Below are 197,427 nucleotides of genomic sequence, written 5' to 3'. Positions count from 1 at the left end.
AGGGGTTGGAAATTTCTGTGATTTCTATTGTCGAAATTGAGACTCGTTTATCTTATAGCTTAAGCGTACAACAAACTACGTCACGTCCTCCCCGCCGGTGAAAAAACTGCCACAAAATCCGAAGAATTGCTGGTCTAAGAAATCGCGCAAAAAACCGGAGCCTCAAAGCTCAACGCCTGACATCACAAGAGTTGATGACTATGCACAACATCTAAAAAATACTCATTGTTACTTCCCAACTTCTGTACGTTATTTGGTGGCTGATGGCTATTACTATCGAGCTAAATTCTGGGATGCTGTGCGGGACTTAAATTTAGACTTTATTGGCAAGTTAAGAAGTGATGCTAACCTACGCTATTTCTATACAGGTGAACAAAAAAAACTGGGAGCTCCACGTAAATATGATGGTAAGGTTGACTGCCATGATTTGAGTCGTCTTAATTTTGTTAAAAACCTAAAACCGGGAGTTTCCTTATCTACATTGCAGGTGGATCGTTGTTGTTTAAATTGCCCAATTTGTTTGGTTTGTATCTCTGAGGTTCAAGCCAACGGCAAAATCAAAAATGCTTTATTGTTTAGCACTGATATTCACCTACCACCTGAGCAAATTCTTGAATATTATCAGGCTCGCTTCCAGATCGAATTTATTTTTCGTGATGCCAAGCAATTTACGGGATTGTCAGATTGTCAATCTCGTCATTTACCACGGCTTGATTTTCATTTTAATGCCAGTCTTATTGCCTTAAACTTAGCTAAACATGAACTCTCTAGTTGTCATTCATCTGCCAAGTCGTTTGTGTTTTCTATGGCCTCTTATAAACGTCTGGAATTCAATAAGCATCTACTTTGTACCTTTATTGATAAGTTAGATTTAGACCGGGATTTGATTTTAAATCACCCTAATCTTCCTTCAGTCTTGTCTTATGGTACTTTGGCTGCTTAAAAACTGTCCGGAGTATTGGTTTATCTATAATTTATGAAAAGAGGCTGGGTTTTTATTAAAATCCTCAGTACAATTAAATCGACTGTACCCATAATCTATCCTTAAAGCAACACCTAAATTAAAGAGAGGTGGTCCTCTTTAATTTAGGTGTATTAAAAAATACACGTACAAACACTGTTGTGTACTCCTTAAGGCAGATTTACATTAAATTTATTGATTCCGACGAAATAATGATTGAGTTAATTTTACTGACATCGATCGCGACTACTACACCGACGACGATGCCTCCGCCACCTCCGATGACTGCTTGATCCAGAATTACTAGAGTGAAGAGGGAACAGGCGCTGGCGGTAATTTTTGGTTCGGTACAGGTGCGCTAGAGGGAACAGGCGCTGGTGGTAATTTTTGGCTAGGTAGAGGTAAGGAAGTTGGTTGGGGTTGGGGCTGAGGCAAACCGGGAACACGGATATATTTCCAATTACCAGTAAACAATAGGTACATAACACCCGCAAGCAGGACACCACTAACAACAGCAGCAGTAATTTTCCAAACACTGTAGGGACGTTCGCCTTGAACTTCAGCGGTGCGTGCATTAACCATTACTTGATATCGTTGGTTTTGATAACGATAGGCACACAGCCACACAGGTAGCAAAATATGCTTAAAAGTGATACCACTGTAATCAGTAGAAATGCTGTGAACCCGCTGCTCGTCGCCACCAATATTCCTACAAACATCCGAGTGAATAGTACCGGCCATGACATTTTTAGCAGATTCAAATCCTTGAGTGAGAGAAACTTGCGATCGCTGCGCTTCAAACCCAGCTAAATAAGATGAATTGTAAGCGCGCAGCGACTCCTTGAGATGCCAAGGTTCTAACGCATCTAGACGCGGGCGATCGACTGAAGTTGTAGCGGGAATCAGAATATCGTCAAAAAAGCGATCGACTCTGCCAGAAGCAGGCCACCACCTAGTATGTTGCACTTCGCGAGTTTTAGTTTCTGTTTCGCCCTGCGAGTTTGTTTCTGTATAAGTTTCAGTCACATAGTAGTGTTCCCCGCGAGAACCTTGATAGTAACTAACCGTATAAGTGTCGTAAGTCCAAAACGGCAAATAAACCCCTTGAATTTTCTCCTGTTGCGCTAGGGATTTCAAAGCAGAGGGAGCAAACCAGCGATTGCTGAGCCACTTCTGAATGCTTTCTCTGGCCTGTTTATCCGTAACTTCAAAAGGAACAATTCCCTCTGGATGCACGCTAGGGCTAGCCTTTGCAGGTTGCGTCACAATTGGCGAAGCACAAAATGGACATTTACCCGCTACTTTCGGCGGTTCAAAAGTAACACTTGCTCCGCAATCATTGCATTTTACTTCAAGGGCTGTTGTTGATAAAGTTGCCAGCGCCGTTCGATCGAGTTGGAGATATTGTTCGTAAGAATTTTCCTTTACCTCTTCAGCAGTTTGGGGAATTGCATCCTCCCAGCCGCAGTAAGCACACTTGAGTTTTCCTGCTTGGGGGTTGAACTCTAAATAAGCCCCGCAGCTAGGACAGGGAAAACGTTTAACAGCAGGTTCAGAAGTATTCATAATAGTTTATTGGTGATGTAATTGGTAATCGGTAATCGGGAAAGCAGATTAATTACCAATTACCAATTAACTAAATATGCAAACAAAAATTTAGGCTGCTGCTGGCGGGGGAGGCGGCGGTACTGTCGCCAACAAAGATGCTAATTCCGGCACTTGCGATGCTAACTTCCAGCCGTCAAAACCCGCACGCCACACCATTACCTGATGTGTCAAACCATTTTGCAGAAGTTGATGCAATTCAAAAGGGCCTGATTGTTGACCGTTTTGGGCAATATACCACTGAGTTTGTATTGGCGGGGGAGGTGGCGGCGGAGTCTGCGATGCTGGCGGCTGCATCATATTTGTCATTTGCTGACCTAGTGCCATTCCCATGCCAAATTCTAATGCTTGATTGCCGCCGCTAGGGTTATTTGCAGATGCTTCTATAGCGTTAGCAGCTTGATATTGGGTATATTGCTGCATATTTCCCAGAAGTCCGATCGAGGCTCGTTTGTCGAGTGCTGCTTCAACTTCAGGCGGCATCGAGATATTTTCAATTAATAGCTGAGTTAACTCTAACCCAAACTGCTGGATACTTGGCTGTATGGCAACTCGCACCTGTTCGCCCATGTGGGTGTAGTTGGCTGCAAAGTCCAGCAGGGGAACGCGGGAACTGCCAACCCAATTGGCAAAGGCACTGACTATTGTATTGCGTAGCTGTTCGGTGATTTCATCTACTTGAAATAGTCCGTCAGTGCTGATTAGTTGTTTTAAGAGTTGTTCTGGATGGGAAACTTTAATGTTGTATGTGCCAAAAGCCCGCATTCTCACTGGGCCCAGTTCTGGATCGCGGATAATTACAGGGTTAGAGGTTCCCCATCTCAGGTTGGTAAATATTTTGGTGTTAAAAAAGTAGACTTCTGCTTTAAAGGGAGAGTTGAAACCGTAGGGCCAGCCTTTTAAGGTACTCAGAACGGGTAAGTTGCGGGTGTACAGTTCGTGCATTCCCGGAGCGAATACATCGGCAACTTGACCTTCGCTGACAAAGACTGCTATTTGTCCGGGTCGTACAGTTAGTTTAGCACCTTGTTTAATTTCGTTTTGGTGACGCTCAAATCGATAGGCAATGGTGTCGCTGGTATTGTCCAACCATTCGATGATATCGACAAATTCGCCGCGAATCTTGTCAAAGAGTCCCATAGATTTATTTGGGGTTGTTGTTTGATTTTAGCTTCAATAGGAGCGATCGATGTTCCCGATCGCCCTTGTAAAGTTTTTACGTGCGATCGCTGGGGATGGGGGCGATCGCACTTGCAGACAATTCATAATTTCGGTTCAATTCCAGCCGATCGCAACTGAGCGCGCAATTCCTCTAATTGGTCTTGGGCTTGTTGAGTTCTTTCTTGTTCGCGATCGGCTCTTTGCTGTTCTTGTTGATCTCTTTCAAATCCCGTCAACAGCAAATTTCCTGCACTATCCCACCAGCGCAACCAAGGTAATTCCACATTTTGATATATACCTTGCCAAATTCCCAATTCCACTCCTAACTGTGCGATCGGATAATGACCGCGCTCGTTTGCAGCAACTAATTGATACCTATCTTCGATCAGGTGATAGACTTCAACGCTAGCCTTAGTTACTTCATAAATCCCGTAAAGTGCCGGACGGATTACATTTTCATAAATCCAGAATTTACCCGGCTTAGTTTCCTGTTCACCCGATCGCAATAAAGGCGTTCTGTCCCGTTCTTCTGCACCATTGCCCCATACAAACTCTAACACAATTAACGGTGCTACAAATTCTTGCCACATCACATAAGAACGGCGCGACTGACCATCCAGTGTTGGCGGAACATTAGGCACATAAAACCAGTCCGGTGCTTCTGCACCCCGTTCTAGCGGCTCAGTTAATCGCCAATAAATGCCGCTGTCTTGACCGATACAATAGTTCCCGTCAGCATGAATTCTTTGCAAAACGGGAGTAATTGAATCGGTTAATAGAATGCTTTGGGGATGTTCTTGAAAGTTTTTCACAAAAGGGCCGTCGGATTCTGGTAATTGAGTGTGATCCGGCCAGCCTGCGGGATTGTTTTCGACATCAAGGGTGAATTTCATAATTTTATTTTGATTGCAGGCATTGTTGGAGCGAGATTGTGATTGTAGGCAAACTCGATACATCTAACTTAGACCTCTATCTCCCAATTTTCCAGACGCAAACCCTCAACACGGCTGAACTCGCGGGTATTGTGAGTTACAAGAATTAGGTTGTTGGCAAGAGCAATAGAGGAAATCAAAAGGTCATTAGGGCCAATGGGTGTCCCAGATGCAGCTAATTGAGCGCGAATTTGACCGTAAATTAGGGCAGACTGGTCATCAAAGGGAAGAGATATAAAGCGATTCAAAAAATCTTGCTGTTGGGCAAGCGATCGACCGGGATTGTTGCTTCTCATAGATCCATAGAACAGTTCAGCTTTAACAACAGAACATACTGCGACATCCTGTGAAGGTAGAGCCTGCAACCTTCGCAAAACTCCAATCGATCTGCCGTTCAAGTAACCGATACAGGTATTGGTATCCAGTAAATAAATCACAGCAATTCCTCTCGCTCTTCATATTCCCCTTGCTCTCCTCGAACTAAAGGTTCATCCTGAAAGCACCCGAAAGTTCTCTCAAAAAAACCGGGCGGCCAGCCTAAATCTTCGGGTGTTTTAGCCTCAGTTGCAGTTGCTATAGGCTGGAAAATTACAATAACTTCCAAATCTGTATCTTTGATACCACCGGGGATTTGCAAATGCAACATCCCGTCGGAACCAACGCGCGATCGTACTTTAATACTTTGCATAATTAACCCGCTAAATTTGCTTTCTATTCTAGTTTAAACAGCATAGGTTGGGCCAGTAAAACGAAACCCAACAAATAATGCCGATCCGGGTTAACGCAAATTCCAGCTACACGCGCCTGCAACCCGCCGCGCGCACCCAGCCAACCCCAGCAACCTGAAGCGCAGGTGAGGCAATCCCCCTGCAGCCCCCGCTTCTCGACGCGGTACAATAAATGCAATCATACTTAACGCTTATATTGAAAAGGCTACACACAACGCCACAGGAGACAACTGACGCATGGGTAAAGTAGTTGGCATTGACCTCGGAACAACAAACTCAGTAGTAGCCGTCATGGAAGGCGGCAAACCGGTTGTGATTGCCAATGCAGAAGGGATGCGGACAACTCCCTCGGTAGTCGCTTTCACAAAGGAAGGAGAACGCCTGGTGGGACAGATGGCCAGACGCCAGACTGTTCTCAACCCGCAAAACACCTTTTACGCCGTCAAGCGGTACATCGGGCGCAAATATACCGAACTGACTCCAGAATCAAAGCGCGTCCCTTACACAACTCGCCGCGACGAAAACGGGAACATCAAAATCAAGTGTCCCCGCCTGAAAAAAGATTTTGCCCCAGAGGAAATTTCGGCGATGGTTTTGCGGAAACTGGCCGATGAAGCCAGCCGCTATCTGGGACAAGAGGTGACGGGGGCTGTAATTACTGTTCCCGCTTATTTCAATGACTCGCAGCGACAGGCGACGCGGGATGCTGGACGAATTGCCGGACTTGATGTCAAACGGATTTTAAATGAGCCGACAGCGGCTTCTTTGGCTTACGGTTTGGACAGGCGAGAAAGTCAAACTATTTTAGTGTTTGATTTGGGCGGCGGTACTTTTGATGTGTCGATTTTAGACGTGGGAGACGGAGTATTTGAAGTCAAAGCAACTAGCGGCGATACTCAATTAGGCGGTAATGATTTTGACTCCAAAATTGTGGATTGGTTGGCAGAACAATTCTTAGAAAAAGAAGGAATTGATTTGCGACGCAACCGGCAAGCTTTGCAGCGCTTGATCGAAGCGGCAGAAAAAGCCAAGATTGAGCTGTCGGGAGTCGGTGTCACTGAGATTAATTTGCCGTTTATCGATGCGAACGAAGACGGGCCTTTGCATCTGGAAACGCGACTAACTCGCGGTCAATTTGAGGGGCTGTGCACAGATTTGGTGCAGCGGCTGCGGCGTCCGGTGAAACAAGCTTTGGCTGATGCAAGTTTGAGTCCTTCTCGCATTGATGAAGTTGTGCTAGTTGGCGGTTCGACTCGCATTCCTTTGGTACAGGAAGTTGTTCGCAACTTGATTGATAAAGAGCCGAATCAAAATGTGAATCCCGATGAAGTTGTGGCGGTGGGAGCGGCAATTCAGGCGGGGATTTTGGGAGGCGAGGTTCGCGATGTGCTGCTGTTAGATGTAACGCCGCTGTCGCTGGGTTTGGAAACTATCGGCGGTGTGATGAAAAAACTGATTCCTCGGAATACTACTATTCCCGTCAGGCGATCGGACATTTTTTCGACTGCTGAAAACAACCAAACTGTGGTAGAAATTCACGTGATCCAAGGGGAACGCGAATTAGGCAGAGATAATAAGTCTTTGGGACGGTTTAAACTAACTGGAATTCCGCCGGCACCGCGAGGGATTCCGCAGGTGCAAGTAGCTTTTGATATTGACGCTAACGGGATGCTGTTGGTGACTGCTTTGGACAAAACTACCGGCAGGGAACAAAGCATTACTGTGCAAGGTGCTTCGACGCTGACTCAGCAGGAAGTGAATCAAATGATTCGCGATGCGGAACAGTTTGCTCAAGCTGATAAGTTGCAGCGGGAAAGGGTAGAAAAACGCAATCGCGCTGAAGCTTTAGCTTATCAAGCCGAGCGGCAGTTGCGAGAGGTGGCGCTCGATCGCGGAATGCAGTTTGCTCAAAGAAGCCGCCAGCGAATTGAAACTTTAATTCGGGAATTGCGAGACAGTTTGGAACGCAATGATGAGCGCGGAGTTGACCAAGTTGGTTCGGATTTGCAGGATGCTCTTTACGATTTGAGCAGGGAAGTTTCCGCGTTTGCGATGGATGACGATGATGACGATTTCTTTGAGTCTGTGAAGCGGACTTTTACGGGCGACGGTACCAAGCGGCGCAGCGATGACAGCAGCTATTATACCAATGCTAAGCCGTACAGGCGATCGACTGTCGATCCAATTCCCGATCGCACTGGCGATCGTATGGGCGATCGTATGGGCGATCGTATGGGCGATCGTATGGGCGATCGTATGGGCGATCGTAGAAGCAGTGCTAATCGCCCCACTCGCCCTTATCAAAATCAAAGCGACGATTGGGATGATGACGACGATTGGCTCTAATTAGTGGTTAGTCATTAGTCCCTAGTCATTAGTCCCTAGTTTGAAGCAGGGAAGCAGCATGACTAATGACTAATGACTAATAATTAATAACTAATGACTAATGACTAATAACTAATGACTAACTATGCAGAATTTTCGCAATTACTATCTAATTTTGGGAGTGCCCAAAGATGCCACGGCTGATGAGATTAAGAAAGCCTATCGACGGCTAGCCAGACAGTTGCACCCTGACGTAAATCCGGGGGATAAATCGGCTGAAGATAGGTTTAAGGATATTAATGAAGCTTACGATATTCTTTCCGATATTGACAAGCGAGCTCAATACGATCAGTTTAGTAAATTCTGGAAACAAAAGGGATTTCAAGGCAAGCAAGGGGTGCGACTTCCCAATTTCAAAACTTGGGGAAATGGTAAAGCTACCCGCAAAAAACCGGCCGAAGATGTCGATTTTAGCGATTACTCTGATTTTAATAAATTTCTAGATCAAGTGCTCGGAAGGCGCCGGGAAGTGAGGATGGCGACAGCGAATGATGCACCGCGAGTAGACTCCTATGAACCGTGGAGTACGGCTTCTAAGAAAACGAGTTATGTAGCTAATTCTAGGGAAGATAGAAGGGATGTGGACGATCGCGAAATGCGACGGGAAACAGACGATCGCGAAATCAGAAGGGATATAGCCGATCGCGAAATGCGACGGGAGATAGTCGATCGCGAAATCAGAAGGGATATAGCCGATCGCGAAATGCGACGGGAAATTAGGGAAACAGTCGATCGCGAAACGAGAAGAGACATTGAGGCCAGGCTAACTCTGCCTTTGGAAAGGGCTTATTCGGGCGGTACTGAGCGAATTCGTCTGGAAGATGGGCGAGCGATCGAGGTGAATCTGCCTCCTGCTATGGTATCAGGCCAGCGGATTCGCTTGCGAAATCAAGGTATTGCCGGCGGAGATTTATATTTGAAAATCACGGTTTCTCCCCATCAATTTTTTCGATTGGAAATGTCGGATGTTTGCTGCGAATTGCCACTGACTCCCAGCGAAGCGGTGTTAGGCGGAGATATTGAAGTACCGACGCTGGATGGTTTGGTAAAGATGAAATTGCCACCGGGAGTAACGTCTGGAAAGCGGTTGCGGCTGGCTAACAAGGGCTATCCGACGGGAAATGGCGATCGGGGCGATCAATTGGTAGAAATTCAGGTGTTAATTCCCAAAGAAATTAGCGAGGAGGAACGGGAATTATACGAAAAGTTGCGGCAGGTTGAGTCTTTTAAACCGCGTCAGGATTTATCGGTTTAATGTAGAGTACGCAATGCGCTCGTTTAATTTTGTAGGGGCGCAATAATGCGCGCCTTACTACTAATGGTGTACGAAAAATTAGGAGATGCTTGGCTAAATTTTACTGACATATCAGATTTCGCCACTTGGCTGTAAATAGATGATATCAAATCTGTGGGTATCGGAATTATTCATCTCTCTCTTCTCTTCCTCTGCGGCCTCTGCGGCCTCTGCGGTTTAATAATTCCGAAACAACCATAAACAATATGATTTGTCGCCAGAATAGCCGATCGCACTTTCAGCAATCCTGAATCGCATAAGTAAAATTACTGTTGTGATTATTCCTGAACTAGCAGAGAATTAAAACTAAGGTAATTTTCCCACAATCAGGAGCAGTCTGCAGCGATGACTCAAATGCCCCCTCAATGCAACAATCTGCAAGAGCAAGTTGACTCTTTACTGCAACTGCTGCGTCAGGAATCGTCTTTGCGACAACAAGATATCACGGCGGTACAAGCTTCTCTGAAAAAAGCAATTTCTCCTGAGTTTGAAATTGTGTTTGCTGGCGCTTTCAGTGCGGGAAAATCGATGCTGATTAATGCTTTGTTGGAGCGGGAATTGCTCTACAGTGCTGAAGGACACGCGACAGGTACGGAATGTTATATCGCCTTTGCTGAGCCGGAACAAGAGCGCGTTGTTCTAACTTTTTTGAGCGAGTTTGAGATTAGCCAGCAAGCTTCTGTGCTTTGCCATCAGTTAGGTTTAACTACTGAACTTAATATTAATCAAACAGATGTAGTGTCGCTGTTGTCTCAGGGATGTAACATAATTATTGAAACGGAAGGCGGCGAAAATAAATCCGAGCTCGCCAAAAAAGCTAAGGCTTTGATGCTGCTGTTAGAAGGTTTTGAGGCAAATCGCGATCGCATCCAAACTCTCGAAAACGCTACCTATTCGATGGAACAGTTTAACTTTTCCAATCTCAAGGAAGCTGCTAGTTATGCCCGTCGCGGTAGCAACAGTGCTGTACTCAAGCGAGTTGAATATTACTGTTATCATCCCTTGCTACAAGATGGCAATATTATTATCGATACGCCGGGAATTGATGCGCCGGTGCAGCGGGATGCAGAATTGACTTATGATAAGATTGAAAGCCCCGATACTTCGGCAGTTGTCTGCGTTTTGAAAGCGGCTTCGTCTGGGGAAATGACGACGGAGGAAACCGAGTTGATGGAAAAAACACGGGGAAATCCGGGAATTCGCGATCGACTGTTTTACATTTTCAACCGCATCGACGAAACTTGGTACAACACGCAACTGCGACAGCGGTTAGAAAATCTGATTAATTCTGACTTTCGCGATACTGCGAGAGTTTACAAAACTAGCGGATTGTTGGGATTTTACGGGAGTTTGATTCGAGGGACAACAGGGCGCGATCGCTTTGGTTTAAATACAATCTTTGCCAGCAGTCAAGGGCGAGTTTCGGGAGATGATAAATTAGATTCAGACTTTCTCGGTAATAGTGAAGAAATTCCGCAATTTGTTAGTGAATTTAATCGCTACTGTGCGAATTCTGGCAAGCTATCTCCGAGCAAATTTCGCATTTCAGTGAACAGCTACGAAACACCTAATGAAAACTACGTGCGGATTCTTGCAGAGCAAGGACAACCATTAATTGCTCAATTAATTCAAGATAGCGGTATCGAAGATTTTCGCACAGCCATCACCCGTTACCTCACCGAAGAAAAACGCCCGCAACTGTTCAAAAATCTCGCTGACGATTTAGAAGATTTGTGCATTCAACTGCGGAAATATTACCAAACAATTCAGCGGAATTTGGACAGCCAGCCCCGCGAAATTGAAGCGATGAAAGCACAAGAACTTTTGCGACTAAATCAAGAATTGCAGCAAGTCGGACAGGATTTTCGGGAACATATCGCCGAAGAAGTCAATGAAATGATTATGAACAGATGCGATATTTTCGATATAGACTTTCGGCAACTGCAATCTCGGATGATCCGGCGCTTGGATGAATTGTTAGACGGATTTTCTGTTGAGGCGGCTTACGGACGCACTTTGCGGAATCATCCCCGCAATGCTACAGCACCTTTAATTGCTGTTTTAGTTGAGGCACTTTACTATTTAGCGAATCAGTTGGAAGATATTTTAGTAGAGGCTACTAAGTCACTGGTTGATAATTATTTCCAGTATTTGAAAGATAGCGTTCGCAAGTCTGAATACTATCGATTACTTTATCGGTTGTTGGGGAATGACGGGGGAATTGAACAGCAGTTAGAGGAGTTATCAAAGCGGGTTTCTGATGCTTTGGTAAATGCGGCGGGCGTAGAGTGCGATCGCTACGTGCGAGAAAGTCCCCGTTTTTACGACGAAGGGACATTTTCGATTTATCAATTCCGGGAAACATTGCAGCAAACTTCTCAAGGTTTCGACTGCGAAAATATGGTTGACGCCCAACCGGCAATTCGGCAATTATTGCGGCTAGATTTCGAGCCGAAAGTATCTAGAACTATTCGACAAACTTTCCGCCAAACTGTCAACCAAACTCTGAAAGAGCATTTGTTGCCGCTGGCCCAAAAGCAAGCTGATGATATTTTGCAGAAATACAGTCAAGCCCGCGATTATTTGGAGCAAACTTTGGCACAGGAGGCGGAGGAAAAGATTGCTGGGAATCTGCGGCGGCAAGCCGAGAATGAGCAAAAGATTCAAGAGTACGATCGGGCGGTTTCTGGGATTAATAGTTGTTTGCAGGCGATGAAGTTGCACGAGCATTTGTTGCCTGTAATTGGACAAAATGATAGCGTTTCGGTGGATGGTGAATGATTGGAATGGGGGTAATTGAAATTACGGCGATCGGAAATCGGCGATTGGAAATCCGGCGATCGGAAATCGCGTCTACACAGACAAAACCCGCCTTCGCGGGTTGAAGACATTCTGAGTCCGCGGAGGCGGACATCGTTTGTATAGCCGCGAATTCTATTCGCCGGGGCAATTGTCAAAAGAGAGATACTACTCTAAGATAGTTAGGATGACAGTTTAAAGAAATTAAAGATTAATATGGAAGATAAATTTGATTTTTACAACTGCGGTAATGAGGATGCTTTATCTTTCGGTAACGCAATGCTTAAAGTAGAAAAACTCAAGGAAACAGTAAATGGAGTTTTGCCTGAATATGGGTTAGGAGAGAAACTAACTCACTTGTTGAATAAACAAAACCTCTACATTTCTGTAGGTTCAAATACTGACCAACAACCTAATGCTTATGAGAAGTGGTTTGGTCAAGGTATAGATTGTGAAATTCTCAGAGTGGGTGCTAATGGCTGGAAGAAAGGAAAGATGAAGCTTAAACTCAATGTCACTATAGAGTTTTGCCCAGACGAACCTGAAGTAGAAGAAACACCAGAAAACAACGAATCAGAAACTAGCAAACCAGAATCTCCCCTTGACGATTTGCGTCGCCAACTTCTCAATCAAGAAAACTCACCCAGCTAATCCATCAAACATCCGCGTTAATTCGCGTTCATCTGCGGTTAAAAATCATCATGTCTAAAACCCCCAGAATTCCCATTCCCCCAGAAGTCAGAAAATACGTATTTACTCGCAATAAATACCAATGCCAAAGCTGCGGCCAAACCAAACTAGAAACCCAACTCACGATCGATCATATCATCCCCTTAGCCCGCGGCGGCAGCAACGACATCAGCAACTTGCAAACCCTCTGCGGCACCTGCAACCAAAAGAAAACAGACAAACTAGACCCGCGCTTCAGGCGACACTTTGACCTTTGATATTTAACAGTATAATAAAATCAGCAATTTAAGCTTGAAATTGCTAACCTCTCTTCGATCGCACTTTTAATCCCTAGCTTGGATAACTGCAATGGTGACAAAAACAGTTGACGTGCAAGAAGCACAGACAAATTTAAAAGAGTTATTATCTCTAGCACTTAAAGGCATAGAGGTTGTTCTCACAGAAGGCGGTATTCCCCTTGTCCGTTTAGCGCCGATCGCCTCCCCAACTAAGCAGCGTACAGCGGGATTGCACGCAGGATCGATCTGGACAAGCGACGATTTTGATGAACCATTACCAGACGAATTTTGGACAAGGAATCTATGAAAATATTGCTGGATACTCATACATTATTCCTTCTTCCTTCAATCCGTTACATCGTTACATCTCACATCTTGCACCATTGTCAAGAACAGGCAAGATGCCTGTTCCACAATAAAATTTATCTCTTGTGGAACAGGCATCTTGCCTGTTCCTAAGCAAGTAATTGAGAATGGTGGAACATCTCAGTTACATCCGTTACATCCGTGGAGCGAATCCGTTGCTAAACTTCCTTCTTCCTACCATCGATAATACCGATAAGGATCGTCCCCATTCTCAAAATCCGTCTTGTAATCCCAGTGATAAAACTCCCGACTCGAACCGTTAAACACAGAAACATCCGCCTTAAAACTCGCCCCTAAATTAGCCAAAATCTGAGCATTTGCCCTGGTTTGCCGCCAGCGAGTAAAACGCAAATAAGTCTTAGTATCAGCATCCAAACTGTCCGGTTCAATCTGAGAAAAAATCGCCACACCCTTGCCAACTTTTACCCGACTTAACAAACCGTCAGCACCGATTTCTCCCCCAGACTTAATCAACCAAGTATCATAAAAAGAGCGCGATCGCAAATCTGAGGCACTAACCCCCTTCACCTCATCCCAACTCGGAACCGCCAGCGAACCTCCGAAATCCTGCGCTTGCTGCAAACCCACGCCCAAACCCGCAGCAGGCACTTGACGCGGCAAGAAAAACGCCTTCCCACCAGCATTCAAATAACCGCGCAAATCTGCATCTTTCAGATTCGCTTCTCTCCCCACAATGACCAAACCAACATCATTAGAAAGCGAACTAGCGCGCTGATAAATTACCCCCAAACTGTCCAACTTTTGGGCATCTTCATCTCCCCCTATTAAAACCACTTGATCCGGCTTTCCAAGTACCGGAGAATTCATCCCGTAACTCACCATTTGTTGCACTAACTGCGCCGCCCCAGCATCTACAGAATAATGGTCTTCCAAATCCAACTCGTTTAAAATCAGCCGCCCTTTTCCGTAATCCAATTCCATCAGCGGCGAATAAGCTAAATCAAACTCAGATTCCAAAATGGGACGCCAACCGCTGCGGTGCGGTTTCTCAATAGAAGCGCTACTAACACCGCCACGATTTCCCCAACGCCAGCCGTACCAAGGTTTATTTGCTGGACTCAAATTAGGGCCAGTTTGGATTGTATCTGGATAAGCTTCAAGCAGCGTGCTTTCTCCCACCCAATCCCGCAAATCTTCACTGTCTAAACCGTTAATTGCGGGATGTTTGCTGTCAACTGGATAAGCGCGGCGGCTGACGTGGGCAGCAACCCGGAAACCCGTATTTTCCAGCCATTCCCTGCGCTGAGGAAACACAATTACTTTGCCGCCGTTTCGCACAAAACTTTCTACACTTCCCGGCAAATTTTCCCCGCTAGAAAATGCTTCCCTACCGATAATTAATAGCGATGAAACTTGCGAACCCTTCCACGGTACAAGCTGATAACCTAATTGTTTTAACATTGCCGATGTTTTGCCGGCTGGATCGAAAATTGTCACCGAATCTTTAATGTTGGATTGTTTGGGAAAAACGCGGAAAGCAAATGTATCAGAATGCGATCGATCGCCCACCCGTGCGGTCAAGCGAATTTCGCCGTCAGCCTTGCTAGAAATGGTATTTGGCAATTTTACGTTTATTGGGAAAAACAGCGTTTCTGCCGCCTCAATTATCCCTTTTCCCTCGCCCTTTGTTACTTCTTTGCCCTTCACCAAAACTCGCCAATTAAACGTAAATTCTTGCGGCGTCCGCCTATCGTTAATTAACACTACTTGCTTTGCCACTTTTCCGCCCACAAACAAATTGTGATCTTTGGCAGTAAAAACCGGGCTAGCACCAGCAATCCAAGCCAAAGTCGAGCTATTATTATTCATAATTGCCTCGCCCCCAGGATGAACAGTGTAAGCTTCGGGCTGCAAATAATTCAAAAGATTATTCGAGACTTGCTTCAAATAAACTCCCCGGCGACCCGGTTGAAAGGCCCCAATATCCACCTTTTTTCTGCCTGCTTCGGAAACTTCCCAACCATGTCCGTCATTCCAAGGAATCATCCCCCCAGACATTCCAAAAGTCCGCCAACTCCGCCAAGTATTTGTACTGAATAACTGCTGCAACTTTTGAAAAGCTGGGGCAAAATCTAACTCTTTTTTTAAATGCCAGTTTTGATACTCCTGACCCTTGACAAATTGCTCGCGAATTTTAGCTTTATAAGCGGCAGTTTCCAACTCGTAAGCCTGCTTGCCAAAATAAATGGCCGCAAACTCAGTCATCCAAGGTTCGCTGAGAATCACCTGACCAAAACCTTTGCGATTCCGCATCATTGTTGCGTGCAGAGGAGTCCCAAACTCGACTGCCATGTAGGGCCTTTCCCCGGTTTTGCTCCACTCAGAAATCCACTCTTCCCGTTCTTGCAAAGGAATCATATTTAAATAAGAATTCAGCGCATAAACATCGCCGAAGTGTGCGCCTTGGTGTACCATCACAGGTCTGGTTGGGTCTGCCGATTTAATAGTAGCTAAAGCATCATTTCCTAGGGGAGTGTTGACCCGCAAACGCTGGTTTTCCGGGGGACTGAGAGTTCCTTCTACTTTGCTTTTGCCGATGCGACGGGGATTTAGGTCGTCAGCGTTGCCGAAAAAATTAGGACTTGTCGCCCACATTAATACTGATGGATGATTGCGGTAGCGGCGCATTTCAGTCACCATTCGCTCTTTCCAGCGGTTTTTCCACAGGGGGTTCTTCCACTTGCCATTCCAAGCGATAGGACTAATGTCTAAAGCGGGAGCCATAATGGGAAAACCTTTGAGGTCTGCTCTTTCGGAAAACAACTCTCGGAAGTGCCATCTACCCCGTTCGTCGTGATTCCAAGGCCACATTTCTGTTATGTTAAACCCGGCTTTGACGTAGCCATCAATTAGGCTATCTGCAACTTCTACTGTGCCGCCTTGCCAAGTATCGGAGTGCAAGATTGGTCGCAGTCGAATTTCAGTTCCGTTTAAGAAAAATTTGCGCCCTTCTATCCAAAATTCGCGGAAGCCAAAAGGTTGGTTGTATTGTGTGTCAATGCCGCTGCCTTTTACTTCTAATTGCAGGGTGTAAAGGTTTGGTTGCCCGAGATCCCAAAGACGGGGATTTGGCCAATTCCAATGAACTTGAACGGTTTGAATTGGTTTAGCTTTAACGTTGGCAGTGGCGGTGAATTTTTGTTGTAGTTTGCCTTTTTCGTCGAGCATTTGCGCGATTATTTCTACTTGACCGTTTTGGGCAACGTCTTTGAGTTCAACATCTAATTTAACTTGCTTTTTTCGGGTGGAAGTTTGGACGAATACGTCCCTAATTAGCGGGCCTGGAGGAAGGCTCAGAAGCCTTACTTCGCCGATTATTCCCCGCGATTGCAACTTTGATTTTTCTGTGTAGATTTCTGTGGGACCCATGATGACGGCTTTTTCCTTTTCATCGGATACTGCCACCACTAAAATAGATATGGTGTTTTGACCTGGTTTTGCTGCTTTGGTAATTTCAATAGTGCCGTAGGGCCAGGGGATTTGACCGCAGTTAATGCCGTTGACAAAGATGACTGCATCGGTGCTGACTCTGGCTAAGTCGAGAAAAATTCGGCGGTTTGTCCAGTCGCCGGGAAGGTCTATATTTCTCTGATACCAAGCTTTTGATAGTTGTTTACTGTTGAAGTTTTCCCAATCTTTGCCGTTGCCGCGAGTGATGATTCCGGGTACGGATTCGTTGTTTTCTTTTTGCCAATCTCCGGGCACCGAGATGGAGCCCCAATTTGGGGAGACAGGGGGGTTTTGGGGGTTGCCAACTGCGGGGACAAATTGCCAAGTTCCGTTGAGATAAATTTGCGATCGTTTGTTGTCGATCGCCCCGGCAGCCAGGGTGGTAAGATTGGGGAAGCCGATGGATATCGCTGAGCTGCTGGCGAAGTTGGGATTTTGCAGCGCGTAACCGACGAATCCAAAGAGGGTGGCGGCTGCGAAAAATAATCCGATAATTTTGGCCAGCTTGTGATTCACTCGCTTATTGCTCCCAGAAATTAGATAATCTAATTTGTCCCTTGATCTATGATAGCAGTTGATTTAGCAGAAATTCCCGTGCCAATCTGTCTCTGGGAAGATGGCACAGAGCCGACAAATGTGGTTTTGTATAGAAAAAATAAATACTTAGTTTTAACTAAGTTTTAACAAGGTTGTTTCATAGACATAAGCAATAGTGCGATCGCGCCATCGCTACAGGTCAACAAAAATGAGTCCGTTTGAGGTCTTGCCCTTACCCATTAAATCTTACAGTATTGCTACATTTAGCGCCGGCACGGCTTTACTGCTGACAACTCTGTTACTGTTTTCCTTCCAGGCAGCTCCTGCAATCTTACTTTTGGCGGCTGCAATGGTTATAGCTTGGTATGCGGGCTTAAAGTCCGCAAAACAAGAACTAGAAATAGAACGTAATATTATTTCCAAAGTAATTGACACGACGGCTTGCTTGATTGTAGTTCTAGACAGCCAAGGACGGATTGTCCGCTTTAACCAAGCTTGCGAAAAAACTACAGGCTACTCGACAGCAGAAGTAATCAATAAATATCTTTGGGATTTGTTTTTAATTCCAGAAGAAACAGAGCCAGTTAAAACTGTTTTTACCAAGCTCAAGCTCGAAAATTTTAACAGCCAATATCAAAACTATTGGCGCACAAAAAATGGGCAGAAGCGCTTAATTTCTTGGTCTAATACTGTGACCCTAGATGGGGATGGCTTGGTGGAATATGTGATAGGAACTGGTATTGATATTACCGATCGCAAAGAAGCAGAAATAGCCCTGGCTTTATCCTACACTAACCTAGAAAGCCACGTCAAACAACGCACAGCAGAACTGACAGTAGCTAAAGAAGCCCTGCAAGCTCAAGAAGAACGATTTCGCTGTTTAAGTTCCTGTTCGCCTGTCGGCATTTTTATGGCAGATTTTGAGGGGCGCTACACCTATGCAAACCCACGCTGTCAGGCTATTTGTGGCTTAAGTTTGACAGAACTTTTAGGAGACGGTTGGGAGAAGTGCATTCACCCGGAAGACAGCGATCGCGTATTGAGCCGATGGCTGGATTATACTCGGCAAGGTGGGGAATATGCGATCGAGTATCGCCTGCAAACACCACAGGGGATTGTGCGTTGGATTAACGTTTGTTCCTCGCCGATGTTTTCGGACTCCGGCGAACTCATCGGACACGTGGGCACGGTGAGAGATGTCACGGAAAGACAACAAGCGCAAACAGCTTTGGCAAGCAGCGAACAGCAACTGAGAAGGCTGCTAGAAAATACGCCAGATATCATTATCCGCGCTGACAAAGAGCTGCGTTATATTTATGTCAATCAAGCAGTTGAAAGAACCCAAGGAAAACCGCTTTCATTCTTCTTGGGCAAAACCAGTCAAGCAATAGGAATGTCGCCGGAACAGTGCCAGATGTGGGAGGAAACCCTGCACAAAGTGTTAGAAACAGGTCGAGAAGAAATCATCGAATTTCAGGCTTCCTCAACCAACGGCATCCGAAGTTATCAATCGCGGGTAGTTCCAGAATTTGACCAAAATGGCGTAGCAGAATCGGCTTTAATTGTCGCCCGCGATATCACAGAAATAAAACTTGCAGAAACTCAAAGATTGCAGTTAACAATCGAGCAAACAGCGAGGGAAAAAGCGGAAATAGAACAGCAGCGCTCGGCCTTTTTAGCAGAAGTCAGCAAAATGCTGGCTGATGCGTTTGACGGGGAAACGGTGCTGCAAAAGGTAGCAGAATTAGCAATAAATTCGATCGCCGACGGGTGCTGCATTCATTTGACCGAAACCGACTCAAAAGTGCGTCGAGTCGCTGCGGCTCACGCCGAAGCCTCTATAGTTGATAGTCTGAATAACTTGAGAATCCGAAGTTTGAGCGCCGACAATGCTGTTAACGGCTATCCCCTGGTAATCCGCAGCGGAAAATCCGAACTAATTACCGAAGTGGATGAGGAGATTTTAGCAGCAGGAGCGGAAAATGCCGCAGAAATGGAAATATTGCGATCGCTCAATATCGGATCTCACGCTTGCGTACCGCTGAAAGCCCGCGGGCGGGTAATGGGTTCCATCACTTGCTTTACCTCGAAGTTGGGCCGCCGCTACACTGCAGAAGACATGGCAATGCTAGAAGATTTAGCATACCGCGTGGCGATCGCCCTCGACAACGCCAGACTTTACACAGAAGCGCAGGAAGCACTATCTCAAACATCCCAATCCTTCGCCTTAATTGACTCGCTATTAGAAGCATCTCCCCTAGCGATTTGCTTTCTGGATCGCGAAATGCGCTTCATCCGTATCAATCAAGTATTAGCAGAACTCAACGGTTTGCCGATAGAACAGCATCTCGGCCAAGACTTCCGGCAATTGTTGCCAGAACATGCAGCCAAATTTGCGCCGATAATTCAGCAAGTTTTAGCAACGGGTCAGCCTGTTTTAAACTTAGAAATGAGCGGCGAACCTGATGGAAAACCCGGATATTTCGGCTACTGGCTCGCCAACTACTACCCAGTAAAAAATGAAAGGGCAGAAATAATCGGAGTCGGCCTAATTATCACAGATATTACCGCAGAAAAACAAACTGAATTAGCTTTGCGGGAAAGCGAAATGCGATTCCGCAGCGTGGTAGAATCTAACATGATCGGCATCGGTTTCTGGGATGCCAGCGGCGAAGTTACGGACGCTAACGACGCCTTGCTGGAAATGATCGGATATACAAGAGAAGACTTAGCTTCGGGACAGATCCGCTGGCTCGAACTCACTGCGCCGGAATATCTAGAACTCGATCGCCTCGCCATCGCGCAAGTCGAAGCAGAAGGAAGTTGCACACCTTTTGAAAAAGAATATCTCCGCAAAGACGGCACGCGCTTCCCAGTTTTAGTCGGCGGCGGAAACTTCCAAGGATGCACAGACAAAGGAGCATTCTTCGTACTAGATATCACCGATCGCAAACAAGCCCAAAACCAACTTCGAGAAAACGAAATACGCATTCGCCGCCAACTAGCAGAACTCGATTTAGTTTACAAGACTACACCAGTCGGGCTGTGCTTTGTCGATACCAATTTGCGCTACATCCGCCTGAACGAGTGCCTCGCTCAGATCAACGGGCGATCGATCGCAGACCACATCGGGCGCACCATTAGAGAAGTAATTCCCGAAATGGCCGATATGGTAGAGCGGATTTACCGCCAAGTGCTGGCGACGCAAACCCCCGTGCTCGACTTGGAAGTTAAGGCCGAAACAAAGCAACAGCCGGGAGTTTTGCGCGATTGGCAAATCAGCTTTTACCCCGTGAGCGATGAATCAGGAACGCTGCTGGGAGTCAGCACCGTGGTTGCCGAAATCACCGATCGCAACCAAGCAAAACGGGTAATCCAGCAAAGCGAAGCCATATTCCGGCGGCTGTTCGAGTCAAATATTTTTGGAGTCGCGATCGGCGATTTTAGCGGCCGCATCGCCTACGCCAACCAATCCCTGCTCAACATGGTCGGCTACACCCGCTCAGACTTGCTCTCGGGTAAAATGCGGTGGGACAGGATGACCCCCCCCGAATACCTGCACCTCGACGCCTTAGCGGCCCAAGAACTGCGGGCTAACGGAGTCGCAACTCCTTTCAAGAAAGAGTACATCCGCAAAGATGGCAGCCGCGTGCCGATTCTGATGGGCGGAACCACTCTGTCCCCGGACGATCGCGAACCAGAGACGATCGTCGCATTCTTCATCGACTTGACCGAGATCTCCCGCGTGGAAGCAGAACTCAAAAACAATCAAGAACGGCTGCAAATCGCTCAGCAAGCAGGCAAAATCGGAACTTTTGAATGGAACGTCCAAACCGGCGAGATCGCCTGTACACCGGAGTTAGAGGCTTTGTACGGGCTGCCTGCAGGCGGTATCGACAGCTATCAAAATTGGGTGGAAATGTTGCATCCAGACGATCGCGCTTTGACTCAACAGCAGGTAAAAGCTGCGGCGGTGTCCGGGGAGGAATTAAACATTGAGTTCCGCATCTGCCGCCCGGACAAAAGCGTGGGCTGGATTGCTTGCAGGGCGAAGGTGTTTCAGGACGATCGGGGTTTGCCTTTGCGGATGATCGGGGTGAATGTCGATATCACGGATCGCAAACAAGCAGAAGCAGCGCGATCGCACATCAATCAAACTTTAGAAGCCTTGATTCAGGCTTGTCCTCTAGCAATTACCGTTTTGGACTGCGACGACGGCACTGTGAAAATGTGGAACCCAGCAGCCGAGAGGATTTTTGGCTGGCATGAATCAGAAACGGTAGGTCAATTTGTGCCTTGCGTTCCCGCAGACAAGCGGGAGGAATTCACGGCTAATTTGAAAAGAATTCGCGAAGGAAACGCGATCGCAGGCATGGAAACCCACCGCCAAAGGAAAGACGGCAGCTCGATCGACATCAGTTTGTGGGCAACTCCAGTCCGCGACAGCAACGGCAACATCAACTGTATGTCGATCATCACCGACATCAGCGAGCGCAAGCAAGTCGAGGCCCAACGCGCTCAGTTGCTCGAACGCGAACAGGCCGCGCGGGTGGAAGCAGAAGCTATCAGCCGCCGGAAAGACGAGTTTCTAGACTCTCTTTCCCACGAACTGCGAACGCCTTTAAATGTGATTCTGGGGTGGGCACAGATCCTGCGCGCCCACCCCTACAACGAAGCTAAATTAGCTTCGGGTTTGGAAGCCATTGAGCGTCAGTCGAAGGTGCAGAGCCAGCTAGTGGAAGATTTGCTCGACGTTTCCCGGATTACTCAAGGCAAGCTGGCCCTGAAACCCGGCTGGTTCTACATGGTAAAGACGATCGAGGCGGCTCATAATTCAGTTCGTTTGGCAGCCGAGGCCAAGTCTGTCACCGTTTCGTTAGAACTTGACCCCGCAGTCAGCTTGATGTGGGGCGACGCCCAGAGGTTGCAGCAGGTAGTATGGAATTTGCTGACTAACGCCGTGAAGTTTACGCCTTCGGGGGGAAATGTGGAACTGCGCTTATCTGCGGTAGCTGTTAGCGATTCCTCATCACCCAATTACGTGCAAATTACTGTCAGCGATACCGGAAAGGGCATTCCTGCTGATTTTCTGCCCTACGTGTTCGATCGCTTCCGACAAGCAGACGCCTCGAAAACTAAGGCTGAGGGCGGTTTGGGACTGGGATTGGCGATCGTCGATCACTTGGTACAACTCCACGGGGGCACTGTGACTGCGGAAAGTCCCGGTAAAGACCAGGGTGCGACATTTACCGTGACACTGCCTCTCAAACAGCCTCGGAGTAAGCAGCCGCAGTTGAGAGGAGAAAGGAAATCCAATCCAAGGTCTCCGGGTATTTTGGCTGGTTTAAAGGTGTTGGTAGTTGACGACGAACCCGACAACCGCGAGTTTTTGATGCTTGCGCTCCAACAGTGCGGGGCGACTGCGATTGCTGCTGCAACGGCTGCAGAGGCGATCGACATTTTACAGCAGTCGCCGCCTGATATTTTAGTCAGCGATATCGGTATGCCCGTTGAGGACGGCTACTGGCTGATCAGCAAAGTGCGATCGTCCGAATCCGACAAAATCAAGGGCTTGCCGGCCGTGGCGCTGACAGCTTATGCTAGCGAAGAAGACCGCGATCGGGCGATCGCCATTGGTTACAACGAACACTTAACAAAGCCGATCGAACCGGCTTTCTTCGCCACCGTTTTAGCCAAGTTAGCAAAGGGGCATTAGGGCGATCGGCTTCGATTAACGCACAAATAAGATCATTTCCCTTTGATGCGGATTTGTATGATGTTAAATCTTGTAAGGGCGGGTTCACCAATAATAATTGCCCCTAATCTACAATCTCATAAACCCGCCCCCGCTGGATTTTAATTAACGACATGATTGCCGAAATACACAAAGAAATTAGAAAAGTTATCACAGTTTTTGTAAGTAAAAATGAATCAAATGCCCAACAGCTAGAAACAGAACTAACAGAAGCAAATTTTGACAGGTGCGTCCAATCTTCGCTAGTAGTTGCCTATATTGCAATACGGTTCATTTAAGCTCGATTCCCCCTAAGCCCCCTTTTTAAGGGGGGACAATAACTTACTCAAAGTCCCCCTTCTTAAGGGGGATGCGAGGGGGATATCCGAGGAATAAATAGTTTTAAATGAACCGTATTGGGCTATATTGAACCGGGCGGAAAATTTCACAGTTTTTAGGGCGCGCCAATTGCCGGGAAAGGCACGCTACAGCAGTTAAAATAGGATTATCAGCGCAATTGGTTCACACCCATGCCCATTTATCACTTCAACCGCCTAACCGCCAAATTTTTCAGCAAGCTGCCACTGCGAACGGTTTTGATTGTTCCGTTTGTTTTGCAAACGGTAAGTGTAGTTGGGCTAGTGGGCTATCTTTCTTTCAAAAGTGGTCAGGAATCAGTCGAGGATGTGGCGCATCAGTTAATCGAACAAGTAGGAGAACGGATTAGCGATCGCCTCACGGATAATAATGGGCTGTCGGCAATCAATACCTTTCTGCCTAGGCTGCAATTCTCGGCGTCTGGACAAACTTTTATTATGGATCGATCCGGCAATCTGATTGCCACATCTACACTAGAAACACCCTTGGTGACGCCAACAAAAAAGCAACCGACGCCATTGCTAGCCACCAACAGCAAGGATGCCCGCACGCGAGATATTGCTCGACAACTCGCCAACCGATTTGGCAACTTCCGCACGTTGCAAACAACCCAGAAATTGACCCTGGTGAGCAAGGGCGATAGGCAGTTTGTCCGCGTCACTCCCTATCGAGATTTCCGTGGTTTGGATTGGTTGATTGTGGTGGTGGTGCCAGAGTCTGATTTCATGGCTCGCATTCAAGCAAATACGCGCAACACATTGTGGTTATTGGCTGGTACACTGCCGCTGGCGATCGCGATCGGATTTTTGACTTCCCGTTGGGTGACAAAGCCAATTAGGCGCTTGAATACGGCAGCCCAAAATGTTGCCACAGGAAAATGGGATCAACCTTTAGAAATTAGACGCTGGGATGAAGTCGGATATCTCGCCAATTCTTTCAATTTTATGGCAGCGCAACTGCAACAGGCTTTTGCAGACCAAAAATCTTTAAACGAAGCTTTAGCGCAAAGAGAGAGCCAACTCAAGCAATTTCTCGAAGCCATACCTGCGGGAGTATCTATCCACGATGCCTCCGGTAAAGTCGTGTACTTGAACAAAACTGCCAAGCATTGGCTCGGCGTAGAAACTATCCCCGATGCGACTTTAGAAGAAGCAGTAGAAGTTTATCAAATCTACCGCCAAAACCAGCTTTATCCCACTGAAGAACTGCCCGCATTCCGAGCACTGCGTGGCGAAACAGTATTCGTGGAAGATGTAGAACTTCATCGAAATGGGAAATTTATTCCTTTTGAGGTGCGCGCCACACCAATTTTTGACGAAGGCGGAAATATTATTTATGCCATCCATGCTTTTTATAATATCGCACAGCGCAAACAATCTGAAAAAATATTAACTGACTACAATCACACTTTAGCAGCCGAAGTTGCCGAACGTAGCGGGGCATTAGCTCGTGCTAACGCACTATTACAATATGAAATTACCGATCGCCAATTGCTCGAACAAAAACTTTACACTTCTACTGAGCAATTTGTGAAAATATTTGAGTCAATTACAGATATTGTATTGATTTTTGATGTCCAAGAAGAAACCATCCAAATTATACCCACTAAGGGAATTTTTCAATACAACTATCATACGAATCAGATCGACACCATCATCGAACAATTTTTTCAGGAGGCCAGCGAGGCGATTTATTTCGCGCAAGTTCGACAGGCATTGGCAACCCAACAAACTATTAGTTTTGATTACAGTCTGCAGATTAATAACCAAGAAGTTTGGTTTGCTGCGAAAATTTCGCCGCTGTCGGATAGCTCTGCGGTTTGGGTAGCGCGCGACATTAGCGATCGCCAGTTGGCGGAAGCCCGACTGCTGGAAGCCCAAAAAATTGCCCGTATTGGCAGTTGGGAATACGATATTGCCACAGCAACAACCACTTGGAGTGAAGAACTCTATCGCATTTATGAGCTCGATCCGACTCAAAAACCGCTGCCCAGCGAACAATTAATCGAGCGTTTTCATCCAGAAGATCGATCGCGCTATCTGGCAATGGTGCGCGATCAAGCTATGTGTGGGAAAAGCTTTGAAATTGATCTGCGGCTGATCCGAAGAGATGGCTCGCTCAGTTACATTGAAGTCCGAGGGAAACCTGTTTATGATGAAAAAGGGCAGTTGATCCGTTTGTTCGGCACTGTCTTGGATATTAGCGATCGCAAACAAGCGGAGTCAGCTTTGCGAGAAAGCGCCCAGGGAGAACAAGCCATCGCCCGATCGATCGAGCGCATCCGTCAATCCTTAGATATTGACACAATATTCAAAACCACAACCTCTGAACTGCGACAAACCCTAAAATGCGATCGTGTCGGTATCTATCGCTTTAATCCTGATTGGAGCGGGGAATTTGTTGCCGAATCAATGGCTGCCGGCTGGAAGTCTCTGATCCCACAAGCCGACGATTTTAATGTGCCAAACACTCTCGTCGAAGACTCTCGCTGTACCGTGAAAACTATGCAAGCCGGCGGTACACCAGTGCTGGATACCTATCTACAAAAAAATCAAGGCGGTATGTACGCTAGAGGCGTTCCTTACCGCATAATTGAAGACATATACAGCGCTGGGTTGAGTCCTTGTTACCTAGAACTGTTAAAACAATTCCAAGCTAGAGCCTACGTTATTTTCCCCATATTTTGCGGCAGTCAACTTTGGGGTTTGCTCGCCAGCTATCAAAATTCTGCACCCCGCACTTGGCGCGAAGCAGAAATCAATATTGGGCTGCAAATTAGCACTCAACTAGGAGTCGCCTTACAACAAGCTCAATTGCTCGAAGCCACTCAACAGCAAGCAGTACAGCTTCAACAAGCCGCCTGGGCCGCAGAAGCTGCCAACCTTGCCAAAAGCACTTTCCTAGCAAATATGAGCCACGAACTCCGCACCCCGCTCAACGCAATTCTGGGATTCTCCCAATTGATGCAGCGCTCTACCAACCTCACTCGCGAACAACAGGAAAATATCCGCATTATCAACCGCAGCGGAGAACACTTGCTAGCTCTGATCAATCAAATATTAGATTTAGCCAAAATAGAGGCAGGACGCATTACACTCAACCCCACCGAATTTCAATTAAGCAGCCTGTTGAACGATCTGGAAGAGATGTTTCAACTCCAGGCAAGGGAGCAACAATTGCAGTTAATCTTTTACTGCTCTAGCGAAACTCCCGAATACGTGCAAACAGATCAAATGAAATTACGCCAAGTTTTAATTAACCTGCTTTCTAACGCCATTAAATTTACCAAACACGGAGTAATTAGGTTAAGAGTAAGTGCATCTATCGACAGTGAAAATCAGCACTTACCCATCAGTAATTACCAATTACATTTTGAAATAGAAGACACGGGTTCCGGCATAGCTGCTGATGAGTTAGATAAGCTTTTCCAAGCCTTTGTGCAAACCAAAACAGGAACCAAATCTCAGCAAGGAACAGGCTTGGGGCTGGCTATCAGCCAACAGTTTGTCAAGCTGATGGGCGGCGTGATTACTGTACGGAGTGAAGTAGGACGCGGCACCACCTTCGCGTTTGATATCCCCGTCAGCGCCGTTGATGCCCCGGCGACTGAACCCGTACAGCCACCGCGTCGGGTGATAGCGCTGGAACGCAACCAGCCACGCTATCGTATTTTGATTGTGGACGATCAATCGGACAACCGCCAACTGCTGATCAAACTCCTCGCGGGCTTTAACTTTGAACTCGAAGAAGTCAGCAACGGCATGGAAGCTATTGAAATGTGGTCGAGTTTTGAGCCACACTTAATTTTTATGGATATGTGGATGCCCGTGATGGATGGACATGAAGCAACCAAACGCATTAAAGCCACCGTTAAAGGTCAAGCTACGGCAATTATTGCCGTGAGTGCCGGTAACGCTGAAGAAGCGCAAAGCGTTACTGTATCAGATGATTGCGATGACTTTATCCACAAACCCTTTCGAGATACAGAAATTTTTGCCACCCTCCACAAACATCTGGGAGTGCGTTACATTTACGGTGAACCGGAGAGTGTACCCGAGTCAACTCAAATCGAGGCTCCGACTCCAGAGACTCTTGCAGCCTTACCCGCAGATTGGCTGGCAGCTTTAGAGAAAGCCACAATTGAGTGCGATTTAGAGTTAATTCTGATCCAAATTGAGCAAATTCGCGATCGCAATGACGATTTAGCTAGCGCTCTAGCCACATTGGCTAACGAGTTTCAGTTCAATCAAATACTAGCTCTCATTCATCCCGAACCAAAATAATAAGGATATGAGATAGGTTTGTAGTGAGTACGATCGTCCTCATAACACCCCATCGCGCGATCGTACTCACTACAAACCTATAAAGGTTATTTTACCGAACTAGATATGAATTCCGAACCCACTCCCGTCTTAAAAGGGAATATTTTAATTGTTGATGATATTCCGGCTAATTTGCAACTTTTAGCTCAAATACTCTCGCAGCAAGGGTACAAAACACGCACCGCACCCGACGGTAAACTAGCGCTGCGGTCGATCGAGTTAACTCCTCCTGACTTGATTTTGCTCGACATCATGATGCCCGGTATGGATGGCTACAAAGTCTGCCAAGCATTGAAAGCTTCTCCCACAACCAAGGACATTCCAGTTATTTTTATCAGTGCTTTGAATGAAGTATTAGATAAAGTCAAAGCCTTTGAAGTTGGTGGTATAGATTATATCACAAAACCGTTTCACGAACAAGAAGTTCTCGCCCGCGTCTCAAATCAACTCGTGCAGCGCCAGTTGTTCCAGCAAACACAATCCTACGCCCAGCAACTCGAACAAACCGTAACTGAACTCAAGAAAACTCAAGCTCAGTTAATACAGAAGGAAAAAATGGCTTCTTTAGGTCAGCTAGCGGCAGGAATTGCTCACGAAATCAACAATCCCGTCAGCTTTATCTACGGTAACATTGCTCTAGCGGCGGACTATGCACGAGATTTGCTTCGCCTCCTCGAATTGTACCGACATTACTACCCGCACCCGGTGGCAGAAATTATCGGCGAATTGGACGAGATTCAACCCGAATTCATCGCAGAGGATTATCCAAAACTTCTGAATTCGATGACCGAAGGTGCTTCTCGGATTAGCGAAATTGTGATGTCTTTGCGGAAATTCACCCGCCTTGGCGAACAAAAGTACAAGCCAGTGGATATTCATGAAGGCATTGACAATACTTTAGTTATTTTGCAGCACCGATTGAAGGGAGCAAACAAAGCTGGTGAGATAGAGGTCATTAAACACTACAGCCAACTGCCAAGAGTCACCTGTTACGCCAGTGAGTTAAATCAGGTGTTCATGAACCTGCTAAGTAATGCTATTGATGCCCTGGAAACTCAACCATCTCCCCGAAAAATTACCATCAGCACTTCAGTAAGTTGTGAGTCTGAATCTGCCCTGCACAATCAAGATTCAAAATTAGCCACTCACAACTATAAATCCGTTGTTATTCACATTGCCGATAACGGTTGTGGGATGAGTGAGGAAGTGCGCCACCAGATATTTGACCCATTTTTTACTACGAAGCCTGTAGGCCGCGGTATTGGATTAGGGTTGGCAATCAGTCACGATATTGTAGTGGAAAAACATCGAGGTCAAATCAGTTGTATTTCTGCTCCGGGCCGAGGAACCAAGTTAATTGTGCAGATTCCGATATCTGTTAAATCAATTCCGGTTGCACCGGAATGACTGTTGACTGTTGACTGTTGACTGTTAACTGTTTGGAAATTTGAACCATACCGATGCAACCGGAAACGATATTAAATGTTAAAATCTTTTAAATCTTATAAGTTCGCAGTAAGGAGTTTAGTCCTGAAATATAGGACTAAACTCCTCACTACAAACAGGTGCGTAATAAGCACTAAAGTCGTGAGATTGTATTTACTTTAAATCCAGCAACCCACTCGTTTTCAGCTTGGGATTAAACCGGATTTCTTCAGTTACGCCGCGAGCTTTCAGCAGCGAGAAAATTTCATTTTCCACGCGCCGCGCGACATTTTTCAACAATTTATCTTTGGCAATTTCATCGGCGAAGATACCTTCATAATTTGCCGTTTCTTGGGCCGTCATTACAGTTTTGGTGTCGATGGGATCGTTCCACTTGCCAGCATCGGCACCGTTACCCTGGGGTTGGGAACCGTTTTCGGCAATCCAACTTGATCGGATGCTTTCTAGGATAGTGCGGCTGGGCTTGTCAATAGTTTGGACTTTCAGCCAGTAGCAATATTGGGTTTGGCGTACCAAATGCTGTTTGAGGCTGAGGTAAATGTCGCGAGAATAGCCGACAAATTGCAGGACTTTCTCGTTGTCAAAAATCGCGTAAACGCCGATTTTTCCCTGGACAAAATCGGGCAATTTTCCCTCGGAGTCTATGTAGGGAATGAATTCTAAGCTGGCGAGAGATTGAATGTCTTCTGTCATCCGATTTTAGATGTTAGATTTTAGATTTTAGATTAAACCACAGATTAGCCAGCCTTTACCTAAGTCTTAAAAACTCGATAAATTGCACAGAGGCGGCTGGGTTTAAATATTTTGGCTTGGAACATGAAATTAGGCGGGACGTTGACGATCGCAAAATCGCTCGATTCGTGATACTTTTCAAATTCCGCAGGCATTCCCTTCGGCGTCTCGCTGCTGTAAGGGACTGGCTGAAAAAGTAACTCGGCAAACTCAATGCGCGAGCATTGCAATTGTACCGCTACTTGTTTTACAAAGCTTTCACCGGTTAACAAACCGAACAGTGCAGTTTTAGCCTCTGGTTCGAGGACAAAACTGCTATCGTAACTTTCAATAATCTTAAGACCCATTTTCTCTATACTCCTGACAGACGGCGGTGAATGGTTATTGGTTAACTGTTGAGCGATCGGCTTAATCCTGAATTTTACCAAAAACTTGGGTCTATCGCACAAAGCCCCGTCCTTCTAGGACGGCTTTAATTTTCCTAGAACAGTGCTATTATTTTTATAACCTGTTCAGGAACGTAAATGTTAGTATTTGAAGTCAAGCTAGAAGGAAAAAGCGAGCAGTACGAAAGGCTAGATGAAGCCATTAGCACTGCTCGCTTTATTCGTAATAGCTGCATCAGATACTGGATGGATACGAAGGGTGTGGATCGATACGACTTAAGCGCTTATTGTGCGGTACTAGCCAAAAAATTCCCTTGGGCTGCCAAGCTAAACTCAATGGCACGACAGGCGTCTGCTGAAAGAGCTTGGTCATCAATTGCTCGTTTCTAGGACAACTGTAAGGAAAGTAAGCCTAGAAAGAAAGGTTTCCCACGCTTTAAAAAGCATGAAACACACGGTTCCGTAGAATACAAAACTTGTGGGTGGAAGCTTTCTGAAGACAGAAGAACTATCAAGTTCAGCGATGGCTTCAAAGCAGGAAGCTTTAAGTTGTGGGGAACTCGCGACCTACACTTCTACCAATTGAACCAGATCAAACGGGTGCGAGTAGTTCGTCGCGCTGATGGCTACTACGATCAATTCTGGTGCGATTCGTTCTGGAGAAACCTAATTCAATTAGGAGGATTCCAGGCTCTAGTAGGGTAATCCAATAAGGATAGAGTTCGCACTTTAATCCCTTGCTAGATGACAACTCAATAACCATGTGGGTGAGAGCTAATCCCTCAAATCCCACCCCACAGGTGCAGTGGTGAAAGCACTTCCCCTACGGTAGCGACTAGCCCTCAATCCGTAAAGCGGGGAAGAAAGGCGGCAATGCTGGAAGCCTAAGCTGGCATCCGTTGAGCAAGAACCTATGAATAGCGAAAGCAAAGATGTGTGTGAGCCTTCGTTAGAGCTGAACCAGCGAAATAAGGCTGATACGCTGGCCGACCCAAAAAGGGCAAGGATAGGGAGTTGGCAAGCCAGAAATTGACCAACAAGCACTTCCCGAAAACCCGGAGGAAAAGCATCATTCTAACGGTTCAACCAATGGTTATTGGGAACGAAGTAAACCCTCATTAGCTCTTAGTTAAGTCGATAACTGAGCAGGTGCTAACCGTATGCTGTGAGTGGGGAAGATTGAGTCAAAAGCGAAAGCCTTACTTAACACTAAGGATATGCTGACGGACTCGCGGTGACATGGAATGTAAAGCTACAAGTAGTGGTAAACAAGTCATGAACACGGTAATACAACCGATGTATGAATGGAACCTTATTCCCTGGCAAAAGCTAGAGAAAAAAGTGTTCAAGCTGCAAAAGCGGATTTACAAAGCCTCTCAACGTGGAGATGTCAAGACACTTCGCAGACTCCAAAAGCTATTGATGAGTTCCTGGTCAGCAAAATGTATTGCGGTTCGTAGAGTCACCCAAGATAACCAAGGTAAAAAGACGGCTGGTGTAGATGGTGTTAAATCATTGACCCCGAATCAACGTCTAAACCTAATAGGAGAATTAAAATTGGGTGCCAAGGTGAGTCCCACCAGGAGAGTATGGATTCCAAAACCTGGTAGGGAAGAGAAACGACCCTTGGGAATACCTACAATGAAAGACCGCGCTTTGCAAGCACTTGTCAAACAGGCGTTAGAGCCAGAATGGGAAGCGCGATTTGAACCTAACAGCTATGGGTTCAGACCTGGGAGGTCATGTCAAGATGCGGTTCAAGCCATATACAATGCAATTAGGTATAAAGCTAAATACGTGCTAGATGCCGATATTGCAAAATGCTTCGACCACATCAACCATCAAGCACTGCTAGAAAAATTAAATACCAGCCCAAAGACTAGGCGACAAATTCGCTCATGGTTAAGGGCTGGAGTTATGGACGGAAAGCAGTTGTTTCCTACATTCGAGGGTACACCACAAGGGGGAGTAATATCACCTTTGTTAGCAAATATTGCCCTACACGGAATGGAAGAACGGGTTAAAGCTTACGCAGAAACCCTAGAGATGAGATACCCAAATGGCAAGAAAATGCCAAAAAGGGATAAAAGAACCAGTCTTAATCTCATCCGGTATGCCGATGACTTCGTGATTCTCCACGAAGACATAACCGTTGTCCAAGAATGTAAAGAGTTAATCTCTGAATGGTTAAAAGGCATAGGCTTGGAATTAAAGCCCAGTAAAACAAGAACAGCCCATACCCTAAAAGAATTTGAAGGGGAAAAATCAGGGTTTGACTTCTTGGGGTTCAATATTAAGCAGGTAAAAGTAGGAAAATACCGAACCGACCTAAATACAAAGAAAGAACCATTGGGATTTATAACACTCATCACCCCAAGCCAAATAAAAGTACAGGAACATTACAAACACGTTGCAGAAGTAATTGACGCCCACAAAGCGGCTCCGCAATCAGGGTTGATAAAAAATCTCAACCCAATAATTAGAGGATGGGCAAATTACTACTCAACACAAGTGAGTAAGAAAATTTATTCTCACTTGGACTTTCAGGTGTACTGGAAATTAAGGTCTTGGGCAAAACGTCGTCACCCCCAAAAAACGGGTAAATGGATAACAAAAAAATACTGGCAATCCATAAACGGCGATAACTGGGTCTTCGCAACCAGGCAAGAAGGTAAAAACTTTTTGCGGTTACAAAAACATGATGCAACACCGATAAAACGTCATGTCAAAGTTAAAAGCGAAGCGTCACCATACGACGGTAATCTGGTTTATTGGAGTTCAAGAATGGGCGAACATCCGGAGATGCCGAAGCGAACAGCATCCCTGCTTAAAAAGCAGAATGGAAAATGCGCCCACTGCAAAATGTACTTCAGAGATGAAGATGTTATAGAACTCGACCATGAAATCCCCAAATCGAAAGGTGGCAAGGATTCATATGAGAATTGGCAACTTCTTCATCGACACTGCCACGACACAAAGACTGCTACAGACGGCAGTTATGGCGAACAATCTGACTGCAATAGTGTCAAGCCTAAACCACCCCTCAACCAAAATTGGTATTGGGAAAAGGATATGTTGGTAATGAGGTCTGTGTGACAAACACCGTGTCACTGAGGAGCCGTGTAATGGGAAACTATTATGCACGGTTTTGGAGAGCAGCGGCTCTCGTGAGGGAGTCGCTGACTTTAATTATTGACGCTGAACGAAATGAAAAGCGCGAACCTACTGGTAAGACTATTGGTTTAGACCTGGGCTTGACCCATTTCTACACAAACTCTGATGGTAATGCTGTTGAGAATCCACGTCACCTGAGAAAGTCTCAGAAGTCACTTAAACGACTTAATCGTAAACTTTCCAGAACCCAGCAAGGTTCTAAAAATAGAGCCAAGGCTCGGAATCGATTGAGCAGAAAACACCTCAAGGTAAGTAGGCGGCGTAAAGACTTTGCTGTGAAATTAGCAAGGTGCGTAGTCCAGTCAAACGACTTGGTAGCCTATGAAGACTTGCAGGTGGATAATATGGTTAAAAACAAAAAGCTATCCAAGTCGATCTCAGATGCAGCTTGGACAGCTTTTAGGGGTTGGGTTGAATACTTTGGCAAAGTGTTTGGTGTAGCTACTGTTGCAGTCGCGCCACACTACACCAGCCAAAATTGTTCTAATTGCGGGAAAGTTGCGAAGAAATCGCTAAGTCAGACAACACATATTTGCCCGCATTGTGGATTTGTTTTAGACCGAGATTGGAATGCAGCTCGCAACATATTAGAACTTGGATTGCGTACCGTGGGGCACACGGGAACCTCAAACGCCTCTGGAGACATCGACCTCTGGTTGAGTGAGGAAACTCCTTCAAGTAAGTCGGGTCGTAGAAAGAGGAAACCTAAACAGTGATGTTTAGAATCACCGTGGCTTTAGCGGGTGTGAGGATGTCAACTGAGATTGACCGTTTTGAAGGCAGAAGGTATTCGGCAGGAGGTCAATCGATTTGAGATTTGAGATTTGAGATTAAAGAATTGAAGCCTTGACCCCACCGATCAATTCGGGGCCTGGTTTATCGGATACAGGTTTTTTATTTCTCTACGGATGAATCGGGGGGCTTGTATCCTGGATGGTTTCGGTCAATGAAAATACCACAATCAGGAAATTTTGACAAATAGCCCTGATTTATTTGCCGATCGCTTTTATCATGTCCGTATCGCCATCTATCCGACTACGACTAAAAGGCTATGCAGAAGATTGAAAAAGCATCATTCCCAGCTTTGAGAAGTGCCCCGAACCAGCCGGACTGGCTAGAATTGGTAGAATACGCCTCTGTTGCTGGTTCAGCGATTGGCACGATTGCTGCAGGATTGTCGGGCCAAATTGTCTACGCTGCCGCCCCCTTAACCGCAGCACTCTCGATAAATCTCGCCAATCGCCAGCGTTTCGAGCAACAAATGCAACAAAAGGCAAATTCTGCGATTACGGACTTACAGGCCGCAGTAGAACGTCGATCGCAGCAAGTTCAGATACTACCTGGAGAACCTGCGGAACTCTACACCGCCGTCTCTGACTTGCAGCAGAAACTCCAGGGCTTGGAATCCGGGGCCATCGCCGAGGTACAAGCTGCCGTAGCCTCCCTCGAACGCCAAGCCCAGGCGCTGCCTGCTGATTCTCAGGAACTCTACACGATCCTCTCCGATTTGCAGCAAAAACTCCGCATTTTGGAAACTAGCGCCCTGAGAGAGCATGATTGGGAAAATGTCAACGTCCGATTTTTATTGATGGGCGAAAAGTTAACTGAAGTTAAAACTATTACGGCTCAGTTACAGGAGCGATCGAACGAAGTAGACTTCGATACCATCCAAGGTTCTCTCAAGCAATTGCAGGACTTGCTCGATCGACCCACAATAGATGCAGGGATGCTGCAAACCGAGATACAGCATTTGCAGCAGCAAGTGTCCGAGTTGCAGAGACAAAATCAAGAAATTGTCAAGCCTTATTTGCAGCGTCTGACTCGCGCCGTGAAGAAACTATCAGCAAATTAGTCTTACTTATTCGTTTTTCGTAGGGTGCAGCGCGGGCATCTTCCCGCATTCTTTCGTAGGGGGTTCTTCTGCCGCGCACCTTACCAATTACCCATTACCCGTTACTAAATTTTTGCCAAGCTTGCCAGAAAACATAAATCGATAACACTGCCAAGAGCGATCGAAAAGCTAAACTAACAATACGATCGGGCAATCTCGGCAAAAACCGCGTGCTCACCTGCGCGCCCAACAAACCGCCGCCGCCAAGAATTAACCCCACAACCCACAAAACATTCCCGCGCGCCGCGTGTCCCGCCGTCGCCGAAATTGCCGTGATGACTATGACGCCCAAGCTGGTTTGAATTGCGGTTTTAATGCTTTCTCCTAACAGCAAAATTTGCAGGGGAACCATAATTACGCCGCCGCCTACGCCGAACAAACCGGCTAATAAACCCGCCGCACTGCCGGTAGCAATTTTAGCAAAAGTTGGATGAAATAAAATATTTGAATTATTGGGTAATTCGTGATTGGTAATTGGTAATTGAGCATTTTCTCCTTGTCCCGCTTGTCCTCCCAGTTCCTCTTGTTCTAGTTCCGCTTTCTTCTTAGCTGTCAGGTGCTTGCGAACTTCAATCAAATAAATATTCAGCCACAGCAACAGCCCAAAAGTAAGTAACAGCAAGTAAGGCGGAAATATCCCCGCCAAATAAGCACCGATTTGTGCTGTGATGACGGCGGGAAATCCGATGCCTGCGACTTGGCTCAAGCTGAGGTAGCCCATGCGCCAATTCTGGATGCTGCCAGAAATAGCTGTAATGACGATCGACAAACCGCTAGTAGCAACCGCTTCCACGGGGGCGTAATTGAGAGCCACCAACAAAGGCACGAGAACCGTACCGCCACCGATACCCAAAAATCCAGCTAGAATTCCGGCAAAAACTCCCGCCGCACCCAACATCAATAATTCAGTGATAGTCATTAGTCATTAGTCAAAAGTTAACAGTCCACAGTCAACAATCAACAGTCAACAGTCCACAGTCAACAGTTAACAGTCAACAATCAAATTTTAAGAATCATTAGTTGTGCCGTCCGGCATAATTGCCCGCCTCAAATCGGCATCGCGGAAGTTAGTTCGATTGAGATTAGCATCAATCAAAACCGCTTCCACCAAAACAGCCCCGCTGAAATTAGACCAGCACAGCTTTGCCCGGTACAAATTAGCACCGCTCAAATTAGCTCTTGCCAGCGTAGACCAACTCACATTAGCAACTCTCAAATTAGCATTGCTCAGATTAGCGTCCGTGAGATTAGCTCCAACCATCGTTACTTGGCGCAAGTCTGCACCAGCCAAGTTTGCCCCGCTCACCATCGCCCCGCTGAGAATTGCCTGATTCAGATTAGCTCTTTCTAAAAGCGACTCGCTGAGGATGGCATTTGTCAGGTTTACCGCTTTGAGAGTTGACCAACTCAAATTTGCCTTCATCAAATTAATACGAATCATGCTAGCGTCGGTTAAGTTGGCCGCAAACAAATTCGCTTCGGTAAAGTTGGCTTCGGTCAAATTAGCTTCGGTCAAATTAGCCTTGGTCATGTTGACTTCTCTCGCCATTGATCCGCGCAGGTTGGCTCCCATCAGGTTAGCCCCGCTGAGATTGGCGCGGCTCAAATCGGTACCGATGAGATTTGCTTCGCTGAGGTTGGCTTCCGTCAAGTCCACCCCTGCCAATTTCACCTCGCGCAAGTTCGCTCCCGTCAGGTTAGCGCCTTTGAGGTTTGCGTCTTGGAAATTCGCTCTGGTAAAGTTAGCCTCGCTGAGGTTTACCCCTTTTAAGTCGGCCCCGACGAGGTTAATCTCTCGAAAATTTCTTTCTCCGGCCGCATATTGCCTCAGAATTCGATCGGCCTCCATGTCATTCGCCTCGCAATTTTTTTTAAACGTTAGAGTGATGGGTGTTACCACATCATCCCAGATAACTACGGTATTCACTCTGCACGCTGTACTATCTGTAGAATCTTTGCACGGCTTTCCGGACACTGCTGTGCCACTGCCTCCTAAAAGGTCTGACAAATATCAAAGCTTCTGAGAAAATCAACAATAGGGTAAAACTCTCGGCGCTCGGCACTGAGTCAGTCGAGTTTAGATTTTAGATTTTAGATTTGCTCCACAGATTCATCTGGGAGCCGGAACTTTGGTCTAAAATTATGGGCTCACCACGACGATTATCGGAAACTTGTATTCGTTTTTGGGCGAGCTGGCAGTTGACAACTGACAACTGTCAACTGTCAACTGTCAACTGTCAACTGTCAACAGACAAAGGAAATTTTAAAATGCCTGAAAATTTGAGAAGCCAAGCTGTGACTGGGGGCGTGCAGCGCGCGCCCAACCGAGCAATGCTGCGGGCAGTCGGTTTTGGTGACGGCGATTTCACTAAGCCGATTGTGGGGATTGCCAACGGGTACAGCACGATTACGCCCTGCAATATGGGATTGAACGACCTCGCTTTGCGGGCTATTGCGGGTGCAAAGGAAGCTGGGGCGATGCCACAGATGTTCGGTACGATTACTATCAGCGACGGGATCTCGATGGGAACAGAAGGGATGAAATATTCTCTGGTGTCGAGAGATGTAATTGCTGATTCGATAGAAACTGTTTGCAACGGCCAAAGTATGGACGGGTTGCTGGCTGTCGGCGGTTGCGATAAAAATATGCCGGGGGCGATGATTGCGATCGCCCGCATGAACATTCCTGCTATTTTTGTTTACGGTGGCACGATCAAACCAGGACACCACAACGGACGCGATTTAACCGTTGTCAGCGCTTTTGAAGCAGTCGGTCAATTCAGCGCAGGCAAAATTGACCAAACAGAACTCAATGCAGTGGAACAGAATGCTTGTCCGGGTGCGGGTTCTTGCGGCGGAATGTTCACAGCAAATACGATGTCGAGTGCTTTTGAAGCGATGGGCATGAGTTTGCCTTATTCTTCGACAATGGCTGCTGAGGATGCCGAAAAAGCTGACAGCGCTGCCGAATCTGCAAAAGTGGTGGTGGAAGCGATCCGCAAACAGTTGTTACCGAGCCAAATTTTGACTCGCAAGGCCTTTGAAAATGCGATCGCGGTAATCATGGCAGTCGGCGGTTCAACCAATGCTGTGCTGCATTTATTAGCCATTTCCAATGCGATCGGCGTTGAGTTGTCCCTCGACGATTTTGAAACTATTAGAGCGAAAGTGCCGGTGCTGTGCGACCTCAAACCCAGCGGCAAATACGTAGCAACCGATTTGCACAAAGCCGGCGGCATTCCCCAAGTAATGAAAATCCTGCTAGAACAGGGTTTGCTGCATGGAGACGCGCTGACTATTACCGGTCAAACTGTTGCGGAAGTGTTGGCAGATATTCCAGCCGAACCCCGCACCGACCAAGATGTCATCCGCCCTTGGAACAAGCCGATTTACGCCCAAGGACATTTAGCAATTCTCAGGGGAAATCTGGCAACAGAAGGAGCAGTTGCTAAAATTACTGGCGTTAAGAAACCGCAAATTACCGGCCCGGCGCGGGTATTTGAATCGGAAGAAAATTGTTTGGAGGCAATTTTAGCCGGCAAAATTCAAGCCGGAGATGTGATTATCATCCGCTACGAAGGGCCTAAAGGCGGGCCGGGAATGCGCGAAATGTTAGCACCAACTTCGGCAATTATTGGCGCAGGTTTGGGCGATTCTGTAGGGTTAATTACTGACGGCCGCTTCTCTGGCGGAACTTACGGCATGGTTGTCGGTCACGTTGCACCCGAAGCGCAAGTTGGCGGGACAATTGCTCTGGTACAAGAGGGCGATTCGATTACAATTGATGCTCAAAATCGCTTGTTGCAGCTCAATGTTTCTGATGCAGAATTGGAGCAGCGGCGGGCTCTTTGGCAGCCTCCTAAACCGCGCTATACTAAGGGCGTTTTGGCTAAATACGCTAAGTTGGTTTCTTCTAGCAGTGTCGGTGCTGTGACTGATTTAGGTTTGGGTTAAAGTAGGAATTTTTTTAACCGCAGATGAAGGCAGATAAACGCAGATGAACGCAGATGGAATTTTATCTGCGTTCATCTGTGTTCATCCGCTGATATCTGCGGTTAAAAAATTCTCAAATTAACTGCGCTGATTCAAAAAGCGGCCTGCCATCGACATGGCGTCAGTAATATCTACGTCGCCGTCTCCATCTGAATCTAAAAATGTATTCAAAACAGGATTGCTGCCTTGGGCTGGGTTTTGGGCGTTGCTGCCGGTTTTTAGCAAATTCAGCACCAGCGGCACCAAAACAGGTATCATCGCCTGCACTGTGGCGTTATTCAAACCGGTTCTGTGGGCGATATCATTCACTATCTGCGTCAGTTGACCGACTCCGAACAAACTCTGTACCGCTTGCGGATTGGGATTTGTGCCGCTAAATTGGTTGACAAGTTGTTGAGCTTGTGCGTCTCCTGACTGCGATCGCACGTTTTGCAATGCCGATCGCACGTGTCCGCCCAAAACCGACATTGCTAGCTGAGTCGTACCCGCATCGATGCCCTGGTTGCCGCTCAACTGCTCTACCGCACCGAGAATGTTGCCCAACTGATTGGGGCTTGCTTGTTGGTTGGGATTGTCGATCGCGCTCAAAATTTGGTCAAATAGTCCCATAATTTTCGCTCCGTACAGTGATTGCTCAACTTTAAATTATAGCAAATCCTGTTTTTCAAGATTATGGAAAATAGTTTTTATTTTGGTATTATCACTCAGTAAGTGAGATAACGACAGTCAGTCAGTAAGAAATCTCATACCATTTGAGATTTGAGATTTGAGATTTTAGAGGTGGAATGAATTCTGACATCATAGTGGAGAGCTTGCTTGCAGTTGCATTCTTTTTTCAAACAGGGATAAAAACGGATAATTTTTAAGTTTTTACAGTTCCTCTTTTTTCAACCTTGGTTGGCACTTTCTCGTTGCCTATGGAATTTGATTCCCGAGCATTTGGAGGTTGTAAGAGCGTATTTGGCATTGAATCTTCATGCTTAATCGGCAGGGCGATCGAAAATTCCGTCCCCGTTCCTACCTCCGACCAAAAGTTAATCGTTCCCCCGTGTTTCTTAACAATAATTTCGCGACCAATTGCCAATCCCAAACCAGTACCTACACCTCTCGGTTTAGTAGTAAAGAATGTTTCAAACATTTTTTCTTGACTCTCGGGCGCTATTCCCATACCGTTATCAGAAATTCGCACTACCACTGAGTCGTCGTCCAAGTATTCTGTAGCAATCACAATTCTCGGCGAAAAACTCGGTGCTTCTTGTTTGCTTGAGTCCGAAGCCGATTGTTTTTTCGCCTCCTCAGAGCTGGTTTTCTCAATGTTTGCTTTCTCTTCCACAGCATCTAGTGCATTGTTCAGGAGATTCACAAATACCTGGTAAAGCAAACCCATATAGCCTTCAATACTCGGGATGTTCCCGTAATTGCACACCACTTCAATGCCTTGTTTTATTCGGCTGTTTAGAATCAGCAAACTGCTGTCTATGCAGGCGTGCAAATCGACGGGATGAGGGGCTGCCTCATCGAGGCGAGAAAAATCTTTCAAACTTAAAATAATAGCTTTGGCTCTTTCAGCGCCTACTTGCATTGAGTCAAATATTTTGATCAAATCTTCTTTGAGAAAATCGATGTCTATTTCTTCGCCTTTCGCCAGCACTGCGGCAGGCGGGTTGGCAATTTCTGTTTCGTAAGTTTTGAGCAAATCTAAAATATCTTCAACATAATTTCGGGCTGGGTCGATATTGGCATAGATAAAATTGATTGGGTTGTTAACTTCGTGAGCAACACCGGCTAACATCCGCCCCAAAGTTGCCATTTTTTCATTTTGAAGTATCTGGATTTGTTGTTCGGATTTCAATTCTTGTAGCAACTGATTTACTTTCTGAATCAGTTGATTCAGCGAAGCTGCTAATACTCCCACTTCATCGGTGCTGGTAACTGGTACTTGCAACTGAAAATTAGATTCTTCAGTGACTCGCTGAGCAATTTTAGTTACAGCGGCGAGGGGTTTGGCGATCGCCCGACTGGTGAAGCCCGCCAGCACTGCTGCAACGACGATCGACAGTGCCATGCTACCCAAAATTATTTGCACCCGCAGCGCCTGGGCTCGCAGCAGATCCTCCCGCCCTGCATCTTCTTGCTCTTGGGCGCGAGCGATAATTGCTGCTATATCATTGACAGCCGTATTTAGTTGCAACCCTGTTTTATTTCGAGCGAAATTCGACAGCAACTTACGTTTTACGCTTTGTTGAGCGGGGTTATTGGGCAACTGACTAATTTTTTTATTAACTATTTCTAGTTGATAAATATAATTAGACAGTAGGGAATTGCAAGTATTTCTAAATTTACCTACCCCTTTTATTTGTTTCAGGTATTTAGGTTTCTTAACTTCAGATAGTAACTCTTTTAAGCTGTAAATATTCTTTTGTAGCTGTTTGTATTTGCTGTCAAATATTTGGGGCTTGTCGATGCCGTAAATCAGCCACTCTTGGCTGTTTTGCGTCCGAACTAAAGCCACCTGCAACTTATGTAAAAGCTGAGTTTCTCGATCGAGGTGTACTTGATTGTTAATTCTGCGATAGTAATGAGTGCCCACCAACATCCCGACAGTCGTTCCCCCAATCGCAACACAAAGAGCCAGTGCGTACCCACGGCAGATTTTGTCGTGAATACTGAGGTTGCCCAAGGAACGGGCTATGTGAGCGAAATAATTGGGCTTTGGTGGCTGGGTCTCTTTGATGTTATGCTCGCAAGAGGTAGAGAGTTCTTGTGAAGGCTGATTCAGATGTTTGAGCTGCATAGATGCTAACCTGTGAATAATTCACGCACTGACAATTCAGTCTAACTTAACTCGCGGCTGATTTGAGAGTACCGCATTGATATTTAATGTGATAATTTTTGTAAATTAGGATGCTCTTACCTGGCCTAAGAAACCCGGTTTCTCGTTTCTACTTTCGGAGCTTCCAGCAGGCACTGGTGTTAAAAAACCGGGTTTCTGTGTACTTAATGTCATATTTTTTTCTTAATAAAAAAGTATTGCTAGACTTGCGATCGAATAAATCACGGAATAAATAAGTAAGTAGATGCAAATAAGCCAGCCTGCTGTTCGGTCGAGTAATAAGCTGTGGCTTAAGTAGGTAGGCGGGAAAAATAATCTTTATGTAACTAAATATTAAGTAGCGTGATTAAAGTGAAATTTAACACGTTGTGTACGGTAGTTTCCTCTTTCTCCTCTAACTTCTAATCCATGAATTACGGCGTGGCGACTTCTAACTCCGAGTCAAATATCTCTCCCACTAATTCATCTTTTTTCATAGTTGCCACTCCAATTCAATTGGGTTTATTTCGGCACAATATTTGGATAAAAAATATGTACACCCTATTTTTTTATTTTTAAACTAACAGTTTTAATTCTTGATATCGGTGTATTGTCCGTTGTTTTGGCTGATTATTTTGGAGCGTCTAATTTAGCAGGTTTTTGGGCTTATTGCTCCATGAGCTTGATATAAACTTTTCGATAAACCAAATTACCAAACCGCAAATCCAGCTAATTTAATGTTATAAAATTCTTACAATAATCTACGATTCCGCCGTTTCGTTTATTTCAGCAGTTTTTACTACCCTCGTTGGTAATAAGTGTAACCAGGTTCACTCCTTGCACAAAACCATGATTGAACAAAATATTTTCACCCGATTTCTTCCACCCACGCAGCCGATTACAACATATCTAGGTCTGGTTTAATTTGGTGTAATGCAGATTCTTGGTTTCCTTTATGACTCTTCCTTTCTCGTTCGCAAATAAACAACCTTTTTTTTATGATTTTTTTAATCAGTTGTGACTTAATAGAATAGAACGCTCTTTTTATAGTTGTTCATCTAATAAAATACTGGGGTATGTAGGTAGTTTTTTTTGAGGCTTTCTTATAAAAGCTCTATTTTTTCTTCTTTTAACTTCTGTTTTAAAAAGCAGTCACAAAATTACAAAATCTTTTTCTTTAACAGTTTTTGCCATTTATGTAAAACCTATTTTCCTGTGGGTGGAGTCCAATTAATCCGCAGCAGCTATTTTTCCAACGTACCAGCCAGGTGCATTTAATCTAACTACAAGGGCGGGCGTACTTAAGTTTTTGTGTTCCATCCGCCGTTCTATATTGTCAGAGATTTTTGTCTTGCTTTTGAGTCAAAATACCCTTAATATAGCCCCCATATATTTAGTTTACTCAGTAGAAACATTCTCTGTAGTAACTTATATATTTAACACAGTTTTATTTGCTCACACCTACTTACTAAAACTCTATTTCAGTGTTGACATCGTTTTAGAGAATCGGTTATATTACCTTTCTTTTAATTTCCTACTTTATCAACAATAATTATAAAAAATTATTATGCTGGTCGTTCTTGTAGAAGAAGGTTTAATCTAGCTATATCAAGCCTTCTACTTTTCAAGTAATTCGCTTAGAAAATCCCCGGGTTTTTGTTTATTGCTTAATCCCACTACACGAGATATTGCTGGTAGTGTTTTACGCTTCATATCAGAAAAATCCTACATGAAAGTAATTAAACGCCTCACAATTTCTCACTTCGAGGGAGAGTGTTTTGTATGCTCTCTATAATTCACCGTAATCGTCAATCGTCAACAAATTTTATCTTTACGCCGAGTTCTCCGAGCTTCAACATAGTCGTAAAGGGTTTACGGCACTTTCTTGTTTTATTATTTCAGGAAAGTAATGAAACAGCGTTACTTTCTGTTTTTATTATCTCATGAAATTCATAAGAGAGCGTTACTTTCTGTTTTTATTATCTCATGAAATTCATAAGATATCGTTACCTTAGATTCGCCGAATTTCCCTAACTCATTTCATGCAGGAGCCAACAGTAAGTAAATATAATATTTAGAGAATGTCGTGCAGCTAAGTAACTCTTCTCATTACTATGGCTGACGCCAGGCTAGGTTATCAGCTCATGTGTTTAAGGCGAAGTGTTTAAAAAAATAATCAGCAATAAAACCCTATAAACTCATGTTCATGCGTACTACGGCTCTCACTGCAATAGAACTCAAGACTGCGATCGTCCGGGAACCCTTGGTGGTTTCGCCCGATACGACGGTGATGGATGCGATCGCCCAAATGAGCGGCGTGCGATCGCTCTGCAACACCCCTAGAACGGCGGATGGTCAACTCGACGACCTCCACCTAGAGGCGCGATCGAGCTGCGTGTTGGTAGTGGAAAACGAGCAATTGGTCGGCGTAGTGACCGAGCGAGATGTGGTGCGGCTGAGTGCTGGGCAGCGTTCCTTGGAGAATGTGGCGCTCCGGGAGGTGATGGCACACCCCGTCGTCACCCTCCGCGAGTCCGCCTTCACCGATTTATTTTTTGCGATTAACCTGCTCCAGCAGCACCAGATTCGCCATTTGCCCATCCTCGACGATCTCGATCGCCTAGTTGGCCTAGTGACTCACGAAAGTCTGCGGCAAACCTCTCGACCGATCGACCTGCTGCGGTTGCGTATCGTAGCAGAAGTGATGACCCGCGAAGTGATTTGTGCTGCGCCGGATTGTTCCCTACTGGCGATCGCCCAACTTATGGCAGAGCATCGCGTCAGTTCGGTGATGATCGTGCACCCAGGCGGAATCTCTACTGAACCGCTACAAATTCCAGTGGGGATTCTCACCGAGCGGGATATTGTGCAATTTCAGACATTGGGCTTGAACCTGGAAACCTGTCTAGCTGAGGCGGTGATGAGTACGCCGATTTTTAAGGTCAAGCCAGAGGAGCCGCTCTGGACTGTGCAGGAGATCATGGAGCAGCGATCGATCCGTCGGTTGGCGGTGACGGGGGAGCTAGGAGAACTATTAGGCATCGTCACCCAGACCAGTTTGCTGCAAGCCCTCAACCCGCTGGAGCTATACAAACTGGTCCAGAAGTGGGAACAGAAGGTGGTGCGCCTAGAGGCGGAAAAAGTGGCGCTGCTGGCAAATCGCAACCTTGAGCTCGAGCAGCAGGTGGAAGCTCGGACAGCCGCCCTCAAAGCAAAGGCCGATCGAGAGCAACTTCTCAATACCATTGCCGAGCAGATCCGCTCGTCCCTGAATTTGTCAGATATTCTGCATACTACGGTGCAGGAAATTCACTCGCTTCTGGGGTGCGATCGCGTCATCATTTACCAGTTTCGACCTGACTTTAGCGGCACAGTGATTGCGGAAGCGATTACTGACACGGGGCGATCGGTGCTCCATAGGGAAGCCCGCGATCCTTGCATGAACCCCGAATGGCTGGAACCCTATCGCCAGGGCAGAATTCGCGTCATCAACGACATCTACGGCGAAGCAATGACCCCGTGCCATCAGGAAATGTTAGTGGGGTTTGATATTCGCGCCAAGCTGATGGTGCCGATCGTGATTGAGGAACAACTGCGCGGATTAATGATCGCCAGTTATCGAGCCACTGCACACTCTTGGACGACTGACGAGATCGAACTCCTGCGACAAGTTTCTCTACAGGTGGCGATCGCCCTTGGGCAAGCCACGATCCAGCAAAAATTGCAGAATGAACTGGTAAAGCGACAGCGGATCGAAGCCACCCTGATCGAGAGCGAACAACGCTACGCCGCCCTTGCCGCTGCGGCTCCGGTGGGGATTTTTCGCACCGATGCCGAGGGGCTATGCACCTATGTCAACGATCGCTGCTTTCAGCTCAGCGGACTCAGACCAGGAGCCACTATCGCACAGGGATGGCAACAAGGAGTGCACCCCGACGATCGCGATTGGGTCATTGCCGAATGGAAGCAATTTATCCAAGGGAACCACTCTTTTGAACTCGAATATCGCTTTCAACGTCCCGACGGTACGGTAACGTGGGTTTATGGGCAGTGCGTCGCCGAACTCGATGCCAATGGACATCAGAGCGGCTATATAGGCACCATTACCGACATTAGCGATCGCAAACGAACTGAAGTCCGCCTGCAAGAAAGCGAAGAACGCTACGTCAGCCTAGTGGAAGCCGTACCAGTGGGGATTTTCCGCGCCGATGCTGCGGGCAAGTGCATCTATGTTAACGATTGGTGGTGTCTGATCAGCGGACTCACCCCAAGAACCGCCATCGGGGAAGGATGGCAACAAGGGCTACACCCCGACGATCGCGATTGGGTCATCGCCGAATGGGAGCAATCTATCCAAGAAAAGGGCTCTTTCCAACTCGAATATCGCTTTCAACATCCCGACGGTCTTGTGACTTGGGTATATGGGCAGTCCGTTCCCGAACTGGATGCAGACGGGCAAGTAGTCGGGTATGTAGGAACTACTACAGACATTAGCGATCGCAAACAAGCCGAACAACAACTCCAGGAACTCAACCAACAGCTAGAAACCAAAGTCGCAGAACGCACCCAAGAGCTTTCCCAAGTCAACAGCCTGCAACGCGCCATCCTCAATGGTACTGATTACTCCCTCATCTCCACTGACCTAACTGGCATCATCCAGACCTTTAATGCTGGAGCCGAAAGGATGCTGGGTTACAGTGCTCAAGAAATCATCGGCAAAGCCACCCCCGCACTCTTCCACGATGCAAAGGAGGTAATTGACCGGGCAGCATCACTATCTGCCCAACTAGGGCAAAATATTCCTCCCGGCTTTGAGGTTCTTGTTGCCAAAGCACGCCAAGGCTTGGTCAGCGAAGAAGAGTGGAGCTATATCCGCAAAGATGGTTGTCGATTTCCTATGTCGCTATCCATCACCGCCCTCAAGGATGTCAATCAGCAAATTATCGGCTTTTTAGGCATCGCCCAAGATATTAGCGAGCGCAAACGTGCAGAAGCGGAACTAAAGAAAGTATCGGATCGCCTCGCTTTGTCTCTCAAATCAGGGGCGATCGGCTGTTGGGACTTCGATATTGTACAGAACACCGTCTTTTGGGATGAGCGGATGTACCAACTGTACGGTGTCACAAAACAATCTGATTCCCCTGAGCCTTACGACATTTGGGCAAACCGGCTACATCCCGAAGACCGCACCGCCACCGAAACCTTGCTCCAGCAAGCCGTCTTAGGACAGGCAGAATTTAATACCGAATTTCGAGTGTTGCATCCCGATGGCAGCCTCCACTTTATTAAAACCTTTGGTATGGTCCTGCGAGATGCTCAAGGCAATCCCCAGAGCATGATTGGGGTCAACTTGGATATTAGCAGACGCAAACAGGCTGAACTCCAACGACAGCAGTTAATTCAAGAATTATCAGCCTTTAAACAGGCCTTGGATCAGTCTGCCATTGTGGTCATCACCGATCGCGAAGGGGTGATGACCTACGTCAACGATCGCTTCTGTTTAGTCTCTGGCTACTCCCGCGATGAACTGATCGGACAAACCCATCGCATTGTCAACTCTGGCTATCATCCCCCTGCTTTTTTCCAAGACTTGTGGCGCACCATTAACAGCGGTCAGATTTGGCGCGGTGAAATTTGCAATCGGGCAAAAAACGGTAGCCTGTATTGGGTTGCCACCACCATCGTCCCCTTTGTGGACGATGGTGGGCGACCTTTTCAGTATCTAGCCATTCGCTTCGACATTACCGATCGCAAGTTGGCCGAAGCAACGCTTCGGCAGGAAAATACTTTCCGTCAACAAATTGTAGAAAACATGGCAGAAGGGCTGTGCGTTTTCCATCAAGTTGAGGAGTTTCCCTTTGTCCGCTTCACAGTCTGGAATCAGCAAATGCAAGTGATTACGGGTTACACCTTAGAAGAAATTAACCGTCTGGGGTGGTATCAAACCTGGTACCCGAATCTAGAAGATCCAGAACAGGCGATCGTCAACTGTAAACAGATGGAGCCGATCGCTGTGGAAAGGGAAATCCAGCGTCAAGATGGACAGCGGCGCACTATCTCCATTTCCACTTCTGTCCTATCGGGTGATGATGGACATCTCTATTCGCTGGCTTTGATCCAAGACATTACCGATCGCCAACAGACAGAGCGAGAAAATCGCCTGTTGAAAGAACGCCTCGAATTTCTTCTGGCATCCAGTCCCGCGATGATCTATAGCTCTAAGCCCTATCGCGACTATGACTCAACCTTCATCAGCAAAAATATCGAAACTATTTTGGGCTACAAGCCAGAAGAAGTTGTATCGACCCCCAGCTTCTGGATTAACCATCTTCACCCAGAAGATGCCCCTAGAGTTTTGGCAGATCTATCGGCTCTCTTTGAGTACGACACTCATCAGCATGAATATCGATTTTTGCATCGCGATGGTTACTACGTTTGGATACGGGATGCAATGCGCCTGGTGCGAGATGAACAAGGTCGCCCAACCGAGATTGTTGGCTATTTTGCCGATATTAGCGATATCAAACAAACCCAAGAAACCCTAAAAATACAACTGGCGGCAATTGAGGCAGCGATCGAGGGCATTGCGATTCTCCAAGCAGATACCTACCTCTATTTGAATCAAGCCCATCTAGAATTGTTTGGCTACGAACATCCCCAAGAACTGCTGGGCAAAACCTGGCAACTTTTGTATTCCCCAGAGGAGTTAGAACGGTTTGAGCGGGAAGTCTTTCCGGTGCTGGGGTACGATCGCGCTTGGGAGGGAGAGGCGATCGCCGTCCGCAAAGATGGCTCTACCTTTGCCCAAGGGCTGTCCCTGACCCTCACAGACGATGGATTATTGATTTGTGTAGGCCGGGATATCAGCGATCGCAAACAGATCGAAGCCGAATTAGCAGAGAGTGAAGCTAAATTCCGGCGGCTGGTAGAAGGGGCTAATGATTTGATCTGGTCATGTGAACCCGATGGCATACTCACTTATGTGTCACCGCAATTCAAGACCATGTTTGGCTGGGACGAGAGTGCATGGATTGGTAAGTCGTTTATATATCTGGTGCATCCAGACGATCGCCCTTTGGTGGTTACGGGTTATCGGGAGAATATCAAATTTGGTAAAAAGTCAAGTGATTATGAGTTCCGACACCGCCACCGAGATGGCAATTATGTCTGGGTGAGAAGCAGCGCCACACCCGTTATAAATGCTGAAGGGGAATTGATTAGCATCCAGGGAATTTTATCGGATATCAGCGATCGCAAAGAAGCTGAACTCGCCAGGGAAAGCAGTGAAATGCGCTTCCGCCGGGTGTTTGATTCCTCTGTGAGCGGCATGATGTTTGCCGATTTTCAGGGGAACATTACCGAGGCCAACGATCGCTTCTTACAGATGGTTGGCTACACTCGGGAGGAACTAAATGCTGGGATGATTCATTGGCATGACATGACCCCCCCCGAATATCTCCCCGCTGATTTTTTAGCGCTCGAGCGCCTGACACAGGAGGGCGAGATCGAGTCCTTGGAAAAGGAATACTACCGTAAGGATGGCAGCCGGATTTCTGTCCTGCTCGGAGCCGCACTTCTTCCAGGCTCAGAGGATCAAACTATTTGTGTATTAGTAGACATCAGCGATCGCAAACAGGCGCAGAAAGCTTTGCAGGAATCTCAGCAGTTTCTGCAAACGGTACTCGATACCATCCCGCTCGCCGTGTTTTGGAAGAATCGAGAGTCGGTTTTTTTAGGATGCAATCAGCAGTTTGCCAAAACTCTAGGCTTGCCATCTACGACCGAAAGTATAGGTAAAAAAGATTTAGATATTTGCCAGGAAGAAGTCGAGGCGAACGAGTATTGTGCGATGGATCGGCGGTTAATGGAAACGGGTGAACCTATATTAGGAATCGAAGAAACGCTAACCCTACCCAATGGAAAACAAATATTTCTCGAAACCCACAAGGCTCCCCTGCGAGACTGCTCAGATAATGTTATTGGTCTGGTAGGCACGTTTCAGGATATCACCGATCGCAAAGAAGCCGAAGTGAGATTGCAACAACAAGCAAAACAGGAACGTTTGCTGGGAGCGATTACTCAACGGATGCGATCGTCTCTGCATCTCGACGAGATTCTCAATAGCACTGTTGAGGAAATCCATCAGGTATTGCAATCAGACCGAACGCTGGTTTATCGGGTTTTTCCTGAAGGAACCGGGGCTGCCATTGCTGAATCTGTTTCGCAAAATAGGCTTAAGCTCCTGGATATCCTCTTCCCAGAAGAGGTTTTCCCCGAAGACAACTACGAGCGCTATATCCAAGGAAGAGTTTATGCCCTAAACGATACCGAAGATGAAAACGAGTCAATCCTACCCTGCTTGGTTGAATTCCTCGCAGACATCGAGGTCAGAGCCAAACTCGTAGTTCCAATTATTCAGAATCAAACCCTCTGGGGGTTGCTGATTGTTCATCAATGCGATCGTCCGCGCCAATGGCAAGACTGGGAAATCAATTTACTTAAACAAATTGCTAACCAATTAGCGATCGCAATTCAGCAATCTTACCTCTACGAACAGGTACAATCAGAATTGGCTATCCGCAAGCAAACAGAAAATGCGATCGCTTTACAACTGCAACGGCAACGAACTTTGGGAGAAATCGCCCAGCAAATTCGCGAATCGTTGGATATTAACCAAATTTTGGCGACTGTGACACAGCAAGTCAAAGAAATCTTGCAAGGCGATCGCATCATCGTGTTCCGGGTATTTGGGGATGGCAGAAGTCAAATTGTTGAAGAAGCTGTCTCTAGCGAGTTCCCCGCGCTCAAAGACCATCACTGGGAGGACGAACTGTGGTCGCCAGAAATCCTCAACCGGTACTGGCAGGGCAAGCCCCGCATCGTCCCCGATGTAATGACCGATATCTGGACTGATTGCTTGGTGGAATACGCAAGCGTTGGTCAAATCCAGTCCAAAATCGTTGCACCTATCCTGCAAGAAGTCCGAAGCAGCGAAAGCCATAGATGGGTTGCCCCTGGGCAAACCAAGAAGCTGTGGGGGGTTTTAGTCGTCCATGCCTGTCGAGAACAACGGGTATGGCAAGAGTCTGAAGCGCAACTCCTGCAACAAATTGCCAACCAGTTGGCGATCGCAATTCAACAAGCTAGCCTATTTAAGCAGTTGCAGCAAGAACTCACCGAACGACAACAAGCCCAGCAGCAACTCACCGAGCGCAACCAACAACTGGGAGCCTCTAACGAAGAACTGGCCCGTGCTACCCGTCTCAAAGACGAATTCCTCGCCAACATGAGCCACGAACTCCGCACCCCCCTTAATGCCATTCAGGGCATGAGCGAGGGGCTACAAGAGCAAGTATTTGGCACCGTCAACGAACAACAAATCAAAGCTTTACAAACCATCGAGCGGAGTAGCTCTCACTTGCTAGAGTTAATCAACGACATTTTGGATGTCGCCAAAATTGAATCGGGTCAAATGGAACTCGATTGCACCCCAGTTTCAATCAATCATCTCTGTCAATCCAGTCTGGCATTTATCAAACAACAAGCCCTGCAAAAACGCATCCAGCTAGAGATTCAAATGCCACTCAATCTGCCCGACTTATTGATTGATGAACGGCGGATGCGCCAAGTCTTGATCAACCTGCTCAACAACGCTGTCAAATTCACTCCTAACGGAGGACGCATCACCCTAGAAGTCAGCGGTCAACAGCGCCGGGCAGACCCAGATTCTGCCGATTCCCCACCCCATTTTTTGGTCAAAGAGACTCTGCGAATTGCCGTCATCGATACAGGTATTGGTATTGCCCCAGAACATATCAACAAACTGTTTCAGCCCTTTATCCAAATCGATGGCGCCCTGAATCGTCAATATACAGGCACTGGCTTGGGGCTTGCCCTGGTGAAACGCATCGTCGAACTCCACGGCGGGCAGGTGGGACTCACCAGCACTGTGGGTGTAGGAAGTTGCTTCACGATCGAGCTTCCCTGCACTGGTTGTGCGCCCTCCTCTGTTGACCTGGAATCCCAAACAGAGCCCCGCATCGAACCCAGCCAGCCCGAACAGCAGGGAGGTTCTCCCTTAATCTTGCTGGCAGAAGACAACGAAGCCAATATCAGTACGGTTTCGAGTTACCTGAGAGCTAAAGGCTATCGCATTCTCTTGGCTAAGAATGGAGAGGAGGCGATCGCCCTGGCCAAGTCTGAAAACCCCAATCTAATTTTGATGGATATTCAAATGCCTGGTATGGATGGTCTAGAAGCTATGCAGCGTATTCGCTGCGATCCAAACTTAGTTGATCTGCCGATCATTGCCCTAACTGCCTTAGCCATGACGGGCGATCGCGATCGTTGTCTTGCCGCCGGAGCCAATGATTACCTCACCAAACCCGTCAAGCTGAAGCAATTGGCAAGCACTATTCAACAACTTTTAGCTTCTAAGTAAAGATAACCCGTGAACAGACCATCCGTTTTAATCATTGACGACGATCCCAATAATTTTGATGTAATTGAAACCCTCTTGAGCGACCAAGACTATCAATTGCATTACGCTGCCAGCGGGCAAGAAGCGATCGCATCCCTCGACATATTTAATCCCGATCTTATTTTGCTGGATGTGATGATGCCAGGAATAGATGGCATCGAAGTTTGTCGCCAAATCAAAGCCATGCCAAAATGGCAAGCCGTTCCCATCATGATGGTGACAGCATTAAACTCAAAATCAGACCTTGCCCATTGTCTGACTGCCGGCGCTGACGACTTCATTAGTAAACCTGTAAATGCTATTGAACTACGTGCCAGAGTTCACTGTATGCTGCGAATTAAGCACCAGTATGACGACCTGCAAAGCTTACTCAAATTGCGGGAAGATATGGTGAAAATGGTAGTCCACGATTTACGCAATCCCCTGGCTGGTATCTTGCTTGGCTTGGAACTCCTAAAAAGCGTAGAGTATCCTAGAGAAAAACTACAAACCCAACTGACTCGACTTTACTCTTCTGCACAAGCAATACAGCTATTAATTGATGATTTATTGCAAATTGCTTTACTAGAATCCGGTAAAACCCGTCTCAATTACACAGAGATTTATCTGTGCGATCTCGTAAAGTCTGCCATATCAAACTTTGAAGCTATCGCTGCTAAAAAAAATCAGTCGCTGGTCGCTCAATTACCAGGAAAAACCAGTAGGAAAGTCTCGGTTGATGCCACCATGATACACCGAACGCTGGATAATCTCCTCTCGAATGCTATTAAGTTTTCCCCAGCCAATAGTCAAATCATAGTGAATGTAGAATTCCTCACATCTGGCAATGCCAAAATCCAGGTTATAGACTTGGGGCCGGGTGTTCCTGATACATTGCGGCACAAGATTTTTGAGAAATACGAGATTGGAAATTTGATGTCAGATGTCTCTCAAATAGGGTTGGGTTTAGCTTTCTGCAAAATGGTCGTTGAGGCACATGGGGGCGAAATTGGTGTCAGAAGCAACCAACCACAAGGTGCCATTTTTGAAATCACTTTGGCAGCATAGCTGACGAGTATCACATGAACTCATATCGTTTCCGGTTGCATCGGAATAATAAAATCGAGTCAACAGTTAACACTCAACCATTCAGTTTTTCGACCCCCCCGTCTACAGTCAACAGTCAACAATCATTCCGGTGCAAGGGGAATTGATATCATAAAACTTTTTACATTATTGAAAGGGTGACAATTATGTCTCAATTCTCTCTCTTAATTGTGGATGATGAGCCGGATAACTTTGATGTGATTGAAACCCTGTTATCAGAGCAGGATTATCAATTGCATTACGCTGCCAGCGGGCAAGAAGCGATCGCATCCCTCGACCTATTTGATCCAGATATTATTTTGCTGGATGTGATGATGCCGGGAATAGACGGCATCGAGATTTGTCGGCAAATCAAAGCCATGTCAAAATGGCAAGCCGTTCCCATCATTATGGTGACAGCATTAAACTCAAAATCAGACCTTGCCAACTGTCTAGCTGCCGGAGCAGACGACTTCATCAGTAAACCTGTAAATGCTATTGAACTGCGTGCTCGCGTGCATTCAATGCTCAGAATCAAGCAACAGTATGATAATATCCAGAACTTATACCACATCCAAGAAAATACCATCAATCTCTTGGAAAGCACCCTCAATGAGCTGCGTGGCAACTTAGCTTCTACTCTATCCCACGAACTGAATACGCCCCTCAATGGCATCTTAGGCACGATCGCGTGGCTCAAGGACGAGCTCGAAGACATGGAGATCGCCCAAATCCGTGAGATCTTAGGCTGGGCACATGACTCTGCCCGTCGCCTAGAAACATTAACGAAAAAATTCCTGATTTATTTAGGATTAGAACTATCGGCAAGTCAACAGCACAAGATCGAATCTGCGCGGACTGAATTTTCAGCTTCCGCCATTGAAACCGAGTTGAAATACCAGGCTCAGAAGGTCAACCGTAGCAACGATCTGTTGTTCACTCTTGAGGAAGCGGAGATCGCTCTATCAGAGCGATATCTATCAACGATGCTCCATGAATTAATTGATAATGCCATGAAATTCTCCTCACCAGAGACAACCATTAAAGTTAGTAGTCAAGTCGTAGGGGAGATGCTGCATTTATCTGTACATGACTCGGGGCAGGGCATGACAGAGGAGCAAATTGCTAAAATTGGTGCCTTCATGCAGTTTGAGCGCAAGAAGTATGAGCAACAGGGCACCGGTATCGGCTTAAAAATTGTCCAGAAAATTGTCGAACTAGCAGGAGGAGATTTCTCAATTACCAGTATCTATCAAAAGGAAACAACGGTACATCTCACTCTGCCGATTGTCCGTAATTAGCAGGAGTTTTTATATGAAGTCCGGTGGCATGGTTATGGAGAATGAGAAGGAATAAATTTGCTTTGCATGGGAATGGCAACACATCAAAAAAGATGAACTAGCAGAATAAATATTTGACTCCGAATTAGAGCTTGCTGCTGCGCTAATTCATGGAATAGAAGCTAAATAAAAAACCGTACACAACCTTACACACCCTATTAAATTTAACTCGAATCACCCTACTTAATCTTTTGTTACATACTGGTGGCGAATTTTCCCACCGACTTACTAAGTTCTCGTGCAAGCTACAATTGCAGACTCCGGCGCGATCGCACTCCATCTGCACCCGCTACCACTAAAACCCCGCAAATCGCGCCCGCAGTGCGACAGAATCGGGATTTGCGGGTTCGCGCAGTACGATCTGGCGCTTCGCCATTTTAGATTTTAGATTTTAGATTTTAGATTTGCAATGACTGATGACTATCGCCGTAATGTAAAAATCAAAGCATAACCCTTTTATTTGCCACTCCCCTCATGCCTTTGCCGCGCCTGTTAACCTTAATTGCTGCTTTTTGCCTCGCCCTGGGGCTGATTATTGGGCTGGTGAGTTCCTTAACAGGGCTTTACAGTCAAGTTGCGTGGTCTGCTTCTCCGCTGCTGGCTAATTTGCTGATTTTCCTGATAATTGTACTTTTGGGAACCCTAATTTTTGCGCTGGTTTACTATTTTAGACTGCTGCAACGCCCTCAGAAAGTTAAGGGAAAACGACCGATTACTCCGAAGGTTCCTGTTGTCAAAAGTGAAGCAGCTTCGGAAAATCTCAAAGCAATTCGGCAACAAGTCGATCGCATTCAAGATGAAGTAGCGCGGCAAGCTTTGCTGTTGAGAGCCCGCGAAATTGAAGCTAGCATGGCTCGCGGCAGCGTTCGAGTAGTTGTTTTCGGCACCGGTTCTGCGGGCAAAACTTCCGCTGTGAATGCGCTGGTGGGGCGGATGGCGGGACAGGTGGGCGCGCCGATGGGAACTACCGAAGTTGGGGAAACTTACACTCTGAAATTGAAAGGAATCGATCGAGAATTAGCAATTACTGATACCCCAGGTATCTTGGAAGCGGGAGTAGCGGGGACTTACAGAGAAGAATTGGCGAGGCAGTTGGCGGCGAGGGCAGATTTGATCTTATTTGTTTTGGACGGCGATTTGCGAAAATCCGAGTACGAACCGCTGCGGACTTTGGCGGAAATTGGCAAAAGGTCGATCGTGGTTTTTAATAAAGTTGACCTTTATCCCGACACCGACAGAGATGAAATTCTCGATCGACTGCGGCAGCGAGTCAAAGGTTTTGTAGCAGCAATGGATGTAGTAGCCATTAGCGCCAATCCGCAAAAAGTTGTACTAGAAGACGGCACAATTTTTCAGCCAGACCCGGATATTATGCCATTAATTCGGCGCGTCGCTGCGATTTTGCGAGCAGAAGGCGAAGACTTAATTGCGGACAATATTTTGCTGCAATCTCAGCACTTGGGAGATCAAGCGCGCAAGTTAATTGATGCTCAAAGAAGGCGGCAAGCTGATAAAGCAGTAGAGCGATTTCAGTGGATCGGAGCCGGAGTAATTGCCGTAACGCCTTTGCCAGTTGTGGATTTGTTAGCGACAGCAGCAGTTAACGCTCAAATGGTAGTAGAAATTGCCAAGATTTACGGCTGCGAATTAAATATCGATCGCGCGAAAGAATTGGCATTGTCTTTAGCAAAAACCCTAGCAAGTTTGGGAATAGTTGAAGGCGTAATTCAAGTAGTGTCAAGGGCGCTGCAGTTAAGCGTAGCCGGGTTTGTACTGGGCAAAGCAATTCAAGCAGTCAGTGCTGCTTATTTAACCAGAATTGCCGGTAAAAGTTTTATTGAATATTTCCGCCATGACCAAGATTGGGGCGACGGCGGCATTGCCGAAGTCGTGCAAAGGCAGTTTCAGTTAAACAGGAAAGACGAGTTTGTAAAAGCATTTGTCAAAGATGCGATCGCCCGCGTTGTCGAACCTCTGAACATTTATCAGCAGGAATCGGAACCAGAATTAGAAATGTCAGCGGAATTGGAACCCGAAATAGAACCCGAACCCTTGTATCAGCCACCTCAACAAGACGATTGGGAAACTTACAGCAACAAACGAAACGATGAATGGTAATGGGGCATTGGCCAAACAGGGAATTGGCCAAACAGGGAAGTGAGAATTGGGTAATTACGATCGTTCAATGAGATGTTCCCTGAGTATGCTTTGTTGAATTTCATTAAGAAATTTTACAATAATTTTACACATAGGGGAGACTCTGGGGGAAGCAAGTCAAACCTAGCGATCGGCTCGAACACAATTTTGATAAGATTTAAGATTGACAACAAAATTTGCTATTGTGCGTCCGGGTAAAAACAATGAGCGATCGACCAATTATTCTCGGTATTGTCGGAGACAGCGCAGCGGGCAAAACCACCCTGACGCGGGGAATTGCCCAAGTATTAGGGCCAGAAAATGTCACTGTGATTTGCACTGACGACTATCATCGCTACGACAGAAAGCAGCGGGCCGAAATCGGAATCACAGCATTGCATCCCGACTGCAATCACCTCGACATCATGCAGCAGCACCTCAGCCTGCTGCGTACCGGACAAGCAATTCTCAAACCCATCTATAACCACACCACAGGTACATTCGACCCACCGGAATACATCAAGCCCAGCAAATTTGTAATAGTTGAAGGTTTGCTGGGTTACGCAACCCGAACCATCCGCGATTCTTACGACGTAAAAGTGTATCTTGCTCCTCCCGAAGAATTGCGAAGTCAGTGGAAAGTTAAGCGCGATGTCATGAAGCGCGGTTATACTGAAGAACAGGTGCTTGCAGAAATAAAAAAACGGGAACCGGACTCTGAAGACTTCATTCGTCCTCAGCGCAAATCTGCAGATGTTGTAGTTAGTTTTTACCCGCCAGAAGCGGAAAATGAATCGAATTTGAGCGTCCGTTTAGTGCTCAGACCGACAATTCCTCACCCTGATTTTACTGAAATTTTAGGTCGAGGCAGCGATAGTTTTCAACCTGCAATTCGCTTGGGACTCGATCGGGATATGGGCAAACCTGTTGACGTTTTGGAAGTAGACTCCCATGCTACCAGTGAGCAAGTAAACGAACTAGAAAAGATTTTGTGCAGCGAGTTGCCACACCTGCGGGGATTTTGTTCCGCCCAAGGCAACCCGGAAATTGGCAAACTGATCGGCACAACTGGTGAAGTTTTGCAAAGTTACCCGCTAGCTTTGACGCAGTTGCTAGTTGCATATCACATGATGAAAGCAATTCATGTGTATTAGTTAGTTCTTATTAGTGAGTTGTTATTTGTGATTTGTTTATGGGTCTTTGGTCATTAGTTCCACTCACCATTAGCAATTACTAATTATAATTAGTAACAAATAACAACTAACCCATGACTAATGGCTAATAATTTGAGAGTCGGCAATTTTCCAGATGCCATCCCAATACTCTAAAGTATAGCGAACTAGCTTAGTATTGAAACTGCTACTATCGACTTGGCCATTTCGGTAAACTGTGGCATCTTCGGTGACTCTGACTTCAATAGTGGCTTTGTTCCCAGATGCTGCAAAGCGTTCGACGGATTCAACTTTTTGGACACCGTATCTGTACTGAGAATTACTGTTTGTCAGATAGTCTATCCCTTTGACTGTATCGGCATACAAAATACCTGTAGTCATTTTAGCCAGCAATTGGCGATCGAATGGAGGAGCAAATATTGTCTGCTTTGCCTCCAGCCACTTGCTAATTAAATCTGAAGCTTGTCCGAGAGTAATATTCAGAGCTTGACTAATATGATCTTTGCAGTAATGTGTTGCAATCCGTTGTCGGGTACAAGTAATATTTTCCGCTTTCGCCGGCGGAGTCAACCACAAAGGAGTTAAGATAGCGATTAGAATTATCGGTTTCATATCTAAAATCCTCCATCATGCTAAATTGACTTTATTTAGCCAAAATATAGGTGAGAATTATTAGCCGATTATCTCAACCTATCGTTAGTTGATCGGTAATTTTGTCTACATCATGTGCTGGGGAAATTTCGGAATTTTAATTGTATTAATTTTCTCACGATTGAGAATAAATCCTGGGTGCTCGCAAAGTCGGGTTAGCAGTGCCTAATTGCTGAAGTGGCATGGAGACGGGCAACTGACTTGGAGGTGCGGGCAGCATTTCGCCTCGGAAGTCGAGGAGGGTGACGAGCAGCAGGTAGGCAACTGCTAAAATTATAGAAATCACGCCGGTGATAATAGCAACAATTTTTGAACGATCCATATTCAGCAAATTTTAACTACAGCTAATATTAGTTTAACATTAAAAATAGCAATTATTACTTAACTTATGCAATAGAATATAATCAGGTGCTAGTTATTTCTGTGACCAAAATGGAACCTCTTGTAGATGCGCCAAATCCCATCGAGATGCCCAGAGCTACCCCAGTGGTGGAAACATTTAATCTGGGGAAGTTCTACCGTACCGGCTTCTGGATGAATGAAAAAATTGAATCGCTCAAAAATTGCACTCTGACTGTCTCTGAGGGGGAAACTTTCGGGCTGTTAGGGCAAAATGGAGCGGGGAAAACTACGCTGTTGAAAACTTTGCTGGGTATAGTGCGCCCCACTTCTGGCAGGGCGCTGCTGTTGGGGAAGCCTTTGGGCGATCGCACTGTGAAGCAGCGAGTCGGCTACTTGCCAGAAAATCCCTATTTTTACGATTATCTCACGGGCTGGGAATTCTTGCAATTTGCGGCGGGCTTGTTTGAAATTCCCCCCTCAATTCAGCGACAGCGAATTCCGAATTTGCTAGACTTAGTTGGGCTATCTCAATCGGCAGCAATTAAAAAACAGTTGCGCCAGTATTCTAAGGGAATGCTGCAACGGATCGGCATGGCTCAAGCTTTGATTAACAATCCAGATGTGGTATTTTTGGATGAGCCGATGTCGGGTTTAGATCCGATGGGACGCTATCAGATGCGGGAGATAATTTTATCTCTGAAAAATCAAGGAAAAACAATTTTTTTTAATTCGCATATATTGTCTGATGTGGAGAAGATTTGCGATCGAGTGGCAATTTTGGCGAAGGGTGAGTTAATTTGCATTGGTGCGATCGACGAAATCCTAGGTAATACTGAAACTTACCGGGTTGAAGGTAGGGGCGGTCACTTGAATATCCTGAAAAAATGGATACCGGATATGGAAGTTGATAATGATTTGTGGTACGGTCATTTGCAGGGCGATCCGAAGGAGTTTCTTTCTAGTCTGAGCGGTACGGGAGGGCAGCTAATTGGGATGAATTTGGCTAAGCCTAGTTTGGAAGAGTTTTTTATGCAGCAACTGCAAGAAAGAGGGATTTATTCTAGTGGTTGAAGTCCATAAAATCGGCTCCTGAAACTCGGCGGTTAAAACCCGGCGGTTGAAAGCACTACTACACAAATGAAGCCGCTCTCTAAGAGACTAAGAAAACGGGATATTCCGCCCGTTCCACAACACATCAAGCAGGACTTACGCGCCATATCCAGATAGATGGAGTCTTCATCAGCGGGGGGATTGCCCTACAACACCCTATATTTAGAGGCTGTGCGTAAGTCCTGTCTCATTGACTGACATCTAAATTCGCCAAGGTAGTAATCGTTCAGATTGCTTGTCACCTTTGCACACATAAAGTATCCTCAACAGATAGAAGGTAGTAACGAGCTTTCTTTCAAAAAATCTTTAACCCAAACTAATACTATATCCTGCCTACAAAGTAATGTCTGTAAAGTTTGCTTGCAGCGAAAAAAGTAAGGCTTAATTCCGAGAGATAGGTAGCAGCTTACAATCGTAGATTTTGGAAGGGGCGGATATCTGTGTTGTGGGGAGAGACCGGATCTGGGAAGCAGCCCAGATGTATTGAAACTCGATCGCTCAATTATGCCGACTGATTAAAATACAAGTAAGTTTGTGGGCAGGGTGCAAAATGTCTAACATTCAACTCGGCAGTCTTAACGATAACTATTTCAATATCGATTTCGTTGGTAAGCTCGATTCCACAGACATTTATCGTTTCAATCGTCCTGCTGCAGGCAGTTTCCAAGTCTTGGCTGAAGGTTTTAGCGGCGGTCTGAAAATGGAACTGCTCGACAGCCAAGGAAAGCCGATCGAAACTATTTCAACTAGCGGCAAAAATCCCGGAACTCTCAGTACCGATAATTTGGGCGCAGGAGACTATACTCTCAAAGTTTCTCCCATCTCCTCCGACACAACCTATCAGATTAGTCTGGCGGCAAATGACAAAGTTGACCCACTCACAGGTTTGAAGGTTGACTCCGGTTTTTTTACGCCCGATCCTGCCGGTGAAGTAGGCTTTGATTTCCTGTATGATGGCGGCGGATTTAAAGGACAATTAGCCATATTTAGTTTGCAGGGTATGGAGAAATTTACTCCAGGCTCTGAGGAGTTTATCAAGGAAGCTGCAAAAAGGGCTCTGAGTAATTCGGTGTTGGGTCACGTCGTGATTTCTGATATTACAGAAGGAACAGATCCTCAATTCAGGGGTACTTTAGGGAAGGTAAATCTGAACACCGGGCCCTACAAAGGTGTGAAGAAGTTTGCGATGACTCCTGGAGAAGCATTTGCTGTGATGCTGGTGCCGGATGGCACGGTTAAAGAAGTATTTGATAAACCGGATATTGGCGGCGACAATCGTCCGCTGTTTTCGCTATCTAGCAGTGACGCGGATGATGCTTGGCTGTTGGGTCAGATGGCAGATATTACTGGCGATGGTAAGACATTCGCGATCGAGGATCGATCAATTACTCCGAAGTCAGATTACGACTACGAGGATGTGATTTTCCGTTTGACGGGTGCGACAGGCAAAGCGGTCGAGGTGAAAGAAGTTATCGCTCCGGCTAAGGATTGGACTAAATCTGAAGGCGGTAAGAAATTGATCGATTATGTCACCTCAAAACTGCCTGATGAGCGCAAACCGCCTGCGGATACAGAACCGCCTCCACCCACACCAACACCTGCACCTGCACCTGCGCCAACACCTGCGCCAACACCTGCACCTGCGCCAACACCTGCACCAACACCGCCTGTAGCCCCACTGCCACCTGCGGAGCCAACACCGCCTGTAGCCCCACTGCCACCTGCGGAGCCAACACCGCCTGTAGCCTCACCCCCACCTGCGGAGCCAACGCCACCTGCGGAGCCAACGCCACCTGTGGCTCCACCGCCACCTGCGGAGCCAACGCCACCTGCGGAGGCAAAACCGCCTGTGGCTCCACCGCCACCTGTAGAGCCAACACCTCCTGTAGAGCCAACACCGCCTGTAGAGCCAACACCGCCTGTTGATGATACCCAGGTATCGGCTGAAACTCAACAGCCCGCTGAGCCGGAACCGCCTGTGCCACCAGAGAAGCCCAGCCTGCCTTTGATTGGGATTATCGATAGTGGGTTTGCTGCGAACAATCCGGATCTTGACTACTCTAAAGTGACACTGGGGCGCGATCGCATTGACAATGACAACAATCCTTTAGTGTCGTCTGACGCAGAAAACGAACACGGCACGGCTGTTTGGAGTTTGATTGGCGCTCGCGCAGGTAATAATATTGGCATTGACGGTATTAACGATCGCGCTCCTGTTTGGCTGGGACGCGCCAGCGGTTCCGAGCAGTGGGACTTGTCGCTGACAGATTTTGTGCATGAAGCCAAGGCACAAGGGCAGCAGAATTCTATTGTCAACCTCAGCCTAGACTTAACTCAAGTTAACGGCGAGGGCAACGTGACGACGCGCTACGAGTTGACGCCCAGAGAGCGGGCGGCTTTAGAATATGCTCGTCAGAATGGAGTGCTGCTGGTGGTTGCTGCTGGCAACGATGACGGTGTGATGTCGGTTTTGGGTCAAGCTTCCCAGGAGTTTGACAATATTATGACTGTTGGGGCGTTTGACGGAGTGCGCCGATCGTCCTATTCGAGTTACGGCTATGGTTTGGATGCTGTAGTTGCCGAGGGGGACAACGATTTAGATGCGCTGACGGGAACTTCTTTTGCAGCAGCGAAAGCGACTGGGATGGCGTCTGTTGTGTGGGAAAGCAATCCTAAATTGAGCGATCGCCAAGTAATTGATATTCTCAAACAAAGTGCGATCGATGTCAATTTACCGGGTTGGGATCGGAAAACAGGTTTTGGATTGTTGAATTTAGATAAAGCCGTGCAGTTAGCGAAGGAAACTGCACCGCAATCGAGCACTCGCGCAGAATTCGCAACACCTGAAACTTGGGGTTACGAAGGGCTCGTGAAGCCAATGGAACGAGCTACTGCCGATCGATTTAACGGCAAATCTTATGAGTGGCAACCTTACACGATTCAAGCCGGAGATAGTCTCAGCGAAATTGCCAGAGAAACAATGGGCAGCGCTGCTCCCGATTACTACAAATTCATTGCCAAACACAACAACATTTCCAATCCCAACGTAATTTCTGAAGGTCAAAAAATAGAGGTTCCTGTAGAAGTAGCGGCATCTGATGGCGGTGACAATTCGATCGAAAAGCCAGAGCAACAGTCACCTAATTCAACCTCTATCAACGGTCACAATATTGCTGGCAAATTCTATCCGGTTTACGACAAGTATCAAAGTACGATCGGCAAACCCACTTCAGATGTTACCAACTATTCAGGTAATGTCAGCTATCAACTATTTGAGCGCGGCTCGATCGTTAGCAGTCCCAAAGGAACTTTTCCGATTTACGGCAGTATCCGCCAAGAATACTTGAAAGCAGGCGGATTGGATGGTAGGTTAGGAGTTCCCAAGAGTGGGGAGATCGATCGGGGTAACGGTAACAAGATTCAATACTTTGAAGGCGGTCACATCTATTGGAATGGCAACAAGGCGACGGCTTACCAAGAGCCAATCGGTAAACCCTCCAATCCTGGCGACAGCAAGCCTGGAGAAAATACCAACGGCGGCAACACTGGAGACGGTACAAAACCTGCAAAGCCAGGAAATAGTGGGGACAGCTCAGATAAAGACAACCCAGATCGACCCAGCAACTCCGAACCACCCGATCAAGATAATAAACCAGTGCCCACTAAAACGCTCTCAAAAGAAATCAATTTTGCTTTAACCGACCAAAGTTTGTGGGGCGGAGGGGAAGTATTTAACCCGAGCCTCAATGTATCTGGGGGCCCCAATTTTGACACAGAAGTCAATCTAGGATTTTTGGGGAAACCCTTCGCAAAAGGTGGGCTTGAATACAAATTTCAAGCATTTTTGAGTCCGGGTACATTTGATGTTGACTTCCCTGGCTTATTCGATATTAGCTATCCAGGAGAAGCTAAAGCAGGTAGCTCAGTTGCTGTTAGTTTTAAGTCTAATTTAGGTTCGGAAGGCAGTTTGAAAACAGAACTGGGAGCCTCGTTTATGGGCGAATATAAGCTTGGACTAGAAGCCGGGATTAAAGACATTCCTTTTTTAGGTTCTCGCTCGACCAAGTTCGAGTCTGGTGCCAAGTTCGATCTCAATGAGTTTCTGTTGAAAGAAGTGCTTGAGTCGCCGATAGTGCTAGATCTCGGTTTGGCGACAACCACTGACCAGATCAAAGACAACAAGCTTGAAGCTGATGACAACGCCTTTCAGTATGTTGATGTTATCAGCGTTCTTAAGTTTATTCCTTACACAAGACCTGTAGGTGTAGCTCTTGAAGAGTTTGGCGGACTACAAATCAAAGCAGGAGGCAATCTCAAACAAAAGTCAATCTTGGATATTAAGGGTTTTGAAATTGACTTTGATGGCAAGCAAAATGGCAATGAACTGAAACTGGGTGCCAAGGATTCTGGAGTCTTAAAGATTGACATTCCTCAGAGTTATAGCTCGGGAGAGGTTTATAAATTTACTCCAACTGTCAAGCCGATCGTAGATTTTTCCACTAACTTGGGTTTGACGGGTAAAGTTGAAGCAGTCTTGGATCTCAAAGAGGTGCTACTAGAGAAAATCGGCGACAAATTACCCGAAACTGTGAAGAAAAGACTGGAGGATTTTGTGAACAACCAGGCGGCAAATAGTCTAATTCCGTTAGAAGTGAGTCGATCGGCAGAAACACCAGAGTGGACTTTTCTATCTAAAAAATTCGATCCTTTCAATGTCGATAAATTTGAAGCGAAGCTACCAGAGTTGAGCGTGAACGTGGTGTAAAGGCATTACCGGAGGGATCGACGTGGATCGCACAGATCGCGATCACCCTTGCTCCATCTGCGTTCATCCCCGTTCATCTGCCTTCATCTGCGGTTCAAAAAAGAGCGATCGCCCTTAATCCAAAAAGTGCGATCGCCCATTTCAATTCCTAACCAGAAATTACCTCACTCAAAAGATGAGCCTGAGAGCCCTCAAGCCGAGGCCCGTGAATCTGCACCACCCTAGAAGCCAAATAATTGCCCCAACGAGCCGCTTGTACAGAACTCAAACCGTTAGTAATTCCAAACAAAACACCGCCCGCAAAAGCATCCCCAGCACCCACAGTATCGATCGCCTTTACCGGAAATCCAGCCACATCAACAATCTGTTTGTTCTCCACCACCATGCAGCCTTTATCCCCATTAGTGATAAAAGCCAAATCCGAAATCTCGCTCATTTTCCGAGCGCACTCTTCCAAAGATTCCTCTTTAAAAAAGCTCCGAACTTCATCAGCATTGCAAAAAATTACATCGCAATATTCCGAAACCACCTTGTGAAAATCATCAGCAAATCGATCGACTAAAAAGCCATCCGAAAAAGTAAAAGCCACCTTCACACCCAGACGCTTAGACTGTTCCATCGTCTCAATGCTAGCCTTTCTCGGATCGGGAGCATCCCAAAGATAACCCTCAACATAACTGTACTTGCAGTGACTCAGGCGATCGACATCAATATCAGTCGCAGCCAGAGTAGTAGAAACACCCAAATTAGTACACATCGTGCGTTCCGCATCCGGTGTAGTCAGCACTACACAAGTACCCGTAGGCCCGTTCGAGTCAGCAGCAGGATGCACGTTAAAATCAATCCCCGCCGCCAGCAAATCTTGCCGATAAAATTCCCCGTTAGTATCCTTAGCAACCTTGCCAGAATAATACGCTTTACCGCCACTCTGAGCCAAACCAATCATCGTATTTGCCGCCGAACCGCCCGATCGCATTTGCAGCGAATTGTGTTCTAAATCGTGCAAAATTCCCCCCTGCGTTTCCGAATTCATCAGCGTCATCCCGCCGCGATTCAGCCCGTGGCCGAGTACAAATTCATCTTCCACCAATGCTAGGATGTCTACCAGGGCATTTCCCACGCCAAACACATCCACTGAGCGGGAATCTTGATTGTTTTCTGTCATCAGTAATTTTTGGTTTACACTAATTATCAACTTTATACTAAATCGACTTCAACTCAACATCTATTTTCTTTAAGTTATCTTTATCTAAATCCCCAAGCCCAAATCCATCTAATCTAAAATCCAAAATCTCAAATTGATATGACTGATACTTGTCTCCCACCTCTGATTCAGCAAATGTTGCAGCCCGGGTTTTACCCACATGGGGTGACAGAACCAGTGCAGCTAATTCAGACTCATGCTTCCTTTGTTTTGCTGACAGGAGATTATACTTACAAAATCAAGAAACCAGTCAATTTTGGCTTTTTGGACTATTCGACTTTGGAGAAACGGCAGCATTTCTGCAACGAAGAATTGCTGCTGAACCGACGCACAGCACCGGAAATTTATCTAGAAGTTTTGCCAATTATTCAAATTGGGGATTCGTTTCAATTTGGCAGCAACTTACCTGCTATAACTCCCGCCGAAATTGCTGTAGAATATGTGTTGAAAATGCGGGAGTTTCCTCAAGATTCGCTGTTGCTTAGTTTATTAGAACGCGGACTGTTAACAGAGCCACTTATGGCAGACTTAGGGCGCGAAGTGGCCAACTTTCACAGCAGGGCAATTAGTAACATCTACATTCGCACATTTGGCGAAGTCAGTCAGATTCGCACTGCAATAGATAACAATTACCGGATTTCGCAAAAATATATCGGCGGGCCGCAGACTCAGAGACAATATCAGGAAACTAAAGATTATACTGATGCGTTTTGTGTGACCAATCAAGAGTTATTTAACCTGCGGATTGCCAATAATAAAATTCGCGAGTGCCACGGAGATTTGCATTTGCGCAATATAGCATTCTGGCCAGATAAAATCTTGCTGTTTGACTGCATTGAATTTAACGAGCCTTTTCGCTTTGTTGATGTCATGTACGATGTGGCTTTTACAGTAATGGATTTGGAATCGCGGGGGCGCAGAGACTTGGGTAATGCTTTTCTCAATACTTACATCGAACAAACAGGGGACTGGGAAGGACTACAACTGTTACCTCTGTATTTGAGCCGTCAAGCTTATGTTAGAGCGAAAGTAACTTCATTAATGTTGGACGATGCCGCTATTTCAACTGCCCAAAAAGCAGAGATTTCACAGACAGCAGCTCATTACTATAAACTGGCTTGGCAATACACGCAATCGCGCCAAGGCAAGTTAACTTTGATGTCGGGTTTGTCGGGTTCTGGCAAGAGTACAGCAGCTCGATATTTGGCTCGCCAGACTGGGGCAATTCACATTCGCTCGGATGCGGTTCGCAAACATTTAGGCGAAATTCCTTTAAATGAACGCGGCGGGCAAGATTTGTACTCGGATGAAATGACGGCACAGACTTATGGTAGATTGTTAGAGTTGGGGATAGTGCTGGCTGACCGAGGTTGGAATGTAATTTTAGATGCAAAGTTCGATCGCCAAAACTGGAGAACCGATGCAATTAATCAGGCTCAATCCCACGGCTTGCCCCTCCAAATTATTTACTGCACCGCACCAATTGAAGTATTGCGAGAACGCCTGCAACAGCGCAGGGGCGATATTGCCGACGCGACAGCCGAACTATTGAGTTCGCAGCAAACAGCTTTTGAACCTTTTACAGAATTAGAGCAAATTTCTGTAAAGATTGTAGATACCGCCCAAGACTTAGAGGTACAATTAAACTTGATTTGTGGAGAGTAGTTGCAGAGCGATCGCCCTTGGCAATTTGATTGTCTGCTAATATTGTCAATATCTTTCTGTATTATTAAAAACAAAACTTACAGCTCATGCCAAAATTTACCGGAGACTCCAAGGGGTTTAGCCCCGCGCTGATATGGTTTGTGTTGTTTACCGTTGGGTTTCGCTTAGTAGGATGTACGCTGGTCCTGAGTCTCGGCTTGGGTGTCATCGGTGGCGTGGCAGCAGGTTTAATTGTCGCTTGGTGGCACAACGAATTACTACTCAACCCGAATATGAATTCCAAGGACAAAACCTCAGACGCTATCGTCAATAAAGAAGTAGTGCAAAGGGACGCCCATAAATATAGCAAAACCTCTAGGGGTGATGCTGCTACATTGTTTGGCTGGTTATCTGGACCAGAGGATCGTCGCTAGCACCGAAAATAGTTTTGAGTATTGAGTTGTAAGCTTTAAGTTAAAGAGTTCATAATTCACAACTCTATACTAAAAATTAACCACTCCCGCCACTTAAATTACTAATTACAGATTAGCGACTAACGATCGTTCATTTTCAATTACCCATTACCGCTAACGAGCAATTTGAATTACTTGCTTAATGTTTGTATTTCTCTCGAAACTCCTGCCGCTGTTTATTTATCCTTTGGGGTTGAGTTGCCTGTTAATGATGGCGGCTTTAATCACACTTTGGAAGCGTCCGAAATGGGCGGCGGCGCCAATTGGTGCGGCTCTAATTATTTTACTGCTCGGAAGTAGCGGTTGGGTTTCAAAATCGTTAGTTCGATCGCTCGAATGGCAAAACTTACCAACCGCCGAACTCCCTCAAGCTGAAGCGATTATCGTCTTGGGTGGCGGTGTCAAAGCAGCTTTACCTCCCCGTCCTTGGGTAGAATTAGCGGAAGCGGGCGATCGAATAATCTACGGTTCCCGACTTTACCGGCAAGGCAAAGCTTCTGTGCTAATTCTCAGCGGCGGTAGAGTAGATTGGAAAGGCGGCGGGGCTCCTGAATCGGCAGACATGGCAGAAATTGCCCAAACAATGGGTGTACCGGCATCAGCAATTCTGCAAGACCCCGATTCACACAACACTTATCAAAATGCCGTCAACGTGCGGAAAATTTTAGATGCTAAAGGCATAAGAGGGCCGGTTTTGCTAGTGACATCGGCGATGCACATGACTCGATCGCTCTTAATTTTCCAGCGTCAGGGAATAAAAGCAATTGCCGCACCAACAGACTTCCAGATCACGCAGCAGGATATCGCAGCATCCGAAAGAAATTGGCAAGCAGTCGCCTTGAATTTATTGCCGGATACCTATGAGTTAAACCAGTCAACTAAAGCTTTGAAAGAATACATCGGCATAATCGTTTATCGCTTGCGGGGATGGCTTTAACAGAATTTTAGATTTGGGATTTTGGGTGGAAGAATTTAAGTAGTCTCAACCGTTAAGTCACTTCCCAAATCCAAAATTGATTCAGTGTGCTAGCTTAAAGTCAATACAGCCGATATTAGCCACACTCGCCCCCAAACAATCATGCTGCCCCACGAGTTGCAAAACATTGCCCCAGAACCGACTCCCGCGGCCGAAATTTTTCAGAGACACCAAATTGTCCGCGAGTTTTACGATGAAATTAAGTACCGTCAAGAACTAGAACTTCACTGCCAGTGGTATTACGCTACAGCCAAGCAGCATCAGCAGGAATTGCAGAAAATGCAGGGAGATTTGAATATCTTCGGTTGGTTTAGCCGCGGACGGTCGAAAAATTAAGGGTTAAATAAAAAAGATGGTTTGTAGTAAGGAGTTTAGCCCGGCCGATCGACTAAAAGCTACAGAAAAAACTGAACTCCTCACTACAAACTGTACAACAGCTATATGACTCCCGCCCAAAAACGGATACCTGCTTTCCAACAGGAGTCGTGATCAGCGCAAAATTTTAGACTCTAGTTCAAGCTTCCAGATTCATCTGTGGAGTAAATCTAAAATCAAAAATCAAAAATCAAAAATCGACTGACGGGATTTGATATTGTCTTTGACCTCCGGCTTCTACTTTGGAGACAGCTAGACTTCCGAAGATATCAATTCGACCTCATCCTCTTTCAGGTGAGCTCGAAATTTTTTGTCAAATTGTACTAGAATCGGCCAATTAGCACTGACAGGTCTGCCGTGCCATTCGTGAACGATCGCCACGACTTCTCCTTCCATACCCTTAATATCAAATGGTTGACTGCGATTTTCAGGGTGGTGGTAGACAACAACAGAGTTTTTAATGCAAACGCGATCGCCAACTTTCATAGACTTATATTTAGTGTTCTCTCTTCAAAACTCTGCAAAGCCTAGGGGTGCTTAACACTTGTAGGCTTTGCCGACAGTCTTCTTATCTTCCCACAAGTAGAGCGAAAACTTAAACAAAGTTGGCGGTTCCCTGTCGCTGCTTCGATCCCCAGCAGCAATCCGCGTCAGCCGAAATGTTGATGATTCTCGGTTGAAGCCGCAGGCCCGATCGAGCTTTAAAGCTCGATCGGGCGGATTTTCAAGGGCGAGAATTGATTTGGTTTAATCGAGAAACGATCAACTTAACTGATTTAACCAACACTCAACATCAACGGCCAAGGTTTGACCCAACTCCAGCAACTGCCGGATCGAAGACAAGTCCCAGCCGACGCCGGAACCTGCAATCCCCAAGGCAACGGCAGCGACCACACTGTCGCCCGCCGAGGCATCTTGCAGTTGCAGCCAGCCCAAACACAGAGGCACAATTTGAGTGTACAGAGAATTGAAATACAGTTCCTGCGATCGATCCAGACACAAACCCAAACTCAGCCGATCGCCCACCGCAATCAAACGCTCGATCGTGCGGATATCAGCTTCTAAGTTGACAGGCGAGCGATCCTCCGCGCCCGATCCTGCTTGCAGCAGCGCCTCAAGCGATCGCCAAACCATCTTTTCCAAAATTTCCTTGACTTCGGGAACGTTCAACCGACAGCGGAGATGGCCGCTTTCAGTGGCTATCGCCTCAATTTCGGCCAGCAGCGGTTCCACATCCTCCGTTTCCACTTCCAGGGCCTTGGCCGCCGTCAAACAGCGGTGTCCCAAAGCCACCTCAGCAGCCACCTGCAACTCTACCGGCACCTGCAACTCGTCTCGGTGGAACGCCATCATCACCCCGTAATTTTCGCGGTAAACCTGAGTGTAAAGCTGATCCAAGCGAGTCAAATTTTCCTGACTCAGCAACTGCACGATCCGGTGGCGTTCCTCAGCAAATAAATCCCGCAAGCTAAAGGACTGATCCCCAAACAGCCGCACCATTTCCAGAATCGCGTGGGACGCCGAAGCTTCTTGCATAACTCCAAACAACCGCTCTTTGAGCATAGTGTAAGACCGACGGCTGCCAAAAGGCTGAATGCAGCAGTGGAAGTCCCAGCCGCCGAGGTGCAACGCAGCAAACACAAAAATCTCTGTTTCCCGCGTAATTTCCGAGGTTAACTGCAATTGACCCACAGCCAGAGTCATCGATCCCATGCGCTGAATTTGGAAATCTTGCTGCTGGGCCTGATAGCAGTAAACTCGCTGTTCGCGGGGATATTTGGCAAATAGAGAACTGATCGCGTAGTGGGCGGCCACTTGTCGGAGACTAATTTGGGCTGTCACCACGAGTTTGCGGTAAACTTCTGCCCCTGTTGTGAAATAGTCAACGTTGCTGGGCACGAGGGCTAGTCGATCGACAAAATCCTTTTCTAGCTGCACGCCGGTAACTTCGCCCGCCAATTCCAGCGCCCGGGCCGCGTAGCGCAGAATTTGCACGCCTTCTGGGCGCGAGATTTCTTCAAAAAACCAGCCGCAGCTAGTGAACATTAACAGGGTGTGGCGCTGCATTTCCAGCAGTCGCAGGGCGTCCACCTGTTCGGAGGCATCGAGTTCGCGCACTTGATGGCGTTCGAGGAAACTGTCAACGTTAGCGGGCGATCGATCGCGGATAACCTCAATATATTCATCTCTGGCTTTCCAGGGATCGCACAACAGCTTGCGCCCTGCTTCTTCGTAAATCGGAATCAGTCGATCGCGCAGCCAATTGAGAGTATCCCGCAAAGGGCGGCGCCATTTTTGGTTCCACTCGCCACCGCCGCCGCAGCCGCAATCATCTTGCCAGCGATCGACCCCGTGAGAGCAACTCCAGGCCGTTACGGGTTTGAGTTCCACTTCCCAAGCGCTCGGATTTTGACTTATATAATGAGCAAAATTCGTCACCGTCCAGCCTCGACGGGGAAACTCTTCTGTGAAGGCGTAGGCGAGGCATTTTTCGGTACCGTTTTTGTGGTGGCCGAAAGTTTCGCCGTCCGTGGCCACGCAGATTAATTGAGCCGGTCGGTGGTCTCCCCGTACTGCTTGACCCAACCGTCCTGCCAAGTGGTGGCTGCTGCTGAGAACGTCATTGAAGCCCATATCCCGCGAGATCGGGCCGTCGTAGAAAAAGATATCAATGTAGGGAGTGTTGGCAGGTGGGGCAGCAGAATTTTGGGAGTGCTGGCGGCCAAAATAGTGAGTGCTCAGCGGCGAGAGTTGGTCAGCCATCAACCGCATTTCCGGCTTCAAATAGCAGCGGTACGGGCGAGTCGGATCGATTTGACCCCCGCCGACTTCGTGCCATTCGGAATTTTCGGCTGGTTCCCCTTCGTGGTTTTGCCCGATTAGCGGGCGGCAGCGTTCGGCTTGGGAGGGGGCTAAGACAATGAAGCGGATGCCTTCAGCGACTAAAACTTCGAGGGTGGCGTAGTCTACGGCGGTTTCGGCGAGCCACATTCCTTCGGGATCGCGATTGAACCGGGAGCGAAAATCTGCGATCCCCCACCGAATTTGGGTGTATTTGTCTCGCTCGTTAGCCAGCGGCATGATGATGTGATTGTATACTTGGGCGATCGCGTTGCCGTGACCGTTGAGGCGCTGACAGCTTTTGCGATCGGCCTCCAGAATCCGCTGGTAGACTTCCGGGTCATAGCGTTCGAGCCAGCTCATCAGGGTCGGCCCGATGTTGAAGCTCATATACTCGTAGTTGTTGACGATCCCCGTGACTTCGCCGCGATCGTTGAGTATGCGGGCAAAGGCGTTCGGGCGGTAGCACTCGATGTCAATGCGTTCGTTCCAGTCGTGGGCGGGAGAGGCGCTGGCTTGGCGTTCGATCGCGTCCAGGTAAGGGTTTTCCCGGGGAGGCTGGTAAAAGTGACCGTGAACCGTCACGCAGACTCCAGTTGCAGCAGTCACGCTGCTTTGGGTTGCAGCCGTTACGGTTGGCGAAGGCAAAGGTAGCACATCGGATTGAGTTGTAGAAATCGAAATCATGCGATCGAATCCTCAAGTAGTTAAAGACAATAAAACCAGCCTAATTAGAGACTAAAACCTTATGCAGCAAGAGTTGCAGGTAGGCATCTCTTGGGGCTAAATTTGGGCAGACAAGTTTTAATACATTTGTTGTTTTGCGAGCAAAGCATTCGTTCCAAGATGCCAACCGTCGATCCCTGGTTTTTTTGCCAATGCTTTGCTGTTGAAAGAGTTAAAAAAGGTAGCTTTTGCTGCTTTTTGGCACTTGCGACCCATTTCGGGTTCGTGCTTGCAGGGCTGCTCATTGAGAGTTTCATTTACCTTGCTGGATTGTAAAGTCTTATTCATTAAATAGCAAGTTTTCGCCGGAAAGATTTAATTTTTGGCACTAAATCTTGGCGGTTCTGGATATCGGTTTAATGCCCGATGAATTTATAGAATAAGAGTATTGCCCGAGTTTCGCATCATACTTTAGGTGCTTTTTACCTATGTTCTGGAGAAGTTAGGCCAGTTGGGTTAGGGCGGGGCAGATTTGCTGCAAATGTACTTTCCAGAAGAGTTGTAACACTGGTGCGGAGTCAAAAGGCAACAAAAAAGCAAAACGGTAAGTGTTAGGTTTTAACTCCTGAGAGGTATGTGGGGGCGGAGGCATGGGAGGAGGAGGAGGAGGGTTTGGACGAGAAGATGCTGCATTTGACGGCGAAGTTGGAGAGGCAATTTGTCGAGAGTGCCAAGTTAGAGGCGATGATTCGGGAAAATCGGCAGAGGGTGGGTTCTGGCGGATAGTTCGTCAATTGCTGAAGATTATCATGATTTTTTGCGAGAACTTAAGGAACGTATTGTGCAATATCAAGTGCGCGCCGTACTTTCTGTTAATCGCGAATTAGTGTTGCTTTACTGGCCAATTGGACGGAATCTTTTAAAGAGGCAACAGCAGCGAGGATGGGGAGCAAAAGTTATAGACAATTTAGCTGTTGACTTAGAAACAGCTTTTCCTGAAAGGATGTTTGCCGACGATTTAGCAGTTGGAAGCTGAGTTAGAAGCGGTGGATGTGGAAATTGAGGAGGAATGATAAAATTGGAGAGTGCGAAGTAAAGATAACTATTATGAAAAATCTTAGAGCAATCCTTCACCCTAGCTGTAACCCGTGATGTTTTGCGGCCCAAGGTGCTCTCAGGTGAGATTGGGGTGAAGGATTTAGAGAACCTAGCTAGAAATATCAGGAACCCGCACCATCATTTCTCAAATGCACCGTCTTTTCAAACTTGATGGGTTCACGAGGTTTTGGAGGTTTTGGAGGTTCGGGAGGTTTTCGAGAAGTATTAGACTCTTGCTGAGCGGCTGAATTATTAGACATGGAGGTTCTTTTGAGTAATAACGAATGTAATCCCAATATAACGCTAATTTACGAATACGCGGCTCAGGCATTAAAAGATTTAGATCTGAGTATCAATAGGCTTAATACAAAACTAGGTGTAGTGCTGGGATTTGATGCAGCTCTAATTCGCTTTTTTTCAGGCTTACCCGATCGTTCCCTTGCAGTAAATATTGATGCTTTGGATATTTCGTTGGAGTGTAATTTTTGTTTGCTTTTAAAAATTTTAAGTTACCTTGCTTTAATAATTTCTTTGATTTATTGTTTCTTGGGGTTTAAGCCACAAACAGCAGGGCAAATAATTTTACCAGAAGAATTAATAGAAAAATGTCTTGGCATACCAGAGGAAGAGTATAGACTCTCAATCCTAGAAAACTGGAATCAATCAATCAAGGAATTGGCGAAAAATAGAGACAAAACATCAGATTTGTTTAAAGGGGCTATCTGGGCACTCATATGCGCTGCTATTTTGTCAGCTCTTGACGTAATTTTATCTTCTTTTTTAGTCAAGTAAACTACTAAAATATATAGAGGATTAATTAATGGATATCAACCAACAAAAAAAACAATTCCGCAACATCTACCTGCAAGCTGTCACCACCGTTGCCGACTATTCCCTCTACAAACCTTTCGTAGACGATGACAGCGTAGACTGGGGAGTAGCTGCGAAAGGCGGGACAGGCCCCATCAGAGCACCTCGCTTAGAATTGCAGTTAAAATCTACATCAAGAGATATCCAAGACGATAACTCCATCCGCTACCCCCTCAAGCTCAAAAACTACGACGACTTAAGAATGGATAACTTCGCCATTCCCCGAATTTTAGTTGTCGTTTTAATCCCCGAAACACCCGAAGAATGGTTAACGCAGTCGGAAACAAAACTGTGCATCAGAGGCTGCGGATATTGGATATCGCTGCGGGGAATGCCAGAAACACAAAACACAAGCACTGTCACCGTCCCCATCCCCAGAACCCACCAATTTACAGTCGCCGCCCTTCAGTCAATTATGGAGAGAATTAGCCAAGGAGTTCAACCATGAAAATCACCGTAAAAGATAGCCAAACTCTCGCAACAATCAAGCTAAATCAACTGAGAAATTACTTACAAACTCACGGCTGGCAGGAAGACCAACCTTTCTTAGATAATGCCACACTTTGGCACAAACCAACAGCCGATGCAGAAGAATTTGAAATATTGCTACCTAACCGGGAAAACCTGGGAGATTATGCAGCCCGCATCCGCGAGGCAATCCAAACCCTAGAAAACGCAGAAAATAGCCCTCAAATTGAAATTTTAAGCGAACTACTTACCAGCATTTCCAACACGACTATTCAGGGAATTGTTATGCAAATTCACACCCCAAATACCAAAAAATTAAGTGGCGAAATTACTCTCCTCTGCCTTGTAGTTGCCAAATTGCGGAAAATTCAAACTTCACTCGCAGACAAAGATTATATCCTGGCGATTAAAGCTTATCAAGAACGCTTACCGATTCTCTGTAGCGGTGACTTAATCAAAGACAACAACGCCTTCATCCTCACAAACCCCCACAACTTAACTCTCGATGAATTGTGGTAAAACTAAAAGTCACGCACAGTCTATCTCGCTCAACTGTAAATGATGCGTCGTATGCTGCCAATTGCCCTGAGTCTTGAATCCCAATTTTTGATAAAATCTGTCGGCTGCTGGCGTATCTGTTCGCAACGTCAATAACTGATAATGCTGACTGGCTTCGTAAATCAGCCGATCGACCAATAAACGCCCCACCCCCTTTCCCCGCCAAACTGACTCAACATACAAATGCCGTAATCGTCCAACTTTTGGATCGTTGAAATAAGGATCTCGATTCAAGCCGCAAATTCCGATCGCTCTTTCCTGCGATGACGCTATAAATAAAGCTTCACCAACCTTGTCGAAGCAGTTATAACCATTACGATAATCTCGAACCAGTCTTTCAACAAACTGAAAACCTTGGGACAGACTTTCCTCAATTAAATGGATAATTAATCCCTCATCAAACTCCAAAATTTTAGCGATGTCAATATGCTGCATACTTTGAAAAAAGATTTGTTAAGTAAGGAGTGCATCGACTTGACCAGATTTATGGGTTCTGACAAAGAACATTGTGATATCGTTCCAATAACCTGCTGCGGTTGAAGCTTCATTTATTTCTGTAAAATATTCCAGCTTGCACTGCTGCCACTGTTCATCTGACCATTTCACATTTTGAAGCCCGAATGCACTCTTGGCATTGCCAGTCCACGCAGCTTCCGCATCTTGCAAGTAGAAGCCAAATTGCTCTAGCGAGGAGTCATTCATATCGATTCTTTTCCCAAACAAATATCCAGTTCCCTAGCAAAGGCCTCTGGCGCATCCAGCATCAGCCAGTGTCCAGTATCGGGGATCGTAGTTGTCGTCAGTGTGGGACGGAGGATGTGAAGGCTGAAGGGAAAAGTGTTTGAGGGAGCAATAATGGCGTGGGCCCGTGTTCCAGGGGCTGCTAGGTAGCGATCGAGAGCATCAACTGCGTCAAAGGCAAACATCCCGCGAGACATTCCACACAGACAATCCTGTGGAGTCGCCGCCAAGCAAGCGAGAATCCGATCGCGCGTATCGGCCGTGCTTCCTGTCAGCGCCTCGTTGAAGCTGGTTTCCACAGCAGCCCGCCAATCCTCCGTCTCCAGAGCCCTCTGGTAGGGGACGATGCGCGCCTCGTACATCTGTGCAGGCACCTTGGTCAAGTCTCCAGGTGGGTCTGCCAGGATCAACTGCGCGATGCGGTGCGGTGCGCTGGCTGCTGTGGCGAGGGCAATACAAGCACCGAAACTGTGCCCGACGATCGCCACTCGATCGAGTCCCAGCCCATCCAGTACCGCGAAAACATCCGCTGCACAGGAGGCGGGCGCATAGTTGCCGTCCTCCGGCGGTGCGGAATCACCGTGTCCCCGCATATCAAGGGCGATCGCGCGTCGGGTACGGGCGACACCGGCAAGCTGCGCCTCCCAAATGTTCGCGGACACCGCCATACCGTGCACGAACACCACCGGCAGCGGTTCCGACTCCCCAGCGGTGACAGGGGGGCTGGCTTCGATGATGTGAATAGCGCCGATCGGTCCTTTGATATTTGTCGATCGCATACAATTTTCTCCTAATTGTGAATTTCCTCTTTTCACACAACCAATTTTACCTGCGTAACTCCTTGGCGCAATTCATACTGTCCTTTTACCCAAAATTGTTTAATTTTTTCACCCAAAAACGGAGCAGCTTGCATCATCAATAAACGCAATAATCCATTTTTTCGGAGTTGTTCGCCTTTCCACGCTTCTTGTGCTTGAAGTTGTTGGGCGCGAATAATTTCCGGTTCGCGTTCTGCCTGAAGCCGCGATAATGCTAAGTCAATATCCTCGCAATTAGCCCCTGCTTTCAATAAAGGTACAAGGTGATTGGCCGCAACAATTACATCGCGCAAAGCCATGTTAATTCCTTGAGCGCGAACCGGAGACATGGGATGTGCAGCATCCCCCAAAAGTATGATTCCTGGTCGATGCCAGCGCGGACAGCGACCAACCACAACAGATAATCGCATCGGAGATTCGATCGTATCGGCACAGTTGCGGAAATGTTCTGCCATCCACGCAGGCGATCGCGATGCGAAAGTTTCTGCCCAGTCGGTGTGTTTCCAATCGGTTTTGTCATCTGCAGATAGCACCCAAGCCAGATGAAGTTTTCCTGATTCTGTCCCATGAAAGACACTGAATCCGCTACCGCCATTCAGGATAGAATAAAATACATTATCCGCCACAAACCGAGGATGAGCGGCAAGTTTAAACCACAGAACATCTATACTATTCTGCTGTTTTACTAACTCTAATTCTGCACGCTGTCGTACAACCGAGTTTCTACCATCTGTACCAATCACAAGTGCAGCAGGAATCTCTCGCCCATCTCCTAGCTTTACACCCGCAATGCGATCGTTGCTGTACAGTAAATCTTTTACGGGAACACCTGAGATAAATTCAAACTCTGGATGCAATTGAGCTTCTGAAATTAGTGTTTCTAGCAAAGGCGGTTGCGATACCAGCGTACAAGGTCGATTTGACCCCATTGGCTCATCAACTCGAAATAGTTGCCGATCGCCCACAACGAACTCCCAGGCATCAATTTGTCGGTGTGGAACACCTTCTAGCATAGTGGATAAGCCCATTTGTGCGATCGCATCCAATCCGCTGGGCATTAACGCTTCACCGCGAAACACTCGGTAGGAATCTTTTGCAGCCTCAACCAAAGTTGTGGCAATACCTCGTTTCACCAGCAGTAAGGCAAGTGCCGCACCAGTTGGCCCCGATCCCACAATTACAACTTGCGTCATTGCCCTTCCCCATTGCTTTTTAATGTATTTCTCCGCTTAATTTCCATCCTAAGAGATAAAGCACTGCCGCAGCTCTTCATCAAGTAGCTTTCTCCACTGTAAATCCGATTTCTTGCCCGTATGATAGTTCCAGTGTGTGACCGTCCGGGTCTCGCAAAAAAGCCCAGTACCCGATCGGATATCCAGAATCTTTTGGTTCTTCAAGCAGTACGCCTTCTTGACGTGCATTGTCGCAGAGAGAATCCATGTATTCGCGGCTTTTGCAACCTACTCCGAGGTGTGCAAAGGGAGACAGAACGGGATGTACGCAGTCTGTTTGAATTAGCACAATTACAAAAGGGCGAGTGCGGTCAGAAAGCCAGACCACAGCAACACCAGCTTCTGCATCGATGCGGCGGTGAACGACCTGCATTCCAGCATACTTGGAGTAGAATTCGATAGTGCGATCGACATCAGAAACGGGCAGTGCGATGTGTGTGAGACCGATATCACTCATTGGTTATGTTGCTCCAGTCATATTAGGATTAATATCAATAATTGCTACTTCCAATCTCATAAATTTAATGAGACGATCGCCACTTATACCAATTTTTTATGAGGCCCCGTAGAATCCGATCCCCCCTAGCCCCCCGCGTCCGGGGGGGGACAAGAGTCCGATCTTTCGTCCCCCGACTATCAGGGAGATGCGAGGGGGATCGAGATATGTGCAACTTCACATTAAATTGGTATAACCGCTCGTAACTGTCCATCGTTTTGCTGCCTAGTATTTGTAAGCAAGCAGCAAAACCTGAGCGGAACCAAGACGATTTACCTCTCAAGGTAGATGTCGGTTAATCCTACCTTTGAGATACTCCATATGAAATGTAACTATTTATACTAATGCCGCATCTTTTGTTGGTAGACGACGAAGCCCCACTCTGTGAAAGCCTTGCTTACTCACTGAGAAAGGAAGGCTATGAGGTCACTACAGCACCAGATGGACACAGCGCGATCAAACAATTCCACAAGCAAGTACCCGATATCATTCTGCTCGATCTGATGATGCCAGAAGTTGATGGGATGGAAGTGTGTTGGCGTATCCGGGCTTTTTCTAATGTGCCTATACTGATGCTAACGGCTAAAGACCAAGATATGGATAAAGTGTTGGGCTTAGAGGCAGGGGCAGATGATTATGTGACCAAACCCTTCAATACGCAGGAATTGCTCGCACGGATTAAAGCTTTGCTGCGCCGCCATCATCCGGAATCTGCTTAAAAGCGGTTAAGGCATCCTTCAAGGGTTTGATAGCTCGGTTGGCTCAATCCGTGACCAATGGCGCTAGGTTAGGATCGCTTGCAACGGATACACCATTTATCCCAACCATGTTTGAGCCGATGAAATTTTTTGCCCAAGACTCCTTCACGAGCAGATGGTTAGCATCTCTTCGGTGGAATTCAATCCACACGAAGCTCTTGGCTACCTACCTGATCCTGATCGTCTTAGGAACCTCGCTTATGTCTGGTTACATCCTATGGACGTTTTATGCCTTTTTCATGCAGTCTCGTCAGACAGATTTAGAAAACTGGGCAACAGCACTGAGCGAGAGCGTTGCAGATGCCCTCGAAGAAAAAGATATGCAACGGGTGCAGATCGTTGTCCGGCGCTATGGGGCACCCGCCAATATCACACTCCGTGTCTTTGATGCCCGAGGTTCGCTGCTAGCCACCTCTGACCCTCAAACAGATCGACAAATCACCAATTGGCTGCTGATATCTGGCGTTTCAGAAGCACTACACGGTCATTCGGTGCAGGGCGTTACTAAAGGGGTTTTATCAAGGGACGATCGCCTCTATATTGTCAAACCGATGACTCGCAACGGTCAGATGTTGGGGATATTACGCATCTCGATTACTTTAGAACAGTTTCAGAAACAGTTTGTAAGGGTGATCTGGACAATTTTAGCCGCCCTTGGCATTACCATTATTCTCTGTACCTTGGTCAGCGATCGATTAGCCCGGAGTCTCTCTAAACCCATTGAGGTAATGCGAAACTTTGCGATTTGCGTGGGTAGAGGCCAGTTTGATGACAAACTCGTGATTCGTCAAAGCAATGAACTAGACCAACTCGCAACGGAACTGAATCGTATGAGTGAGCGGTTGAAATCATTGGACAACGAACGCAGAGCCTTCCTAGCGAATGTTTCCCATGAACTGCGGACGCCTGTGAGTAATGTTCAGGTCACCATTGATGCCCTGGAGCGTGGCGCTGTGGATGAGCCGGAGTTGCGCGATCGCTTTTTTCAAACCATTAAAGAGGAGACGAAGCGACTTTCGGGCTTGATTCACGATTTGCTCGATTTAGGACGCTTAGAAGCAGGTGTCACGCTATTAGAAATCCAAGCCATTGCCTTAGAAAGTGTCATCAGCCGTGCGATTAGAGCAATGGAAGTTCGTATGCAGGCTAAAAACGTGACTGTAGAAGTTGATGTTGCTGACCTTCGGATTATGGGCGATTCGGAACGCTTATTACAGGCTTTTTTAAATCTCTTAGACAATGCGATTAAGTACTCTACCCCCAATGCTCGTATTTTCATTGCTGCCTCTGGCAACAAGCAACAGGCTCTGATTTCAATTCGAGACCAGGGAAGCGGCATTCCTGAAACCGATTTACCTCGCATTTTTGAACAGTTTTACACCACGAGCCGCTCTAGTAAGAATGGGGTTGGTCTGGGTCTAGCGATTGCCAGACGCATTATTGAAGCGCATGGAGGCAGCATTACAGCCAGTAGTAAACCCGGTCAAGGGGCTGTATTCACCCTTTCTCTACCCTTAGAATCATAAGTAGTTGATCCCGTTGTCTGGTTCCGTGTCACTTCTTCCACCTGACTCACAGCAGTATTAGTCAAATAAATAGGAAAACCCGACTCTGCCAAATCAGACAATCTAGATTTAATTATCTTTTTATTTAAAGAAAAATGTTGTGCTAATTCTTTGTCAGGACATTTGCATTTTTTATAATTATTTAGTAGTCTCTAATACCAATTTAATGTGAAGTGGCACATATCTCGATCCCCCTCGCATCTCCCTGATAGTCGGGGGACAAAAGATCGGACTCTTGTCCCCCCCCGGACACGGAGGGCTAGGGGGGATCGAATTCTACGGGGTCTCATAAAAAATTGGTATTAGCCGCATTCAGATCCATTGCTTTAATGAAACCATCTTTTCCGTCCATGTACCCTTGAATATTATCAGGGTATTTTTGGGCAAGTTTTCTCTTTAGTTCGCTGTATTGCTGCGCGTCATCAGGATGGGAAATCATATAATCTCGAAACGCTAAATGGCGCTCTATCTGCGCTGAGTTCACTTCAAACCCGTGAAGGTGGTGTGTTCTAATCCCTGCTTCATTACCCTTGCGAAAAAAACGACGGCCGGATATCCCAAACTCACCCATTGCTTGATAGCCTAATGCCTCAAGTGCTGAACTCTGTAGATCAATTTTAGTAATATCTTTAACCTCAACTAACATATCGATGATCGGCTTTGCATGAATTTGTGGAATCGCTGTGCTACCAATGTGATGTATAGCAACCACATTTTCCCTAAGTGCAAGTGCAATCAGTTTCGACTCAGTTTCAAAGGCGCTGCGCCAATTTGGATCGTGCGGGACGACTTCTACTTTGAAAAAATCTAGTTTTCTTGACATGGCTGATAATTATTCGCTTTTTTTGTCATCTCATTGATTTACGCTCGCATTTAACCGAAACTGATTTTATGATGCCTCATATTTTACGGGCTGTGCCCAAAGCTCTTAAACATACGGACAACGGGGAGGAACTGACTGTTTGGGAGAGAAATTTCAAACCTCTCAATCACCTGATAGTCAAATTTTGTGTAAAATGGCTCTCCCGCCAGCGTCGCAATCATCTCAACTTCCTTAAATCCAGCACGCTCAGCAGCCAGTTCACATACTCGCATAATCTGACTTCCAATTCCTCGACGTACCCATGCTGGATGAACAAAGAATGCACGAATCTTTGCCGAGTCGCTGTCTGGGTTGAGCAGGCTGTCTTCTGGATTATTTTTGCCTGAATCACCTCCATAAAGCGTTTTACGCTTACTCCAGCCACCGCAACCAACAATTGTTTGGTGATTGTTCTGAGCAACAAAGTATGTTTGGTCTTGAATCAGTTGACTGTCAACCCCAAAGACTGTGCCCAGTGCGCCTTCAATCTGGTCTGAAGTGTAGTAGCCTGCTTGCAAAGCTCTAGCAGAATCAGGAATTAAAGTTGTTAGCTTAGGAATGTCTTCTAAGGAAGCTAATCGAATACAAAAATCCATTGAACCGATCGGCTAAATAAATCGCTCTCTTAGTTTGTCACATCCGTAAAAGCCGCAATGCAGCGATCGCCCGTTAGCGGCGAAGCCCTCGAAGAGGATCGCCCACCCCCAGCTTTAAGCCCACATCCAAATATCGAACCCTCCCCCTTTGTTAAACATTGTGGCAGGCTATGATTGACGGTTGGCAGCTTTTGAGAATCTAAATGCTAAACACAAATACAATAATTTCCAGTCTGCTGTTATTTATCCCGGTTTCCATCGCCGGACACTTTCTCGGCTGGGAATCCTCCACAATCTTCATCACCTCGGCTTTAGCCATCATCCCTCTAGCCGCCTGGATGGGGACGGCCACCGAAGAAATCGCCGTCGTCCTCGGTGCCAATTTGGGGGGTTTGCTGAACGCTACCTTCGGAAATGCTACGGAACTGATTATCGGCATCGTCGCCCTCAACGCCGGACTAATAGATGTTGTCAAGGCCAGCATCACCGGTTCAATTATGAGCAACCTGCTGCTGGTGATGGGATTGGCGATGCTGCTGGGCGGCTTGCGCTACAAAGAACAAGATTTTCAGCCGACAGTCGCCCGCTTGAATGCTTCAGCGATGAACTTAGCCGTGATTGCCATTTTGGTGCCAACTGCCGTTAATGCCACCTCTATTGGCATCCCTCCGGCAACTATGCAGAACCTCTCTAGCGCTGTTGCTGTAGTGCTGATTGTCGTCTACGTGCTGACGCTGCTGTTTTCGATGAAAACCCACAGTTATCTGTACGATGCAGGGGTGGCAGAAATAGAAATGCTGGAAGATTTAGCCGAAAATAACTTAGCACCAGACAGTCCTGACCACAAAGTCAATCTGCCGCTGTGGATTGGGGTGCTGTTGGCCTGTACCCTGATGGTAGCTGTCGAGTCGGAACTGTTGGTGGGTACTCTCGAAGAAGCGACGGCGCGTTTGGGGCTGACATCACTGTTTACCGGGGTGATTTTAGTGCCGATTATTGGCAATGCGGCCGAACATACGACGGCGGTGACGGTGGCGATGAAAAATAAAATGGATTTGTCGGTTTCTGTGGCGGTGGGTTCGAGTTTACAAATTGCTTTGTTTGTTGCCCCGGTGTTGGTTTTGGCAGGTTTTGTCTTAGGCAAACCGATGGACTTGAATTTCAACCCGTTTGAACTTGTAGCGGTTGCGGTGTCGGTGCTGATCGCCAATTCTATCAGTTCTGACGGCAACTCTAACTGGCTCGAAGGTACTTTGCTGTTGGCAGCTTATACGGTTTTGGCGCTGGCGTTCTACTTCCATCCGGTAATTGAGGGACTTGTTTAACAGGCTTTCTTCTGTTGAAGGAAGAGGGAAGAGGGAAGAGGGAAGAAGGCAGATTTTTTCACTGCCCCACTCCCCCACTTCCCTACTCTCACTTCTTTCTTCGAGAGTGGTGGTTGCGATCGTACAATTGAAATGTGGCTGCTCTCTCGTTATTAGTTCTGGTGTGTTTGTACATTATGTGCTGTCATCAGGGATTTGTGACCTCGATCGGCTGTGACAAACAACAAAACCTTTGGCATCAACCCGATCATCGTTAGAGCGCACTGCCACAGGTTATACAAAAACACGGGATGCTCAAGTCAAGCGAGACTAAAGCCTCCCTTGACTTCAGAGAAGCTGCAAGATTTCAATCAAGGGTGCTCATGAGTCTTTTACTAGGTGTGCTACGATCGTCATAAGTTGAAAATTGAGTCTGACTAGACAATGTAAAACCTCGTACTCTTATTGTTGAGTACGTCGTCCCACAAACACGGTGTTGCCGTCTAGGAAAACTCATATTTGAACAAAAACCGAACTAGATAAAGAGGATTAATCAAATACGGTATGCCATACCGCAATTAACGATTTTACAGAAGACACCTCTAATTCGGCTTGAGTAATCTTGTCAAGGCAAGTAACGCAAGCTGAATCAAAAATCTCACTCACCAAGAGTGCACAGAGGTTAATCTAATCGCTTAATACTTGATTAAACTTCCTCCGAGCTGCCGATCACAAGCATATTGACAGAGGCACATTTTTGTGCAACATTCTCAGAATAATGCCCAAAATCTGCAGGAAAAATTTTCTGGAAGAGTAAACGAGGGTCGATTTAAAACTGACCAGCCTATAAAAAGGTCGAACGGGATACCACGATTCGTTAAATTGGTTGAAAATAATGGTTAAACAATGGCTAAAAGCTTCCACAATAATAAATAGTTGTACAGACTTCAAAAATAGGGTGCTGCTCCACCCGAATTTACGCCTGTGGACAAGTAAGAGCCGACTCTCTTGGCAGAAGCAGGAATCAGACCCTCTAGAAAATACTTCTAGTTGAATGGTGAAGCTTAGATAAGTTTAGCCAAGTTTTGTATAGCAGTGTCAAAGTAAAACTTGATAGAGCAACCTCAATCAGGGTTATGTGGCTTCTGTGAGTTATTGCCTCAATCCCAAATGTCCGAATCCCTCCGATCCAGCCAACTCTGGCAAATCCGTGTGTATCCACTGCGGGTCTGAACTTTTGTTGCAAGGTCGATATCGGCTAGTCGCGCCTCTCGGAGGCGGCGGCTTTGGCAGAACATTTGAAGTGGACGACAACGGCGCCCGAAGAGTGCTCAAAGTCCTGCTCAAAGAACATCCCAAAGCTGTAGAACTGTTTAAGCAAGAAGCCGACGTGTTGGTCAGGCTAAGACATCCAGGTATTCCAAAAGTCGATCGCGACGGTTATTTTACATTTACGCCCGCTCACAGCACAGAGTCTTTTCACTGTCTGGTGATGGAGAAAATTGCTGGGGCCAATTTGCAAGACTGGCTGAAACATCGGGGCCGCCCCATCAGTCAAGAACAAGCTGTGAACTGGCTCAAACAACTGTCGGAAATTTTAGACCAAGTTCACCGCCTCAACTATTTCCATCGGGATATCAAGCCGCACAATATTATGTGCAAGCCAAACGGGCAGTTAGTGCTGATTGACTTCGGGACTGCTCGGGAAGTGTCGGCGACTTATTTCGCTAAGGTGGGCCAGGGGCAAAATGTGACCGGTATTGTTTCCCCGGGCTACACGCCGCCGGAACAAACTAATGGCAAGGCTGTTCCGCAGTCAGATTTTTTTGCTCTAGGCCGCACTTTTGTTTATTTGCTGACTGGAAAGCCACCGACTGCGTTTCCAGAGAACCCGCGCACGGGCAGATTAATGTGGCGCAAAGGAGCTCCTCAGGTTTCCGACGCCGTGGCTAATGTAATCGATTATCTGATGGCGCCTTTTCCGGGAAATCGACCTCAAAGCCCGCAGATGGTTTTGCAGTGCTTGGAGGAAATTAATCTCGACGGCGCGGAAAGTCAGTTGCCTACTCAGTTGCCGACGACGGGGCAAACTAAACTTCGCGCAACTTCCGGGACGCCTGAGGTGAAGAAGCAGACTTCTGTAAACCGCCTCAGACCTCTGAATTCGGGATTGAAAAAGGCCGAGAAAGATGTTTTTGATTGGAAAAAGAAGTTGCTGGCGGGCACGGCTGTTTTGATGGTGAGTATTGGCGCGTCTCAAATTTACGGTTCGCTGCGTTACGGGGTGTTTCCGGCAAACCCGGTGTGGCTGCTTTCTACCTTACCTAGCACTCAGTTTTTGCAAGGAAGTTTGGATAATGTCGAGAGTGTAAATGCGATCGCCCTGTCGCCTGACGGTCAAACTTTGGTGAGCGCAAGCCTTGGGACGATTAGAATTTGGAATGTGAGGACGGAACGCCTCCGGGTGCCGCCTCTCGATTTGGTGCATTCTAAAAAATCGGTCAATACCGTGGCGGTGAGTCCGGACGGCTCGATTTTGGCCAGCGGCGGCGGCGACAAGAATGTGATTCTCTGGGATTTGAAGACGGGGCGACGGATGCGGACGATTCCGGCTCACAAAGCCGCCGTCAAGGCGATCGCTTTTAGCAGGGACGGTCAAACTCTCGCTAGCGGCAGCGATGACAAAACTATTCGCTTGTGGAATGTCAGAACCGGCGGCAGGTTGCGGACTTTGAGCGGCCACGCCGGAGGAGTAAACGCGATCGCTTTGAGCCGGGACGGTAAAACTCTCGCTAGCGGCAGCCAGGACAAGACTGTGCGTTTGTGGAATCTCGGCACCGGAGAAGTCAGAAGAATTATCACAGGTCACCGGGGCCCGATTACTGCTGTGGCTTTTAGCCCGAACGGGAAAATTGTGGCTAGTGCTAGCACCGACAATACGATCCGTTTGTCGAACGTGCAAGACGGGAAGCCCACCCGCACTTTTAAAGGGCATTCGGACTGGGTGAGGACGATCGCCTTTAGCCCGGACAGCCGGACTTTGATCAGCGGGGGCGGAGATATTATAGTTTGGGATTTGAAGACGGGAAAAGAAAGAAGCACTCTTTCTGGTCACACTCAGTTTGTGAGTTCTGTTGCTATTGCCAGAGATAACAAGACTTTTGTGACCGGCAGTCCCGATCGCACTATTAAGATTTGGCGAATGCCATAGTCCTACTATTTTAGATTTTAGATTTTAGATTGAAGAGTCGAGGCGATCGAGAAATCCCATCCCGACTCCGACGTGGAAGTCTGGGCATTGCCCGTCCTACAACTGTTACTTGCCGCAATTGGCAAAAGTAGAAAACAGGTTAAATTCTGTAACTCTCCACGCTTGCCATGTCTGCGCGCCAGCAAAAAGACTGTACCTAGTTATGCTTTTATCGCTGTCAACATAACTTTGCCAACTTAATGAAGCAACAGTTGGATACTGGGCTGGAAACTCCCCTGGTATAGGACTTACTTGAGAGCTCATGTTCCATCCTACTTGCTTGCTAAATTCTTTAATTTGACCTTCGCAAGTTCGACAGTTAGAACCGCCGACTTTCTGCCAAATCTCTAACTGCGGAGTCAATCCATATTTGCCATTGCTCGATCGCATCCACATCCCATCGATCGCGCGGAGGTTCGGACAAGACAGATTGGCGGAGTTGTTGCGGATCAGAGAGACTGTTTCTTGATCGGCTTCGTACCATTTTTTGGCTTCTAATAAGGATTGAAGTTTGCTAAATTCGCTGTTGCTTTCTTGTGAATGAGCGGTAAATGCTGGTTGCAAAACTGCAAGAAATGTGCCTATTAACGCGAGTGATGGTTTGCCAAGTTTAATCATAATGTTCCTCTGACAATACTCCGGACAGTTTTGGGAACCAGACTACAAGCTTTACACGGCAAGGATCATAAATAAAGTCGAATTAAATGCCGCGTAGGGGTGGAGCTGACATTGATTTAATTATCCACAGTGGCTCAAAGTCCTACAGAATAAGCCATTGGGCTATATAAAAACTGTCCGGACTATTGCTCTGAGCAAAAGTGATTTAACAAGTGACCAGTTTACCATCTATCTCTAGACAGAGATGAAATTTTCAGAGCCGATGAGGTTTGGAGCAACGCCTGTCAAAGAAGCTAAAACTTCACCGCTGCTGGCTACTCTAATTAATGTGCCGTTAGTTCCAGGGGAAATTGATAGCTGTCCGAAGGTCAAGCCATTGATTAATTGCATAGTATCTTGAGAGTTGGCGAAATCAGAGATTGTATCAACTCCCAATCCCGCACCTAAAACAAATACATCGTTGCCCGCGCCGCCGACTAGAATATCGTCTCCCAAACCGCCGTTGAGGGTATCAAAACCTTTGCCGCCAGACAGGTTGTCGCTGCCGCCTCCCCCGATAAGAATATCGTTGCCTTGTCTGCCGGTGAGTGCGTCATCGCCGTCTAAACCGCTGATATTATCGCTGCCAGGAGTGCCTGTCAGGTTGTCGTTGCCGTTCGTGCCGTTGATGACGTTTGGAGAGTTATTGATGCCGCCTGAAGTGTTGCCGGTGTCAGCAATAAAGAGGTCTGGGCCGTTGTTGGTATCTCCCGGCACGAGATTGGTGGCAAAAGATGAAAACGCCACTTTCTGCCCGTTGGCCGAGATGGAGGGGAACTCGGAGTCGCTATTGCCCTGATTGCCTGTTGAGGAAACAGAGACGCGGGTGGTGGTATTGGTTGACAAGTCGCGCACGAAGATGTCCTCGCTATCGTTAGTGTCTCCCGGCACGAGGTTGGATGCCTCAGATGAAAACGTCACAAACCGCCCGTCAGCGGAGATGAAGGGAGTGTAGAAGTCTTCGTTCCCCTGATTGCCTGTTGAGGAAATAGAGACGCGGTTGGTGGTATTGGTTGACAAGTCGCGCACGAAAATGTCGGTGGTATTATTTGTGTCTCCCTGCACGAGGTTGGAGGCATCAGATGAAAACGCCACAAACCTCCCGTCAGCAGAAATAGAGCAGCGGGAGGAGCTATCGTTCGCGCGATCGCCATTGGAACTCACAGAGACGAGGGTAATGGTATTTGTCAACAAGTCGCGCACGAAAATGTCCCGTTCGTTGTTAGTATCCCCAGGCACGAGGTTGGTGGCAAAAGAGCGAAATGCCACAAACCTGCCGTTGGCTGAGATGGAGGGTAATTCAGAGTCGTTGTTCCCCCGATCGCCGCTGGAACTCGCAGAGACCAGAGTGGTGGTATTAGTTGACAAGTCGCGGACGAAGATGTCGGTGCTATTGTTAGTATCTCCCGGCACAAGGTTGGTGGCATTAGATGCAAACGCGACAAACCGCCCGTCACCTGAGATGGAGGAGCGCCGGGACAAGCTGTTTCCCTGATTGCCTGCTGAGCCAACAGAGACGCGGGTGGTGGTGTTAGTTAACAAGTCGCGCACGAAGATGTCGCCACTATTGTTTGTGTCCCCCGGCACGAGGTTGGAGGCATCAGATTGAAACGCCACAAACCTTCCGTCAGCAGAGATGGAGGGGTCGTAGGAGCTGTCGTTCCCCGGATTCCCTGCTGAGTCAACAGAGACGCGGGTGGTGGTATTCGTTAACAAGTCGCGCACGAAGATGTCGTCGCTATTGTTAGTATTATTGTTCGGAGATCCGAGAGAGAAGATGGATTGTTGAAGTGTAAACGCCACAAACCGCCCATCGCCGGAGATGGATGATAAAACCGAGTAACGATTGCCCTGCACATCGCCTGCTGGGTCAGAGATGCCTGTTGAGTCTACGGGGATGCGAGTAATGGTCATAAGCCCTGACATTTAAGAGTACAAGTTTGGAGTTCCGTGCGGTTGATTGACATTATTCAATAAGCATTTCTCAAAGTCAATTCATAAAAGTCATAACTTTGAGTTCATAAAAACCCTATTTATCAATAAATGTTACCCACACTAGACAAAATAGCCAAACTCATACGCAATCAGCGAGCGAATGATACTTGCCCCAGAATTAAGGAAGTTTTCTCTATTGCCACATCTAATAAGTAATTCCCCGCCCGTTTTTGGCAAATTCATCAACTGTTTGCTGGGACAATTCGTGAACTGCGATCGCCTGCAACAGGTCAAAAGGCAATGTCAAATGATGGGCGCCAGCTAATAAAGTCTTTACCGCTTCTTCCGGCGATTTAATGCTAGCTGCCAAAATCTCAGTATTAGTTCTGTGCAACACATTTGCCATATCCCGCACTAAAGCAAAACCGTCTCCTAGGAGTCGGGTGGCGCGATTCACGTAGGCGATCGCATATTTAGCCCCCGCTTCTGCTGAGACAACTGCTTGTGATGCGCTGTATATCGCCGTCACCGCACAAGGAATTTCCGGTGACAAATGCGCTACTGCTTGGAAACCCGCAGCCGTTGCTGGAACTTTCAACACTGTTTGCTGTCCAATTAATTCAAAAGCCGCTTTTCCTTCTGCTACCATGCCATCAACATCAGATGCCATTAGCTGATAATACACTTCCCCAGGAATCAGTTGTGCCAGTTGTTTAAGGGTTTGCTCAGGAGATAACTCGCTTTTTGCCAAAAGTGTCGGATTAGTAGTAATTCCCGCTATCCATCCGAACTTGCTTGCCCGTGCGGCTTCCGCTACAATTGCAGTATCAACATAAATTGCCATCGGCTCTACACCTTCAGTTTGTTAATATTTCCCAGACGGTTGCTTGCAGATTGATATAAATCCGAGCGAAATTAATTGTTAATCTTTAACAATATCAGAATCTCGGAAATATTACTGTTAAGTAAATATAACACTTCAGTGATGTGCATCATAGGTAGTAGTGCGTGAGTTTTGAATTTAACAGGACTTAGGCTCCGAAAGCCCGTTTATTACAAAAAATTGGTGGAGGACGACCTATCTGTGAATAAATCGGCTTTCTGAGGAAAATTGCCTAAGTGCTATTTAAGATAGCTAACAACTGAAATCAAAACTTTTAAGTCAGTTGGTAACTGCGATTCTCTGGTAAGAAAAACTTGACTCCCAAAATCCCGGATACAAAGAAATTACATTTGTAGTAAGGGTTATGTATGCAATAACTCCAGGAGGTGACTCAGACAATGACCGAAGAAAAAAATCAGCAGCCACAAGTCAGCCTTGAGACATCTTCTGAACAACCTCAGTTGGAAAAGTCAGCAGAAACCGCTGAAGAATTATCGAGAAATCTTAAGTCTGAAACTCTGTCTCAAACGGTTGAAAATAACGCCGAAGACCGTTTGAAGGCTCTAGGCCGCTTAATGATGGTGAGCCTAACTTGGTCGCTGGCGGGGCTTTCCAAACGCGAGTAACTTATGGAACACTACCGCAACGGGCGAGTTATGATTTGTGAGTTGTGTTGTAAGTTTTGAGTTACACAAAACTTACAACTCCCGGACTTAGATGATGTCCGGTTAGTTGTAATAAAACCCGTTTTTAGTGAAGACTTTAGTCCTTAAAGCAAGGACTAAACTTTTCAACAAAGCACTCATAACTTTTCTTGAATTCCTTCAAACGGCCCCAAAAAAGTCGGTTCTGGACGGGTAACGCGCACTTCCCAAAGCGCTTTGAGGACGGCCAAAAATTCGCGGAAACTGTAGCGAATCATGCCCTTTTGGCGAAATTTGCCCCAATCCGGCGTTCCTAAACCGATCGCCTCTACGCCCAACTGGCGGCAGGTATAAACAGCGCGGGCTAAGTGAAAGTTTTGGGTAACTAAAACAGCCTGGGTTATGCCAAAAATCTCTTTCGCCCGGTAACAACTTTCATAGGTGCTAAATCCGGCATAATCGAGAATGATATTATTAGTCGGTACGCCCTGGGCTGCGGCGTAGTCCTGCATTGCTTGGACTTCGTTGTAATCGACGCTGCTATTGTCTCCTGTCATCAAAAGTTTCTCCACTCGCCCCGCTTTGTACAACTCGACGCCTGCTTGGACTCGATCGGCTAACATGGGGGTTGGAGTGCCGTCTTCCCAAACTCCGGCACCAAAAACTATAGCGATGGATTCAGCAGGCACGTTAGCTATATCGCTGTGGCGGTAGTTGCGGGTAACAAGTCGGACGTAGTAGTTGAGTGCTAGGGGTGTGATCGCTGAGGTTAATATTAACAGCCCGATGGCAAGCCGCCATTGAAATCTAAAGGATTTAGGCAACATAAATTCAAGTTAACTTCCTATATAATTAGACAAACAGGAACCTTCGCGGGTCGAAAAATTGTCAAGTTACCTCATTTACATTATATTGACAAAAATATGATTCAACAACAGCAAAAATTTGAATTGCTGGAATCACTTTTATGGGAACCCAAAAACGGCTATTTTTTGCTAGACAGACATCTTCAAAGATTAGAGCGTTCGGCTGATTATTTTAATTTCCCCCTATCGCTAACAGAAGCAAGCAAAGCTTTACAAGCATTAAGTATGACTTGCCGGTCAGTCAAACAAAAAATACGGTTAACAATATCTTGTGAGGGAAACATAACATTACAAGCTCAGACACTAGATAGCGGTATATTAAAAATCGGTGCATCTGTGGGAATTGCCCGCCAACCGATCGATTCTCAAAACCCATTTCTTTACCACAAGACAACTTACCGATTGCCTTATACAATGGCTTTGGAGTCGCAGCCCGAATATCAGGATGTCTTTCTGTGGAATCAAGATGGAGTTATCACCGAATCCACGATCGCCAATATCGCGATCGATACACCCGCAGGTCTAATCACACCTCCCGTCAAGTGCGGTTTATTACCGGGGACGTTTCGTTCTCAACTTTTAGAGGAGGGAAAAATCCGAGAAGAATTAATTACCTTAGAGGATTTGTGCAGTACCAAAACTCTATTTCTCATTAACTCCGTTAGGGGTTGGATACGCCTCAAAAAAGAAGCAACCCGAGATGTTTGGAAAGTGGTCAGTAATGGCTGAGATAACGCTTTCAATCGATTTTAGTAGGGTGCGAACTGTGCACCTTACTACTACAGATAGTGTCAAAATTGACTCGTAGCGTAAGTCCTGAAAGTGTTAACCCTAGTGCAATATATTATGAAACAAATAAAACCTTGGCATTGGCGAAAGATTCCCCTAAATCAGCGCAGCGGATCTGAGATTTTTCAAGTTTTATTTCTCGGTCAAAATGCCGACAGTGCAAGCTCAATATCTGATTGTTTCCCCCGCGATATGGCGGTTCTTCTAGAAAGTCCAGTTACATCTTCTACTAACTTGGCACGATATTCTATTTGTGCAGGTTCTCCCCGGATAATTGACGGTCAATCTCAGCTATGGACACCGCCAGTTGGTGAAATTTTACCTTTTTTGCGCGCTCTTTTGGACTCTCAAAAGCCAAATTTAGCAGTGAATGTACCGCCGGAAATTCCTTTTACTGGGGGTTGGTTGGGATGGCTGGGTTATGATTTAGCATGGGAAATCGAACACCTGCCCCAACTCAATACCGATCCGCTTCCTTTCCCGGTTAGCTGTTGGTACGAACCAGAATCTTTTGCGGTTTTAGACGGTCAAACGCAAATTCTCTGGTTGGCTGCGAGTCAACCTTCTCACCTCGATGTTATGCAGCATCAAGTAGAGCAAACCGATCGAGAAATAATCGAGAATAATTTACCGGAAAATTATCAACAAAATTCTCCTAATCCTATTTTTCAATTATCTCAGAGTGAATATAAAGAAATAGTGCGAAAAGCTCAGAAGTATATTCATGCGGGCGATATTTTTCAGACTAATTTATCTTTGCGGTTTGAAGCCCGTACAGATTGCAGTAGTTGGTCAATTTACCGCGCTTTGCAACGGATCAATCCTTCGCCTTTTGCAAGTTATTGGCAAACTCCGTGGGGGGCGATAGTTAGTTGTTCGCCGGAAAGACTGGTTCAATTATTAGGAAAAAAAGTGGATACTAGACCGATCGCGGGAACGAGGCCGCGAGGTTTAACCGACATTCAAGATGAGCAGTTAGCACAGGAATTAATAGAGAATATCAAAGAAAGAGCCGAACATATTATGTTAGTTGACTTAGAACGCAACGATATCGGGAGGGTGTGTGAATGGGGTTCGGTAAAAGTTAACGAATTTCTGACCATTGAACGCTACAGTCACGTGATGCACCTCGTCAGTAATGTTATCGGTACATTAAGAGGAGATTGCGACGCGATCGACTTAATTCGAGGGGTATTTCCGGGCGGTACGATTACAGGTTGTCCGAAAGTGCGCTGTCTGGAAATCATCGAAGAATTGGAACCCGTGAAGCGCAATTTATTTTACGGTTCCTGCGGTTATTTGGACTGGCGCGGGAACCTGGATTTAAATATTTTGATTCGCACCCTTTTATATTCACCCAAAAGTGACGGTACGATCGGGGGAGTTGTTTGGGGACAAGTGGGTGCGGGGATTGTTGCTGATAGCGATCCAGAAAGGGAATGGCAGGAGTCGCTGCATAAAGCTCAAGCTCAAGTTAATGCTTTGAAATTAGCGGAAATATTTGATTAGATGCGTATTAGATAAATCGAATTGTTAATATTGTTGAAGATTTTGAGCGCGGATTTAGTTTTGAGGTAATGCTGATATAAATCGATCGAAAACAAAAGATTTATTGTAGTATTAATGTTAGGGAAATGTTGGTATGATGTTGCCTGATAGTTTTTTTAGCGATCGCACTGTGAGTCAGATTCTGGGTGAATTCATGGATATTAGATGAGACTGCCAAAGCTGGTTAGCTGTTGGATAAGCTCACTATCACGATCGGAAAGGAAAAGCACAAGCAATTAACAAAGCCCCTCAATGGCTGATTCCTGCCAGAATTTATTAGACTTCTTCAACAATTCTTGTGGGGCAGGCAGGATGCCTACCCAAGACTTGCTTTTCACTCGTATGTCTATTGATTGCCCGAACCTACTGCCTCAGAAATAGAACTAAATCCGCGTTCTTCTAACTTTTGCAGCAAACCTTGGAGAATCCGGCGCACCATCCAAGGCCCTTCGTAAACCCAACCAGTGTAGACTTGAATTAAACTCGCACCGGCGGCTATTTTTTCCCAAGCATCTTCGGCGGTGAAAATGCCACCAACTCCAATTATGGGTAATTCGCCTTTTGTATATTGCCAGATAAATCGGATTACTTCTGTCGATCGCTCCCGCACAGGAAGCCCGCTAATTCCCCCGGCTTCTTCGGCGATTGGTTTGCCTGTTTCTCGCAATATTTGTGTTTTCAATCCATCGCGGCGGATGGTGGTATTTGTGGCGATAATTCCTGCTAGTTGGTAGGTTTTTGCTAAGTCGAGGATTGATACGATCGCCTCCGACTCCAAATCCGGCGCAATCTTGACTAAAATTGGCTTGCTTCCCTGATTTTCTTGTTGCAAAATTTCCAAAATTGTGCTTAGCCCAGCAGCATCTTGGAGCGATCGCAACCCCGGCGTATTCGGAGAGGAAACGTTCACTACAAAATAGTCGCCCCAATCTTTCAGCAGCTTAAAACTCTCCAAATAGTCGGCTGCGGCTTGCTCTAACGGTGTTACCTTAGATTTACCGAGATTGATGCCCAAGGGGAACCGAGACTGAGGCATGGGGCGCGAGGCATCGAATTTTGACTGTTTCTGTGCTGCCTGAAACCGGGCTGCCATTGCCGCGGCTCCTTGATTGTTAAATCCCATGCGGTTGAGGGCTGCACTGTCCTGAGTCAATCGAAACAAGCGAGGTTGGGGGTTTCCCGGCTGCGGTTGACAAGTGACAGTGCCGAGTTCGGCAAAGCCAAAGCCAAAATTTGCCCAAATATCGGCAGCTACGCCGTTTTTATCAAATCCGGCGGCTAAGCCGACAGGATTGTTAAAGCTCAGTCCCCACAAAGATTGTTCGAGGCGAGAATCTTGGACTCCCAAAGATTTCTGCAATTGCCAAAGCATTTGGCGGGTTGCGGGGTTTGACTGGGTTCTGGCTGCGAGTTCGAGAAATTGGAGAGTGCGGTTGTGCAGCCACTCGGCATCGGTTTTCAATACAGAAAACAACAGCGGGCGTACACTTGATTGATAAATATCCAATGATTTGTACTGGGGCAATTTACAAATTAGAAATGAGAAGGGAAATAAAAATATTCAGAACCAGACAGTGAAGGCGAAGTTTTTACTTCAACTTCGATCGACTGTATCCACTGTTTTAGATTCAAGGATAAGTGAGACGATTATATTATAAGTTGATTCTTTTGCAATTTAATTTTTTGAATTTTTAAGTTGGTAATTTTAAATTAGATAAATGTGCGGGGAAGCTTGGAAATGGGGCAGCAGCAAAGACCAAAGGATTTAGACGAACAAATCGCGACCTTGGAGCGCGTTCTCCAGACTCTCCGAGAAGAGGAGAACGTTGAAGTGCTACTTTCGACCACACTCGGTTACTTGGAAACGGAATTTGACTGGCGGTTGATTTGGATCGGGTTGTACGATCGACAAGCCCACAGATTGTTCGGCAAAGGCGGCATAACTCCTAACGGCGACCTGTCTTTTCTCAAACAGCGGTTTGCCCTCAGTCCGGGGGATTTGCTGGAACAAGTGGTGATTCAGCTCCGGCCGGTGGGAGTTCCGGATTTGCGATCGGAAAGTAGAGCCGGAGAATGGCGCAAAGCAGCTCAAACTTTCAATATTCAAGGCACGACTCTGTTTCCGCTCCGCTACAAAGACCGCTGCTACGGCGTGATTTTGCTCGGGACTGACCTGTGGGGATCGTCGCCAAAGTCGGGGGAAAAAACGCAGTTGGCGATCGTATTTGGAGCGCTGGCAACTGCTCTTTACCAAATAGAAAAAGACTGGCAGCGACAACAAGTTAAACACCCAGATGAGTCTCTTTTAGCGCTGATTTCGCAGTTGGGGGAACTGCGATCGCTCGACCAATACTTGCAAGCGGTGGTCGAACAAACTCATGAATTTATCGAGCCGACGCGCACCAATGTTTATTGGTTCGAGCGAGAGCGGCGCTATTTTTGGCGCCGAGTCAGCAACCGCGAAGTTGCTCCGGGTTTGGGCGGGCCGAGCCGAGCGGCTTCAGGCATCACCGTTCAAGACTTGGGCGAATTTTATCAGGCTTTGGGCAGGGAAGAAATGGTTTGGATCGGTGAATCTCAAAGTTCTCTGAAAACTGAGCTGACGGGGCGGTTGATGCAGCAAATCCGCGCTCGCTCTCTGTTGGCTGCGCCGATTGTTTCGGAAGGGGAATTGTTGGGATTTTTGGCAGTCGAAGCCGGCGAGCCCCGGATTTGGCAAGACAATGAAAAGCATTACCTGCGGGGAGTGGCGCAGTTAGTGGCTCTGACGGCTCCTGTGTCGGAGATGGAGGAGAAAATTCAGCAAATTGAGATCGATCGAGATTTAACTGCGGGAATAGCTCGCGCCATCTACAGCGATGCTGACTGGGAGGCGACTTTAAAAAATACCGCCGAACAGTTGTGCGAGCGGCTCAAATGCGAATACTTTTTGCTGCTGCTGTACGGCGAAGAACAAAATCGCTTTGAAATTGTCTGCCAAAATCTGCCCCGCAACCGCAGGTCAGTGCCGTCGCCGCTCAACGCCCTCGATGTGGCAGACGTGGGGCTGTTGCAAGAAAGCAAACCTGTGGCTATTGAAAATTGGGAGGAAGACGGGCGGTTGAGCGCTTGGCGGGAAGTGTTGGGGGAGGCGGGGGTGCGATCGCTTTTGGCATCGACCACGAGGGGGAAAAACAAAGAGGGAGAAAACCCCAATCTAAAATCGAAAATCGCCAATCGAAAATCGATCGAGGGTTTGCTGGTTGTCGGACACAATGCAACTCGCACTTGGAGGCGATCTGAGCAAGAATTAGTTCGGCTAGTGGGCCAACAGCTAGGATTGATCCTGCACTCCTGGCAGCAGAGTGCGGCAATCGACAAATATCAGCAATTTGAGCGATTGCTCAAATCGGGTTTGGCAGTTTTGCACCATTCTCCTGATGAGCAATCTGAGCAAGAGATACCTGCTGCTTCACCGACGATGTTCCCAGAGTTGCCGCTACAAAAGCTCGATCGTAACTTTGCTCAACACGTTTCCCAGACACTTTCCTGTCCTTTAGTCGCCCTAATTACTTGGAATCCGGGTCAGGAGGAAGGTTCCATCGTGGCGACGGTAGCTGCCAATCCGGTATTTGCCCTCAATCCCGAGGCGGTGATTCCTGTCAAAACAGATGCCTTGATCCAACAAACCCTGGCAGAAGCGGGCGTGCTGCAACAGAGCACGAGCCAACTGCCGCTGGCGACGAAGCGGTGGCTCCGCAGTCCGGGAATTGGCGAGATTCTGACAGTGGCGCTGCGGACTGCCCCAGAACACGCTCCGGCGGGCATTGTGGTGGCTGCGGACGCTCCGGGCCGCCAGTGGTCGGAGTTGTCGGTGAGTTTACTCAGCTCGATGGCGTCTCAGTTGGCTTGGTGGCACAGGTATTTGGCGGTGCAATCGGCAAGCGAGTCGCAGCGATTGGATCTGGAGCTGCTCAACTGGTACAAACAGCGCCGTTTTGAGGAGTTTTACCGCACTGTGGGAGCGGGGGTGAAGGAGTTGGGGGAGTTGAGTCAGTCGATTTTCCAGTCAGTGAAGGAACAAAAGGATGCTCTGAAAACTTTGCGCTACCAACAGGTTTTGCGGCAAATTGGCAATGCTTTGGGGTCAACTCATTTGCTGCTGAAACAGGAACATTGGCGGCTGCAATTCGCACAAGATGCGGTGCCTGTGAGCGCTTGGCTGAGGCGATCGCTCGATCGAACGGCTTCCTTGGTCAAACAGTCGCAAGTCTTGCTGGAAGTACACAGAGAAACTGCTGTGTCGATGCCGGCGGGCCAGACTTTGAGCGTTCGCGGGGACAGCATCAAGCTCGATTTGATCCTGTGCGAATTGCTGGCGGCGGCTTGCAGGCGCTCTGCTGTTGGCGCCAAGATTGAGATTCGCTCTCAGTTGTTGGGGGAAGGTTGGCTAGAATTGTCTGTGATCGATAGCGGCGCGTGCGATCGACAGTTAATTGCTGCCTTCAACGGCGGTTCCGGGCCGGACATATTAGCCGTTTCTAGTTCCAATAGGTCGATCGTGCAAAATCTCTTAGTTTGTCAGCGAGCGGTACGCTTAATGGGAGGAAACTTTTCTATAGAAATGTTAGAAAACAATTTAATTGTGGCTCGTTTAGTGCTGCCCCTAGCCAATTCTTAAAATTCTGTACGGGCGAGTTCGCCCTATCTGCAATTCACATACGAGGTACTTATAAACCTGCCCCTACCCAACTTCTAGCGGTAAAGTGATTCAGGTGCAGGCTACATAATTAGGTTCTGCCTCCAAGAGTGGATAATTGATATCAACTTTGTTTGATTCGGACTTGTATTATATCGAGTTCTGTTAGGTCGTAAGATTAAATGAACCGCGAAGACGCAAAGAGCGCGGAGGAAGAACCGCACCTTCTTCTTTCTCTTCCTTCCTGTCCTTTGCGTCTTCGCGGTTTAATCATTTCGATGCAATCGGATGCGAGCTAACATCCAAAGTATTAAAAACCCTCTGCCTAAACCGATGAAGTAACACTTTCCGCCGCCTCAGAACTCGGGAAAAACCTTTGAGTAATCCAAGCAGTTACAATATGAGAAAGCAATCCCATCGGCCCAGCAAAAAAACACAAAGCCAAAGAATGAACCGTCCAAACTCCTGTCCGCTGTCCTTCCCAATAAATCCAGCGCCCGACAAACAAGTCCATCACTAAAAAATGTATCCATCCCGTAGCCGCCGCCGTTTCCTCCCCCAGAAACTTAGCAATATCTGCTAGCTTGGGATTGGACAAAGCAGCCGCATTTTCCGGAGTCAGACTGCTACCAAACAAATATATGTACAAAATGGCTAGCACTGCAAACGGAATAAAGGAATTCATCACTTTTCGGGTAATTCCCCAGTTGGGCAATAAAATCATAATTGCCCAGAAAGGCACAACGAACAGATTACCGGCATTAAAAATTAGTTCTGGTGTCATAGTTGGCTCTTGGCTCCTACGAATGCAATTCAATTAAGGATGTTAAGATTACTTTACACAATTTTTGCTTAAATTTCTCAAAACCCGACAAAAATCTCATTCACAAATGAAATAGAATTGCTATACTTATCTAAAATTTTAAATCTCCCATCTAAAATCGATTAAGGCAGCACAGTCCATGACAACTTATAATAACTTTCCCGATTGGTGCCAGCAAAAAGAGAATCTCTCGCCCGACGCCAAACATACGGTAGAAATACTGTTGCAAATATCAGACACTTCCGAGTGCGATCGAGCCAACGCACTGCTTTCTAATACAACAGAACTTAACCTCAAAAATCTTCAAATTACCGATATCAGTCCCCTCTCATCTTTCACTAAACTTACTAATCTTATCCTCGGCAGCAATCGAATATCTGACCTCGCTCCCCTGCAATCTTTAACCAATCTGAAAACTTTGATTATGGATGTCAATCAAATATCAGATATCAGCCCGCTTTCATCTCTAATAAATCTGACTCAACTCGTTCTCGATACCAATCAAATCTCAGATATCAGTCCCCTAGGAGGTCTAACGAATCTTACCGCACTTGTCTTGTTTGACAACAAAATTTCCGACATCACTCCGGTGAAAAACTTAACTAACTTAAACGCGCTGATTCTCTACAACAATCAAATTTCCGATATCGCACCTCTGGAAAATTTAACTGAACTCCAGACACTCTACCTTTATAATAATAAAATATCCGATATCACCCCGCTGGCTTCCTTAAAAAATCTCAATACGCTGTTTCTATTCGGAAATGAAATATCTGACATTACTCCGTTGAAAGCTCTAAATAAGTTAAATAAATTGGTTTTATTCCAAAATCAAATATCAGATATTACTCCTTTGACATCGCTCACTAATTTAATTGAACTCAACCTCGGTAACAATCAAATATCCGACATCAGTCCGCTGAAATCGTTAACTAATTTGACTGAACTTTATCTGTTCAACAACCCGATTTCGGATACCAGCGCGCTGCAAGCTTTAAATAATTTATTTTTACTAGACTTGTACAACAATCAAATCTCTGATATCAGTTCCCTGCAATCTTTGCAAAAGTTAACTACCCTGGACTTGCGCGGAAATCCCATTGTTAATAAAATTTGCCCTGTCAATCCTGAATCTATATGCCGGTTTTAATTATTAAGGCCGAGGCAAGATGGCGGTTTATATAGTATAATGTTTAACGTCAATATCAGGAGAAAGTGATGAGCGGACACGATGCTTTAATGTTAGGATTGCTGCTGTTGCCAGGTTTGGCTTTGTCGATCGCAATTATGGGCGCTTTTGCCGCTGGTGGATAATCAGTTTTGGGAGCAGGCAGATTTTGTAAAAAGTAGTTTTTTCCTCGTTCCCTGGCTCTGGCTGGGAACGCATTTCACTATTGCTCTGCCTCCTGTTTTTTTGCAAGCGAGGCAGAGCCTCTGGAGCTCGGTTCCCAGCCAGAGCCAGGGAACCAGTTAATTTCCCTTCTTCCTTTTTCCTTCTTCCTTCTTCCTTCTTCCTTCTGCCATAACTTACAAAAATTGTGCTGTCACATCCGAATTTACCAAAGTATTCGCGCACAAAATACCCGATGCTGCGACGGCGGGGACGCCAATTCCTGGCATGGTGCTGTCTCCCACGCGATACAAGCCTTTGACTGGTGTTTGCGGCCCGGGAAATGTGCCTTTTCCGGCGGCAATTGCAGGCCCGTAAGTTCCTTGATATCGGCGTAAAAATCGGGCGTGGGTTAGCGGTGTGCCGATCGACTCTAAGACTATTCGCGATCGCAAATCCGGTATAATTCTTTCTAAAGCTTGAAACAGAGATTGCGATCGCTCTTGCTTTTTCTGCTGATACAATTCGCCATATTCCCAACCTTCGTAAGGTTCCAATGTATAAGCATGAACGGCGTGATGTCCGGGCGGCGCCAGAGTTGCATCCCACACTGTAGGAATCGAAATCATGCAAGTATTTCCGGGTACTGTAATGTCAATCTTGCTGTCGTGAACGACGACGTGGTGGCCGGTCAAACCTTCGAGTCCTTCGGCTTTAATTCCTAAATGCAGGTGCATGAAACTGTCTACTGCTGGCATCGACAAAGCGTTTTTTCGGTAGCTTTCCGGCAAATCTTCAGGGCGCAGTAATTTTTTATAAGTATCCCAGACGGTGGCATTGGAAATGACAATTGGGGCGCGGATAACTTCACCATTTTTCAAGCGAACGCCCGTGGTTTTGCCCGCTTCAACTAATATTTGCTCGACGGGAGCTCCCAGGCGCAATTTTCCTCCCCAGCGCTGCAAACCTCTCACTAAAGCATCGACGATCGCACCGCTGCCACCTACAGGATATTCGATCGCACAGCGTGATCGTTCGCCAATCATAAAAGCTATTTCCGGCGCGACAGTTCCGTGCGCTTTCAAACCCGACAGCAAAAAGCACTCCAAATCGATCAAACGCCGCACCCAAGGATCGCGCACATCCCGATCCATCAAGGAACCGGCTGAACCCGCGATCGCACCTACTAGCGGCAACAGCTTCAGCAAAGCAGGCGAGTACCGAGACAGCAAAACAGGTATCAACTGCCAGTCGGATCTCAGCGCTAAAGCCGGAATTCCACGCAAAGCTTCATACAAAACTAATAAATTTTGTTGAAATTGCTGCAATTCTACAGCACCTTGCGGTGCGAACTTAGCTACAGCATTTAAGTAACTTCTGGCATCAGCATAAATCGGTAAACTTCCTTCTGGAAAATGGTAATGCCCCAGCGGATCGTAGGAAATTGCTGCGATCGATTCCTCCAAAACATCAAAAACTTGCCGTAAAGGATTGAACGACCGGGGGTCAGTCAAACCGCAATAAAAAGAAGGCCCCGAATCAAAGTGAAATCCCCGGCGGGAAAAGCTGTGAGCTGCCCCGCCCGCTATTGTGTGGCTCTCGCATACGAGCACCCGCTTGCCGTAACGAGCTAGCATCGAGGCTGCGACCAAGCCCCCAATACCGCTGCCAATTACGATCGCATCAAAGTCTTGCATTTATCAAATGTGGTATAATTGTATTATTTCTTGCTGAGTGTTGACAGGGTATTTTTATGGGAGGAAAACTATGAAAGCTTTATCTATTTTAGATGAAGTTGTTCGCGAATTAGAACAAGACGTGAATCTCTCGCGCATTAAAAAAATAATATTTTTTGCTTGTAAAGAGTCCTGGGAAAACGATCCGGCCCAACTCGCCAGCGCAGATGTAAGGCTTTTAATTGAAGAGCTGTGCGCCAAATACAGCAGGTTAGAAGATATTGAAGCAGTTTTAAATAATATAGTCTCTAAGGTTAATAAAAAAACCGAGTATGCTTTAGTAGCAGACCTCATAGTCTGTCAACTTAGCAGGCTGTATGAATTTGAAGATTTTACCAAATTAGAAATAAACATATCTAGTTTTGGCGGTCAGGAAGCTCCCGCATTTGAAGAACACTTTAGTTCGGAAGTACCCAGCAGCGAAGAAAGTGCAAGAAACCCCGGCAAATTATTTGATGTCCGACAAAAAATTTTGCAGCAAACAAATCCGCTGAGGGCGAAAATCCTAATTTTTTCTACTCTTTATCACCAGTTTACTTTTAGCGATCGCGATTGGCTACTGCTGAAAACTCAAGAACTAGACAATCTACTGCGACAACTGTTTAATGTCTGTGGCAGCCTAGCCGAACTCGAATCTCGCTTGTACACAACTGCTAGCAATCTCGACAACAGAGATGAAAACGACCAAGCTGCAAGCGTAATCATCAAAGCGATGAATCCTTGTTACGCAAAAATGCAACAGGAAGAACCGGATGAAGTCGAATCTTCGGCTAGCGAAGATTACGATCAGACCCATTTAAACAACAGTGTTTATGAAGAGAGCGAGCTGGTTGACAGGCGCACCGATTATTTTGATCCAGGCGAGATTACTCACATCCTTCAAGCTGCTCCAGCTCACTATCATTATGACCCGCAAAAGAGTTACTTAGTGCCGGACACGGCAGAAACTGTACAGTTTAAAGAACCCGAAACCAGCAATAATTATGCTACCGATTTCAGACAGGAAATGGTAGAAACATTCCCAGTTGCAGAAATGCCGACTATTATCGAAACTTTAGAACCGGCGGCTCCTGTTATTATAAATATTAGCGATTCCATCAAACGCAAGTTGGAATTGGAAGAAGAAATGACAGAATTAGTCAGTCAAAGTGCTAACTCCGCAACGGCGCAAATAGAAAATATATTTACCAAGTTAGAAGCTGCTTTGAACGGAAAATTTTCTACGGGAAGTCCAGAGGAGCGTTTGTACTGGAAATATAAAAATCTCAGAGAGTATGTAGGAAAAGTTCAGAAGTTTACCGATAAAATGCTGGAAATTTTGATCGAATTGGAGTCAAAAGAAAGCGGTAAATATCCTTATGAAATCACAGAAAACCTGGATGACAATATTTCAGACATACCGCAGGAAAACTCTAGCCATAAAGCAAATCAGTATCAGCTTTTGGAAATGGCAAAGCAAGGCAAACCAAAGGCGATCGCCCAATTGATCAATCAATTGCTACAGCCTAAAGGAATTGCTGCTACAGCGGGATTTAAAGACGGTTGGCTCCATGTTATTCTGGAGTCTGCTGAAGTACCAAACCAACAGGCTACAGCTACATACATTCACAAAAAACTGTGTACTTTAAAATCCAAATATCTGACTCATGTGAAAATTCACGGGCGACAGTTAGGTAACAAAACAGTCTTTTGGACTCAAGAATTTGTCAATCAAACTCATTAAATGCCCCGACTAAAGTCTGAGGCTACACCAACTAAGTCTGCCTGCATCAACTGAAATTCAAGAAACTTCATCAAATTTCTCAGACTCAAGTATGGGGCTACAAAAACTAAGTCCGCGTGCGCGAACAGAAATTTAAGCAGTCTAGAAATAGCAGATTGTACCTAATTAACAACAAAAACAGATATGAATGCCAGCGAAATTTTAAGGCGATATACATCAGGAGAACTAGATTTTCAAGGTATGAATCTCCGAGGCGTATACCTGAGCGGTGCCGATTTAATTGGCGTCAATTTAAGCAGTGCTGACCTCTGGGGTGCAAACTTAGCGATGTCGTACCTGAGCAGAATTAACCTTCAGCGCGCAAATTTAACTAATGCAAAGCTGTGCGGTGCTAACTTAAATCAAGCAAACTTGAGCGGAGCAAATTTGTCCGATGCAGACTTCCACGGAGCGACTTTGCAAGGTGCAGACTTTCGCAAAGCTAACATCTCTTTGGCAGTTTTTATTGATGCAAATTTGAGCGATGCAGATATGCGAGGTGTGAATTTGCAAGGTGCAGATTTGCGCGGTGCGTGCTTGCGGGGTGCAAATTTGCGGAAGGAGCTGCGGCTTTTTGAGGGTGCAAATTTGCGGGGTGCAAATTTGCAAGGTGCTGATTTGCGGGGCGTCAATTTGCAAGGTGCTGATTTGACTAAAGCTAATCTCAGTCACGCTAATTTGACAGAAGCATTTCTGGGAGAAACAAATCTGACTCAGGCAAATTTGAGTGAAGCTATTTTAGATGGCATATTTTTGACTGAAGCAACTTTGGTAGAAACAAATTTTTCCTGGGCTGTAATGGCCAATGCTAAGTTGGAAAGAGCTGTGTTACTTGATGCTGAATTGGCTGGCGCTAATTTGCGCGGTGCATTTATGACTGATGTAAAGTTAAGCAATGCTAATTTAATCATGGCTGACTTGAGTCGAGCTAATTTGGTGCGGGCTGATTTGAGTCGAGCTAATTTTAATCAGGCAAATTTGAGTGAAGCTGATATGACTGATGCTTACCTGGCTAGAACAGATTTGCGGGAGGCAATTTTGCACCGCACAACTTTGATTAGGGCAGATTTGAGCACTGCTAATTTATCAGGTGCTCAGTGGCGCGGTACAATTATGCCGAATGGAGAAATGCACGGGTAATTACTTATAGCAGCAATTTATGGCTGTCACCAAAAGATTTAATCTCCGACCTTGTGATTTAACAATTATGAGGAAAAATGAGCTAGGTAGAAGAGCCGTCATTAATTTAATAGTTAAGGCCATTTTGTAGAATTCAAAACAGGAAGGCAATGCTGTGTTAGATACAGGAAAAATTTTACAAGAACGTTATCAATTGCAACAGCGTTTAGGACGCACAGCGGCCGGTCATCAAACTTGGCTAGCAGTAGATTTAGAGTCTCAAGAACAGGTGACGCTGAAAATGTTAGCTTTTAGCCCGGAAATGCACTGGGAAGAACTCAAGCTTTTTGAAAGAGAAGCACAAGTTTTGCAGGCGCTGAATCATCCCCGCATTCCTTGTTATCGAGATTATTTTTCACTGGAACGGGAAGCCGGAGCAGGATTGCCTTGGTTTGGGTTAGTGCAAGATTATATTCCGGGATTTTCACTACAGGAATTGTTAGAAAAAGGCAATAATTTTTCAGAAAAACAAGTACGAAAAATTGCCACTGAAGTGCTAGAAATTTTAATTTATTTGCATGAACTAAGCCCCCCAGTTTTGCACCGAGATATTAAGCCGAGTAATTTAATTTGGGGGGAAGATCAGCAGGTTTATCTAGTAGATTTTGGTGCGGTACAAGCTCAAGCGGCGGTGACAGGTGTAACGTTTACAGTGGTAGGAACGAGTGGCTATGCACCCTTAGAACAGTTTTGGGGGCGGGCGGTGGCGGCTTCGGATTTGTATGCTTTGGGAGCTACTTTAATTCATTTGTTAACGGGAATGACTCCTGCGGATTTGCCACAGAAAGATTCTCGGATTCAGTTTAGCGATCGCGTGAGTGTGAATCCCACTTTGGTAAGCTGGATTGAGAAGATGACGGAAATCGCCTTAGAAAAGCGTTTCAGCAAGGCTAGAGACGCTTTAGCAGCTTTGAAATCGGGAAACATACAAGGGGCTAATCTTCAAATTCCGACTGTTTGGAAAATTGCTAAACCACCTCACAGTCGCATTCAAGTTAGCAAATCAGCAATCGAGTTAAACATTAAAATTCCGTCTACTTTAGTCAGAAAGCCTTTTTTCTGTGCTTTTTTAATAGGAATATTAATTATACTGTTATTGATGCCGATCACCGTAGTATTTGGGGAACCAAATTTCTATACGGGATTAGGATGGTTTACGATTATAGCAAGTACAAGTATTTTACTTAAGATTGTGGGCAATAGTAATAAAATTACCTTTAACCGGAACTACTTTAAACTGGAACATCAGATATTTGGTTGGAGTTATTTAGGACAAAGGGGGGAAGTTTCTGAGATTTTGGGTGCTTTTATATACAATACTTATGGGGGGAATTACATCAAAATTCGTTCAGGCAACTATACAGGAACTTACTTTTATGTCTTAGGGAACAATTTGAAAGAGGTTGAGGCGGCTTGGTTAGCGCAAGAAATTCAAGATTGGTTAAATTTAAGATAAATTTTTGTAGGGCGAAGCCTTGGTGATTAATTTTTTTGTATAATAGACACCTCGCAACTAAAAATGGGTGACGCACTCACTTATAGGGTATCTAAAATACAGCATATTCCAGGTTCATTAAGTACAGTAGCAACAGCTTGTAAACCAGACTGCTCGATCAATAAAATGATGCTACTTTAAAAGAGTTATGCCAAGGCTTTCAAAAAAAGACCCCAATCAAAGTCAGTATATCTTATTACGCGATCGCCCAAAAAACATTGAATTTTAATTCAAATTTATCCCTTCACAGGCAAAACGATCGCAAACTCAGTGCCAATTCCTGGCTCGCCATTCACCTCGATGCTTCCGCCATGTTTTTCTACCGCAATCTGGTGGACAATTGCCAACCCCAATCCAGTTCCTTTGCCGACACCTTTCGTCGTGAACAAATGGTCGAATATCTGCTGTTTAACTTCCTCTTTTATCCCCGTGCCGTTATCAGCAATTTTAATTTTAATGTACCCCTCGCCGACTATATCCGTGCAAATCGTGATGCGGTTGGGGTGGGCGGTAATTTCGCTAAAACTGCGTCCAATATTTGACTCTTCTAAGGCATCGATCGCATTGGCAAGGAGGTTCATGAAAACTTGATTCAATTGACCGGGAAAACATTCGATTTTAGGGAGATGGCCGTATTTAGTTATCACTTCGATCTGCGGGCGGTGTTCGTTTGCTTTGAGACGGTGTTTCAAAATTAAAATCGCGCTATCAATGCCTTCGTGAATATTAAAAGGAACTTTGTAGTCTTTGTCGCCTCGGGAGAAGGTACGCAAACTGTTGCTGATGCTGCAAATGCGCTCGCACCCAAGTTGCATTGAATCAATCATCTTCGGTAAATCTTCCAAAAGATAATCGAGGTCTATCTCTTCGGCGTGGTCGGCTATTTCCGATTGCGATGCACCGGATCGATACAATTCTAAGTGTTCGATAACATCTTCCAAACTTCTTTTACCTTCGCTTAAATTCCCAGAAATAAACCCAATCGGATTGTTAATTTCGTGTGCGACTCCGGCGACTAAATTACCCAATGCCGACATTTTCTCATTTTGCACGATTTGCAGTTGTGCTTGTTGTAAATTTTTTAAAGTTCGTTCGAGCTGTTGATTTTGCTCTTGTAAAAGTTCGGCTGCTCGCTTGCGCTCAGTGGCATCAACACCCAAACCAATAATTCCGATTGTCTCGCCATAGGAATTTTTTAACTGCACTTTCGTGATTTCTAAATTGTGTAGTTTGCCGTCAACCAATCTGAGAATTTCGCTGGAGTAATGCGGCAAATCTTGAGTAAGGCAGGCGGCATCTGAAACCAGACAGCCCGCTGCATTCTCCCCTAGTATATCTTTATAATGATCGACAGCTAGGAAATCGCTCAGAGGCACGCCCACCTCTTGAGAAAATGTTTTGTTCACAAACTGTACTTTACCACTGGGATTCACCATCCAAATCCAAATCGGAGCGACATCAAGAATCGCTTGGAGCATTTTTTTCTGATCGGCAAGCTGAGCTTCGGTTCGGCTAATTTTTACTAGCGATCGCTCTAATTGTTTGTTGTAATCCTGATACTTTTTATATAGCAGAGCATTTTGCAAACAGATGGCTGCCTGGGAACACAGGAGATTGAGAAGTTGCAGGCGATCGCGGGTAAAAACTCTTGCGGTTAAGCGATTTTCCAGATACAAAATGCCGACTAAGCTGCCTCGATCGAGAATCGGCCAACACAACAGGCTCTGCGGTTGGTATTTGAGGATGTAGGAGTCGGAATCCCAATCACGTTGTTGAGCGAGATCCCGAACAATCACAGGTTTCAATAAATTTTTAACGCAGTCAACAATTTTGAGGGGCAAGATATCGCTGTTTTCATCGAGTTTTGCGGATGATAAGTCGATCGCCCACTCGGCTCCCGAATTGTCGAGCGTGCTGGTAGCCGCGATTTCCCATTGATTGCCGTTTGGCAAAATCAGCGCTCCTTTGTCAGCTCCTGTATTTTTCATCGCCAGTTGCATCAGTTTGGCAATCAGTCGAGCGAGTTCTCTTTCACTAGAGAGCGCTTGACAAGCTTTTAGCAGTGTTGAAAAATTCCCAAAATCTGAGACGCTCGCCGAAACAGACGGATGAATGGATGGATGAATGGATGGATGAAGCGATTGATTTTCCCCAGCAGGTGTTGGAAAATTTGCTAATGGATTTGCAGGGAGTTTTGCGGGTTCTAAAATCGGTTTTAATAATTGAGGATAACGTTTTTCTAAGTCATCAATTTTTGATCTATCTCCCCAGCGGACATAGCAATCATAGGCATCTATCATGTAGAGTCGGGCTATTTTTTCTCTTCCCAATGACAGGTAAAACTTAGCAGCGAGTTCGCCGGCAAGAGCTTCTTCATTGACATATTCGTTAGCTTTAGCTCCGGTAATAGCTCGATCGTACAGTTCCATTGCTTCTGCTGTCTTTCCCAAAACGCCCAGCAATTCTGCCTCAACCAGATCGAACTTGTGTTGGTAATTGATCGGCGTATGGTGCGCGAATTCTTTTAGTTTTTTCTGACTAGCCCCAACGCGCTTAAGGATTTGTTGGCGCTCCGCCGGTGCGGCATCTGCATAGATTGCCAAATCTGCCAGCGCATCATAAAAGTCGTGCATCATCGTTACTAGCATCAAAACACAATTCCCAAGATAAGGTTGGCCTCCATTTCCCCTGTCGATTGGCGGCGGATTACGGCTCGAATATATCCCGAATCCGTGGCCTCTTTTTGCTAAAACTTATACACCTCCATGTGGCAGATAACAGTCAAGATTAATTGAAAGATTGGAAGGTTTAATGTATTTGTAAATAACCGATCTGCGTTGGAGTTCGTCCAGAATATCTGTTCGGTTGAGGACTATTTCTACCGATCCCATGAACGGTCGCTAATACAACTTTTTTGGATTGTAGCAGCACCGCGTCCCGGAAATCCTCCCCCACAACGAGGTAGGTTTGAGAATTTTAGCGGCGGGTTGTCGGTCTTTCTCGCGCACGAACCGATCGATCGCTGATCGAGAATGTGTTTACAATTGCGCGATCGGGCGATCTCCAGGCATTACCGTAGTCAAATCTACTGCATTTATTCTTGCGTCCATATCGGCTGACCTCAACTCCGAAATTAGCTTGACAAAACTTAGTGTATCTATCTTAGGGCATAAACCGCATAATTTTTGATCACCCGATCGAAAATTCCAATTATCTGTGAATGAACAACATTTTATACTTTGGCGATCGCGATTAAAGCTTTTTACTTACGTATAAGTTTCTGCTGTTAATCTCAAATGCGATTCAATGAACGCGAAATACCGTAGAAACACTGCCTTATCATATATTGAAAAATACAATGGGTAATTAATTGAATTTAATATAGCTCGAACGCCCAAATTTCCGCTACGTCGGTCAAAAAGTTTTTATCTTAAAAAATCCAAATACAATCTATAGAAATTATAAAGAATCCGTCGTGAAAAAAGTGGCATTCCAGTCCCCCCTAGAAAACGACAGGGACGTTGGATTGTGCTGAAACCCCCCTCCACTCTCCTTCCGGCCTAATAGCCCTCCCAGGGGTTAAAACCCAATCAAATATTAATAGGCAGTAGTCTTCACATGACCGGAAGCATCCAGGATACAAGCCCCCGGATTCATTCCTTCGCAGACTCAGGACCCAGAAATAAAAAACCTGTATCCGATGAAAGTTTTCCCCCGAATTTATCCGTGGGGTCAATGCTTCAATTCTTTAATCTAAAATCTAAAATCTAAAATCGATTGATTTTACCTAGATTCCGACAGGGGTTTTAACCCCTGTCGGAATCTAGCTTCCCGAAAAGGAAACAGCGTTATTTGAGATTAGTCGTCTGTCGCTCTTTCAGCCGCTCGTTGAGTTCAGTCAATATCTCGATTCACTTTCTAGCAAATATTGTCTGAGGCATCTTGAGCATTCTATCTTGCATCTCGTGCTGCATCATTGATATTTTCTTGGCCGCCGCTGGTATTATATCTCAGAGACTCAGTACCCTCTGCTGCTCTTTCTTTTGCTCCCTGCGTGGCTTCTTTAACAACATCTTTTGCTCCCTTCAAGCCTTCGCGAGTGTTTTCTTTAAGATTAGAAAAGCCTTGTTTGGTTTTGTCGCCAAAGTTATCAGCTTTGCGCTGGGCGGTGCGAGCATCTTCCTTCACCTTTTGCCCAATTTGGCCTAGTTTCTCAGGTGCGTCATCCGCTACCCGCCGCACATTTTCGCCTACATTGTTGCTAGATTTCGTGTCAATGCGGTGCTGCGCTTGCTCTTTGAGAAGCTCAGCTTTTGCTTCTGTGGTGGTCATCTTTTTGTTTCTGGGATCGACCTCGCTGTAGTCGTTCATCCCGCCTTTGAATTCGGACGTTACAGCCCCTGAAGGCACTTCTTCTCTAATTTTGTCGGCAGTTTTTCCTACCCTCGCATCGGCCTGTCCTGCCATCACATCAGTTTTTCCTGCCGTCACATCAGGGCGGCTACAGGCTGTACTCACTAATACTAAAATGCCAGCCAGAAACACTGTTAAGATTTGTACAGCTCGAATTTTTTTCACAAATGCAGTTAGTCTGTTCATAAAAATGCTCCTTTCTATTGTGAGATGCTCAAATGCCTTGTGGCTTTGTAGATGTCTAGCCGTACCAAATTAGGCACTTAAACACTTTTTAAGTATACGAATAGAAACCGTAGCTTTTCATCTATCCCAAGTTACATTCCTCAAGTTATAGTAGAAGGAAGAAGGAAGAAGGAAGAAGGCTCTTCGGCTTTTCGAGCGGAGAGAAATCAGCAATCAGGAAGAAGGAATGGACAATCCTCAATCTTCTACCAATTATTAAAAGTCGCAGCACCCCGCATTGGAGAAGGCAAAGTCGTTTCCATACATAGCTGTTTGGTTCTCCATGCGCGCACTATGTTGAAATATTGTGCGTGTTCGGCTCCAAAAAAAACCTTCTAGTCAGGAACTAGAAGGAAGGTGGTGTATGATCTCAAGTACAACAAGGTCTTTAATCGCAATTGTGGCGGCACATCCCGATCGCACACATCTGTCTAATGGCTGAAAGTATTTGCACACTTACTAAGCATTTTGAATCGCTGTTTTTAGACTTTTGCAAAATTCGCCGATAGCCTCTAAACCCTGTTCTGGAGTTCCTTCGGCCAAGCGTTTGACAAAAGCACTGCCAACAATCGCAGCATCTGCACCCCATTCTTTCACTTGGCGAGCGTGTTCGGGTTTCGATATACCAAACCCGACGCCGATAGGTTTGTCGGTGACGGTGCGGAGTTCTTGCAGCAACTCTTTTGCTCTCGTTTCTAAGCCTTCGCGTACCCCCGTAACCCCCGTCACACTGACTAAGTAAATAAACCCTTGAGACTGACGAGCGATCGCTTCTATGCGACTTTTGGGACTGGTGGGAGCCACTAATAATGTTAGTTCAATCCCTAATTTCTTGGCAGGTTGGATGAGACTGTCGGCTTCTTCTAAGGGCAAGTCGGGTACAACCAATCCCTGAACTCCAGCACTTTTGATTTGCTGCAAAAAGGTTTCTATACCTCGGTACAAAATCGGGTTGTAGTATGTGAAGAGAATGATGGGCGATCGCAAATTCGGACTAACTTTCGCTACCATTTCCAGCACCGCATCTAACGTCGTTCCCCGCTGTAGAGCCCTTGTAGCAGCGGCTTGAATCACCGGCCCGTCAGCTAGCGGGTCAGAATAGGGAACGCCAAGCTCGATCGCATCTGCACCGTTATCATCCAAAATTTGCAGTGCTTTAGCCGTTGTCTCCAAATCTGGGTCGCCAGCAGTAATAAAAGGAATCAATGCACATTGGTTGCTTTTTCGCAACGTTTCAAAACAATTAGAAATAGTCATTAGTTATTAGTCATCAGTCATTGGTCATTGGTCATCATAGGATGTCCCCTCGATCGAGCGCAATTAAATTTGTTTGTAGTGAGGACTTCATTTCTCATAAAACTCCCTCGGACTGAAGTCCTCACTACAAACCTATCGCGCTTATTTTAGGGAACGTGATATCAATCATCAGTCATTAAATTAGCAGTCAATATTACTATTGATGAGTTGTTATTCCCCAGTCATTAGTTCAGAGTTTATTGCTAATGACTAATCATTAATAACTCACTAATAACTAATGACTGAGGACTAAGGACTATTGACTAATTATCTTTTTCCTGCTCAATTTCGGCTTGAAGTTGGGCTAATTCTTCAGGAGTGAGTGCATCTAGCTGCTTCTGCAAGACAGCTTCTTTGTAGTCTTGCAATTGCTGGCTGTAGGTCATATTTTGAGTCAGTGCTCGAAATAAATAAGTCACCAGCCAGCCAATCAAGCCGGCGACCAAAAACAACTGACTCCAAATCCCTGCATTCATGCTGTCGAGTCCGGCAAATTGCAGTAGCAAGTAGACAAACCCACCTGCTACAAAAAAGCCGACACTGATTCCAATTACGTCAATACGTCGCATTTAGGCTTCTATCTGCCGCCGTTTGGGCCGAAAATTCAAAAATGGAGCTAGGAGAAACATACCTGGGAAGAAGAAGAACATCAAGAAGTACATGAAGCCGCGCTCAAAAGAGGTAGCGACGTACCAGCGGCTGTTAAGGTAAGCGTAGGTGGCCGCGGGTACTACCAGGAGGTAGGCTCCTGCCAAGACGGCGTAAAGCAGTAAGGTAATATACATAGATTTGCTTTAGGGGAATAATAACACGGGTAAGTCAGTTGACACGCTCCGTTGGCTGGTTAACTATTGTACCGCTTGCGGAGATCCAGCGCGACTTTTGGGAATTTTTTGATTAGGGGTTGCGTAAATTCGGGTTTTGGCTGTAGAATAAAAGGCTGTTGCTGTTAGTGGCTCAAAACCACAGCAGCTTGACCAAAGGGGGGCGTGGCGGAATGGTAGACGCTACGGACTTAAAATCCGTTGACCCGAAACGGTCGTGTGGGTTCAAGTCCCTCCGCCCCCATCCATTTCAATGATTTGTGATTCAACGGTTTCTGATTTCTTGTCACCAAGAGTTCTGTTATCCGTTAAATTTTCGCGCTAATGGTTTTCTACTATGTCCAAAAGCGCCTCTCTCTATATCTGCCAAGTTCGCCCCCGACTTTTTACGTCGGGTCTTCAACTGGTTGAGCAAATCGGCTGGTTTGGGAAATTCTGCGACAGTCGGAAGCGATTTTTTCTGTTCATCCCGATCGCCCCGCGTGATATTACGCAGCAACTGGCAAAGTAATCACAAATTCCGTGCCCTGTCCTATTTGAGAATTTACCTCAATTTTGCCTTGATGCTTGGCAAGGATTTGATAGGAAATAGCCAATCCTAATCCAGTACCTTTGCCGATCGACTTTGTAGTAAAAAATGGGTCAAATATCTGTTGGGTACTGGCGGAGGCAATTCCCGGCCCGTTATCCCGAATCTTGACGGTGACAGTATTGTCGGCTGTAATTTCCGTGCTAACCCAAATAGTTGGCGAATAGCCTTTGTCCTCCTTTTTCACCTCCTCCAGCGCATCTATTGCATTGCCGATCACGTTCATAAATACTTGATTGAGTTGGGCCGGATAGCACTCAAGCGCAGGCAACTTGCCGTATTGTTTAATAACTTGAATACCTTGTTTGAGCCGATGATTGAGAATTACGAGGGTGCTATCAATTCCTTCGTGAATGTCGGCTGATTTCATTTTTCCGTCGTCCAATCGCGAAAAATTCCGCATCGATACGACAATTTCGCGAATGCGATCGGCTCCCATTTTCATCGAAGAGAGAGTTTTTGGTAAATCTTCTCTGAGAAATTCGAGTTCAATGTCTTCGATGCGCTCTAGAATGGCATCTGGTGGGTTGGGATAATATTCTTGATAGAGAGTTACCAAACCTGCTAAATCTTCGATGTATTGGTTGGCATAGTCAATGTTGCCGCCGATGAAGTTGACAGGATTGTTGATTTCGTGGGCTATCCCTGCAACCATTTGACCGAGAGATGACATTTTTTCGGTCTGAATTAATTGGGATTGAGTTTGTTTGAGTTCTTGTGTATACTCGCTAACTCGCTGAATCAATTGATTGAAAGAGACAGCTAAAACTCCGATTTCGTCGTCGGTTGTGACTGGTACTTGCAGGTTAAAATTTGATTCGCGAGCAACTTGCTGAGCCACATTAGTGACGGTTTCGAGGGGTTGGGCGATCGCGCGGCTGGTTTTGTCCGCTAGGGTGGCGGCGATGAGTGCTGAAATTAGCATACTCCCGATAATAATTCGGTTTCGCAAACTTCCAGCTTCTTCTAATGCTTGGGTTCCTTGCTGTTTGTGAATTTCTACTGTAGAAATTAGGTCAGTTAAACTTTGAGCAAGGTTATCTAGTACGATCGCCTCTTGGCCGCTGCTAGTCCTCAACATTTGTAGTTGTGCGGACTCAATGCTGTTGGGTGGCAAGTTCCAAACATCCGCTTCTTTTAACTGCAATTTAATTAGCTTACCGTAGTAATCAATGACGAGGGCAGATTTCTTCAATATAGCGTGCAATGCTGCCTCTTCTGTTGCTAGTCTATCCGGATTTTCTCGTGCGAAAGATTCAATTTCTGAAATCAGGATTTTCGCCTGATGGATTTGCCCGAAAAACCGATCTTGTTCGTATTGTAGCGCCAGAGTGTTTCCCAAAACGACTGGCAATCTCGCCGCGTGCGATCGGGCTTCAAATACGGTATTTTGCAAATTTTGCAGCAGTTGCTGCTGCTGCCCAGCAACATTCACCTGAACTAAAGCTTGCTTGCGAAAGTAGTCTCCCAATCTCAGTCCCGCACCTGTTCCCAAAATCGCTATGCCGATAGCTAAAGCATAGCCATAGCTAATTTTTTGGCCGATCCGCAAATGGTTGCATTCTGCCTTTAGCCCAGTTAGATTAATAGTTGAAGTCGGTAACAAATGTTTTTGAGCATAGTGCTTTTGCTCTACCTTGCTATTTTTGGACTGACTGTGGGTAAATAATAACATGGGAAGTTCCTCCCAAAGAAATTAGGAGTAATTGAGCAAAGAAAAGCAGAATGCACTTATGCTGAAGGCGGAAAGCTGTTTTAACTGTTTAATTTTGAATTTGGAAATCTTTAAGTCAAAACTTAACTCTTCCCCTATTATCTCTGTTTTTATACTAGAGTGTTTGTGATCTCTATCAACACTCTATGTGATTATACGCAAATTTACAAAACTTATGATTACAACGATTAGCATTTTTAGTCAGTTGAGACACAAGGCCCAACTACGGGTTCTCCCCGTTTTTCTTTTTTTGCCAGTTCTAGGTTTAATTCCAGCACTTTTGCTAAAATATCGTCGCTGTCAGTAAATCCGTAAGCTTGCATTACTTCGCGATCGAGCTTAGCATGAAGTTTATAAAGTTGACTTGTTGGCTCATTAAAAAATTTATTGTAAAGTTGAGTAATTCCCCACTGCTTTGCGGACATTTGTTGAGTGCGGTATTGATGCAATTCGACCGCCGTTACCCGAATTTGCTCTACTAATTGCTTCGCTGCTGTCTGGGGAAATGGGAAAGTTTCAAAGCAGGTATTGTGGGTGTAAGCTGTTCTGTCCTCAAGTGTAGATTTTTGAGAGTTCATCCAAATTCGGTGAATCTTAGATAAAAGAATGCCCAGAATATAAAAGTCTTCTGAGGCAACAACTACTGATTTGTCTCCCGGCAGCCAACTAACGGGAGCGGGAATGAAGACAGCCCACTTTGAGACTCTCGGTACGGTAAAGTAGTGAGATAAAGGTGCGATCGCCTTTCTCATTTCTGAACGCAATCGCAAAAAATTCCACCAATAAATTCGGGATCGTGCATCTCGATTATTATCCCGTTCAGGCTTGACATGAGCTTTCACATACTCAAAAGGCAGCACATATTCACTCGCTTCTTCAATGTTCATATCATTGAAGTCAATAATCCAGCGTTCCGGCATACCGTTAGGATTCTTTGCTAGATTTGCACCCATTGAAAAAAGTTTAAGAACCTCTTGATTTTTAGCATCTTCTTTAATCCAATCATTAACCTGCTTTTGACTAACAATAAATCCCATTCCCACTGGAATTACACCTTGAAAGCATGTGTTTAAATTCGCTGACAACCTAGCAGCTTGAGAAACATCAATCGTAGCTTTCAGCGAAGAGTTGATACTAGAAACCGCGAGATTATCTAAATAGTAAACTTTCGGCTTTTCCTTGCTCCAGTTAATCAAGCTGACATGAACCTTAGCTTGCCCAGACCAAGGCTGAGTAGAAACGGCTGCATAAATGTGACCGCCATTTTGCGCGACATAATCTAAAGCAGCAGCACGACTTTTACCTTGACTAATTGAATTAGTAGCAACTAAACCAGCCCTGCCATTTAGTTCTAAATTGTTGTGAGCTATGCGAAACCAATAAGCACAAAAATCAACCGAATCTTTCACATCAGGAAAGCGTTTAAACACGCGGTCAACATATTCATCTCCCAGGGCAATCCTCATGTGCTTGCCACCTAAAAACGGAGGATTGCCGATAATCGCGTCAGCCTTCACCCAATCAGTAAATAAAGCATCAGCACAGACAATATTTTTATCCAAAGTATCTAAAGGCAGAGAAGGTTCTTTCAATCCCAAATTATCGATCGCCACCTTGCGACCAATCATCAGCGTCACCCGCGCCAACTCCACCGCAAACGAGTTAATATCCATGCCGTAAAATTGCTGCGGCGTGACTAAATTCATATAACCTCTTGTACCGTCGCACTCGTTTAGCTTATCTAAAAGTAACTTTTCAACTTGCTTAAGTTCCTGATAAGCTACATACAGAAAATTACCCGAACCGCAAGCCGGATCTAGGACGCGATAGCGACCTAATTCTTGATGCAGATTTTGCAGTTTTGCTACCGTATTTGCAGCGTTAATTCGCTCTTCCCAGTAATAGCTAATTGTGGGCAAAACAATGCGGCGAATGTCTCCCTCTGTAGTAAAGTGAATCCCGTAGGCGCGGCGCTGTTTTTTATCGGTTTTCAAAGCCGATTCAAAGATATTGCCAAAAATAGAAGGGCGTACCTGACTCCAATTTTGTTCGGCACAAACTTCTAATATTTTCAACTCTCCCTGTTGCAGTTCAATGGGGTGTATTTCCGAAAATAATCCGCCGTTGAAATACTCGACTCCTTCATACCGTCCTGCGGGCGTGACTCCCTGCTGATTCATTGCTTGAAATAAGCCACCCAAGACATCGTAAGAACTTGCTCCTTCCAGACAATCTTTGACGCAGCGAGTAAAGAGTGCAGGCGGCAATAATCCCCGATCTTCGGCAAACATTGCTAAGACGCACTGCAACACAAATCGCTGGGCCTGAAACTGATTAAATTTAGCAAATTTGCGCTCTTGGCCGCGTTCGATTAACATTTCTAGCAGCATCCCCATTCTGCTAGCAGCTTTTTCGGTAATCTCGACTTGGTTGTTTTTGAATATGGGGCGGCGGCTGGTAGATTCCATGAAGGCAAAAGCGGGCGATTGCTTTAGGGATATAATGTCTACAGGCTGATCCGGCTGAAGGTCGAAATCGTAAATGTGAAACTCCTCAAAGTTGCACATCATCACGTAGCGCGGGCGATCGTCTTTTTTTAGGCGAATATAATAGCGTTCTGTTTGGGTGCGGTGTTCTCTTTTAGTCAAATCTTCACCGCGCTTTTTCATTTCAATCAAAACGTGCTTTTTCCACACCAAATCAGCAAATCCAAGTTGACCTTTTTTGCTGCTTTTTTCTATGCGTTCCTCATAGGTTGCGCCTGCTTCTAATGCCCCCTCGTGGCCGAAAGCCCGAAAGAAGCGGTCTAAAAATACCTGTGCTTGTCCTTTTTCATCGCCTGTAATGTGTTGTTGGCAGTAGGTAACAAATTTTTGGAGGCTTTCAGGGGTTGCTGGCATGGGAGGATTATTTAAAACGCATATTTATAATCTGCTATCTTGTATTATTGTTATCTTTGGTCATAGGCCGCCAGGGAATGAATTCCCTGTCTAATAGCTAAAGTCCTCTGAAGAGGACTGAAAAGAATATGTTATTTTTTTCAACAAAATTTGATACTATTTATTTAGTCCTCTTTGAGAGGACTTGAGCTGTGAGCCAGGGAATTAATTCCCTGGCGGAATGTTGGGTAGCGGGTAGTAATACTATATTGTTAATAATCTTTATTATTAAATCCTAAAAATCTGTGATTCAAAACTCGACTGAAATACCTACAAATAACATTCAAACTGGATGGCACGGCCACCTGGATTTAGTCTACGCTAACCGCAGCGGTGCAACTCAAATCATTCACAGTCAAATGCAAGCGCCCCTCAAGGTGCAGCGCCCGTTTTATCCTGAAGGGAAAGACATTTGTCACAGCGTCATCTTGCACACGGCTGGCGGAGTTGTCGGGGGCGATCGACTTTCCAGCCATTTTAACCTCCAACCCAACGCCCAAGCCTTGATTACCACGGCCGCCGCTGGTAAAATCTATCGCAGCAGCGGACTAGAATCACAACAAAATATTGACATTCAGCTAGATACTGGTGCTAATTTAGAATGGCTGCCACAGGAAACAATAGTTTTTGACGGCGCAAAATATCGGCAAAATTTGCGGGTAGAATTAGCACCAACAGCAAGGATTTTACTGTGGGAAATTACCAGATTTGGACGCAGTGCTAGGGGCGAAAAGTTCTTGTCTGGAGAATGGATCTCGCACACCGAAGTCTGGCAACAAAACAGCCCTATATGGATTGACAGACAATTGCTCAAAGGTGGAGAAAAAATGCTCGAAAGTCCTCACGGCCTCGCAGGAAAACCCGTAGTCGCCACCCTCGCTTGGGTAGGCGAACCCGTAACCACAGAACTCGTGGAAAAACTGCGAGATTTGCCATCTGAGGCAACAATTTATCCTGGTAATTCCACCGTCGGCGTGACTCGTATTCCTAACGGTTTGCTGTGCCGATATCGTGGTTCATCCACAACCGCAGCGAGAGACTGGTTTGTCAGCATTTGGCACTTGCTGCGCTTATCTTTTTCAGAACGCCCTTGCTGTTTGCCCAGAGTTTGGATAAAATAGGATGATCTTTGAATTTCAATGTATAGTTCCCCTCCTAACTCGATTATTCATCTCTCTCTTCTCTTCCTCTGCGTTCTCTGCGCCCTTTGCGGTTAAATCATTCACAAAAAACCGTAAAAGATATCATAATCAAATAATGCGATCGCACTTACAAGAATAAAAATGCAACTCACCCCCCAAGAAAAAGACAAGCTGCTGATTTTCACCGCTGCCCTGGTAGCAGAGCGCCGGAAACAAAGAGGTTTAAAATTAAACTACCCAGAAGCACTAGCTTACATTTCCGCCGCCATTTTAGAAGGAGCAAGAGATGGCCTCACCGTCGCCGATTTAATGAGTTATGGAACAACTCTCCTGACGCGGGAAGATGTGATGGAAGGGATACCAGAAATGGTGCATGAAGTTCAGGTTGAGGCGACTTTTCCCGATGGAACTAAACTCGTTACAGTACACGATCCGATCCGTTAAAAAATTAACCACAGAGAGTCATAGGAGGAAAGAATGATACCAGGAGAAATGATTGTTTCAGCAGGCGAAATAGAATTAAATGCCGATCGCCCAACGGTGCGGTTGCTGGTAGGAAATACGGGCGATCGACCCATTCAAATTGGTTCACACTATCACTTTTATGAGGCTAACGAAGCCTTAGAATTTAATCGAGAACAAGCAAAAGGAATGCGGTTGGATATCCCCGCAGGTACAGCAGTCAGGTTTGAACCGGGAGATGAAAGGGAAGTTCAATTAGTGCCGTTTGTTGGTAGTCGTCAAGTCTACGGCTTTAATGGAAAAGTGAACGGTCATCTGGATGCTGAAGTATGAAGCCAGAAGGTAGTTCACAATTGTTTTGTTTTGAATTTGACACTTTTTAACTTAAAAGTCCCAGCAGTTTCAAAAAAAAATGCAACTGTAGGGAATTTCCACACTATGATAGTGATCAGTCATCCCCAATCCCCCATCGAAAATGGTATCAATTCCAGCCCTACGCCTAGAGAGTTCTCAAGTAATTTCAAAACAGTTTCTCTGCCTTCTGTATAAGTCCCTTCTGCCTTTCTTTTGTTAGTTAAATTTCCTACTTTTGAGCGAGTTAAAATCTGCCGTTTGGGTTATAGCGTAGTTGTTAAAATTGCAAAGATATACAGCAAAAGTGCGTGATGAACCCAAAATTAGTTGACCAGATAAAACAGGTCTTGAAGCAGAGCTTGCTTGCAACATCAAGGCGTGTCTGGAGAACCCCGTTAGACCGGCGCACCAGCATCAAATTGTTAGATGACAGCATCGTTTATAAAAAGCAGCATGAACCCATCAATATACCCGCATTAACCTCGGTAAATAAAGTGCCTTCTCGGTTTTTTGCCACGGAAAAAACCGTGTCTTTTGACCCAGATTATGTTTGGAAGATTTCCCTGAATCAAAAAATAAATTCTCTAACTATTTGTACGTCTGGTAACACGCTTTTGAATAACAAGTTGCTTTTAGACTTGGATTTTCGGATTAGCGGTGCGGGCATTCTGGAATGGCCTTACAAACCTAACCAAATTACCTATCCGCTGGTAGTTGCTCCCTGGTCGCATTTGTGGTGCAGTTATTATGATTATGTGATTTTTGTGCTGGCTAAACTTTGTCGAATTGAGGAGGCTTTAGGTAAGGAAATTTGGCAAGAAGCCAAAATTTGTTATCCTTTACGACATACAGATTTTGAGTTGGGCTTTATGACCAAACTCGGTATTCCTGAAAGTTCACTAATCGACACTAGGGCTAGAGATACGGGATATCATGCAGAAAGTCTGGTGGTGGGAAACAATCAAGACTGGTATTTTCCGAGTCCTTACGATATAGAGCTTTTGCGGAAAAAATTCTGTCTTAAAGAAAAAGTAAAGCCTTATAGAAAACTTTATCTGTCGAGAAGCGGCCGGCGCAAGGTTAAAAATGAAGTACAAGTGCGAGAGGTTTTGAAAGAATTTGATTTTGAAATTTTGGAAGATATCTCGCGCACTGTTGATGAACAAATTCGTCTGTTTGCAGAAGCGGCGGTGGTTGTCGGCCCTCACGGGGCTGGTTTTACAAATTTGCTGTGGTGTCAGCCGGGAACGAAAGTATTGGAATTCTTTTATGGAGGGTACACTCCGCCATATTTCTATTACATTTGTCAGCTATTGGGAATAGAATACTCGCGTATGGTTGATGACAACAATGTAGCGGAAGATTGGAGTTTCATTGGCATGGATATGACGGTAGATGTGGAGATTTTGAAAAGGGAAATCCAGAAAATGCTGGAGTAAATTTGCTCCTTCATAGCATTTGCGATTTTCGAGGGGCAGAATTGAGGACGATCGGGGTTTTAAACCTTCCCTAATGTGGTATTTTTTTTACTGTTGCAGATTGAGGAACTCGGCACATACTATAATTCAAGTGGGTCTCAACTGCTAACTAAAAATTTATTAATATTAGGAGCGAGCATGAGTTACAGAATGGATCGCCGCGCCTACGCGGAAACCTTAGGGCCGACTGTGGGCGATCGCGTCCGGTTAGCCGATACAGAATTATTCATAGAAGTTGAAAAAGACTTCACAACCTACGGGGATGAAGTTAAATTTGGCGGTGGCAAAGTCATTCGCGACGGCATGGGACAGTCGCCGATTTCTACTGCAGACGGCGCTGTTGACACGGTAATTACTAATGCTTTAATATTAGATTGGTGGGGAATTGTTAAAGCAGATGTCGGTATTAAAGACGGCAAAATTTACAAAATTGGTAAAGCCGGAAATCCTTATATTCAAGATAGGGTAGATATTATTATCGGGCCTGGTAGTGAAGTAATTGCGGGTGAAGGAATGATTCTCACCGCCGGGGGAATTGACAGTCACATTCATTTTATTTGCCCGCAACAAATAGAAGTGGCGATCGCCTCCGGCATCACGACAATGATCGGCGGCGGCACTGGCCCTGCAACGGGTACAAACGCCACAACTTGCACTCCCGGGCCTTGGCATATGTACAGAATGCTGCAAGCTGCTGACGCTTTCCCCGTAAATCTAGGGTTTTTAGGTAAAGGAAACACCAGTCAACCCCAAGGATTAATTGAACAAATCTTTGCCGGTGCAATGGGTTTGAAACTCCACGAAGATTGGGGAACTACACCAGCAACGATCGACACTTGTTTGAATGTAGCTGACGAGTACGACGTGCAAGTTGCAATTCACACGGATACTCTCAATGAAGCGGGATTTGTGGAAGCTACAATTGCAGCTTTTAAGAATCGAGCTATTCATACTTACCACACCGAAGGTGCGGGTGGCGGACACGCACCGGATATTATTAAAGTGTGCGGACAAGCTAATGTTTTGCCTTCGTCAACTAACCCGACTCGCCCTTACACTGTCAATACTTTAGAAGAACATTTAGATATGTTGATGGTTTGCCATCATTTGGATCGAGGCATTCCTGAAGATGTGGCTTTTGCTGAATCGAGAATTAGAAGGGAAACTATTGCTGCTGAGGATATTTTGCACGATTTAGGTGCGTTTAGTATGATTTCTTCTGATTCTCAGGCGATGGGAAGAGTGGGAGAGGTGATTATTCGGACTTGGCAAACGGCACATAAAATGAAGGTTCAAAGGGGGATTTTGAACGGGCAAGATGCCCGTTCCACAGGTGATTTAGACGGGCAAGATGCCCGTTCCACAGGGGGAGAGAATGACAATTTTCGGGTGAAGCGGTACATTGCGAAATATACAATTAATCCGGCAATTACTCACGGAATTAGTCAGTATGTCGGTTCGGTGGAAGAGGGGAAATTGGCGGATTTGTGTTTGTGGCGGCCGGCTTTTTTTGGGGTGAAACCGGAACTGGTAATTAAAGGAGGGGCGATCGCCTACGGGCAGATGGGAGATGCTAACGCCAGCATTCCGACGCCGCAACCGGTGCATATGCGGCCGATGTTTGGCAGTTTTGGCGGGGCGATTGGGGCGACTTGTCTGACGTTCGTTTCCCAAGCTGCGCGCGATCGAGATATTGCCGCACAGCTCGGTTTGCAAAAGCCCGCTGTAGCAGTTTCCGGGACCCGACAAATTAGCAAAAGAGACATGAAACTCAACGATTATTTGCCACAAATGGAAGTCGATCCAGAAACTTATGAAGTCAGGGCGGATGGGGAATTGTTAACTTGCGAACCCGCAACAGTTTTGCCAATGGCGCAGCGATACTTTTTGTTTTAACTGATATTTTGCACCATTTTCAGCAACAGGCAAGATGCCTGTTCCACAAAATATAAATTTTATTGTGGAACAGGCATCTTGCCTGTTCATAAAAGGCTAATTGAAAATGGTGCAATATCTCAGTTTTTACCGATTATACAATCATGTAGTCGCGGGTTTTACCAACAATATTGACCAAAAACCGACCATCTCAAAAACCCGCCCCCACCCAACGGCAAATCTTTATCTTACTTCATTCGGGATGTGATGTCTTGTTAGAAAAATTGAGCGATCGCACTATCAAACCCTGACACAAAAACCAAAAATAAAGTGCAATATTAATTCCGCTCAACAGCTTCGGTATTCCCTCCAGCAAGCTCGAAACAATCTCGTTTTTTAAAGGCAGCGCTTCTGCAAAAAAGGCAACAAATAACAAACCAACGCCACTCAGCAGTAAAGCATAGGGAGTAGAGCGAATTTGTCTCCGAAAAGCTAATCCGTAGGCAATTGCCAGCACGGCGTAAAATATGACAATTGTCACTTTCGGGAAACCCGCACGTCCAAGATGAACATGGGTGCGAAAAACTTCATTGAACAGAAAGCAACCTGCAAACAGTGCCGAATATAAAATAAATCGATTTTCTGGGCGCTCTGGTTGAATAATTCTCAGCAATCCAAAGGTAAAAGCGCACACCATTACCGATAAATAAAATAACATTTGAAACGCCAAAAAAAAGAAACCTGCACCCGGATACGTGGCAGAGCAAGGCGGCAAAAATAACCCTTTTACTGAAGAACCGAACAAACTCAGACACGCCGTCACTAGCCCCACTAGCACTAAAGTTAAACTATTGAACAACAATACAGTTCTGTAATTTGCCATAATTAATAACTAAAAGCCAACAACAGTATATTGCGCGTCAAACCATTTTTTGCTAGGGCTTGTGCACGGGGGTTCAGAAACCGGGTTTTTTACGAAAATACTGCGTTGTGACCCGCAGATTCGGTAAAAAACCCGGTTTCTCTGTCGGAGTGCGTAAGTCGCGATCGCGTTCTTTGAGTAAAGGTGAAATATTCGGTAAAAGGACAAAGCACCGTGCTGTGTTTCTACACTAGGCAATTGAGAATCTGCAGATATCTAAACAGAGAGGAAATCTTCAGGGCCGATGAGGTTCGGAGCAACGCCTATCAAAGAAGCTAAAACTTCACCGCTGCTGGCTACTCTAATTAATGTGCCGTCCGTTCCAGGGGAAATTGATAGCTGTCCGAAAGTCAAGCCATTGATTAATTGAATGGTATCTTGAGAGTTTGCGAAATCAGAGATGGTATCAACTCCCAATCCCCCACCTAAAACAAATACATCGTTGCCCACGCCACCGACTAGAATATCGTTGCCCAAACCGCCGTTGAGGGTGTCAAAACCTTTGCCCCCAGACAGGTTATCGCTGCCGTCGCCACCATTGATGATATCGTTGCCCCGCAAACCAGTCAGAACGTCATCGCCTGCCAAACCGTTGATGGTGTCGTTGCCGGGAGTGCCAGTGAGCACGTCGTTGCCTGGAGTGCCGTTGATGAGGTTTGCAGAGTTATTGTTGCCGGTGTCATAAACAAAGATGTCGGTGGTATTGTTGGTATCCCCCGGCACGAGGTTGGATGCACCAGATGCAAACGCCACAAACCGCCCGTCGGCTGATATTAAGGGCCCAAATAACGCGTCGTCATGCTGCCCCCGATCGCCTGCTGAATCTACAGAGACGCGGGTGATAGTATTGGTTGACAAGTCCCGCACGAAGATGTCCTGTTTATTGTTAGTGTCTCCCGGCACGAGGTTGGAGGAACGAGAAGTAAACGCCACAAACCGCCCGTCGGCGGAGATGGAGGGGTTGAAGGAGTTTTCGTCCCCCTGAATGCCTGCTGAGTTTACAGAGACGCGGGTGGTAGTATTAGTTGACAAGTCCCGCACGAAGATTTTAGCTTGGTTAAAAAAATTGTTAGTGTCTCCCGGCACGAGGTTGGATGCCTGAGATTCAAACGCCACAAACCGCCCGTCGGCTGAGATGGAGGGACTGGAGGAGTCGCTGTTCCCCGGATTGCCTGCTGAGTCTACAGAGACGCGGGTGGTGGTATTGGTTAACAAGTCCCGCACGAAGATGTCGTTGCGATTGTTCGTCTCTCCCAATCGGTTGGAGGCAAAAGAAGTAAACGCCACAAACCGCCCGTCGGCTGAGATGGAGGGGGTGAGGGAGTCGCTGTTACCCTGATTGCCTGCTGAGTCTACAGAGGCGCGGGTGGTGGTATTGGTTGACAAGTCCCGCACGAAGATGTCGAACCGATTGTTCGTGTCTCCCGGCACTAGGTTGGAGGCATAAGATTGAAACGCCACAAACCGCCCGTCGGCTGAGATGGCGGAATTGTTGGAGTCGCTGTTCCCCTGAATGCCTGCTGAGTCTACAGAGACGCGGGTGGTGGTATTGGTTAACAAGTCCCGCACGAAGATGTCGCTGGTATTGTTAGTATCCTCCGGCACTAGGTTGGAAAAAGATGCAAACGCCACAAACCGCCCGTCGGCTGAGATTGAGGGATTGAAGGAGTCGTTGTTTCCCTGAATGCCTGCTGAATCTACAGAGATGCGGGTGGTAGTATTGGTTGACAAGTCCCGCACGAAGATGTCGTTTTTATTGTTGGTGTCTCCCGGCACGAGGTTGGATGCCTGAGATTGAAACGCCACAAACCGCCCGTTGGCTGAGATGGAGTAAGCGTTGGAGAAGCCGTTCGCCTGATTGCCTGCTGAGTCAACAGAGACGCGAGTAATGGTCATAAGTCCTCACACTAAAATTGCAAATTTGCTAAATTTACGAGTGTTTTGTCGATCGCCCGAAGCTTCTGACAAAACAGATTCGCGCGCTTGTAGGGCGATCGACTAATGTTTCTGAATAGACTTCTCCAAAAATTATATTATTGTGGAACAGGCATCCTGCCTGTTCAAGACTTGCATTTCTAGAGCGGCATTCATAGCTGGATATTCTGGTGCACAATAGTTCGGACCCTTCACTCAACACGCTCTAATTTAATCGCGACTCTCCTGGATTTGTGGTGCAAACAGTAGTTAGCGTGTCGCTAACGCAGGTAAAATGCCCCTACCAAAGCAAGTTTTATTTTTATTTATTATCACCTCAAACTCAGGAGAGTTTTAATCGCTCGGTAAACTCAATTTTAATACCTGTCCAACTGATACCTCGTGCTTGTGCGTCGCTACTACCACGGCACCTTCTAATCGCGGATCGTAACATCCAACCCAAGCCGCAGGATGACATTCGTGTACTAAATACCCGTAAAGCCAAATTGCTCCTCTACCTTCAATGACAATTCCTTGGCTCAATTGAACGTGTTGAGGAAGTTTCAAACCTTGTAAATCATTTGGCGTGATGATACCGTCTTGAGTTGTAATACGCAAGCGCAAATGTTGGTAAGCTAAACCGTCTTGAGTTTGATGGGGAATTATTTTTAATTCAATAGGATTCATTGGATGCACAAATGTTGAAGGCTGCGATAAAATCATATACCTTTTAGGGTAAATTGGGAATCCGATCGCCAACTTTCAGTCCTAATTGGGCCGCCCTTCCGCCTCTTAGTTCGATAACTCCGTCAACGGGAACATCCGGGCCGTAGTTGGGGCAGGTTTCGCTCAAACACGGCGGTACGTTAGGAATTATCGCCTGCACTACGCCTTCCCGCAGAAAAACCATATCGAGCTCAATAAACACGTTTTTCATCCAAAAACGCACATTTCGCGCTGGTTCGATGGGAAAAAGCATTCCCCTGTCATCTGGCAATTCTGTGCGAAACATTAAACCTGTGGCTTGTTCTTGGGGAGTTTGCGCCACTTCCAGTCCGATCGCGCGATCGGCTATAATCGTGTTAACCGAAATTGGCAAAAGCTGACCTCTATCTAGTCCGCCAAACAGCGAAATAAAGTTTGATTCAGTCAGATTAGAATTTCCCGAAACAACTCCTAAATAATTACCAGAGTTTTTATCTTTCATAATAGTTTGGTTATCGGAAACAGAAATATCTAAATCGCTAAACTTCATGCCATCTGTCAAGACAATTTTATCATTGCCGTTGCCAAAATCTGTAATTATATCGGCTTCAGTAATAGTAGATGTGGCGGAGGTTCTTTCAATCACAAATAAATCATCCCCCGCCCCTCCTGTTAAGATATCCCCACCTTCGCCGCCTATTAGCAAATCGTTACCCCGATCGCCAAATATCCAATCGGAGTCTTGTCCTCCATAGATTGTATCGCTTCCCTGACCGCCAGACAGCGTATCAGCGCCTTCATTTCCGGCTAGCAAATCATTTTCCCGATCGCCAAAAATGCGGTCGTTTCCCCCCAAACCTTGAACAGTATCATTACCCGCAAATCCTCTAATCGTATCGTTGCTGAGATCTCCCAGGAGGAAATCGAAGCCGAAACTACCGTCGATGTTAACCATTTTGCGTTTAATGATGCGTTTAATAGAATGAAGATTTGGCGATCGGCATCCGCCAACCGGTACCAAAAGCTCGATCGCTAATTTTCAACCCCGGGGCTGCTTGCCGCCGTTTAAACTCCGCTTGCCTGACTAATTTTACTACACGTTTAACCACCGCTTCATCGTGTCCTGCAGCGACAATTTGTTGGGCAGATTCGTGATTTTCTATTAACCGCTGCAAGATGTCATCCAAAACATCGTAATCCGGCAAAGAATCTTGGTCAATTTGTCCCGGTTTCAGTTCAGCACTCGGCGCTTTAGTAATAATATTAACCGGAATAATTTCCTTTCCCAGGGGCTGGCCTGGGGGTACCGCCCCTACATATCCGCCAGAACTCAGCCACCTACAAAGCGAATACACGCGAGTTTTCGGCACATCAGAAATCACCGCCAATCCCCCATTCATATCGCCGTAGAGAGTGCAGTAACCCACCGCCATTTCCGACTTATTGCCCGTCGAAAGCAGCAAATGTCCGAACTTATTGGAAATTGCCATCAACAGATTGCCTCGAATCCGCGATTGAATATTTTCCTCAGCAATCCCGAAAGTTGTGTTGACAAACAAATTGGCGAGAGTGCGATCGTAAGTTTTCATCAAATCGCCGATCGGCAATAGTTCGATCGCGATGCCCAGATTGCGGGCTAATTCCAAAGCATCATTAACCGAATGATCCGAACTGTAAGGAGAAGGCATCAGCACCCCTAGAACATTTTCGTGTCCGATCGCGCAACTGGCGATCGCCGCCACCAAAGCCGAATCTATCCCGCCGCTCAAACCGAGTACAACCTTAGAAAAACCGCACTTGCGAACATAATCTCGTACTCCCAAAACCAAAGCAGCCCAAATTTCTGCATCTCCTTCTGCCGGATGAAAACTTAAATCTGTTGTGGATCGGGCATCTTGCCCGGTCCCGCCGCTGCCAACTAAATCTTGTTTAACTGCGTCATATTCCAGCACCGCAAAATCCGTTTCAAAAGAAGCTAATACCTGAATCAAATCACCCTTTCGATTCACAGCAAAACTGCTGCCGTCAAAAATAATATCGTCATTTCCCCCTACCTGATTAGCGTAAATAATCGGTATCCCGCAGCGGATGACGCTGTGCTGCAACATCGCCGATCGCACTCCCCGCTTCCCCGCAGAATAAGGCGATGCCGACAAATTCAGCACTAAATCTACACCCAATTTTGCCAAATCGGAAACAGGATCGCCTGCGTAACTGCGTTTACCCCAAAACTCCTCATTGTTCCACAAATCTTCACAAATTGTCACGCCGATTTTGAGTTCGCCAATAGAAAAGTAATTGCTGTTTTCTCCCGGTTCAAAATATCTATCTTCATCAAATACATCATAAGTAGGCAACAAGCGTTTATGAAAAACTTGTTTGACGGCGCCATTTTGCAACAAAACAGCGCTATTAAACAATGATTTTCCGCCGAGTTTAACAGCATTAGCATTAGGTAAGGCAGTACCTGCTATGACTGCCAACTCCGGCGGCAAAGCTTGCGCCAGTTGCAGCAACTGTACACCTGCATCTGCAATGAAACTCGGATTGATTAACAAATCGCGCGGCGGATAACCGATCAGGGAAAGTTCCGGTGTTAGCAATAAGTTTGCGCCCTCAACCTCAGCTTTTTTCGCAGCCTCCAGAATTAGGTTGGAGTTGCCAAAGATATCACCAATAGTAGGATTGAGTTGTGCGATCGCAATTTTCATATCACCAAATCACTTAATAAATATTGCTAACAATCAGCCCGCGCGGACTCACTTTCCTATAGTCCTAGATTTGAATCTAGCGAAAACTTACTTAGATTTGTAATGTTTCAACTCTTCCTCAATATAATAATTTACCAAATCCCGGTAAATATTTTCAACCACATCAGGATTCAAACCCGATTCTTGAGCCCACTTGCGCCGCTGCTGTAACATAGCCTGAAAGCGCTCCGACGATCGAACGCTAGCTTCACTCGTTTTGAACCTTGCTGCCGCGATGACGTATTGAAATCTCTTGCTCAAAGCCTCGATCACTTCTCGATCGATAATATCAATTTCCTCCCGAACTTCGTGAATATTAGCGCATTCATCAGGGTCTTTCATAGCCTGCACTCCTTAATAGCTTCTATTCTAATGTTACTAAATTGATCCCAGAATGTCATCTAAGGAACAGCTAAATAAACACCAGAGGCTTATTTTTGAAAGGAGCAAAAGCGGCCGCATCAAAGCGGTACAAACTAGCAGGGCGACCCGCCCCGCGCGAAACCTTAACACCGGTATCGCACAAAAAACCCAATTTTAACAATCGAGATCTAAAATTAGAATAATCCGAAAAACTTTCCCCCAAAATAGTTGTATAAAGCTGATACAAATCGCTCAAAGTAAAAAGTTCCGGCAAAACTTCAAAAGCTACCGGACTGTATTCAAGTTTGTTACGCAGTCGCCGGTATCCGTATTCGAGAATTTGATTGTGATCGAAGGCAAGCTGTGGAACTTGTTGCACGGGATACCAAGCAATGCCGCCGACGCGGTGGCCGACACCCGCCACTACACTCCCAGCAATTAACTCAGCTTCCTCAAAGCGAACCAAAGCAAAATAACTAACCGAAAGATAGCGATCGCCCCTGGTATATTCTCGAGGATCGCGCCCCGGTTCTCCGAAAGTATACAATTGCTCCAGATACAAATTTTTTACCCTAATTTTCTCAGACAAAATTCGGTAAGCCGCATTTTCAAGAGACTCGCCCTGACGCACCAAAGTACCGGGAAGACTCCAAGAATCGATAAACGGTTCGTCTTGCCGCATTACCAACAGCACCAACAAGCGGTTCTGCACGGCATCGACGGAGAAAATCACATTATCTACTCCTACTTTAAAGTCAGCTAATGAGCAACCTTCGCCCTTTTTCGTGCCTCGTGCCATGCGTACAAATGCTCCCTATTGATGTAATCTTCGATGGTCGGAGTCAGAGCTTCCCTGTCTCCTGTTTCCCGATAGGAAGTAGAAGAAACATTGGGAGCACTCAAAGATGCGATCGCCACGTCTGCACCCAGGCGCCTCAACTGCCACAAATCTAATTGCTCTGACGGATAACCGGGTCGCGGTACTATCAGTAACTCCACTTGTTTTAACAATTGTTCAAATTTGTACCAGCGAGACAGTTGCCCCACCAAGTCCGAACCTATTACCAGCGTCAAATCTGCATTCGGCCACAGCAATCTTGCTTGTTCCACAGTTTCCACGGTTCTCGGACTGCTGAGTTCTGGATGCAAGCAAAGATTGTGTCTGGGCGAATTAATTTCTTGAATCATTAACAGCAGCATTGCCGATCGGTGTTCTAGAGAAGTTTGGTGCGACTTAAAAGGATTGTCCGACGCCCAAACTGCTACCCAATCAAAATGTTGGGAAAGCCAACTCAGAATTGTTTTGTGTCCTGCTGTGGGTGGATCGGCACTGGTTCCAAAAAGAGCAATCTTCTGCATAGGGAATCGGTAATGAGTAATGGGTAATTGTTGACTGTTGACTGTTGACTGTTGACTGTTGGCTACTGACTCTTTTTGGTTTTTTGGGTGAGACTCTGCAAATCTGGAGAAATTTCCACCGGCGGCGAAATTGGGTTGTCAAGTTGGCGAGTTTCGGGTCGAAGACTGCCGACAGAAGCAGCAGTTCGTTTGGCGATATCGTCCAAACTTTCCTGGTTCTGGACTCGTTGGCCGTCCTTGACAAACAATTTCATTAATGGTATATAATCGCAATTCTTAATATTTTCTCCGGACAATGCCAAACAATCTCCGAGAATTTGCCCATTTTCAATATGTCTAAAAATTTGCTTTCTTCCTGGATATGTTACCTTGCCGCTTGCCTCTTTCATCACCGGAATTCCGTCAATTTCCACCAACTTATAAACACCGTTGACAGGGGAACCGCTGACCAACTTGGTTCCCAAACCGTAACCGTCAATGCAAGCGCCGCTACTTTTTAATTTAGCAATTTCTCGATCGTCCAAATCGCCGCTAGCAAAAATTGGAACGCCCGGAAGGATCGATCGAACTTCCCGAGACAGCAGCGCCAAATCGCCCGAATCCAGCCGCACGCCTTCCAACTGCATTTCACCGCTGTTTACTCGATCTGCCAACATCCGCGCCGCAGCCACAGTATCATAAGTATCGATCAGCAGCGGCGCCCCCGGGAAATAGCGGTGAAAAGCTGCAAACGCCTGATTCTCGCTGCCTTCGAGGGCAGCCACGGCCATTACCAAAGCATGGGCGATCGTACCGACAGGCTTGCGGCCCAACTTCAAAGCAGCCAAAACATTAGAAGTTCCGTCGAATCCCGCAGCTAGGGCAGCCCTAGCCGCCCAAACAGCAGCTTGAGGCCCAAAAGCCCTGCGCGTCCCGAATTCAAGCAACTTAGCCTCCGGGCCCGCCACATCGCGCAGCCTCGCTGCCCGCGTCGCAATCAAAGTTTGATAATTTATGGCATTCAATAAATAAGTTTCCACCAACTGAGCCTGCCACAGAGGAGCCTCAATTCGCAGCAGAGGCTCGTTGGCAAACACCGCTGTCCCCTCCGGCACCGCCCAAACATCGCCAGTAAAGCGGGCTGTGGCGAGTAAAGTCCAAAATCGCTCCGGGGCGCCGGCAAAAATCCCACTCGACTGCAAAGCCTGAATTTGCGCCGGCGAAAACCGAAATTTCTCCAAATAATCGAGAACTTGAGCCAAACCCATCGCGATCGCGTAACCAAAACCCTCTGGCAGCCTGCGCGCGAATAATTCAAAACTCGCTGCCCGCCCGTCGAGCCCTTCCCCGACATAACAAGCGGCCATCGTTAGCTGGTAGAGATCGGTCAAAAGGCTGTAATCTGCTGAAGAAACCGTTAGTTCCCGGTCTTCTAAGATTTCTTCAAAACCTGTGAGCTGCAGGCTTTCTGTGGTAGTTTTCATAAAAAAAACCCCGAACAAACTTCTTTTTTTTAATTATAGTGACAAACACCATATCTTTTTGTAAATATTTGATAAAGATTGCAGATATTTGTCGGAAAAATTCGCTGATTATGCCCTTTGATAGCGGATTTCGGTTAACTTGTAAATTAATATTATGGTAAAAAAATATAAATACTGAATTTAACAAACTCAGGAATTAAGTACAAACACTCAAGCGTTCCGGGTTTTTTGCGAAAAAACTTCCTTGCAGCCCTTGAATAGAGTTAGACAACCCGGTTTCTGAGCGTCGGGAGTGCGATCGCGACAGCTTGAGTTGACCAAGAAAAAATCTACCACCAAAAGGTCGATCGTCCAACAATGCGTAATTCCTTAAACCTTCAGCTTGCTTCATTGTTGCAGACCAATAAGTAATTCAAATAAATATTGCTAAAGTCATCCATAGCCGAAAAATCAGAGTAATCTAAGAAGTATCAGAACCCAGATTAAGAGAGGCAGATTCTATGAATCTTTCTAAATCTTTGGCAAACGCGATGCGTTACGTTTCGGAAGCAGCGGTGCGGATTTTTAGCCCCAGCGATGACAACTATCCAAATAGTGGAGTTCAACCTTTTGAAGGTAAGCTCTCCAAAAATTCTAAATCCAGACAATGAGCAGCCGTTCTGGCATTTTATAACGAGCTCGGCACAGGCGACAGTCTGTTTAACAGTCAACAGTTAACAATTAATTGTTGACTGTTGACTGTTGACTGTTGACTGTTAATAGTAAGTGTAGGTGGGGTTTCCCTTCCTTCTACCCCACCTACAATTACCAATGACCAATTACACTGAACTTCCCCAATTGACAAAAAAAATATATTCAGGGTAGTAAGCTTTTGAAATAAAGATTTTTGCCACGGTTTACTGCGTATAAATTAGAGAAACACCAAGCAAAACTAGAACCTTTTGTTGCACTAGGGTTGGTTCAGTAATCTTATCAAAAATCAAACTATATAGCAATCCTTGCAGGAATCGTAAATGTTTTACCCCACCCCAACCCTCCCCGAACTCGCGGGGAGGGAGTAAGAAATTCACAAATGATTTAAAATTTATAGAGGAGATGTAGTTGCAGAGAGAGGAATTAGAAATCCCATTTGAGCAGATTGCTTTAGAGATGATTTATTGAAAGATCTCTAATTTTAATATAGAAGAATAAAAATATGAGCTTTAGACCCAGTTGAGTATTTTGCTGAACCCCCCAATCTGGATTTAGGAATAGTCCAGCGATCGCAAAAACCTAAAAATCGGCTAATTGTTTCCCCTTTTTCTGCTACTGGGCGAAGTCCTGAACAGCTTTTCTTCTAACCTCCTTGAACAAATCGCACCACATTTCAAGTTGCTACTTCGATACCTTAGAGTAATTCTACTCATTGATAAAAGTGTTTTTAGCTTAACTGGTTACAATGTGTAGGCACTGGCGGCGGGCGATACCTAGCCAAAAGTTCGGGTCATTCCCCCGTCGGAAGACTGGCTGCAAGCTGGTCTTTTTGTTAGCTGAAAACTCTACTGTTAGTTAGGTCTGACGAGGGTTAATTGTCGTAAAGTGATTTTACAGGCAAGCTGCAAACAGGAGTGAGAAGATTCAAGTAATTGCACGGAAGCTTTGAACGTTTGTTGGGAAATTGTTTGTGCCTCAATTGACTTGCAAGGAATTTCCCCTTCAAATACACCCCTGCTGACAGCGCGATCGCACTCTCGAAAGGAATAGCTGATGCAGGTAAAACAAAACAAACTTTTCACTACCGAAGCGATCGATCGCTTATCTTCACCGGAACGCCTCGACGAAATGATGCAGGTGGTTAGTCCTCGATCGTGGCTGCCACTAACTGCAATTGGCTGTTTAGTTGCTGCTGCGGGGGTTTGGAGTGCGATCGGGCGAATTCCGCTGACTGTTTCCGGTCAAGGCGTCTTGCTTCAGCCTCGCCGAGTCGTGCAATTTCAAGCTGCTAGTTCCGGTCAATTGGTAAAGCTGAATATCAAGCCGGGAGATGTTGTTAAACGGGGTCAAGAAATCGGCAGAATTAATAAACTCGACCTCCAGCAGCAGCTAGAACAAGAAAAAGCCAAATTAGCCCAACTGCAAGGCCAAAAGCAAGATACTAATAAGCTGCAAAAACAGCAGATGGCGCTGGAATTAAAAACCCTCGAACAGCAGCAAAAAGACCTTCAAGAAAGCTTGAATAGGGAGTCAGTTGCGCCGATATTGCACCAGCAAAGTATGGCGGCATTAGAGCAAAAACGCCAAAGTTTGGAAGAAAGTTTGCGCCGCGAACAAATTACCCCGATATTGCGGCAGCAAACTCTGACAGCATTAGCAGAAAAACGCCAAAGTTTGGAAGAAAGTTTGCGGCGAGAACAAGTTGCGCCGATATTGCGGCAGCAAACTCTGGCCGCGATCGCCAAAAAACGCGACAGTCTTTTGCAGCGAAAACAGCACATCACTTCTTTGGTGGAAACTTTACAGCAGCGGTTTGAAACTCGCCGCGTTCTTTACGAACAAGAGAGGGCGATCGGCGAGGATGTAATGCTGCAAGCGAGACAGGAATTTGCGGACTCTCAGATGCAACTGGCGGATATTGAAACGCAGTTAAAGGAACTCGACGTTCAGAAAACGAATAGCGATCGCGAATTCCTGCAAAATCTCAATAAAATGGACGACCTCAAAAACACTCGGCAGCAACTCAAGGTTGAAGCTACCAATACCGAACGAGAGTACCTGCAAAATCTCAACCGCCTTAACGAAATTCAAAACAACCTCCAAGAACTTAAAGTTCAGAAAAGTAACGCCGAACGAGATTACCTGCAAAACCTCAACAAAATTGACGAAATCAAAACTAAGATTAAAGACATAGAAACCCAAGCGGTCAAACTAGCTCAACAAGATTTAGAGAAGTCGATCGCCCAAACAAATCAAATTCAGGAAGTTAAACGCAAGATTGCCCACTTACAGAATCAGTTGACCGCCGACAGCAAAATTACCAGCCAATATGACGGGCGCGTTTTAGAAGTTAGCGCCGTTGCAGGTCAAATGCTGAACATCGGTACAAGAATCGGGACAGTTGAATCTGAGAATTCTAGCGAAAAAATGGTCAGTCTTGTCTATTTTGCTGACAGAGACGGCAAGCAAATTAAACCGGGAATGACCGTACAAGTTACCCCTAGCGTCGTCAAGCGAGAACGCTACGGCGGCATTGTCGGCAAAGTAACCCAAGTTTCTCCTTTTCCGGTTACTAATCAAGATATGTCGGCAATTATCGGCAATGAAAATTTGGCTGACAGCATCGCAAAAAGCATCGCTAGCGGCGGTGCTCCCGTGCAAATCTTTGTGGAATTGCAACAAGATCCGAACACTATCAGCGGTTACAAATGGTCTTCATCGAACGGGCCTCCTCTCAAGATTTCCCCCGGTACTACGGCGCTAGTTCGGGTTCAAATCGGGCAGTTAGCGCCGATTTCTTACGTGATTCCTATTTTTCGGTCTTTGACTGGGGTTTACTAACCCTTATTGTCAGTTTTTTTCGTCCCCAGGGAGAGATAATTGTTGACAACAAATACGTTACACCGACCGTTTGTCTTGTTTATATCGAAGTCTATATCCCCCCTAACCCCCCTTAATAAGGGGGGGACAAGAGCAGTCAAAGTCCCTTTTGTTAAGGGGAAATTAGGGGGATATAGACTGGAATACAAGCCATATTTATGATGGATTTTAGCCTTACTAACCCATGAAAATACTCTGGATTCACAAGTTTTTTACGCCGCGAAAATTAAGGCGAGTTCGTACTCCAACCCTGCTGCAAATGGAAGCAGTAGAATGCGGTGCTGCTGCTTTAGGAATTATTTTGAGTTACTGGGAACACCCAGTACCTTTAGCTCAATTGCGGAGCGAGTGCGGCGTTTCTCGCGATGGCAGTAAAGCTTCTAATATCCTGAAAGCAGCCCGAATTTACGGCTTAGATGCTAAAGGGTTTACAAAAACTGTTGAAGAGTTGAAAGCTGTACCGCCGCCTTTTATTGTGTTTTGGAATTTCAATCACTTTTTGGTGGTTGAGGGGATGAAGAAAAAGTGCGTTTACCTCAACGACCCCGCATCGGGGCCGAGGACTGTTTCTTTAGACGAATTTAAGTCTGCTTATACTGGCGTTGTTTTGACTTTTGAGCCTGGGCCGGAGTTTAAAAAGGGCGGGAAAAAACCGAGTATTGCCAGTGCTTTAGATTCCCGATTGCAAAGTTCCCGCTGGGCGATCGCATTTTGTTTAATTGCTGGTTTATTACTGACTGTTCCCCGTTTGGCTGGCGCGGCATTTACCCAAATTTTTGTGGATGAAATTCTAGTAGAAAACCGTCACGAGTGGCTGCGGCCTTTAATACTGGGAATGCTGTTGGCTGCGGCCGTTCAAGGGCTGCTAGCGCGGATGCGGCTTTTCTATTTGCGGCGGCTGGCAAACAAGCTTGCGATTTCGATGTCGGGACAGTTTGTCTGGCATACTTTGCGCTTGCCTGTGGGATTTTACGCCCAGCGGTTTGCAGGTGAAATTAGCAGTCGCTGCCAAGTTAATGACAAGGTTGCTGAAATTTTATCGGGGAAACTTGCTGCAACTGCGATCGATGCGGTGATGATGGTTTTCTATGCAATAATTATGGTTATGTACGACTGGGTGCTGACGAGTGTTGCTGCTGTTTTTGCAGCCTTAAACTTTTTGGCACTGCAATCTTTATCCCGCAGCCGCGTCGATGCTAACACCAGATTAGCTCAGGAAACAGGTAAGGTTGGCGGTGCTGCGATCGCAGGCATTCAATCTATTGAAACTGTCAAAGCTAGCGGTTTAGAATTCGATTTATTTTCTAAGTTTGCCGGGTACTATGCCAAAATGAGCAACGCCCAGCAAGAATTGGCTTTGCCCACTCAAATATTGTCAATATTACCAGCATTTTTAACGGCATTAGCTGCAACTGCTATTTTAGTTGTCGGGGGCTTGCGGGTGATGAACGGCGGTTTGAGTATCGGGATGTTAATTGCCTATCAAAGTCTCACTCAACAATTCCTGCGACCAGTCAACAATCTAGTCAATTTTGGCAGCACTCTGCAAGAATTAGAAGCAGATTTAAGCCGACTTGATGACGTTCTGCAAAACCCTGTAGATCCAGAAGCAGACCGCGATTCTTTTAATAGTGGAAACAGCCGCAGCGCCATAGCACCAGATGCTTTTCACCTGCAAGGAAACATTGAATTGCGCGGTGTCAGTTTTGGCTACAGCCGCTTGGAAGCGCCGCTAATTGAAAACTTGAACTTAACCGTAAAACCGGGTCAGCGGGTAGCGTTAGTCGGGGGAAGCGGTTCGGGCAAATCTACTATTGCCAAACTTGTGACCGGGCTTTACGAACCAATGAATGGCGAAATTTTATTTGACGGGGTTCCTCGCAATTTGATTCCCCGTTCTATCCTAGCAAATTCGCTGGCAATGGTCGAACAAGAGATATTTCTATTTGCCGGCACTGTTCGGGAAAATCTGACGCTTTGGGACCCGACAGTACCGGAATCAGATTTAGTGCAAGCGTGCATTGATGCGGCAATTCACGAACTTATCTTGAATATGCCGGGAGGATACGATGCTCAACTCAATGAAGGGGGGACAAATATGAGCGGCGGACAGCGGCAGCGCTTGGAAATTGCCAGGGCGTTAGTGAGAAATCCGGCGGTGTTGGTGTTGGATGAAGCAACGAGTGCTTTGGATGCTGAAACAGAGTTAATTATCGATCGCAATTTGAGGCGTCGCGGTACTTCTTGTATTGTGGTTGCTCATCGTTTGAGCACGATTCGAGATTGCGATGAAATTATTATGCTAGCAGGTGGAAAAGTAGTTCAGAGAGGCACTCATGAGGAGTTGCAAAAGCTGGGAGGAGCTTATGCTCTTTTGGTTGGGAACGAACAATAAACAGCAGAAATACAGTAGCCAACCCGACAGTCCGCCAGGGAATGAATTCCCTGTCTAATAGCTAAAGTCCTCTGAAGAGGACTGAAATGAATGATGGTTTGATTTGGCTATTCAGTCGGTTTTAACCGACTTTAGCTATGAGACGGGGATTTTAATCCCCAGCGGATCTGTGGATTAGCCCGATCGCATCGATCGGACTGTCTTCTTTGACGCAGGGCTTTACACCCCTGCCCGACTTGATATTACTAATCGGCAATTACTAGCTATGCTCGATCTAAATCCTGTTAAAAAACTGCACCGAATTAAAGGAAATGAACCGCTGCTGCTGAATGACCCGCATCAGGTATGGATTGTTAAGTCGGGCGCGATCGCAGTTTTTGCAGCCAAGATACAAAGTGAGAAGCCTGTCGGAAACCGCTATTATCTGTTCGGCGTCGGTGCAGGCGAGGCTTTGTTCGGCCCAGCTACCCCCTCCAAGCTTCGGGGGGGAGAAGGAGAAGGGGGGGGAGAAAATTCACAACCTGGCTGGGGACTTCTGGCGATCGCGATCGCCGAAACGGAACTGGAATCGATCGCGATCGCAGATTATGGCGCTTTAGTGGCTGCTGGTGACAGCAAAACGCGATCGCTTGTGGAAGGGTGGATACAGCATTTGGGAGAACGGGCGATTCCCTACGGGATAGATCCGCTTCACGCCCCCGATGAAAAAGTTGCGGAAACTGCCGTTGTAGCAGCCTCGCAGCAGATATCGCTGCAAAAAGGTCAAATGCTGCGATCGCCCCCGGGAACTGTTGTCTGGGTACGCGTCTCGTCGGGCGATGCGAGTGTCGGGGAATTGAAGTTAAATTGCGCTTCCCCAGCGTTTCCCCTGGCTGGGAATATGCTGCTGGTGGCATCCGGGGAAGTTGAGGTGCAAATTTTCTCAACAGCAGAGGTGGAAAATGCCGACTGGCTGCGCCCGAGTTTAGCTTTGCTGCACGAGTATTTCTGCTGCTGCTTGAACTTGCTGGTTTCCCAGCAAAAAGCAGAGGAATTCCGGCGCTTTCAGGAACGCGAACAGCTAAACCGCCAAGTGACTCAGACAGCTTTGGGAGAGTTAACCGAGGTGCTGCATCCCCGGAAAACTGAGGTGTCTGAGGAAGGAACGCCGCTGTTAATCGCTGCTGGGGCTGTAGGTAAGGCACAAGGGATAACAGTCAATCCCCCGGCGGGTTCCGAAGATTTCAGCCGAGTTAAAGATCCGATGGAGGCGATCGCGCGATCGTCCCAATTTCGCACCCGCCGGGTGTTGTTGGTTGGAGATTGGTGGCGGCAAAACTGCGGCCCGCTGTTGGCTTATACAAAGTCCGACAATCGACCTGTAGCTTTGTTGCCCGGTAAGGGTGAGCGTTATACTTTGTTCGATCCGATCGACCGCAGCCGCCAACGGGTAACTAAAGCAGTAGCCCAACAGTTGTCGCCAGAAACTCTCATGTTTTACCGACCCCTGCCGCTATTAGTTCGCAACGCTGCGGAACTGTTTCGCTTCGGGACGAAGGGCTACGAAAAAGACATCATCGTTGCTTTCGGGCTGGGGATATTGGGAACGCTGCTGGGGATGGTGACACCGCAAGCTACCTCAATTTTGGTCAATGATGCTATTCCTGACAGCGATCGTTTGTTACTGTGGCAGTTAGGGCTGGTATTGTTAGTTGCGGCGATCGGACGGGCTGTATTTAGCATGGCCCAAACAATTCTGACGCTGCGGATCGAAAATGCTGCCAGCGGCACTCTCCAGCCGGCAGTTTGGGATCGATTGCTGAGATTAAAACCGGCATTTTTTCGCAGCTATTCTTCTGGCGACTTGCTGACTCGCTTATTAGCAGTTAATCAAATTCGCGCCCAACTCAGCGGCGCGACGCAGCGGACACTTTTGAGCGCCATATTTTCCCTGCTGAATTTGGGGCTGATGTTTATTTACAGCCTGCCGCTGGCTTTAGTCGGAATTGGTTTAACTCTTATTGCGGTTATAGTAACAGTCACATCCAGCTTGCTCTTAATCCCAAAAGAGCGGCAGATGGAAACAGGAGAAGGCGACATTAACGGGCTGACAGTAGAACTAATTAACGGAGTATCAAAGCTGCGGGTAGCTGCCGCCGAAGGGCGAGCCTTTGCAGCTTGGGCGAAAAAGTACAGCCAGCAAATTAAACTAAGAACTGGCATTAAACGAATTGACGACAGCGTTTCTGTATTTAACGAAGCGCTGCCGTTAGTCAGTTCTATTCTGATGTTTTGGTTTGCAATTGTGTTTATGCAAACCTCTCAAACAGAAGGCGGCGGACTGAATATGGGGACGTTTCTGGCTTTTAATTCCGCCTTCGGAACCTTTCTTTCCGGCGTCACTGATTTGAGCAATACCTTAACTGATATTTTAGGAATTGTACCGCTGTGGGAGCGAGCAAAACCGATCGTCCAGGGCATCCCGGAATCTGACCCGACAAAAGCCGATCCCGGCCGCTTGCAAGGTCAAATTACTGTCGATAGGGCAACTTTCCGCTACCGGGAGGACGGCCCCCCAATTTTAGATGATGTCAGCATCAATATTCAACCGGGGGAATTTATCGCGATCGTCGGGCCGTCTGGTAGCGGCAAATCAACTTTATTTCGGCTGTTATTGGGATTTGAAATAGCACAAAGCGGCACTGTTTATTACGACAATCAAGATTTAGCAGGCCTCGACGTTCAAGCTGTGCGGCGGCAGTTAGGAGTAGTGCTGCAAAACGGCAGAATTAATGCTGGTTCGATGTTTGACAATATTACTTGCGGGGCGATGGTAACGCAGGAGGAAGCTTGGGAAGCCGCGCAAATGGCCGGTTTAGCGGCTGATATCGAACAAATGCCGATGGGAATGCACACGGTTGTCAGCGAGGGCGGCACGAATCTTTCGGGAGGACAGCGGCAGAGATTGTTAATTGCGCGCGCGATGGTTGTCAAACCAAAGGTTATCCTGATGGATGAAGCTACGAGTGCTTTGGACAACCGCACGCAGGCGATCGTTACTGAGAGTTTGGATAAGTTGAATGTGACGCGAGTTGTCATCGCCCACCGCCTGAGTACGATTCGCAATGCCGATCGCATTTATGTAATTGAAGCCGGCCGTTTGGTAGAATTTGGTTCCTTTGAGAAATTGGTAAAACAGGGGGGATTGTTTGCTCGATTAGTGGCGCGGCAGTTAGAGTAGGGATTCAAGGTAAAACCATTTTCAATAACGGGCAAGATGCCCGTTTCACAAAGAGTAAAATTCTTGTGGAACGGGCATGTTGCCCGTTCATAAAAGCCTTATTTAAAATGGTGCAACATCTCATTTACATCCGTTACATCCCGTACATTACTCGTTGGCGAACTGGTTATTCTTTTGTTAGCAAATCCGGCAACCACAACAAAATTAGCAAGAGCAAGCAGAGGATAACTAAGCCAACACTAAATATTGTAGTGTTACCCATATCCGGGGCTTGCTGCATGAGGTATACTGGCTGTATTGCATCCATATTTTTGGTATATTTATATAATGATTTAGACGTGCTAGACAGGCAGAAACTGGTTTACAAAATTATTAGTTTTAGTCGCTTAGGGTTGATAAAAACCGCCCCTATAGGAATTACGCTCGATTCACAGGTACATGATATGAGGTAAATAAAAACCCAGTTTATTTAAGAAACTGGGTTTCCATTGATGTTTTCCCCTTGGGTGTTGAAACTCAGCAGAAGCGCGATCGCTTCTCGTTACAATCAGCTCATTTCCCGAAATAGGACTGCATTGCTTCAATTAAGCTCATAGACGGGCCCCGAAAATATGGCTTTTCCCCGCTGACTGTGATAGTACGCATACCGCCCGCGATCGCATCGAGTTCCAAGTCGCTCAATTCTTGATTAGTTGAGTTGTCCGGTGCAGATGCTGTGATGGCGGACGACTCGGAGGGTACTTCTTGCAAAAATCGATTGTTACTTTCCATCAGATGTTTTCTCCTTCGATAATTAGTGAAATTTGCTTCCAAAAGCGAGCGAACCAACTCCTAGTAAAGTTGCCTCCTATCCAGCCTTTTTACCCGCTATGTGGCTAACAAAATGCTCGGTCGGAATTCTCTCGGTCGGACCGTACCACTGGAGCTTACTCCAATCGAAAAACGTAAGACCGCCTGCGATCGCATCTAATTCCGTATCGTTCAATTCTTCAGCAACAGAATTGACTGGCGACTGTTGCTGTTGCACGGCAGAATCTTGCTCAAGTTCTCGGGAAAACTGATTAGTGCTGTCCATCTGATTGCTCCTTTTTATTTCGGTGAAGGAAGTAACTCCTTATTTGTTTTTTTCCAGCTAAGCTAGTGCTGGCCTATGCGTAAATTTAGTTTAGAAAATTCCCTGGCTAAAGTAGCTACCTCAAAGTAGAGTTTTGAACCTATAAAAACAACAGATATTTAACTCACCTTTAGTTGAGGAGATTACCTGAACTTTGGGCTAGGTATCGAATATCCCACGGAACTATAGACTGGTAATACTCCGTTTCTGTGCAATGAGTAAAGCCTGCGTTCCATCCCTCCGTAAGTCTTGTCTAAGCAATAACAGCCTATATTTTAGGGCGACACCTAGCCAAAAGTTTAGGATTTTCCCTCACAGAGGCTGAGTCGCAAGCTGACTATTTGGCTAATTTCATACTAAACTAAAAGCTAGAAGCATTTTAGGGTTATTATCTTACGCTGAAAATAGTAAATCATAAAAAAGACCAGGAACTTAATTAAATTGTCGGGATTATCTGTTTCAATCGTACTATCGCTCTCCATCTTCCAGCAGCCGACAAATGCTCAAAGAGCAAGTACCTTTGCTACCAGTTGCACGGATTTTTCAATCAATGGCGCTCAATTATCTGCAACTTGTAACAAAAAAAATGGTACGAATCAGCGCACTTCCATTACCATTCAAGGGGTTCATAATAAAAATGGACAACTGGTACAAGGCAATATTGGGGAAGCAAGTACGTTCAACCGAACTTGCACAGACTTCGGTATTAATGGAGCTCAAATTTCAGCCAATTGCCGCACATCTAGCGGTGATTATCGGCATTCTTCTGTCACATTACTGGGAATTAATAATAACGATGGCAAGCTAATGTATTAATTATAGGAGGATTGAGCATTCCTAAAGTCCGATCGGCAATTGTGAAAGTCCTAACCCAAGATTCGTATAAACAAAGGGCGATCGAGATGCAAGAGGCGATCGGGCGATCGGGCGGAGTCAAGCGCGCCGCTGACATTATCGAACAAGCTGTATTGACTGGGAAGCCTGTCTTGGCTTCTAAAATCTAAAATCTCAGATGTGGAGTCAAATCTAAAATCTAAAATCTAAAATCTAAAATCGACTGATGGCTCACGCACATCTGGTGTGAGGAGCAAATTTATGCTATGTTCGACTGCAAAGTTGACCGCAGGCTGAATATGCTCACTTTTCCTGGCGTTGAAGTCACAGAGCTCATCTACGAAAGCGCAAACTCCCTGGTTTACCGAGCATTCCGACAACCCGACAGTCTTCCCGTCATCCTCAAAGTCCTTAAAGAAAATTATCCCACACCCCAAGAACTCGCCCGCTATCGCACAGAGTATAAAATCACACAATCTCTGAACATGAGTGGGTGTATAAAAGCTTACGATTTGAAGCAATATCAAAACACGCTGGTGATGTTTGTCGAGGATTTTGGTGGCGAATCCTTGAAAATTTGGATGCAGCAGCAAAAATTTAGTATTGCAGAATTCTTGCGAATTGCGATCGCCACCACTGAAAGTTTACAACAAATTCACAGCGCCCACATCATTCACAAAGACATTAACCCTTCAAATATTGTCTTCAATCCAGCTAGCGGCGAACTCAAAATTATCGATTTTGGCATTTCCACGCAGTTGACGCGGGAGAATTACACCATAAAAAATCCCAACATTTTAGAGGGAACTCTTGCTTATATGTCGCCGGAACAAACCGGCAGAATGAATCGAAGTTTAGATTACCGCACAGATTTTTATTCCCTGGGCGGTACCTTTTACGAACTGCTGACATACCAACTGCCTTTTGACACTAACGATGTGCTGGAATTGGTACACAATCATCTCGCTAAACAGCCCTTATCTCCATCTGAGGTGAATCCTGAAATTCCGCAAATTCTTTCCGATATTGTGATGAAGTTGATGGGGAAAAATGCTGAGGAGCGCTATCAAAGTGCGCTCGGAATAAAAGCGGATTTAGAAGAATGTTTAAATCAACTGCACAGCCATAACAATATATCAGTTTTTACCCTAGGGAGTCAAGATATTTCTAACCGTTTTCAAATTCCACAAAAACTTTATGGCAGAGAGCGAGAAATTGATAGCTTACTGACAGCTTTTGCACAAGTAAGCCAACAATGCCAAGATGTCTGTGCCACAAGTTCAATGATGCTGATTTCGGGATATTCTGGTATCGGCAAATCAGCTTTGGTGCAAGAATTATACAAGCCGATTACTCAACAGCGGGGTTATTTTATATCCGGCAAGTTTGACCAATATCAGCGCAACATTCCCTACAGCGCAATTGTCAGCGCTTTTCAGGATTTAGCCAAACAACTGTTAACAGAAAGCGAAGCGCAACTTAAAGAATGGCGGGAAAAATTATTAGACGCATTGGGAATCAACGCTCAAGTCATTATTGACGTAATTCCCGAAATTGAATTAATTATCGGCAAGCAACCCGCGCCGCCAGAATTGGGTGCGACAGAAGCGGAAAACCGCTTTAATTTTGTGTTTCAAAACTTCATTAAAGTTTTTACTAAACCCGAACATCCTCTGACAATATTTATCGATGATTTGCAGTGGGCTGACGGGGCATCTCTGAAACTGATGGAACTGCTGATCGGCGCTTCGTCAACGGGACTGTTTTTAATTGGGGCTTATCGGGATAACGAAGTTTCTGCTGCTCATCCGTTAATGCTAACAATTGAAGAGATTGTCAAAAATGGGGCAAAGGTCGATCGCATTTCCCTGTCCCCTTTAGACTTAGCCACGGTTACTCAACTGATTGGCGATGCCCTGAATTGCCCGGAAGCAACAGTCAACTCCCTTGGCGAGTTAGTGTTTTTCAAAACGGGCGGTAATCCTTTCTTTATGAATGAATTTTTCAAATCACTTTATACGGAAGGGCTATTACAATTTGACTTAAAAGCTTTTAGATGGGAATGGGATTTAGAGGAAATTCAAGCGAGGGGATTAACTGATAATGTTGTCGAGTTGATGGCTGGAAAAATTCAACAGCAGTCAGAGAAGACGCAGGAAACGTTAAAGATAGCAGCCTGCATTGGCAATCAATTCGATCTGAAAACATTAGCCTCACTTTGCGAAAAATCTGTGGGAGAAACGGCGGATGATTTGTACGCAGCCGTTGCTGAAAATTTAGTCGTGTTGCTGGGGAATATGGGAGATGTGGAATTAGAAATTGCAGGGAAGTTCCCCAGTACGCAATCCGTAGAATACAAGTTTGTTCATGACAGAATTCAGCAAGCCGCTTGTTCCCTGATTGATGAACAGGATAAGCCGATCGTCCACAAACAAATAGGACAACTGCTGCTGCAAAATACTCCCATCGACAAGCGAGACGAAAAAATATTTGATATTGTTAATCAATTAAATTTCGGCTTAGAGTTGATTACTTATCAGCAAGAAAAAGATGAACTTGCAGAATTAAACCTAATAGCAGGTCAAAAGGCTAAAGTATCAACTGCTTATCAGCCAGCTTTCAACTATCTGCAAACAGGGATAAATTTGCTGACAGAAAACACTTGGCTGCTGCAATACCACCTCAGCTTGCAACTACATCAAGAAGCCGCACAGGTAGCCTACCGTTTGGGGAATTTTGAGCAAATGGAAGCTTTAGCTAACCTTGTCCTAGAAAATGCTAAAACTGTTCTAGATCGAGTCCAAATATATGATTTAAAAATTGAAAATTGCATAAGAAAAAGCAAGTTTAAAAAAGGGTTTAACCTGGGATTAAAAGTGCTACATTTGCTAGGAGTTGTTTGGCCACAATCTCCAAATAACATATATATAAAAGCGGAACCTTACAACTTAATTAACCTGCCCAAAATGACCGATCCAGAATCTCTAGCAGCTATGTCGATTCTGGGAGGAATGATAGGGATCGGCTATATAGGTATTCCAGAATTATTAGTGCCACTTGTGTTAACACAGATTGATTTATCTATTAAATTTGGCAATGCTCCTAAGTCTAGTTTTGCTTACGCAAGTTACGGAGTCATATTGTGTACAACTATACAAGATATTGAAAGGGGCTATAAATATGGAAAATTAGGTTTAAGGTTAGTAGAAAAATTAAATGCCAAATACCTGAAGGCTGGAGTTTTAGATATATTTGGCAATCATATATTGCATTGGAAAAAGCATCTTAAGGGAAGCTTGTCAATTTTAAAAGAGGCTTATTTATGCGCTGTTGAAACAGGGAATATAGATTTTATTGGTTATTCTACTTTTGATTATTGTTTTAATGCCTACTCAGTAGGATGTGAACTTAAAAACTTAGGAAAAGAGTTAATTTATTTTTATGAAATACCGATCAATAAAAAAAACAATACTTGCTTGACTTGGTTAGCAATGTATTTACAAATTATTTTTAACTTATTAGGTAAGGCTGACAATCCAACTCAGCTAATAGGAGAGTTTTATAACGAAGAGAAATTTCTACCACTTCAGCCACTTCAGCTAGAATTGAGCGATAGACAAGGACTTTTATTGCTTTATCTAAATAAGTTGATATTGTGCTATTTGTTTGGAAAGTCCCATGAAGCTGCTAAAAATGCAGTAGTTGCAGAACCATATTTAGATGGTGTGATGGGAATGGCAGCTATACCTATCTTCCATTTTTATGATGCTCTAGCGCATTTAAGTGTATTTGCTGATTATTCAAATTTTGAAAAAGAAAATGCTCTCAAGCGGGTTAGTGCTAATCAAGAAAAAATGCAGGTATGGGCGCATCACGCTCCCATGAATTACTTACATAAATTTTATCTAGTTGAAGCTGAAAAAGCGCGAGTTTTGGGGCAAGTTGTAGAAGCGATCGACTATTACGATCGCGCAATTTCCCTCGCCAAAGAAAACGAGTACATCCACGAAGCCGCCCTCGCTTACGAACTCGCAGGCAAGTTCTATTTATTTAGGGGGAAAGAATTAATAGCCAAAGCTTATATGCAGGAAGCTCGTTACTGCTATCAACTCTGGGGTGCCGTGGCTAAAGTTAAAGATTTAGAAACCCAATATCCGCAATTGTTTACGCTCGATATACCTACAAAGAAAAACATTTCAACCACTACATCAACTACGGGCAGCCCTTCTAGTTCTTCCTTGGATATCGCTACAGTCATGAAAGCTTCCGAGGCCATTTCTGGGGAAATTGTACAGGATAAATTACTCTCCAGATTGATGAAAATTTTGATTGAAAATGTCGGCGCTCAAAAAGGATATTTAATTTTAGAAAGCCAGGAAAAATTGCTGATTGAAGCTGAAGGTGTAATGAATGATGAACAGGTAACAGTGTGGCAATCTGAACCAGTTGAAAATTGCCAGGAACTTTCTGAAGCTATTATTAATTATGTCGCTCGAACCAAAGAAAATTTAGTGTTAAATGATGCCACTCGTGAAGGAAAGTTTACGAATGACCCTTACATCAAAGCACGTCAGCCCAAGTCTATTTTGTGTGCCGCTTTGATGAATCAAGGTCAACTGGCTGCTATTGTTTATCTCGAAAATAACCTCACTACAGAAGCATTTACTCCCGATCGCCTGGAAGTTTTGCAATTGCTATCGGGACAAGCGGCGATCGCACTTACCAATGCTAAACTCTACGCGGAAGTCAAGGAACGCGAAAACCGACTGACTCAATTTATCGACGCTATGCCGATCGGGGTGGCCGTGCATGACACCACCGGACAAATTACCTACGCAAATCAGACAGCACATCAACTAAGTGCTATTCCTACAATACCCGAAGCAAATACTGAGAAACTAGCAGAAGCTTGTCAACTTTATCTAGCGGGAACTAACGAGTTATATCCCACCGCACAAATCCCAATCGTGCGTTCTTTGGCGGGTGAAACTGTCAAAGTAGATGATATCGAGTTCCACCGACCTGATAAGATTGTTTCTTTAGAGGTTTCTAGCACTCCAATTGTGGATGAAACTGGCAAGATTAATTATGCGATCGCCACATTTCAAGATATCACCGATCGCAAACAAGCAGAAAAAGTTTTAGCTGATTACAACCACACTTTAGAACAGCAAGTGAGCGATCGCACTCTCGAACTCCAGCGGGAAATTATCGAGCGACAACGAGCCGAAGACGCCGCACAAGAAGCCAACCGAGCTAAAAGTACATTCCTCGCAAATATGAGCCACGAATTGCGGACTCCCCTCAATGCAATTCTGGGTTTTTCCCAACTGTTGAATCGTTCTTCTAACCTATTGCAGGAACAGCAAGAACACCTCGGTATTATCACCCGCAGCGGAGAACATTTGCTCGGACTGATTAATCAAGTATTAGATTTGTCGAAAATAGAAGCGGGACGCACGACTCTCAACCAGACAAACTTTGACCTCCACCGTCTGCTGGATGACATCGAAGATATGTTCCAACTACCGGCCGAAAATAAGGGATTGCAGTTATTAGTAGAGCGGATGTCAGACGTTCCCCAATATGTCCGAACTGATGAAATTAAATTGCGCCAAATTTTGATTAACCTGCTTTCTAACGCGATTAAATTCACATCAGAAGGCGGCATTTATGTAAAAATTAAAAAGCAGGATTTTGCTCAGCAAATCTGCTTTGAGGTTGAAGACACGGGAGCGGGAATAGATGTTAGTGAATTAGACAAGCTTTTTGAAGCTTTTGTGCAAACCAAAACGGGGGAAGAGTCGCAACAAGGAACAGGATTAGGTTTAACGATCGCACGTTCTTTTGTGCAGTTAATGGGAGGTGAAATGACCGTCAGTTCTCGTGCGGGGGGCGGTACAATCTTCAAATTTGACATTAAAGTTAATGCAGTTGAAAGTGCCGATCGCCAACGGGAACAGCCAACCAGACGAGTTATTGCGATCGCGCCCAATCAACCCCGCTATCGAATTCTCATTGCAGACGACGCTTTTGACAACCGCCAATTGCTAGTTAAACTGCTTTCCGCGATCGGTTTTGAAGTCTACGAAGCCAAAAATGGGAGAGAAGCAATAGAAAAGTGGGAGCAATATTCACCGCACTTAATCTTTATGGATATGCGGATGCCGGTGATGGATGGGTATGAAGCAACCAAACAAATTAAAGCCAAAGCATCATCAAGCTCCCCCCTTGTTAACGGCGGCGGGGGTATCGAAAGTCAATCAACAGCAATTGTTGCCATAACATCAAGTAGTTTTGAGGAAGAGAAAGCCATTGTTCTTTCTACCGGGTGCGATGATTTTATTCGCAAACCATTTAGAGAAGCAAACATATTTGAGGCTCTACACAAACATATCGGGGTACAATTCGTTTTTGAAGAACTAAATGCTGCCCCCAGTTTCACAGAAAATGAAGTAAATGTATTGACAAAAACAGCTTTTTCTGAATTGCCTCCGGAGTTAGTAGCCAATCTCCAGCAAGCCATTAGCAACCTCGATGTGGAACAGATGCAAGCAGTCATCAGTCAAATTCGCGAAATCAATCAGCCCTTAGCTAGGGCAAGCGCAGCTTGCATTAAAAATTTTCAGTACGAACAGTTGCTAAATTTAATACACACATTGAGGGATGAGACATGAACAAAAACCTCTGTTTTACCTTCCAAGAAAGTATTTTAGTTATTGATGATTGTCCTGAGAACTTAAAACTTTTAAGCGGGATACTATCGGCGGCTGGGTATAAAGTTCACCTAGCTCCCAGTGGGAAATTAGCTCTTAACTTTATCAATGCCAACTTACCAGACTTAATTTTACTCGATATTATGATGCCTCACATGGATGGCTACGAAGTCTGCGAGCAGCTCAAATCTACTCCGAAAACTCAAAATATCCCAATAATTTTTATCAGCGCTTTGCAAGAAATCTTTGATAAAGTAAAAGCATTTTCTGTGGGCGGTATAGACTACATTACCAAACCTTTTCAACAACAAGAAGTTTTAGTTCGCGTCGAAAATCAATTGCGTCTGAGTAGGATGTCTAAACAACTCATAGACCAAAATATTCTCGAAGAGCGCAACCGCATGGCGCGGGAAATTCACGACACTTTAGCGCAAACTTTTGCAGGCATTATCATACATTTGGGAGCTGCTGAACGGGTAATATCAGCCAATCCAGAACAAGCACAAGTACACATGAAAACAGTCTGCGAACTGGCTCGCTCTGGACTTGCTGAAGCGCGGCGATCCGTAGAATCTTTGCGCCCGCAACTGTTAGAAGATGGCGATTTGTATAGCGCCCTCAACCAAATTGCTAAACAAATGTCATCAGATACGGATACGCGCACTATTTTTGAAGTGGTTGGCACGGCATATTCCCTACCATTAGAGGTAGAAAATAATCTGTTGCGGATCGGGCAGGAAGCATTAACAAATGCTTTCAAATATGCCCAAGCTACGGCGATAAAAATTGAGTTTGTTTACGAAATATCCAAGTTTCTTTTGCGGGTGCAAGACAACGGACAGGGATTTGATACGGAAAGTATCGGTTTTAGGAATGGCTTTGGTTTATTGGGAATGAGAGAACGCGCCGATCGCATTAACGCGCAGCTAATTGTAAACAGCAGCCCCGGAAACGGAACAGAAGTTATAGTTTCAGTTAATCGCCAGTAAAGTAAGGTGCACATTTCGCACCATACATAGTAAGTTTGTAGTGAGAGATTCAGTTTTTTTTGATAAAATTAACAGGGTAAACATGATTAACCAATCAAATATTATTCGCGTTTTAATTGCCGACGATCATTATATTGTGCGGCAAGGTTTAGTGGCGCTGCTGGAGCAGGAATCAGATATTAAAGTTGTAGCGCAAGCAAGCAACGGCGAAGAAGCTGTGACAATGTTTCGCCAACATCAGCCCGATGTAACGCTGATGGATTGGCGGATGCCGGTGATGGATGGAGTCGCCGCCATTGCTGCGATTTGTGCGGAGTTTCCCAGCGCCCGGATTGTGGTGCTGACGACTTATGACGGCGATGAAAACATCTATCGCGGATTGCAAGCAGGCGCTAAGGGCTATCTGCTGAAGGATGCGGAACCAGAGGAGCTTTTAGCAGGAATTCGGGCAGTTTTTGAGGGTAAAAAGTACATTCCGCTGGCAGTGGGTGTTAAGTTAGCCGATCGCCTGAGTGGCCCTGAATTGAGCGATCGCGAATTAGAAGTCATCCGCCTCATAGTCGCGGGTAAAAGCAACAGCGAGATTAGTGAGGTTTTGCACATCAGCGAAAGCACCGTCAAGTTTCACATCAACAATATTTTGAGCAAAATGGGAGTTAGCGATCGCACGCAGGCAGCGATTTCCGCATTAAAACGGGGGATTGTCAGCCTGTAGTTTAATGATAGGTATTTTTTTTACTGAGAAATATGACTATTATGACGGCAAATAATGATAAATAAGACCTTAAGTTTTATGTAAAAACTTTTTAGTAAGGCTAAGGTGGAACTCCTAGGACAAATTAGCCCTCATCCAAAAAATGCTTTATTCATTTTTGTCCGAGTCTCAAGTCAAAGTCCGCATTTTAAAACAGTTTGCAGCCGCTGTTTCGGCGTCTTTAGCCCTCAGTGCAATAACCAGTTTGAAACCCTCGCCGGTATTAGCAGCTAGCAATATCCCCCCCGCAAATCAAACCTCGACTCAGCTAGCCGCAAAACCTGATTCTAGCTTGCAGCTAGGGCAGTTACGCAGCACTGTTCCCGTGCAGACAATGCAGCTCGATCCGGGGGGATTTATCCCGATCGCGATCGGCGGTATGATAATTATTCTGGTGCTGCCGCTATTTTTTGGCGGATTGGTAGTAATTGGCGATCGGGAAGTTGGCATTGTCAGTAAAAAGTTTACCTTCGGCGGCAAGTCTTTACCGCCCGGAGATTTAATTGCCTTAAACGGAGAAGCTGGATATCAAGCTGATACTTTGCCCCCCGGTTGGCACTGGGGTTATTGGCCTTTGCAGTACAACGTTCGCAAAGAGTCTCTGACTGTAGTTCCCCAAGGTGAAATTGCTTTAATTATCGCCGCCGCCGGCGAGTCGATTCCGCCGCAGCGCATCCTCGGCCAAATCACAGAATGCGACAATTTTCAAGATGCTCGCAAATTTCTTAAAAGCGGTGGAGAAAAAGGTCGCCAACTCGGCATTCTGACGGGCGGCAGCTATCGGATAAATACGGCATTATTTACGGTAATTACAGCAGCTAATGCTCCCAAACACGGGATGACAGCGGAACAGTTGAAACTGTACAAAATTGCTCCCGATAAAGTGGGAGTTGTGACAACTTATGACGGCGTTCCGATCCAAGATGGCGAAATTGCAGGGCCGATTATTCCCAATCACGACAACTTCCAAAACGCGCAGAAGTTTATCAGCGGCGGCGGGCGGCGCGGTTTGCAGGAACAGGTTTTGCTTTCCGGTTCTTGGAATTTAAATCCTTGGTTTGTCGGGGTGGAACAAGTGCCGATGACCGAAATCCCGATCGGCTATGTCGGCGCGGTTATTTCTTATGTCGGCAAAACCTCAGAAGATGTGAGCGGCGCTGCTTTCACTCACGGTAACTTAGTAAATGTCGGCAATAAAGGCGTTTGGGTAACTCCCCTTTATCCGGGGAAACATCCGCTGAATACTCGCATTTTGAAAGTAGAGTTAGTGCCGACTACTAATATAGTATTGAATTGGTCTGGCAAAACAGAAAGGCACAGTTACGATTCTAAACTTTCGTCTTTAACCGTCCGTTCTCAAGACGGCTTTGCCTTTGATTTAGAAGTAGCTCAGATTATTCACGTCGGCGCTTTGGATGCTCCGAAAGTCATCTCCCGCGTGGGTTCGATGCAGAATTTAGTTGATCACGTTTTGCAGCCAACAATCGGGAATTATTTCCGCAATTCTGCTCAAGCTTATTCTGTATTAGATTTTCTCTCGGCAAGAAGCGGCAGGCAAGCCGAAGCCGCCGAGTATATCAAAGCAGCTTTGCGTACCTACGACGTGCAGGCAATTGATACTTTAATCGGGGATATTTTGCCGCCTGCAGAGTTGATGCAAACTCAAACAGATCGCAAAATTGCTGAGGAACAGTGCAAGACTTATGAGGTGCAGCAATTAGCACAAACTCAGCGGCAACAATTGGTGCGGGAAACGGCGCTGGCTGAGATTCAACAAGAGATGGTGAAATCCGAACAAGGCGTGAAGATTTCTGAGTTGAAAGCGAATTCTCAGGTTAAACAAGCTCAAGGCGAAGCTGAGTCGATTCGGGTGAAAGGAAATGCTCAAGCTGAAGCTTATCGAGCGGGTGTTGTGGCTTTGGGTGGTTCCGGTTATACGGCTTTGCAGTTAATGCAAATTATAGGCGATCGCAACGTGCGAGTTGTGCCGGATGTTGCGGTAACAGGCAACGGTAGCGGCGGCGGTTTGGTTGATGGTTTGCTGGGAATGATGATGTGGAATCAAACGAGCAAAAATGGAGAAAATGGCGGGGAGTTACCTGTAGTTAACCTACAGAAATCGGAACCTGCGGCAAAGTTATCAGTAGCCCAGGTGAATTCTGTTAAGCCGTCGGCATCTCGCGCTAATTCCCCTGTTACGAATTCTGAGGCTGATATTGATTCGCGGTTTGATGAATTGCCGTTTGACGATCGATCTTTGAGTTAGGCTTTGCAGTTTTTAGTGAGGAGTGAAGTCCTTTCTGAAAGCTTTTAGTCAATAAGGACTAAATTCCTTACTAAAAACAATTTTAGGCAGCATTACCAACAACTTGAGGCAATGGAAATAAAACAGCCGGAACACATACAAAAAATTGCAGATTTTTTGTATGTGTTCCGTTGTAAACTGATGCTTTTCATGGAGAAGATTTGAGACAATAGACTGGGTTTTAAAAACAGGAACTAGGTTTTTTTGTCTCAGGGTTAATTTTTCTATTAAAGCTTTTAATAGTTCGATGCCGTAAATGTGAGGTATGGGTTCTCAAGTTTGCTCGTACTCATAAACCAGAGTTGCTAGTACGTGAAGGTAGTCGCGTTCGTCTTGAGTCAGTTCGCCTTTGTCCCACAGAGTCGAGCGCTTTTTGAGTTGCAATGAATTCCTCGTCACCAGTTATGGGTCGGGTAAGAAATGTTTTGATTAGTTCGATATAAGCGCTAGATTTGTTCAGGTGATTAGGCCATATTAAGAAAGTAAGACATTATCATTTTAGTTGAATAATTTAATTGTTTAACCGCCTATGAACGCCGATAGACGCGGATATAATTCATTTATTTATCCCTCATAACTCTTGAGGTAATTCATCGCTATTGAAATCTTTGTACCGATCGCAGTACAATCGATCGATATTGCATCTGAGGAATCTCCCCATGTCAGAACAGTTTTCCACTGAGATTAGCGATCGCATCTGCACTCACATGAACGAAGACCACGCTAGTGCTGTCGTGCTATATGCTCAAGCATTTGGCGACCAACCGCAGGCAACGGAAGCTCAAATGCTCGCTATTGATGCCAACGGCATGGATTTAACCGCTAAAGTAAATGACGAAACAGTGCCTGTTAGAGTAAATTTCGATCGCACTTTAAAAGACGCCGAAGATGCTCACCACACTCTCATTGAAATGGTGAAACAAGCTCGAAAAGTTGCTAAGTAGTCAATTGCGTACTATTCTGTTATAATTTTAACGTTTGCATTACGGAATTTAGTCCCGTTAAATGGTGGTTAAGGAGTAAAGTCCTTACTCAAAACAGTTAGTTGGGTGAAATCATTTTAAGGACTAAATTCCTCACTGCCAACAAAATATTTAATAAAGTTGAATTAACATCTAAAATATCAAATAAAATGACAGAAAATTACCCAAACCCTAAAGCATTAGATGTTGTCAAGGGCAGTAAAAATAACCACTTCGACGCCCTGGTAAAGCGAATAGATTTGATGATTCGCGCCCGCTATTCGCTGCTGTACATTGTCGGCGCGGAGGAGGAACCGGTCGAAGCCGTAATTGCCCAAGTAGCGCTGCAAGTAACTCCCGCGCGCCGGGTGTTGTTCTGGGATCTCGTGCGCGGCTGGGAGGATAACGGTTCAGGGAAAGGTTCGGTAATGGCGGCGCTCGATCGCGTCAGCAAAACTGCTGTTGAAGAATATACCATATTTGTACTGCGGGATTTGCACCCAACTTTGAAATATCCCTACAGCGAAAAAAGCGCCCCGGTAGTGCGAGAATTGCGGAATTTAACGCGGGAATTGAAGCGCAGCAAAAAAACTATAGTTCTTACTTCTCACACCCTGGAATTGCCCGAAGAATTGAAAGAAGAAGTAACAGTAATTGATTTTCCTTTGCCCAACGTGCAAGAAATCGACAGTTTAATTTCCCACGTTGTGGAAAAGCCGCAACAGTTGCAAGTTAGCGGTTTAGCAAGGGAACAGTTGGTTAAAGCTTGTCAGGGTTTGAGCCGCGCTAGAATCGGGCGGGTTTTGGCTAAAGCTTTGGCCGCCAAACAGCAAATTAACGAGTCAGATATTGACGGAGTTTTGGAGGAAAAACAGCAAGCAATTCGCCAAACGGGCATTTTGGAGTTTTTCAACTCCCGAGAATCCCTAAAAAGTGTGGGCGGCTTGGAGAATTTGAAACAGTGGGTAAAAATGCGGCAAGATGCTTTTACTGACGAAGCGCGTCGCTACGGTATACCCAATCCGAAAGGAGTTTTGTTAGTAGGAATTCAAGGCACAGGCAAATCTTTATCTGCGAAAACAATAGCCTCAGAATGGCGTTTGCCGCTGTTGCGGTTGGATACTGGGAGATTGTTTGGCGGCGTGGTCGGAGAAAGCGAAAGCCGCGTCAGGCAAATGATACAATTAGCAGAGGCGATCGCACCTTGCGTTTTGTGGATTGATGAAATAGATAAAGCCTTTGGCAACATTATCAGCGGCAGCGACGGCGACTCGGGAACTTCGCGCCGGGTATTCGGCAGTTTGATTACTTGGATGCAGGAAAAAACCAGTCCGGTGTTTATCGTCGCAACTGCAAATAACGTCAGGATTTTGCCGGCAGAGTTGCTGAGAAAGGGCAGGTTTGATGAAATTTTCTTTTTGAATTTGCCCTCTGAATCGGAACGGCAAGATATTTTTAAAGTGCACTTGCAGCGATTGCGGCCGACTAGATTGCGCGAGTTTGATTTGGCGGTTTTGGCCAAACGCGCTGAAAATTTTAGCGGTGCAGAAATTGAGCAAGTGGTAATAGATGGATTGTATCGGGCCTTTGGAACTTTTGTAAACGGACAGCGCCGGGATTTGATGACCGAGGATATTTTGAGGTCGATCGAGGATACAGTACCTTTAGCTGCGATCGCGCGATCGCAAATTGAAGATTTGAAGCGCTGGGCGGCGGAAGCTGGCGCGAGAACAGCTTCTAACGATACTCACTTAATTGATGAATTGAAACGCTACAGCCAGCGGCGGAGGGATGCGATCGACAATTAACTTAATTTGGCATCTGTTTGTAGTCAGGACTTCAGTCCTTATTCCTGATTCACCAAAACTTGCTCAGACTAAATTCCTCACTACAAATTCAACCTAAAAATATCCGCCAGAATACCATTTTGCTCAACCATTCTCTCCGCATCCGGCGAATCGTAAACCACTAACAGCGAATTCTGCTCCCCCAAATAGGGAAACAGGCTCAACCCTTCAGCATTGTCCGTACCCACTTTAAAAGGCAAGTCAAACAATACCTCCAAATCTTCCCCATCTTGCCCCGTAATACTATCGCCCGATCGCCCTAAAATTCCCTTTAACCGAAAAACCCTCGTCGCCCCAGATAAAGTCATCGTCGGCCCGGCTAAAACAATTAAATCTTTCCCGTTCCAGCACAATTCTCGCACGCCCAAACCGTTCAAATCAACAAAATGTTTGTTGTACAATTTCCCTCCTTTCCCAATTTCCTTAAGTTTTAAAACTCCCGGTTCTGCCTCTTCAACTTCTATTTCTAAAATAATTGCCCAACCCCGCAGTACAGGTCCCCGCAAACCAATAAAAATCCGATTTCCGCGCACCGCCAACCCTTCAATATCAAAGCCATTTTCTTTACTCGGAATCGGCACAGATAAATATAGACCCAGGTGGCTGTCATCTTTGAGCGCGTCTGTCAGCAAATTGCCCGTTTCTGTCCGCTGAAGGCATCCCACTTTCTGTTCCCTTTGATTGTCTGAATGGGAAATTGACTCGCACAAAATCCCGTCTTTCATAGGAATGCGCGCCAGCAAATAACGGTTGACATCTGTCTCGATTTCTGCTAATTTTTTAAGGTCTTTGTCTGCGTTTTGGCCTTTAGCTTTGTTGCGTTTTGTGCTGTGAGAACCGACCAGCCAAAGATAATCGCTGCTGAAATCAATTCCTTCAATATCGATTTCGGATTGTCCAGATAGAGCGATAAAATCTGCGATCGCAAATCTTTTATGTTCTCCAAAAATATGAGGCGCCACAGGCGACAAACGCTCGATCGAAGCCGTTTCATCGGAACCCAGCCACAAATGACCATCGGGAGTTACAGCAACAGCGGATAAGTCTGTAATAATATCAGCGGCTTCGCTGTTGAATTGCAACAGCAGCCGACCGAGCAAAAAAGATTCTGGCATAATTATTAGCACTAAAACTATTCTTAGGGTAAGTCATTATAGCTAAAGTTGCTTGAAACTGATATCTTGCCACAGTTGTAATAGTCAGCCGGGGGATTAATTCCCCCTCTCAAAGCTTGCATTCGGTTAAAAGTGAGCTCTTGCCCGATTCTCAATAAGGCTTTTATGGGCGGGCTAGGAGCAACGGCCCACAAGAAAGAAAATTCATCTGTTGTGGAACAGGCATCTTGCCTGTTCATGACAGAGGTGCAAGATGTGAGTTAAAACCCATTGAAAATTAAAACAGAAAACTAAAACAAATATCCTCCTCAAGCCTCATAGCGAAAACTTCCGTTTTGAGATAAGGATTTTTAACCCCTAGCGGGCCAAACCGCAGTCGGCGGTGATTATTCCGCAAACCGAACCTCCACAGACGGATAACACCCTAATTGAAGCATTAACATCGCCGTTACGTTTCGTTACGATAAGGAGACAGAGAGAAAAACCTCTCATTCGTAAAATCAGAGGTAGCCATTATGAACGGTACATTTCGCGTCGGCAACCTGTTTGGGATTCCCTTCTTTGTCAACGCATCTTGGTTTTTAGTTCTGGGTTTAGTAACCTGGCAGTACGGCGGCGCACTAGCTGCCCTGTTTCCCACATTGGGCCCCGTAGCGCCCTGGATGCTGGGATTATTAACAGCGTTACTGTTATTTGCTTCCGTTTTAGCCCACGAATTAGGACACAGTTGGGTAGCCATTAAACAGGGAATTGGCGTGAAATCAATTTCGCTATTTCTGTTTGGCGGACTGGCTAATTTGGAAAGAGAATCTAAAACCCCAGCCGAAGCATTTTGGGTAGCCATTGCAGGCCCGTTGGTCAGCTTATTGTTATCCGGTTTGTTAACAGCGATCGGCATTGGTGCTGGTCTCACAGGCCCCGCCGCCGCCATCGTCGGACTTTTAGCTTCCATCAACTTAGTTCTAGCCTTATTTAACTTAATTCCCGGTTTGCCCCTCGACGGCGGCAACATCCTCAAAGCGATCGTCTGGAAAATTACCGGCAACCCTTACAAAGGTGTAATTTTTGCTAGCCGCGTCGGTCAAATAATTGGTTGGATTGCCATTGCTACAGGCGTATTCGGCAATATCTGGAATCTAGTAATCGGTTGGTTCTTACTGCAAAATGCCGGTCAATCTGCCCAATATGCCACAGTCCAAAATCAACTGGCAGGCCTGACAGCCGCAGATGCTGTGACCCCCGAAAGTCCGATCGTCTCCCAAGACTTGTCCCTCAGAGAATTTGCCAACAACTACGTGATCGGTAGCACTCAAACCTGGCGCAGGTTCCTGGCAACAGATGATGCCGGACAATTGGTAGGTGCGATCGACCTAGACGACCTCAAAACCATTCCTACCGGAACTTGGCCCCAAGTTTTAGTGAAAGAACTCCTGAAGCCGATCGAATTTTCCACCACCGTCAAACCAGAATTATCCCTCCTCGAAGTCGTCACCCTTCTGGAACAGCTAAAAGTACAAGAACTCCCCGTCATTCGCGAAAACGGTGTCCTCGTCGGACTTGTAGAAAAAGCTGAAATTGCCCGCCTGCTACAAAGACGAGCCGAAGCGAACCCTGCTTGATATCCTCAGATACTTGACAAATAATAGTTAACCCCCTCGATTTCTCCTTACCAAAAGGGCGATCGGGGGGGTTAACTCTAGCTTCAAAAAAGTCAAGTCAAACACTCAATTATTAGCAGCCAATCATATCATTTCCGGTTACACTCCTTATGATGTTGACTGTTGACTGTTCACAGTCAACAGTCAACAGTCAACTCGAATTTACTATTCCGATGCTAACGGATTTGATATCAAGCATGATAATTATCAGAGTGTATTGACCTTTGAGCGAGGATTTTATGCTATCTCATGACTATTGGGGCAGCAGCTACAATAACTGTTCGGGGAGCATCTCTGCCGAGATGCTCCCCACAACAACTTTATAGATAATATCAAATCCGGGGCGCCGGAATGATATCAAGTCCACGCTTCATCGTCAGGCGTAAAGTCGAATCAAGCCGCCAACAAATAATTCGCGCAATTTTCATTTTTTTGACCCTCCTTCTACAGTCAACAGTCAACAGTCAACAATGATAAGGAGTGCAACCGAAATCGATATAACGTGAGCTTAGTCGCACCCGAAAACTCAGCAAATTTATAGGAGAAGATGCACATTGCGTCCCCTACAGATCAATTTCCGCGATCAAATCTAGTATTTTTTGATAATCAAAATTATATAGATGATTCATCAGAACTTCCGCCAAAACCTCATTATCGCTGCCGATTTCCTCAATACTTGTGGCAATCAAGTCGAAGTCAGCCTCACGGACTGCCTGTTTTAGATTGCTCGTCCATTCTGGGGGAACTTTCGGCTTGGAGTCCAGCGTAAATATTGCAGCACTATCAGATATTTTTTCTTGTACCATTCTTGAACTTTGCGATAAATCATTGACTTCAACATATTTATTGATGACTTCACCCGCCCCCGCTGCGGTAACAACTTGAATGTCAAACTTGAAGACTGTGCCGTGTCCCACTTCGCTCTCGACAGTAATGTCGCCCCCCATTAATCTTATGAACTCGCGGCTGATGTTTAATCCTAAACCCGTACCTGTTTGAACTTTCTTTTCTGATGAAGTTTGCACCAATAATTCAAATATGCTTTCTAATTTTTCCGGGAAAATACCAACTCCTGTATCGGCTATTTCAAAACTAATAAAAAGAGTTTGTTGAGGTTCTCCACTATTTACAAATTCTTTTTCGGTAGGCTTAATTATTCCTTCTTGCTTGGAGCATACGGTGATTAAAACTGAACCATAATGGGTAAATTTAACCGCATTATCTAATAGATTAATTAACACTTGTCGCAACTTAAACTCATCAGTTTGCACGTATTGGGGAACATCGGAAGAGCAGTCAATAATTACTTGCAATCCTTTATTTTTTGCCGTAATTAAAAACATATTTTGCACGTCTTCCAGCAAGCGGTACAAGTCAAAAATTTTGGCGTTGAGTGCCATCCGCCCGCCTTCTATTTTAGATAAGTCTAAGACTTGATTGATCAGTTGAAGCAGGTGTTCTCCGCTGCGACGAATAATTTTGATATTTTCTTTCTCCGACAAAGTTAAATTAGCGCTGGGTTCCATTAATTGAGCGAAGCCGAGAATGGCGTTGAGGGGAGTTCGCAATTCGTGGCTCATGTTGGCTAGAAAGAGGCTTTTAGTTTTGTTGGCAGCTTCGGCGGCTTCTTTGGCTTGTTGGAGTTCTTGTTCTGCTTGTTTGCGATCGCTCGTATCAATGATTATGCCGTGCCAGACAATATCTCCATTTTCGCGCAATTCTGGTCGAGAATAACCTTGCAGCCATTTGAGTTTTCCCGAGGCTGTCACAATCCGCCACTCGTGGGAAAATGGTTCGAGATCAGTGGCACTTTTGACAATTGCCTGGAAGTGACTGGATCGATCGTCCGGGTGTATTTGTTCGTAGAATAAAGCAGAGTTGTTCTGGATTTCCTCCGGCTCTAATTCTTGAATTTCTCGGCACAGAGGACTGATATATTCCATCTTGACTGAGCCGTCGGGATGCTGCACGAATATGTAAAGTTCTCCGGGAACAGTGTTCGCTAATTTGTGAAACAGAGCTTCGCTTTTTTGCAAGGCTAATTGTGCTTGTTTGCGCTCGCCAATATCAATCCCAAATCCAAACAAAAAATCCAGACTGCCACCTTCGTCGAGCACCGGTGTGCCGTGCCACTCGACTAACAAAGTCCGATCGTCCGAAGTGAGAATGCGATGTTCGTTAACCGTTTGCTCCCGCGCTGTTACGCCCGTAAAAATCGAATGTAATCCGGCTCGATCGCTTGGGGGTACAAATGTAGCTAAGTAATCTTTGCCTGCAACTTCTGTGGCAGTATAGCCCACCGCTTCCAGCATACAGTTATTCGCCAGCAGGATTTTACCCTCAGAGTCGATCGCCACAAAAAAAATCGGAGAATTTTCGATAATCTTTAAGTTAAAGTCGCGCTCTTGACGGATAATTTTGTCAGCTTGCTTGCGCTCCTCAATTTCGAGCTGCAAACGGGCATTGATCGAGGCTAGCTCGATCGTGCGATCGACTACTTCAATTTCGAGGGTACGGTTGTAGTCAGCCAATATTTGCTCTGCCTGTTTGCGAGCCGTAATATCTTTAAAAACAGTAAGAACATAAAGGATATTCCCCGCACCGTCAAACACCGGCAGCGCTCGCACTTCCAAACGAATATTTTTCCCGTCTCGGCGAATATCCACATCTTCAGCAATCACCTCCAAGCCACTCAACGCCCGCACAAACGGCATTTGCTCGACCGGGTATAGTTGATTAGTGCCTGCTATATAAATTTGATAAGCTTCTGCTAGCTCTGCTGCGGTGGCATCGGGCATTTCTTCCCTGCCCAATATCTGCTCTCCCGCCGAATTGATGAAAATAAATGCACCACCCGGAGTCATCGCCGAGACTCCAACAGGCAAATTTTCTACCAGCTTGGCAAATTTTTCTTCACTTTCTGCCAAAGCTTGAAAAGACTGTTTCAGTTGAGCTGCCATCTCGTTGAAAGAGTGCGCTAATTCGCCGACTTCCTCAAGCCTACTGACAGCAACAGGGCGATCAAACTCTCTGACGGCAATATCTTTAGCTGCTTCGTTGAGCCGCAGCAGCGGCAGCGTTACCCACCTAGCTGTCAGCACTCCAGCAATTGTCGATAGCAGCAGCGCCGCCCAACAAAGTAAAATTGTAGTGCGCGTATTTTTGTTGATTTGCCCCATGAAATCTGATTCGGGAACTGCGATCGCAATCAGCCAGTTCAAACCGTAAACATCAGAAAAGGGCAGCACTTCCACAAAATATTCCTCCCCGTCTCGGCTAAATTGCAGTTGCTGCCGCTGCTGAATGTCGCCAAAGCCCCCGAAGTTTTCGTACAAATATTTAGCTGCAGTGCGAATGACAGGATTTTGGCTGTCTAAAACATTCACCCGCTGCAGTTGCGGCTTTCCAGACATCTTTCTAAAGGGTGATTCTTGACTCGAACTGGCAACCAGCAAGCCCGATCGTTCGATCGCGAAAATTTGCCCCGTTTTGCTAAGCTTGATGCGATGGAGATATTGCTGAAGCTCCGAGAGCGAAAAGTCTACTGCACTAACTCCCAGCAATTTACCATTTCGATCGCGAATCGGTTGGCTGGCAGCAATAAAAACAGTCCCAGGAGTAAAACCCGGATAAATGCTCGTCCAAATCGGTTTATTAGCTGCGACAGCTTCCTTGTACCAGGGGCGGAGACGGGCATCGTAGGTTCTGGGTTCTGCCTTTAATTTAGCGGTGCGAGTGCCGTTGCCGTCTGTAGCGTAGTAAATGCTGTGAAAGTTGCTAGACTTGTTCGCCGCGACAATTTGCAAGCTGTTATGCGTGGGGTTGCGCCAAATGCCGAGATATTCTCCTGATTTTTCAGCGCCGAAGGATATCCATTGAATGCTTTTAAAAGATCGCATTTGCTGCCAGAGGAACTTCTCTCCCCGAGGCTGTGGCTTTTCTAACTGTAAGTTTAATTCACCGCACTCGATCGCTTCAGCGTTAAGTTGATTTACCCACTGGGTATGTTCGAGAAAAGAAATCAGCTTTTCTTCAACTCTCTTTCCCGTCTCCGCGATCAATTTCTCGGCGAGATCTTCGACTGCTTTGTCTCCGTTGCGAAAGGACAGATACCCGACAATCCCCACTCCTGCGACGATTTGCAGCACAAAAGAGGCCACTAGAAGGCGACGCAGGGAGATTTTTGGTTGGTGTTGAGAAGTTTTACTCGCGAATCGGGGCAACGGCATAGGCTGATGACTAATTGCTCCCTAACACTTTAACTGTTCCAGCCTGTAATTTCACTTAGGGGCGATCGAGGTGTTTCCTTGCCCTCAAAACACCTCCCACACAGACACATAAAATTTTAGATTTTAGATTTTAGGTTAAATAATTGGGAATGAATGATCAAGCTCGTGCTTTCGAGCTGCGCTACAGTTGCATTCTTTCTTTTTTTCAACTGGTATGACGCACTGTTTGCTGAGAATACCTCTGCAATTTTCTTGTTTTGGTGGGTTTCCTAGCTCAATCAAACCTAATTCTTCCTTCAAACCTCTTCGGTTCATCAATTACATCCGTTAAATCCCGTACACAATTGGTTGCAGAACATCCATCCATTACATCCATTACATCCGTTAAATCCCGTACACAATCGGCTGCCGAACTTCTGTTTAACAGCTACGCGGAAAATCCCCCGCTTGTCCACACGGATATAGCGAGGGGCGAGAATAGGTATTCTCGGAAAATATAAAGTAGTGGCAGTGGCTTTTGTCCAGCCATTGCCATCTATAGAAGCCATACTGTTTGAGGCTCACAGAAAGATTTCAGAGCCAATTCTCTGCTTGCAGTCAACGCTTGAAGTCAAACCAACCTGTTCAAGCAAGAAGTCAAAGCAAGTCGTAAAGGCCTAGGCTACTTCTTCTTCTCGATCAATTTGGCGCAGGTGAATGTGCTTGCGTCCCAGAGAGATTTCAAATTCATCTCCTGGCTGGAGTTCCATCTGTTTGGTGTAGGCAGCTCCAATCAGTAAGTTGCCGTTAGATTGAACGCTAATCCGATAGCTGGCAGAGCGTCCGCCGCGTCCATTGCCGTTTTGCTTCCCGTCTAGCTGAATGCCTTCTGCATCAATCAGCGCATTCAGGAATTTCATCATGTTGACCCGTTCTACGCCGTTCTTGGTAACGGTGTAGTAGCCACAGGCTCTAGCTTTTTCTTCCTTGGTAAGGTTCTCTAGGTCTTTGACCTTTTTGATCAGATCTTCGCCTTCCAGGGGTTCGATATTTTTCTTTTTAGCCATTTACTGAGTCCTGAAATATTCAACTGGTGTACGGATTTTTTCTCGGTTGGTTTTTGGTTTGACCAAGAAACTTTAGCTTTATAGCTGGTCGTAAAACCATATTACACCGATCGGCTCAATTGTTAACCACTATTATCTAAATATTTTTAATAACCTGCAGTCTTTCTTGAGGAGTAGCTGCCGCCGGTGCGAGCAATCTCTAAACTCGGTAGCATAAGCTATCAGCTATCAGCTAGCTAAATATTTGCCCCGCTCTTAAAATCCCATGAAGTTAACCACACGCGGACACTACAGTGTCAAAGCATTACTGGATCTAAGTTTGCAACCTCGCTATGGCCCGACATCGGTGAAATCGATAGCGAAGCGACAGGAGTTACCTGCTCCGTATCTAGAAAAATTGCTGATTGAAATGCGACGAGCCGGTTTAGTCCAATCTGTTCGGGGTTCCCAAGGAGGATATCAATTAGCCCGCATGCCCGCTCAAATCTCTTTAGGACAAATCTTAGAGGCTGTAGGTGAAACTATTGAACCTTTACCTCGACATTTCCCCGACGCGACGCAAGCAGAGGACTGGGTAACATTCAGTTTGTGGAACCGATTGCACAAAAAACTTGCCGAAGCGCTGTACAGTATTTCCCTCGAAGACTTATACTATGATGTCCGCAGTTGGCAAGCGGCTCTTGGGGAAGAAACTAGCTTTATCATTTAAATGGTAAGTTCATTCATTCGATCGCCAGCAATCACACATGGACGCAACACTTGTTACTTACTTTGGCGGCTGTCACTGCGGAGCTGTCCGCTTCCGTGTCGCCGTTGACAAACACGAAGCATCAGATTGCAACTGCTCTATCTGCAAAAAGAAGGGATTTTTGCACCTCATTGTGCCGCCGGAACGTTTTACCTTGCTCAGTGGCCAAGATGTTTTGACCACCTATACATTTAATACAGGAACTGCTCAACATACTTTCTGCGGAATTTGCGGCATTCACTCGTTCTATCGCCCCCGATCGCATCCCGATCAATTCGATGTCAACGTCCGCTGTCTTGACGACGATGCCATCAAACACTTTGAGATTCTACCCTTTGACGGTGTTAATTGGGAGGAGAACGTACACTTGCTTCGCGATGAAAGTAATCTCAGCAGTTAAAATTGCTGCTAAAAAATTAAAGTCCCCAAAGGTAGCAGCAGTTAAAACCTGCGCTACCCGGACGATCGCTCCTGGTCGGACGGACTATCAAGTTTGACAAAATATATAATGATGCCGGATGAATTTCCTGTTTTGATTTTAGCTGCGGTGTTGGATTATTCGATCGGCGATCCTTGGGGTTGGCCGCATCCCGTGCAGGCGATGGGTTGGGCGATCGACCGCTATACTCGACTTGTCTTTAATATATGGAATAATCCCGCAGGCAAAATGCCTGAAGCAGAGGATCGTCCTGCTGGCGATCGGCACAAACTGCTGCTACGATGTGCTGGTACAATACTAGCGATCGGGCTGATTCTAGGCAGTTATACTGTCAGTTGGTCGATCGTCCAAGCTGCTAGTTGGGTGCATCCTCTTTTAGGTATTGCCATACAGACCATTTTGCTGGCAAGCTGTTTTGCAGGTCGCAGTTTGAGGGCGGCTGCAGAGGATGTGCTAGCACCTTTAAATGTTGGAGATTTAGTCAAGGCGCGAGAAAGGTTGAGCCTTTACGTCGGCCGGGATACCGAAAACTTATCCGAGCCAGAAATTCTGCGAGCATTGTTAGAAACTGTAACAGAGAATGCAGTCGATGGTGTGACAGCACCGCTATTTTATGCCTTACTTGGGTTCGCTCTGCCCCATCTATTATTAAGTGTTACCGGTTCGCCGATCGATCCTAACTCGATGTGGGCGAGTGCTATAGTCCCCTTGGCGATCGCTTACAAAGCAGCCAGCACATTAGATTCTACGATCGGCTACAAAGAAGCGCCATACACAGATTTAGGATGGTTTTGCGCCAAACTAGAAGACGTGCTGACGTGGATTCCTTGCCGGCTAACAGTGATTACTTTAGCCGTTATATCTGGCAAACCGATTTACATTTGGCAGATTTGTCAGAGAGATGCTGTTAAAGATGCCAGTCCCAATTCCGGTTGGAGCGAGTGCGTTTACGCGGCCATCTTGGGAGTGCAACTAGGAGGTACTAATTCCTATCGCGGAGTTCTCAAACACAAACCGCTGTTAGGCGAGCCGGTTCACCCTATCACAGCGCCGCTAATTTGCCAAGCATTGCAATTAACTCGGTATTGCTTTCTGATTTGGTTGGGACTATCATTGCTTTTTTATACCTTATTAGGTTTGAGCCGCTAACTTATGACCTCACTAGAACAGTCCAGGAGGCATAAATAACTTATTTCTGTCATTGTTCGCCCGCTTGCACGCAATCGCACCATCTGCTTTTCCTCCGTTCGGGGTAAGTCCTGCAGAAGACAGAGATCCGCCACCGACAGCAGCAAAAAAAGTTTTGACTTGAGTTCAAACCCCCAGATTCATCTGTCAAGTCAATCTCAAATCTCAAATCTCAAATCTCAAATTGTTCGATATGCCAACAGCCAACAATTAGCTCGCAGCAACCCATGACTAAAATTATCGAAATTTTATCCCCTGATGAAGTGAGGCGCACTCTCACCCGCGTCGCTTCCCAGATTGTCGAAAAATCAGGGAATCCCTCGGAGTTAGTGCTGTTGGGCATTCATAGTAGAGGAGTGCCTTTAGCTCAAATTTTGGCCGATCAAATTGAAGTTCTCGAACAAGTCAAAGTACCCGTGGGCGCTTTGGATATTACCTTTTACCGAGATGACTTGGATCGAGTTGCGATGCGGACACCGGCTAAAACAGAAATTCCTTTCGATTTGACGGGCAAAACCGTGGTGTTGGTAGATGACGTTATATATAAAGGCAGAACGAGTCGAGCGGCTTTGAATGCGGTCAACGATTACGGGCGGCCGGAGAAAATTTGGTTAGCGGTATTAGTCGATCGCGGCCACCGAGAAGTCCCGATTCAGCCAGATTTTACGGGTAAAAAGTTGCCGACTGCAAAGGAAGAACAAGTTAAGGTTTACGTTCAAGAGATCGACGGGCGCGACGGAGTGGAGTTAATTAAGGGGTAATACGATTTTAGATTTTAGATTTTAGATTGGACACAACTGACTGTTAAACCAAGTCCAGCTAAATAAACTAAGTAGGGTGCGCTGTAAGTAGCGCGTCAAACCACTTTTTGCGTCCATCATATCAAATCCGTTAGCATCGGAATAGTAAATTCGAGTTGACTGTTGACTGTTGACTGTCAACAGTCAACATCATTCCGGTGTAACCGGAAATGATATCACTGAGCAAAATACTTCGTTTCCGCCCGCTGACAACGTAAAAAACCAGGTTTCTACCAGAATAGGGGCTTGGGTAAGCAAGCCTCTAGGAAGAAACCTAGTTTTTCGCCGTTGCGCGGAGCGTCTTGATTTATTGAAAATCGGCAGTGCAGGAGTTGAACCTGCCTGGGGCGAATTATGAGTTCGCTGCCTAAACCGCTCGGCCAACTGCCGTTAAATCGATTTCTTCGACTTAACTCAAAATGAATTATAACATAATTTCTCAGTCCGTGCTAGAACTAGAGAACAAAAATCAAAATCTTTAGATCTGCTGAGTCCCGATCGGCTGTTAGCCAATGTTAGGCAAGCCGATCGACCTGACAAAGCAGTTTCTAGGACTCGGCATAAACTTATAGGCAATGGCAGTGAATTCGACGGTAGTGCTGACTCTAATTCTGCTCGCTCTAATGTTTGGAGCAGGCGTGACGAGTTCTGTTTGGGGATTTACTATAGGTCGCGAAGCCTTGCAAGGAACGACTCAACCCGATGTTCGTCCCAGCAACAATGCGGGCAGCGGCAAGCCTGGAACGACCGCTAGCAAAGACCAAGTGAGCATTTTGAAAGAAAAAGACATTCTCACAACCGTCAAAGCACGGGTAGAAGGTCGCGATCCAGAAAAAACGGCCGGGGCAAATACTAAAACAGAGAAGGCAAGCTCTAAACCAGCCGCAGCCAAAAAACCCGCTGCACAAAATGCTAGCGCCAAGTTTCCTCTGAACAGTCGCGACGGGGGAATAACCCTGGAAGTGAGCGCGGCCAGTCAGCGCAACAATTCCATGCTGCTAGACGTGAGCATGAAAAATGAAGGCTCCCAAGCTGTGAGGTTTCTCTACAGTTTCTTGAACGTCACTGACGATCGTGGCCGGGCCCTGAGCGCGACTGCCGAGGATTTGCCGTCGGAACTGCCCCCCAACGGGCAGGTGTATTACGGTACGGTGAGTATTCCCACAGCTTTGCTGGAAAATGCTAAGGAAGTTTCGCTGACGCTGACAGATTATCCAGGTCAAAAACTTCAGTTGCAAATATCTGGCATTCCAGTGGCGAAGTAAAATAAAAGAAGACCAAACCTGCAGACGGATTCTCAGGTTTGATCGAGAAAGTTTTTTTAGGGAGCATTGTGTCACTTTTAGGGGCGAGAGTGCAGGAGATATCTGATTTACCCGCGATGAGTTCGACAGAGGTGCTGTCGCGGTTGCTGTCAGTGCTGTTGCTGATTGCGATTAATGCTTTTTTTGTGGCGGCTGAGTTTTCGATGGTGACGGTACGCCGATCGCGCATCAATCAGTTAGTGGAAGCTGGCGACGTTGCAGCTTTAACTGTGCAATCTTTGCAGCAAAGTATTGAGCGATTGCTCTCGACAATGCAGTTGGGAATCACTCTTTCTAGTTTAGCTCTCGGCTGGATTGGGGAAAGTACGATCGCCGTGCTAGTCCGAATGTCGCTCGGCTATTTGCCGCTGCCAATTTACATCAAGTCGGCGATCGCCCATTCTTTTAGCATACCAATAGTAACTTTTTTGTTGCTAGCTTACCTGCAAATCGTACTGGGCGAACTTTTTCCCAAATCTGTAGCGTTACTGTATTCCGAACAGCTAGCCAGAACTTTAGGGCCTCCGAGTTTATTGATTGCCCGTTTGTTCAATCCCTTTGTGTCGTTTCTCAATCAATCTACTCGATCGCTCTTGCGGTTTGCGGGCATCGAATACGATCTAAGGCATCGCCCGGTTACTCCCGAAGAACTGCAACTAATTATAGCTACTTCCAGCGAATCCAGCGGCTTGGAAGCAGAAAAGCGAGAATTGCTCAACAACGTGTTTGAATTTGGCGAAGTGTGGGTAGAAGAAGTAATGGTGCCAAGGCCTAGCATTGTCGCACTTCCCAAGACGGCAACCTTTCAAACTTTGCTCGACGAAATGGCGATTTCTCACCATTCCCGCTATCCCGTGACGGGAGATTCTTTAGACGACATTATCGGCATTATTGGCTTCAAACAACTTGCGAAACCCTTAGCTGAAGGTTTGCTATCTCCCGACACGCCAATTTTACCTTGGATGGATTCGGTGAGGTTTGTGCCGGAGATGATGCTGCTGGGGGAACTGCTGCCTTTGATGCAGAGTTCGTCGGAAGAAATTGCGATCGTAGTCGATGAATTTGGCGGCATTTCCGGGTTAGTCACGCTGAGGGATTTGATAGCCGAAATTATCGGCCGCAGCTACGAGTCACCCGACAGCAAAGAAATTGCTTTGCAAGTATTGGACGATCGCACTTATTTAGTGCAAGCGCAGTTAAATTTAGATGATGTGAATCAAATATTGAATTTGGATTTGCCAGTAACGGACGAATATCAGACAATCGGAGGTTTTTTGAGCTATCAGTTGCAAAGAATGCCGGCTGTGGGGGAAGTTTGGCGCGGCGAAAATGTGGAACTTACGGTTGTTTCTGTGTCCGGGCCGCGGTTGGATCAACTTCAAATTCACTTGTTGGAAGACGCTGCGGGCGAGCGAGCTTTAGATGAAATTGCAGCAGCCGATGGGGAAATTGTGGGGAAAGGGCGAAAGAATAGCGGGTTGAGTAGTGTGGCAAAATTGTCTCATTAAGATTTTGAGGAAAAGGGCGATCGAAATAGCGCAACTTTTTATACCAAATCTGAGTTAGCAAGCCCGTTTATTCTTTAGTCTCTTAGAGAGAAACGAGAGTTTAGGGAGAAGCAATTTCAACCGCCGACTCGGAATACTGTTTAAGCATAAGCCACCGGATCTTTTAATCCCAATTCCTCAAAAGCCGCCAGCCGCAACCGACAAGAATCGCAAACACCGCAGGCATTTTCCCCGCCTGCGTAGCAAGACCAAGTTTGCTCCCAAGGTACTCCTAATTTGTTGCCTAATTGAATAATTTCTGTCTTTTTAAGTTCGATCAAAGGTGTGATAATATTAATAGCATTTCCTTCTCTGCCCTGCTTTGTTCCTAACCGAAATACTTCCTGCATGGCTTGGATGTAATCGAGGCGGCAGTCGGGATATCCAGAATAATCTAAAGCGTTGACACCGATGTAAATGCGATCGGCTTCTAGAGTTTCTGCGTAGGCGAGGGCAAAGCTGAGAAAGATCGTATTTCTAGCAGGAACGTAGGTAATTGGGATGTTTTGGGACATTTCTGCAAGATTGCGATCGATCGGCAATTCCATTTGATTATCCGTCAAAGCCGAACCGCCCCACAGTGTTAAGTCAAAGTTTACTATCTGATGTGCCTTAACGCCTGCAGCAAGTGCGATCGCCCTTGCTGATTCCAACTCCCGCCGATGTCTTTGCTTGTAGTCAAAGGAAATAGCGTAACACTCGCAGCCGTCGGCTTTGGCTTGATACAAAACTGTTGAGGAATCCAGCCCTCCCGACAATAAAATAACTGCTTTCACTTAAAACATCCTCACGAAAATTAGCTTTTCTATTTATATCAAATTAGTCGCAAATTGACAATAATAATAGTTGTGTAGAACATCTAACTTTAGCTTAGGCACTGCACAGCTTACCTAAAAATTAACTGGTTCATAGGCAGAGCCTATGAACCGAGATATAGAGGCTCTGCCTCGCATTACGGTCAGGAAAAGTGGAGGCAGAGCCTCCAGATATACGTTACCAGGCAGAGCCTAGTAACGAGTATAAAGAAAATTCATCTTTTGTGGAACAGGCATCTTGTCTGTTCTTGAGATTGATGCTGGATGTCAGATTTAAGTTGCTAATAGATCATCGAGTTCGCGGTAATCGGGCAAAGTTGTATCAATTTTAATGCCCTGGCGCAAAACTGTGCGATCGGCCTGCGCTCTAGATAATAATTCGCTGAAATTACGCGCTTTAAACAAAATCAAATCGGCTGGTAAACCAACTGCAATTCGTCCTAAATTCGGCAATCCCATTAAATCGGCTGGAGTCTTTGTAACTGCACAGGGCCACTCTCCATAAGGCCTATCTAAATGGGCAATGCGGACTGCCATATTAAAAACTTCCAAAACATCATGGTCGCCAAATCCGTAAAACGGATCGCGACAATTGTCGCTAGCAACTGCAACGGGAATTCCGGCTGCTTGTAGTTCGTGCAGCAGTGTCACTCCCCGCCAGCGCGGTGTATGCTGAGATTCTCGGTCTTGCAGGTAAAGGTTGCACATCGGCAAGCTGACAATGCCAATATTTGCTTCCTTGACTAATTCCAGAGTTTCTGTTACTAAATCTGATGGTTGTACGGCTAAACTACAGCAGTGTCCGCAGATTATTTGACCCCCAAATTCATGGCGGATGGCGGTTTTTGCGACTTCCCGCAGTGTTGTTGATTCTGGATCGTCGTTTTCGTCGGTGTGGAAGTCGAGGTTTAAATTTCGTTCTTTGGCTAAGGCAAAAACTCGATCGAGTTGTTTGTCTAAGTCGGGATTTATATAGGCGACGCCGCCGAGAATGCCACCAATTTGGGCAATGCGATCGGCTAATTTTTCGCCGGCGGGTGTCAGGTAATAGTCGAGGGAAACCAGGGAAACTGCTTGCAAGATCAGCCGATCGCCCCATTCGGCTTGCAGCGCTTCAAATACTCCCAAACTAACGGTTCCCTGTTCGCCTGCGCTGTCTATATGAGTGCGGATAGCCTTGGTTCCGTGGGCGTAGCTGCACTTGAGGCCGAACTGCATCCGCCGGTAAACATCCTCTGCATTCCAGTTTTTTTGGGCATCAGCGCCTACCGCTTCGATCGCGCTGGCAAAAGTTCCATCGGGATTGGGCGATCGTTCCCAAATGTGGCCTTTGTCTAAATGGGTGTGCATATCCACAAAACAAGGCCAGATTAAGCCGCCCTGCAAATCTATAACTGGGATATCTCCAGAGGAGGATACAAATTTTGTACCTGCTGGGATAATTTGGGCGATCGCCCCTGCTGCAATTTCCAAATCCACCAAACAAAAATTGTTCTCACTCCCCGTTGTCGCCACAGTAGAAGCTGAGGGCGCGATCGATTTCATCTCTAGAAGAGACGCGGGTACGCGACCATTTTTGAGCAAATAATTAGATGTACTTGGCAACATTAATTTTGTGAGTTAGTATTTTGTTGATAATTACTGGCTACCAGTTGTAACTATAACAACCCTTGCAGGAATTGTGAACATCTCTCTTTTCCTCTTTCTCTCTTTTCTAGATTCTCTACGCCCTCTGCGCCCTCTGCGGTTAGTTAAACAAATATCATGCAGAAAGAAAATATAAATGCTAGAGAAACTTGGATTAAATAGGTAGCTTTGCTGTTGGTACTCCCGCCCTAATCACTGAAGCACTTAGGCAAAATTTTTATATTTTCAGGACAGCGCGAAAATCAGCGTCACAAGTTTGGCTATGCCGGATAATTCCAGAGCCTGAATCCTTTTGCTATCATAAATCACTGCTTCAAATTGCAATTTCACTTTCAACTAACAGCACCATCCATAGCAAGAGCCAAAAACAACTGTGTCAAAACCCAAGCATATAGTTTTAACATCCCATCCCGACAGATCCGGCACAAAACCTCATCCCATTTACTGGGGAGAAATCGATCCGCTGAAACGGGGGCCTGTGATTGGTAGCCTCACCAAATCGTCTCACCGGAATGCGATCGGCACTCATTCGGGTTCCTACTCTGTTTATCGCGCGCTAGCAGTGGCTTCCGGGGCATTGCAAGCAGATCACCGCCCGGATTTTACCAACACCTCTCCGGCCGCACACATCGGGCCGCACCCGAGTTGGGGCGATCGCAATTTGATTGTTTCTCTCGATCCCTTTGGGGGTTTGGTCAGCGAAGTTTATACTTCATTTCTCCAGCAAGGATACGATATTCGACCGACAATTGCTGTCACTAAAGCTCACATTAATATGCCGGAATTGCAAGATGCCATCGCTAAGGGGCGAGTGCAAATTGATGGCAAAATAGTCAAAGCAGGTGGCAATTTAGCAGTAACTAAAATTGCGATCGACCCGGTGTGGTATTTGCCGGGAATTGCTAGGCGGATCGGCGCCCAAGAAAGCGTTCTTCGCCGTGTCCTGTTCGAGGAAACAGGCGGAATGTTCTCGGACTTAGTGACGCGGCCGGACTTGCACGTTTTCTTGCCGCCAATTGGCGGAACTACGGTTTATATTATTGGCGATGTCGCGAATATTTCTGACCCGGATAAGCAGTTGGCGGTACGTGTACATGATGAATGCAACGGTTCAGATGTCTTCAGTTCCGATATCTGCACTTGTCGCCCTTATTTGGTACACGGGATGGAAATTTGCATCCAAACGGCACAATCAGGCGGTTCTGGGGTAATAGTTTACTTCCGCAAGGAAGGGAGAGCTTTGGGGGAAGTGACTAAGTTTTTGGTGTACAATGCCAGAAAACGGCAGGAAGGCGGCGATCGCGCTGAGGCCTATTTTACGCGCACTGAATGTGTTGCGGGAGTTCAAGATATGCGGTTTCAAGAACTAATGCCAGACGTGCTGCACTGGTTGGGGATCTCTCGAATTGACAGTTTAGTTTCTATGAGCGATATGAAATACAATGCGATTATCAATTCTGGCATTCAGGTAATCGATCGCATTCCCATTCCAGAAGATTGGATTCCTGCAGACGCACAAGTCGAAATTGTCGCCAAAAAAGCCGCCGGCTACTACACGCCAGACCCCGTGCCAGATGCTACAATTCTTGCAGAAGCGATCGGACGCGATTTAGGAGATTAAGATGGCAAAGACGCGACCGATGAGATGCGAACAATCGCGTCTTTGCTAAATAAAATTTATTGCTGGTTTTTGATCAGTCAGGGTAAGTTATGGCTAATTTGCGTTCTAGTGTGATCGTAAAAACAGATATTTGCGGATATACCGCCAGAGTCAAAAAATTATCTCAGTCGGACTTGAGTAGTTTGTTAAACGAGCATAAAAATTTTGTTTCAGATATTAGCGCCAGAAATGAAGGCAGCGTAATTAAAGGGGAAGGTGATTCATTTTGGATAATTTTCCCCAGCGTCACAGCAGCGGCAGTAGCAGCCATAGAGATGCAGCAAGAATTGAGAGCGCAACAATCTAGCAAGGCGAACGACGAACGATTGGCTATTCGCGTGTCGATTACATTAGGAGATGTCTTGCATCAAGATAAAGATATCTTTGGCGATACTGTGAATTTAACAGCGCGCATAGAATCAGTAACTCCGCCGGATGAAATATATTTGTCCCAAGCAGCATGGTTGGCGCTCAACAAAGCAGAAGTGCAAACGTCTTTTGTCAACGAGTTTTCTTTGAAAGGGATGAGCGAACCTGAAAAAGTATACAAAGTTGACCAAAGTTATAAAACGCGAATCATCAAAAATCAAGCAATAATTAAAGCAGATTTGAGAGGTTTTATTGCTTATCAAGAATCTAATTCCATCAAAGATGTTGAATATTTGCTCACCAACTTTGATACTTTTGAAAAAACTATTTGCGAAGAATACGGCGGCACAATTCGGAGTATTGTTGGCGATTCGCATTTGTTGACTTTCCCGGAAGCTCACTCAGCCTTAGCGGCAATGGAAAGTCTGTGTGAGAATTGGAAACTTTTTATTAACGCCAATCAAATACCTTGTGGCTTGTCGGTGGGAGTTGCTAAGGGAAATCTATATATATTTAGGTCTTGTACTTACGGAAAAGATATTCACATAGCCGACAGGCTGGAAGATTTAAGTAAAATAGTATCTCCGGGGAAAGAAAAAAATTCGGTGATAGTTTCCGATCACATAAAACGCGAAGTCAGCGGGTCGAAGTGGGAATATAAGCTGATCAAAATCGATAAAAATGCGATTTTAGATAATCTTTTAGATTACAGTCAGTTTGACTTTTTTCAAGAAAACGATGTTTACCGCTGTTTGGTTGTATGAAGTTGCACAATATTGAACTTGAGACTGTAGAATATCTGAGAACGCCGGCTGCTATTCGCCAAAAGTGCGATCGGCTTTTTGATTTAGCCCGCCTAGACAAACTCCGCTACTTCCGCGTCGATTTATCCCAACTCGACAACGCAGCAAATTATGTAATTGCCACAACGGGGCAACACTATCCCGATTTTAACATTCCCTTTCACAGTCGCTGGCGACATTTTGAAGCTGGCAACCTGCCGCGACTCGCCGAATTGGATGCAGCTTTAGCAGAATTTGCACCGGTTGAAAAAGCTAAGATCAAATTTGATTTAGCAATTGTCAGCGTTTTGATCGATGCCGGTGCTGGTGGCGATTGGCAGTATTGCGAACCTGAAACCGGACAGGTTTACCGCCGTTCTGAAGGGTTAGCAATAGCCAGCTTGCGGATGTTTTGTCAAGGTGTTTTTTCTAGCAATCCCGATTTTCCTTTGCAAGCCGATTCTCGCGGACTTTCTCAATTAAAACTCGAAACCTTAGCTGCGGGATTTCAGGTAAGTCGAGACAATCCGCTAGTTGGTTTAACAGGCCGATTAGAATTATTGCAGCGTTTGGGGAAGGCGATTTGCCAACATCCATTATTATTTGGTAGCGCCAACCCGCGTCCCGGCAATTTGGCAAAATACTTGCTCGACGATCGGGTTTCTGGAGCCAAAACTGTGGAGGCTGCTGAAGTATTGAGCGCTGTTTTGACAGGTTTTGGGGAAATTTGGCCGGGAAGATATGCAATTGGTGGCGTTAATTTAGGCGATGTTTGGCGGCATCCGGCTTTAACAGGAGAAAATCTGGGAGATGAATTCGTGCCGTTTCACAAACTGTCGCAGTGGTTGACTTATTCGCTGTTGGAACCGCTGGAAGAACTTGGTTTAGAAGTCGCCGGATTGGAGGAGTTAACGGGATTGCCGGAGTACCGCAACGGCGGTTTATGTTTGGATATCGGGCTGCTGCGGGCAAAAGATTCGGCTATTTTTGAGCAGAGTTACTTGCCGGGTTCGGAAGTTATAGTAGAATGGCGATCGCTGACTGTGAATCTTTTAGATAAAATTGCCGCAGCTATTCGAGAAAAGCTGCATTTGAGTGCGACAGACTTGCCGCTGGTGAAGATTTTGCAGGGAGGAACTTGGGCGGCGGGGCGGAAAATTGCGGGCGAATTGAGGGCTGGTGGAGGGCCGCCAATTCAGATTAAAAGTGACGGCACTGTGTTTTAGAAGGAAGAAGGAAGAAGGAAGAGGGAAGAGGGAAGAAGGAAGAGGGAAGTTCGGCAACGAATTCTATAACGGATGTAACGGATGTCAGGAAGAAGGAAAAGGGAAGAGGGAAGAAGGAAGAGGGAAGAAGCAAGAAGGAAGAGGGAAAATTATTCCCTCTTCCAACTTAAAACTCAAAATTCAAAATTCAAACCTGAAAACTATACCTCACACTACACTCCCAACAAGCTGCTTAGCGGCAAGTGCGATATTTGACGTGATAAACTAAACCGCGATGAGCCAAATCGAAGGAGTCAACGGTGGCCATGCCGGCACCGCGGGCTGTCATTGCAGCATTTACTCTCATATTTACACTGTCGCCGCAGCGAGACCAAACATTAGCTACAGTGGCTAAGCTATCTCGAACATTGTAGTTAGTTTCGCCGCTGAGATTCCGATTAAAAACAGGGCCGCGGGCTCCAGCGAAAAAGTATTCTGCTCGCAGGTTGCCTGTGGTTTTGGGAGCCACGTAGCCGCGATAATCAGCATCGTAAATAGAAATTTGGTAGCCTTGGGGTACTTTGATGGGAATGCTCAGATTGCAGCTTTTCCGGCTTTCTGTTGAGACATTTCCCAGGGCTGCAAACTTATCAAATAGGATGGTCAGTTCTTGACCGTCGGGGCTGACGCTGACGCTGGCGGAGCGATCGGGGCAACCGCTACCACCGTAGCTTGCACCTAAAATTTGAACCAGCGGATTAGCCAAGGCGGGGCTGATAGAAGCAGTCATTAATGCCGTAGCTAGCAATAGTTTTACAAACTTCATGGATGTTCTCCTTAATAAGTTCAGTTGTGTGTTAGGAGCACCCTAAAAAAATGGAACTGAATTTCGGTAATGCGTTTTAAAGTTGGATATAACCGCCTTCATGATGAAAGATGAAAAGCCAGTCAAGCCAACCTTATGACCTCATGTGCAGTTCCTATTCAGGTTTTTTCGATTAGTGAATTAATCGAAAAAATAGGTTTTTTGTTGATACTTCTTAAGATTCATATCTGTTGGTAAAAGTTCCGGAAGATTTCGGGGCGAAACTCCGGATATGTGTTAATCGGCTTGGATGGAGCGCGAGACAGCGAAACCAGTGGGGAGGCTTTTGGGCCAGGATCTGCCTTCTTAGGAAGAGTGCGGGAAGGAGAGGAAATGAGAGAATGACATATTTGTGTATTTTCAAACCTCGCATACTTAGTGTCGCGCTGGGCGGATGAAAGGCAAGTGTAGAAGTAATTTTATTCGCGCGGTATTTGTGTTTTCAATAGGGGTTTGAGATAAGTAGTCCAGGACGCAAGGGCGGCAGAAACCTGCTTTTTTTGCGTCAAGAATGCCTCTAGGGCTGATAAGTTAGAATAAAGCAAAGTAATTATTCAAAAAAATGAGTGCTAAAGTTACTGTCATTGACCATCCTTTGATACAGCACAAGTTAACTCTCATGCGCCAAACTCAAACGAGCACGGCGAAATTTCGCCAACTGCTGAAAGAGATTGGAATGCTGCTAGCCTATGAAGTGACGCGAGATTTGCCGCTAAAATACGAACTAATAGAAACGCCGATCGCCAAAATGAATGCACCGGTGCTGGCTGCAGAAAAGAAAATTGTTATTATTTCGATTATGCGTGCCGGTCAGGGACTGTTAGATAGTATTTTAGAACTGATTCCGTCTGCGAGGGTAGGACATATTGGTTTGTACCGCGATCCGACAACTCGGATGGCGATCGAATATTATTTCAAAGTTCCCCAGGATATCGAACAGCGAGATGTTTTAATTGTCGATCCGATGCTGGCTACTGGTAATTCAGCAGTGGCGGCAGTGGATAGGCTTAAAGAAGTTAATCCCAAGTCTATTAAGTTCTTGTGCTTGCTGGCGGCACCGGAGGGACTTAAGCACTTTCACGAACAACACCCTGACGTGCAGATTTATACGGCGGCAGTTGACGAGTGTTTGGACGAACACGGCTATATTGTACCCGGACTGGGAGATGCGGGCGATCGGCTTTACGGCACTCTGTAAATTCAATAAAATGATTTTGGGCTGTATATGCCAATACATTCATTAAAAAATAAGTTTACTAACATAAGTAGTGGTTTGATAGTGCCATACAATGTAAATTGTAAGATTTTAATGTCAGGAAAAGCCTATATAGAGCAAGGGTTGTAGGAGTTTCTTACATTAAATTCGTAAATTGCATTATCTAGATGTATTTACTGCATCTTCTGGGTAAAATCTCTGCCTTTAGTGTAATTAATTGCAGGGATTACTTCATAAGATAGATGTATGATGCTAACCGTTTGCGCTCGACTACTAACATTTTTTGACGAGGGAAAAAACAATGGAGACTACAGCACAGAAAGAAGCCCCAACTCAGCCTGTTGAGGAAGTGAAAATTCAGAATATCAACAGTTTGGAGTTTGAGCTTTGGGCTAAAGCAGTGAAACGCCAGATGATTGCAGCACTCTCTAAAAAGGGCGCGATTTGAGAGCTCGGGGTTTTTCGCGTGCAACTTGTGTTAATTAAATTAACAAAATTTTTGTCTGCATTGTTGTTCAAGAGCGATAAGTGGAGAGGGGAAGAGTTTTGAGATTGCGCCTCTCGATGAGTTGCCCAAGAGGAAGAAGAAAGCATTTTCCTTATTCCTAGTTTTGGACGCACGAGTGGAAGGAAACCGGGTTTTTTTACGAAAATACTTCTGTTGCAATCGGCAGAAATGGTAAAAAACCCCGGTTTCTTCGTGTCAAGAGTGCCTCCGGGACTGTTCTGTCTGCCGAATGCTTTCTGTCCGATTACGATCGCTTGTCAACCGCCGCCAGCAAGCGCAGACTTCCGTCTTGAACCTGCACTGCTTTCACCGTTCCCACAGCAACTCTTTGTTGACCGTTAGCCATCGCTACCTCAATCTTAATCTTGGGGTCAGCCAGTAATCCCAGCCGCCCCCAGAGCCACTTAACTTGAGTAGCAGGAAAAGAGCGCACTTCTACATCTGAAAAGGGCGAATTAACCCAGCGGCTACCGTCGTAAAAACTCGCTACTTGCACCTGATACCAAACTTGTTCTCCCGCCAATTTTAAGTCGTTGTTCGGTTCTGGCTCCAGCCACTCAGCGGGATTGACACTGTTAATTAAAGTAGCAGAACCCATAATTTGACTTTTGTGGGCTTCTAAACTTTCAGCCTGAGAAACTGCTTCCTGAAGTTTGTTGACCAAATTCCGAATTCGACTTCTTGTTTCGCTGTCAGTATCTGATTGCTGGTCGAGCCAATTCATCGCCTCGCGAGTTCCGTCTTGAGAAGCTACAATCAGGGCACCCCAAGCCTTGACATCGGCGTCAGCGGCATTCACTCTCAAGGCGGCGTCTATGCGGTTCCAGATCCGCCCGCTGTCATTTTTGAGGGTTGTGGCTATTTCGTTACTGTTGCTCGGATCGGCTTCAAATACTTGCAAAGCTTCGGCCCAGCGGCCGTCGATCAATTCTGCGAGAACTTGTTGACCGGGACTGGCCCAAGATGCGATCGCCTGAGCCCGAGTAATTTTAGCGTGAAATTCGATCGTTTCTAGCTGAGCTTGCGCGACGGCAGGCCAATTTTTGCCCGCTTTCCCCTTCGCCACACGCAAGACATTTAATGCTGGAGACCACAGCCCGCTTTTCGCCAGTCGCAGCCCATTTTGGTAAGTCTCGTCATTGAAAGCAATTTCTTCTAAAGAAATCGCAGTTAACTGAACGGGGTTCGGCAAAAATTTGCGCGGGCCAATTTGATAAAGCGTAAATTGCGGCTCTAAACCAACTGTTTGGTCGATCGCCAATTGTGGGTTTTCCCCCTTAACAATTTGCTGCCAATTCGGCGGTTGTCCGGCCGCACTCGCCCACTCCAACAGCGGCATTAAATGATTTTGGCTGGGGTTGTAGCGAACAACTTGTCCGTAGGGAATTTTCCTGTCGCCCCGCTTTAGTTGACCGCTGACATTAAACCAAATGCCAGAGGCGGGGGGCTTTCCGTCAAAGCGGCGCAGTTCTGTTAGGGGTAGGGACTGATTCGAGGCTTGATTGTCAGATGTAGAGTCAGCTAAAGAAGTAATGACAAAAGATTCCGCCGGGCCTTCTACGTTCACAGAACTTGCTAGCTGAAAATACTGCTCTTTATCGGAACTGCGATCGGGCAACTGTACTCGCTTGTACACCCGAAGTTCGACAATTTGACGGCAAGGATTTTTGCAAACCGTAGAAGCCTTAACAGTTCTTTCTACCATCACCGGCAATAGCAAATCGGAAATAGAATTATCGCTGGATCGATCGACGGGAAGCGGCAGGGGTTCTCCGGTTACGAATCCCAATTTGCGGACGCTGGCTTTGATTTGATCGAGAGTTTGGATCGAATCTCTGCTACCCGTAGGCAGACGCGACCATTCCGGCACAAACTGAGAGATCAACCTGTTGCCATTGGGATCGACAATTAGCTGATAACTCAGCCAAGCGCCGCCTCCCATCAAAGCTGCACAGCCAGCCAAGATGCTGAGGGCTGTCAAATTAGCTACCAGTCTTTTCCAGGGATATCTGGCGCGAGTTCGGGGAGTAGGTATTGGAAGCTGGGACTCTTGAAGATTTTTGGGGCGTCGGGTTTGGCGCCGGCGTCTTGTCGGAGGAGGAGCAACTTGGCGATTTTCTGGGGGTTTGGCTCGATTTTTTGAGGGGTTAATTTTGTGTTCCATCATGCCATTTTAGAATTTAGATTTTAGAATTTAGAGTTTAAAATTGCAATAGCCGATCGTACTGCCGACCTATGATATCCCAAGTGTATTGGCTTTCAACGAGCGATCGAGCGCTGACAGAGATCTCCTCTCTTAGCTGCTGATTTTCAAACAAACTGGTAATCGCCTCAACATACTCGTGAACTTTGTTCGCCCGCAAGGCCCTTCTCGGTTGTGGGCCGCCATCGACGGCTAAACCCTCCAAACCTCGATCGCTGGCAACGACGGGGGTTCCCGCAGCCATCGCCTCCAAAGTTTTATTTTTAATCCCAAAACCTATCCGCATCGGCACCACACAAACAGCAGCTTGATGCAAATATTCTGCCACCCTTTGCACCCGACCTACTACTTGAATTCCGGGGAGTTTCCCCAAGGCGAGCACTTCCGGGACTGGCGAAGCCCCGACTAGGGTGAGGGTAGCATCGGGATACCGCTGCTGCAAAGGCGGCAGTATTTGCAAACTGAGAAACCGCGCCGCGTCAATATTGGGCAAATTGTTCATTGCGCCTGCAAAAATTAAGGTGTGTCCTCCCGGATCGATCGACCGGTACGGAAATTCGGTTAAATCTACGCCGTTAGGAATTACATCTATGGAAGGTACAAAAAAATCTTGTTTTCCTCGCACCTGAACCGGAGGCAACAGTAATTCTAGGAGTTGCTCTCTGTCTGTGGATGTGGTCGCAACAATGCGGGAGAATTTGGAACAGTAGCGTTTTTCGTAGCGGGCGAGTAGCGGTAAATTTAGTCGATCGCGCAGGGGTTTTTCCGACGTGCCGGTTGCTAACATTTCCCTGCAAGTTCCCCAAACGGAACTGTGAATGTTTGCCACTGTCAGCAGTTTTTGCCGCCATTCTGGACGCACGTAAATCTCATTAACGCTGTGTTCGCAGGTGACAGCATCGCATTTGCCTGCTGTTACCAATTCGTCTGCCCAATTCTGCATTGCTTGGGAGTAACTTGAGAGTACGTTGGGAGGTGTACCGGACTGCAAAAATCGACCAAATCTTTGGAATTTTCCTATTATTTTAGAGAACTCCCCCTCAGTTCCCCCCTGATTAAGGGGGGGAGGCAAAAAATCGCCATCGGGTTCTGGATCGAGTCTTGGCCCCCCCTTGACAAGGGGGGGTTGGGGGGGTGCTTGCGGGTTGGGAAAAACTGCTAATTCTGTGACTTGCTGGCGCAATGTGTCGATTTGTGCATCGGTGACATCGGGCGCTCGTACAGTGGCGAGAATTACCTCATGCCGCTGGCTCAAGTATTGTAATAAATTAAACGTCCTCACCTGAGTTCCTCCGCGGCTTGGCGGATAGGGAAAAGTCGAGGAAAGCATCAAAATCTTCATGGGATGTGGAATAAATAAAGTTGCCGCTTGCGCGATAAAATTGATTGATAAAATCTTTTTAACAATCTTCGCACCTATGGACGAATTATCTGTTAAGGCGCTGCTCGAAGACTTGAAAAAGCCCGACGAAATCGTCCGGGATCGGGCAACTACAGAACTCTGGCGCACTTGGTTTAACCAGAAAGGTGACTATGGGATGCAAATTCTCAGGCGATCGCAAGTTTCGCTGGATGCAGGCGATGTTCACCACGCTTTGGATTTGCTGACGAAACTGATTGCGGAAGCGCCGGATTTTGCTGAAGCTTGGAACCGACGCGCCGTACTTCACTATACCCAAGGAAATTATAAAAAGTCGATCGACGACTGCGAAATCGTCCTCAAACTGAACCCGGTGCATTTTGGGGCGTTGCACGGTCTAGGTTTGTGCTACGCTGCCTTGGGAGAATACATAAATGCTATTCAAGCTTTTCGTCGCGCTTTGGAAATTCAACCTTTTGCTTTGGTGAATCAAAAGTTAATTCTCGAATGTACGGCTCGTTTGAGTTAAAATCAACTGTGGAGTGAAGGAAGAAGGAAGCTCGGCAACGAGCAATGTACGGGATGTAACGGATGTCAGGAAGAAGGAAGAAGGAAGAAAATTTAGGAAGAAGGAAGAAGGAAGAAAATCAATGCTTTCAGGATTTTTTTGCAATCTTAAATCTCAAATCTAAAATTGTCTAAAGTACCCAAAATTAGCGTTTGCATTCCTACTTGCAATCGAGTTCATCTGCTGGCTTGTGCGATCGCCAGCGTGCTAGATCAAACTTATACAGATTTTGAATTAATTATCTGTGATGACGGTTCCACTGACAGCACTCCACTGTTGATGTCGGAATTTGTCGATCGCGGGATTCGCTACATTCGCCACCCGCAGAATATCGGCAAGAGTAATAATATGCGATCGGGCTTTGCGGCAGCAAGGGGTGAGTATTTTATCAAGTTTGACGATGACGATCGCCTGAGCGCGCAATTTCTAGAGCGGACATCTGCTATTTTAGATAAAGACCCCAGCATCGATTTTGTCAGTACAGATCACTGGGTGATTGACATTAACAATTATATTGACGAAAACCAGACGAAACTCAATTCGCAGCGGTGGGGCCGCACCGAGTTGTCGGCTGGAATTATTGAAGATTTGCTCTCCACAGTTTTTCTGAGACAGAGTTTGCAAATAGGGGCAACTTTGTTTCGCCGCCGCGCCCTGGAAGAAGTAGGATTTCTGCGGCCAAATTTGCAAAATTGCGAAGATAACGATTTGTTTGTGAGACTTGCGATTGCGGGCAAAAAGTGCTATTACTTGCCGGAGCTGTTGATGGAGTATCGAGTTCATGCAGGACAGCAAGGAGTCGATCGGGCAATTCCGTATTTAAGCGATAAATTGCGCTATTTGACCGGCTACGAGTTTGAGTCGGAGAAGTTGGAAACAGTCAGACTCAAAAGAATTGCCGAAACTCAATTAGCGCTAGGTTTGCGGCTGATTGAGGTGGGTGAAACTCAAAAAGGGCGCCTGATGGTGCGGGCAGGAAAGTCGGTTTCTGCGGCGAAAATGTGGGCGGGTTTGGGATTGTCGTTGCTGCCCGTCGAGTTGCGTCCAAAAGCCTTTGAGTTTGTGCGAAAGTTGATGAAACGGGAGTTGTGAAGGCGGAGGATTTCTACAGAATACGCGGCGGTTGAAACCGCGTCTATACACACAAAACTCGCAAGGCAAGGGTTGAAAAGTCGGGGATTAAAATCACGTTTATACAGACAAAACCCACCGAAACAGGTTTAAATTCTTGATTTTCTTGAGTCCCCCTCTGCTGGGACGAGAGGCAAGTGTAGATGAGGTTTTAACCGCCCAGTGTTCTGCTATGTCGGTTTACAAGCAGAAATTATCCGATTGATATAGCGGGTAGCCACGGAATATCTGTAACGCCTGGGTCGTAGCCAAGTTGTTTCAGTAGTGTGGTAATTTGCCCTCTATGGTGAGTTTGATGATTGAACATATGTGTCACCAGAACCCAAGTCGGTAGCACGCGGCATTTACCATCTACATTGCTTGTGTACTCAAACGGTTGACTCAACCAGTCAGAATTAAGGTGTCTAGACCATTCTATAATTTGCCGATCCGTTGTCTCCCGTTCTGCTCTCAAAACCTCAAATTCAGCATACAGTTCTTGACCGATAACGGTACCAGAAAATGGGTTAAGAGTGAAACGACCCATCCATGCTTTGTCACCATACAGTAAGTGATTCAAAGTGCCATGAATCGACTTAAAAAAGGCACCCATATCCTGTTTGCGCTGTTCATCAGGAATTGCCGAGCAGACCGAATATAGATTTTGATTCATCCAGCAATTGTACTCAGCCATTAGCTGGTAGTAGCTACCGTCGTACATACTCAAAACATAATCACATAGTTTGAACAACTTACATTATACAAATAGGTCTTTCACAATACTCCTGACTCTAATTGGTCTAGATAAATAAACTCAGGAGCTTTAACTCCGGCTTCTTCTCTAATTTTAACCAGTCTAGGCGACTCAAAAAACGCCCTAGCATCTGCGATTGATGTCCACGCGGAGAAATGAACAATTTTGTTCGGATCGTTGTGATACTTCAAGACCTGATAGGATCGCTCGCCAGCTTCTTTTCGGATGCTTTCAGCACGATCGAATACCTGTTTCCAAGCTTCATAATTTTCTACTTCATGAATAATTAATACATATTGCATAGCAGTCAGATTCTCTGAGCCTCTCAAAACTTCAAACGACTAATTTTATTAGACTAACTCACTTTGTCTCAAAAGCCGACCACAGGAGAGGAGTAGATTATACCGTAGCGGCAGTTGAAAATCCTCCCAACACCGAACAGAGCGATCGGCTTTCCACTAAAGTAGTAAAGAGTGCCTGATGTAAATAAGTTTTTCCTAAATATCGTGTCTATATTTTCTGAAATTCCGACTGTGTGGTTGCAAATTTCCCTCGTGGGAGTCTGGTTGGGTTTGATTTTACTGGTAGCTGAAGGGTTAAATCGCTTTACTTCTGTCGATCCTGAAGTATCGCGGAAGGTTGTTCACATCGGTACTGGAAATGTGATTTTGCTGGCGTGGTGGCTGGAAATACCCGGTTGGGTGGGGATTTCGGCGGGAATTTTAGCAGGTGCGATCGCCCTAATTTCTTACCAAGTTCCGATTTTGCCCAGTCTTAACAGTATCAACCGGAAGAGTTGGGGGACTTTTTTCTATGCTGTTAGTATCAGCGTTCTCGTAGCTTGGTTTTGGCCGCTACAGCATCAGGAGTACGCTGCTTTGGGCATTTTAGTCATGGCTTGGGGCGACGGATTGGCTGCTGTCATCGGCCAGAAATACGGCAAACATATTTATCGAGTTTGGGGAATCCAGAAGAGTTGGGAAGGTTCTGCAACTATGTATTTGGTGAGTTTTGCTGTTAGCAGTTTGATTTTGCTGGCGGTTCAAGGCAATATTTGGCAAACTTGGGCTGTGTCTGCTGTTGTAGCTTTGGCTGCTGCTACTTTGGAGTCGGTTTCCAAGTTGGGAATTGACAATCTGACTGTGCCCATCGGCAGCGGGGCGATCGCCTTTTTCCTAAATCAATTTTTGATAATTGGTAATGTGTAATCTGAACTTCCTCCCACGGGGGGCGTTGCTGGATACAGGTATGAATTCAAGATTTCGCAATTGCTATAAACGAAGTCGGGTGAGTTTTGTAACTTCCGATCACAGGTGATTCATCCCGTCAATCAGCAACGCCAATTATCAATTGTCTAAGTCTCGTTAAAGCAGCCGACGTGCTTGTAAAATTTGTTGTTGCCATTGCTCGAAAGCGGGGATTTTTGAGCGATCGTCTGTTGGAAACATCGCCCTGATTTGCTCCATAAGCTCGATCGCCAGCGGTACGCCAAGCTGCAATTGTTCCAACACATCCCGCTGAGCAAAAACGGTTTCCGGTGTTCCTTCTAAAATCAGTTTTCCCCGATCCATTACAAACACCCAATCAGCCCAGCGGTAGATGAAATCGAGGTCATGACTTGCTAAAAGAATGGTGGTTCCAGCGCTGTGAATTTGTTGAAGTAAACCGATCAGTTGTCGGGTGTGACGCGGGTCGAGATAGGCGGTAGGTTCATCTAACAGCAGCAGTTTGGGCTTGAGAACCATGATATCGGCGATGGAAACCCGCTTTTTCTGGCCCAAACTGAGATTGTGAATTGGTTCGCGGGCGAGTTCGCTTAGATCGAATTGCTCGATCGCCTGCTGCACCTGTTGAGCAATTTCGGATTCTCTTAAGCCTAAATTGTACAATCCATAGGAAATATCTTCTTCTACCGTCGAAGCTACTAATTGATGTTCGGGATTTTGAAAGACGAGTCCGATTTGTTGGCGCAGTTGCATCAAAGATTTGCGATCGTAGCGAAAGGGTTCACCTTGCCAGCTAATAATTCCCTGTTGCGGTTGATATAAGCCATTTGCTAACAGAAAAAAGGTAGTTTTGCCACAGCCATTTTGACCGATTAGCCCGCACCGTTTCCCGGCGGGGACTTTGAGATTTAAACCCTGAATTGCCACTCGCGAACCGCAGGGATAGGAGTAGGAAGTGCCAGCGAATTCGAGAATCCATTCAGACATATTCGTTATTTTTTATTTTTTATAGCCTTGTTCCCAGGCTCTGCCTGGGAAGAAATACCCGGAGGCTATGCCTCCAATTACCGATTCCCGATGAATGATTACCAATTACCGATTACCGATTTCCATTGTATAGCAATCGTTGCAGGAGTCGTAAACTTTTTACCCCACCCCAACCCTCCCCTTATCAAGGGGAGGGAGTAAGAAATTCACAAATGATTTAGGATTGCTATATTTGTGTCAGCCTCGATCTTATTTTGACAACTGCCAAAGTTGCATTTCATAACAAAGATGTTGCTCAAAAAGTTTGCCCGCTTCCAATCCTTCAACCACCAGCTTTTTGAACCAGCGGCGAAATATCCAGCGCAGGAATTTGTGGACGGGCGGAACTGTTATCGCAATTAAATCTGCAACATAGATCATCGTATTCAGTCCATACCTGCGGAAAGTATCGACATACAAATCGATAGTCGGCAAAATATGGGCGGAAATATCCTCACTTTTTACTAAAGTGAATCCAGCCTGCTTTAATGCTGCATGAAGTTCCGTAACAACATGACAATTAGAGAACATTCCCTCTTTATAATTAGCATCAGATCGCAGCATATCGGCCAGCAGCACGTAGCCACCCTGATTGAGGATTTTGGCGGCACCGTTAGCAATATCAACAGCCGACATATACTGGCTACTTTCGCTAAAGAGAATAAGATCGTAGAAATGGGTTGCTTTGAAGTCTTCAAACCTCGTGAGGTGGAAGATTGCCCGATCGCCAGTACACTTAAGAAAGCGCTGCTGTTGAAACGGATCGGGTGCGAGCCCTTCCACTGCAAAACCTCGATCGAGCAAATAAGCCGCATTTCCGCCAATCCCGCAGCCCACATCCAGTATCGTATGAGTGCCTTTGGGGATCGCATCCAACAGTTTTACAGTATAAGCTTGCTGAGCCAGGCGCAATCGTGCGATCGTTAGTTCGTCAGCGGGCACAGGTAGGGTTTCCCAATAGCCGTAGTGAAGGTAGGGCGAATCTGTCAGGCCCAAATAGTAATTAAGCGCTGCATTTTGGTAGCGAGTTACTTTGGAAATTTCGATGGATTTTGGCTGCGACATTCGGAAAATTTAGTAAGTTTTAGGATTTCGGGCAGAGTTGAAATTCTTCCCAGCGCCTGCATACTTGTTCATAGCACTCAACAGGAGAAATTGCCAATTTTTGCAACAAATTGATATCAATCTGACCGTTGGCGATCGACAAAAATATAATGACTTCCTTGGGTTCGTAGCCAGCAATGATTTGGAGCAAATTTGAAACAGTGTTTTCCTCTATTTCTAGTTGTTGCAAATAAACGGTTGCCTCCAAGTCGGAAATAAATTGCAGATCGTACTTGATAGTATCTACGCTCCAATTCACCGAGCCGTTAATGGGAGTATTGATTTTGCAAGCAACCAAGCCTCGTCCTCGATGCAAAAAGCCATTCCAAGCAGTATGTCCGATCGACAAAATATTCTGATGAATAAACAAGTTTTGCCAGTAGCCAAAACTACCCTGCCAAACACTATCTTCGATTCGCATTTGTTTTCATTTCCATTAAAATAAAATACGCTTCAGAACCCAGATCAAATTACATCAGCGTTCATCTGTGTTTATCTGCTGATATCTGCGGTTAAAAAAACCCAATCCAATAATAAAAAAAATAATAAACTCACCATCATCCATACCTCGCAGATGAAAAACAACAGGTAAACAAATCGGCGGGCATCCTGACTCAGAGCTCCAACGATCTCATTACAGTTGCGGGACAGCGCCGGATTCGCACCGAACTTTCCCCCTTGCGTCTGATGGCTGTTCTCCATCAGAGCCGATCAATATACGGGGATATTACCACTATTTGCGATATTTGACAAAAAAGCGTCCGCCTATTCACCAAACTCAATATTTTCATACAAATCGGCCAGCAAAATTTCCACAGCAACAGATGTTAAACTCAGCCGATCGCCCATACAGCTATATTCCGAAAAAATCCACTTATTCGCATCTGTTTTAGAATATTGCTCCACCCGTAGTCGATATTGGTCGATTAATAAATATTCCTGAAAGCTAGGAATACTCCGATAGGCAGCAAACTTTTCATCGCGGTCATAAGCTTTAGTACCTTTAGATAGCACCTCAGCAATGAACACAGGATTAGTAATTGTATCCGTCCGTCCAGATTGCAGCTCGATCGGTTTCGCAACCACCATCACATCCGGGTAAGTATAATTATTAAGCTGGGGAATCCACAGCCGCTGATCCGAACTGAAAGTCCGATATGGTTTCCCTTTTAACGCCAGTTTCAGCGCAACAACTAAATTAGTGGTAATTTCATTGTGATCCGGTGTGCCGCCAGCCATCAGAACAATCTCCCCATTGATAAATTCATGCCGCTCCTGAGAATTGATTTCTAATTCTAGATATTCCTCAGCGGTGTAGGTTTTGGTTTCAACGGGCGCGATCATACACAACGCTCTCCTTTAATCTACTCATTTCATTTTATCTTAAAAATTTGGCTAATTTAACAGAAAAATAGATTTTAATCATGCTAAGAAACAGGCAAGATGCCTGTTCCACAAAGAGGGAATTTTATTGTGGGGTGGGCATTCTGCCCGCCCCTGAAAGGCTGATTGAGAATGTGCAAGATGTGAGCCCAATCGCACTTAACAAAATTACCGCAGCGGGACAAAGTTATAGCCAGTGCTTCCTCCTTGCTTAACTTGTACTAAAATCGGCTTCCCCGCGCGATCGCCCGTCGGCAAAAACTTCACATCCTCGCTCGATCCTGCTGTCGAAAAATTCGCATTTCTGAGTGCTTGTTGCAATCCTTCCCGCGTATTGCTTTGCCGCAAGCCAGCGATCACAGCTTGAGTCGCGTCAAAACTCGTTGCTGTTCGCCAATTCACAATGCCTCCCCAACGCTGGCGGGCATTTTCTGGGAAACGGCTACCGGGATTAGTGTCAGGATGCCAGGGAACGGGCAAAACAAGCCCGTCAACGTCTTTTTGTCCGTCTTTTAAAGTTTGAAAGGTGTAGAGCGTAGTGCTGCCGTAGAGTGGCAATTTGCCTCGATTGATGCGAGCCAGAGAAATCGCACGGTCAATGCGATCGACGTGGGGTGCTACCATCAATCCTTGTGCACCTTTGCTGACAGCATCGGCGATCGCACTTTCGGGATTAAAAGAGGGTACTGAAAAGTCGCAAACAGTAGGAACTAATTTGCCTCCAGCAGCAGTAAGAGATGCCACAAATTCATCTTTAAATGATATGTTATCCGGTGCTTGGGAGTCATAACAAACGGCAATATTAGTTTTGCGTTCTGTTTTGACTGCATATTCTGCTAGGGGAGCAGCCATGACGCTAATATTGGGAACAGTCCGAAAGATGTAACTGCCAAATCCTGAGAGATTATTGGCAAAGCTAGTCGGTGTCACCATTACCAGTTTTTCTTGCTGATAGAGCGGAGCAGCTTCGAGAGATGCGTTGCTAGCATTGTGTCCAATTACGGCTAGTATACTCGGATCTTTTGTCAATGTCTTTGCAACATCTCTGACCACTTCTGGACTATTGTCATCGTTGACAATTTCTACTTGCAGTTTTGCGCCGTTGATGCCACCGCTAGTATTGACTTCATCCTGAGCTTGGGCTACACCTCGAAGGATTTCTTGCGCGACATTGGGGTTGCTACCAATGGGGACGCTGACAGCGAGTTTTAAGTAAGAACCATTGCTGGTTGTGGCATTATTCAAATAAATAATGGCATTATTCAAATAAATAATGGTTTCGGGATCGTTGCGATTTTGTTGCAGCGAATCCTGAAATTTTTTGACGGCTGCTTGGTAATCTCTATTGACAAAAGCTTCAACGCCGGCTTTTTTTTGGGCTGTTGTTTGGGATGTCACCAATAGCTGATTTCCTAAACTGATGCGATTGGCGATTGCTCCCGATGTATCTGAGCTTTTTCCCTTGAATAAACCGGGAAGGAACTTGTACGCGCCAAACGCAATTAAGCCGAGAGCAACAATAAAAAAGATGGGCGGTGGACTTTTTTTGTGATCTTGGGACATAGTTTTTCTCCTTATTTTGATAGTGTTTGGAGGTCGAACCTCGGGGTAAGTATTCCCATCAGAGCCTGGGAAGAGAAAATTCCATCTAAACCTCACTTTCCACGAAGTCCCCAATAGAGCGCGCCCCAAAGTTGGAAAACCTGCATTGCTTCCTCGTCATAGCCTTTAGTTTTGAAAATAGCCTCTGCCTGTTTTAGGTGGCTTATTGCTTGTTGTTTGTTTTTTGTTTGGTCTTGGTTAAGCAAAGCCGATGCCAATTTGATGTGAGCATCAGCATCATTGGAGTCACTTCTAATTGCTGTTTCCCAGTGGACAATCTCCTCCTCTATAGTCTCCCATTGAAGTTCTTCGCTAGAATTTTGTTGTCTGGGAAAGCCTTCAAGACCGTAATTTTTGATATTCAGAAATGTCGCAATGACTTCTGCTTTTTTATGCTTGTCTCTCAAACCAGTGCTGAAGTATGAAGTTAAAGGCACAGACCGCTTGCCTGACTCCAGCACCAGACATACACGATACTTAATACTCTCACTATCCTCAATCTTCTGTATTTCCACACCTGAAATATCTTGAATCAGGTGTTTGACCACTTTGATTTTGAAAATGAGTGGTTGTTCCCACTTGAAAGTCAGATGACCGAGATTTTTATCAAATGTAACGCTCTCAATCTGTGAGAATATTACCAACATCAAACCAATTACAGCAAATAAATAAAGGAAAACACTGCCGGAATACCAACCAAAAGGCAAACCAAATGCCAAAAAACTACCCCCAACGAATAGATTCATCCAAAATGCCGCCGTCTCTCGCATTTCCAGCTTGTCTGATGTTTCTTTCATGATTTTATATTTAATCAATTTCCCGCTAATGTTATTAACATAATCAAACAAGCCCAAGTGAAAGTCAATTCATTAAATTCATTAATTAAGTTCATAAAAATCATATTTGTATCTTTGGGGCGGGCAGGATGCCCACCCCACAAGAGTTTCAGGGAAAGTGCCTGTTTCCCGATCCCGTTTCTGGTGCGATCGCACACAGTGCCTTTCCCGATAATGCTAGGATCGTAGAACAAGTAAGTGCGATCGACTTTGGTGAATTCATGTGTTTGTGTGCAACTATAAGTGCGATCGGCTTGTACCTCTAATTTTTGGAGCTATAAATAATTCCAATGTGCCCAATCGCAGGTAGACTCTGGCTTGATCGGGCAAATCTTGGGAGAGATCGGATTTCCACCGATGTGAAATAACATCAGGTTAGTCAAGGATTGTAAGGGTTTGATATCGCTGATTTTATTGTCATTAAGTTCGAGCCACTCAAGTTGAGTCAAGGATTGTAAGTGTTTGATGTCGCTGATTTGATTATTTCGGAGGATGAGATTAGTCAGGTTGGTCAAAAATTCTAGCGGTTTGATGTCGCTAATTTGATTGTTTTGGAGTTCGAGCCATTCAAGTTTAGTCAAATATTCTAAAGGTTTGATATCGCCTATTTTATTGTCGCCGAGTCCGAGAACAGTCAGGTTAGTCAAGGATTGCAATGGTTTGATGTCAGTAATTTCATTGACGTGGAGGTTTAGAGTAGTTAGGTTAGTCAAGGATTGTAAGGGTTTGATATCGCTAATTTCATTGTTTATGAGACCGAGCATAGTCAGGTTAGTTAAGGATTGCAATGGTTGGATGTCGCTGATTTGATTGTTTTCAAGCCCGAGTTGAGTGAGGTTAGTCAAAGATTGCAATGGTTGGATATCGCCGATCCTATTGTTGTAGAGGCCGAGATTAGTCAACTTGGTTAAAGATTGCAATGGTTTGATCTCACTGATTAGATTATCGCTGAGACCGAGATGAGTCAGATTAGTCAAGGATTGCAAGGGTTTTATATCGCTGATTTGATTTTTGTGGACTAAAAGTTTAGTCAGGTTCGTTAAGGATTGCAAGGGTTTGATGTCAGTGATTTCATTACTGTTGAGGTCGAGTTCCGTGAGACTCGAAAGTTTCTGATTAGCTGCATCGCACTCAGTAGTTTCAGCTTTTTCCAACAACACTTCAACAGTATGTTTAGCTTCAGCGCTCAAATTTGCTTTTTCGTGACACCAATCACCAAATGTTTGTCCCGTGTATTCTGATTGTTTCTGAGTGACTGATGAAGAAGGTGTATTTCTAGATAATTCTATAACGGGAACCGCATTTCCGTGCAGCTTTATCTGAGTCAGGTTAGTTAAAGATTGCAAGGGTTTTATATCGCTA

The 197,427-nt window shown here is 45.9% G+C and carries 144 protein-coding genes, 2 tRNA genes, 1 pseudogene and 1 riboswitch (1 of these 148 cut by a window edge); of the genes and pseudogenes, 77 read left to right on the top strand and 70 right to left on the bottom strand.

Features of this window, described 5'->3' with window-relative positions; translation table 11 throughout:
• The first annotated feature begins 97 nt into the window (after nt 1-97).
• Nucleotides 98-943, top strand: coding sequence for a transposase (locus QUB25_RS05530; RefSeq protein ID WP_333182304.1), 846 nt, complete (start codon nt 98-100; stop codon nt 941-943).
• Nucleotides 944-1,264: 321 nt separating this feature from the next.
• Here QUB25_RS05530 and QUB25_RS05525 read toward each other — a convergent pair whose 3' ends face one another.
• The 5 genes from QUB25_RS05525 to QUB25_RS05505 all read right to left on the bottom strand — a co-directional run bounded on the left by QUB25_RS05525 (nt 1,265) and on the right by QUB25_RS05505 (nt 5,347).
• Nucleotides 1,265-2,527: a hypothetical protein gene (locus QUB25_RS05525; RefSeq protein WP_333182303.1), complete on the bottom strand. Its 1,263-nt coding sequence runs from the start codon at nt 2,525-2,527 to the stop codon at nt 1,265-1,267.
• 90 nt (nt 2,528-2,617) lie between these two features.
• Nucleotides 2,618-3,706, bottom strand: coding sequence for an SPFH domain-containing protein (locus tag QUB25_RS05520; RefSeq protein ID WP_333182302.1), 1,089 nt, complete (start codon nt 3,704-3,706; stop codon nt 2,618-2,620).
• Between the two features lie 122 nt (nt 3,707-3,828).
• The gene (locus QUB25_RS05515) at nt 3,829-4,620 is read right to left on the bottom strand and encodes a Uma2 family endonuclease (RefSeq protein WP_333182301.1); all 792 of its coding nucleotides are present in this window, start codon (nt 4,618-4,620) and stop codon (nt 3,829-3,831) included.
• Nucleotides 4,621-4,688: 68 nt separating this feature from the next.
• Nucleotides 4,689-5,096, bottom strand: coding sequence for a type II toxin-antitoxin system tRNA(fMet)-specific endonuclease VapC (gene vapC, locus QUB25_RS05510; protein ID WP_333182300.1), 408 nt, complete (start codon nt 5,094-5,096; stop codon nt 4,689-4,691).
• Nucleotides 5,093-5,347 (bottom strand): hypothetical protein, encoded by a 255-nt coding sequence (locus tag QUB25_RS05505; RefSeq protein WP_333182299.1) that lies wholly within the window; start codon nt 5,345-5,347, stop codon nt 5,093-5,095. Before QUB25_RS05505 ends, vapC begins: the two co-directional genes overlap by 4 nt.
• 277 nt (nt 5,348-5,624) lie before the next feature.
• Between QUB25_RS05505 and dnaK the strand changes: the two genes are divergently transcribed.
• From dnaK to QUB25_RS05475, 6 genes are all read left to right on the top strand, one after another.
• On the top strand, nt 5,625-7,733 hold the full coding sequence (dnaK, locus tag QUB25_RS05500; protein ID WP_333182298.1) for a molecular chaperone DnaK: 2,109 nt from the start codon (nt 5,625-5,627) through the stop codon (nt 7,731-7,733).
• A 124-nt stretch (nt 7,734-7,857) separates the two neighbouring features.
• A complete protein-coding gene (locus tag QUB25_RS05495) occupies nt 7,858-9,027 on the top strand; it encodes a DnaJ C-terminal domain-containing protein (RefSeq protein ID WP_333182297.1) in 1,170 nt (389 codons plus the stop codon).
• Nucleotides 9,028-9,411: 384 nt separating this feature from the next.
• Nucleotides 9,412-11,847 (top strand): dynamin-like GTPase family protein, encoded by a 2,436-nt coding sequence (locus QUB25_RS05490; RefSeq protein WP_333182296.1) that lies wholly within the window; start codon nt 9,412-9,414, stop codon nt 11,845-11,847.
• A 234-nt stretch (nt 11,848-12,081) separates the two neighbouring features.
• On the top strand, nt 12,082-12,516 hold the full coding sequence (locus tag QUB25_RS05485) for a KGK domain-containing protein (protein WP_333182295.1): 435 nt from the start codon (nt 12,082-12,084) through the stop codon (nt 12,514-12,516).
• A 50-nt stretch (nt 12,517-12,566) separates the two neighbouring features.
• Complete coding sequence (locus QUB25_RS05480) at nt 12,567-12,812, top strand: HNH endonuclease (protein WP_015179287.1); 246 nt, start codon at nt 12,567-12,569, stop codon at nt 12,810-12,812.
• Nucleotides 12,813-12,903: 91 nt separating this feature from the next.
• Nucleotides 12,904-13,140, top strand: a complete 237-nt coding sequence (locus QUB25_RS05475; protein ID WP_333182294.1) for a toxin-antitoxin (TA) system antitoxin — start codon at nt 12,904-12,906, stop codon at nt 13,138-13,140.
• Nucleotides 13,141-13,373: 233 nt separating this feature from the next.
• Here the strand turns inward: QUB25_RS05475 and QUB25_RS05470 are convergent, their stop codons facing one another.
• Nucleotides 13,374-17,186 carry a glycoside hydrolase family 2 TIM barrel-domain containing protein gene (locus tag QUB25_RS05470; RefSeq protein ID WP_333182293.1) on the bottom strand — a complete coding sequence of 1,271 codons (3,813 nt, stop codon included), beginning with the start codon at nt 17,184-17,186 and terminating at the stop codon, nt 13,374-13,376.
• A gap of 229 nt (nt 17,187-17,415) precedes the next feature.
• On the opposite strand from QUB25_RS05470, the gene QUB25_RS05465 reads away from it, so the two are divergent.
• From QUB25_RS05465 to QUB25_RS05455, 3 genes are all read left to right on the top strand, one after another.
• Nucleotides 17,416-22,923: a PAS domain S-box protein gene (locus QUB25_RS05465; RefSeq protein ID WP_333182292.1), complete on the top strand. Its 5,508-nt coding sequence runs from the start codon at nt 17,416-17,418 to the stop codon at nt 22,921-22,923.
• Nucleotides 22,924-23,471: 548 nt separating this feature from the next.
• Complete coding sequence (locus QUB25_RS05460) at nt 23,472-27,602, top strand: ATP-binding protein (RefSeq protein WP_333182291.1); 4,131 nt, start codon at nt 23,472-23,474, stop codon at nt 27,600-27,602.
• 105 nt (nt 27,603-27,707) lie between these two features.
• Nucleotides 27,708-29,048, top strand: a complete 1,341-nt coding sequence (locus tag QUB25_RS05455; RefSeq protein WP_333182290.1) for a response regulator — start codon at nt 27,708-27,710, stop codon at nt 29,046-29,048.
• A gap of 192 nt (nt 29,049-29,240) precedes the next feature.
• Here the strand turns inward: QUB25_RS05455 and QUB25_RS05450 are convergent, their stop codons facing one another.
• Nucleotides 29,241-29,780 carry a GIY-YIG nuclease family protein gene (locus tag QUB25_RS05450; protein WP_333182289.1) on the bottom strand — a complete coding sequence of 180 codons (540 nt, stop codon included), beginning with the start codon at nt 29,778-29,780 and terminating at the stop codon, nt 29,241-29,243.
• 59 nt (nt 29,781-29,839) lie between these two features.
• Nucleotides 29,840-30,166, bottom strand: a complete 327-nt coding sequence (locus QUB25_RS05445; protein WP_333060175.1) for a hypothetical protein — start codon at nt 30,164-30,166, stop codon at nt 29,840-29,842.
• A gap of 177 nt (nt 30,167-30,343) precedes the next feature.
• Here QUB25_RS05445 and QUB25_RS05440 point away from each other — a divergent pair.
• From QUB25_RS05440 to QUB25_RS05425, 4 genes and pseudogenes are all read left to right on the top strand, one after another.
• A pseudogene (locus QUB25_RS05440) lies at nt 30,344-30,856 on the top strand (RNA-guided endonuclease InsQ/TnpB family protein); the annotation flags it as partial.
• Between the two features lie 624 nt (nt 30,857-31,480).
• Complete coding sequence (gene ltrA, locus QUB25_RS05435; protein ID WP_333182288.1) at nt 31,481-33,301, top strand: group II intron reverse transcriptase/maturase; 1,821 nt, start codon at nt 31,481-31,483, stop codon at nt 33,299-33,301.
• A 29-nt stretch (nt 33,302-33,330) separates the two neighbouring features.
• The gene (locus tag QUB25_RS05430) at nt 33,331-34,095 is read left to right on the top strand and encodes an RNA-guided endonuclease InsQ/TnpB family protein (RefSeq protein WP_445251931.1); all 765 of its coding nucleotides are present in this window, start codon (nt 33,331-33,333) and stop codon (nt 34,093-34,095) included.
• Nucleotides 34,096-34,430: 335 nt separating this feature from the next.
• Nucleotides 34,431-35,231 carry a hypothetical protein gene (locus QUB25_RS05425; RefSeq protein ID WP_333182287.1) on the top strand — a complete coding sequence of 267 codons (801 nt, stop codon included), beginning with the start codon at nt 34,431-34,433 and terminating at the stop codon, nt 35,229-35,231.
• A gap of 94 nt (nt 35,232-35,325) precedes the next feature.
• Here QUB25_RS05425 and QUB25_RS05420 read toward each other — a convergent pair whose 3' ends face one another.
• A complete protein-coding gene (locus tag QUB25_RS05420) occupies nt 35,326-36,189 on the bottom strand; it encodes a sulfite exporter TauE/SafE family protein (RefSeq protein WP_333182286.1) in 864 nt (287 codons plus the stop codon).
• A gap of 87 nt (nt 36,190-36,276) precedes the next feature.
• Nucleotides 36,277-37,119, bottom strand: a complete 843-nt coding sequence (locus QUB25_RS05415; RefSeq protein ID WP_333035969.1) for a pentapeptide repeat-containing protein — start codon at nt 37,117-37,119, stop codon at nt 36,277-36,279.
• Nucleotides 37,120-37,538: 419 nt separating this feature from the next.
• On the opposite strand from QUB25_RS05415, the gene ilvD reads away from it, so the two are divergent.
• Nucleotides 37,539-39,224, top strand: a complete 1,686-nt coding sequence (gene ilvD, locus QUB25_RS05410) for a dihydroxy-acid dehydratase (RefSeq protein WP_333182285.1) — start codon at nt 37,539-37,541, stop codon at nt 39,222-39,224.
• Nucleotides 39,225-39,341: 117 nt separating this feature from the next.
• Here the strand turns inward: ilvD and QUB25_RS05405 are convergent, their stop codons facing one another.
• Together QUB25_RS05405 and QUB25_RS05400 are read right to left on the bottom strand one after the other, a co-directional pair.
• Nucleotides 39,342-39,872: a hypothetical protein gene (locus tag QUB25_RS05405; RefSeq protein ID WP_333182284.1), complete on the bottom strand. Its 531-nt coding sequence runs from the start codon at nt 39,870-39,872 to the stop codon at nt 39,342-39,344.
• 253 nt (nt 39,873-40,125) lie between these two features.
• Entirely contained in the window at nt 40,126-42,057 is a 1,932-nt protein-coding gene (locus tag QUB25_RS05400) for an ATP-binding protein (RefSeq protein ID WP_333182283.1), read from the bottom strand.
• A gap of 2,218 nt (nt 42,058-44,275) precedes the next feature.
• Here QUB25_RS05400 and QUB25_RS05395 point away from each other — a divergent pair.
• From QUB25_RS05395 to QUB25_RS05375, 5 genes are all read left to right on the top strand, one after another.
• A complete protein-coding gene (locus QUB25_RS05395; protein WP_333182282.1) occupies nt 44,276-52,516 on the top strand; it encodes a PAS domain S-box protein in 8,241 nt (2,746 codons plus the stop codon).
• Nucleotides 52,517-52,525: 9 nt separating this feature from the next.
• Nucleotides 52,526-53,602: a hybrid sensor histidine kinase/response regulator gene (locus QUB25_RS05390; protein ID WP_333182281.1), complete on the top strand. Its 1,077-nt coding sequence runs from the start codon at nt 52,526-52,528 to the stop codon at nt 53,600-53,602.
• A gap of 185 nt (nt 53,603-53,787) precedes the next feature.
• Nucleotides 53,788-54,921, top strand: a complete 1,134-nt coding sequence (locus QUB25_RS05385) for a hybrid sensor histidine kinase/response regulator (protein ID WP_333182280.1) — start codon at nt 53,788-53,790, stop codon at nt 54,919-54,921.
• Nucleotides 54,922-55,434: 513 nt separating this feature from the next.
• Nucleotides 55,435-57,078, top strand: coding sequence for a GTP-binding protein (locus QUB25_RS05380; protein ID WP_333060186.1), 1,644 nt, complete (start codon nt 55,435-55,437; stop codon nt 57,076-57,078).
• Nucleotides 57,079-57,320: 242 nt separating this feature from the next.
• Nucleotides 57,321-58,250, top strand: coding sequence for a phosphoribulokinase (locus QUB25_RS05375; RefSeq protein WP_333182279.1), 930 nt, complete (start codon nt 57,321-57,323; stop codon nt 58,248-58,250).
• 117 nt (nt 58,251-58,367) lie between these two features.
• Here QUB25_RS05375 and QUB25_RS05370 read toward each other — a convergent pair whose 3' ends face one another.
• Nucleotides 58,368-58,880, bottom strand: a complete 513-nt coding sequence (locus QUB25_RS05370) for an ARC6/PARC6 family protein (RefSeq protein WP_333182278.1) — start codon at nt 58,878-58,880, stop codon at nt 58,368-58,370.
• Between the two features lie 154 nt (nt 58,881-59,034).
• Nucleotides 59,035-59,241 carry a hypothetical protein gene (locus QUB25_RS05365; RefSeq protein ID WP_333182277.1) on the bottom strand — a complete coding sequence of 69 codons (207 nt, stop codon included), beginning with the start codon at nt 59,239-59,241 and terminating at the stop codon, nt 59,035-59,037.
• Between the two features lie 110 nt (nt 59,242-59,351).
• On the opposite strand from QUB25_RS05365, the gene QUB25_RS05360 reads away from it, so the two are divergent.
• Both QUB25_RS05360 and QUB25_RS05355 read left to right on the top strand, forming a co-directional pair.
• Nucleotides 59,352-60,332 carry an ABC transporter ATP-binding protein gene (locus QUB25_RS05360; RefSeq protein ID WP_333060188.1) on the top strand — a complete coding sequence of 327 codons (981 nt, stop codon included), beginning with the start codon at nt 59,352-59,354 and terminating at the stop codon, nt 60,330-60,332.
• Between the two features lie 589 nt (nt 60,333-60,921).
• Nucleotides 60,922-65,136: a S8 family serine peptidase gene (locus tag QUB25_RS05355; RefSeq protein ID WP_333182276.1), complete on the top strand. Its 4,215-nt coding sequence runs from the start codon at nt 60,922-60,924 to the stop codon at nt 65,134-65,136.
• A 148-nt stretch (nt 65,137-65,284) separates the two neighbouring features.
• On the opposite strand, the gene QUB25_RS05350 is transcribed toward QUB25_RS05355, so the two are convergent.
• Nucleotides 65,285-66,301: an adenosine kinase gene (locus QUB25_RS05350; RefSeq protein ID WP_333182275.1), complete on the bottom strand. Its 1,017-nt coding sequence runs from the start codon at nt 66,299-66,301 to the stop codon at nt 65,285-65,287.
• Between the two features lie 138 nt (nt 66,302-66,439).
• Between QUB25_RS05350 and QUB25_RS05345 the strand changes: the two genes are divergently transcribed.
• From QUB25_RS05345 to QUB25_RS05330, 4 genes are all read left to right on the top strand, one after another.
• A complete protein-coding gene (locus tag QUB25_RS05345) occupies nt 66,440-68,005 on the top strand; it encodes an AAA family ATPase (RefSeq protein ID WP_333182274.1) in 1,566 nt (521 codons plus the stop codon).
• 86 nt (nt 68,006-68,091) lie between these two features.
• Nucleotides 68,092-68,418, top strand: coding sequence for a hypothetical protein (locus QUB25_RS05340; RefSeq protein WP_333180071.1), 327 nt, complete (start codon nt 68,092-68,094; stop codon nt 68,416-68,418).
• Nucleotides 68,419-68,599: 181 nt separating this feature from the next.
• On the top strand, nt 68,600-69,394 hold the full coding sequence (locus tag QUB25_RS05335; protein WP_333182273.1) for a YdcF family protein: 795 nt from the start codon (nt 68,600-68,602) through the stop codon (nt 69,392-69,394).
• A gap of 141 nt (nt 69,395-69,535) precedes the next feature.
• On the top strand, nt 69,536-69,769 hold the full coding sequence (locus QUB25_RS05330) for a hypothetical protein (RefSeq protein ID WP_172186607.1): 234 nt from the start codon (nt 69,536-69,538) through the stop codon (nt 69,767-69,769).
• A gap of 291 nt (nt 69,770-70,060) precedes the next feature.
• Here the strand turns inward: QUB25_RS05330 and QUB25_RS05325 are convergent, their stop codons facing one another.
• From QUB25_RS05325 to QUB25_RS05315, 3 genes are all read right to left on the bottom strand, one after another.
• Nucleotides 70,061-70,294, bottom strand: coding sequence for a ferredoxin-thioredoxin reductase variable chain (locus QUB25_RS05325; protein WP_006635793.1), 234 nt, complete (start codon nt 70,292-70,294; stop codon nt 70,061-70,063).
• A gap of 276 nt (nt 70,295-70,570) precedes the next feature.
• On the bottom strand, nt 70,571-73,336 hold the full coding sequence (locus QUB25_RS05320) for a DUF3536 domain-containing protein (protein ID WP_333182272.1): 2,766 nt from the start codon (nt 73,334-73,336) through the stop codon (nt 70,571-70,573).
• Between the two features lie 117 nt (nt 73,337-73,453).
• Nucleotides 73,454-73,663 (bottom strand): hypothetical protein, encoded by a 210-nt coding sequence (locus QUB25_RS05315; RefSeq protein WP_190745828.1) that lies wholly within the window; start codon nt 73,661-73,663, stop codon nt 73,454-73,456.
• A gap of 288 nt (nt 73,664-73,951) precedes the next feature.
• Between QUB25_RS05315 and QUB25_RS05310 the strand changes: the two genes are divergently transcribed.
• Together QUB25_RS05310 and QUB25_RS05305 are read left to right on the top strand one after the other, a co-directional pair.
• Nucleotides 73,952-74,101, top strand: coding sequence for a hypothetical protein (locus QUB25_RS05310; RefSeq protein ID WP_333182271.1), 150 nt, complete (start codon nt 73,952-73,954; stop codon nt 74,099-74,101).
• A 31-nt stretch (nt 74,102-74,132) separates the two neighbouring features.
• A complete protein-coding gene (locus QUB25_RS05305; protein ID WP_333182270.1) occupies nt 74,133-74,351 on the top strand; it encodes a DUF1016 N-terminal domain-containing protein in 219 nt (72 codons plus the stop codon).
• Between the two features lie 184 nt (nt 74,352-74,535).
• Here QUB25_RS05305 and QUB25_RS05300 read toward each other — a convergent pair whose 3' ends face one another.
• Entirely contained in the window at nt 74,536-74,673 is a 138-nt protein-coding gene (locus QUB25_RS05300; protein WP_333182269.1) for a hypothetical protein, read from the bottom strand.
• Nucleotides 74,674-74,683: 10 nt separating this feature from the next.
• Between QUB25_RS05300 and QUB25_RS05295 the strand changes: the two genes are divergently transcribed.
• From QUB25_RS05295 to QUB25_RS05285, 3 genes are read left to right on the top strand one after another with little or no spacing between them, the layout of a single operon-like run.
• The gene (locus QUB25_RS05295; protein ID WP_333182268.1) at nt 74,684-75,205 is read left to right on the top strand and encodes a hypothetical protein; all 522 of its coding nucleotides are present in this window, start codon (nt 74,684-74,686) and stop codon (nt 75,203-75,205) included.
• Nucleotides 75,206-75,233: 28 nt separating this feature from the next.
• Entirely contained in the window at nt 75,234-75,731 is a 498-nt protein-coding gene (locus QUB25_RS05290) for a DUF4365 domain-containing protein (protein ID WP_333182267.1), read from the top strand.
• Nucleotides 75,728-76,270: a hypothetical protein gene (locus QUB25_RS05285; RefSeq protein ID WP_333182266.1), complete on the top strand. Its 543-nt coding sequence runs from the start codon at nt 75,728-75,730 to the stop codon at nt 76,268-76,270. The genes QUB25_RS05290 and QUB25_RS05285 overlap by 4 nt, the downstream gene beginning before the upstream one ends.
• 9 nt (nt 76,271-76,279) lie before the next feature.
• Here the strand turns inward: QUB25_RS05285 and QUB25_RS05280 are convergent, their stop codons facing one another.
• From QUB25_RS05280 to QUB25_RS05260, 5 genes are all read right to left on the bottom strand, one after another.
• On the bottom strand, nt 76,280-76,744 hold the full coding sequence (locus QUB25_RS05280) for a GNAT family N-acetyltransferase (protein WP_333182265.1): 465 nt from the start codon (nt 76,742-76,744) through the stop codon (nt 76,280-76,282).
• 18 nt (nt 76,745-76,762) lie between these two features.
• The gene (locus tag QUB25_RS05275; protein WP_333182264.1) at nt 76,763-77,011 is read right to left on the bottom strand and encodes a hypothetical protein; all 249 of its coding nucleotides are present in this window, start codon (nt 77,009-77,011) and stop codon (nt 76,763-76,765) included.
• On the bottom strand, nt 77,008-77,829 hold the full coding sequence (locus tag QUB25_RS05270; RefSeq protein ID WP_333182263.1) for an alpha/beta fold hydrolase: 822 nt from the start codon (nt 77,827-77,829) through the stop codon (nt 77,008-77,010). Before QUB25_RS05270 ends, QUB25_RS05275 begins: the two co-directional genes overlap by 4 nt.
• 32 nt (nt 77,830-77,861) lie before the next feature.
• The gene (locus tag QUB25_RS05265; RefSeq protein ID WP_333182262.1) at nt 77,862-79,061 is read right to left on the bottom strand and encodes an FAD-dependent monooxygenase; all 1,200 of its coding nucleotides are present in this window, start codon (nt 79,059-79,061) and stop codon (nt 77,862-77,864) included.
• A 79-nt stretch (nt 79,062-79,140) separates the two neighbouring features.
• Nucleotides 79,141-79,557 (bottom strand): VOC family protein, encoded by a 417-nt coding sequence (locus QUB25_RS05260; protein WP_333182261.1) that lies wholly within the window; start codon nt 79,555-79,557, stop codon nt 79,141-79,143.
• 383 nt (nt 79,558-79,940) lie between these two features.
• Between QUB25_RS05260 and QUB25_RS05255 the strand changes: the two genes are divergently transcribed.
• On the top strand, nt 79,941-80,315 hold the full coding sequence (locus tag QUB25_RS05255) for a response regulator (RefSeq protein WP_333122164.1): 375 nt from the start codon (nt 79,941-79,943) through the stop codon (nt 80,313-80,315).
• A gap of 239 nt (nt 80,316-80,554) precedes the next feature.
• Nucleotides 80,555-81,880 carry an ATP-binding protein gene (locus tag QUB25_RS05250; protein ID WP_333182260.1) on the top strand — a complete coding sequence of 442 codons (1,326 nt, stop codon included), beginning with the start codon at nt 80,555-80,557 and terminating at the stop codon, nt 81,878-81,880.
• 325 nt (nt 81,881-82,205) lie between these two features.
• Here QUB25_RS05250 and QUB25_RS05245 read toward each other — a convergent pair whose 3' ends face one another.
• The gene (locus QUB25_RS05245; RefSeq protein ID WP_333182259.1) at nt 82,206-82,742 is read right to left on the bottom strand and encodes a GrpB family protein; all 537 of its coding nucleotides are present in this window, start codon (nt 82,740-82,742) and stop codon (nt 82,206-82,208) included.
• A gap of 83 nt (nt 82,743-82,825) precedes the next feature.
• Complete coding sequence (locus QUB25_RS05240) at nt 82,826-83,377, bottom strand: GNAT family N-acetyltransferase (protein ID WP_333182258.1); 552 nt, start codon at nt 83,375-83,377, stop codon at nt 82,826-82,828.
• 203 nt (nt 83,378-83,580) lie between these two features.
• On the opposite strand from QUB25_RS05240, the gene cax reads away from it, so the two are divergent.
• Both cax and QUB25_RS05230 read left to right on the top strand, forming a co-directional pair.
• Nucleotides 83,581-84,702, top strand: a complete 1,122-nt coding sequence (cax, locus tag QUB25_RS05235; protein WP_333064517.1) for a calcium/proton exchanger — start codon at nt 83,581-83,583, stop codon at nt 84,700-84,702.
• A gap of 1,117 nt (nt 84,703-85,819) precedes the next feature.
• Nucleotides 85,820-87,892, top strand: coding sequence for a serine/threonine-protein kinase (locus QUB25_RS05230; RefSeq protein ID WP_333182257.1), 2,073 nt, complete (start codon nt 85,820-85,822; stop codon nt 87,890-87,892).
• A gap of 105 nt (nt 87,893-87,997) precedes the next feature.
• On the opposite strand, the gene QUB25_RS05225 is transcribed toward QUB25_RS05230, so the two are convergent.
• From QUB25_RS05225 to QUB25_RS05215, 3 genes are all read right to left on the bottom strand, one after another.
• Nucleotides 87,998-88,549 carry a GUN4 domain-containing protein gene (locus QUB25_RS05225; RefSeq protein WP_333139921.1) on the bottom strand — a complete coding sequence of 184 codons (552 nt, stop codon included), beginning with the start codon at nt 88,547-88,549 and terminating at the stop codon, nt 87,998-88,000.
• A 234-nt stretch (nt 88,550-88,783) separates the two neighbouring features.
• Nucleotides 88,784-90,502, bottom strand: coding sequence for a calcium-binding protein (locus QUB25_RS05220; RefSeq protein ID WP_333064522.1), 1,719 nt, complete (start codon nt 90,500-90,502; stop codon nt 88,784-88,786).
• Nucleotides 90,503-90,728: 226 nt separating this feature from the next.
• Complete coding sequence (locus tag QUB25_RS05215; RefSeq protein WP_333064523.1) at nt 90,729-91,367, bottom strand: transaldolase family protein; 639 nt, start codon at nt 91,365-91,367, stop codon at nt 90,729-90,731.
• Nucleotides 91,368-91,804: 437 nt separating this feature from the next.
• Here QUB25_RS05215 and QUB25_RS05210 point away from each other — a divergent pair, with 437 nt between their 5' ends.
• Nucleotides 91,805-92,032, top strand: coding sequence for a hypothetical protein (locus QUB25_RS05210; protein WP_333182256.1), 228 nt, complete (start codon nt 91,805-91,807; stop codon nt 92,030-92,032).
• Between the two features lie 176 nt (nt 92,033-92,208).
• On the opposite strand, the gene QUB25_RS05205 is transcribed toward QUB25_RS05210, so the two are convergent.
• On the bottom strand, nt 92,209-92,877 hold the full coding sequence (locus tag QUB25_RS05205; RefSeq protein WP_333182255.1) for an ElyC/SanA/YdcF family protein: 669 nt from the start codon (nt 92,875-92,877) through the stop codon (nt 92,209-92,211).
• Between the two features lie 96 nt (nt 92,878-92,973).
• Here QUB25_RS05205 and QUB25_RS05200 point away from each other — a divergent pair, with 96 nt between their 5' ends.
• Nucleotides 92,974-93,645: an aminotransferase class IV gene (locus QUB25_RS05200; protein WP_333182254.1), complete on the top strand. Its 672-nt coding sequence runs from the start codon at nt 92,974-92,976 to the stop codon at nt 93,643-93,645.
• 117 nt (nt 93,646-93,762) lie between these two features.
• A complete protein-coding gene (locus QUB25_RS05195) occupies nt 93,763-95,214 on the top strand; it encodes an anthranilate synthase component I (protein WP_333182253.1) in 1,452 nt (483 codons plus the stop codon).
• A 385-nt stretch (nt 95,215-95,599) separates the two neighbouring features.
• Here the strand turns inward: QUB25_RS05195 and QUB25_RS05190 are convergent, their stop codons facing one another.
• Complete coding sequence (locus QUB25_RS05190; protein ID WP_333182252.1) at nt 95,600-96,760, bottom strand: quinone-dependent dihydroorotate dehydrogenase; 1,161 nt, start codon at nt 96,758-96,760, stop codon at nt 95,600-95,602.
• 231 nt (nt 96,761-96,991) lie between these two features.
• On the opposite strand from QUB25_RS05190, the gene QUB25_RS05185 reads away from it, so the two are divergent.
• Nucleotides 96,992-99,913 (top strand): GAF domain-containing protein, encoded by a 2,922-nt coding sequence (locus QUB25_RS05185; RefSeq protein ID WP_333182251.1) that lies wholly within the window; start codon nt 96,992-96,994, stop codon nt 99,911-99,913.
• Nucleotides 99,914-100,256: 343 nt separating this feature from the next.
• Here QUB25_RS05185 and QUB25_RS05180 read toward each other — a convergent pair whose 3' ends face one another.
• Entirely contained in the window at nt 100,257-100,715 is a 459-nt protein-coding gene (locus tag QUB25_RS05180) for an ABA4-like family protein (protein WP_333182250.1), read from the bottom strand.
• Nucleotides 100,716-100,893: 178 nt separating this feature from the next.
• On the opposite strand from QUB25_RS05180, the gene QUB25_RS05175 reads away from it, so the two are divergent.
• Entirely contained in the window at nt 100,894-101,904 is a 1,011-nt protein-coding gene (locus QUB25_RS05175; protein ID WP_333182249.1) for a leucine-rich repeat domain-containing protein, read from the top strand.
• Between the two features lie 377 nt (nt 101,905-102,281).
• On the opposite strand, the gene QUB25_RS05170 is transcribed toward QUB25_RS05175, so the two are convergent.
• On the bottom strand, nt 102,282-103,781 hold the full coding sequence (locus QUB25_RS05170; RefSeq protein WP_333182248.1) for an NAD(P)/FAD-dependent oxidoreductase: 1,500 nt from the start codon (nt 103,779-103,781) through the stop codon (nt 102,282-102,284).
• Nucleotides 103,782-103,851: 70 nt separating this feature from the next.
• Between QUB25_RS05170 and QUB25_RS05165 the strand changes: the two genes are divergently transcribed.
• The 3 genes from QUB25_RS05165 to QUB25_RS05155 all read left to right on the top strand — a co-directional run bounded on the left by QUB25_RS05165 (nt 103,852) and on the right by QUB25_RS05155 (nt 108,217).
• The gene (locus QUB25_RS05165; RefSeq protein ID WP_333182247.1) at nt 103,852-105,543 is read left to right on the top strand and encodes a hypothetical protein; all 1,692 of its coding nucleotides are present in this window, start codon (nt 103,852-103,854) and stop codon (nt 105,541-105,543) included.
• Nucleotides 105,544-105,726: 183 nt separating this feature from the next.
• On the top strand, nt 105,727-106,722 hold the full coding sequence (locus tag QUB25_RS05160) for a pentapeptide repeat-containing protein (protein WP_333182246.1): 996 nt from the start codon (nt 105,727-105,729) through the stop codon (nt 106,720-106,722).
• Nucleotides 106,723-106,876: 154 nt separating this feature from the next.
• Nucleotides 106,877-108,217: a serine/threonine-protein kinase gene (locus QUB25_RS05155; protein WP_333182245.1), complete on the top strand. Its 1,341-nt coding sequence runs from the start codon at nt 106,877-106,879 to the stop codon at nt 108,215-108,217.
• 275 nt (nt 108,218-108,492) lie between these two features.
• On the opposite strand, the gene QUB25_RS05150 is transcribed toward QUB25_RS05155, so the two are convergent.
• From QUB25_RS05150 to ndhL, 5 genes are all read right to left on the bottom strand, one after another.
• Nucleotides 108,493-110,904: an ATP-binding protein gene (locus QUB25_RS05150; RefSeq protein ID WP_333182310.1), complete on the bottom strand. Its 2,412-nt coding sequence runs from the start codon at nt 110,902-110,904 to the stop codon at nt 108,493-108,495.
• Nucleotides 110,905-112,207: 1,303 nt separating this feature from the next.
• On the bottom strand, nt 112,208-112,855 hold the full coding sequence (locus QUB25_RS05145; protein ID WP_333182244.1) for a DUF6658 family protein: 648 nt from the start codon (nt 112,853-112,855) through the stop codon (nt 112,208-112,210).
• Nucleotides 112,856-113,353: 498 nt separating this feature from the next.
• Complete coding sequence (trpA, locus tag QUB25_RS05140) at nt 113,354-114,151, bottom strand: tryptophan synthase subunit alpha (protein WP_333182243.1); 798 nt, start codon at nt 114,149-114,151, stop codon at nt 113,354-113,356.
• A gap of 302 nt (nt 114,152-114,453) precedes the next feature.
• A complete protein-coding gene (locus QUB25_RS05135; RefSeq protein ID WP_333040197.1) occupies nt 114,454-114,759 on the bottom strand; it encodes a DUF3007 family protein in 306 nt (101 codons plus the stop codon).
• Nucleotides 114,760-114,975 (bottom strand): NAD(P)H-quinone oxidoreductase subunit L, encoded by a 216-nt coding sequence (gene ndhL, locus QUB25_RS05130; protein ID WP_193972727.1) that lies wholly within the window; start codon nt 114,973-114,975, stop codon nt 114,760-114,762.
• 198 nt (nt 114,976-115,173) lie between these two features.
• Here ndhL and QUB25_RS05125 point away from each other — a divergent pair.
• Nucleotides 115,174-115,258, top strand: a tRNA-Leu gene (locus QUB25_RS05125).
• 244 nt (nt 115,259-115,502) lie between these two features.
• Here the strand turns inward: QUB25_RS05125 and QUB25_RS05120 are convergent.
• Both QUB25_RS05120 and QUB25_RS05115 read right to left on the bottom strand, forming a co-directional pair.
• The gene (locus QUB25_RS05120; protein WP_333182242.1) at nt 115,503-117,278 is read right to left on the bottom strand and encodes an ATP-binding protein; all 1,776 of its coding nucleotides are present in this window, start codon (nt 117,276-117,278) and stop codon (nt 115,503-115,505) included.
• 236 nt (nt 117,279-117,514) lie between these two features.
• Complete coding sequence (locus QUB25_RS05115) at nt 117,515-120,217, bottom strand: DNA methyltransferase (protein ID WP_333182241.1); 2,703 nt, start codon at nt 120,215-120,217, stop codon at nt 117,515-117,517.
• A gap of 284 nt (nt 120,218-120,501) precedes the next feature.
• On the opposite strand from QUB25_RS05115, the gene QUB25_RS05110 reads away from it, so the two are divergent.
• From QUB25_RS05110 to ureC, 5 genes are all read left to right on the top strand, one after another.
• A complete protein-coding gene (locus tag QUB25_RS05110) occupies nt 120,502-121,377 on the top strand; it encodes an urease accessory protein UreD (protein ID WP_333182240.1) in 876 nt (291 codons plus the stop codon).
• A 162-nt stretch (nt 121,378-121,539) separates the two neighbouring features.
• Nucleotides 121,540-121,842 (top strand): urease subunit gamma, encoded by a 303-nt coding sequence (ureA, locus tag QUB25_RS05105; protein WP_015179363.1) that lies wholly within the window; start codon nt 121,540-121,542, stop codon nt 121,840-121,842.
• Nucleotides 121,843-121,875: 33 nt separating this feature from the next.
• Nucleotides 121,876-122,193, top strand: a complete 318-nt coding sequence (locus QUB25_RS05100) for an urease subunit beta (protein WP_333182239.1) — start codon at nt 121,876-121,878, stop codon at nt 122,191-122,193.
• A gap of 332 nt (nt 122,194-122,525) precedes the next feature.
• Complete coding sequence (locus QUB25_RS05095; protein ID WP_333182238.1) at nt 122,526-123,653, top strand: glycosyltransferase family 61 protein; 1,128 nt, start codon at nt 122,526-122,528, stop codon at nt 123,651-123,653.
• 177 nt (nt 123,654-123,830) lie between these two features.
• Nucleotides 123,831-125,588, top strand: coding sequence for an urease subunit alpha (ureC, locus tag QUB25_RS05090; protein ID WP_333182237.1), 1,758 nt, complete (start codon nt 123,831-123,833; stop codon nt 125,586-125,588).
• Nucleotides 125,589-125,820: 232 nt separating this feature from the next.
• Here the strand turns inward: ureC and QUB25_RS05085 are convergent, their stop codons facing one another.
• The 10 genes from QUB25_RS05085 to QUB25_RS05040 all read right to left on the bottom strand — a co-directional run bounded on the left by QUB25_RS05085 (nt 125,821) and on the right by QUB25_RS05040 (nt 135,434).
• Complete coding sequence (locus QUB25_RS05085) at nt 125,821-126,450, bottom strand: hypothetical protein (protein WP_333060259.1); 630 nt, start codon at nt 126,448-126,450, stop codon at nt 125,821-125,823.
• A 255-nt stretch (nt 126,451-126,705) separates the two neighbouring features.
• Entirely contained in the window at nt 126,706-128,385 is a 1,680-nt protein-coding gene (locus QUB25_RS05080) for a calcium-binding protein (RefSeq protein WP_333060258.1), read from the bottom strand.
• A gap of 372 nt (nt 128,386-128,757) precedes the next feature.
• On the bottom strand, nt 128,758-129,090 hold the full coding sequence (gene crn3 / locus QUB25_RS05075; RefSeq protein WP_333147103.1) for a CRISPR-associated ring nuclease Crn3/Csx3: 333 nt from the start codon (nt 129,088-129,090) through the stop codon (nt 128,758-128,760).
• A gap of 43 nt (nt 129,091-129,133) precedes the next feature.
• Complete coding sequence (locus QUB25_RS05070; RefSeq protein WP_333182236.1) at nt 129,134-130,063, bottom strand: DUF192 domain-containing protein; 930 nt, start codon at nt 130,061-130,063, stop codon at nt 129,134-129,136.
• Nucleotides 130,064-130,082: 19 nt separating this feature from the next.
• Nucleotides 130,083-131,819 carry an NAD+ synthase gene (locus tag QUB25_RS05065; protein WP_333182235.1) on the bottom strand — a complete coding sequence of 579 codons (1,737 nt, stop codon included), beginning with the start codon at nt 131,817-131,819 and terminating at the stop codon, nt 130,083-130,085.
• Between the two features lie 87 nt (nt 131,820-131,906).
• Entirely contained in the window at nt 131,907-132,200 is a 294-nt protein-coding gene (locus QUB25_RS05060) for an isochorismate lyase (protein ID WP_333182234.1), read from the bottom strand.
• A gap of 70 nt (nt 132,201-132,270) precedes the next feature.
• Nucleotides 132,271-133,020, bottom strand: coding sequence for an NrtR DNA-binding winged helix domain-containing protein (locus tag QUB25_RS05055; protein WP_333136345.1), 750 nt, complete (start codon nt 133,018-133,020; stop codon nt 132,271-132,273).
• Nucleotides 132,981-133,580 carry a nicotinate-nucleotide adenylyltransferase gene (locus QUB25_RS05050; protein ID WP_190734851.1) on the bottom strand — a complete coding sequence of 200 codons (600 nt, stop codon included), beginning with the start codon at nt 133,578-133,580 and terminating at the stop codon, nt 132,981-132,983. The genes QUB25_RS05055 and QUB25_RS05050 overlap by 40 nt, the downstream gene beginning before the upstream one ends.
• 62 nt (nt 133,581-133,642) lie before the next feature.
• Nucleotides 133,643-135,043 carry a nicotinate phosphoribosyltransferase gene (locus QUB25_RS05045; RefSeq protein ID WP_333182233.1) on the bottom strand — a complete coding sequence of 467 codons (1,401 nt, stop codon included), beginning with the start codon at nt 135,041-135,043 and terminating at the stop codon, nt 133,643-133,645.
• A gap of 196 nt (nt 135,044-135,239) precedes the next feature.
• Entirely contained in the window at nt 135,240-135,434 is a 195-nt protein-coding gene (locus QUB25_RS05040; protein WP_333182232.1) for a hypothetical protein, read from the bottom strand.
• A 109-nt stretch (nt 135,435-135,543) separates the two neighbouring features.
• On the opposite strand from QUB25_RS05040, the gene QUB25_RS05035 reads away from it, so the two are divergent.
• The 4 genes from QUB25_RS05035 to QUB25_RS05020 all read left to right on the top strand — a co-directional run bounded on the left by QUB25_RS05035 (nt 135,544) and on the right by QUB25_RS05020 (nt 144,231).
• On the top strand, nt 135,544-135,693 hold the full coding sequence (locus QUB25_RS05035; protein WP_333060250.1) for an isochorismate synthase: 150 nt from the start codon (nt 135,544-135,546) through the stop codon (nt 135,691-135,693).
• Nucleotides 135,694-136,789: 1,096 nt separating this feature from the next.
• Nucleotides 136,790-138,577, top strand: a complete 1,788-nt coding sequence (locus tag QUB25_RS05030) for an NHLP bacteriocin system secretion protein (RefSeq protein WP_333182231.1) — start codon at nt 136,790-136,792, stop codon at nt 138,575-138,577.
• Nucleotides 138,578-138,800: 223 nt separating this feature from the next.
• A complete protein-coding gene (locus QUB25_RS05025) occupies nt 138,801-141,011 on the top strand; it encodes an NHLP family bacteriocin export ABC transporter peptidase/permease/ATPase subunit (protein WP_333182230.1) in 2,211 nt (736 codons plus the stop codon).
• Nucleotides 141,012-141,276: 265 nt separating this feature from the next.
• Complete coding sequence (locus QUB25_RS05020; protein ID WP_333182229.1) at nt 141,277-144,231, top strand: NHLP bacteriocin export ABC transporter permease/ATPase subunit; 2,955 nt, start codon at nt 141,277-141,279, stop codon at nt 144,229-144,231.
• Between the two features lie 552 nt (nt 144,232-144,783).
• On the opposite strand, the gene QUB25_RS05015 is transcribed toward QUB25_RS05020, so the two are convergent.
• Together QUB25_RS05015 and QUB25_RS05010 are read right to left on the bottom strand one after the other, a co-directional pair.
• Nucleotides 144,784-145,002, bottom strand: coding sequence for a hypothetical protein (locus QUB25_RS05015; RefSeq protein WP_333182228.1), 219 nt, complete (start codon nt 145,000-145,002; stop codon nt 144,784-144,786).
• 76 nt (nt 145,003-145,078) lie between these two features.
• Nucleotides 145,079-145,306, bottom strand: coding sequence for a hypothetical protein (locus QUB25_RS05010; protein ID WP_333040262.1), 228 nt, complete (start codon nt 145,304-145,306; stop codon nt 145,079-145,081).
• Nucleotides 145,307-145,786: 480 nt separating this feature from the next.
• On the opposite strand from QUB25_RS05010, the gene QUB25_RS05005 reads away from it, so the two are divergent.
• The 8 genes from QUB25_RS05005 to QUB25_RS04970 all read left to right on the top strand — a co-directional run bounded on the left by QUB25_RS05005 (nt 145,787) and on the right by QUB25_RS04970 (nt 159,713).
• The gene (locus QUB25_RS05005) at nt 145,787-146,161 is read left to right on the top strand and encodes a CVNH domain-containing protein (RefSeq protein ID WP_445251930.1); all 375 of its coding nucleotides are present in this window, start codon (nt 145,787-145,789) and stop codon (nt 146,159-146,161) included.
• Nucleotides 146,162-146,172: 11 nt separating this feature from the next.
• Nucleotides 146,173-146,349 carry a hypothetical protein gene (locus QUB25_RS05000; RefSeq protein WP_333182226.1) on the top strand — a complete coding sequence of 59 codons (177 nt, stop codon included), beginning with the start codon at nt 146,173-146,175 and terminating at the stop codon, nt 146,347-146,349.
• 96 nt (nt 146,350-146,445) lie between these two features.
• Entirely contained in the window at nt 146,446-152,856 is a 6,411-nt protein-coding gene (locus QUB25_RS04995; protein WP_333182225.1) for an AAA family ATPase, read from the top strand.
• Complete coding sequence (locus tag QUB25_RS04990; RefSeq protein WP_333182224.1) at nt 152,853-153,884, top strand: response regulator; 1,032 nt, start codon at nt 152,853-152,855, stop codon at nt 153,882-153,884. Before QUB25_RS04995 ends, QUB25_RS04990 begins: the two co-directional genes overlap by 4 nt.
• Nucleotides 153,885-153,969: 85 nt before the next feature.
• Nucleotides 153,970-154,599, top strand: a complete 630-nt coding sequence (locus tag QUB25_RS04985) for a response regulator transcription factor (RefSeq protein WP_333182309.1) — start codon at nt 153,970-153,972, stop codon at nt 154,597-154,599.
• A gap of 142 nt (nt 154,600-154,741) precedes the next feature.
• On the top strand, nt 154,742-156,904 hold the full coding sequence (locus QUB25_RS04980; protein ID WP_333182223.1) for a flotillin family protein: 2,163 nt from the start codon (nt 154,742-154,744) through the stop codon (nt 156,902-156,904).
• Between the two features lie 698 nt (nt 156,905-157,602).
• A complete protein-coding gene (locus QUB25_RS04975; protein WP_333179554.1) occupies nt 157,603-157,887 on the top strand; it encodes a DUF2470 domain-containing protein in 285 nt (94 codons plus the stop codon).
• A gap of 188 nt (nt 157,888-158,075) precedes the next feature.
• Nucleotides 158,076-159,713 (top strand): AAA family ATPase, encoded by a 1,638-nt coding sequence (locus QUB25_RS04970; protein WP_333182222.1) that lies wholly within the window; start codon nt 158,076-158,078, stop codon nt 159,711-159,713.
• Nucleotides 159,714-159,793: 80 nt separating this feature from the next.
• On the opposite strand, the gene QUB25_RS04965 is transcribed toward QUB25_RS04970, so the two are convergent.
• A complete protein-coding gene (locus QUB25_RS04965) occupies nt 159,794-160,867 on the bottom strand; it encodes a DUF3616 domain-containing protein (RefSeq protein WP_333182221.1) in 1,074 nt (357 codons plus the stop codon).
• 515 nt (nt 160,868-161,382) lie between these two features.
• Between QUB25_RS04965 and QUB25_RS04960 the strand changes: the two genes are divergently transcribed.
• Entirely contained in the window at nt 161,383-162,486 is a 1,104-nt protein-coding gene (locus tag QUB25_RS04960) for a site-2 protease family protein (RefSeq protein WP_333182220.1), read from the top strand.
• A 602-nt stretch (nt 162,487-163,088) separates the two neighbouring features.
• Here the strand turns inward: QUB25_RS04960 and QUB25_RS04955 are convergent.
• Nucleotides 163,089-166,754: a PAS domain S-box protein gene (locus QUB25_RS04955; RefSeq protein WP_333182219.1), complete on the bottom strand. Its 3,666-nt coding sequence runs from the start codon at nt 166,752-166,754 to the stop codon at nt 163,089-163,091.
• Between the two features lie 656 nt (nt 166,755-167,410).
• Nucleotides 167,411-167,800, bottom strand: coding sequence for an AbrB family transcriptional regulator (locus tag QUB25_RS04950; protein WP_333060228.1), 390 nt, complete (start codon nt 167,798-167,800; stop codon nt 167,411-167,413).
• A gap of 265 nt (nt 167,801-168,065) precedes the next feature.
• Between QUB25_RS04950 and QUB25_RS04945 the strand changes: the two genes are divergently transcribed.
• From QUB25_RS04945 to pyrR, 4 genes are all read left to right on the top strand, one after another.
• The gene (locus tag QUB25_RS04945) at nt 168,066-168,509 is read left to right on the top strand and encodes an Rrf2 family transcriptional regulator (protein ID WP_333041193.1); all 444 of its coding nucleotides are present in this window, start codon (nt 168,066-168,068) and stop codon (nt 168,507-168,509) included.
• A gap of 37 nt (nt 168,510-168,546) precedes the next feature.
• The gene (locus tag QUB25_RS04940) at nt 168,547-168,948 is read left to right on the top strand and encodes a GFA family protein (protein WP_333041192.1); all 402 of its coding nucleotides are present in this window, start codon (nt 168,547-168,549) and stop codon (nt 168,946-168,948) included.
• Nucleotides 168,949-169,056: 108 nt separating this feature from the next.
• Entirely contained in the window at nt 169,057-170,136 is a 1,080-nt protein-coding gene (gene cbiB, locus QUB25_RS04935; RefSeq protein WP_333182308.1) for an adenosylcobinamide-phosphate synthase CbiB, read from the top strand.
• 266 nt (nt 170,137-170,402) lie between these two features.
• Complete coding sequence (gene pyrR / locus QUB25_RS04930; protein WP_333180499.1) at nt 170,403-170,936, top strand: bifunctional pyr operon transcriptional regulator/uracil phosphoribosyltransferase PyrR; 534 nt, start codon at nt 170,403-170,405, stop codon at nt 170,934-170,936.
• A 356-nt stretch (nt 170,937-171,292) separates the two neighbouring features.
• Here the strand turns inward: pyrR and QUB25_RS04925 are convergent.
• A tRNA-Ile gene (locus QUB25_RS04925) sits at nt 171,293-171,365 on the bottom strand.
• Between the two features lie 185 nt (nt 171,366-171,550).
• On the opposite strand from QUB25_RS04925, the gene QUB25_RS04920 reads away from it, so the two are divergent.
• On the top strand, nt 171,551-172,240 hold the full coding sequence (locus QUB25_RS04920) for a hypothetical protein (RefSeq protein ID WP_333182218.1): 690 nt from the start codon (nt 171,551-171,553) through the stop codon (nt 172,238-172,240).
• A 116-nt stretch (nt 172,241-172,356) separates the two neighbouring features.
• Nucleotides 172,357-173,787, top strand: a complete 1,431-nt coding sequence (locus QUB25_RS04915) for a hemolysin family protein (RefSeq protein ID WP_333182307.1) — start codon at nt 172,357-172,359, stop codon at nt 173,785-173,787.
• Between the two features lie 140 nt (nt 173,788-173,927).
• On the opposite strand, the gene queC is transcribed toward QUB25_RS04915, so the two are convergent.
• Nucleotides 173,928-174,602 carry a 7-cyano-7-deazaguanine synthase QueC gene (gene queC, locus QUB25_RS04910; protein ID WP_333182217.1) on the bottom strand — a complete coding sequence of 225 codons (675 nt, stop codon included), beginning with the start codon at nt 174,600-174,602 and terminating at the stop codon, nt 173,928-173,930.
• 312 nt (nt 174,603-174,914) lie between these two features.
• Nucleotides 174,915-176,249, bottom strand: coding sequence for a cytosine deaminase (locus tag QUB25_RS04905; RefSeq protein ID WP_333182216.1), 1,335 nt, complete (start codon nt 176,247-176,249; stop codon nt 174,915-174,917).
• A 412-nt stretch (nt 176,250-176,661) separates the two neighbouring features.
• Here QUB25_RS04905 and QUB25_RS04900 point away from each other — a divergent pair, with 412 nt between their 5' ends.
• The 3 genes from QUB25_RS04900 (at nt 176,662) to QUB25_RS04890 (ending at nt 180,325) form a co-directional block, all read left to right on the top strand.
• Nucleotides 176,662-177,909 (top strand): GTP cyclohydrolase II, encoded by a 1,248-nt coding sequence (locus QUB25_RS04900; RefSeq protein ID WP_333182215.1) that lies wholly within the window; start codon nt 176,662-176,664, stop codon nt 177,907-177,909.
• Nucleotides 177,910-177,998: 89 nt separating this feature from the next.
• Nucleotides 177,999-179,081, top strand: a complete 1,083-nt coding sequence (locus QUB25_RS04895; protein WP_333068486.1) for an adenylate/guanylate cyclase domain-containing protein — start codon at nt 177,999-178,001, stop codon at nt 179,079-179,081.
• A complete protein-coding gene (locus QUB25_RS04890) occupies nt 179,078-180,325 on the top strand; it encodes a URC4/urg3 family protein (RefSeq protein WP_333182214.1) in 1,248 nt (415 codons plus the stop codon). The genes QUB25_RS04895 and QUB25_RS04890 overlap by 4 nt, the downstream gene beginning before the upstream one ends.
• A gap of 232 nt (nt 180,326-180,557) precedes the next feature.
• Here QUB25_RS04890 and QUB25_RS04885 read toward each other — a convergent pair whose 3' ends face one another.
• Complete coding sequence (locus QUB25_RS04885) at nt 180,558-181,130, bottom strand: DUF4360 domain-containing protein (RefSeq protein ID WP_333136289.1); 573 nt, start codon at nt 181,128-181,130, stop codon at nt 180,558-180,560.
• Between the two features lie 601 nt (nt 181,131-181,731).
• Between QUB25_RS04885 and upp the strand changes: the two genes are divergently transcribed.
• Both upp and QUB25_RS04875 read left to right on the top strand, forming a co-directional pair.
• Entirely contained in the window at nt 181,732-182,367 is a 636-nt protein-coding gene (upp, locus tag QUB25_RS04880) for a uracil phosphoribosyltransferase (RefSeq protein WP_190736160.1), read from the top strand.
• Between the two features lie 319 nt (nt 182,368-182,686).
• Nucleotides 182,687-182,833, top strand: coding sequence for a hypothetical protein (locus QUB25_RS04875; RefSeq protein ID WP_332946242.1), 147 nt, complete (start codon nt 182,687-182,689; stop codon nt 182,831-182,833).
• 304 nt (nt 182,834-183,137) lie between these two features.
• Here QUB25_RS04875 and QUB25_RS04870 read toward each other — a convergent pair whose 3' ends face one another.
• The gene (locus QUB25_RS04870; RefSeq protein WP_333182213.1) at nt 183,138-185,060 is read right to left on the bottom strand and encodes a hypothetical protein; all 1,923 of its coding nucleotides are present in this window, start codon (nt 185,058-185,060) and stop codon (nt 183,138-183,140) included.
• A 34-nt stretch (nt 185,061-185,094) separates the two neighbouring features.
• Nucleotides 185,095-186,438, bottom strand: a complete 1,344-nt coding sequence (locus tag QUB25_RS04865; RefSeq protein WP_333182212.1) for a glycosyltransferase family 4 protein — start codon at nt 186,436-186,438, stop codon at nt 185,095-185,097.
• Between the two features lie 76 nt (nt 186,439-186,514).
• On the opposite strand from QUB25_RS04865, the gene QUB25_RS04860 reads away from it, so the two are divergent.
• Both QUB25_RS04860 and QUB25_RS04855 read left to right on the top strand, forming a co-directional pair.
• A complete protein-coding gene (locus QUB25_RS04860) occupies nt 186,515-186,985 on the top strand; it encodes a tetratricopeptide repeat protein (protein ID WP_333182211.1) in 471 nt (156 codons plus the stop codon).
• 165 nt (nt 186,986-187,150) lie between these two features.
• Nucleotides 187,151-188,116 (top strand): glycosyltransferase, encoded by a 966-nt coding sequence (locus QUB25_RS04855; protein ID WP_333182210.1) that lies wholly within the window; start codon nt 187,151-187,153, stop codon nt 188,114-188,116.
• Nucleotides 188,117-188,348: 232 nt separating this feature from the next.
• Here QUB25_RS04855 and QUB25_RS04850 read toward each other — a convergent pair whose 3' ends face one another.
• The gene (locus tag QUB25_RS04850; protein ID WP_333182209.1) at nt 188,349-188,855 is read right to left on the bottom strand and encodes a DinB family protein; all 507 of its coding nucleotides are present in this window, start codon (nt 188,853-188,855) and stop codon (nt 188,349-188,351) included.
• A gap of 53 nt (nt 188,856-188,908) precedes the next feature.
• On the bottom strand, nt 188,909-189,190 hold the full coding sequence (locus QUB25_RS04845; RefSeq protein WP_333077313.1) for an antibiotic biosynthesis monooxygenase: 282 nt from the start codon (nt 189,188-189,190) through the stop codon (nt 188,909-188,911).
• 204 nt (nt 189,191-189,394) lie between these two features.
• Between QUB25_RS04845 and QUB25_RS04840 the strand changes: the two genes are divergently transcribed.
• Complete coding sequence (locus QUB25_RS04840; protein ID WP_333182208.1) at nt 189,395-190,096, top strand: diacylglycerol/polyprenol kinase family protein; 702 nt, start codon at nt 189,395-189,397, stop codon at nt 190,094-190,096.
• 156 nt (nt 190,097-190,252) lie between these two features.
• On the opposite strand, the gene QUB25_RS04835 is transcribed toward QUB25_RS04840, so the two are convergent.
• The 6 genes from QUB25_RS04835 to QUB25_RS04810 form a co-directional block, all read right to left on the bottom strand.
• Entirely contained in the window at nt 190,253-191,101 is an 849-nt protein-coding gene (locus QUB25_RS04835) for an ABC transporter ATP-binding protein (RefSeq protein WP_333077314.1), read from the bottom strand.
• A gap of 249 nt (nt 191,102-191,350) precedes the next feature.
• Nucleotides 191,351-192,205: a methyltransferase domain-containing protein gene (locus QUB25_RS04830; RefSeq protein ID WP_333182207.1), complete on the bottom strand. Its 855-nt coding sequence runs from the start codon at nt 192,203-192,205 to the stop codon at nt 191,351-191,353.
• Nucleotides 192,206-192,224: 19 nt separating this feature from the next.
• Nucleotides 192,225-192,665, bottom strand: coding sequence for a hypothetical protein (locus tag QUB25_RS04825; protein ID WP_333182206.1), 441 nt, complete (start codon nt 192,663-192,665; stop codon nt 192,225-192,227).
• Between the two features lie 161 nt (nt 192,666-192,826).
• Nucleotides 192,827-192,971: riboswitch (cobalamin riboswitch) on the bottom strand.
• A gap of 38 nt (nt 192,972-193,009) precedes the next feature.
• On the bottom strand, nt 193,010-193,588 hold the full coding sequence (locus QUB25_RS04820; RefSeq protein ID WP_333182205.1) for a Uma2 family endonuclease: 579 nt from the start codon (nt 193,586-193,588) through the stop codon (nt 193,010-193,012).
• A 207-nt stretch (nt 193,589-193,795) separates the two neighbouring features.
• Nucleotides 193,796-195,190, bottom strand: a complete 1,395-nt coding sequence (locus QUB25_RS04815; RefSeq protein WP_333182204.1) for an ABC transporter substrate-binding protein — start codon at nt 195,188-195,190, stop codon at nt 193,796-193,798.
• Between the two features lie 92 nt (nt 195,191-195,282).
• On the bottom strand, nt 195,283-196,026 hold the full coding sequence (locus QUB25_RS04810) for a hypothetical protein (RefSeq protein WP_333182203.1): 744 nt from the start codon (nt 196,024-196,026) through the stop codon (nt 195,283-195,285).
• A gap of 128 nt (nt 196,027-196,154) precedes the next feature.
• Between QUB25_RS04810 and QUB25_RS04805 the strand changes: the two genes are divergently transcribed.
• The gene (locus tag QUB25_RS04805) at nt 196,155-196,331 is read left to right on the top strand and encodes a hypothetical protein (protein WP_333182202.1); all 177 of its coding nucleotides are present in this window, start codon (nt 196,155-196,157) and stop codon (nt 196,329-196,331) included.
• A 9-nt stretch (nt 196,332-196,340) separates the two neighbouring features.
• Here QUB25_RS04805 and QUB25_RS04800 read toward each other — a convergent pair whose 3' ends face one another.
• Nucleotides 196,341-197,427 carry the 3' portion of a leucine-rich repeat domain-containing protein gene (locus QUB25_RS04800; protein ID WP_333182201.1) on the bottom strand. It continues 1,004 nt past the right edge of the window, so 1,087 of the gene's 2,091 nt are visible here — the last part of the coding sequence; its start codon lies beyond the right edge, outside the window; the stop codon is at nt 196,341-196,343.

The organism is Microcoleus sp. B3-D7, assembly GCF_036705305.1.
GTDB lineage: Bacteria > Cyanobacteriota > Cyanobacteriia > Cyanobacteriales > Microcoleaceae > Microcoleus.
The sequence above is the reverse complement of the archived record's forward strand: the minus strand, read 5'-3'. Positions and strand labels throughout refer to the sequence as shown.

What these genes read in the sequence shown, in the direction of transcription:
- QUB25_RS04915 (WP_333182307.1), top strand. Translation starts at nt 172,357, where the DNA reads ATGAGTTCGACAGAGGTGCTGTCGCGGTTGCTGTCAGTGCTGTTGCTG.
- QUB25_RS05015 (WP_333182228.1), bottom strand. Translation starts at nt 145,002, where the DNA reads ATGGAAAGTAACAATCGATTTTTGCAAGAAGTACCCTCCGAGTCGTCC.
- QUB25_RS05275 (WP_333182264.1), bottom strand. Translation starts at nt 77,011, where the DNA reads ATGAATGACTCCTCGCTAGAGCAATTTGGCTTCTACTTGCAAGATGCG.
- QUB25_RS05430 (WP_445251931.1), top strand. Translation starts at nt 33,331, where the DNA reads ATGGGAAACTATTATGCACGGTTTTGGAGAGCAGCGGCTCTCGTGAGG.
- ureA (WP_015179363.1), top strand. Translation starts at nt 121,540, where the DNA reads ATGCAACTCACCCCCCAAGAAAAAGACAAGCTGCTGATTTTCACCGCT.
- QUB25_RS05080 (WP_333060258.1), bottom strand. Translation starts at nt 128,385, where the DNA reads ATGACCATTACTCGCGTCTCTGTTGACTCAGCAGGCAATCAGGCGAAC.
- QUB25_RS05055 (WP_333136345.1), bottom strand. Translation starts at nt 133,020, where the DNA reads ATGGCACGAGGCACGAAAAAGGGCGAAGGTTGCTCATTAGCTGACTTT.
- upp (WP_190736160.1), top strand. Translation starts at nt 181,732, where the DNA reads ATGAGTGCTAAAGTTACTGTCATTGACCATCCTTTGATACAGCACAAG.
- QUB25_RS05300 (WP_333182269.1), bottom strand. Translation starts at nt 74,673, where the DNA reads ATGTCTAATAATTCAGCCGCTCAGCAAGAGTCTAATACTTCTCGAAAA.
- QUB25_RS04825 (WP_333182206.1), bottom strand. Translation starts at nt 192,665, where the DNA reads ATGCGAATCGAAGATAGTGTTTGGCAGGGTAGTTTTGGCTACTGGCAA.
- QUB25_RS05010 (WP_333040262.1), bottom strand. Translation starts at nt 145,306, where the DNA reads ATGGACAGCACTAATCAGTTTTCCCGAGAACTTGAGCAAGATTCTGCC.
- QUB25_RS04950 (WP_333060228.1), bottom strand. Translation starts at nt 167,800, where the DNA reads ATGGCTAAAAAGAAAAATATCGAACCCCTGGAAGGCGAAGATCTGATC.
- QUB25_RS05395 (WP_333182282.1), top strand. Translation starts at nt 44,276, where the DNA reads ATGTTCATGCGTACTACGGCTCTCACTGCAATAGAACTCAAGACTGCG.
- cbiB (WP_333182308.1), top strand. Translation starts at nt 169,057, where the DNA reads ATGATGCCGGATGAATTTCCTGTTTTGATTTTAGCTGCGGTGTTGGAT.
- QUB25_RS05060 (WP_333182234.1), bottom strand. Translation starts at nt 132,200, where the DNA reads ATGAAAGACCCTGATGAATGCGCTAATATTCACGAAGTTCGGGAGGAA.
- QUB25_RS05420 (WP_333182286.1), bottom strand. Translation starts at nt 36,189, where the DNA reads ATGACTATCACTGAATTATTGATGTTGGGTGCGGCGGGAGTTTTTGCC.
- QUB25_RS05270 (WP_333182263.1), bottom strand. Translation starts at nt 77,829, where the DNA reads ATGCGATCGACAAATATCAAAGGACCGATCGGCGCTATTCACATCATC.
- QUB25_RS04845 (WP_333077313.1), bottom strand. Translation starts at nt 189,190, where the DNA reads ATGCAATATGTATTAATTATTCATGAAGTAGAAAATTATGAAGCTTGG.
- QUB25_RS04890 (WP_333182214.1), top strand. Translation starts at nt 179,078, where the DNA reads ATGAAGTTGCACAATATTGAACTTGAGACTGTAGAATATCTGAGAACG.
- QUB25_RS05175 (WP_333182249.1), top strand. Translation starts at nt 100,894, where the DNA reads ATGACAACTTATAATAACTTTCCCGATTGGTGCCAGCAAAAAGAGAAT.
- QUB25_RS05145 (WP_333182244.1), bottom strand. Translation starts at nt 112,855, where the DNA reads ATGAACAGACTAACTGCATTTGTGAAAAAAATTCGAGCTGTACAAATC.
- QUB25_RS05280 (WP_333182265.1), bottom strand. Translation starts at nt 76,744, where the DNA reads ATGCAGCATATTGACATCGCTAAAATTTTGGAGTTTGATGAGGGATTA.
- QUB25_RS05240 (WP_333182258.1), bottom strand. Translation starts at nt 83,377, where the DNA reads ATGGATTTTTGTATTCGATTAGCTTCCTTAGAAGACATTCCTAAGCTA.
- QUB25_RS05030 (WP_333182231.1), top strand. Translation starts at nt 136,790, where the DNA reads ATGCAGGTAAAACAAAACAAACTTTTCACTACCGAAGCGATCGATCGC.
- QUB25_RS05515 (WP_333182301.1), bottom strand. Translation starts at nt 4,620, where the DNA reads ATGAAATTCACCCTTGATGTCGAAAACAATCCCGCAGGCTGGCCGGAT.
- QUB25_RS05465 (WP_333182292.1), top strand. Translation starts at nt 17,416, where the DNA reads ATGAGTCCGTTTGAGGTCTTGCCCTTACCCATTAAATCTTACAGTATT.
- QUB25_RS04895 (WP_333068486.1), top strand. Translation starts at nt 177,999, where the DNA reads ATGGCTAATTTGCGTTCTAGTGTGATCGTAAAAACAGATATTTGCGGA.
- QUB25_RS05335 (WP_333182273.1), top strand. Translation starts at nt 68,600, where the DNA reads ATGTTTGTATTTCTCTCGAAACTCCTGCCGCTGTTTATTTATCCTTTG.
- QUB25_RS04875 (WP_332946242.1), top strand. Translation starts at nt 182,687, where the DNA reads ATGGAGACTACAGCACAGAAAGAAGCCCCAACTCAGCCTGTTGAGGAA.
- QUB25_RS05365 (WP_333182277.1), bottom strand. Translation starts at nt 59,241, where the DNA reads ATGGATCGTTCAAAAATTGTTGCTATTATCACCGGCGTGATTTCTATA.
- crn3 (WP_333147103.1), bottom strand. Translation starts at nt 129,090, where the DNA reads ATGAATCCTATTGAATTAAAAATAATTCCCCATCAAACTCAAGACGGT.
- QUB25_RS04945 (WP_333041193.1), top strand. Translation starts at nt 168,066, where the DNA reads ATGAAGTTAACCACACGCGGACACTACAGTGTCAAAGCATTACTGGAT.
- QUB25_RS04805 (WP_333182202.1), top strand. Translation starts at nt 196,155, where the DNA reads ATGCCCACCCCACAAGAGTTTCAGGGAAAGTGCCTGTTTCCCGATCCC.
- QUB25_RS05315 (WP_190745828.1), bottom strand. Translation starts at nt 73,663, where the DNA reads ATGAATAAGACTTTACAATCCAGCAAGGTAAATGAAACTCTCAATGAG.
- QUB25_RS04965 (WP_333182221.1), bottom strand. Translation starts at nt 160,867, where the DNA reads ATGCCAGAATCTTTTTTGCTCGGTCGGCTGCTGTTGCAATTCAACAGC.
- QUB25_RS05480 (WP_015179287.1), top strand. Translation starts at nt 12,567, where the DNA reads ATGTCTAAAACCCCCAGAATTCCCATTCCCCCAGAAGTCAGAAAATAC.
- QUB25_RS05025 (WP_333182230.1), top strand. Translation starts at nt 138,801, where the DNA reads ATGAAAATACTCTGGATTCACAAGTTTTTTACGCCGCGAAAATTAAGG.
- QUB25_RS05070 (WP_333182236.1), bottom strand. Translation starts at nt 130,063, where the DNA reads ATGGTTAACATCGACGGTAGTTTCGGCTTCGATTTCCTCCTGGGAGAT.
- QUB25_RS04870 (WP_333182213.1), bottom strand. Translation starts at nt 185,060, where the DNA reads ATGATGGAACACAAAATTAACCCCTCAAAAAATCGAGCCAAACCCCCA.
- QUB25_RS05035 (WP_333060250.1), top strand. Translation starts at nt 135,544, where the DNA reads ATGAATCTTTCTAAATCTTTGGCAAACGCGATGCGTTACGTTTCGGAA.
- QUB25_RS05360 (WP_333060188.1), top strand. Translation starts at nt 59,352, where the DNA reads ATGGAACCTCTTGTAGATGCGCCAAATCCCATCGAGATGCCCAGAGCT.
- QUB25_RS05330 (WP_172186607.1), top strand. Translation starts at nt 69,536, where the DNA reads ATGCTGCCCCACGAGTTGCAAAACATTGCCCCAGAACCGACTCCCGCG.
- QUB25_RS04990 (WP_333182224.1), top strand. Translation starts at nt 152,853, where the DNA reads ATGAACAAAAACCTCTGTTTTACCTTCCAAGAAAGTATTTTAGTTATT.
- QUB25_RS05475 (WP_333182294.1), top strand. Translation starts at nt 12,904, where the DNA reads ATGGTGACAAAAACAGTTGACGTGCAAGAAGCACAGACAAATTTAAAA.
- QUB25_RS05200 (WP_333182254.1), top strand. Translation starts at nt 92,974, where the DNA reads ATGATTCAACAACAGCAAAAATTTGAATTGCTGGAATCACTTTTATGG.
- QUB25_RS05220 (WP_333064522.1), bottom strand. Translation starts at nt 90,502, where the DNA reads ATGACCATTACTCGCATCCCCGTAGACTCAACAGGCATCTCTGACCCA.
- QUB25_RS04960 (WP_333182220.1), top strand. Translation starts at nt 161,383, where the DNA reads ATGAACGGTACATTTCGCGTCGGCAACCTGTTTGGGATTCCCTTCTTT.
- QUB25_RS05150 (WP_333182310.1), bottom strand. Translation starts at nt 110,904, where the DNA reads ATGCTAGTAACGATGATGCACGACTTTTATGATGCGCTGGCAGATTTG.
- QUB25_RS05380 (WP_333060186.1), top strand. Translation starts at nt 55,435, where the DNA reads ATGCCTTTGCCGCGCCTGTTAACCTTAATTGCTGCTTTTTGCCTCGCC.
- trpA (WP_333182243.1), bottom strand. Translation starts at nt 114,151, where the DNA reads ATGACTATTTCTAATTGTTTTGAAACGTTGCGAAAAAGCAACCAATGT.
- QUB25_RS05065 (WP_333182235.1), bottom strand. Translation starts at nt 131,819, where the DNA reads ATGAAAATTGCGATCGCACAACTCAATCCTACTATTGGTGATATCTTT.
- QUB25_RS05260 (WP_333182261.1), bottom strand. Translation starts at nt 79,557, where the DNA reads ATGAGTGATATCGGTCTCACACACATCGCACTGCCCGTTTCTGATGTC.
- QUB25_RS05520 (WP_333182302.1), bottom strand. Translation starts at nt 3,706, where the DNA reads ATGGGACTCTTTGACAAGATTCGCGGCGAATTTGTCGATATCATCGAA.
- QUB25_RS05325 (WP_006635793.1), bottom strand. Translation starts at nt 70,294, where the DNA reads ATGAAAGTTGGCGATCGCGTTTGCATTAAAAACTCTGTTGTTGTCTAC.
- QUB25_RS05290 (WP_333182267.1), top strand. Translation starts at nt 75,234, where the DNA reads ATGGATATCAACCAACAAAAAAAACAATTCCGCAACATCTACCTGCAA.
- QUB25_RS05050 (WP_190734851.1), bottom strand. Translation starts at nt 133,580, where the DNA reads ATGCAGAAGATTGCTCTTTTTGGAACCAGTGCCGATCCACCCACAGCA.
- QUB25_RS05250 (WP_333182260.1), top strand. Translation starts at nt 80,555, where the DNA reads ATGTCTGGTTACATCCTATGGACGTTTTATGCCTTTTTCATGCAGTCT.
- QUB25_RS04810 (WP_333182203.1), bottom strand. Translation starts at nt 196,026, where the DNA reads ATGAAAGAAACATCAGACAAGCTGGAAATGCGAGAGACGGCGGCATTT.
- QUB25_RS05165 (WP_333182247.1), top strand. Translation starts at nt 103,852, where the DNA reads ATGAAAGCTTTATCTATTTTAGATGAAGTTGTTCGCGAATTAGAACAA.
- QUB25_RS04970 (WP_333182222.1), top strand. Translation starts at nt 158,076, where the DNA reads ATGACAGAAAATTACCCAAACCCTAAAGCATTAGATGTTGTCAAGGGC.
- QUB25_RS05285 (WP_333182266.1), top strand. Translation starts at nt 75,728, where the DNA reads ATGAAAATCACCGTAAAAGATAGCCAAACTCTCGCAACAATCAAGCTA.
- QUB25_RS04830 (WP_333182207.1), bottom strand. Translation starts at nt 192,205, where the DNA reads ATGTCGCAGCCAAAATCCATCGAAATTTCCAAAGTAACTCGCTACCAA.
- QUB25_RS05170 (WP_333182248.1), bottom strand. Translation starts at nt 103,781, where the DNA reads ATGCAAGACTTTGATGCGATCGTAATTGGCAGCGGTATTGGGGGCTTG.
- QUB25_RS04820 (WP_333182205.1), bottom strand. Translation starts at nt 193,588, where the DNA reads ATGATCGCGCCCGTTGAAACCAAAACCTACACCGCTGAGGAATATCTA.
- QUB25_RS05340 (WP_333180071.1), top strand. Translation starts at nt 68,092, where the DNA reads ATGCCAAAATTTACCGGAGACTCCAAGGGGTTTAGCCCCGCGCTGATA.
- ureC (WP_333182237.1), top strand. Translation starts at nt 123,831, where the DNA reads ATGAGTTACAGAATGGATCGCCGCGCCTACGCGGAAACCTTAGGGCCG.
- QUB25_RS05385 (WP_333182280.1), top strand. Translation starts at nt 53,788, where the DNA reads ATGTCTCAATTCTCTCTCTTAATTGTGGATGATGAGCCGGATAACTTT.
- QUB25_RS05205 (WP_333182255.1), bottom strand. Translation starts at nt 92,877, where the DNA reads ATGTTGCCTAAATCCTTTAGATTTCAATGGCGGCTTGCCATCGGGCTG.
- QUB25_RS05355 (WP_333182276.1), top strand. Translation starts at nt 60,922, where the DNA reads ATGTCTAACATTCAACTCGGCAGTCTTAACGATAACTATTTCAATATC.
- ilvD (WP_333182285.1), top strand. Translation starts at nt 37,539, where the DNA reads ATGCCTGAAAATTTGAGAAGCCAAGCTGTGACTGGGGGCGTGCAGCGC.
- QUB25_RS04850 (WP_333182209.1), bottom strand. Translation starts at nt 188,855, where the DNA reads ATGTACGACGGTAGCTACTACCAGCTAATGGCTGAGTACAATTGCTGG.
- QUB25_RS05415 (WP_333035969.1), bottom strand. Translation starts at nt 37,119, where the DNA reads ATGGAGGCCGATCGAATTCTGAGGCAATATGCGGCCGGAGAAAGAAAT.
- QUB25_RS05020 (WP_333182229.1), top strand. Translation starts at nt 141,277, where the DNA reads ATGCTCGATCTAAATCCTGTTAAAAAACTGCACCGAATTAAAGGAAAT.
- QUB25_RS05405 (WP_333182284.1), bottom strand. Translation starts at nt 39,872, where the DNA reads ATGGGACTATTTGACCAAATTTTGAGCGCGATCGACAATCCCAACCAA.
- QUB25_RS05265 (WP_333182262.1), bottom strand. Translation starts at nt 79,061, where the DNA reads ATGACGCAAGTTGTAATTGTGGGATCGGGGCCAACTGGTGCGGCACTT.
- QUB25_RS05495 (WP_333182297.1), top strand. Translation starts at nt 7,858, where the DNA reads ATGCAGAATTTTCGCAATTACTATCTAATTTTGGGAGTGCCCAAAGAT.
- QUB25_RS05460 (WP_333182291.1), top strand. Translation starts at nt 23,472, where the DNA reads ATGCCCATTTATCACTTCAACCGCCTAACCGCCAAATTTTTCAGCAAG.
- ltrA (WP_333182288.1), top strand. Translation starts at nt 31,481, where the DNA reads ATGAACACGGTAATACAACCGATGTATGAATGGAACCTTATTCCCTGG.
- QUB25_RS04975 (WP_333179554.1), top strand. Translation starts at nt 157,603, where the DNA reads ATGTCAGAACAGTTTTCCACTGAGATTAGCGATCGCATCTGCACTCAC.
- QUB25_RS05195 (WP_333182253.1), top strand. Translation starts at nt 93,763, where the DNA reads ATGAAACAAATAAAACCTTGGCATTGGCGAAAGATTCCCCTAAATCAG.
- QUB25_RS05215 (WP_333064523.1), bottom strand. Translation starts at nt 91,367, where the DNA reads ATGGCAATTTATGTTGATACTGCAATTGTAGCGGAAGCCGCACGGGCA.
- QUB25_RS05455 (WP_333182290.1), top strand. Translation starts at nt 27,708, where the DNA reads ATGAATTCCGAACCCACTCCCGTCTTAAAAGGGAATATTTTAATTGTT.
- ndhL (WP_193972727.1), bottom strand. Translation starts at nt 114,975, where the DNA reads ATGTATATTACCTTACTGCTTTACGCCGTCTTGGCAGGAGCCTACCTC.
- QUB25_RS05160 (WP_333182246.1), top strand. Translation starts at nt 105,727, where the DNA reads ATGAATGCCAGCGAAATTTTAAGGCGATATACATCAGGAGAACTAGAT.
- QUB25_RS05450 (WP_333182289.1), bottom strand. Translation starts at nt 29,780, where the DNA reads ATGACAGAAGACATTCAATCTCTCGCCAGCTTAGAATTCATTCCCTAC.
- QUB25_RS04815 (WP_333182204.1), bottom strand. Translation starts at nt 195,190, where the DNA reads ATGTCCCAAGATCACAAAAAAAGTCCACCGCCCATCTTTTTTATTGTT.
- QUB25_RS04865 (WP_333182212.1), bottom strand. Translation starts at nt 186,438, where the DNA reads ATGAAGATTTTGATGCTTTCCTCGACTTTTCCCTATCCGCCAAGCCGC.
- QUB25_RS05245 (WP_333182259.1), bottom strand. Translation starts at nt 82,742, where the DNA reads ATGTCAAGAAAACTAGATTTTTTCAAAGTAGAAGTCGTCCCGCACGAT.
- QUB25_RS05400 (WP_333182283.1), bottom strand. Translation starts at nt 42,057, where the DNA reads ATGCAGCTCAAACATCTGAATCAGCCTTCACAAGAACTCTCTACCTCT.
- QUB25_RS05485 (WP_333182295.1), top strand. Translation starts at nt 12,082, where the DNA reads ATGGAAGATAAATTTGATTTTTACAACTGCGGTAATGAGGATGCTTTA.
- QUB25_RS04980 (WP_333182223.1), top strand. Translation starts at nt 154,742, where the DNA reads ATGCTTTATTCATTTTTGTCCGAGTCTCAAGTCAAAGTCCGCATTTTA.
- QUB25_RS05115 (WP_333182241.1), bottom strand. Translation starts at nt 120,217, where the DNA reads ATGCCAGCAACCCCTGAAAGCCTCCAAAAATTTGTTACCTACTGCCAA.
- QUB25_RS05255 (WP_333122164.1), top strand. Translation starts at nt 79,941, where the DNA reads ATGCCGCATCTTTTGTTGGTAGACGACGAAGCCCCACTCTGTGAAAGC.
- QUB25_RS04835 (WP_333077314.1), bottom strand. Translation starts at nt 191,101, where the DNA reads ATGTCTGAATGGATTCTCGAATTCGCTGGCACTTCCTACTCCTATCCC.
- QUB25_RS05490 (WP_333182296.1), top strand. Translation starts at nt 9,412, where the DNA reads ATGACTCAAATGCCCCCTCAATGCAACAATCTGCAAGAGCAAGTTGAC.
- QUB25_RS05100 (WP_333182239.1), top strand. Translation starts at nt 121,876, where the DNA reads ATGATACCAGGAGAAATGATTGTTTCAGCAGGCGAAATAGAATTAAAT.
- QUB25_RS05045 (WP_333182233.1), bottom strand. Translation starts at nt 135,043, where the DNA reads ATGAAAACTACCACAGAAAGCCTGCAGCTCACAGGTTTTGAAGAAATC.
- pyrR (WP_333180499.1), top strand. Translation starts at nt 170,403, where the DNA reads ATGACTAAAATTATCGAAATTTTATCCCCTGATGAAGTGAGGCGCACT.
- QUB25_RS05375 (WP_333182279.1), top strand. Translation starts at nt 57,321, where the DNA reads ATGAGCGATCGACCAATTATTCTCGGTATTGTCGGAGACAGCGCAGCG.
- QUB25_RS05345 (WP_333182274.1), top strand. Translation starts at nt 66,440, where the DNA reads ATGACTGATACTTGTCTCCCACCTCTGATTCAGCAAATGTTGCAGCCC.
- QUB25_RS05445 (WP_333060175.1), bottom strand. Translation starts at nt 30,166, where the DNA reads ATGGGTCTTAAGATTATTGAAAGTTACGATAGCAGTTTTGTCCTCGAA.
- QUB25_RS04955 (WP_333182219.1), bottom strand. Translation starts at nt 166,754, where the DNA reads ATGCCGTTGCCCCGATTCGCGAGTAAAACTTCTCAACACCAACCAAAA.
- dnaK (WP_333182298.1), top strand. Translation starts at nt 5,625, where the DNA reads ATGGGTAAAGTAGTTGGCATTGACCTCGGAACAACAAACTCAGTAGTA.
- QUB25_RS05505 (WP_333182299.1), bottom strand. Translation starts at nt 5,347, where the DNA reads ATGCAAAGTATTAAAGTACGATCGCGCGTTGGTTCCGACGGGATGTTG.
- QUB25_RS05225 (WP_333139921.1), bottom strand. Translation starts at nt 88,549, where the DNA reads ATGATTAAACTTGGCAAACCATCACTCGCGTTAATAGGCACATTTCTT.
- QUB25_RS05180 (WP_333182250.1), bottom strand. Translation starts at nt 100,715, where the DNA reads ATGACACCAGAACTAATTTTTAATGCCGGTAATCTGTTCGTTGTGCCT.
- QUB25_RS04885 (WP_333136289.1), bottom strand. Translation starts at nt 181,130, where the DNA reads ATGAAGTTTGTAAAACTATTGCTAGCTACGGCATTAATGACTGCTTCT.
- QUB25_RS05320 (WP_333182272.1), bottom strand. Translation starts at nt 73,336, where the DNA reads ATGATTTCGATTTCTACAACTCAATCCGATGTGCTACCTTTGCCTTCG.
- QUB25_RS05185 (WP_333182251.1), top strand. Translation starts at nt 96,992, where the DNA reads ATGGGGCAGCAGCAAAGACCAAAGGATTTAGACGAACAAATCGCGACC.
- QUB25_RS04940 (WP_333041192.1), top strand. Translation starts at nt 168,547, where the DNA reads ATGGACGCAACACTTGTTACTTACTTTGGCGGCTGTCACTGCGGAGCT.
- QUB25_RS05095 (WP_333182238.1), top strand. Translation starts at nt 122,526, where the DNA reads ATGAACCCAAAATTAGTTGACCAGATAAAACAGGTCTTGAAGCAGAGC.
- QUB25_RS05525 (WP_333182303.1), bottom strand. Translation starts at nt 2,527, where the DNA reads ATGAATACTTCTGAACCTGCTGTTAAACGTTTTCCCTGTCCTAGCTGC.
- QUB25_RS04995 (WP_333182225.1), top strand. Translation starts at nt 146,446, where the DNA reads ATGTTCGACTGCAAAGTTGACCGCAGGCTGAATATGCTCACTTTTCCT.
- QUB25_RS05135 (WP_333040197.1), bottom strand. Translation starts at nt 114,759, where the DNA reads ATGCGACGTATTGACGTAATTGGAATCAGTGTCGGCTTTTTTGTAGCA.
- QUB25_RS04860 (WP_333182211.1), top strand. Translation starts at nt 186,515, where the DNA reads ATGGACGAATTATCTGTTAAGGCGCTGCTCGAAGACTTGAAAAAGCCC.
- QUB25_RS04920 (WP_333182218.1), top strand. Translation starts at nt 171,551, where the DNA reads ATGGCAGTGAATTCGACGGTAGTGCTGACTCTAATTCTGCTCGCTCTA.
- QUB25_RS05040 (WP_333182232.1), bottom strand. Translation starts at nt 135,434, where the DNA reads ATGAAGCAAGCTGAAGGTTTAAGGAATTACGCATTGTTGGACGATCGA.
- QUB25_RS05120 (WP_333182242.1), bottom strand. Translation starts at nt 117,278, where the DNA reads ATGTTATTATTTACCCACAGTCAGTCCAAAAATAGCAAGGTAGAGCAA.
- QUB25_RS05210 (WP_333182256.1), top strand. Translation starts at nt 91,805, where the DNA reads ATGACCGAAGAAAAAAATCAGCAGCCACAAGTCAGCCTTGAGACATCT.
- QUB25_RS05085 (WP_333060259.1), bottom strand. Translation starts at nt 126,450, where the DNA reads ATGGCAAATTACAGAACTGTATTGTTGTTCAATAGTTTAACTTTAGTG.
- QUB25_RS05370 (WP_333182278.1), bottom strand. Translation starts at nt 58,880, where the DNA reads ATGAAACCGATAATTCTAATCGCTATCTTAACTCCTTTGTGGTTGACT.
- QUB25_RS04905 (WP_333182216.1), bottom strand. Translation starts at nt 176,249, where the DNA reads ATGTTGCCAAGTACATCTAATTATTTGCTCAAAAATGGTCGCGTACCC.
- QUB25_RS05425 (WP_333182287.1), top strand. Translation starts at nt 34,431, where the DNA reads ATGCAGAAGATTGAAAAAGCATCATTCCCAGCTTTGAGAAGTGCCCCG.
- QUB25_RS05350 (WP_333182275.1), bottom strand. Translation starts at nt 66,301, where the DNA reads ATGACAGAAAACAATCAAGATTCCCGCTCAGTGGATGTGTTTGGCGTG.
- cax (WP_333064517.1), top strand. Translation starts at nt 83,581, where the DNA reads ATGCTAAACACAAATACAATAATTTCCAGTCTGCTGTTATTTATCCCG.